Source organism: Streptomyces sp. 2P-4, from assembly GCF_030167965.1.
GTDB classification, from domain to species: Bacteria; Actinomycetota; Actinomycetes; order Streptomycetales; family Streptomycetaceae; genus Streptomyces; species Streptomyces globosus_A.
In genome coordinates this window covers 504,830-735,515 of record NZ_CP095011.1, presented here as the reverse complement: position 1 = coordinate 735,515, position 230,686 = coordinate 504,830, and the positions used below count along the sequence as shown (strand labels likewise).

General features: G+C 74.0%; 133 protein-coding genes and 7 pseudogenes (2 of these 140 cut by a window edge). 58 read left to right on the top strand and 82 right to left on the bottom strand.

Going from position 1 to position 230,686, the window contains the following annotated elements; all coding sequences use genetic code 11:
• The 5 genes from MUK52_RS03015 to MUK52_RS02995 all read left to right on the top strand — a co-directional run.
• On the top strand, positions 1-5,561 hold the 3' portion of the coding sequence (locus tag MUK52_RS03015) for a type I polyketide synthase (RefSeq protein ID WP_284574479.1). 23,050 nt of this gene lie to the left of the window's left edge; the window shows 5,561 of its 28,611 coding nt (coding positions 23,051-28,611); the start codon falls outside the window, past its left edge; the stop codon is at positions 5,559-5,561.
• A gap of 11 nt (positions 5,562-5,572) precedes the next feature.
• Positions 5,573-15,481 carry an SDR family NAD(P)-dependent oxidoreductase gene (locus tag MUK52_RS03010; RefSeq protein WP_284574477.1) on the top strand — a complete coding sequence of 3,303 codons (9,909 nt, stop codon included), beginning with the start codon at positions 5,573-5,575 and terminating at the stop codon, positions 15,479-15,481.
• 57 nt (positions 15,482-15,538) lie between these two features.
• A complete protein-coding gene (locus tag MUK52_RS03005; protein WP_284574475.1) occupies positions 15,539-31,573 on the top strand; it encodes a type I polyketide synthase in 16,035 nt (5,344 codons plus the stop codon).
• 162 nt (positions 31,574-31,735) lie between these two features.
• Complete coding sequence (locus MUK52_RS03000; protein WP_502963616.1) at positions 31,736-48,481, top strand: type I polyketide synthase; 16,746 nt, start codon at positions 31,736-31,738, stop codon at positions 48,479-48,481.
• An 85-nt stretch (positions 48,482-48,566) separates the two neighbouring features.
• The gene (locus tag MUK52_RS02995) at positions 48,567-79,427 is read left to right on the top strand and encodes a type I polyketide synthase (protein WP_284574472.1); all 30,861 of its coding nucleotides are present in this window, start codon (positions 48,567-48,569) and stop codon (positions 79,425-79,427) included.
• An 81-nt stretch (positions 79,428-79,508) separates the two neighbouring features.
• On the opposite strand, the gene MUK52_RS02990 is transcribed toward MUK52_RS02995, so the two are convergent.
• The 9 genes from MUK52_RS02990 to MUK52_RS02950 all read right to left on the bottom strand — a co-directional run bounded on the left by MUK52_RS02990 (position 79,509) and on the right by MUK52_RS02950 (position 93,555).
• On the bottom strand, positions 79,509-80,357 hold the full coding sequence (locus tag MUK52_RS02990) for an ABC transporter permease (protein WP_114055380.1): 849 nt from the start codon (positions 80,355-80,357) through the stop codon (positions 79,509-79,511).
• Complete coding sequence (locus tag MUK52_RS02985; protein WP_114055381.1) at positions 80,354-81,358, bottom strand: ATP-binding cassette domain-containing protein; 1,005 nt, start codon at positions 81,356-81,358, stop codon at positions 80,354-80,356. The genes MUK52_RS02990 and MUK52_RS02985 overlap by 4 nt, the downstream gene beginning before the upstream one ends.
• A 91-nt stretch (positions 81,359-81,449) precedes the next feature.
• On the bottom strand, positions 81,450-86,582 hold the full coding sequence (locus MUK52_RS02980) for a type I polyketide synthase (protein ID WP_284581638.1): 5,133 nt from the start codon (positions 86,580-86,582) through the stop codon (positions 81,450-81,452).
• Between the two features lie 70 nt (positions 86,583-86,652).
• On the bottom strand, positions 86,653-88,719 hold the full coding sequence (gene pabB / locus MUK52_RS02975) for an aminodeoxychorismate synthase component I (protein ID WP_284574467.1): 2,067 nt from the start codon (positions 88,717-88,719) through the stop codon (positions 86,653-86,655).
• Positions 88,719-89,474 (bottom strand): thioesterase II family protein, encoded by a 756-nt coding sequence (locus tag MUK52_RS02970; RefSeq protein WP_284574464.1) that lies wholly within the window; start codon positions 89,472-89,474, stop codon positions 88,719-88,721. The genes pabB and MUK52_RS02970 overlap by 1 nt, the downstream gene beginning before the upstream one ends.
• 66 nt (positions 89,475-89,540) lie before the next feature.
• The gene (locus tag MUK52_RS02965; RefSeq protein ID WP_114055385.1) at positions 89,541-89,735 is read right to left on the bottom strand and encodes a ferredoxin; all 195 of its coding nucleotides are present in this window, start codon (positions 89,733-89,735) and stop codon (positions 89,541-89,543) included.
• A 113-nt stretch (positions 89,736-89,848) separates the two neighbouring features.
• Positions 89,849-91,030 (bottom strand): cytochrome P450, encoded by a 1,182-nt coding sequence (locus MUK52_RS02960; RefSeq protein ID WP_114055386.1) that lies wholly within the window; start codon positions 91,028-91,030, stop codon positions 89,849-89,851.
• A gap of 30 nt (positions 91,031-91,060) precedes the next feature.
• On the bottom strand, positions 91,061-92,119 hold the full coding sequence (locus MUK52_RS02955) for a DegT/DnrJ/EryC1/StrS family aminotransferase (protein WP_114055387.1): 1,059 nt from the start codon (positions 92,117-92,119) through the stop codon (positions 91,061-91,063).
• A 50-nt stretch (positions 92,120-92,169) separates the two neighbouring features.
• Positions 92,170-93,555 (bottom strand): glycosyltransferase, encoded by a 1,386-nt coding sequence (locus MUK52_RS02950; RefSeq protein ID WP_284574460.1) that lies wholly within the window; start codon positions 93,553-93,555, stop codon positions 92,170-92,172.
• A gap of 312 nt (positions 93,556-93,867) precedes the next feature.
• On the opposite strand from MUK52_RS02950, the gene MUK52_RS02945 reads away from it, so the two are divergent.
• From MUK52_RS02945 to MUK52_RS02930, 4 genes are all read left to right on the top strand, one after another.
• On the top strand, positions 93,868-96,753 hold the full coding sequence (locus tag MUK52_RS02945; protein ID WP_114055389.1) for an ATP-binding protein: 2,886 nt from the start codon (positions 93,868-93,870) through the stop codon (positions 96,751-96,753).
• A gap of 74 nt (positions 96,754-96,827) precedes the next feature.
• The gene (locus MUK52_RS02940; RefSeq protein WP_284574458.1) at positions 96,828-99,593 is read left to right on the top strand and encodes a LuxR C-terminal-related transcriptional regulator; all 2,766 of its coding nucleotides are present in this window, start codon (positions 96,828-96,830) and stop codon (positions 99,591-99,593) included.
• Between the two features lie 4 nt (positions 99,594-99,597).
• Complete coding sequence (locus MUK52_RS02935; protein WP_114055391.1) at positions 99,598-102,402, top strand: helix-turn-helix transcriptional regulator; 2,805 nt, start codon at positions 99,598-99,600, stop codon at positions 102,400-102,402.
• A gap of 366 nt (positions 102,403-102,768) precedes the next feature.
• Positions 102,769-103,461 (top strand): LuxR C-terminal-related transcriptional regulator, encoded by a 693-nt coding sequence (locus MUK52_RS02930; RefSeq protein ID WP_428985423.1) that lies wholly within the window; start codon positions 102,769-102,771, stop codon positions 103,459-103,461.
• On the opposite strand, the gene MUK52_RS02925 is transcribed toward MUK52_RS02930, so the two are convergent.
• Both MUK52_RS02925 and MUK52_RS02920 read right to left on the bottom strand, forming a co-directional pair.
• Positions 103,454-104,185 (bottom strand): 4'-phosphopantetheinyl transferase family protein, encoded by a 732-nt coding sequence (locus MUK52_RS02925; protein ID WP_114055392.1) that lies wholly within the window; start codon positions 104,183-104,185, stop codon positions 103,454-103,456. The two genes, MUK52_RS02930 and MUK52_RS02925, sit on opposite strands and share 8 nt — an antisense overlap.
• Positions 104,182-104,409: a hypothetical protein gene (locus MUK52_RS02920; RefSeq protein WP_114055393.1), complete on the bottom strand. Its 228-nt coding sequence runs from the start codon at positions 104,407-104,409 to the stop codon at positions 104,182-104,184. The genes MUK52_RS02925 and MUK52_RS02920 overlap by 4 nt, the downstream gene beginning before the upstream one ends.
• Before the next feature lie 481 nt (positions 104,410-104,890).
• Here MUK52_RS02920 and MUK52_RS02915 point away from each other — a divergent pair, with 481 nt between their 5' ends.
• Together MUK52_RS02915 and MUK52_RS02910 are read left to right on the top strand one after the other, a co-directional pair.
• Positions 104,891-105,262 carry a thioredoxin family protein gene (locus MUK52_RS02915; protein WP_114055394.1) on the top strand — a complete coding sequence of 124 codons (372 nt, stop codon included), beginning with the start codon at positions 104,891-104,893 and terminating at the stop codon, positions 105,260-105,262.
• 85 nt (positions 105,263-105,347) lie between these two features.
• Complete coding sequence (locus MUK52_RS02910; protein WP_114055395.1) at positions 105,348-106,802, top strand: dihydrolipoyl dehydrogenase family protein; 1,455 nt, start codon at positions 105,348-105,350, stop codon at positions 106,800-106,802.
• A 115-nt stretch (positions 106,803-106,917) separates the two neighbouring features.
• Here MUK52_RS02910 and MUK52_RS02905 read toward each other — a convergent pair whose 3' ends face one another.
• From MUK52_RS02905 to MUK52_RS02880, 6 genes are all read right to left on the bottom strand, one after another.
• Complete coding sequence (locus tag MUK52_RS02905; protein WP_114055396.1) at positions 106,918-107,586, bottom strand: hypothetical protein; 669 nt, start codon at positions 107,584-107,586, stop codon at positions 106,918-106,920.
• The gene (locus tag MUK52_RS02900) at positions 107,583-108,065 is read right to left on the bottom strand and encodes a DUF6114 domain-containing protein (RefSeq protein ID WP_284574452.1); all 483 of its coding nucleotides are present in this window, start codon (positions 108,063-108,065) and stop codon (positions 107,583-107,585) included. Before MUK52_RS02900 ends, MUK52_RS02905 begins: the two co-directional genes overlap by 4 nt.
• On the bottom strand, positions 108,056-108,721 hold the full coding sequence (locus MUK52_RS02895; protein ID WP_114055397.1) for a DUF6230 family protein: 666 nt from the start codon (positions 108,719-108,721) through the stop codon (positions 108,056-108,058). The genes MUK52_RS02900 and MUK52_RS02895 overlap by 10 nt, the downstream gene beginning before the upstream one ends.
• Positions 108,722-108,851: 130 nt before the next feature.
• Entirely contained in the window at positions 108,852-109,715 is an 864-nt protein-coding gene (locus tag MUK52_RS02890; protein ID WP_246042515.1) for a MerR family transcriptional regulator, read from the bottom strand.
• Positions 109,716-109,742: 27 nt separating this feature from the next.
• Entirely contained in the window at positions 109,743-110,957 is a 1,215-nt protein-coding gene (locus MUK52_RS02885) for a methyltransferase (protein WP_284574449.1), read from the bottom strand.
• Positions 110,958-111,032: 75 nt separating this feature from the next.
• Positions 111,033-111,383 (bottom strand): tetratricopeptide repeat protein, encoded by a 351-nt coding sequence (locus MUK52_RS02880; RefSeq protein WP_284581637.1) that lies wholly within the window; start codon positions 111,381-111,383, stop codon positions 111,033-111,035.
• 105 nt (positions 111,384-111,488) lie between these two features.
• Between MUK52_RS02880 and MUK52_RS02875 the strand changes: the two genes are divergently transcribed.
• Positions 111,489-112,454 carry a pirin family protein gene (locus tag MUK52_RS02875; protein ID WP_114055398.1) on the top strand — a complete coding sequence of 322 codons (966 nt, stop codon included), beginning with the start codon at positions 111,489-111,491 and terminating at the stop codon, positions 112,452-112,454.
• 512 nt (positions 112,455-112,966) lie between these two features.
• On the opposite strand, the gene MUK52_RS33270 is transcribed toward MUK52_RS02875, so the two are convergent.
• The 3 genes and pseudogenes from MUK52_RS33270 to MUK52_RS02865 all read right to left on the bottom strand — a co-directional run bounded on the left by MUK52_RS33270 (position 112,967) and on the right by MUK52_RS02865 (position 115,999).
• The gene (locus MUK52_RS33270; RefSeq protein ID WP_502963615.1) at positions 112,967-113,356 is read right to left on the bottom strand and encodes a glycoside hydrolase family 15 protein; all 390 of its coding nucleotides are present in this window, start codon (positions 113,354-113,356) and stop codon (positions 112,967-112,969) included.
• Between the two features lie 67 nt (positions 113,357-113,423).
• Positions 113,424-114,110, bottom strand: a pseudogene (locus MUK52_RS33265) (glycoside hydrolase family 15 protein); the annotation flags it as partial.
• Positions 114,111-114,163: 53 nt separating this feature from the next.
• A pseudogene (locus tag MUK52_RS02865) lies at positions 114,164-115,999 on the bottom strand (thiamine pyrophosphate-requiring protein).
• Positions 116,000-116,034: 35 nt separating this feature from the next.
• Between MUK52_RS02865 and MUK52_RS02860 the strand changes: the two are divergent.
• Complete coding sequence (locus tag MUK52_RS02860) at positions 116,035-116,367, top strand: Na+/H+ antiporter NhaA (RefSeq protein ID WP_350204891.1); 333 nt, start codon at positions 116,035-116,037, stop codon at positions 116,365-116,367.
• 58 nt (positions 116,368-116,425) lie between these two features.
• Here MUK52_RS02860 and MUK52_RS02855 read toward each other — a convergent pair whose 3' ends face one another.
• From MUK52_RS02855 to MUK52_RS02835, 5 genes are all read right to left on the bottom strand, one after another.
• On the bottom strand, positions 116,426-116,647 hold the full coding sequence (locus MUK52_RS02855; protein WP_114055401.1) for a DUF2180 family protein: 222 nt from the start codon (positions 116,645-116,647) through the stop codon (positions 116,426-116,428).
• 59 nt (positions 116,648-116,706) lie between these two features.
• Positions 116,707-117,153 (bottom strand): PRC-barrel domain-containing protein, encoded by a 447-nt coding sequence (locus MUK52_RS02850; protein WP_284574446.1) that lies wholly within the window; start codon positions 117,151-117,153, stop codon positions 116,707-116,709.
• Positions 117,150-117,716: a PRC-barrel domain-containing protein gene (locus tag MUK52_RS02845; RefSeq protein ID WP_114055403.1), complete on the bottom strand. Its 567-nt coding sequence runs from the start codon at positions 117,714-117,716 to the stop codon at positions 117,150-117,152. Before MUK52_RS02845 ends, MUK52_RS02850 begins: the two co-directional genes overlap by 4 nt.
• The gene (locus MUK52_RS02840; protein WP_284574443.1) at positions 117,716-117,856 is read right to left on the bottom strand and encodes a hypothetical protein; all 141 of its coding nucleotides are present in this window, start codon (positions 117,854-117,856) and stop codon (positions 117,716-117,718) included. Before MUK52_RS02840 ends, MUK52_RS02845 begins: the two co-directional genes overlap by 1 nt.
• A gap of 86 nt (positions 117,857-117,942) precedes the next feature.
• Complete coding sequence (locus MUK52_RS02835; protein ID WP_284574441.1) at positions 117,943-119,091, bottom strand: site-2 protease family protein; 1,149 nt, start codon at positions 119,089-119,091, stop codon at positions 117,943-117,945.
• A gap of 75 nt (positions 119,092-119,166) precedes the next feature.
• On the opposite strand from MUK52_RS02835, the pseudogene MUK52_RS02830 reads away from it, so the two are divergent.
• A pseudogene (locus MUK52_RS02830) lies at positions 119,167-120,055 on the top strand (cytochrome b); the annotation flags it as partial.
• Positions 120,056-120,612: 557 nt separating this feature from the next.
• Complete coding sequence (locus MUK52_RS02825; RefSeq protein ID WP_284574439.1) at positions 120,613-120,954, top strand: DUF6343 family protein; 342 nt, start codon at positions 120,613-120,615, stop codon at positions 120,952-120,954.
• A 144-nt stretch (positions 120,955-121,098) separates the two neighbouring features.
• Here MUK52_RS02825 and MUK52_RS02820 read toward each other — a convergent pair whose 3' ends face one another.
• From MUK52_RS02820 to MUK52_RS02800, 5 genes are read right to left on the bottom strand one after another with little or no spacing between them, the layout of a single operon-like run.
• Entirely contained in the window at positions 121,099-121,815 is a 717-nt protein-coding gene (locus MUK52_RS02820; protein ID WP_284574438.1) for a potassium-transporting ATPase subunit C, read from the bottom strand.
• 6 nt (positions 121,816-121,821) lie between these two features.
• On the bottom strand, positions 121,822-123,924 hold the full coding sequence (gene kdpB, locus MUK52_RS02815) for a potassium-transporting ATPase subunit KdpB (protein ID WP_284574437.1): 2,103 nt from the start codon (positions 123,922-123,924) through the stop codon (positions 121,822-121,824).
• A complete protein-coding gene (kdpA, locus tag MUK52_RS02810) occupies positions 123,921-125,585 on the bottom strand; it encodes a potassium-transporting ATPase subunit KdpA (RefSeq protein ID WP_284574436.1) in 1,665 nt (554 codons plus the stop codon). The genes kdpB and kdpA overlap by 4 nt, the downstream gene beginning before the upstream one ends.
• Positions 125,586-125,591: 6 nt before the next feature.
• On the bottom strand, positions 125,592-125,681 hold the full coding sequence (gene kdpF / locus MUK52_RS02805) for a K(+)-transporting ATPase subunit F (RefSeq protein WP_114055407.1): 90 nt from the start codon (positions 125,679-125,681) through the stop codon (positions 125,592-125,594).
• Positions 125,678-125,833: a hypothetical protein gene (locus MUK52_RS02800; protein WP_174250387.1), complete on the bottom strand. Its 156-nt coding sequence runs from the start codon at positions 125,831-125,833 to the stop codon at positions 125,678-125,680. Before MUK52_RS02800 ends, kdpF begins: the two co-directional genes overlap by 4 nt.
• A gap of 154 nt (positions 125,834-125,987) precedes the next feature.
• On the opposite strand from MUK52_RS02800, the pseudogene MUK52_RS02795 reads away from it, so the two are divergent.
• Positions 125,988-126,530, top strand: a pseudogene (locus MUK52_RS02795) (serine hydrolase domain-containing protein); the annotation flags it as partial.
• A gap of 131 nt (positions 126,531-126,661) precedes the next feature.
• Positions 126,662-126,835, top strand: coding sequence for a hypothetical protein (locus MUK52_RS02790; protein ID WP_162793076.1), 174 nt, complete (start codon positions 126,662-126,664; stop codon positions 126,833-126,835).
• Positions 126,836-126,881: 46 nt separating this feature from the next.
• Here MUK52_RS02790 and lysA read toward each other — a convergent pair whose 3' ends face one another.
• The 5 genes from lysA to MUK52_RS02765 all read right to left on the bottom strand — a co-directional run bounded on the left by lysA (position 126,882) and on the right by MUK52_RS02765 (position 132,010).
• Positions 126,882-128,216 carry a diaminopimelate decarboxylase gene (gene lysA / locus MUK52_RS02785; RefSeq protein WP_284574435.1) on the bottom strand — a complete coding sequence of 445 codons (1,335 nt, stop codon included), beginning with the start codon at positions 128,214-128,216 and terminating at the stop codon, positions 126,882-126,884.
• A 16-nt stretch (positions 128,217-128,232) separates the two neighbouring features.
• Positions 128,233-128,595: an SAV_915 family protein gene (locus MUK52_RS02780; RefSeq protein ID WP_284574433.1), complete on the bottom strand. Its 363-nt coding sequence runs from the start codon at positions 128,593-128,595 to the stop codon at positions 128,233-128,235.
• Between the two features lie 303 nt (positions 128,596-128,898).
• A complete protein-coding gene (locus tag MUK52_RS02775; protein ID WP_284574431.1) occupies positions 128,899-130,467 on the bottom strand; it encodes an efflux permease Rv1217c-related protein in 1,569 nt (522 codons plus the stop codon).
• Positions 130,468-130,523: 56 nt separating this feature from the next.
• Entirely contained in the window at positions 130,524-131,414 is an 891-nt protein-coding gene (locus MUK52_RS02770) for an ABC transporter ATP-binding protein (RefSeq protein ID WP_114055411.1), read from the bottom strand.
• A gap of 188 nt (positions 131,415-131,602) precedes the next feature.
• Positions 131,603-132,010 carry a RidA family protein gene (locus MUK52_RS02765; protein ID WP_284574428.1) on the bottom strand — a complete coding sequence of 136 codons (408 nt, stop codon included), beginning with the start codon at positions 132,008-132,010 and terminating at the stop codon, positions 131,603-131,605.
• A gap of 99 nt (positions 132,011-132,109) precedes the next feature.
• Here MUK52_RS02765 and MUK52_RS02760 point away from each other — a divergent pair, with 99 nt between their 5' ends.
• The gene (locus MUK52_RS02760) at positions 132,110-132,496 is read left to right on the top strand and encodes a winged helix-turn-helix transcriptional regulator (protein WP_114055413.1); all 387 of its coding nucleotides are present in this window, start codon (positions 132,110-132,112) and stop codon (positions 132,494-132,496) included.
• Between the two features lie 164 nt (positions 132,497-132,660).
• The gene (locus MUK52_RS02755) at positions 132,661-133,227 is read left to right on the top strand and encodes a DM13 domain-containing protein (RefSeq protein ID WP_284574426.1); all 567 of its coding nucleotides are present in this window, start codon (positions 132,661-132,663) and stop codon (positions 133,225-133,227) included.
• A 26-nt stretch (positions 133,228-133,253) separates the two neighbouring features.
• Here the strand turns inward: MUK52_RS02755 and MUK52_RS02750 are convergent, their stop codons facing one another.
• The 4 genes from MUK52_RS02750 to MUK52_RS02735 form a co-directional block, all read right to left on the bottom strand.
• Complete coding sequence (locus MUK52_RS02750) at positions 133,254-134,360, bottom strand: sensor histidine kinase (RefSeq protein WP_114055415.1); 1,107 nt, start codon at positions 134,358-134,360, stop codon at positions 133,254-133,256.
• Positions 134,357-135,082, bottom strand: a complete 726-nt coding sequence (locus tag MUK52_RS02745; RefSeq protein WP_284574424.1) for a response regulator transcription factor — start codon at positions 135,080-135,082, stop codon at positions 134,357-134,359. The genes MUK52_RS02750 and MUK52_RS02745 overlap by 4 nt, the downstream gene beginning before the upstream one ends.
• Before the next feature lie 90 nt (positions 135,083-135,172).
• Positions 135,173-136,477, bottom strand: coding sequence for a Na+/H+ antiporter NhaA (gene nhaA / locus MUK52_RS02740; RefSeq protein ID WP_114055417.1), 1,305 nt, complete (start codon positions 136,475-136,477; stop codon positions 135,173-135,175).
• Positions 136,478-136,745: 268 nt separating this feature from the next.
• Complete coding sequence (locus MUK52_RS02735; protein ID WP_114055418.1) at positions 136,746-138,290, bottom strand: alanine/glycine:cation symporter family protein; 1,545 nt, start codon at positions 138,288-138,290, stop codon at positions 136,746-136,748.
• Positions 138,291-139,162: 872 nt separating this feature from the next.
• Here MUK52_RS02735 and MUK52_RS02730 point away from each other — a divergent pair.
• Entirely contained in the window at positions 139,163-139,318 is a 156-nt protein-coding gene (locus MUK52_RS02730; protein WP_284574422.1) for a DUF6126 family protein, read from the top strand.
• Between the two features lie 112 nt (positions 139,319-139,430).
• On the opposite strand, the gene MUK52_RS02725 is transcribed toward MUK52_RS02730, so the two are convergent.
• From MUK52_RS02725 to MUK52_RS02710, 4 genes are all read right to left on the bottom strand, one after another.
• Positions 139,431-139,811 carry an ArsR/SmtB family transcription factor gene (locus tag MUK52_RS02725; protein WP_246042517.1) on the bottom strand — a complete coding sequence of 127 codons (381 nt, stop codon included), beginning with the start codon at positions 139,809-139,811 and terminating at the stop codon, positions 139,431-139,433.
• A 116-nt stretch (positions 139,812-139,927) separates the two neighbouring features.
• The gene (locus tag MUK52_RS02720) at positions 139,928-140,365 is read right to left on the bottom strand and encodes an STAS domain-containing protein (protein ID WP_284574421.1); all 438 of its coding nucleotides are present in this window, start codon (positions 140,363-140,365) and stop codon (positions 139,928-139,930) included.
• 67 nt (positions 140,366-140,432) lie between these two features.
• Entirely contained in the window at positions 140,433-142,160 is a 1,728-nt protein-coding gene (locus MUK52_RS02715) for a SulP family inorganic anion transporter (protein ID WP_284581636.1), read from the bottom strand.
• A 245-nt stretch (positions 142,161-142,405) separates the two neighbouring features.
• Positions 142,406-143,839: an MBL fold metallo-hydrolase RNA specificity domain-containing protein gene (locus tag MUK52_RS02710; protein WP_114055422.1), complete on the bottom strand. Its 1,434-nt coding sequence runs from the start codon at positions 143,837-143,839 to the stop codon at positions 142,406-142,408.
• 213 nt (positions 143,840-144,052) lie between these two features.
• Here MUK52_RS02710 and MUK52_RS02705 point away from each other — a divergent pair, with 213 nt between their 5' ends.
• The 5 genes from MUK52_RS02705 to MUK52_RS02685 are packed head-to-tail and all read left to right on the top strand — an operon-like array spanning position 144,053 to position 149,638.
• A complete protein-coding gene (locus MUK52_RS02705; protein WP_114055423.1) occupies positions 144,053-144,553 on the top strand; it encodes a flavodoxin domain-containing protein in 501 nt (166 codons plus the stop codon).
• A 47-nt stretch (positions 144,554-144,600) separates the two neighbouring features.
• The gene (locus tag MUK52_RS02700) at positions 144,601-145,197 is read left to right on the top strand and encodes an Rv1733c family protein (protein WP_114055424.1); all 597 of its coding nucleotides are present in this window, start codon (positions 144,601-144,603) and stop codon (positions 145,195-145,197) included.
• Positions 145,190-147,910 (top strand): cation-translocating P-type ATPase, encoded by a 2,721-nt coding sequence (locus tag MUK52_RS02695; protein WP_284574419.1) that lies wholly within the window; start codon positions 145,190-145,192, stop codon positions 147,908-147,910. The genes MUK52_RS02700 and MUK52_RS02695 overlap by 8 nt, the downstream gene beginning before the upstream one ends.
• Positions 147,903-148,820 carry an ABC transporter ATP-binding protein gene (locus MUK52_RS02690; RefSeq protein WP_114055426.1) on the top strand — a complete coding sequence of 306 codons (918 nt, stop codon included), beginning with the start codon at positions 147,903-147,905 and terminating at the stop codon, positions 148,818-148,820. The genes MUK52_RS02695 and MUK52_RS02690 overlap by 8 nt, the downstream gene beginning before the upstream one ends.
• Complete coding sequence (locus tag MUK52_RS02685) at positions 148,817-149,638, top strand: ABC transporter permease subunit (RefSeq protein WP_284574418.1); 822 nt, start codon at positions 148,817-148,819, stop codon at positions 149,636-149,638. Before MUK52_RS02690 ends, MUK52_RS02685 begins: the two co-directional genes overlap by 4 nt.
• A gap of 50 nt (positions 149,639-149,688) precedes the next feature.
• Here MUK52_RS02685 and MUK52_RS02680 read toward each other — a convergent pair whose 3' ends face one another.
• Together MUK52_RS02680 and MUK52_RS02675 are read right to left on the bottom strand one after the other, a co-directional pair.
• Positions 149,689-150,567 (bottom strand): universal stress protein, encoded by an 879-nt coding sequence (locus MUK52_RS02680; RefSeq protein WP_284574417.1) that lies wholly within the window; start codon positions 150,565-150,567, stop codon positions 149,689-149,691.
• A 31-nt stretch (positions 150,568-150,598) separates the two neighbouring features.
• The gene (locus MUK52_RS02675) at positions 150,599-151,267 is read right to left on the bottom strand and encodes a CBS domain-containing protein (RefSeq protein ID WP_284574415.1); all 669 of its coding nucleotides are present in this window, start codon (positions 151,265-151,267) and stop codon (positions 150,599-150,601) included.
• Positions 151,268-151,528: 261 nt separating this feature from the next.
• On the opposite strand from MUK52_RS02675, the gene MUK52_RS02670 reads away from it, so the two are divergent.
• The 5 genes from MUK52_RS02670 to MUK52_RS02650 all read left to right on the top strand — a co-directional run bounded on the left by MUK52_RS02670 (position 151,529) and on the right by MUK52_RS02650 (position 157,051).
• The gene (locus tag MUK52_RS02670; RefSeq protein WP_114055429.1) at positions 151,529-152,437 is read left to right on the top strand and encodes a universal stress protein; all 909 of its coding nucleotides are present in this window, start codon (positions 151,529-151,531) and stop codon (positions 152,435-152,437) included.
• Entirely contained in the window at positions 152,434-153,297 is an 864-nt protein-coding gene (locus MUK52_RS02665) for a universal stress protein (protein ID WP_114055430.1), read from the top strand. The genes MUK52_RS02670 and MUK52_RS02665 overlap by 4 nt, the downstream gene beginning before the upstream one ends.
• A gap of 10 nt (positions 153,298-153,307) precedes the next feature.
• Positions 153,308-155,908 carry a cation-translocating P-type ATPase gene (locus MUK52_RS02660; RefSeq protein ID WP_284574410.1) on the top strand — a complete coding sequence of 867 codons (2,601 nt, stop codon included), beginning with the start codon at positions 153,308-153,310 and terminating at the stop codon, positions 155,906-155,908.
• Positions 155,909-155,910: 2 nt separating this feature from the next.
• Positions 155,911-156,177 carry a DUF1918 domain-containing protein gene (locus tag MUK52_RS02655; RefSeq protein WP_114055432.1) on the top strand — a complete coding sequence of 89 codons (267 nt, stop codon included), beginning with the start codon at positions 155,911-155,913 and terminating at the stop codon, positions 156,175-156,177.
• 172 nt (positions 156,178-156,349) lie between these two features.
• On the top strand, positions 156,350-157,051 hold the full coding sequence (locus MUK52_RS02650; protein WP_114055433.1) for a helix-turn-helix domain-containing protein: 702 nt from the start codon (positions 156,350-156,352) through the stop codon (positions 157,049-157,051).
• Between the two features lie 54 nt (positions 157,052-157,105).
• Here MUK52_RS02650 and MUK52_RS02645 read toward each other — a convergent pair whose 3' ends face one another.
• Positions 157,106-158,488, bottom strand: coding sequence for a nicotinate phosphoribosyltransferase (locus tag MUK52_RS02645; protein ID WP_284574407.1), 1,383 nt, complete (start codon positions 158,486-158,488; stop codon positions 157,106-157,108).
• Positions 158,489-158,699: 211 nt separating this feature from the next.
• On the opposite strand from MUK52_RS02645, the gene MUK52_RS02640 reads away from it, so the two are divergent.
• Positions 158,700-159,215, top strand: coding sequence for a flavodoxin domain-containing protein (locus MUK52_RS02640; protein ID WP_114055435.1), 516 nt, complete (start codon positions 158,700-158,702; stop codon positions 159,213-159,215).
• Between the two features lie 158 nt (positions 159,216-159,373).
• Here MUK52_RS02640 and MUK52_RS02635 read toward each other — a convergent pair whose 3' ends face one another.
• The 5 genes from MUK52_RS02635 to MUK52_RS02615 form a co-directional block, all read right to left on the bottom strand.
• Complete coding sequence (locus tag MUK52_RS02635) at positions 159,374-159,865, bottom strand: CBS domain-containing protein (RefSeq protein WP_114055436.1); 492 nt, start codon at positions 159,863-159,865, stop codon at positions 159,374-159,376.
• Positions 159,866-159,928: 63 nt separating this feature from the next.
• Positions 159,929-160,588 (bottom strand): CBS domain-containing protein, encoded by a 660-nt coding sequence (locus MUK52_RS02630; RefSeq protein ID WP_114055437.1) that lies wholly within the window; start codon positions 160,586-160,588, stop codon positions 159,929-159,931.
• Between the two features lie 94 nt (positions 160,589-160,682).
• A complete protein-coding gene (locus MUK52_RS02625; protein ID WP_114058640.1) occupies positions 160,683-161,399 on the bottom strand; it encodes a response regulator in 717 nt (238 codons plus the stop codon).
• A 98-nt stretch (positions 161,400-161,497) separates the two neighbouring features.
• Entirely contained in the window at positions 161,498-162,142 is a 645-nt protein-coding gene (locus MUK52_RS02620; protein WP_114058641.1) for a CBS domain-containing protein, read from the bottom strand.
• Between the two features lie 208 nt (positions 162,143-162,350).
• Positions 162,351-163,334, bottom strand: a complete 984-nt coding sequence (locus MUK52_RS02615) for a 1-phosphofructokinase family hexose kinase (RefSeq protein WP_284574404.1) — start codon at positions 163,332-163,334, stop codon at positions 162,351-162,353.
• Positions 163,335-163,700: 366 nt separating this feature from the next.
• Between MUK52_RS02615 and MUK52_RS02610 the strand changes: the two genes are divergently transcribed.
• Positions 163,701-164,150: an Hsp20/alpha crystallin family protein gene (locus tag MUK52_RS02610; protein WP_114055439.1), complete on the top strand. Its 450-nt coding sequence runs from the start codon at positions 163,701-163,703 to the stop codon at positions 164,148-164,150.
• 72 nt (positions 164,151-164,222) lie between these two features.
• On the opposite strand, the gene MUK52_RS02605 is transcribed toward MUK52_RS02610, so the two are convergent.
• The 11 genes from MUK52_RS02605 to MUK52_RS02555 all read right to left on the bottom strand — a co-directional run bounded on the left by MUK52_RS02605 (position 164,223) and on the right by MUK52_RS02555 (position 175,121).
• The gene (locus MUK52_RS02605; RefSeq protein WP_284574402.1) at positions 164,223-164,453 is read right to left on the bottom strand and encodes an acyl carrier protein; all 231 of its coding nucleotides are present in this window, start codon (positions 164,451-164,453) and stop codon (positions 164,223-164,225) included.
• Between the two features lie 32 nt (positions 164,454-164,485).
• Positions 164,486-165,778, bottom strand: coding sequence for a dihydrolipoamide acetyltransferase family protein (locus tag MUK52_RS02600; RefSeq protein ID WP_114055441.1), 1,293 nt, complete (start codon positions 165,776-165,778; stop codon positions 164,486-164,488).
• Position 165,779: 1 nt separating this feature from the next.
• Positions 165,780-166,778: an alpha-ketoacid dehydrogenase subunit beta gene (locus MUK52_RS02595; RefSeq protein WP_114055442.1), complete on the bottom strand. Its 999-nt coding sequence runs from the start codon at positions 166,776-166,778 to the stop codon at positions 165,780-165,782.
• The gene (gene pdhA, locus MUK52_RS02590; RefSeq protein ID WP_502963614.1) at positions 166,778-167,710 is read right to left on the bottom strand and encodes a pyruvate dehydrogenase (acetyl-transferring) E1 component subunit alpha; all 933 of its coding nucleotides are present in this window, start codon (positions 167,708-167,710) and stop codon (positions 166,778-166,780) included. Before pdhA ends, MUK52_RS02595 begins: the two co-directional genes overlap by 1 nt.
• Positions 167,711-167,855: 145 nt before the next feature.
• The gene (acsA, locus tag MUK52_RS02585; RefSeq protein WP_284574399.1) at positions 167,856-169,649 is read right to left on the bottom strand and encodes an acetate--CoA ligase; all 1,794 of its coding nucleotides are present in this window, start codon (positions 169,647-169,649) and stop codon (positions 167,856-167,858) included.
• A gap of 125 nt (positions 169,650-169,774) precedes the next feature.
• Positions 169,775-171,172, bottom strand: a complete 1,398-nt coding sequence (locus MUK52_RS02580) for a Ni/Fe hydrogenase subunit alpha (RefSeq protein WP_284574398.1) — start codon at positions 171,170-171,172, stop codon at positions 169,775-169,777.
• Positions 171,169-171,987 carry an NADH-quinone oxidoreductase subunit B family protein gene (locus MUK52_RS02575; protein WP_114055445.1) on the bottom strand — a complete coding sequence of 273 codons (819 nt, stop codon included), beginning with the start codon at positions 171,985-171,987 and terminating at the stop codon, positions 171,169-171,171. The genes MUK52_RS02580 and MUK52_RS02575 overlap by 4 nt, the downstream gene beginning before the upstream one ends.
• Positions 171,988-171,990: 3 nt before the next feature.
• Positions 171,991-172,797, bottom strand: coding sequence for an FAD/NAD(P)-binding protein (locus MUK52_RS02570; protein WP_114055446.1), 807 nt, complete (start codon positions 172,795-172,797; stop codon positions 171,991-171,993).
• Positions 172,794-173,270 carry a cyclic nucleotide-binding domain-containing protein gene (locus MUK52_RS02565; RefSeq protein ID WP_114055447.1) on the bottom strand — a complete coding sequence of 159 codons (477 nt, stop codon included), beginning with the start codon at positions 173,268-173,270 and terminating at the stop codon, positions 172,794-172,796. The genes MUK52_RS02570 and MUK52_RS02565 overlap by 4 nt, the downstream gene beginning before the upstream one ends.
• Complete coding sequence (locus MUK52_RS02560) at positions 173,267-174,436, bottom strand: 4Fe-4S dicluster domain-containing protein (RefSeq protein WP_284574395.1); 1,170 nt, start codon at positions 174,434-174,436, stop codon at positions 173,267-173,269. The genes MUK52_RS02565 and MUK52_RS02560 overlap by 4 nt, the downstream gene beginning before the upstream one ends.
• Before the next feature lie 109 nt (positions 174,437-174,545).
• Positions 174,546-175,121 (bottom strand): hydrogenase maturation protease, encoded by a 576-nt coding sequence (locus tag MUK52_RS02555; protein ID WP_114055449.1) that lies wholly within the window; start codon positions 175,119-175,121, stop codon positions 174,546-174,548.
• A gap of 186 nt (positions 175,122-175,307) precedes the next feature.
• On the opposite strand from MUK52_RS02555, the gene MUK52_RS02550 reads away from it, so the two are divergent.
• Positions 175,308-175,727 (top strand): CBS domain-containing protein, encoded by a 420-nt coding sequence (locus tag MUK52_RS02550; RefSeq protein ID WP_114055450.1) that lies wholly within the window; start codon positions 175,308-175,310, stop codon positions 175,725-175,727.
• A 200-nt stretch (positions 175,728-175,927) separates the two neighbouring features.
• Here the strand turns inward: MUK52_RS02550 and MUK52_RS02545 are convergent, their stop codons facing one another.
• Positions 175,928-177,931 carry an ATP-binding cassette domain-containing protein gene (locus MUK52_RS02545; RefSeq protein WP_114055451.1) on the bottom strand — a complete coding sequence of 668 codons (2,004 nt, stop codon included), beginning with the start codon at positions 177,929-177,931 and terminating at the stop codon, positions 175,928-175,930.
• 409 nt (positions 177,932-178,340) lie between these two features.
• On the opposite strand from MUK52_RS02545, the gene MUK52_RS02540 reads away from it, so the two are divergent.
• Entirely contained in the window at positions 178,341-180,044 is a 1,704-nt protein-coding gene (locus MUK52_RS02540; protein ID WP_284574390.1) for an alpha/beta hydrolase, read from the top strand.
• A gap of 254 nt (positions 180,045-180,298) precedes the next feature.
• Here the strand turns inward: MUK52_RS02540 and MUK52_RS33130 are convergent.
• Positions 180,299-180,382 (bottom strand): annotated as a pseudogene (locus MUK52_RS33130) (CPBP family intramembrane glutamic endopeptidase); the annotation flags it as partial.
• A gap of 759 nt (positions 180,383-181,141) precedes the next feature.
• Between MUK52_RS33130 and MUK52_RS02530 the strand changes: the two are divergent.
• On the top strand, positions 181,142-183,052 hold the full coding sequence (locus MUK52_RS02530) for a copper resistance CopC/CopD family protein (protein ID WP_284574388.1): 1,911 nt from the start codon (positions 181,142-181,144) through the stop codon (positions 183,050-183,052).
• Between the two features lie 132 nt (positions 183,053-183,184).
• Here MUK52_RS02530 and MUK52_RS02525 read toward each other — a convergent pair whose 3' ends face one another.
• The 3 genes from MUK52_RS02525 to MUK52_RS02515 form a co-directional block, all read right to left on the bottom strand.
• The gene (locus MUK52_RS02525) at positions 183,185-183,694 is read right to left on the bottom strand and encodes a stress protein (protein ID WP_114055455.1); all 510 of its coding nucleotides are present in this window, start codon (positions 183,692-183,694) and stop codon (positions 183,185-183,187) included.
• Positions 183,695-183,758: 64 nt separating this feature from the next.
• On the bottom strand, positions 183,759-184,286 hold the full coding sequence (locus MUK52_RS02520) for a stress protein (RefSeq protein WP_284574387.1): 528 nt from the start codon (positions 184,284-184,286) through the stop codon (positions 183,759-183,761).
• A 285-nt stretch (positions 184,287-184,571) separates the two neighbouring features.
• Positions 184,572-184,766, bottom strand: coding sequence for a hypothetical protein (locus MUK52_RS02515; RefSeq protein WP_114055457.1), 195 nt, complete (start codon positions 184,764-184,766; stop codon positions 184,572-184,574).
• A 421-nt stretch (positions 184,767-185,187) separates the two neighbouring features.
• Here MUK52_RS02515 and MUK52_RS02510 point away from each other — a divergent pair, with 421 nt between their 5' ends.
• Positions 185,188-186,309 (top strand): LuxR family transcriptional regulator, encoded by a 1,122-nt coding sequence (locus MUK52_RS02510; protein ID WP_284574386.1) that lies wholly within the window; start codon positions 185,188-185,190, stop codon positions 186,307-186,309.
• A 52-nt stretch (positions 186,310-186,361) separates the two neighbouring features.
• Here MUK52_RS02510 and MUK52_RS02505 read toward each other — a convergent pair whose 3' ends face one another.
• On the bottom strand, positions 186,362-187,414 hold the full coding sequence (locus MUK52_RS02505) for a PI-PLC domain-containing protein (protein ID WP_284574385.1): 1,053 nt from the start codon (positions 187,412-187,414) through the stop codon (positions 186,362-186,364).
• Positions 187,415-187,613: 199 nt separating this feature from the next.
• Positions 187,614-188,579 carry an ion transporter gene (locus MUK52_RS02500; RefSeq protein WP_428985424.1) on the bottom strand — a complete coding sequence of 322 codons (966 nt, stop codon included), beginning with the start codon at positions 188,577-188,579 and terminating at the stop codon, positions 187,614-187,616.
• Positions 188,580-189,157: 578 nt separating this feature from the next.
• Between MUK52_RS02500 and MUK52_RS02495 the strand changes: the two genes are divergently transcribed.
• The 5 genes from MUK52_RS02495 (at position 189,158) to MUK52_RS02475 (ending at position 199,587) form a co-directional block, all read left to right on the top strand.
• Entirely contained in the window at positions 189,158-193,135 is a 3,978-nt protein-coding gene (locus tag MUK52_RS02495; protein WP_284574383.1) for a GTPase, read from the top strand.
• Entirely contained in the window at positions 193,132-195,105 is a 1,974-nt protein-coding gene (locus tag MUK52_RS02490; protein WP_114055462.1) for a GTPase, read from the top strand. The genes MUK52_RS02495 and MUK52_RS02490 overlap by 4 nt, the downstream gene beginning before the upstream one ends.
• The gene (locus MUK52_RS02485) at positions 195,102-196,151 is read left to right on the top strand and encodes a toll/interleukin-1 receptor domain-containing protein (protein WP_162793191.1); all 1,050 of its coding nucleotides are present in this window, start codon (positions 195,102-195,104) and stop codon (positions 196,149-196,151) included. Before MUK52_RS02490 ends, MUK52_RS02485 begins: the two co-directional genes overlap by 4 nt.
• Positions 196,152-196,269: 118 nt before the next feature.
• On the top strand, positions 196,270-198,597 hold the full coding sequence (locus tag MUK52_RS02480) for a TIR domain-containing protein (RefSeq protein WP_114055463.1): 2,328 nt from the start codon (positions 196,270-196,272) through the stop codon (positions 198,595-198,597).
• A 39-nt stretch (positions 198,598-198,636) separates the two neighbouring features.
• On the top strand, positions 198,637-199,587 hold the full coding sequence (locus tag MUK52_RS02475; protein WP_284574382.1) for an AEC family transporter: 951 nt from the start codon (positions 198,637-198,639) through the stop codon (positions 199,585-199,587).
• A gap of 97 nt (positions 199,588-199,684) precedes the next feature.
• Here MUK52_RS02475 and MUK52_RS02470 read toward each other — a convergent pair whose 3' ends face one another.
• Positions 199,685-200,506, bottom strand: a complete 822-nt coding sequence (locus tag MUK52_RS02470) for a peptidoglycan recognition protein family protein (RefSeq protein ID WP_284574381.1) — start codon at positions 200,504-200,506, stop codon at positions 199,685-199,687.
• 218 nt (positions 200,507-200,724) lie between these two features.
• On the opposite strand from MUK52_RS02470, the gene MUK52_RS02465 reads away from it, so the two are divergent.
• A complete protein-coding gene (locus tag MUK52_RS02465) occupies positions 200,725-200,940 on the top strand; it encodes a hypothetical protein (protein WP_114055466.1) in 216 nt (71 codons plus the stop codon).
• 91 nt (positions 200,941-201,031) lie between these two features.
• On the opposite strand, the gene MUK52_RS33125 is transcribed toward MUK52_RS02465, so the two are convergent.
• The 4 genes and pseudogenes from MUK52_RS33125 to MUK52_RS02450 form a co-directional block, all read right to left on the bottom strand.
• On the bottom strand, positions 201,032-202,567 hold the full coding sequence (locus MUK52_RS33125) for a tetratricopeptide repeat protein (RefSeq protein ID WP_350204890.1): 1,536 nt from the start codon (positions 202,565-202,567) through the stop codon (positions 201,032-201,034).
• Between the two features lie 850 nt (positions 202,568-203,417).
• Positions 203,418-203,933 (bottom strand): annotated as a pseudogene (locus MUK52_RS33120) (AAA family ATPase); the annotation flags it as partial.
• 193 nt (positions 203,934-204,126) lie between these two features.
• Positions 204,127-205,482: a cytochrome P450 gene (locus MUK52_RS02455; RefSeq protein ID WP_284574380.1), complete on the bottom strand. Its 1,356-nt coding sequence runs from the start codon at positions 205,480-205,482 to the stop codon at positions 204,127-204,129.
• Between the two features lie 14 nt (positions 205,483-205,496).
• Entirely contained in the window at positions 205,497-206,510 is a 1,014-nt protein-coding gene (locus MUK52_RS02450; protein WP_246042519.1) for a terpene synthase family protein, read from the bottom strand.
• Positions 206,511-206,963: 453 nt separating this feature from the next.
• Between MUK52_RS02450 and MUK52_RS02445 the strand changes: the two genes are divergently transcribed.
• Positions 206,964-207,413: a hypothetical protein gene (locus tag MUK52_RS02445; RefSeq protein WP_114055469.1), complete on the top strand. Its 450-nt coding sequence runs from the start codon at positions 206,964-206,966 to the stop codon at positions 207,411-207,413.
• A 43-nt stretch (positions 207,414-207,456) separates the two neighbouring features.
• On the opposite strand, the gene MUK52_RS02440 is transcribed toward MUK52_RS02445, so the two are convergent.
• The gene (locus tag MUK52_RS02440; protein ID WP_284574378.1) at positions 207,457-209,319 is read right to left on the bottom strand and encodes a serine/threonine-protein kinase; all 1,863 of its coding nucleotides are present in this window, start codon (positions 209,317-209,319) and stop codon (positions 207,457-207,459) included.
• Positions 209,320-209,609: 290 nt separating this feature from the next.
• On the opposite strand from MUK52_RS02440, the gene MUK52_RS02435 reads away from it, so the two are divergent.
• The gene (locus tag MUK52_RS02435) at positions 209,610-210,770 is read left to right on the top strand and encodes an alkaline phosphatase PhoX (protein WP_284574377.1); all 1,161 of its coding nucleotides are present in this window, start codon (positions 209,610-209,612) and stop codon (positions 210,768-210,770) included.
• Positions 210,771-210,900: 130 nt separating this feature from the next.
• Entirely contained in the window at positions 210,901-211,215 is a 315-nt protein-coding gene (locus tag MUK52_RS02430; RefSeq protein WP_114055472.1) for a PRC-barrel domain containing protein, read from the top strand.
• Between the two features lie 37 nt (positions 211,216-211,252).
• Here the strand turns inward: MUK52_RS02430 and MUK52_RS02425 are convergent, their stop codons facing one another.
• Complete coding sequence (locus tag MUK52_RS02425; RefSeq protein ID WP_284574376.1) at positions 211,253-211,948, bottom strand: DsbA family protein; 696 nt, start codon at positions 211,946-211,948, stop codon at positions 211,253-211,255.
• Between the two features lie 158 nt (positions 211,949-212,106).
• Complete coding sequence (locus tag MUK52_RS02420; RefSeq protein ID WP_114055474.1) at positions 212,107-213,663, bottom strand: FAD-dependent monooxygenase; 1,557 nt, start codon at positions 213,661-213,663, stop codon at positions 212,107-212,109.
• Positions 213,664-213,817: 154 nt separating this feature from the next.
• Here MUK52_RS02420 and MUK52_RS02415 point away from each other — a divergent pair, with 154 nt between their 5' ends.
• Positions 213,818-214,537 (top strand): TetR/AcrR family transcriptional regulator, encoded by a 720-nt coding sequence (locus MUK52_RS02415; RefSeq protein ID WP_114055475.1) that lies wholly within the window; start codon positions 213,818-213,820, stop codon positions 214,535-214,537.
• Positions 214,538-214,560: 23 nt separating this feature from the next.
• Positions 214,561-214,785 (top strand): hypothetical protein, encoded by a 225-nt coding sequence (locus tag MUK52_RS02410; RefSeq protein ID WP_114055476.1) that lies wholly within the window; start codon positions 214,561-214,563, stop codon positions 214,783-214,785.
• Positions 214,786-214,840: 55 nt separating this feature from the next.
• On the opposite strand, the gene MUK52_RS02405 is transcribed toward MUK52_RS02410, so the two are convergent.
• A complete protein-coding gene (locus MUK52_RS02405; protein WP_284581635.1) occupies positions 214,841-217,588 on the bottom strand; it encodes a SpoIIE family protein phosphatase in 2,748 nt (915 codons plus the stop codon).
• Positions 217,589-217,965: 377 nt separating this feature from the next.
• Here MUK52_RS02405 and MUK52_RS02400 point away from each other — a divergent pair, with 377 nt between their 5' ends.
• Together MUK52_RS02400 and MUK52_RS02395 are read left to right on the top strand one after the other, a co-directional pair.
• Positions 217,966-219,303 carry an MFS transporter gene (locus tag MUK52_RS02400; RefSeq protein WP_284574374.1) on the top strand — a complete coding sequence of 446 codons (1,338 nt, stop codon included), beginning with the start codon at positions 217,966-217,968 and terminating at the stop codon, positions 219,301-219,303.
• A gap of 261 nt (positions 219,304-219,564) precedes the next feature.
• The gene (locus MUK52_RS02395) at positions 219,565-220,059 is read left to right on the top strand and encodes an ATP-binding protein (RefSeq protein WP_114055477.1); all 495 of its coding nucleotides are present in this window, start codon (positions 219,565-219,567) and stop codon (positions 220,057-220,059) included.
• Positions 220,060-220,109: 50 nt separating this feature from the next.
• Here MUK52_RS02395 and MUK52_RS02390 read toward each other — a convergent pair whose 3' ends face one another.
• Complete coding sequence (locus MUK52_RS02390; RefSeq protein ID WP_174250513.1) at positions 220,110-220,937, bottom strand: SigB/SigF/SigG family RNA polymerase sigma factor; 828 nt, start codon at positions 220,935-220,937, stop codon at positions 220,110-220,112.
• A 159-nt stretch (positions 220,938-221,096) separates the two neighbouring features.
• A pseudogene (locus tag MUK52_RS02385) lies at positions 221,097-221,963 on the bottom strand (AI-2E family transporter); the annotation flags it as partial.
• 86 nt (positions 221,964-222,049) lie between these two features.
• Here MUK52_RS02385 and MUK52_RS02380 point away from each other — a divergent pair.
• From MUK52_RS02380 to MUK52_RS02365, 4 genes are all read left to right on the top strand, one after another.
• Positions 222,050-222,637 carry a type 1 glutamine amidotransferase domain-containing protein gene (locus tag MUK52_RS02380; RefSeq protein WP_114058646.1) on the top strand — a complete coding sequence of 196 codons (588 nt, stop codon included), beginning with the start codon at positions 222,050-222,052 and terminating at the stop codon, positions 222,635-222,637.
• Complete coding sequence (locus MUK52_RS02375) at positions 222,618-223,712, top strand: carboxylate-amine ligase (RefSeq protein ID WP_114055479.1); 1,095 nt, start codon at positions 222,618-222,620, stop codon at positions 223,710-223,712. Before MUK52_RS02380 ends, MUK52_RS02375 begins: the two co-directional genes overlap by 20 nt.
• A gap of 167 nt (positions 223,713-223,879) precedes the next feature.
• A complete protein-coding gene (locus MUK52_RS02370; RefSeq protein WP_114055481.1) occupies positions 223,880-224,623 on the top strand; it encodes a VOC family protein in 744 nt (247 codons plus the stop codon).
• Positions 224,624-224,699: 76 nt separating this feature from the next.
• A complete protein-coding gene (locus MUK52_RS02365) occupies positions 224,700-225,644 on the top strand; it encodes a tellurite resistance/C4-dicarboxylate transporter family protein (protein ID WP_502963532.1) in 945 nt (314 codons plus the stop codon).
• A gap of 15 nt (positions 225,645-225,659) precedes the next feature.
• On the opposite strand, the gene MUK52_RS02360 is transcribed toward MUK52_RS02365, so the two are convergent.
• Positions 225,660-226,325, bottom strand: coding sequence for a YoaK family protein (locus tag MUK52_RS02360; protein WP_284574373.1), 666 nt, complete (start codon positions 226,323-226,325; stop codon positions 225,660-225,662).
• Between the two features lie 67 nt (positions 226,326-226,392).
• Between MUK52_RS02360 and MUK52_RS02355 the strand changes: the two genes are divergently transcribed.
• The 4 genes from MUK52_RS02355 (at position 226,393) to MUK52_RS02340 (ending at position 229,526) form a co-directional block, all read left to right on the top strand.
• Positions 226,393-226,827, top strand: a complete 435-nt coding sequence (locus MUK52_RS02355; protein WP_114055484.1) for a VOC family protein — start codon at positions 226,393-226,395, stop codon at positions 226,825-226,827.
• A 109-nt stretch (positions 226,828-226,936) separates the two neighbouring features.
• Positions 226,937-228,151, top strand: a complete 1,215-nt coding sequence (locus MUK52_RS02350; RefSeq protein ID WP_284574372.1) for an RNA ligase — start codon at positions 226,937-226,939, stop codon at positions 228,149-228,151.
• 3 nt (positions 228,152-228,154) lie between these two features.
• The gene (locus tag MUK52_RS02345; protein WP_246042522.1) at positions 228,155-229,096 is read left to right on the top strand and encodes a phosphatase domain-containing protein; all 942 of its coding nucleotides are present in this window, start codon (positions 228,155-228,157) and stop codon (positions 229,094-229,096) included.
• A gap of 52 nt (positions 229,097-229,148) precedes the next feature.
• On the top strand, positions 229,149-229,526 hold the full coding sequence (locus MUK52_RS02340) for an NYN domain-containing protein (protein WP_284574370.1): 378 nt from the start codon (positions 229,149-229,151) through the stop codon (positions 229,524-229,526).
• Here the strand turns inward: MUK52_RS02340 and MUK52_RS02335 are convergent.
• Positions 229,511-230,146, bottom strand: a complete 636-nt coding sequence (locus MUK52_RS02335) for an SH3 domain-containing protein (RefSeq protein WP_284574369.1) — start codon at positions 230,144-230,146, stop codon at positions 229,511-229,513. The genes MUK52_RS02340 and MUK52_RS02335 overlap by 16 nt on opposite strands.
• Before the next feature lie 218 nt (positions 230,147-230,364).
• On the opposite strand from MUK52_RS02335, the gene MUK52_RS02330 reads away from it, so the two are divergent.
• On the top strand, positions 230,365-230,686 hold the 5' portion of the coding sequence (locus MUK52_RS02330; protein ID WP_114055488.1) for a YbjQ family protein. The gene runs 53 nt beyond the window's last position; 322 of the gene's 375 nt are visible here — the first part of the coding sequence; it begins with the start codon at positions 230,365-230,367; its stop codon lies off the right edge, out of view.

Here is a 230,686-nt window from a genome sequence, read left to right as displayed (position 1 = left end):
TCGCCGACGACTCCCTCGACCGGCACCTGCGGCTCAGCGGGCTGCCCGCCATGGACCCCGAGCGGGCCCTGGCCGCCATGCGCCGGGCCACCGGCGACGAAGCGGCGGCCGTGGTCGTCGCGGACGTGGCATGGGAACGCTTCGCGCCGGCCTTCGGGCAGTCCCGCCCGAGCAGGCTCTTCGCCGCGCTCCCCGAGGCCCGCGCCGCACTGGCGCCCGCCGAAGGACGGACCGGTGCAGGCACGGACACGGAGACCGGCACGGGCGCCCTGGCCGCGCTGCGCGCCGAACTGCTCGCCAGGCCCCGGGGACCCGAACGCGACGAGGTGCTGCTGGCCCTCGTACGCCGCGAAGTGGCCGCCGTACTCGGCTACCGGGACCTGGAGGACATCCCGGCCGGCCAGGCCTTCAAGGACCTCGGCTTCGACTCGCTCACTGCCGTGGACCTGCGCAACCAGCTCGCCAAGGCCACCGGCCTGACCCTCCCGGCCACGCTCGCCTTCGACCACCCCACTCCGGCGGCCCTCGCCGCGCAGCTGCGCGCCGAACTGCTGGAGGAGGGGGACGACGACGCGCCGGCCGCCACAACCGCCGGCGAGGCCGCCGAAACGGCCGGGGACCCGATCGTCATCGTGGGCATGAGCTGCCGCTACCCCGGCGGCGTACAGTCCCCCGAGGACCTGTGGGAGCTGCTGCGCGCCGAGGTCGACGCCATCGGCGCCTTCCCCGCCGACCGCGGCTGGGACCTGGACCGGCTTGCCCACGGCGACGCCGACGGCCGCGGCCGCAGCGTCACCCAGAACGGCGGCTTCCTCTACGACGTCGCCGACTTCGACGCCGCCTTCTTCGGCATCTCGCCGCGCGAAGCGGTGGTCGTCGACCCGCAGCAGCGGATCGTGCTGGAGGCGGCCTGGGAGGCCCTGGAGCGGGCCGGCGTCGACCCGCACACCCTGCGCGGCGGCGACACCGGCGTGTTCATCGGCGGCGGCAGCGGCGACTACCGGCCCGCCATCGGCCAGCTCGGCCACGTCGAGACCGCCCAGTCCGCCAGCCTGCTCTCCGGCCGGCTGTCGTACACCCTCGGCCTGGAAGGGCCCTCGGTGACCGTCGACACCGCCTGCTCGTCCTCCCTGGTCGCGCTGCACCTGGCCGCGCAGGCCCTGCGGGCCGGGGAGTGCTCCATGGCCCTCGCCGGCGGTGTGACCGTGATGTCCAGCCCCGTCGGGTTCGTCGAGTTCGGCGAGATGGGCGCCCTGTCCCCGGACGGCCGCTGCCGGGCCTTCGCCGACTCGGCGAACGGCACCGGATGGTCGGAAGGCGTGGGCGTACTCGTCGTCGAACGCCTCTCCGACGCCCGCCGCCGCGGCCACGAGGTGCTGGCCGTGCTGCGCGGCTCCGCCGTCAACCAGGACGGTGCGAGCAACGGCCTCACCGCGCCCAACGGCCCGTCCCAGCGGCGCGTCATCCGGCGCGCCCTGGCCAACGCCCGGCTCACCGCCGCCGAAGTCGACGCCGTCGAGGCGCACGGCACCGGCACCAAGCTGGGCGACCCGATCGAGGCCCAGGCACTGCTGGCCACCTACGGCAGGGACCGGGACGCCGGCCGGCCGCTCCTCCTCGGCGCCGTCAAGTCCAACATCGGGCACACCCAGGCCGCGGCGGGCGTCGCCGGAGTCATCAAGATGATCACGGCGATGCGGCACGGCGTCCTGCCGAAGACCCTCCACCTGGACGCGCCCTCCTCGCACGTCGACTGGACCGCCGGCGCGGTGGAACTCCTCACCGAGGAGACCGCCTGGCCGCACACCGGCCGCCCGCGCCGCGCCGGCATCTCCGCCTTCGGCGCCAGCGGCACCAACGCCCACGTCATCCTGGAACAGGCAACCGACCCCATGCAGGACGCACCCCTCACCGAAGCACGGCAGGAACCGGAGCCGGCGGTCACCGCCGGCACGGCCGCCGGGCGCATCCCCGTGCCCGTCTCGGCCGCCACCCCCGACGCACTCCGGGCCCAGGCCGCCCGCCTGCACGCCCACGTCACCGGACGGCCCGCCCTCCCGGTCACCGACCTCGCCTACTCCCTGGCGACCACCCGTTCCTCCTTCGACCACCGGGCCGCCGTCCTCGCGGGCGACCGGGACGAACTCCTCGCCGGCCTCGCCGCCCTCGCGGACGGCCGCACCGGACCCCGCGTCCTGCGCGGCGAAGCCGGCGCCCGCAGCCGCAAGACCGCCTTCCTCTTCTCCGGCCAGGGCGCCCAGCGCCCCGGCGCCGGCCGCGAACTGCACGCCCTCCAGCCCGTGTTCGCACGCGCCCTCGACGAGGTGACCGCCCGCTTCGACCTGGAGCTCGACCGCCCGCTGCGCGACCTGCTGTTCGCCGAGGAGGGCACCCCCGAGGCCGCCCTGCTCGACCACACCGGCTACACCCAGCCCGCCCTGTTCGCAATCGAGGTGGCCCTCTACCGGCTCGTCGAATCCTGGGGGCTGCGCCCCGACTTCGTCGCCGGGCACTCCGTCGGCGAGATCGCCGCCGCCCACGTGGCGGGCGTGTTCTCCCTCGACGACGCCTGCACCCTGGTCGCCGCCCGCGCTCGGCTGATGGCCGCCCTGCCCGGCGGCGGTGCGATGGCCGCCCTCCAGGCGACCGAGGACGAGGTGCGCGCACACCTCACCGAAGCCGGAGCCGGAGGCCACGGCGTCTCGGTGGCCGCGGTCAACGGCCCCCGGGCCGTCGTCATCGCCGGCGACGAGGCGGCCGTGGACCGGATCGCCAGGAGCTTCGCGGACACCGGCCGCAAGACTAGGCGTTTGCGGGTCAGCCATGCATTTCACTCCGTGCACATGGACGCCATGCTCGACGACTTCGCACGAGTGGCCCGGGGCATCACCTACACCGCCCCGAGCCTTCCCCTCGTGTCGAACCTGACCGGGGAACCGGTCGACGCCGCGCTGGTGTGCACCCCCGACTACTGGGTGCGGCACGTCCGGGAGACCGTCCGGTTCGGCGACGGGCTGCGCGCCCTCGCCGCCCGCGGCGTCACCCGCTTCCTCGAACTCGGCCCGGACGCCACCCTGTCCGCCCTGGCCCAGGACACCGACGGCGCGCACAGCGCCACCTCCGTGACCGCCGTACCGGCCCTGCGCAAGGGACGACCCGAGCAGGACACCCTCCTGACCGCCGTCGCCCGGCTGCACGTCGAAGGCTGCGCGCCCCACTGGCCGTCCGTCTTCACCGGGACCGGCGCCCGCCGGGTGCCGCTGCCGACGTACGCCTTCCAGCGCGCGCGGTACTGGGCCCACGGCAGCCCGGCCACGGCCACTGCGGTGGCCGCCACGGCCGCCGGAACGGACGACGCCTTCTGGACCGCCGTACGCTCCGAGACCCTCGACTCGCTCGCCGGGACCCTCGACGTCGACAGCGACGCACTGTCCAAGGTGCTGCCCGCCCTGGACGACTGGCGCCGCCGCCGCGCCGAGGACGCCACGATCGACGGCTGGCGCCAGCACATCACCTGGCAGCCGCTCACCGGCACCCGCGGCCGCACGGCACCGCCCGCGGGGACCTGGCTCGCCGTCCTCCCCGCCGCGCACGCCGCCGACCCCTGGGCGGCCTCCGCCATCGGCCGGCTCGGCCCGGACACCGTCCGCTTCGAGATCGCCCCGGACACCGACGCGGACCGGGAACGCATGGCGAAGCGACTGCGCGAGCTGGCCGCCGTCGCGGGCGGAGAGTTCACCGGGGTGGTCTCCCTCCTCGCCCTCGACGAGACCGGCGAGGTCCCGCGGGGCGTGGCACTGACCGCCACCCTCCTCCAGGCACTCGGCGACGCCGGACTGACCGCACCCCTGTGGTGCCTGACCCGGGGCGCGGTCGCCGTGACCCCCGGCGAGTCGGTACCGGGCCTCGCCCAGGCCGCCGTCTGGGGCCTCGGACGGGTCGCCGCCCTCGAACACCCGCAGCGCTGGGGCGGTCTGGTCGACCTCCCGGCCGACCTCCCCACCGACCCCGCGGCCCTCGACCGGCTCACCGCCTTCCTCGCCTCACCCGACGGGGAGGACCAGGTCGCCGTCCGAGCCGGAGCACTCCACGGCCGCCGGCTGAGCCCGCTCACGGCCCGCCCCGCACCTGCCACCGCGCCCGCCCGCACCTGGGATCCGGAAGGCACCGTCCTGATCACCGGCGGCACCGGGGCCCTGGGCGCACACGTCGCCCGCCGCCTCGCCGCCGCCGGAGCCCGCCACCTGGTCCTGCTCAGCCGCAGCGGCCCGGACGCCCCCGGCGCCGCCGCCCTGCGCGCCGAACTGGCCGAAGCAGGCGCCGACGCCACCCTCACCGCCTGCGACGCCGCCGACCGCGAGGCGCTGTCCGCCGTCCTCGCGGCCATCCCGGACCGGGCGCCGCTGACCGCCGTCGTCCACACCGCCGGCGTACTCGACGACGCGGTCGTCGACAGCCTCACCCCGGACCGCTTCACCGCCGTCTTCCGCGCCAAGGTCACCTCCGCGCTGCTCCTCGACGAGCTCACCCGGGACCTGGACCTGAAGGTGTTCGCCCTGTTCTCCTCCGCCTCGGCGGCCGTCGGCAACCCCGGACAGGGCAACTACGCGGCGGCCAACGCCGTCCTCGACGCCCTCGCCGAGCAGCGCCGCGCCCGCGGCCTCGCCGCCACCTCACTCGCCTGGGGCGCCTGGGGCGGAGCGGGCCTGGCAGCCGGCGACCGGGCGGCCGGAGCCGCCCACCGGGCCGGCATCCGGCCCCTGGACCCGGACCTCGCCGTCACGGCCCTGCGCCGCGCGGTCATGGAGCCCGAGCCGACCACCGTCATCTCCGACGCCGACCCCGGCCGGTTCGTCCACGCCTTCACGGCCGTGCGGCCCAGCAAGCTGCTCGCCGGCCTGCCCGTGCCGCAGGCCGCGGACACGGCCGGCCCGGCGGCAGCCCCGGCGGTCCCGGAGCAGCGCGCCGCACTGGCCGCCCTGCCCGCGGGCCGGCGCGGAGCCGCGGTGCTCCACCTCGTACGCACCCGGGCCGCCGAGGTCCTCGGCCTCACCGGACCCGAAGCCGTCGGGGCGGAGAAGGCCTTCCGCGACCTGGGCTTCGACTCCCTCGGCGCCGTGGAGCTGCGCAACCAGCTCACCGCCGCCACCGGCCTGGACCTGCCCGCCACCCTCGTCTTCGACCAGCCCACCCCGGCCGAGCTCGCCGAGCACATCGCCCGGCGGCTCGACCCGACGGCGTCCGACGACGCCGCCGAGTCCCAGGACGTGGACCAGGCACGGCTCCAGGCCCTGCTGGCCTCCGTGTCCGTGGACCAGCTGCGCCGCATCGGCGTCCTCGAACCGCTGCTGCGGCTCGCCGCCGAGCACGGCCGGAACGACGGGCCCGCAGACGAGGCGGACAAGACGCCCGAGTACGCCGACTCCATCGACGCGATGGACGTGGACGCGCTCGTCAACGCAGCCCTCAACACACCCTCGTCCGACCCGAACGCCCACCAGACACCCGACCTCTCATCCGTACCGGCCCACCGCGACGAACCGCAGGGCCGACGGAGCTGACGGAGCAGAACATGGCCACGCCCACGCCCCACGACAAGGTCGTCGAAGCGCTCCGGTCCTCGATGAAGGAGACCGAGCGGCTGCGGCGCCAGAACCTGAACCTGGTCGCCGCAGCCACCGAACCCATCGCCGTCGTGGCCATGGGCTGCCGCTACCCGGGCGGGGTCCACTCGCCCGAGGACCTGTGGGACCTCGTCGCCGCCGGAACCGACGCCATGTCGGACTTCCCGGCCGACCGGGGCTGGGACCTCGACGCCCTGCGCGGCGCCGGAGTCGACTCCCGCGGCCACGGCGTGAGCCGTGGCGGCGGGTTCCTCGACGACGTGGCCGGCTTCGACGCGGACTTCTTCGGCATCTCGCCGCGGGAGGCCGTGTCGATGGACCCCCAGCAGCGGCTGCTGCTGGAGACCTCCTGGGAGGCGTTCGAACGGGCCGCAATCGATCCGTCCCGGCTGCGCGGCAGCCGGACCGGCGTCTTCATGGGCACCAACGGCCAGGACTACGCCTACCTCCTCGTCCGGTCCCTCGACGACGCCACCGGGGACATCGGCACCGGCATCGCCGCCAGTGCCGTCTCCGGCCGGCTCGCCTACCAGCTGGGCCTGGAAGGCCCGGCGGTGACCGTGGACACCGCCTGCTCGTCGTCCCTCGTCGCCCTGCACTGGGCCGTCCAGGCCCTCCGGGCGGGCGAATGCTCACTGGCCCTGGCCGGCGGAGTGAACATCATGTCCACGCCCGGCTCCCTCATGGAGTTCAGCCGGCAGGGCGGGCTGGCGGGGGACGGGCGGTGCAAGGCGTTCGCCGACGCCGCCGACGGCACCGGCTGGTCCGAGGGCGTGGGCGTACTCGTCCTGGAACGCCTGTCGGACGCCGTACGCAACGGGCGGCGCGTGCTCGGCGTCGTCCGTGGCTCCGCCGTGAACCAGGACGGCGCCAGCAACGGCTTCACCGCGCCGAACGGGCCGTCGCAGCAGCGGGTGATCCGTCAGGCGCTTGCGTCGGCGGGTCTGTCGCCGGCGGACGTGGATGTGGTGGAGGGGCACGGGACGGGTACGCCGCTGGGTGACCCGATCGAGGCCCAGGCGCTGTTGGCCACGTATGGCCGGGAGCGGGGGGAGGCGGGTCGGCCGCTTCTGCTCGGGTCGGTGAAGTCGAACATCGGTCATACGCAGGCCGCGGCGGGTGTGGCGGGTGTGATCAAGATGGTCATGGCGATGCGGGAGGGCGTGCTGCCGCGCACCCTGCACGTGGACGTGCCGTCCCGCCACGTCGACTGGTCGGCGGGCGGCGTGCGGCTGCTGACGGAGGCCGTCCGCTGGCCGTCCGGTGAACGCCTGCGCCGGGCGGGCGTGTCCTCGTTCGGCATCAGCGGGACGAACGCGCACGTGGTGCTGGAGGAAGCCCCCGCCGAACCGGCCGCCACCCCCTCGGACACCGGGGTGCTCGCCCCGTGGCTGGTGTCGGGCAAGTCGGCGTCCGCCCTGGACGCCCAGCTGGAACGGCTCACCGGGATCACGGGTTCCCCGCTCGACGTGGGCTTCTCGCTGGCCGCTTCGCGGGCGCGGTTCGCGCACCGGGCGGTGCTGGTGGACGGTGTCGAGATCGCCCGGGGGGTCGCACGCGAGCGGTCGCTGGCTTTCCTGTTCTCGGGTCAGGGGTCGCAGCGGTTGGGGATGGGGCGGGAGTTGTATGCCCGTTTTCCGGTGTTTGCGGCGGCGTTTGACGCGGTGTGTGCGGAGTTGGATGTTCCGGTTCGGGATGTGGTGTGGGGTGGTGACGAGGCGGCGCTGAACGGGACGGCGTGTGCGCAGGCGGCGTTGTTCGCGGTCGAGGTGGCGTTGTTCCGGTTGGTGGAGTCGTTGGGTGTGCGGCCGGGTTTTGTGGCCGGGCATTCGGTGGGTGAGGTGGCGGCTGCGCATGTGGCCGGGGTGTTGTCGCTGGCGGATGCGTGTGTGCTGGTGTCGGCGCGTGGTCGGCTGATGCAGGCGCTGCCCGGGGGCGGTGCGATGCTCGCTGTCCAGGCGACGGAGGAGGAAGTCGGTCCGCTGCTGGGTGAGACCGTGTCGGTTGCCGCCGTCAACGGACCGTCCTCCCTGGTCGTTTCCGGCGCCGAGGACGCCGTCGAGAAGATCGCCGTGCACTTCCGCGGCATGGGCCGCAAGACGACCCGGCTGCGGGTGTCGCATGCGTTCCACTCGCCGTTGATGGATCCGATGCTGGACGAGTTCCGTGCGGTGGTGTCCGGGCTGTCGTTCTCCGCTCCGGAGATCGCGATGGCGACGGATGCCGACCTGGTGTGTGATCCGGAGTACTGGGTGCGGCATGTGCGGGAGACGGTGCGGTTTGCCGACGTGGTGCGTTCGCTGGCGGAGCAGGGCGTCGACGCTTTTCTTGAGTTGGGTCCGGACGGGAGTCTGTGTGCGCTGGCCCAGTTGAGTGTGGAGGCCGAGGTCGCCGTCCCGGTGCTGCGCAAGGGGCGGGGTGAGGAGCGGGCGCTCGTCGACGGGCTGGCGCGACTCTTCTGCGCGGGCGTGGCGGTCGACTGGGCACGTCTGTACGACGGCACGGGCGCGCGTGGCGTCGACCTGCCGACGTACGCCTTCCAGCACGAGCGCTACTGGCCCGCACTCACGCCGGATGCCGGTGACGTCACCGCGGCCGGACTGATCGCCGACGCCCACCCCATGCTCGGAGCGGTCCTTCCGCTCGCCCAGTCGGAAGGCGTGGTCTTCACCAGCCGCCTCTCGACCCACGCGCAGCCCTGGCTGACGGGGCAGACGACGCCGGCGACCGGGCTGCTGGAACTGGCACTTCGCGTCGGCGACCACGTCGGCTGCGACCGGGTCGAACGCCTCGTGCACACCACCCCCCTCTCCCTGCCCGTGGACGGCAGTGTCATGGTCCAGGTGCGGGTGGGGGAGCCCGATGAGACGGGCGCCCGTACGGTCGCGTTCTTCTCGCGGGTCGACGGCGGGGGGTGGACGGAGCACGCGACCGGCATGCTCGTACCCGCTCCCGAGCGGCCGACGACGGACCTGGCAGGCGCTGACGAGGAGTTCACGCTGTCCGGTGAGGCGGCGCGGGAGGCGGACCGCTTCGGTCTGCACCCGGCGTTGCTGGCCGAGGTGGTGCGGGCGGCGGCGCGCGAGCGGGAGCTCGTGCCGGTGTCCTGGCGCGGGGTCGTGCTGCACGCCGTGGGCGCGTCGGTCGTGCGGGCGCGGATCGGGCGTACGGCTGAGGACTGCGTCTCGCTTGTGCTGGTGGACGCCGAGGGCGTGCCGGTGCTGACGGTTGAGGAGTTGGCCCTCGGCGCTCCTGCGGCGCCGGCCGGGCCCGCACTGCTGCGGGAAGGGCTGCTGCGCCTCGACTGGGTGCCCGCCGATGTGTCGGCGGCTGCCGCTGCCGACGACGCGGGGCCGACGGTTCTGCGTGTCGAGGGCGGCGAGACGGCCGAAGCGGTGCACGAAGTCTGTGCTCGTGTACTGGCTGCTCTGCAGGAATGGCTGGCGGGGGATCGGCCGACGGACGCCCGCCTGGCCGTCGTGGTACGGGGGGACCTGGCCGGAGCCGCTGTCTCGGGTCTCGTGCGGGCGGCGGAGTCGGAGAACCCGGGTCGCTTCCTGCTCGTCGACGTCGAGGACGACGGGGAGTGGCCGGTCGCCCGGGTCCTCGCGGCAGCCGAGCCCCACGTGCGGGTCCGGGGCGGTGTCGTGTACGTGCCGCGGCTGGGTCGGGTGGAGTCGTCGCTCGGTGTGGTGGGGTCGCCGTTGGGGGACGGGACTGTGCTGGTGACGGGTGGTACGGGTGGTCTGGGTCGTGAGGTGGCCCGGCATCTGGTGGCTGTTCACGGGGTGCGGCGTCTGTTGTTGGTGTCGCGTCGGGGGCTGGAGGCTCCGGGTGCGGTGGAGTTGCGGGATGAGCTGGTTGCTTCCAGTGTGGATGTGTCGGTGGTGGCGTGTGATGTGGCGGACCGGGATGCGCTGGCGGAGGTGTTGGCGGGGGTCGGGTTGTCGGCGGTGGTTCACGCCGCCGGTGTGCTGGATGACGGTGTGGTGACGTCGTTGACGGCTGAGCGGTTGTCGGGGGTGTTGCGTCCGAAGGTGGATGCGGCCTGGCATCTGCACGAGCTGACCCGTGGGATGGATCTGTCGGCGTTCGTGTTGTTCTCGTCGATCTCGGGTGTGATGGGTTCGGCGGGTCAGGGCAATTACGCGGCGGCGAACGTCTTCCTGGATGCGTTGGCGGCGTATCGCCGTGGTCTGGGTCTGGCGGGGCAGTCGCTGGCGTGGGGTGCGTGGGCGCCGTCGGGTGGTATGACGGCGACACTGTCCGAGGCGGACCGGCAGCGGATCGCAGCCTCCGGTGTTCCGCCGCTCTCCGTGGAGCAGGGGCTGGCGCTCCTGGATGCGGCGATGGCCACCGACCTGCCCTACCTCGTCCCCCTCGGCCGGCTCGCCACCGGAACCGGGCCACGCCCGGGGACCGACATACCGCCGCTCTTCCGCGGGCTGTTCAAGGGCGCCCGCCGGACGGCCGTGTCGGCGACCGCCGGTGCGCTCGGGCTTCGGCTCGACGCCCTGGCCGAGGAGGAACGGCTCCGGCACGTGCTGGACCTCGTACGCACCGAAGCGGCCGGAGTGCTCGGCCACACGCCGGGCACGACGGTCGACGCGGAGCGGGAGTTCAAGGACCTCGGCGTCGACTCCCTCACCGCACTCGAACTCCGCAACCGGCTCGGCCACGTCACCGGCCTGCGGCTGCCCGCCACCCTCGTCTTCGACTACCCCACCCCCACCGCCCTCGCCGCCCACCTCCTCGCCGAACTCCTCGGCCGGCAGCAGGCCGTGGACACGGACGGCCCGAAGGTGCCCGCAGCCGACGAACCGATCGCGATCGTCGGCATGGCCTGCCGGATGCCCGGCGGCGTGGACACACCGGAGGCCCTGTTCCGTATGCTCCTCGAAGGCCGGGAAGGGATGACGGACTTCCCCACCGACCGGGGCTGGGACCTGGCCGCTCTCTTCGGTGACAGCACCACCGGCAACCGGGGAGCCAGCGCGGCCCGGCGCGGCGGATTCCTCTCCACACTCGGTGACTTCGACGCCGGATTCTTCGGGATCTCGCCCCGCGAGGCCCTTGCCATGGACCCCCAGCAGCGGCTCCTGCTGGAGACCTCCTGGGAGGCGTTCGAGAGGGCCGGGATCGATGCCACCCGGCTGCGCGGCAGCCGGACCGGCGTGTTCGTGGGTACCACCGGCCAGGACTACGCGTCGCTCGTCATGAACTCGCGCGAGGATGTCGAGGGCCACGCCAGCACGGGTCTGGCGAACAGCGTTATCTCGGGGCGGGTGTCCTACGCCTTCGGACTCGAAGGCCCCGCCGTGACCGTGGACACCGCCTGCTCCTCCTCCCTCGTGGCCCTGCACCTGGCCGCCCAGTCCCTGCGCAGCGGCGAGTCCTCGCTCGCCCTCGCCGGCGGTGTCACCGTTCTGTCCACGCCGATGAGCTTCCTCGGCTTCAGCCGGCAGGGCGGGCTGGCGGGGGACGGGCGGTGCAAGGCGTTCGCGGATGCCGCCGACGGCACCGGCTGGTCCGAGGGGGTGGGCGTACTGGTTCTGGAGCGGCTTTCGGACGCCCGGCGCAACGGGCACGAGGTGCTGGCCGTGGTCCGTGGCTCGGCCGTGAACCAGGACGGTGCGTCGAACGGCCTGACCGCGCCGAACGGGCCGTCGCAGCAGCGGGTGATCCGTCAGGCGCTTGCGTCGGCGGGTCTGTCGCCGGCGGACGTGGATGTGGTGGAGGGGCACGGGACGGGTACGCCGCTGGGTGACCCGATCGAGGCCCAGGCGCTGTTGGCCACGTATGGCCGGGAGCGGGGGGAGGCGGGTCGGCCGCTTCTGCTCGGGTCGGTGAAGTCGAACATCGGTCATACGCAGGCCGCGGCGGGTGTGGCGGGTGTGATCAAGATGGTCATGGCGATGCGGGAGGGTGTGCTGCCGCGCACCCTGCACGTGGATGCGCCGTCCCGTCACGTCGACTGGTCGGCGGGCGCCATCGACCTCCTCACCGAGAACACGGCCTGGCCCGAAGCGGCGCGGCCGTGGCGGGCGGGTGTCTCCTCCTTCGGCCTCAGCGGCACCAACGCGCACGTCGTCCTGGAGCAGTCCGTCCCTTCACTCGCGGAACCGTCCGATGCGAAGACCGTGGCGCCCTGGGTGGTGTCGGGCAGGTCGGAGCAGGCGCTCGACGCGCAGCTGGGGAGACTGGCGGGCGTCGCCGGATCCGGGCTGGACGTGGGCTTCTCGCTGGCCGCTTCGCGGGCGCGGTTCGCGCACCGGGCGGTGCTGGTGGACGGTGTCGAGATCGCCCGGGGGGTGGCACGCGAGCGGTCGCTGGCGGTGCTGTTCTCGGGTCAGGGGTCGCAGCGGTTGGGGATGGGGCGGGAGTTGTATGCCCGTTTTCCGGTGTTTGCGGCGGCGTTTGACGCGGTGTGTGCGGAGTTGGATGTTCCGGTTCGGGATGTGGTGTGGGGTGGTGACGAGGCGGCGCTGAACGGGACGGCGTGTGCGCAGGCGGCGTTGTTCGCGGTCGAGGTGGCGTTGTTCCGGTTGGTGGAGTCGTTGGGTGTGCGGCCGAGTTTTGTGGCCGGGCATTCGGTGGGTGAGGTGGCGGCTGCGCATGTGGCCGGGGTGTTGTCGCTGGCGGATGCGTGTGTGCTGGTGTCGGCGCGTGGTCGGCTGATGCAGGCGCTGCCCGGGGGCGGTGCGATGCTCGCTGTCCAGGCGACGGAGGAGGAAGTCGGTCCGCTGCTGGGTGAGTCCGTGTCGGTTGCCGCCGTCAACGGACCGTCCTCCCTGGTCGTTTCGGGTGCCGAGGATGCCGTCGAGAGGATTGGCGTGCACTTCCGCGGCATGGGCCGCAAGACGACCCGGCTGCGGGTGTCGCATGCGTTCCACTCGCCGTTGATGGATCCGATGCTGGACGATTTCCGTGCGGTGGTGTCCGGGCTGTCGTTCTCCGCGCCGCGGATCCCGATGGCCGTGGATGCCGACCTGGTGCGCGATCCGGAGTACTGGGTGCGGCACGTCCGCGAGACCGTACGGTTCGCCGACGGTGTACGGGCCCTGCACACGGCGGGCGCCACCGCCTTCGCCGAGCTCGGCCCGGACGGCGTGCTGACCGCCCTCGCCCAGGAGGTCCTGAGTAGCGAGGACCCGCAGGGCATCGTGTTCACCCCGGTTCTGCGCAAGGGCCGGGAGGAGGAGGACACCCTCCTCGAAGGGCTGGCGCGGCTCTTCTGCGCGGGCGTCGCGGTGGACTGGACGCGCCTGTACGAGGACACCGGCGCCCGGCGGGTGGACCTGCCGACGTACGCCTTCCAGCGCGAGCGATACTGGCCCGTTCCGGCCGTCCGTACGGGCGACGTGGCCGGCGCCGGCCTCGCGGCGACCGGGCACGCCCTCCTGGGCGCCGCCGTGACGCCCGCCGACTCCGGCGGCAGCGTGCTGCTCACCGGCCGGCTGACCACGGCGGCGCTGCCGTGGCTCGACGGCCACCTCGCCGACGGGGCGGCCGTCCTCCCGAGCGAGGGTCTGCTGGAGATGGTGCTGCGAGCCGGGGAACAGGCCGGCTGTGAGCACATCGCAGAACTGGCCCTCACGGACCAGCCGCTCGTCCTCCCCGGCACGGGGGCCGTGGCGGTCCAGGTGACGGTCGGAGCTCCCGACGAGACCGGGGCCCGTACGGTCGGCTGCTACACACGCCCCGAGGAGACTGCCGACGGCCCGTGGACCTGCCACGCCACCGGACGTCTGACGCGCGAGCCGGCCGAGGTCAAGCCGATCGGTGACGGGACGTTGGTCGACGCCGCCCTGCCGGGTCGCGCCGAGGACGCCGGGCTCTACGGTCTGCACCCGGCGTTGCTGGCCGAGGTGGTGCGGGCGGCGACGGGCGAGCGGGAGCTGGTGCCGGTGTCCTGGCGCGGGGTGTCGCTGCACGCGGCGGGCGCGTCGGTGGTACGGGCCCGCATCGCGCCGACGGGAGAGGACCTTCTGGCCGTCGAGCTGGCGGACGCCGAGGGCGGGCCGGTCCTGTCCGTGGCGGAGCTGCGTCTCGGGGCCCCTGCGAGGCCGGCCGAGACGGTGCCGGGGCGCGACGGGCTGCTGCGCCTGGACTGGATTCCCGCGGACGGGACCGGAGCTTCCGCAGCCGACGACGCGGCGCTCACGGTCTTCCCCGTGTCCGGTGGTGATGCGCCGGAGGCCGTGCACGCGGCGTGTGTTCGTGTGTTGGCCGCGGTACAGGAGTTGCTGGCGGGGCCTGAGGGCGCGCGTCTGGTGTTCGTGACGCGGGGTGCGGTGTCGGGGGCCGATCTGGCGGGCGCCGCGGTGTGGGGCCTGGTGCGGGCCGCGGAGTCGGAGAACCCGGGCCGCTTCCTCCTCGTGGACGTCGACGACGACTCCGAGCTGTCCCTTGCACAGGTGCTCGCGGCAGGGGAGTCGCAGGTTCTCGTGCGGGGCGGTGTCGTGTACGTGCCGCGGCTGGGTCGGGTGGAGTCGTCGCTCGGTGTGGTGGGGTCGCCGTTGGGGGACGGGACTGTGCTGGTGACGGGTGGTACGGGTGGTCTGGGTCGTGAGGTGGCTCGGCATCTGGTGTCGGTGCATGGGGTGCGGAGTTTGCTGTTGGTGTCGCGTCGGGGGCTGGGTGCTCCGGGTGCGGTGGAGTTGCGGGATGAGTTGGCTGCTTCCGGTGCGGATGTGTCGGTGGTGGCGTGTGATGTGGCGGATCGGGATGCGCTGGCGGAGGTGTTGGCGGGGGTCGGGTTGTCGGCGGTGGTTCACGCCGCCGGTGTGCTGGATGACGGTGTGGTGACGTCGTTGACGGCTGAGCGGTTGTCGGGGGTGTTGCGTCCGAAGGTGGATGCGGCCTGGCATCTGCACGAGCTGACCCGTGGGATGGATCTGTCGGCGTTTGTGTTGTTCTCGTCGGTCTCGGGTGTGATGGGTTCGGCGGGTCAGGGCAATTACGCGGCGGCGAACGTCTTCCTGGATGCGTTGGCGGCGTATCGCCGTGGTCTGGGTCTGGCGGGGCAGTCGCTGGCGTGGGGTGCGTGGGCGCCGTCGGGTGGTATGACGGCGACACTGTCCGAGGCGGACCGGCAGCGGATCGCAGCCTCGGGTGTTCCGCCGCTCTCCGTGGAGCAGGGGCTGGCGCTCCTGGATGCGGCGATGGCCACCGATCTGCCCTACCTCGTCCCCCTCGGCCGGATGTCCGGCACGGGCGCACCCCGGATGCGCGGCGAAGTGCCGCCGCTGCTGCGCGGCCTCATCAAGAGCGCCAAGCGGCAGGCCGCCGCCGGCGGCCCCGCGGCCGGCACCCAGGACATGCTCGCCGCCCGGCTCCGGGAACTGCGAGAAGGCGAGCGGCTGCGGCACGTACGGGAACTCGTGCAGGCAGAGGCGGCGGCCGTGCTCCGGCACACATCAGCCCAGGCCGTCGACGCAGGAACGGAGTTCAAAGACCTCGGCGTCGACTCCCTCACCGCGCTGGAGCTGCGCAACGGGCTCACGGCCGTCACCGGCCTGCGCCTGCCCGCCACCCTCGTCTTCGACTACCCGACGCCGAACGACCTGGCCGAGTACCTGCTGGCCACCCTGCTTCACGAACACCGGGGCGACCGCGACGAGCAGTACGCCCTCCTCGCCGAACTCGACCGGCTGGACGCCGCCTTGACCGCGGCCGATCCCGACGAACACACCCGCGCGGCGGTCTCCCTCCGGCTGCGCCACCTCGTGGAGAAGTGGCGAGCCGGCGACGAGGACTCCGCCTCCGCCGATGTCGCGGAGCGGATCGAATCCGCCACCACCGACGAAGTGCTCGCGTTCATCGACAACGAGCTCGGCCGTCTGAACGACCGCTGATCCGGCCGTCTGTCGTCTTTCACCTCTTCTCCATCGCTGTAGGAAGGCTCCACCCCCATGTCGAACGACAGCAAGCTCGTTGACTACCTCAAGTGGGTCACCGCTGATCTGCACCAGACGCGCCAACGACTGCTGGAAGTCGAGTCGGAGAAGCAGGAGCCGATCGCGATCGTCGGTATGTCGTGCCGCCTCCCCGGCGGTGTGCGCTCGCCCGAGGACCTGTGGCGGCTCGTGACGGAGGGCCGCGACGGCATCTCCCCCTTCCCCACCGACCGGGGCTGGAACCTGGAGGCCCTGTCCGGCGACGGGAACGGCAGCAGCGCCTCGGTGGAGGGCGGCTTCGTCGACGCAGCGGCCTTCGACGCGGACTTCTTCGGGATCTCCCCGCGTGAGGCGATGGCGATGGACCCCCAGCAGCGACTGCTGCTGGAGACCTCCTGGGAGGCGTTCGAACGGGCCGGGATCGACCCGGCGACCCTGCGCGGCAGCCGCACCGGCGTCTTCGTCGGCACGGCGGGCGTGGACTACGTGGGCGTGGTCATGAACTCCCTGGAGGACGTGGAGGGCCATGCGACGACCGGCCTGACGGCCAGCGTCCTCTCCGGCCGCATCTCGTACGCCTTCGGGCTGGAAGGCCCGGCGGTGACCCTCGACACCGCCTGCTCGTCCTCGCTCGTCGCACTCCACGTCGCCGCGCACGCCCTGCGCTCGGGGGAGTGCACCATGGCCCTGGCCGGCGGTGTGACCGTCCTGTCCACGCCGATGAGCTTCTCCGGCTTCAGCCGGCAGGGCGGGCTGGCGGGGGACGGGCGGTGCAAGGCGTTCGCGGATGCCGCCGACGGCACCGGCTGGTCCGAGGGGGTGGGCGTACTGGTTCTGGAGCGGCTCTCGGACGCCCGGCGCAACGGGCACGAGGTGCTGGCCGTGGTCCGTGGCTCGGCCGTGAACCAGGACGGTGCGTCGAACGGCCTGACCGCGCCGAACGGGCCGTCGCAGCAGCGGGTGATCCGTCAGGCGCTTGCGTCGGCGGGTCTGTCGCCGGCGGACGTGGATGTGGTGGAGGGGCACGGGACGGGTACGCCGCTGGGTGACCCGATCGAGGCCCAGGCGCTCCTGGCCACCTACGGCGAGAACCGTGCCGGGGGCCGGCCGCTCCTGCTCGGCTCGCTCAAGTCGAACATCGGTCATACGCAGGCCGCGGCGGGTGTGGCGGGTGTGATCAAGATGGTCATGGCGATGCGGGAGGGCGTGCTGCCGCGCACCCTGCACGTGGACAAGCCGACCACGCACGTGGACTGGTCGGCCGGTGAGGTCTCCCTGCTGACCGAACAGACGGACTGGCCGGCCACGGGCCGCCCGCGCCGGGCCGCCGTGTCGGCCTTCGGCATCAGCGGCACCAACGCCCACACGATCATCGAGCAGAGTCCGACAGCCGAAAGCGAGCCGACGGGGTCGACGGAGCCCGCCGAGCCGGCCGTGACACCGGCCGTCGCTCCGTGGGTGGTGTCGGGCAAGTCCCCGGCCGCGCTGGACGCGCAGCTCGTCCGCCTGGGCGCCGCGCCCGGAAAGTCCGCGACGGACGTCGGCTACTCCCTGGCCGCGCGACGTGCGAGCCTGACGCACCGGGCGGTGCTGGTGGACGGGGTCGAGGTTGCGCGGGGGGTGGCCGGGGACCGGTCCGTGGCTTTCCTGTTCTCGGGTCAGGGGTCGCAGCGGTTGGGGATGGGGCGGGAGTTGTATGCCCGTTTTCCGGTGTTTGCGGCGGCGTTTGACGCGGTGTGTGCGGAGTTGGATGTTCCGGTTCGGGATGTGGTGTGGGGTGGTGACGAGGCGGCGCTGAACGGGACGGCGTGTGCGCAGGCGGCGTTGTTCGCGGTCGAGGTGGCGTTGTTCCGGTTGGTGGAGTCGTTGGGTGTGCGGCCGGGTTTTGTGGCCGGGCATTCGGTGGGTGAGGTGGCGGCTGCGCATGTGGCCGGGGTGTTGTCGCTGGCGGATGCGTGTGTGCTGGTGTCGGCGCGTGGTCGGCTGATGCAGGCGCTGCCCGGGGGCGGTGCGATGGCGGCGGTCCAGGCGACGGAGGAGGAAGTCGGTCCGCTGCTGGGCGAGTTTGTGTCGGTTGCCGCCGTCAACGGCCCGTCGGCTGTGGTGGTTTCGGGTGCCGAGGTCGCGGTTGAGGCCGTTCGGACCCACTTCGAGGCCCTGGGCCGCAAGACGACCCGGTTGCGGGTGTCGCATGCGTTCCACTCGCCGTTGATGGATCCGATGCTGGACGAGTTCCGTGCGGTGGTGTCCGGGCTGTCGTTCTCCGCTCCGGAGATCGCGATGGCGACGGATGCCGACCTGGTGTGTGATCCGGAGTACTGGGTGCGGCATGTGCGGGAGACGGTGCGGTTTGCCGACGCGGTGCGTTCGCTGGCGGAGCAGGGCGTCGACACGTTTCTTGAGCTGGGTCCGGACGGGAGCCTGTGTGCGCTGGCCCAGTTGAGTGTGGAGGCCGAGGTCGCCGTCCCGGTGCTGCGCAAGGGGCGGGGTGAGGAGCGGGCGCTCGTCGACGGGCTGGCACGGCTGTACTGCGCGGGCGTGGCGGTCGACTGGGCACGTCTGTACGACGGCACGGGCGCGCGTGGCGTCGACCTGCCGACGTACGCCTTCCAGCACGAGCGCTACTGGCCGAGGCCCGCGCTGCCCGTGGGCGATGTCGCCGGCGCCGGACTCCGACCCGCCGAGCACCCGCTGCTGGGCGCTGCCGTCTTCCTGGCCGGCTCGGACGGGACGGTGCTCACGGGGCGCCTGTCCTGTGCCTCCCAGCCCTGGCTGGCGGAACACGTGGTGGACGGCCAGGTGGTCTTCCCGGCGACGGGCCTGCTGGAACTTGCCCTCCGGGCCGCCGACCAGGTCGGCTGTGGCCGCGTCCAGGAGCTGACGCACACCGAGCCGCTCGTGCTCGCCATGGACGGCGCCGTTGCCGTCCAGGTGTGGGTGGGCGCACCGGACGAGAACGGAGGCCGGCCCGTCACGCTGCACTCACGGCGCGAGCAGGACTCCGATGCCGAGTGGACCGAGCACGCCGCAGGCGTGCTGGTCACCGGTTCACCCGCCGTGGTGACGGACGCCCACGGAGCCGAGGCGGAGTTCGTGCTGTCGGGCGAGGTGGCGCGGGAGGCGGACCGTTTTGGTCTGCACCCGGCGTTGCTGGCCGAGGTGGTGCGGGCGGCCGCGGAGGGCCGGGAGCTGGTGCCGGTGGCCTGGCGTGGTGTGTCGCTGCATGCGGCGGGCGCGTCGGCCGTGCGGGCGCGGATCGGGCGTACGGCTGAGGACTGCGTCTCGCTCGTGCTGGTGGACGCCGAGGGCGCACCGGTGCTGTCGGTGGCGGAGCTCCGTCTCGGAGCTCTCGCGATGCCCGTGGAGACGGTGCCGGGGCGCGACGGGCTGCTGCGCCTGGAGTGGACCCCGGCGGACCTCTCGGGAGGCTCTGCTGTCGACGACGCGGCGCTCACGGTCTTCTCCGTCGAGAGCGGTGTCTCGCCCGAGGCGGTCCACGCGGCGTGCGCCCGGGCCCTCGCCGCGGTGCAGGAGTTGCTGGCGGGGCCCGACGGTTCGCGTCTGGCGTTCGTGACGCGGGGTGCGGTGTCGGGGGCCGACCTGGCGGGCGCCGCGGTGTGGGGCCTGGTGCGGGCGGCGGAGTCCGAGAACCCGGGCCGCTTCCTCCTCGTGGACGTCGACGACGATTCCGAGCTGTCCCTCGCGCAGGTGCTTGCGGCGGGGGAGTCGCAGGTTCTCGTCCGGGGCGGTGTGGCCCATGTGGGCCGCCTCGCGCGACTGGGCCGGGATGCCGGTGTGGTGGGGTCGCCGTTGGGGGACGGGACTGTGCTGGTGACGGGTGGTACGGGTGGTCTGGGTCGTGAGGTGGCCCGGCATCTGGTGGCTGTTCACGGGGTGCGGCGTCTGTTGTTGGTGTCGCGTCGGGGGCTGGATGCTCCGGGTGCGGTGGAGTTGCGGGATGAGCTGGTTGCTTCCGGTGCGGATGTGTCGGTGGTGGCGTGTGATGTGGCGGACCGGGATGCGCTGGCGGAGGTGTTGGCCGGGGTGGGGTTGTCGGCGGTGGTTCACGCCGCCGGTGTGCTGGATGACGGTGTGGTGACGTCGTTGACGGCTGAGCGGTTGTCGGGGGTGTTGCGTCCGAAGGTGGATGCGGCCTGGCATCTGCACGAGCTGACGCAGGGCCTTGACCTGTCGGCGTTTGTGTTGTTCTCGTCGGTCTCGGGTGTGATGGGTTCGGCGGGTCAGGGCAATTACGCGGCGGCGAACGTCTTCCTGGATGCGTTGGCGGCGTATCGCCGTGGTCTGGGTCTGGCGGGGCAGTCGCTGGCGTGGGGTGCGTGGGCGCCGTCGGGTGGTATGACGGCGACACTGTCCGAGGCGGACCGGCAGCGGATCGCGGCTTCCGGTGTTCCGCCGCTCTCCGTGGAGCAGGGGCTGGCGCTCCTGGATGCGGCGATGGCCACCGACCTGCCCTACCTCGTCCCCCTCGGCCGGCTCGCCACCGGAACCGGGGCACGGCTGCGCGGCGACGTGCCCACCATGTTCCGGGGGCTGGTCCGCGGCGGGCGGCGGATGGCCGCCACCACCGCGGGCGGAGCCGCGACGGCCGTCGCGCTCGCCGCCCGGCTGTGGGAGCTGCGCGAGGCCGAACGCACCCGCACCGTCGTCGAGATGGTGCGCACGGAAGCGGCAGCCGTCCTCGGGCACGCCTCCGCACAGACCATCGGCGCGGACCGGGACTTCCACGACCTGGGACTCGACTCCCTCACCGCCCTGGAGCTCCGCAACCGCCTCACCGAGGCCACCGGCCTGCGGCTGCCCGCCACCCTCGTCTTCGACTACCCCACCCCCACCGCGCTCGCCACCCACCTCCTCGCCGAACTCCTCGACGAGAACGGCGACGTACGCCTGCCGGCCGCCGTGGCCACCGGAGCGGCCGACGACCCGATCGCGATCGTCGGCATGGCCTGCCGCCTGCCCGGCGGCATCGACTCGCCCGAGGACCTGTGGGACCTCGTCCTCGAAGGCCGGGAAGGGATCGCCGACTTCCCCACCGACCGCGGCTGGGACCTGGACACCCTCCTCGGCGCCGGCAGCGGCCCGGACGGCCGGGGCCGCAGTGCCACCGCCAAGGGCGGATTCCTCCACGGGGTCGCCGAGTTCGACGCCGGATTCTTCGGGATCTCGCCGCGCGAGGCCCTCGCCATGGACCCCCAGCAGCGGCTCCTGCTGGAAACCTCCTGGGAGGCCGTCGAGCGCGCCGCCATCGACCCGAACACCCTGCGCGGCAGCGCGACCGGCGTGTTCGTCGGCACCGGCGGCCAGGACTACCTCACCCTCGTGATGAACTCCACCGAGGACATCGAGGGCCACGCCGGCACCGGCCTCGCGGCCAGCGTCGTCTCCGGCCGCGTCTCCTACACCCTCGGCCTCGAGGGCCCGGCCGTCACCGTGGACACCGCCTGCTCCTCCTCCCTCGTGGCCATCCACCTGGCCGCCCAGTCCCTGCGCACCGGCGAGTCCTCCCTCGCCCTCGCCGGCGGCGTCACCGTGATGTCCTCCTCGCTGGGATTCCCCGGCTTCACCCGGCAGGGCGGCCTCGCCACCGACGGGCGCTGCAAGGCGTACGCGGACGCCGCCGACGGCACCGGCTGGTCCGAGGGCGTGGGCGTCCTCGTCCTGGAACGGCTCTCGGACGCCCGCCGCAACGGGCACCAGGTGCTGGCGCTGGTACGCGGCTCCGCCGTCAACCAGGACGGCGCCTCGAACGGCCTCACCGCCCCCAACGGGCCGGCCCAGCAGCGGGTCATCCGGCAGGCCCTCGCCAACGCGGGCCTGACGCCCGCCGACGTCGACGTGGTCGAGGGGCACGGCACCGGTACGACCCTCGGCGACCCCATCGAGGCGCAGGCGCTGCTGGCCACCTACGGCCGGGAGCGCGGCGAGGGCGGCCGGCCGCTCCTCCTCGGCTCGCTCAAGTCGAACATCGGGCACACCCAGGCCGCGGCCGGTGTGGCCGGTGTGATCAAGATGGTCATGGCCATGCGCCACTCGACCGCCCCGCGGACCCTGCACGTGGACGCACCCTCCACCCACGTCGACTGGTCCGCCGGAGACGTGCGGCTGCTCTCGGAGACCACGCCGTGGCCGTCCGTCGACAGGCCGCGCCGCGCCGCCGTGTCGGCGTTCGGCATCAGCGGCACCAACGCCCACACGATCATCGAGCAGGCGCCGCCGGCCGACGCGCCCGACGCGGACCCCTCCGCTCTGCCCGCGGTCGCGCCCTGGGTGGTGTCCGGCACGTCCGAGACCGCCCTCGACGCGCAGATCGACCGGCTGACCGCCCACGCCGGCGCCCTGCCCGCCCTGGACGTCGCGTACTCGCTGGCGGCGGGACGCGGCGTGTTCGAGCACCGGGCCGTCCTCGTGGACGGAGCCGAGATCGCCCGTGCGGCAGCCGCGGAGAGCCGGATCACGGCCGTGCTCTTCTCCGGACAGGGCTCCCAGCGGCTCGGCATGGGCCGCGAGCTGTACGCCCGCTTCCCGGTGTTCGCCGAGGCCTTCGATGCCGTGAGCGCGGCCCTCGACGAGCACCTCGACCGTCCCGTCCGCACGGTCGTGTGGGGTGAGGACGAGGACACGCTGAACGGCACCGCGTATGCGCAGGCGGGCTTGTTCGCCACCGAGGTGGCGCTGTACCGGCTGGTCGAATCGCTGGGTGTGGAACCCGGGTTCGTCGCCGGCCACTCGGTCGGCGAGATCGCCGCCGCTCACGTCGCAGGGGTCTTCGGCCTCGCCGACGCCTGCGCGCTCGTAGCGGCGCGCGGCCGGCTGATGCAGGCCCTCCCCGAGGGCGGAGCCATGACGGCCGTGCAGGCCACCGAGGAGGAGCTGCGGGCGCTGCTCGACACGGACACGCTGCCGGAGACGGTGTCGATCGCGGCCGTCAACGGGCCGTCCTCGGTGGTCGTCTCCGGCGCCGCCGACGCGGTCGCGCGGATCGGCGCGCACTTCGAGGCCGCGGGCCGCAAGGCCACCCGGCTGCGGGTGTCGCACGCCTTCCACTCCCCGCTGATGGACCCCATGCTGGACGGGTTCCGGGCCGTGGCGGCCCGGATCGCCTACGCCGAGCCGCAGCTGGCACTCGTGTCGAACCTGACGGGTGCGGTGGCCGGCCCGGGCCTCGTCACCACCCCCGACTACTGGGTGCGGCACGTCCGCGAGACCGTACGGTTCGCCGACGGGATCGGCGCGCTGCGCGAGGCCGGAGTCTCCGCGTTCCTGGAACTCGGCCCCGACGGCATCCTCACCGCAGCCACCCGGACCGCCCTCGGAGCCCAGGACGACGTCTGCGTCGCCGTGCCCGCGCTGCGGGCCGGGAGGCCGGAGGAGCGGGTGCTGGTCGAGGCGCTCGCCCGGCTGCACGTCAACGGTGTACGCGTCGACTGGACGCGGCTCTTCGACGGCACCGCCGCCCGGACCGTCGACCTGCCCACCTACGCCTTCCAGCGCACCCGCCACTGGCCGCAGACCGGCTCCGCCGTCCCGACCGCCGACACCACCCGCGCCGATTCCGCCGACGCGGAGTTCTGGACGGCCGTCGAGAGCGGGGACCTGGCCGCCCTGGCCACCGACCTCCGCGTGGACGGCGACGCGCTCGGCGCCGTGCTGCCCGCCCTGTCGGACTGGCGCAGGCACCGCCGCGACCAGGCGCTGCTCGACGCCCTGCGGTTCCACGAGACGTGGCAGCCGCTGGGCGCCGTGGCGGAGGGCAGGCCCGCCGGGACCTGGCTCGTGGTCACGCCCGCCGAGGGCGCGGACGACGGCTGGACCGCCGCCGTACGGGAAGCGGCCGGCCCCGACGCCCTGCACCTCACCGTGGAAGCGGGAACGGACCGGACCTCGCTGGCCGCCACGCTGCGACGACTCACTCACCCCGCGGCGGGATTCGCGGGCGTGCTCGCGCTGCCCGCCCCGGCTCCGGCCGAGGCCGCCGCGGCGACGGCCGTGCTCTTCCAGGCCCTGGCCGACGCCGGGATCACCGCTCCCCTGTGGTGCGCGACCCGCGGCGCGGTTGCCGTCGCCCGGACCGAGGACCTGCCGTCCCCGGCCCAGGCCGGCATCTGGGGACTCGGCCGGGTCGCCGCCCTGGAACACCCGCAGCGCTGGGGCGGGCTCATCGACCTGCCCGAAACGCTCGGCGCGCGGGCCGCCCGGCGGCTCAGCGCCGTCCTGGCCGGCCTGGACGGCGAGGACCAGATCGCGGTGCGCGACTCCGCCGTGTACGTACGACGGCTGGTGCCCGCGCCCGCCGGCTCGCCGGACGCGGGCTGGCAGCCCGCCGCCGCACACGCCGACGGCACCGTGCTGGTCACCGGCGGCACCGGCGGCCGGGGCAGCCGTACCGCCCGCTGGCTCGCGGCCGCGGGCGTACGCCACCTGCTGCTCGTCGGCCGGCGCGGCCCCGCCGCTCCCGGCAGCGCCGAACTCGTCGCCGAACTGCGCGCCCTGGGCGCCGAAGCCACCGTCGTGGCCTGTGACACCGCCGACCGGGACGCCCTGGCCGCCGTACTCGCGGCCGTCCCCGCCGAGCACCCGCTCACGGCCGTGGTCCACGCGGCCGGCACCGTCGACGACGGGGTGCTGGACGACCTGACCCCGCAGCGGCTGACCGCCGTACACCGCGCCAAGGCGCTGACGGCACTCCACCTGGACGAACTGACGCAGGGCCTCGACCTGTCGGCGTTCGTGCTCTTCTCCTCCGTGGCCGGTGCCGTCGGCACCCCCGGCCGGGCGGCCGCCGCCGCCGCGAACGCCGTCCTCGACGCGCTCGCCCAGCAGCGCCACGCGCGCGGCCTGCCCGCCACCTCCCTGGCCTGGGGCGCCTGGATGGACGGCGAACCGGCCGCCGGTGAACCCGTGGAGCCCGGCACGGCCGACCGCGGCCCGGCCTCCGCCGAGGCCGGCGCGCCGGGTGCCCGCCGGACGGCGGCTCCCGCCGTGCACCCCGAGCTGGCACTCGCCGCCCTGCGGCAGGCCGTCACCCGGCCGGCCCCGACCCTGATCATGCTCGACCTGCGCCAGCCGCAGATCCTCGACACCCTCGTGGGACTGCGCGGCAACCCGCTGCTGGCCGGACTCCCGGCCGCCCGACAGGCCCTCGCCGCCGCCGAGACGGCCCGCGAGGACATCAGCTCGCAGGCACACGAACTCACCCTGCGCCTGCGGGCCCTGCCCTCCGCCGACCGCCCGACCCTCGTCACCGACCTGGTCCGCACCCACGTGGCGGCGGTCCTCGGCCACACCGGCAAGGCGGCCGTCGCCGCCGACCGCAAGTTCCGCGACCTCGGGTTCGACTCGCTCACCGCCGTCGACCTCTCCGCCCGCCTCGGCCTCGCCACCGGCGTCAAGCTGTCCGCCACGGCCGTCTACGACTACCCGACCGCCACCGCCCTCGCCCGGCACCTCCTCGGTGAACTGCTCGACGAGCAGAAACCGGACGGCACGGACGCCGCCGCGCCCCGCACCGCCGCCGACGACGACCCGATCGCCATCATCGGCATGGCCTGCCGCCTGCCCGGCGGGGTCCGCACCCCCGAGGACCTGTGGCAGCTGGTCTCCACCGGCGGAGACGGCATCGAACCCTTCCCCACCGACCGCGGCTGGGACCTGGCGGCCCTCCGCTCCGGCGACCGCGACGGACGGGGCCGCAGCGCCACCCTGGAAGCCGGATTCGTCCCCGGCGTAGCCGACTTCGACGCCGGCTTCTTCGGGATCTCGCCCCGTGAGGCGATGGCGATGGACCCCCAGCAGCGCCTGCTGCTGGAAACCTCCTGGGAGGCCGTCGAGCGGGCCGGCATCGCACCCGACACCCTGCACGGCAGCCGCACCGGCGTGTTCGTCGGCACCAGCGGCCTCGACTACGCGACGCTGATGATGAACTCCCGCGAGGACATCGGCGCCCACGCCGGCACCGGCCTCGCCTCCAGCGTGCTGTCCGGGCGCGTCTCCTACGTCCTCGGCCTCGAAGGCCCCGCCGTCACCGTCGACACCGCCTGCTCCTCCTCCCTGGTGGCCCTGCACTCGGCCGGCCAGGCGCTGAGGGCCGGCGAATGCTCGCTGGCCCTCGCCGGCGGCGTCACCGTCATGGCGACCCCCGTCGGCTTCACGGGCATGACCGTCCAGGGCGGCATCGCCGCCGACGGCCGCTGCAAGGCGTACTCGGACGCCGCCGACGGCACCAACTGGTCCGAGGGCGTCGGCATGCTCGTCCTGGAACGCCTCTCCGACGCCCGGGCCAACGGACACGAGGTCCTGGCGCTCGTACGCGGCTCCGCCGTCAACCAGGACGGCGCCTCCAACGGCATCACCGCCCCCAACGGCCCCTCCCAGCAGCGCGTCATCCGCCAGGCCCTCGCCGCGGCCGGACTGACCCCGGCCGACGTGGACGCCGTCGAGGGCCACGGCACCGGCACCGCCCTCGGCGACCCCATCGAGGCGCAGGCCCTCCTGGCCACCTACGGCCAGGGCCGCGACCCCGAGCGGCCGCTGCTGCTCGGCTCGCTGAAATCCAACATCGGGCACACCCAGGCCGCCGCCGGCGTGGCCGGCGTGATCAAGACCGTCCTCGCGCTGCGGCACGGCCTCCTGCCCAAGTCCCTCCACATCGACGAGCCCTCGACCCACGTCGACTGGACCGCCGGCGCCATCGACCTGCTCACCGAGGCCCGGCCGTGGCCCCGGACGGACCGCCCCCGGCGGGCCGGCGTGTCCTCCTTCGGCATCAGCGGCACCAACGCCCACACGATCATCGAGCAGGCCCCGTCCGGCGCGACCCCGCCCGCCGGGACCCCGGCGGACGCACCGCCCGCGGCACCGCTCGTGCGGCCCTCCGCCGTGCCGTGGCCGGTGTCCGGCGCGACCCCCGCCGCCCTGGACGAGCAGCTCGCCCGCCTCACGGCACACGCCGAGGGCCGTGACCCGCTCGACATCGGCCACTCCCTCGCCACCACCCGCAGCACCTTCGCGCACCGTGCCGTCCTCGTCGACGGCACGGAGGCCGCGCGGGGCGAGGCCGCCGCCCACACCACCGCCTTCCTCTTCTCCGGGCAGGGCGCGCAGCGCCTCGGCATGGGCCGCGAACTGTACGACCGCTTCCCGGTGTTCGCCGACGCCTTCGACGCCGTGTGCGAGGAGCTCGACCCCCGCCTGGAACGGCCGGTCCGCGAGGTCGTCTGGGGAGACGACGCCGAAGCGGCCGACCGGACGGAATACGCCCAGACCGGGCTGTTCGCCGTGGAGGTGGCCCTGTTCCGGCTGCTCACCTCCCTCGGCGTACGCCCCGACTTCGTCGCCGGCCACTCCGTCGGCGAGATCGCCGCCGCCCACGTGGCCGGGGTGCTCAGCCTCGCCGACGCGTGCACCCTGGTCGCCGCCCGGGGCCGGCTGATGCAGGCCCTGCCCGAAGGCGGCGCGATGGCCGCCCTCCAGGCCACCGAGGACGAAGTCCGCCCGCTGCTCACCGCGCGGGTGGCCGTCGCCGCCGTCAACGCACCGTCCTCGGTCGTCGTCTCCGGCGCCGCGGACGCGGTGGAGGCCGTACGGGACCACATCGAGCGCATGGGCCGCAGGACCAAGCGGCTGCGGGTCTCGCACGCCTTCCACTCCCCGCTGATGGACCCGATGCTGGACGAGTTCCGGGCCGTCGTCACCGGCCTGGCCTTCGCCGAGCCGGCCGTCCCGCTCGTCTCCACCCTCACCGGCGCCCAGGCCGGAGCCGAGCAGCTCCGCGACCCCGCCTACTGGGTCCGGCACGTGCGCGAAACGGTCCGCTTCGCCGACGCCGTGCGCGCCCTGCGCGACGCCGGAGCCTCCGCCTTCCTGGAGGTCGGCCCCGACGGCACCCTCGCCGCCCTGGCCCCCCAGAGCCTCGGCGAGGACACCGGCCACTGCGTCTGCGTGTCCAGCCTGCGCGCGGACCAGCCCGAGGAGAGCGCCCTGGCCACCGCCCTGGCCCGGCTGTACGTCAGCGGCGTGGCAGTCGACTGGCCGCGGATCTTCGACGGCACCGGCGCCCACACCACCGCCCTGCCCACGTACGCCTTCCGGCACGACCGGTACTGGCCGCGCCCCGCACCCCTGTCCGGGGACGTCACCTCGGCGGGCCTCGTCCCCGCCGCACACCCGCTGCTCGGCGCCGCCGTCCCGCTCGCCGGATCCGACGGCGCGCTGTTCACCAGCAGGCTCTCCCTCCGCGTCCACCCGTGGCTGCTCGACCACCGCACCGGCGGCGCCGCCCGCTTCCCGGCCACCGCCTTCCTCGAGCTCGCCGTCCAGGCGGGCGACCAGGTCGGCTGCGGACACCTCAAGGAGTTCACCGTCACCGCACCGCTGCCGCTCGACGGCGGCACCGAACCGGTCATCCAGGTCTGGGTCGGCGCGCCCGACGAGGACAGCGGGGACCGTTCCGTCGCCTGCTACGCGCGCCCCGGCGACGCGGCCCCCGAAGAACCCTGGACCCGGCACGCCGCCGGCACCCTGACCGCCCAGCCCTTCACCCCGCCGCAGGCCCCGCTGGTCTGGCCGCCCGCGGGCGCCGCGGCCGTCGACCTCGACGGCTTCTACGGCGACGGCGCACCCGGACCCGTCTTCCAGGGCCTGCACGCCGCCTGGCTGCACGGCGAGGAGGTGTTCGCCGAGGTACGGCTGGCCGGCGAGACCGCCGACGACGCCCGCTGGTTCGGCCTGCACCCCGCCCTGTCCGCGGCGGCCCTGCACGGCGCCGCCCTGCTCGGCCTCGGCGACGAGGACCGGCTGCCGCAGCCCCGGGCCTGGCAGGGACTCACCCTGCACGCAGGCGGCGCCTCCGTGCTGCGCGTCCGCCTGACCCGCTCCGGTGAGGACACGGTCGCCGTCGGCGCCTACGACGCCGAGGGCGCCCCCGTCCTGTCCGCCGAGTCGGTCACCCTGTCCGCGGCCGCCGAAGCCGGCACCGGCACCGCCCGCGCCACCGACCGCGAACCGCTGTTCCACATCGAGTGGATCCCGGCCGACACGGACGGCGCGGACACCGCAGCACCGGACGCCCGCGCCCTCGGCGCCGACGACCCGTACGGCCTCGGCTCCCGCACCGCCACCCTCGCCGAACTCGCCGCGCCCGGCGCCAACGTCCCGGACCTGGCCGTCGTACGCCTGCCCGAGTGCACCGGCGGCGACGTGCCCGCGGCCGTACACGCCCTGACCGGACAGGTCCTGGCCCTGGTGCGGGAGTGGCTGGACGGGGAGCGGTTCGCCGCCTCCCGGCTCGTCTTCGTCACCCGCCGGGCCGTCCGCGCCACCGACGGCGACACCGTCACCGACCTCACGGGAGGCGCCGCCTGGGGCCTGGTGCGCTCGGCGAACTCCGAGCACCCCGACCGGTTCGTCCTCCTCGACACCGAACGGGACACCGACGTCACCGACGCCCTCCCCCTGCTCGCCGGCCCGCTCGCCGCGGGCGAGGCCCAGTTCGCCGTACGCGACGGGGTGCTGCGCGTCGGCAGGCTCGCCCGGCTGGCCACCGCCCCGAGCCTGCTGCCGCCCGCCGGACAGGCATGGCGGCTGGCCCCGGCCGACGGCGGCGCGGCCGGCGACCTGCGGCTGGAGCCCTGCCCCGACGCGGCACGGCAGCTCGCCGACGACGAGGTACGCGTCGCCGTCGCGGCCGCCGGACTCACCGGCGAAACCGCCGACGGCCCCGCCGCCCGGATCGCCGGCACCGTCAGCGCCACCGGCCCCGGCGTGCACGGTCTGCGGGTAGGCGACCGGGTGACGAGCCTGCGGGCGGTGCCCGCCGGACCCGTCGCCGTCCTGGAGGAGAGCGGGCTCGCCCCCGTCCCCCACGGCCGGACGTGGGAACAGGCCGCCGCCGCCCCCGCCGCCCCCGCCGCCTCGTACGACATCCGGCACGCCCGGGCGGCCCTGCGCGCCCGCACCCCGGAGGGCGGGCCCCTGGACGGCACGGTGCTCACCATGCCGCCCGTGTGGAACCCCGAGGGAACCGTCCTGGTCACCGGTGGCACCGGCGCGCTCGGCCGGCACCTCGCCCGCAGGCTCGCCGCCCGCGGCGTCCGGCACCTGCTCCTCACCAGCCGGCGCGGCCCCGCCGCACCCGGCGCCGCCGAACTGGCCGCCGAACTGGAGAGCCTCGGCGTAGACGTCACCGTCGCCGCCTGCGACACCGCCGACCGGGAGGCCGCCGCCGCCCTGATCGCGGCCGTCCCGGCTGCGCACCCGCTCACCGCCGTGATCCACACGGCCGGTGTGCTCGACGACGGCGTCATCACCTCGCTGACGCCCGCACGGCTGTCGGACGTCCTGCGCCCCAAGGTCGACGCGGCCTGGCACCTGCACGAGCTGACCCAAGGGCTCGACCTGGCCGCCTTCGTGACGTTCTCGTCCATCGCCGGCGTCATGGGCAGCCCCGGCCAGGGCAACTACGCGGCCGCGAACTCCTTCCTCGACACCCTCGCCGACCACCGTGCCGCGCTCGGACTGCCCGGCACCTCGCTGGCCTGGGGCCCCTGGGTCCAGGACGACGGCATGACCAGCGAGCTCAGCGACACCGACATGCGGCGCATGCAGTCCGGCGGCATGCCCCCGCTCTCCATCGACCAGGGCCTCGCCCTGTTCGAGGCCGCCCTCGGCTCCGCCGAACCGCTCGTCATCCCGATCGGGCTGACCGGTGCCGGCATGCGCCCGCAGGGCGAGGTCCCCCCGCTGTTCCGCGGCCTGGTGCGCACCACCCGGCGCACCGCAGCCAACAGCGCGGGCGGCAAGGACGCCGCCGCCGACCTCGCCCGCCGGCTCCTCGCGCTCGGCGAGAAGGACCGCCTGCGGTACCTCACCGATCTGGTGCGGACCGAAGCCGCGACCGTGCTCGGCCACGCCTCCGCCGACGCCGTCGAGGCCGACCGGGACTTCTACGAGCTGGGCTTCGACTCGCTGACCGCCGTCGAACTGCGCAACAAGCTCGCCGCCTGCACGGGAATGCGGCTGTCCGCGACGGTCGTCTTCGACAACAAGACGCCCGCGGACCTGGCGGGCTGGCTGCGCGGCGAACTCGCCCAGCAGGCCAGGGCCGAGGACGGCACCGGCGCCACCCTGGCCCTGCCCTCCGGCGAGGCAGACCCCGGCTCCCTGGAGAACCTGTTCACCAGCGCCCTCGCCGACGGCAAGGCGGCCGAGGCCCAGCGCATGCTCGTCGCCGTGGCCGCGCTCCGCCCCAGCTTCGAGGCATCGGCCGAACTGGAGGACCTGCCCTACGCGTCCACCCTCGCCGAGGGCCCGGCCGCCCCCAAGCTCATCTGCATCAGCGCGCCCACCGCCAACGCGGGCGTCCACCAGTACGCCCGGCTCGCCGCTCACTTCCGCGGCAAGCGGGAGGTGGCGGCGCTGCCCCTGGTCGGGTTCGAGACCGGGGAACGGCTGCCCGCCACCCCGGAGGTCGCCACCCGGGTGATCGCCGAGAGCGCCCTGCGGGCGGCCGAGGGCAAGCCGTTCGCCCTCGTCGGCCACTCCTCCGGCGGCTCCTTCGCCTACGCGGCGGCCGGACTGCTGGAACACACCTGGGGCATCCGGCCCGCCGCCGTGGTGCTGCTGGACACGTACAGCTTCCAGCACAAGGACGACGAAGGCATCGACTACCAGGGCATGATGCGGCTCAACTTCGGCGCCACCGGCCCGCAGGCCCGTGCGGACGAGGGCCCCGTCGTCCGGCTCAGCAGCGCCCGGCTGTCGGCCATGGGCCGCTGGATGGTCCTCCTCAGCCGGCTCCAGGTGCAGCACACCAGCGCCCCCGTGCTCCTGGTGAAGTGCGCCAAGCAGCTGTTCGGAGCCGATGACCGGCCGATCGAACAGCAGCCTTCGGCCGAGCGCGCCCCCCTCGTCGCGGGAGCGCACGAGCGGCCCGTGGACGCCGACCACCTGTCGGTGATCCGGGAGGACTCGGCGCAGACCGCACAGATCATGGAGGAGTGGCTCACCGCGCACGCGCGCACCGGCCGCGGCTGACACGGGCCGACCTCCCCGGACCGGCGCACCGGACACCCCTCCCCGGGGCGTCCGGTGCGCCGCCGTGTCCCGCCGCCGCGGCACGCCTCTAGGGAAAACCGCAGTCGGTGCTGGTGAGACTGGGCGGGAAACCCCGGCATCTCACCTCGAGAGGTTGACACCCTGATGTCGAACGAGCAGAAGCTTCGCGACTATCTGAAGCGGGCCATCGCGGACCTTGACGAGACGCGCGAGCAGCTGCGAGAGGTGCAGGAGAAGAGCCGGGAGCCCATCGCCATCGTCGGCATGGCCTGCCGCTACCCCGGCGGCGCCGACACACCCGAGCAGCTCTGGGAGCTGGTCCGCGGCGGAGTCGACGCCGTCTCCGCCTTCCCCGCCGACCGCGGCTGGAACCTCGAAGACCTCTACGGAGGCGCCGAAGCCGAGGGCGGGGACGGCGCCGCGTACCCCCGCGAGAGCGGCTTCCTGCACGGCGCGGGCGATTTCGACGCCGGCTTCTTCGGCATCTCCCCGCGCGAGGCCCTCGCCATGGACCCGCAGCAGCGGCTGATGCTCGAGACGGCCTGGGAGGCCGTCGAGCGGGCCGGCATCTCGCCCCACGCCCTGCGCGGCACCCACACCGGCGTGTTCATCGGCGCCGGACACGGCGGCTACGACACCGCGGCCACCGCCGGTTCCGGACGGATCCGCGAAGAGGTCGCCGGCCACGTGCTGACCGGCAACACCGTGAGCGTCGCCTCCGGGCGCATCTCCTACGTCCTGGGCTTGGAAGGCCCGGCCGTCACCGTCGACACGGCCTGCTCCTCGTCCCTGGTCGCCCTGCACCTGGCGGTGCAGTCGCTGCGGCGCGGCGAGTGCGCCCTCGCCCTGGCCGGCGGTGTCACCGTCATGTCCACCCCGCAGATGTTCGCGGAGTTCGGCCGCCAGCGCGGCCTGGCCGCCGACGGCCGCTGCAAGCCGTTCTCGGCCGCCGCCGACGGCACCGCGTGGAGCGAGGGCGCCGGCGTCATCCTGGTCGAGCGGCTGTCCGACGCGCTGCGGGCCGGGCACCCGGTCCTGGCCGTCGTACGCGGCTCCGCCGTCAACCAGGACGGCGCCAGCAACGGCCTGACCGCCCCCAACGGCCCCTCCCAGCAGCGCGTCATCCGGCGGGCGCTCGCCGACGCCGGACTCGCCGCCACCGACGTGGACACGGTCGAGGCGCACGGCACCGGAACCCGGCTCGGCGACCCCATCGAGGCCACCGCCCTGCTCGCCACGTACGGCCAGGGGCGCCCGGCGGACCGGCCGCTGCTCCTCGGCTCGATGAAGTCCAACATCGGCCACACCCAGGCCGCGGCGGGTGTCGCCGGCGTCATCAAGACCGTGCTCGCCATGCGGCACGGCACCCTCCCCGCGACCCTGCACCTGGACGAGCCGTCCCCGCACGTCGACTGGACGGCAGGCAGCGTACGGCTGCTCACCGAGGAGGCCGCCTGGCCGGCGCACGAGGACCGGCCGCGACGGGCGGCCGTCTCCTCGTTCGGCGTCAGCGGCACCAACGCCCACGTGGTCCTCGAACAGCCGGCGACCGCGCCGCCGGCCGCAACGGGCGGCGGGACCGACGCCTCCGGCGTGCTGCCGTGGGTGCTCTCGGCGAAGACCGCCGAGGCGCTGCGCGCGCAGGCGGCACGGCTTGCCGCACACGTACGCGGCCACGCGGAGACGAGCACGGCCGACATCGCCTTCTCGCTCGCCACCACCCGCGCCGCGCTGGAACACCGGGCCGCTGTCGTGGGCGGGGACCGCGCAGACCTGCTGAGCGGCCTCGACGCACTCGCCGACGGCGAGGGCACGACCGCACTCGCGGCCAAGGGGCCCCTGTCCGTGCTGTTCACCGGTCAGGGCTCGCAGCGGCTCGGCATGGGCCGGGAGCTGTATGCGCGCTTTCCCGTGTTCGCTCAGGCTTTTGACGCGGTGTGTGCGGAGCTGGATGTTCCGGTGCGGGAGGTGGTCTGGGGTGAGGACGCGGAGGCGCTGAACCAGACCATGTACGCCCAGGCCGCGCTGTTCGCGGTCGAGGTGGCGTTGTTCCGGCTGGTCGAGTCGTGGGGTGTCACGCCCGACTTCGTGGCCGGTCACTCGATCGGCGAGGTGGCCGCGGCGCACGTGGCGGGGGTGTTCTCGCTCGCTGACGCCTGTGCGCTGGTGTCGGCGCGGGGCCGGCTGATGCAGGCGCTGCCGGAAGGCGGTGCGATGCTGGCGGTCACCGCGACGGAGGACGAGGTCCTGCCGCTGCTGGGCGAGTCGGTGTCGATTGCGGCGGTCAACGGTCCCTCGGCCGTGGTCGTCTCGGGTGCCGAGGACGCGGTCGACGCCGTCCGAGCCCACTTCGAGGGGCTGGGCCGCAAGACGACCCGTCTGCGGGTCTCGCACGCCTTCCACTCGCCGCTGATGGACCCCATGCTGGACGGGTTCCGCACGGTGGTCGCAGGCCTGTCCTTCGGCATACCCGCCATCCCGCTCGTCTCCAACCTCACCGGACAGCTCGCCTCCACCCGCGAACTGTGCACCCCGGACTACTGGGTGCGCCACGTCCGCGAAGCGGTCCGCTTCGGCGCCGGCATCCGTACCCTCGCCGACCTGGGCGTGACCACCTACCTGGAACTCGGCCCGGACGGCGTGCTGTCCGCCCTGGCCTCCGACACCGCCGGCGGTGGCGGCGCCGCCCTGGTACCCGCCCTGCGCAAGGGCAGGGACGAGGAGACCTCGCTCGTCCGCGCGCTCGCCCGGCTCCACGTCCACGGCGCCGAGGTCGACTGGTCCGCGTTCTACGCCGGCACCGACGCCCGTCCGGTGGAGCTGCCCACCTACGCCTTCCAGCACCAGCACTACTGGCTCCCGAACAGCGCAACGGACCTGCTGCGCGGCGGCAGTTCCGCGACCCCCGCCGACGCGGTGGAGACCGCCTTCTGGGAGGCCGTCGAACGCGGTGACCTCGACGCCGCCTCTGCCGTACTCGGCATCGAGGGGGCTCCCGTCCAGGCGTCGCTCGACGACCTGCTCCCCGTCCTCGGAACCTGGCGCGCCCACCGTCGCACCCGGGCCGCCACCGACGCCTGGGCCTATCGGACCACCTGGACCGCGGCCCCCCACGGTTCCGCGACCGCGCTGCGCTCCGGCTCCGGCTGGCTGGCCGTCGTCCCCGACCACTCGGCGGACGACGAGGCACTCGCCGCGCTGCTCTCCGCCCTCACCGGTCTCGGCGCGCGCGTCGAGCGCCTCGTCGTGCCCGCCGCCGCAGGTGCCGACTCCCTCGCGGAGTCGGTCCGTACGGCCCTGGCCGACGCCACCGCCACCGGACCGGTGTCCGGCGTCCTGTCGTTCCTCCCGTTCGACGAGCGCCCGCACCCCGCCCACCCGGCGGTCCCGCGGGGACTCCCCGCCACCGTCGACCTGCTGCGTGCCCTGGAGGCGTCCGGAGCGGGGGCGCGCCTGTGGTGCCTGACCCGCGGCGCCGTGTCCGTCGACGCGGCGCAGCCGCCCGCCGCGCCCGTCCAGGCCCAGACCTGGGGGCTGGGCCGGGTCGCGGCGCTGGAGTACCCGCAGCGCTGGGGCGGGCTGATCGACCTCCCCGCGGCCCTCGGCGGCCACGACCTCGCGGCCCGGGTCGCCGGCGTGCTGGGCGCGGGCACGGCCGAGGACCAGATCGCCGTACGGCCCTCCGGCACGTACGTGCGGCGCCTCGCCCGCGTCGTGCCCGCCCACGACACGGAGTCGTGGACCGCCCCGCGCGGCACCGTCCTCGTCACCGGCGGTACGGGCGCCCTGGGCGGCCGCGTCGCCCGCTGGCTGGCCGGAGCCGGCGCCGAGCACCTGCTGCTGACCAGCCGGCGGGGCCCGGCGGCCGACGGTGCGGCCGAACTGGCCGCCGAGCTGGAGGCATCGGGCGTCCGCGTCACCGTCGCGGCCTGCGACACCGCCGACCGCGACGCGCTCACCGCCCTCCTCGCGGACCTCCCCGCCGAGCTCCCGCTGAGCGGTGTCGTGCACGCCGCCGGTGTCCTCGACGACGGTGTGCTGGACGCGCTGACCGGCGAGCGCTTCGAGACCGTACTGCGCGCCAAGGCGGAATCCGCCCGGCTGCTGGACGAACTCACCCGTGACCCGCAGGGCGGGTCGCAGCTGTCGATGTTCGTGCTGTTCTCCTCCATCTCCGGTGTGCTCGGCAACGCCGGACAGGGCAACTACGCCGCCGCCAACGCCTACCTCGACGCCCTCGCCGAACAGCGCCGCGCCGCCGGGCTGCCCGCCACCTCCGTGGCCTGGGGCTCGTGGGCCGACGCCGGCATGGCCGTCGGCAGTGACGCCCTCGCCGACCGGATCCGCCGCAGCGGCATCGTCCCGATGGATCCCGAACTCGCCCTCGCCGCCCTCCGACAGGCCCTGGCCCGCGGCGCGGCCTGCGTGACCGTCGCCGACATCGACTGGGACACCCTCGCCCCGGCCCTGACGGCCGCGCGGCCCAGCCCGCTCATCGGCGACCTGCCGGAGGTGCGCCGCGGGCCGGAGCGGATCGCGGAGAAGGACGGCGGGAAGACCTCGCCGCTGCGTGAGCGCCTGCTCGGCCTGGCGACGCCCGCCGAACAGGAACGCGCCCTGACCGACCTGCTCCGCGAGGAGATCGCCCGCGTCCTCGGGCACGCCTCCGCGGGCACCGTCGACGCCAACCGGGCGTTCCGCGAACTCGGCTTCGACTCCCTGACGGCCGTGGAGCTGCGCAACCGGCTCACCGCGGTCACGGGTGTACCCCTGCCCGCCACGCTCCTCTTCGACCACCCGACCACGGCCGCCGTGGCCGCGCACCTGCGCGCCGAGCTGCTGGACGGGCACACCGCCGTCGCGGCCGACGCCGCCGTCGCCGTGCGGGCGGAGGCCGACGAACCCATCGCCGTCGTGGGCATGGCCTGCCGCTTCCCCGGCGGCATCGGCTCACCGGAGGAGTTCTGGGAGCTGCTCGCCCGGGGCGGCGACGGCATCTCGGACCTGCCCACCGACCGGGGATGGGACACCGAAGGCCTCTACGACCCGGACCCGGAACACCACGGCACCAGCTACGTCCGCGAAGGCGGCTTCCTCACCGGCCTGGCCGGCTTCGACGCCGACTTCTTCGGGATCTCGCCCCGCGAGGCCCTCGCCATGGACCCGCAGCAGCGGCTCCTGCTGGAGACTGCGTGGGAGACCGTCGAGCGGGCCGGCATCGCCCCCGACACCCTGCGCGGAACCGCGACCGGTGTGTTCGTCGGCTCCAACTTCCAGGACTACCAGCAGGTCCTCGGCACCGCCCCGGACGACGTCACCGGGCACCTGATGACCGGCAACGCGGCCAGCGTGGTCTCCGGCCGCGTGTCGTACGCCTTCGGCTTCGAGGGCCCGGCCGTCACCGTCGACACCGCCTGCTCCTCCTCGCTGGTCTCCCTCCACCTGGCCGCGCAGGCACTGCGCCGCGGCGAATGCACCCTCGCCCTCGCCGGCGGCGTCACCGTCATGTCCACCCCGCAGGTGTTCGTCGAGTTCTCCCGGCAGCGCGGCCTCGCCCCCGACGGCCGCTGCAAGCCCTTCGCGGGAGCCGCCGACGGCACCGGCTGGGCCGAAGGAGTGGGCCTGCTGCTGGTGGAGCGCCTCTCCGACGCCCGCCGCAACGGCCACACCGTCCTCGCCGTGCTACGCGGCTCCGCCGTCAACCAGGACGGTGCCTCCAACGGGCTGTCCGCCCCCAACGGCCCCTCCCAGCAGCGCGTCATCCGCCAGGCCCTCGCCGACGCCGGACTCGGCGCCGACGAGGTCGACGCGGTCGAGGCACACGGCACCGGCACCCGCCTCGGCGACCCGATCGAGGCACAGGCACTGCTCGCCACGTACGGGCAGGGGCGCCCGGCGGACCGGCCGCTGCTCCTCGGCTCCGTCAAGTCCAACATCGGCCACACCCAGGCCGCCGCCGGCGTCGCCGGGGTCATCAAGATGATCCTGGCCCTGCGCAACGGCCTGCTGCCGCAGTCCCTGCACATCGACGAGCCGTCCCCGCACGTGGACTGGTCGGCGGGCGCGGTCGAACTCCTCGCCGCCCCCACCGCCTGGCCCGCCGCGGGCCGCCCGCACCGGGCGGGCGTCTCCTCCTTCGGCATCAGCGGCACCAACGCCCACGTCATCCTGGAAGCCGCCGACCCGCTGCCGCCCGCCGCCGCCACGGCGCCGGAGGGAGGGGGCACCGCCACAGCGGCCGCCGCCGACGCCGCGGCCGAAGCCGCGATCTCCGGCGAGGCCGCCCGTCCGCAGCCGTCCCCCACCCTGCCTTACGTACTGTCCGCCAAGTCCCCGCAGGCGCTGGCCGCGCAGGCCGCACGGCTGGCCGCGCACCTGCGGGGCGCGGGGGCCGCCACCGAGCCGGCCGCCGTCGCGCACGCGCTGGCGACCACCCGCACCACCATGGAACACCGCGCCACCGTCGTCGCGGACCACGCCGCCGCCCTGCTCGCCGGCCTGGACGCCCTCGCCGAGGGCCGCGGCCAGGCATCGCCCGCCGTCCTCGAAGGCGTCGCCGACAGCGACGGCGACACCGTCTTCGTCTTCCCCGGGCAGGGCTCCCAGTGGCCCGACATGGCGCTCGAACTCCTCGACACCGCACCGGTGTTCGCCGCCCGCATGGCGGAGTGCGCCGCAGCCCTCGACGCGTACACCGACTGGTCCCTCATGGACGTGCTGCGCGGAGCCGAAGGCGCACCCGGCCTCGACCGCGTCGACGTGGTGCAGCCCGTGCTGTTCGCCGTGATGGTGTCCCTCGCCGAGCTGTGGCAGGCGCACGGCGTCCGCCCGGCCGCGGTCGTCGGCCACTCCCAGGGCGAGATCGCCGCCGCCTGCGTGGCCGGCGCCCTCACCCTGGACGACGCCGCCCGTGTCGTCGCCCTGCGCAGCCGGGCGCTGACCGCCCTGTCCGGGCAGGGCGGCATGGTCTCCGTGGCCCGGCCCGCCGACGAGGTCCGCGCGCTGCTGGCCCCCTGGGGCGAGCGGCTCTCCCTCGCCGCCGTCAACGGCCCCTCCTCCGTCGTGGTCTCCGGCGAGCCCGAAGCCCTGGACGCCCTCCTCGACGCCTGCGACCGGGACGGCATCCGCGCCAAGCGGATCCCCGTCGACTACGCCTCGCACTCCGCGCAGGTGGCCCGCATCGAGGCGGAGCTGCGCACCGTCCTCGCGCCCGTCGCACCCCGCGCTGCGCGCATCCCCCTCTACTCCACCGTCACGGGCGCCCCCGTCGACACGACCCTGCTCGACGCCGCCTACTGGTACGCGAACCTGCGCGGAACCGTCGAGTTCGAGCAGGCCACCCGTGCCCTGCTCGACGCGGGCCACCGCGTGTTCATCGAGGTCAGCCCGCACCCCGTCGTCACGACCGGAGTCCAGGAGACCATCGAGGCCGCCGACTCCGCCGCGGCCGCCACCGGCACCCTGCGCCGCGACGAGGGCGGCCCCGCCCGGTTCGTGCTGTCCCTCGCCGACGCCCGCAACCACGGCGCCCGCATCGACTGGGACGCCTTCTTCGAGACCGCCGGGACCCCGCGCCCCGGTACCCCGGCGCCCCTGCCCACGTACGCCTTCCAGCACCGCCGCTACTGGCCGCGCCCGGCCACCGGCGGTGCCGGGGACGTCGCCTCGGCCGGACTCGGCTCCTTCGACCACCCGCTCCTCGGAGCCGCGCTGCCGCTCGCCATCGGCGACGAACTCGTCGCCACCGCCCGCTGGTCGCTGCTCAGCCACCCGTGGCTCGCCGACCACATGGTCGGCGGCACCGTCATCGTGCCCGGCGCCGCACTCGTCGAGGTGGCCGTCAGGGCCGGTGACGAGCTCGGCTGCGGCCGGATCGAGGAGCTGACCCTGCACGCGCCCGTCCTGCTGCCCGAACACGGCGGCATCCAGGTGCAGATCGCGGTCGGCGCCGCCGACCCCTCCGGGCTGCGGACCGTCACCGTCCACACCCGCCCCGACGGTGAGCCGGAAGCGGAGTGGACCCACCACGCCGACGGCACGCTCGGCGCGCCCGGCGCGGAACCCGCCGGCGAGGTGTTCGCCGCCTGGCCCCCGCGCGGGGCCGAGCCCGCCCCGGAGACCGACGGCCTCTACGCGTCGCTGCGCAGCGAGGGCTACGCGTACGGCCCGGTGTTCCAGGGCCTGCGGGCGGCCTGGCGGCTCGACGCGGACGTGTACGCGGAAGCCGCCCTGCCCGAGGCGGCCCAGGCGGACGCCGCCCGCTTCGGCATCCACCCCGCCCTGCTGGACGCCGCGCTCCACGCGGCCGGACTCGGCCCGCTCAGCAACGCCGAGGGCAGCACCGGCCTGCCCTTCTCCTGGACCGGGGTCACCCTCCACGCCACCGGCGCGACCGCCCTGCGGGTCCGGCTGAGCCCCGCCGGGCCGGGCGCGGTGTCGGTCCTGATGGCCGACCCGCTGGGCCGCCCGGTCGCCACCATCGAAGCGCTGGCGGTACGGCCGATCGAGGCCGCCGCGCTCGGCGCCGCCGACGCGGACTCCCGTACGGTCCGCGACGCCCTGTTCCACCTGGACTGGACCCCGCTGCAGGCGGCCTCCGCGCCCTCCACGGCGCAGACCGGCCCGGCCGGGGCCGCCCGCTGGGCGCTCCTCGGCTCCGAGACCGGGCAGGCCGCCGCCCTCACCGAGGGCGGCGCGGCCCTGGCCCGCTGGGACAGCCTGGCCGACCTGGCGGCCGCGCTGCCCGCGACGGGCATCCCGGACGCGCTGCTGCTCACCGCCGAAGCCGCCGCGGGCCACGCGGCCGATCCCGCCGCACGGGCCGCCGCCGTCCTGGAAACGGTGCTCGCCACCCTCCAGGACTGGCTCGCCGACGAACGGTTCGACACGACCCGGCTGGTCGTCGCCACCCGGGGCGCCGTCACCCCCGACCCCGGCGGTGACGTCACCGACCTGCCCGGCTCGGCCCTGTGGGGCCTGCTGCGTTCGGCCCAGACCGAGAACCCCGGCCGGATCGTCCTCGCCGACCTCGACGACGACCCCGCCTCCTGGCGGGCCCTGCCCCAGGCGGTCGCCGCCACCGGCGAGCCGCAGCTGGCGCTGCGCCAGGGCGCCGCCTACGCACCCCGCCTGGCCCGCACCCACGCCTCGGGCGCACTCACCGCGCCCGACGGCACGGCCGCCTGGCGGCTGGACATCCCCGAGAAGGGCAGCCTCGACCACCTGGCCCTGCTGCCCGCCCCGCAGGCGTCCGCGCCGCTGGCACCCGGGCAGGTCCGGATCGAGGTCCGGGCCGCCGGACTCAACTTCCGCGACGTCCTCAACGCCCTCGGCATGTACCCCGGAGGCGCCGAGTTCCTCGGCTCCGAGGCCGCCGGCGTCGTCGTCGAGACGGCCCCCGACGTCACCGGCCTGAACGTCGGCGACCGCGTCTTCGGCATGGTCGTGGGCGGCTTCGGCCCCCTCGCCGTCGCCGACGGCCGCGTCGTCACCCGGATGCCGGCCGGCTGGACCTTCGCCCAGGCCGCCGCCGCGCCCGTCGTGTTCCTCACCGCGTACTACGCGCTGCGCGACCTCGCAGGCCTCACCGAGGGCGAAACCGTCCTCGTCCACGCCGCCGCCGGCGGCGTCGGCATGGCCGCCACCCAGCTCGCCCGGCTGTGGGGCGCCGAGGTCTACGGCACCGCGAGCGAGCCCAAGCAGCGCCTGCTGCGGGCCGCGGCCGACGGCCTGCCCGCCGACCGCCTCGCCTCCTCCCGCACCCTCGACTTCGAGGAGGCCTTCCGCGCGGCGAGCGGCGGCCGCGGAGTGGACGTGGTCCTCAACTCCCTCGCCGGCGAGTACGTCGACGCCTCACTGCGCCTCCTGGCACCCGGCGGCCGGCTCGTCGAGATGGGCAAGACCGACATCCGCGACGCCGCCGACGTCGCCCGCGACCACGACGGCGCCTTCTACCGCGCGTTCGACCTGGCCGAAGCAGGCCCCGAGCGGATCGGCGAGATGCTCACCGAACTCGTCGCCCTCTTCGAACAGGGCGCCCTGCGCCCGCTCCCGGTCACCGCCTGGGACCTCGCCCACGCCCCCGACGCCTTCCGGTACGTCTCCCAGGCCCGCCACACCGGCAAGGTGGTCCTCACCGTGCCCCGCCCGTGGAACCCCGACGGCACCGTCCTCATCACCGGCGGCACCGGCGAACTCGGCCGCGCACTCGCCCGCCACCTCGTCACCGCACACGGCATGCGGCACCTGCTGCTCGCCGGCCGCCGCGGCCCCGACAGCCCCGGCGCCGCCGAACTCCGCTCCGAACTGGCCGAGCTGGGCGCCGAGGTCACCCTCGCCGCCTGCGACACCGCCGACCGGGCGGCGCTCGCCGCGCTGCTCGCCTCCGTCGGCGCCGACCACCCGCTGACCGCCGTCGTCCACGCCGCCGGCGTGCTCGACGACGGCGTGGTCACCTCGCTCACCCCCGAGCGGCTGGCGACCGTCCTGCGCCCCAAGGCGGACGCGGCCTGGAACCTCCACGAACTGACCCGGCACCTGGACCTCGCCGGCTTCGTGCTGTTCTCCTCGGCGGCCGGAACCTTCGGCAACGCCGGACAGGGCAACTACGCCGCCGCCAACACCTTCCTGGACGGACTCGCCCGCCACCGCCAGACCGCCGGCCTGCCCGCCACCTCCCTCGCCTGGGGCCTGTGGGCCCAGGCGAGCGGGATGACCGGACACCTCGACGAGGGCGACCGCAGCCGCGCCCGCTCCACCGGCGCGCTGCCGCTCGCCACCCGCGACGGGCTCACCCTGTTCGACGCGGCGCTCGCCGCCCGCCGGCCGCTTCTCGTACCGCTGCGCCTGGACAGCGCCGTCCTGCGCCGCCGCGCCCCCGAGGCCCTGCCGCCGATCCTGCGGACCCTGTTCCGGGGCACGGCCGCCCGGCGCGCCGCCGAGGCCGGACCGGGCACCGCCGTCCCGGGCGGAGGCCTGCGGCACCGGCTGGCCGCACTGCCCGCCGCCGAACGGCAGACCGCACTGGTCGAGCTGGTCACCACGTACGCGGTCGCCGTGCTCGGCCACGCGGACGCCGGCCTGATCCACGCCGGGAAGGCCTTCCGCGACCTCGGCTTCGACTCGCTGACCGCCGTCGAGCTGCGCAACCGGCTGGGCACCGCGGCCGGGCTGCGGCTGCCCGCCACCCTCGTCTTCGACCACCCGACGCCCGTCGCGCTCGCAGAGCACCTCGGCGGCCTGCTGGCGGACACCGCACCCACGGCCGAAGCGGCCACCGCACCGCTGACCGCCGCCCCGGACGAGGACCCGGTCGTCATCGTCGGCATGGCCTGCCGCTACCCGGGCGGCGTCCGCTCGCCCGAGGACCTGTGGACCCTGCTGGCCGACGGCACCGACGCCATCGGCGGCTTCCCCACGGACCGGGGCTGGGACCTGGAGCACCTCTACGACTCCGTCCCCGACCACCCGGACGCCTCCCGCACCCTCGAAGGCGGGTTCCTGCACGACGCCGCCGAGTTCGACGCCGACTTCTTCGGCATCAGCCCCAACGAGGCCACCGTCATGGACCCGCAGCAGCGCCTGCTGCTGGAAACCGCGTGGGAGGCGGCGGAGCGGGCCGGCATCGACCCCAGGTCCCTGCGCGGCAGCCGCACCGGCGTCTTCGCCGGTCTGTCCTCCAGCGACTACATGTCCCGCGGAGCCGACGTCCCCGAGGCGCTCGCCGGATACGTCAACACCGGCAACGCCGTCAGCGTCGTATCCGGCCGCGTCTCCTACGCCCTCGGCCTGGAGGGCCCGGCCGTCACCGTCGACACCGCCTGCTCCTCCTCCCTGGTGGCCCTGCACATGGCCGCCCAGGCGCTGCGGGCCGGTGAGTGCTCGCTCGCCCTGGCGGGCGGTGTGACCGTCATGTCCTCCCCGGCGGTCATCGTGGACTTCTCGCGGCAGCGCGGGCTGGCCGCCAACGGCCGCTGCAAGCCCTTCTCGGCCGGCGCCGACGGCACCGGCTTCTCCGAAGGCGCCGGCCTGCTCGTCCTCGAACGCCTTTCGGACGCCGTACGGGCCGGCCGCCAGGTGCTGGCCGTCGTCCGCGGCTCGGCCGTCAACCAGGACGGCGCCTCCAACGGCCTGTCCGCCCCCAACGGCCCCTCCCAGCAGCGGGTCATCCGCCAGGCCCTGGCCAACGCCGGCCTGACCGGCGCCGACGTCGACGCGGTCGAGGCCCACGGCACCGGCACCCGGCTCGGCGACCCGATCGAGGCCCAGGCCCTGCTCGCCACCTACGGCCAGGAACGGGACGCGGACCGGCCGCTGCGGCTGGGCTCCGTCAAGTCCAACCTCGGGCACACCCAGGCCGCGGCCGGTGTCGCCGGTGTGATGAAGATGGTGCTCGCCATGCGCCACGGCACGCTGCCGAAGTCGCTGCACGCCGACGAGCCGACCCCGCACGTGGACTGGCCGGCCGGCGCCGTACGCCTCCTGGACGAGGCGGCCGCCTGGCCGGCCTCGGACGACCGCCCGCGCCGGGCCGGAGTCTCCTCCTTCGGCATCAGCGGCACCAACGCACACGTGATCCTGGAACAGGGCCCCGACGCGGCAAGCAGCCCGGCCGCCGCCTCCGGCGGGGCCGGTGAGCCCGGGACGACGGCGCCGGCCGGCGCCGAGCCCCAGGCCGCCCCGGCCGCGGTGCCCGGCACGCCGGAACCCGCCGCGGCCGCCGCTGCCGGCCCGGCCGCCCCGGCCGAAGCCGCCGCCCGGCCCCTGCCCTGGCTGCTGTCCGCGCGGAGCGCACCCGCGCTGCGCGCGCAGGCCGCCGCCCTCCTCGCCCACCTGGACACCCCCGCCGGAAGGCGCAGCACACCGCTCGACCTTGCCGCCTCCCTCGCCACCCGGCGGGCCGTCCTCGAACACCGCGCGGTCGTCACCGCGGCCGACCCCGCAACCCTGCGGAGCGCACTGGCCGGGCTCGCCGACGGCACCCCCGCTGCCGGACTCGTCCAGGGCCGGCACACCTCCGGCCGCGACCGCAGGACCGTCCTGGTCTTCCCCGGCCAGGGCTCCCAGTGGGCCGGCATGGGCGCCGGACTCCTCGACTCCTCGCCGGAGTTCGCCACGCGCATCGCCGCCTGCGAGCAGGCCCTCGCCCCGTACGCGGACTGGTCCCTGACCGCCGTACTGCGCGAGGAGCCGGGCGCCCCGCCGCTGGACCGCGTCGACGTGGCCCAGCCCGCCCTCTGGGCGGTCATGGTCGCGCTCGCCGAGGTCTGGCAGGCGCACGGCGTCCGCCCGGCCGCGGTCGTCGGCCACTCCCAGGGCGAGATCGCCGCCGCCTGCGTGGCCGGCGCCCTCTCCCTGGAGGACGGCGCCCGCGTGGTCGCCCTGCGCAGCCGCGCCATCGCCGCCCACCTCTCCGGCCACGGCGGCATGGTCTCCGTCGCCGCGTCCCACGAGGACGTCCTCGCCCGCCTCACGGCCTGGGGAGAGCGGATCTCCGTCGCCGCGGTCAACGGGCCCGGCTCCGTCGTGGTCTCCGGCGAGCCGGACGCCCTCGACGCGCTCGTCGACGCCTGCACCCGGGACGGCGTACGCGCCAGGAAGATCCCCGTCGACTACGCCTCCCACTCGGCGCAGGTCGAACGCATCCGCGAGACCGTCCTCGCCGACCTCGCCGGCATCGAGACCGGCGAACCCCGCATCCCCTTCCTCTCCACCCTCACCGGAGAGTGGATCGGAGCCGACACCGCGCTGGACGCCTCGTACTGGTACGAGAACCTGCGCCGCACCGTCCGCCTCGAGGACGCCCTGCGCACCCTCCTCGCCCAGGGCCACGACGTCTTCGTCGAGTCCAGCCCGCACCCGGTGCTGACCGCCGCCATCGAGGACACCGTCGCCGCTGCCGGGGCGGACGCGCGGACCCTCGGCTCGCTGCGCCGCCAGGACGGCGGACCGGAGCGGATGCTGGCCTCGCTCGCCGAGGCGCACGTCCACGGCGTACGCGTCGACTGGAGCGGCGTCCTGGGCGGCCGCCGGGCGGCCGACCTGCCCACATACGCCTTCCAGCGCAGCCGGTACTGGCTCGATGCGGCCCCGGCCGCCGCGGCCGCCGGCCCGGCGGACCCCTCCGGCCTCGACGGCGTCGTCCGCCTCGCCGACGGGGACGGATCCCTCGTCCTCACCGGCCGGATCGGAGCCGCCACGCACCCGTGGCTGGCCGACCACACCGTGCACGGCTCCGCCGTCGTCCCCGCGACCGCCCTGCTCGACTGGGCGGTCCGGGCCGCCGACGAGGCCGGCTGCGCGGTGGTCGAGGACCTCACCGAACTGGTCCCGCTGGCCGTCCCCGAGGACGGCACGGCGGAAGTCCAGCTGACCGTGGCAGCCGCCGAGGCGGGCACCCGCCGGCTGGCCGTCCACGCCCGGACCGGAGCCGACGAGGACTGGACCCGCCACGCCACCGGCACGCTCTCCCGGGCGGCCCTACCGGCCGGCGAGCCGTTCGACACGACGGACTGGCCGCCGCACGGCGCCCGCCCGGCCGACACCGAGGAGCTGTACGCCGTCCTCGCCGAGGGCGGCTACGACCCCGGACCGCTCCACCGCACCGTCCGCGCACTCTGGACGGCCCCCGACGGCGGCACCCTCGCCGAAGTGGCCCTGCCCCAGGAGCAGCACCAGGCCGCGTCCGCCTTCCGGATCCATCCGGCCCTGCTCCAGACCGTGCTGGCCATGGCCGCGGGCCGGTCCGGGCGAGCCGAGCTGCCGACCACCTGGCACGCGGTGAACCTCACGGCCAGCGGTGCCGCCCACCTGCGCGTACGGATCACCCGTACCCGGGACGGCGCCCTGTCCCTGACCGCGGCCGACGCCACGGGCGCTCCCGTCCTCACGGCGGGCGCCGTCACCACCGGCGCACCCGCGGCCGCGGCCCGGCACCCCCAGGCCCTGTTCGAAACCGCCTGGACGGAACCGGACTGGGCCCCGGCCGCCGAAGCCCTCGCCGAACCGGCCACCGGCACCGCCTCCTTCACCGGCCTGCCCGCCCTGCTGGAGGCCCTCGGCACGGAACACGCGGACGCCTTCGCCGACACGGTGCTGCTGCGGCTGCCCGCGGCCGGCGACCTCGCAGCCCCGGCGGACCCCGCCGACAGCACACCGGTACGGGAGATGCTGCACCTCGCCCAGACCTGGTTGGCCGATCCGCGCTGCGCGGACTCCCGGCTGGTCCTCGTCACCGCGGGCGCCGGCGCCGCGCTCACCGACGCCGCCGTCCACGGCCTCATCCGGTCCGCGCAGGCCGAACACCCCGGCCGGTTCCTGCTGGTCGACACCGACGGCGATCCGGCTTCCGAGCGCGCACTGCCGGCGGCCGTCGCGGCCGCCGCGGCCGCCGACGAAGCCCACCTCGCCCTGCACGCCGGCACGGTGACCGTACCCAGGCTCCGGCACGCCGCACCCCCGCAGGACCCCTCGGGCCTCCCCGCCCTGGAGTGGGACGCGCACGGCGACGGCACCGTCCTCATCACCGGCGGCACCGGAACCCTCGGCGCGCACGTCGCACGCCACCTGGTCACCGGACACGGCGTGCGGCACCTGCTGCTCACCGGCCGCCGCGGCCCCGACGCACCGGGCGCGGCGGAACTCCGCGACGAACTCACCCGCCTGGGTGCGACCGTCACCATCGCCGCCTGCGACGCGGCCGACCGCGACGCCCTCGCCGGGGTGCTCGCCGCGATCCCGGCCGAACACCCGCTCACCGCGGTGGTCCACGCGGCAGGCGTCCTCCGGGACGGGCTCCTGGAGAACCTCACGGCCGAGGACCTGGACCACGTATGGCGCCCGAAGGCGGAAGCCGCCTGGCACCTGCACGAGCTGACCCGCGACACCAAACTGTCCGCCTTCGTCTTCTTCTCCTCCTTCGCCGGAGTCATCGGCGGCCCGGCCCAGGCCAACTACGCCGCCGCCAACTCCTTCCTCGACGCCCTCGCCCACCGGCGCCGGGCCGAGGGGCTCACCGCGGTCTCCCTCGCGTGGGGATACTGGGGAGATTCCAGTGAAATGACGTCCAGGCTGGACCCCGTGGATGTCGCCCGTTTCGCGCGCTCAGGAATGCTGCCGCTCTCGGCAGGCCAAGGACTCGGCCTGCTCGACGCCGCCGCGGCCCTCGACCGCGCCCTCCTGGTCCCCGTACGCCTCGACCCGCGGGCCTGGTCGGCCGCCGGCCGTGCCCCGGCACTGCTCCGCGCGCTCACCCCCGTACCGGCCGTCGTACGGAGGTCCGCGAGCACGCCCGGAGCCACCGCCCCGGCGGACGGGACCCGGCACGACGGCGGCTTCACGGAGCGGCTGGCCGGACTCGGCGAGGCCAAGCGCGAAGAGCTGCTGCTGCAACTGATCGCAGGGCACGCCGCCACCGTCCTCGGCCACGGCTCGCCCGCCTCGATCGACGCCGAACGCGGCTTCCTCGACCTGGGCATGAGCTCCCTCACGGCCGTGGAACTGCGCAACCGCCTCAACGCCGAGACCGGCCTGCGGCTGCCGACGACAGCGGTATTCGACCACCCGACCCCGCTGGCCCTCGCCCGGCACCTGCGCGCACAACTGGCATCCGCCGACGGCACGGAGCCGGACGGCTCCCTCCTGCCGGGCCTCGACGAGCTGGAGCGGGCCCTGACGGCCGGCGCGGCCTCCGCACTCGACGCGGACAGCCGCGCCCGCCTGACCGCCCGCCTCAAGGCACTGCAATGGAAGCTCGACGACACCGTCGACCACACCGCCGAGGGCACCGGCGGGGACGCCGACGGCACCGGTGCCGACGCCGACCTGGAAGCGGCCTCGACGGACGACGAGATCTTCGACCTGATCGACAAGGAACTCGGCCTCGCCTGACCGAGCCGGCCGGCCGGCCGCACCGGGCCGGCCGATCACCGCACCACGCGTACCACCCTTTCCCGACTGCGAGGTTTTCCCACCCATGGCACCCAAGGCCGGCCCCTCTTCGGAAGACAAGCTCCGCGACTACCTCAAGAGGGTCACCGCAGACCTGCGGCGCACCAAGCAGAGGCTGGAGTCCGTCGAGGCCAGGGACAACGAGCCGATCGCCATCGTCGGCATGGCCTGCCGGTTCCCCGGCGGAGTCCGTTCCCCCGAGGACCTGTGGCGGATGGTCGCCGACGGCACCGACGCCGTCGGCGACCTGCCGGAAGACCGCGGGTGGGACACCGCAGCGCTCTACGACCCCACCCCGGGAACCCCGGGGAAGAGCTACGTACGCCACGGCGGCTTCCTCGACACCGCCGCCGAGTTCGACGCCGACCTCTTCGGCATCGCCCCCCGCGAGGCCCTCGCGATGGACCCGCAGCAGCGCCTGCTGCTGGAAACCGCCTGGGAAGCCGTCGAACACGCCCGGATCAGCCCCGCCGCCCTGCGAGGCACCGAGACCGGCGTCTTCATCGGCGGCGCCGACACCGACTACGGCTCCCTCGCCAGGCAGACCGCCGAAACCGAGGGCCACCTGCTGACGGGCGGAGCGGTCAGCGTCCTCTCCGGCCGGATCTCCTACACGTTCGGCCTGGAGGGCCCGGCCGTCACCGTCGACACCGCCTGCTCCTCCTCCCTGGTCGCCCTGCACCTGGCCGTACGCGCCCTGCGGGCCGGCGAATGCACCATGGCCCTGGCCGGCGGCGTCGCGATCATGCCGACCCCCCGCCTGTTCACCGAGTTCTCCCGCCAGCGCGGTCTCGCCGCCGACGGCCGCTGCAAGCCCTTCGCCGAGGCCGCCGACGGCACCGGATGGGCGGAGGGCGTCGGCGTCCTCCTCGTGGAACGCCTGTCGGACGCCCGCCGCAACGGCCACCGGGTACTTGCCGTCGTCCGGGGCACGGCGGTCAACCAGGACGGCGCCAGCAGCCGCCTCACCGCCCCGCACGGCCCCTCCCAGCAGCGCGTCATCCAGGCGGCCCTCGCCAACGCACAGCTGGCCGCCGACCAGGTCGACGCCGTCGAGGCCCACGGCACCGGCACCACGCTCGGCGACCCGATCGAGGCGCAGGCCCTGCTTGCCACCTACGGCCGGGGCAGGCCGGCGGACCGGCCGCTGCTGCTCGGCGGCATCAAGTCGAACATCGGGCACGCACAGGCCGCGGCCGGAGTCGCCGGCGTCATCAAGATGGTCATGGCGATGCGGCACGGCGTCCTGCCCCAGACCCTGCACGTGGACCAGCCGACCTCCCACGTGGACTGGAGCGCGGGCGCCGTCGAACTCCTCACCGAGCGGACCGACTGGCCCGCCACCGGCCGCCCGCGCCGCTCGGCGGTCTCCGCCTTCGGCATCAGCGGCACCAACGCCCACGTCGTGCTGGAACAGGCCGAACAGGCCGAACAGGTCGAACAGGCCCCGGCGGAGCCGGAGGCCGGGACGGACGGGCTCGCGGCGGCGCCGGGAGCGCTGCCGTGGGTCCTGACCGGCCGCACGGAACAGGCGCTGCGGGACCAGGCCGCGCGCCTGCACGCGTACGTGGAGCAGCACGGGCCGCGCCCGGTCGACGTCGCCCTGACCCTGGCGGCCGGGCGGTCCGCCCTCGGACACCGCGCGGTGCTGCTGGGCGGCACGCAGCCGGTGGCGGAGGGCGTGGCGCGGAGCGGCAAGACGGCGTTCCTGTTCACGGGTCAGGGCTCGCAGCGGCTCGGCATGGGCCGGGAGCTGTATGCCCGTTTCCCGGTGTTCGCTCAGGCTTTTGACGCGGTGTGTGCGGAGCTGGATGTTCCGGTGCGGGAGGTGGTCTGGGGTGAGGACGCGGAGGCGCTGAACCAGACCATGTACGCCCAGGCCGCGCTGTTCGCGGTCGAGGTGGCGTTGTTCCGGCTGGTCGAGTCCTGGGGTGTCACGCCCGATTTCGTGGCGGGTCATTCGATCGGCGAGGTGGCCGCGGCGCATGTGGCGGGGGTGTTCTCGCTCGCCGACGCGTGTGCGCTGGTCTCGGCGCGCGGCCGGCTGATGCAGGCGCTGCCGGAGGGCGGTGCGATGCTGGCGGTCGCGGCGGCGGAGGACGAGGTCCTGCCGCTGCTGGGCGCGTCGGTGTCGATTGCGGCGGTCAACGGCCCCTCGGCGGTCGTGGTCTCGGGTGCCGAGGAGGCGGTGGAGTCCGTCCGCGCCCACTTCGAGGGGCTGGGGCGCAAGACGACCCTTCTGCGGGTCTCGCACGCCTTCCACTCGCCGCTGATGGACCCCATGCTGGACGAGTTCCGCGCCGTCGTGTCGGATCTGTCGTTCTCCCCTCCTGCCCTTGCGATGACCGCAGGCACGGACGTGGTCTGCGATCCGGAGTTCTGGGTGCGGCATGTCCGCGACGCGGTGCGATTCGCCGACGGTGTGACGGCCCTGCGCGAGCAGGGTGTGACCCGGTTCCTGGAGCTCGGCCCCGACGGGGTCCTGTCCGCCATGGCCGCCGCATGCCTGCCGGAGGACGGCGACGCCCTCCTCGTGCCCCTTCTGCGCAAGGGCGTCGACGAGGAGACGGCCACGCTGACGGCCGCGGCCCGCATGTTCGTCGACGGCGCGGCCGTCGACTGGACCGCGGTGCTCCGCGGTACGGGCGCCCGCCTCATCGACCTCCCGACCTATGCCTTCCAGCACCAGCGCTACTGGCCGACGCCCGGTGCGGCACCGGCCGGTGACGTCCAGGCCGCCGGTTTCGACGCGGCCGGACACCCCCTCCTCAGCGCCTCCGTCGAACTGTCCGACGCCGAAGGCATGCTGTTCACGTCCCGCCTCTCCCTCCAGTCCCACCCCTGGCTCGCCGACCACGTCGTCCGCGGCTCGGCCCTCCTGCCCGGGACCGCCTTCCTGGAGCTCGCCATCCGCGCGGGCGACGAGGTGGGCTGCGGCACCGTCGAGGAGCTGACCCTCGCCGCACCGCTCGCCCTCCCCGAGGAGGGCGGCGTACAACTGCACCTGCGGGTGGCAGCCGCCGACGGCAACGGCCGCCGTGCGGTGACCATCCGCTCCCGCCGTGAGGGCGCCGAGGACCAGGCGTGGCTCCAGCACGCGACGGGCGTCCTGACGACCGGCGAGCGGACGGTCGCCCTCGACGCCCAGGGCGCCGCGTGGCCCCCGGCCGGCGCCGAGCCCGTCGACCTGACGGGCCTCTACGAGCGCATGTCCGAGGCCGGATTCGACTACGGCCCGGTCTTCCAGGGCCTGCGGGCCGCCTGGCAGCACGGCGAGGACGTGTACGCCGAAGTCGCCCTCCCCGAGGGCGTCGACGGCGGCGCCTACGGCCTGCACCCCGCACTGCTGGACGCCGCGCTGCACGTCACCGCGTTCAACGGAGTACCGCAGGGCGTCGTGCCGTTCGCCTGGGAAGGCGTGTCGCTGCACGCCTCCGCAGCTTCGTCGGTACGGGTGCGGGTCACCCGGACCCGCGAGGAGGCGCTCACCGTGGCAGTGGCCGACACGGCCGGCGAGCCGGTGGCATCGGTGGAATCGCTGGTGCTGCGTCCGGTCGATTCCGCCCGCACGGCGGACCCCGACCCCGTCTACGGCGTGGAGTGGACGCCGGTCCGGACGGCGGAGCCGGCGGAGGTCTCCCCGGACACGGTCGTGGCGCGGTTCTCGGGCGGCGAGGACGACGCGGACGTGGTCCGGTCGACGCACGCGCTGTCGGCGCGGGCGCTGTCCCTGGTGCAGGAGTGGCTGGGGGAGGAGCGGTCCACCGATGCCCGGCTGGTGTTCGTCACCCGCGGCGCGACGTCCGGCGAGGACCTGGCCGCTGCCGCGGTGTGGGGGCTGGTGCGGTCGGCGCAGTCGGAGCACCCGGGCCGGTTCGTGCTGGTGGACCTGGCCGGGCAGGAGCCCGAGACCGGGCTCCTGGAGACCGCGCTGGCCGTGGACGAGCCCCAGGTGCTCATCCGTGACGGTGAGGTGCTGGCCGCCCGCCTGACACGGGCCGGCACGCTTCGCGACACGGCTCCCGAGTGGGCCGGCGCGGGAACGGTCCTGGTCACCGGCGGTACCGGTGGCCTGGGCCGGGTGATCGCCCGGCACCTGGTGGTTGAGCACGGGGTACGCAGCCTCCTCCTGGTCAGCCGGAGCGGCCCCGCCGCCGAAGGCTCCGCCGAGCTGGTCGCGGAACTCGCCGGGCTGGGCGCCGAAGCCGTCGTCGAGGCCTGCGACGTCGCCGACGCGACAGCGGTGACCGGGCTGCTCTCCCGTCACGCGGTACGCGCCGTGGTCCACACGGCGGGTGTGATCGACGACGGCGTGGTCGAGGCGCTGACGCCCGAGCGGCTGTCGGCGGTCCTGCGCCCCAAGGCGGACGCCGCATGGAACCTCCACGAGGCCACGCGCGAGCTGGACCTCGCCGCGTTCGTCCTGTTCTCCTCCGTCTCCGGCCTCTTCGGCGGGCCCGGCCAGGCCAACTACGCCGCCGGGAACGTCTTCCTGGACGCCCTGGCCGCGCACCGGCGAGCCGCCGGACTGCCCGGCACCTCACTGGCCTGGGGTCCGTGGACCCAGGACGGGGGCATGACCGGCACCCTGTCCGAAGCCGACCTCCAGCGCATCTCCCGCACCGGCATGCCGGAACTCACCCCGGAACAGGGCGCCGAACTCTTCGATGCCGCCCTGCGGTCGGACGCGGCGCTGATCGCCCCCGTACGCTTCGACTTCACGGCCATGCGGGCGCAGGACGATGTCCCCTCCCTGCTCCGCGGGCTGGTCCGGACCCGCACCCGGAGCCGGCGTTCGGCGGCCGACGGCGCACCCGATGCGCCCGCCACGGCGGGCATTCTGCGCACCCTCTCCGGCCTGGCGTCCGACGAGCGGCGCGAGGTGCTCCTCGACCTCGTACGCGGACACGTCGCCCTCGCCCTGGGGCACACCGACGCCACCGCCGTCGAACCGGCGAGGGCCTTCCAGGACCTCGGCTTCGACTCGCTGATGGCCGTCGAGCTGCGCAACCGGCTGGGCAAGGCAACAGGGCTGCGGCTTCCGGCGACTCTGGTCTTCGACCACCCGACGGCCGACGCACTGGTCGGCTTCCTGCTGGACGAGCTGTTCGGCGGCGACACGGCCGATGCGGCGGCACTGCTGCCGACGCGGATCGCGGCGGACGACGACCCGGTCGTGATCGTGGGTATGGCGTGCCGTTATCCGGGTGGGGTGGCGTCTCCGGAGGACTTGTGGCGGCTGGTGGCCGATGGTGTGGATGCCGTTGGTTCCTTCCCGGTGGACCGTGGTTGGGATGTGGAGGGTGAGTCGTTCGCGCGGGCGGGCGGTTTCCTCCGTGAGGCGGCGGAGTTCGATCCTGAGTTCTTCGGGATGAGTCCGCGTGAGGCCCTGGCCACGGATGCCCAGCAGCGGCTGCTGCTGGAGACGTCGTGGGAGGCGATCGAGCGGGCGGGTATCGACCCGGTGTCGCTGCGCGGCTCGCAGACCGGCGTCTTCGCGGGCGTCATGTACACGGACTACCGAACCCTGCTGGACGGCGAGCAGTTCGACGGGTTCCGAGGCAACGGCAGCGCACCCAGCATCGCTTCCGGCCGCGTGTCGTACACGTTCGGCTTCGAAGGCCCCGCCGTGACCGTGGACACGGCCTGCTCGTCCTCCCTGGTGGCACTCCACTGGGCGGCGCAGGCGCTGCGGTCGGGGGAGTGCTCCCTGGCGGTGGCGGGTGGTGTGACGGTGATGTCCACGCCGACGACGTTCGTGGAGTTCGCCCGTCAGGGCGGCCTTTCCTCCGATGGCCGGTGCCGGTCGTTCTCGGATTCGGCCGATGGTGTCGGCTGGGGCGAGGGTGTGGGCATGGTCGTTCTGGAGCGGCTGTCGGATGCGGTGCGCAACGGTCACCGCGTGCTGGCGGTGGTACGCGGCTCGGCGGTCAACCAGGACGGTGCGAGCAATGGTCTGACGGCTCCGAACGGTCCTTCGCAGCAGCGGGTGATCCGCCAGGCGCTGGCCGGCGGTGGTCTGTCGACGTCCGACGTGGACGTGGTGGAGGCGCACGGCACGGGTACCACACTCGGCGACCCCATCGAGGCTCAGGCGCTGCTCGCGACCTATGGCCGGGACCGCGACGCCGAGCGCCCGTTGCTGCTCGGCTCGGTGAAGTCCAACATCGGGCACGCGCAGGCGGCCGCCGGCGTGGCCGGTGTGATCAAGATGGTCATGGCGATGCGGCACGGCCTGGTACCGAAGACGCTGCACGTGGATGCCCCGTCGTCGCATGTGGACTGGAGCGCGGGCGCGGTGGAGTTGGTGACCGACGGGACCGCATGGCCGGAGTCGGGCCGGGTGCGGCGTGCGGGTGTGTCCTCGTTCGGTATCAGCGGGACGAATGCGCACGTGGTGCTGGAGCAGTTCGAGCCGGCCGAGGTGGAGGTGGCGGACGCGCAGGTCGTTCCGGGTGTGGTGCCGTGGCTGGTGTCCGGCAAGACCGAGGACGCGCTTGAGGCCCAGGTGGCGCGGCTGCGTGCGTACGTGGAGGAGTCGGGGCTGCGGCCGGTGGACGTGGGTCTGTCCACCCTTGACCGTTCCGTTTTCGCTCACCGTGCGGTGGTGCTGAACGGCGATGAGGTGATCCAGGGGCAGGCGCGGTCGGGCAAGACGGCGTTCCTGTTCACCGGGCAGGGCTCGCAGCGGCTCGGCATGGGCCGGGAGCTGTATGCCCGCTTCCCCGTGTTCGCTCAGGCCTTCGACGCGGTGTGCGCGGAGCTGGACGTCCCGGTGCGGGACGTGGTCTGGGGAGAAGACGCGGATGCGCTGAACCAGACCATGTACGCCCAGGCGGCTCTGTTCGCCGTGGAAGTGGCGCTCTTCCGGCTGGTCGAGTCGTGGGGTGTCACGCCCGATTTCGTGGCGGGTCATTCGATCGGTGAGGTGGCCGCGGCGCATGTGGCGGGGGTGTTCTCGCTCGCCGACGCGTGTGCGCTGGTCTCGGCGCGCGGCCGGCTGATGCAGGCGCTGCCCGAGGGCGGTGCGATGCTCGCCGTCCAGGCGACGGAGGAGGAAGTCCTGCCGCTGCTGGGCGAGTCGGTGTCGGTCGCCGCGGTCAACGGCCCCTCGTCCGTGGTCGTCTCCGGTGCCGAGGAGGCGGTCGAGTCCGTCCGCGCCCACTTCGAGGGGCTGGGCCGGAAGACGACCGCGCTGCGGGTCTCGCACGCCTTCCACTCGCCGCTGATGGACCCCATGCTGGACGACTTCCGTACGGTGGTGTCCGGTCTGTCGTTCTCCGCGCCGGTGATCCCGATGGTGGCGGGAGCCGAGCAGGTCTGCGACCCGGAGTTCTGGGTGCGGCATGTCCGCGACGCGGTGCGATTCGCCGACGGTGTGCGGGCCCTCGACGAGGCGGGCGTGACCCGCTTCCTGGAACTCGGCCCCGACGGTGTCCTGTCCGCCATGGCCGCCGCATGCCTGCCGGAGGACGCAGACGCCCTCCTCGTGCCCCTTCTGCGGAGGAACCGCGACGAGGAGAGCTCCGCCCTCCGCGCCCTCGCCGAGCTCCACGTGAGCGGCGCCGCCACGGATTGGCCGGCCCTGTTCACCGGTACCGGCGCCCGAGTGGTCGAGCTGCCCACCTACGCCTTCCAGCACCGGCGTTACTGGCCTGTCAGCAGTGGTCTCGCGCGCGGTGGTGACATACGGCTCGCCGGTCTGGAATCGGCCGAGCACCCGTTGCTCGGAGCCGCAGTGGAGCTGGCGGACTCGGACACCTTCCTCTTCACCGGACGGCTGTCGGCGGCCACCCACCCGTGGATCGCGGATCACACGGTCGTGGGTGCGGTGCTGGTCCCGGGCACGGCCCTGGTGGACATGGTCGTCCGCGCGGGCGACGAGGCCGGGTGCCCGGCAGTGGAGGAGCTGACGCTCGCCGCGCCGCTCGTCCTGCCCGCTGAGGGCGGCGTACGCGTGCAGGTGACGGTCGGCGCGCTCGACGAGTCCGGCCGCCGGACGGTGACCGTGCACTCCCGCCCGGACGGCGCGGACGAGTCCCTCTGGATGCAGCACGCCACCGGCGTTCTCGCGCCCGCCACCGCTGCGGACCCGGCCTTCGACGCGGCCGCCTGGCCGCCGGCCGGCGCGGAGGCGCTGGACGTGTCGGAGGTGTACGAGCGGTTCGCCGAGGCCGGGTTCGCGTACGGGCCGGTGTTCCGGGGCCTGCGCGCCGCCTGGAGGCAGGGAGACGAGGTCTACGCCGAGGCATCGCTGCCGGAGGACACGGAGCTGACCGGGTTCGGTCTGCACCCTGCACTGTTCGATGCAGGCCTGCACGCGGCCGTGCTTCTCGGTGACGGGGACCGAGGCGTGCCCTTCTCGTGGTCCGGCGTGTCGCTGCATGCCTCAGGAGCGTCGGCTCTGCGGGTACGGCTGTCCCGCACGCCCGACGGGGCGATCTCGGTGGCACTGGCGGACACCGCGGGAGAGCCGGTCGCTTCCGTGGCGGCGCTCACGGTACGTCCGGTCTCCGCCGAGCAGCCGCACGATGGGCTGTTCGGGGTGGAGTGGGTGCCGGTACCGGTGCCGGGGTCGGTGGCGGTGTCGCCGGACGTGGTGGTGCACCGGTTGGACGGTGTCTCCGGAGACGATGTCGTCGCGTCGGTGCATGCGCTGTCGGCGCGGGTGCTGGCGTGGGTGCAGGAGCTGCCGGAGGCGTCGCGGCTGGTGTTGGTGACGCGCGGTGCGGTGGCGGGTGCGGACCTGGCCGCGGCCGCGGTGTGGGGTCTGGTGCGGTCGGCGCAGTCGGAACAGCCGGGCCGGTTCGTGCTGGTGGATGTGGAGGGCGAGGAGCCGGCCGGTCTGCTGGAGTCCGCACTGGCCCTCGACGAACCCCAGCTGCTGGTACGGGACGGCCTGTTCCTCGCCGCGCGGCTGGCCCGGGTCGAGCCCGTACAGGGGACCGATCCCGCATGGGCGGGTGAGGGCGCCGTCCTGATCACCGGTGGCACGGGTGGCCTGGGTCGGGCCGTGGCCCGCCACCTGGTGGCGGAGCACGGTGTGCGCAGCCTGCTCCTCGTCAGCCGCAGCGGCCTCGCGGCGGACGGCGCGACGGACCTCGTCGCCGAGCTGGAGCGGCAGGACGTACGGGTCGCGGTCGAGTCCTGCGACGTCGCCGAGCCCGCGGCCGTACACGACCTGTTCGGCCGGTACGACGTACGGGCTGTGATCCACACCGCGGGCGTGATCGACGACGGCGTGATCGGCTCGCTGACGGGCGAGCGGCTCTCGGCCGTGCTGCGGCCGAAGGCGGACGCGGCCTGGAACCTGCACGAGGCCACGAAGGAGCGCGAGCTTGCGGCGTTCGTCGTGTTCTCCTCCGTCGCCGCGGCATTCGGCAGCGCCGGGCAGGCGAACTACGCCGCCGGCAACTCCTTCCTGGACGCCTTGGCCGCGCACCGGCGGGCCGCGGGTCTGCCCGGCACCTCACTCGCCTGGGGTCCCTGGGCGCGAACCGGTGGAATGACGGGTTCCCTCACCGACGCCGAGGTGGAGCGCATCACCCGGCTGGGCATGCCGCCGTTGTCCGTGGAGGACGGCCTGGGACTCTTCGACGCCGCGCTCTCGGCAGGGCGCCCCGCGATCCTGCCGGTCCGCCTCGACCTGGCCGCGATGCGGGCACTGGGCGAGGTCCCGGCACTGCTCCGCGGACTGATCCGGACCCGGCCGCGCCGCAGCATACGTACGGGGTCGGCCGACGCGGCCGGCCTGCGGACGAGGCTGTCCGCCCTCCCCGCCGCGGAGCGGCACGAGGCCGTGCTCGACCTGGTGCGCACAGAGATCGCGCGGGTGCTCGGGCACGGAGGCGTGGCCGATGTCGATCCGGCGCGGGCCTTCCAGGACCTGGGCTTCGACTCCCTGACGGCGGTCGAGCTGCGCAACCGCATGGGTTCGGTGACGGGGCTGCGGCTGCCCGCGACGGTGGTCTTCGACTACCCGACGGCGGACGCGCTCGCCGGATTCGTCCGCGACGAGATCCTCGGGGGAGAAGCCCAGTCCGCTCCCGCGGTCGTGCGGCAGGCCGCGACGGCTCACGACCCGGTCGTGATCGTGGGTATGGCGTGCCGTTATCCGGGTGGGGTGGCGTCTCCGGAGGACTTGTGGCGGCTGGTGGCCGATGGTGTGGATGCCGTTGGTTCCTTCCCGGTGGACCGTGGTTGGGATGTGGAGGGTGAGTCGTTCGCGCGGGCGGGCGGTTTCCTCCGTGAGGCGGCGGAGTTCGATCCTGAGTTCTTCGGGATGAGTCCGCGTGAGGCGCTCGCGACGGATGCCCAGCAGCGGCTGCTGCTGGAGACGTCGTGGGAGGCGATCGAGCGGGCGGGTATCGACCCGGTGTCGTTGCGCGGCTCGCAGACCGGCGTCTTCGCGGGCGTCATGTACAGCGACTACGCCGGCCTGCTCGGTGGCCGTGAGTTCGAAGGCCAGCAGGGAAGCGGCAGTGCGGGCAGCATCGCCTCGGGTCGCGTCTCGTACGCGCTGGGTTTGGAGGGCCCGGCGGTGACGGTGGACACGGCGTGTTCGTCGTCGCTGGTGGCGATGCACCTCGCGGCGCAGGCGCTGCGGTCGGGGGAGTGCTCCCTGGCGGTGGCGGGTGGTGTGACGGTGATGTCCACGCCGACGACGTTCGTGGAGTTCGCCCGTCAGGGCGGCCTTTCGTCCGATGGCCGGTGCCGGTCGTTCTCGGATTCGGCCGATGGTGTCGGCTGGGGCGAGGGTGTGGGCATGGTCGTTCTGGAGCGGCTGTCGGATGCGGTGCGCAACGGTCACCGCGTGCTGGCCGTCGTGCGCGGCTCGGCGGTCAACCAGGACGGTGCGAGCAACGGTCTGACGGCTCCGAACGGTCCTTCGCAGCAGCGGGTGATCCGCCAGGCGCTGGCCGGCGGTGGTCTGTCGACGTCCGACGTGGACGTGGTGGAGGCGCACGGCACGGGCACGACGCTGGGCGACCCCATCGAGGCCCAGGCCCTGATCGCGACCTACGGCCAGGACCGTCCGGAGGGCCGGCCGTTGTGGCTGGGGTCGCTGAAGTCGAACATCGGGCACGCGCAGGCCGCCGCCGGTGTTGCGGGTGTCATCAAGATGGTCATGGCGATGCGGCACGGCGTGCTGCCGCGCACGCTGCACGTGGATGCTCCGTCCTCGCATGTGGACTGGGCGGCGGGTGAGGTGGAGCTCCTGGCGGAGCAGCGTGCCTGGCCGGAGTCGGGCCGGGTGCGGCGTGCGGGTGTGTCCTCGTTCGGTATCAGCGGGACGAATGCGCACGTGGTGCTGGAGCAGTTCGAGCCGGCCGAGGTGGAGGTGGCGGACGCGCAGCTCGTTCCGGGTGTGGTGCCGTGGCTGGTGTCCGGCAAGACCGAGGAAGCCCTTGAGGCCCAGGTGGCGCGGCTGCGGTCCTACGTGGAGGAGTCGGGGCTGCGTCCGGTGGACGTGGGTCTGTCCACCCTTGACCGCTCGGTCTTCGCTCACCGTGCGGTGGTGCTGAACGGCGATGAGGTGATCCAGGGGCAGGCGCGGTCGGGCAAGACGGCGTTCCTGTTCACCGGGCAGGGCTCGCAGCGGCTCGGCATGGGCCGGGAGCTGTATGCCCGCTTCCCCGTGTTCGCGCGGGCCTTCGACGCGGTGTGTGCGGAGCTGGATGTTCCGGTGCGGGAGGTGGTCTGGGGTGAGGACGCGGAGGCGCTGAACCAGACCATGTATGCCCAAGCCGCGCTGTTCGCGGTCGAGGTGGCGTTGTTCCGGCTGGTCGAGTCCTGGGGTGTCACGCCCGATTTCGTGGCGGGTCATTCGATCGGCGAGGTGGCCGCGGCGCATGTGGCGGGGGTGTTCTCGCTCGCCGACGCGTGTGCGCTGGTCTCGGCGCGCGGCCGGCTGATGCAGGCGCTGCCGGAGGGCGGTGCGATGCTGGCGGTCGCGGCGGCGGAGGACGAGGTCCTGCCGCTGCTGGGCGAGTCGGTGTCGGTCGCCGCGGTCAACGGCCCCTCGTCCGTGGTCGTCTCCGGTGCCGAGGACGCGGTCGAGTCCGTCCGCGCCCACTTCGAGGGGCTGGGCCGCAAGGCGACCCGTCTGCAGGTCTCGCACGCCTTCCACTCGCCGCTGATGGACCCCATGCTGGACGACTTCCGTACGGTGGTGTCCGGTCTGTCGTTCTCCGCGCCGGTGATCCCGATGGTGGCGGGAGCCGAGCAGGTCTGCGACCCGGAGTTCTGGGTGCGGCATGTCCGCGACGCGGTGCGATTCGCCGACGGTGTGCGGGCCCTCGACGAGGCGGGCGTGACCCGCTTCCTGGAACTCGGCCCCGACAGCGTGCTCTCGGCCGTGGGCCAGGAATCGGCCGGGCCCGATGCCCTGTTCGTCGCCGCCCTGCGCAGGGGCCGCGACGAGGAGGCGACCGTCGTCCGCGCCGTGGCCGAGCTGTACGTCGACGGCCTGAGCACGGACTGGAGCGCCCTGTTCGCAGGGACCGGCGCCGGCCGGGTCGAGCTGCCCACCTACGCCTTCCAACGGCAGCGCTACTGGCCCGCCGGGGCGGTGCTGCGAGCGGGTGACGTGAGGTTCGCGGGGCTCGGCGCGGCCGAGCACCCGATGCTGAGCGCGTGCGTGGGCCTGGCCGACGAGGACGGGACGGTACTGACCGGCCGCCTCTCCCGCCAGACCCACCCGTGGCTGGCCGACCACACCGTGAAGGGCGCGGTACTGGTGCCCGGCACCGGTCTGCTCGAACTCGCCCTGCGGGCAGGCGCCGAGGTCGGCTGTGAGGTCCTGGAGGAACTGAACCTCACCGCACCGCTCCCCCTGCCCGAGCAGGGCGGCGTACAGCTACAGGTGCGGGTGTCGGAGCCGGAGGAGACCGGCCGTCGCACGGTCGGTGTGTACTCGTGCACCGAAGGAACCGGCGACGGGATGTGGGTCCGGCACGCCCACGGTGTGCTGCGCCCGGACGCCGTGGACGCGGCCGTGTTCGACGCGGTGGCCTGGCCGCCCGCGGACGCGGAGGTCGTCCCGGTCGAAGGCGCCTATGAGCGGTTCGCGGAAGCCGGGTTCGGCTACGGGCCGGTGTTCCGTGGGCTGCGGGCTGTGTGGCGGCGCGGTGAGGAGCTGTTCGCCGAGGTCGCGCTCCCCGAGAAGGAGCGCGAGGCGGCGGGCCGGTTCGGCCTGCACCCCGCGCTGCTGGATGCCTCTCTGCATGCGGGGCTGCTGGAGGGTGACACGGACGACACGGTCGTTCCCTTCGCCTGGAACGACGTGGTGTTGCACGCGGTGGGCGCGTCCGAGGTCCGGGTGCGTCTGACCCGTGTCGGCGACGAGGGCCTGTCCCTGCAGATGGCGGACACGGCCGGACAGCCCGTGCTGTCCGTGGGCGCGATGCTCAGCCGTCTGGTCTCGGCGGAGCAGCTGGGGACTTCCCGTCCTCCGCTGTTCGGTGTCGAGTGGTCGGTGGTTCCGGCGGTTGCCGGTGGTGCGGATGTGTCGTGGGTTGGTTGGGAGGAGGTGCCTGCTGAGGGTCCGGTGCCGGGTGTGGTGGTGTTGGACTGTGCTGCCGGTGTTGCCTCGGGTGATGTTCCGTCCGGTGTGCGTGCGGTGTCGTACCGGGTGTTGGATGTGGTGCGGTCGTGGCTGGCTGACGAGCGGTTTGCGGCGTCGCGTCTGGTGGTGGTGACGCGTGGTGCGGTCGCGGTGTCGGAGGGTGCCGGGCTGGATGTGGTGCAGGCGCCGGTGTGGGGTCTGGTGCGTGCGGCGCAGGCGGAGAACCCGGGCCGGTTCGTGCTGGTCGATGTGGAGCCGGGTGCGGCCGTCGGTGAGGTGTTGCGGGCGCTGGCGTGCGGGGAGCCGGAGCCGGAGTCTGCGGTGCGTGCGGGTGAGGTGTGGGTGCCTCGTCTGGTCCGGCTGGAGGCGTCGGGTGACCGTGTTCCCGTGTTTGCTGCCGGGGGTTCGGTGCTGGTCACCGGTGGTACGGGTGGTCTGGGTGCGGTGGTGGCCCGTCGTCTGGTGGCGGAGTACGGGGTGCGGCATCTGGTGCTGACCAGTCGGAGGGGTCTTGCGGCTCCCGGGGCTGAGGAGTTGGCGGCGGAGCTGGCGGGGCTGGGTGCCGGGGTCCGTGTCGCCGCGTGTGATGTGTCGGACCGGGAGGCGCTGGCGGAGCTGCTGGCCGAGACGGTCGCGGAGCGTCCGCTGACCGCCGTCTTCCACGCCGCCGGCATCAGCAGCAACGCGCTCGTCGGCGCTCTGACCGAGGACCGCTTCGACGCCGTCCTCGCCCCCAAGGCGGATGCCGCCTGGCATCTGCACGAGCTGACGCGCGGGATGGACCTGGCCGCGTTCGTGATGTTCTCCTCGGCGGGTGGTCTCGTGCTGACCGCCGGGCAGGGCAACTACGCGGCGGCGAACGTCTTCCTCGACGCCCTCGCCGCACACCGGGCGGCCGAAGGACTGCCCGCCACCTCCATGGCCTTCGCCCTGTGGGATGCGGGAGTCGGCATGGGTACGGACCTCGCCGACGTGGACCGCAAGCGGATGGCGGCCCAGGGCCTGCCCGTCCTGACGGCCGAAACCGGCCTGGAGCTCTTCCGCTCGGCGCTGTGCTCCGCCCGACCCGTCGTCGTGCCCGCCACGGTCGACACCGCCGCCCTGCGCACCCGTACCGACGAGATACCCGCCCTGCTGCGCGGGCTCGCCCCCCGGCGCACCCGCCGGGCGGCCGCCGGATCCGGCAGCGCAGCAGCCGCCTCGCTGACGCGGCGGCTGGCCGGCCTGTCGGCGGGGGAGCGCCGGCGTACGGTGCTGCACCTGGTGCGCTCGCAGGTCGCGTCCGTGCTCGGGCACGCCTCGGCCGAGGCGGTCGGCGCGGACCGGGCCTTCCAGGAGCTGGGCTTCGACTCGCTCGCCGCGACCGAGCTCCGCAACCACCTGAACCAGGCCACCGGCCTGCGCCTGCCCGCCACCCTCGCCTTCGACCACCCCAACGCCGAAGCCGTCACCGACCACGTCCTCACCCTCCTCGGCGCGTCCGACGAGGCATCCGACGCGGCGGCACGGGGAACCGACCACCAGCGCCCCGTGGACGGCGACCCGATCGCGATCGTCGGCATGGCCTGCCGCTACCCGGGCGGGGTGACCTCGCCCGAGGAACTGTGGCGACTGCTCGTGGACGGCGGGGACACCGTCTCCGACCTTCCCGCCGACCGCGGCTGGAACATCGAGGACCTGTACGACCCGGAGCCCGGCAAGGAGGGCAAGAGCTACACGCGCCGCGGCAGCTTCCTCCACGAGGCGGCGGACTTCGACCCTGCCTTCTTCGGCATCTCGCCCCGCGAGGCCCTCTACATGGACCCGCAGCAGCGGCTGCTGCTCGAAACCTCCTGGGAGGCCCTGGAGCGGGCCGGCATCGACCCCGCCACGCTCAAGGGCAGCCGCACCGGCGTCTTCGCGGGCGTGATGTACCACGACTACGCACTGGGCGCGCACCCTTCCGGCACCAGCGGAGGCAGCGTCGTGTCCGGCCGGGTCTCCTACACGCTGGGCCTGGAGGGCCCGGCGGTCACGGTGGACACCGCCTGCTCGTCCTCCCTGGTGGCCCTGCACCTCGCCGTGCAGGCCCTTCGGGCGGGAGAGTGCACCCTGGCCCTGGCCGGCGGCGCGACCGTCATGTCCACGCCCGGCATGTTCATCGAGTTCAGCCGTCAGCGCGGCCTCTCCGTCGACGGCCGCTGCAAGGCGTTCGCAGCCGGAGCGGACGGCGTCGGCTGGTCCGAGGGCGTCGGTGTGCTGCTCGTCGAGCGGCTGTCCGACGCGCAGCGCAACGGGCACCAGGTCCTGGCCGTGATCCGAGGATCCGCGGTCAACCAGGACGGCGCCAGCAACGGCTTCACCGCCCCCAACGGGCCCTCGCAGCAGCGCGTCATCCGCCAGGCCCTTGCCTCCGCCGGCCTGTCGGCCGCCGAGGTGGACGCGGTCGAGGCGCACGGCACCGGCACCACGCTCGGCGACCCGATCGAGGCACAGGCGCTCATCGCCACGTACGGACAGGACCGGCCGGAGGACCGGCCGTTCCTCCTCGGCTCCATCAAGTCGAACATCGGGCACGCACAGGCCGGGGCCGGCGTCGCAGGCGTGATCAAGATGGTCATGGCCATGCGGGAGGGTGTCCTGCCGCGCACGCTGCACGTGGACGAGCCCTCGCCGCACGTGGACTGGACCGAGGGCGCGGTGGAGCTGCTCCGGGAAGCGGTGGAATGGCCCGAGACCGGCCGTCCCCGCCGTGCGAGCGTCTCGGCGTTCGGTATCAGCGGCACCAACGCGCACGTGATCCTGGAACAGGGAGCCGTGGACGGGCCGGTCCCGCAGGCCGGGGCCGGGGCCGTGGCGGGACCGGAGGCCGGCGTACTTCCGTGGCTGGTGTCCGCGGCGACTCCGGAAGCCCTGCGCGAGCAGGCCGCACGCCTGCTCGCGTACGTCGAGTCCCGGCCGGGCCAGTCCCTGGCGCTGACCGCGGGCGCGCTGGCGACCACGCGGACCGGGCTGGAGCAGCGGGCGGCAGTCGTCGCCGCCGGACGCGAAGAACTGACCGAGGCACTGCGCGGTCTGGCCGCGGGCGACGTGCCGCTTCCGGCCGGTGTCGTCACCGCGTCCGCCCGGGGGGCCGGAACGTGTGCGTTCCTGTTCTCGGGGCAGGGTTCGCAGCGGCTTGGGATGGGGCGTGAGCTGTACGCGCGCTTCCCGGTCTTCGCGCGGGCCTTCGACGCGGTGTGTGCGGAGCTGGATGTTCCGGTGCGGGAGGTGGTCTGGGGTGAGGACGCCGAGGCGCTGAACCAGACCATGTACGCGCAGGCGGCTCTGTTCGCCGTCGAGGTGGCGTTGTTCCGGCTGGTCGAGTCGTGGGGGGTGCGGCCGGACTTCGTGGCCGGTCACTCGATCGGCGAGGTGGCTGCGGCGCACGTGGCCGGGGTGTTCTCGCTGCGGGATGCGTGTGCGCTGGTCTCGGCGCGCGGCCGGCTGATGGACGCGCTGCCGGAGGGCGGGGCGATGCTCGCCGTCCAGGCGACGGAGGAGGAAGTCCTGCCGCTGCTGGGCGCGTCGGTGTCGGTCGCCGCGGTCAACGGCCCCTCGGCCGTGGTCGTCTCCGGCGCACAGGAGGGCGTGCAGGCGGTACGGGCCCACTTCGAGGCGCAGGGCCGGAAGACGACCGCGCTGCGGGTCTCGCACGCCTTCCACTCGCCGCTGATGGACCCCATGCTGGACGACTTCCGCACGGTGGTGTCGGGACTGTCCTTCTCCGTGCCGGCCCTGCCGGTCGTCTCCAACCTGACGGGCGCGATCGCCGACAGCGAGCGGCTGTGCACCCCGGAGTACTGGGTGGGCCATGTCCGCGAGGCGGTCCGCTTCGCCGACGGCATCCGCACCCTGACCGACCTGGGCGTGACCCGCTTCCTGGAACTCGGCCCCGACGCCGTGCTCTCCGGCATGGCCGCGGACTGCTCGGACGGTACGCCCGCCCTGCCCGTGCTGCGCGCGGGCCGGGACGAGGCCACCACGCTGGTGTCGGCGCTCGCCGCCCTCCACTGCGGCGGAATCGCCGTGGACTGGCGGGCGTTCTTCGCCGGTACGGGCACGGATGCCGGCGCGGGCGCCGGCCAGGCACACGTCGACCTGCCGACGTACGCGTTCCAGCGCCGGCGGTACTGGCTGGACGCGACCCAGGGGGTGGCCGACCTGGACTCGGTCGGTGTCGCCTCCGCGGATCACCCGCTGCTGGGCACGGCGATGGAACTCGTCACGGCCGACGGCTACCTCTTCACCGGCCGCCTCTCGCTCCGGACACACCCCTGGCTGGCGGACCACACGGTGATGGGCGCGGTTCTCGTGCCCGGCACCGGTCTGCTCGAACTCGCCCTGCGGGCAGGCGCCGAGGTCGGCTGCGCCGGGGTGGAGGAGCTGACGCTCGCGGCGCCGCTGGTGCTGCCCCTGGAGGGCGGCGTACAGGTACAGGTGTGGGTCGGTGAGCCGGACGCGTCCGGCCGCCGCCCGGTCACCGTGCACTCCCGGCCGGACGGGGAACAGGACGGCGGATGGGTCCGGCACGCCGGCGGCGTGCTCGGCACGGCGAGTGCCGCGGACGCGGCCGCCGGGTTCGACGCGGCGGACTGGCCGCCGGCCGGCGCCGAGCCGGTGTCCCTCGACGGTGCCTACGAAGGCTTCGCCGGGGCCGGATTCGGCTACGGGCCGGTGTTCCGTGGCCTGCGGGCGGTGTGGCGGCGCGGTGAGGAGCTGTTCGCCGAGGTCGCGCTGCCGGCGGAGGAGCGGGACACCGCGGGCCGGTTCGGCCTGCACCCCGCCCTCCTTGACGCCGCGATGCACGCGGCGATCCTGACGAGCACGGGCGAGACCGCGATTCCGTTCGTCTGGAACGACGTGGCCCTGCATGCGGTCGGCGCCGCCGAGGCACGGGTGCGACTGACCCGTGTCGGCGAGGACGGCTGGGCGCTCGCCCTCGCCGATGTCACCGGCACGCCGGTCCTCTCGGTCGGCTCGATGGTCAGCCGTCTGGTCTCGGCGGAGCAGCTGGGAGCCCCCGGGAGCCCCCTGTTCGGTGTCGAGTGGTCGGTGGTTCCGGCGGTTGCCGGTGGTGCGGATGTGTCGTGGGTTGGTTGGGAGGAGGTGCCTGCTGAGGGTCCGGTGCCGGGTGTGGTGGTGTTGGACTGTGCTGCCGGTGTTGCCTCGGGTGATGTTCCGTCCGGTGTGCGTGCGGTGTCGTACCGGGTGTTGGATGTGGTGCGGTCGTGGCTGGCTGATGAGCGGTTCGCGGCGTCGCGTCTGGTGGTGGTGACGCGTGGTGCGGTCGCGGTGTCGGAGGGTGCCGGGCTGGATGTGGTGCAGGCGCCGGTGTGGGGTCTGGTGCGTGCGGCGCAGGCGGAGAACCCGGGCCGGTTCGTGCTGGTCGATGTGGAGCCGGGTGCGGCCGTCGGTGAGGTGTTGCGGGCGCTGGCGTGCGGGGAGCCGGAGCCGGAGTCTGCGGTGCGTGCGGGTGAGGTGTGGGTGCCTCGCCTGGTCCGGCTGGAGGCGTCGGGTGACCGTGTTCCCGTGTTCGCTGCCGGGGGTTCGGTGCTGGTCACCGGTGGTACGGGTGGTCTGGGTGCGGTGGTGGCCCGTCGTCTGGTGGCGGAGTACGGGGTGCGGCATCTGGTGCTGACCAGTCGGAGGGGTCTTGCGGCTCCCGGGGCTGAGGAGTTGGCGGCGGAGCTGGCGGGGCTGGGTGCCGGGGTCCGTGTCGCCGCGTGTGATGTGTCGGACCGGGAGGCGCTGGCGGAGCTGCTGGCCGAGACGGTGGCGGAGCGTCCGCTGACCGCCGTCTTCCACGCCGCCGGCATCGGAGACAGCACCGTCATGGCCGCGCTCACACACGAGCAGGTGGACACGGTCTACGCCCCCAAGGCGGATGCCGCCTGGCATCTGCACGAGCTGACGCGCGGGATGGACCTGGCCGCGTTCGTGATGTTCTCCTCGGCGGGTGGTCTCGTGCTGACCGCCGGGCAGGGCAACTACGCGGCGGCGAACGTCTTCCTCGACGCCCTCGCCGCACACCGGGCGGCCGAAGGACTGCCCGCCACCTCCATGGCCTTCGGCCTCTGGGAGGTCGGCGGCGGGCTCGGGGCGTACCTGCGGGACGTGGACCGCAAGCGGATGGCCGCCCAAGGCGTACCGCCGCTGACCCACGAGGCCGGCCTGGCCCTGTTCGACGCGGCCCTGCGGTCCGAGCGCCCCAACGTCGTCCCCGTACGGGTCGACACGGCCGCCCTGCGCAGCCGCAAGGACGAGGTACCCGCGCTCCTGCGCGGCCTCGCGCCCGTCGTACGGCGGGCCGCGGCGGCCGGCAGCGGCACCGCCGCCGAGCCGGCCCTGAACGACCGGCTGGCCGGCCTGTCGGCGGGGGAGCGCCGACGCACGGTGCTGCACCTGGTGCGCTCGCAGGTCGCGTCCGTGCTCGGGCACGCCTCGGCCGAGGCGGTCGGCGCGGACCGGGCCTTCCAGGAGCTGGGCTTCGACTCGCTCGCCGCGACCGAGCTCCGCAACCACCTGAACCAGGCCACCGGCCTGCGCCTGCCCGCCACCCTCGCCTTCGACCACCCCAACGCCGAAGCCGTCACCGACCACGTCCTCACCCTCCTCGGCAGCAGCGGACCGGGCGACATGTCGGGTGAGGACGAGGTCCGCGAGGCACTCCGATCCATCCCGACCAGCCGGCTGCGCGACGCCGGCCTGATCGACAGCCTCCTGGAACTCGCGGAGGTCCGGGTCACTTCCGCGGACCTCGCCCACGAGCCGGAACAGGAACAGGATCAGGACACCGCCGAGGACGCGGACGGCACGGCCCTCGCGGCCGCCCGCCGCGAGACCGCCCGCCTGCGCGCCGACAACCGCAGGCTCGCCGCCGACCGGCACGAGCCCATCGCGATCGTCGGCATGTCCTGCCGCTACCCGGGCGGAGTGACCAGCCCCGAGGACCTCTGGCGACTCGTCACCTCCGGCGGCGACGCGATCTCCGCGTTCCCCACCGACCGCGGCTGGGACCTGTCCACCCTGCGTGACCCGAAGGGCAGCGGCCCGGACGCGTACTACACGCGCACCGGCGGATTCCTCGACGGAGCAGCCGACTTCGATCCTGCCTTCTTCGGCATCTCGCCGCGCGAGGCCCTCGCCATGGACCCGCAGCAGCGGATCACCCTGGAACTGGCCTGGGAGGCACTGGAACGCGCGGGCATCGACCCGACCTCGCTCCGGGGCAGCCGGACCGGCGTGTTCGCCGGCGTGATGTACCACGACTACCCGGGCAGCGACGGCAACGGCAGCGTGGTCTCGGGCCGCGTCTCCTACAAGCTCGGCCTCGAAGGCCCCGCCGTCGCCGTCGACACCGCCTGCTCGTCCTCGCTCGTCGCGCTGCACCTCGCGGTCCAGGCGCTGCGGCAGGGGGACTGTTCGCTGGCGCTGACCGGCGGTGTGACGGTGATGGCGACGCCCGGGGTGTTCGTCGAGTTCGGCCGTCAGGGCGGACTCGCCTCCGACGGCCGCTGCAAGTCGTTCGCCTCGGCGGCCGACGGCACCGGATTCGCCGAAGGGGCGGGCTTCCTCGTCGTCGAGCGGCTCTCGGACGCGGTCCGCAACGGGCACCAGGTGCTCGCCGTGATCCGCGGCTCCGCAGTCAACCAGGACGGTGCCTCCAACGGCCTGACCGCGCCCAACGGCCCCTCCCAGCGCCGGGTGATCCGCCAGGCCCTCGCCAACGCGCGGCTCGCCGCCGACCAGGTCGACGCCGTCGAGGCGCACGGCACCGGCACGACGCTCGGCGACCCGATCGAGGCGCAGGCACTGCTGGCCACGTACGGCCAGGGGCGGCCGGCGGACCGGCCGCTGTGGCTGGGCTCGGTCAAGTCCAACATCGGCCACTCGCAGGCCGCGGCCGGCGTGGCCGGCGTCATCAAGATGGTCATGGCCATGCGCCACGAGGCCCTCCCGGCCACCCTGCACGTGGACGAACCGAGCCACGAGGTCGACTGGAGCGCGGGTGACGTACGGCTGCTCACCGAGGCCCGCGGGTGGGCCGCGGACGGCCGGCGTACGCGCCGCGCGGGAGTCTCGTCCTTCGGTATCAGCGGCACCAACGCACACGTGATCGTCGAGGAGGCCCCGATGAACCCGGCAGCCCACGTCGCCGGGCCCCGGTCCGAGTCCAGGCCGGGCGACGGATCCGAGGCCCCCGCCTCGATCGTGGTGTCCGCCGCGACGCCCGACGCCCTGCGCGCCCAGGCCGGACGCCTGCTCGCGCTCGTCGGCGAGACCGAGGCGATCCGCCCCGTCGACCTCGGTTACTCGCTCGCCACGACACGGGCGGCGCTCCAACACCGCGCCGCGTTCGCGGCAGCAGACCGGGACCGGCTCCTGTCCGGCCTCGCAGCCGTGGCGCGCGGCGAGACGGCCGCGGCCGTCGCGACCTCCGCACCCCTCGCGTTCCTGTTCTCGGGTCAGGGCTCGCAGCGGCTTGGGATGGGGCGTGAGCTGTACGCGCGCTTCCCGGCCTTCGCTCAGGCTTTTGACGCGGTGTGTGCGGAGCTGGATGTTCCGGTGCGGGGGGTGGTCTGGGGTGAGGACGCGGATGCGCTGAACCAGACCATGTACGCGCAGGCGGCTCTGTTCGCGGTCGAGGTGGCGTTGTTCCGGCTGGTCGAGTCGTGGGGGGTGCGGCCGGACTTCGTGGCCGGTCACTCGATCGGTGAGGTGGCCGCGGCGCACGTGGCGGGGGTGTTCTCGCTGCGGGATGCGTGTGCGCTGGTCTCGGCGCGCGGCCGGCTGATGGACGCGCTGCCGGAGGGCGGTGCGATGCTGGCGGTCGCGGCGGCGGAGGACGAGGTCCTTCCGCTGCTGGGCGAGTCGGTGTCGGTCGCCGCGGTCAACGGCCCCTCGTCCGTGGTCGTCTCGGGTGCCGAGGACGCGGTCGACGCCGTCCGCGCCCACTTCGAGGGGCTGGGCCGCAAGACGACCCGTCTGCGGGTCTCGCACGCCTTCCACTCGCCGCTGATGGACCCCATGCTGGACGGCTTCCGCACGGCCCTGGCCGGGCTCTCCTTCGGCAAGCCCGCGATCCCCGTCGTCTCCAACCTGACCGGCCGCCTCGCCGACAGCGAGCGGCTGGGCACCCCGGAGTACTGGGTGGGCCATGTCCGCGAGGCGGTCCGCTTCGCCGACGGCATCCGCACCCTGACCGACCTGGGCGTGACCCGCTTCCTGGAACTCGGCCCCGACGGTGTCCTCACCGCCATGGCCCAGGAGCCGGCCGCCGAGGGCGCCGCCCTGGTGCCCGTGCTGCGCAGGAACACCGCGGAGGAGTCCGCCGTACGGCAGGCCGTATGCCGCCTCCACGCGCACGGCGTGAAGGTCGACTGGACCGCCTTCTACGCGGACACGGCGGCCCGGCGCGTCGACCTGCCCACCTACCCCTTCCAGCACCGGCGGTTCTGGCCGGCGGTCATGGCGTACGCGGGCAGCGCGGAATCCGTGGGCCTCAAGCCGGCGGAACACCCCCTGCTGACCGGCACGGTCGAACTGGCCGGATCCGCAGGACACTTGTTCACCGGCCGGCTGTCGGTGCAGTCGCACCCCTGGCTCGCGGACCACGCGGTCATGGGCGCCGTACTCGTACCCGGCACCGCGCTGGTCGAGCTGGTCGTACGGGCGGCGGACGAGGTCGGCTGCGCGGCGGTGGACGAACTGACCCTGTCCGCACCGCTGGTGCTGCCCGCCGAAGGCGGCGTGCAGGTGCAGGTCTGGGTGGGCGAGCCGGACGGCTCCGGCCGCAGGCCGGTCAGTGTCCACTCCCGCCCGGACACCGGATCCGACACCGGATGGGCGCGTCACGCGGACGGCTTCCTCGCCGTCTCCTCGGTCCCGGAGCCGGTGTTCGACGCGGCGGCCTGGCCGCCCGCGGGCGCCGAGGCGCTGGACGTGTCGGAGGTGTACGAGCGCTTCGCGGAGGCCGGGTTCGCGTACGGGCCGGTGTTCCAGGGCCTGCGCGCGGCCTGGCGGCGCGGCGACGAGGTGTACGCCGAGGCGGCGCTGCCCGAGGACGTGGACGGCGGGGCCTTCGGCCTGCACCCGGCCCTGTTCGACGCGAGCCTGCACGCCGCCGCGGCAGGAGACGGCGCGGCGGCGGGCGGCGGAGTGCCGTTCGCGTGGTCCGGCGTGTCCCTGTACGCGTCCGGTGCGTCGGCCCTGCGGGCCCGGCTCACCCCGAGCGACGACGGTTCCCTGTCCGTGGCGCTTGCCGACGGGGCGGGGGCGCCCGTCGCCTCCGTCCGCTCGCTCGCCGTACGGCCCGTGTCCGCACGGCAGGTGGGCGAAGCGGGGACGGCGGTGCGTGACGCGCTGTTCGCGGTGGAGTGGACGCCGGTCGAGGCGTCCGGCACCGCGGCGCCGGACGCGGAGCTGATCCGGCTCGGTGCGGCGGCCGACTCCGACGACATCGTCGCATCGGTGCACGCGCTGACCGCGCGGGCCCTGGAGCTCGTCCAGGAGGAGCGGCCCGCCGCCGGCACCCCGCTGGTCCTCGCCACCCGCGGCGCCGTGTCGGGCGAGGACCTGGCCGCCGCGGCGGTGTGGGGCCTGCTGCGGTCCGTGCAGTCGGAACACCCGGGCCGGTTCGTCCTCGTGGACGTGACCGGAGAGGAACCCGGCGACGAGGTGCTGAAATCCCTCGCCACCCTCGGAGAACCCCAGCTCCTCGTCCGTGACGGCAGGGTGCTGGCAGCCCGGCTGGCACGCGTCGCAGAGCCCCCCGCCCCGACCGCGCCCGCGTGGGACGGCGACGGCCCGGTCCTGATCACGGGCGGTACAGGCGGCCTGGGCCGGGCCGTGGCCCGCCACCTGGTGGCCGAGCACGGCGTACGCAGCCTGCTGCTCGTCAGCCGGCGCGGCCCCGGCGCGGAAGGCGTCGCGGAGTTCGTCGCGCAGCTCGCCGAAGCGGGCGCGGACGCGGTCGTCGAGGCGTGCGACCTCACCGACCGGACCGCCGTCGACGGCCTGCTGTCCCGCCACCGCGTCCACGCCGTCGTCCACACCGCCGGTGTGCTCGACGACGCCCTGCTCGGCTCGCTCACACCGGACCGGCTGGCCGCCGTACTCCGTCCCAAGGTGGACGCGGCCTGGAACCTGCACGAAGCGACCAAGGGGCACGACCTCGCGGCCTTCGTCCTGTTCTCCTCCGTGGCGGGCACCTTCGGCAACGCCGGCCAGGCCAACTACGCCGCCGGCAACTCCTTCCTGGACGCCCTCGCGCGCCACCGGGACGGCCTGGGGCTGCCCGGCACCTCCCTGGCCTGGGGGCCGTGGGCCGGCGCGGGCGGAGGAATGACCGGCGGCCTCACCGCAGCCGACACGGAACGCATGACCCGTGCGGGGATGCCCCCGCTGGCGCCGGAGCAGGGGCTGGCCCTGTTCGACACAGCCCTCACCACCGAGCACCCGGTCGTCCTGCCGGTCCGCCTGGACCTGCCCGCCATCCGGGCGCGAGGTGAGGTCCCGGCGCTGCTGCGAGGCCTGATCCGCAAGCCCGCCCGGCGCGCGGCGACCGCGGCCGCGGCGGACGCCGGACTCACCCGGCGGCTGTCGGGGCTCGACCCGCAGGCGCGCCACGAGGCGGTGCTCGACCTCGTACGGACGCAGATCGCGCTCGTCCTCGGGCACGCGGGAGTGGCGGAGGTCGACCCCGCCCGGGCCTTCCAGGACCTGGGCTTCGACTCCCTGATGGCCGTCGAACTGCGCAACCGGCTCGACGCTGCCACCGGGCTGCGCCTGCCCGCCACCCTCGTCTTCGACCACCCGACCGCGGACGCCCTGGTGCGCTTCCTCCTCGACGAGGTGTTCGGGGACGAGTCCGCCGAGGCCGGGCACCTGCCCGCCACACGCCCGGCAGCGGTGGCGGCGACCGGAGACGATCCGGTGGTGATCGTGGGCATGGCCTGCCGGTACCCGGGCGGCGTGTCCTCCCCCGAGGACCTGTGGCGGCTGGTCGCCGACGGCGTGGACGCCGTCGGCGCGTTCCCGGCCGACCGAGGCTGGGACGTGGACTCGCTCTACCACCCGGACCCGGAACACCCGGGCACCAGCTACACCCGCTCCGGCGGCTTCCTGGCCGCCGCGGCCGACTTCGACCACGACTTCTTCGGGATGAGTCCGCGCGAGGCCCTCGCCACGGACGCCCAGCAGCGGCTGCTGCTGGAGACGACCTGGGAGGCCGTGGAACGGTCCGGCATCGACCCGGTGTCGCTGCGCGGCTCGCAGACCGGCGTCTTCGCCGGTGTCATGTACAGCGACTACGCCGGCTTGCTCGGTGGCCGTGAGTTCGAAGGCCACCAGGGAAGCGGCAGTGCGGGCAGCATCGCCTCGGGTCGCGTCTCGTACGCGCTGGGTCTGGAAGGCCCGGCGGTGACGGTGGACACGGCGTGTTCGTCGTCGCTGGTGGCGATGCACCTCGCGGCGCAGGCGCTGCGGTCGGGGGAGTGCTCCCTGGCGGTGGCGGGCGGTGTGACGGTGATGTCCACGCCGACCACCTTCGTGGAGTTCTCCCGCCAGCGCGGCCTCGCGGCCGACGGCCGGTGCAAGGCGTTCGCCGAGGCCGCCGACGGTGTCGGCTGGGGCGAGGGCGTGGGCATGGTCGTCCTGGAGCGGCTGTCGGATGCGGTGCGCAACGGTCACCGCGTGCTGGCCGTCGTGCGCGGCTCGGCGGTCAACCAGGACGGTGCGAGCAACGGTCTGACGGCTCCGAACGGCCCCTCGCAGCAGCGGGTGATCCGCCAGGCGCTGGCCGGCGGTGGTCTGTCGACGTCCGACGTGGACGTGGTGGAGGCGCACGGCACGGGTACCACACTCGGCGACCCCATCGAGGCCCAGGCGCTGCTCGCGACCTATGGCCGGGACCGCGACGCCGAGCGCCCGCTGCTGCTCGGCTCGGTGAAGTCCAACATCGGGCACGCGCAGGCGGCCGCCGGCGTGGCCGGTGTGATCAAGATGGTCATGGCGATGCGGCACGGCCTGGTACCGAAGACGCTGCACGTGGATGCCCCGTCGTCGCATGTGGACTGGAGCGCGGGCGCGGTGGAGCTGGTGACCGACGGGACCGCATGGCCTGAGTCGGGCCGGGTGCGGCGTGCGGGTGTGTCCTCGTTCGGTATCAGCGGGACGAATGCGCACGTGGTGCTGGAGCAGTTCGAGCCGGCCGAGGCGGAGGTGGCGGACGCGCAGCTCGTTCCGGGTGTGGTGCCGTGGCTGGTGTCCGGCAAGACCGAGGACGCGCTTGAGGCCCAGGTGGCGCGGCTGCGTGCGTACGTGGAGGAGTCGGGGCTGCGTCCGGTGGACGTGGGTCTGTCCACCCTTGACCGCTCGGTCTTCGCTCACCGTGCGGTGGTGCTGAACGGCGATGAGGTGATCCAGGGGCAGGCGCGGTCGGGCAAGACGGCGTTCCTGTTCACCGGGCAGGGCTCGCAGCGGCTCGGCATGGGCCGGGAGCTGTATGCCCGCTTCCCCGTGTTCGCTCAGGCCTTCGACGCGGTGTGCGCGGAGCTGGACGTCCCGGTGCGGGACGTGGTCTGGGGAGAAGACGCGGAGGCGCTGAACCAGACCATGTACGCCCAGGCGGCTCTGTTCGCCGTGGAAGTGGCGTTGTTCCGGCTGGTCGAGTCCTGGGGTGTCACGCCCGATTTCGTGGCGGGTCATTCGATCGGTGAGGTGGCCGCGGCGCATGTGGCGGGGGTGTTCTCGCTGCGGGATGCGTGTGCGCTGGTCTCGGCGCGCGGCCGGCTGATGCAGGCGCTGCCGGAGGGCGGTGCGATGCTCGCCGTCCAGGCGACGGAGGAGGAAGTCCTGCCGCTGCTGGGCGAGTCGGTGTCGGTCGCCGCGGTCAACGGCCCCTCGTCCGTGGTTGTCTCCGGTGCCGAGGACGCGGTGGAGTCCGTCCGCGCCCACTTCGAGGGGCTGGGCCGGAAGACGACCCGTCTGCGGGTCTCGCACGCCTTCCACTCGCCGCTGATGGACCCCATGCTGGACGACTTCCGTACGGTGGTGTCCGGTCTGTCGTTCGCGACTCCGAGGATCGCGATGACCGCGGGCCCGGACGTCGTCCGTGACCCGGAGTTCTGGGTGCGCCACGTTCGCGAGGCGGTCCGTTTCGCCGATGACATCCGCGCCCTCACCGGTCACGGCGTCACCCGGTACCTCGAACTCGGCCCGGACGCGGTCCTGTCCGCCCTGGTCGCCGGCTCCGTCACGGACGCCGAGACCACGGTGGTGCCCGTCCTGCGCAGGAACCGCGACGAGGAGGAGTCCGCTCTCCAAGCCCTCGCCCGGCTCCACGTGAGCGGTGCGCGGGTGGACTGGACCGCCGTCTTCGCCGGCACCGGAGCCCGGCCGGTGGACCTTCCGACGTACGCCTTCCAGCACCGCCGCTACTGGCCCACCGGCGCACCCGCCGGCCGGGGCGGTGCGGAGGCGCTCGGACTCCGGTCCGCCGAGCACCCGCTGCTCTCGGGCGCGGTGGAGCTGGCCGGATCCGACGGGTTCCTGTTCACCGGCCGGCTCTCGGCGGCCACCCACCCGTGGCTGGGCGACCACCTCGTCATGGGATCGGTCGTGGTGCCCGGCACGGCACTGCTCGAACTCGCCGTCCGGGCGGGCGACGAGCTCGGCTGTCCCACCGTCGAGGAACTGACCCTCGCCGCGCCGTTGGTCCTGCCCGCACAGGGCGCCGCCCTGCAACTCCAGGTGGCCACGGCCGCTCCCGACGCATCGGGGCGGCGCGCGCTCACCGTGCACTCCCGGCCCGCCGCGGCGGGCGCCCACGCACCGTGGACGCTCCACGCCAGTGGTGTGCTGGCCGATCGGCCCGCCGGCTCCGGCACGCCGTTCGAAGCGGCGGCCTGGCCGCCGGCAGGAGCGGAAGCCCTCGATGTGGCGGACGTGTACGAGCGGTTCGCCGATGCGGGGTTCGCGTACGGCCCGGTGTTCCAGGGCCTGCGCGCTGCCTGGCGGCTCGGTGAGGAGGTGTATGCGGACGTCGCCCTGCCCGAGGGCGTCGAAGGATCGGCGTTCGCGCTGCACCCGGCGCTGTTCGACGCCGTGCTGCACGCGTTCGCGCTCGGCGCGGACACCGGCGGCGGCGCCGGGGAGCGGAGCAGCGGCGGGGTCCCGTTCTCCTGGAGCGGTGTCTCGCTGCACGCCGCGGGCGCCTCGGCGGTGCGGGCCCGGCTGAGCCGGTCCGGTACCGGCGGCGCGGTGTCCCTCGCCCTCGCGGACACCACGGGCGCACCGGTGGCCTCCGTCGAGTCCCTCGTCGTACGGCCCCTCAGCGCGGAACAGCTGGGCGCGGCGGACCGGGCCGGGCGGGACGCCCTGTTCCACCTGGACTGGACGCCCGTCGACGGCGAAGGCGATCCCGGCGCCAACCCGCGGACCGCGGTGATCGCCACGATGAGCACCACGGCCGCGGCCGCGGCGGCATTGGGCGACCACCCGGTGTACGCCGGGCTCGCCGAGCTGCTCGCCGAGGTCGCCGCCGACACGGCTCAGCCGGTCCCGGACGTGGTCCTCGTACCGCTGACGGACGGCAGTGCGGACGGTGGGGCGGGCGGCGAAGCGGCCGCCGGTACGCCGGAGGCCGTGCACGCGCGCACCGCCCAGGCCCTGGACATCGCTCAGGCCTGGCTGGCCGAGGACCGCTTCGCTGACGCACGCCTGGTGTTCGTCACCCGGGGCGCGACCTCCGGCGCGGACCTCGCGGCCGCGGCCGTCCGGGGCCTGGTGCGCTCGGCGATCTCGGAGAACCCGGGCCGCTTCGGCCTCGTGGACCTCGACGACGCCGGCGCGGCGGCTCTGCTGCCGCAGGCCCTCGCCGGCGGGGAGCCGCAGCTCCTGCTGCGCGGCGGTGCCGTACTGGCCGCCCGCATCGCCCGGATCTCCGACCCGGCCCCGGCCGCCCCGGTATGGGCGGGCGAGGGCGCGGTCCTGATCACCGGCGGCACCGGCGGCCTGGGCCGGCTGCTGGCCCGCCACCTGGTCGCAGAACACGGCGTGCGTGAGCTGGTGCTGGTCAGCCGGCGGGGCCCCGACGCCGAAGGAGCGGCCGCACTCGCCGCCGAACTCGCCGAGTCCGGCGCCCGTGCGGTGGTCGAGGCCTGCGACGTCGCGGATCCGGAGGCGGTGGCGGCACTGGTCGCCCGCCACCCGCTGCGCGCGGTGGTCCACACCGCGGGCGCGCTGGCAGACGGGGTCCTCGGATCCCTGACCCCGGACCGGCTCGCGGAGGTGCTGCGTCCCAAGGCGGACGCGGCCTGGAACCTGCACGAGGCGACCCGGGGCCTGCCCCTGGAGGCGTTCGTCCTGTTCTCCTCCGCGGCGGGCACACTGGGCAACGCCGGCCAGGCCAACTACGCCGCCGCCAACGCCTACCTCGACGCCCTGGCCCGGCACCGCCGCGCCCACGGCCTGCCCGGCACCTCCCTGGCCTGGGGCCCCTGGGCGGGCACCGGCGGCGGCATGACCGGAGAACTGACCGCGGCCGAGGCCGCACGCCTGGCCCGCGCCGGACTCCCGCCGCTCACCCCTGAGCAGGGACTGGAGCTGTTCGACACCGCAGCGGGCGGCGCCGAACCGGCCGTACTGCCCGTCCGGCTCGACCTCGCGGCGCTCCGCGCCCGCGGGGAGGTGCCCGCACTGCTGCGCGGCCTGATCCGGACGCCCGTACGCCGCACCTCCGCGGCGGACGGGACGGGCGGCGGGCTCGCCGAAAGGCTCGCCTCCCTTCCGCAGGCGGAGCGGTACGACGCCCTGCTCTCCGAGGTACGCGGCCAGGCTGCGGCGGTCCTCGGGCACGCGGGAGCCGCGGACGTGGACCCGCAGCGCTCCTTCCAGGACCTCGGACTCGACTCCCTGACCGCGATCGAGCTCCGGAACCGGCTCAGCGCGCTGACCGGCACCCGGCTGCCGGCCACGCTGGTCTTCGACTACCCGACGACCGCGGAGCTGGTGGACCACCTGTACGCGCTGCTCGACGTGGCGCCGCCGGCCCAGCACGATGCCGCCGGCGCCCTCCTGGCCGAACTGTCCAGACTGGAGCAGGCCTTCACCGCGGCCGAGGTCAGCGACGAGGTGTTCGCCCAGGTGGCGGGACGGCTCGACGTCCTGAAGGAGAAGTGGGGCGCGCTGCGCGGGACGGGCTCGGCCGAGAGCGCCGAAACCGAGCGCGGGTTCGACTTCGAGACGGCCTCCGACGAGGAGGTTTTCGACCTGCTGGACAAGCAGCTCGGCCTGTAGCCGCCGGGCAGGAGAAAGCCCCTGGGCCCCGACTTCCGAGGAAGTCCGGGCCCAGGGGCTTGTGTCGTCCCGCGTGCGCGACTACTGCAACGGCCGGCGGAAGCCGAGCACCGCGAGGGCGGCACCCGCGGCGGCGATCACACCGCCGATGACCAGGGCCGGGACGATCGCGTCCGAGCCCGGGATGCCCAGCGCGAGCGCCCGGGTCGCGTCGATCGCGTACGTGAGCGGGTTGACCCCGGCGACCGCGGCCAGCCAGTCGGGCAGGTCCTTGACCGGAATGTAGGCGCTGGACGCGAACATCAGTGGCAGGATTGCGATCACGGCGAGGTTCTGCATCGGCTCGGCCCGGCGCAGCCACGCCCCGGCCGCGATGAACGCCCAGCCCAGGGACCAGCTCATGAACAGGGTCAGCCCGACCGAGGCGGCCACATCGGCCGCCCCGCCGCGCGGTGCGTAGCCGAGCACGCCGAAGGCCAGCACCAGGATGATCGCGGCCTGCACCGCGCTGCGGACCAGAGTGGCGAGGCTGCGCGCGATCAGCAGCGAGGACGGCGTGATGGGCAGGGACCGCAGCCGGGCCACCACCCCGTTCTTCAGGTCGTCGACGAGCCCGACGCCCGACTGGACCGCCGACTGCAGGGCGTTGTCGACCAGCACGGCCGACAGCACGAAGTCGAGGTAGGTGATTCCGGCGGGGAAGTGCGGCGGCGCCCCCATCTTGCTGAACACCTGAGTCAGCACGAACAGGATGATCACCGGCTGGAGCAGCCCGAACAGCACCACGCCCGGGTCCGTCGCCATCTGGCGCAGCGAACGCGCGGTGAGCACACGGATCTGGAGGAACACCGAGCTGTCCGGCCAGGGCTGCCGCAGCGGCGCCAGGGCGCGGGTGGCCGCGGTGGCAGGGGTGGTTGCGGTGGCGGTCATGCGGAAGGTCCTCCGGACAGGGCGGGCACGGGAGAGGCGGCCGGCAGGGGGTTCCGCCCGGCGAGGGCGAGGTAGACGTCGTCCAGGGTGGGTTCGCCGAAGGACAGCTCGATGGCCTCGGCCCCCGCCTGGTCCAGGGCGCGGATCACCGTCGCCACGTCCTTCGACGCGTCGATGGGGATGACGAGGCAGGCGCTCTGCGGGGCCACCGCCGGTTCCAGGGAGGCCCGGCGCAGGGCCCCGACCGCGCTCTCCCGGTCTGCCGACGCATCCAGCGTGACGGTCACGGTGCGGCGGCCCACGGCCGCCTTCAGCTCCGCCGCCGTACCGCTCGCGACGACCCGGCCGCCGGACAGCACGGTGATGGAATCCGCGAGACGGTCGGCCTCCTCCAGGTACTGGGTCGTGAGCAGCACCGTGGAGCCTTCGGCCACCAGGCCCTCGACGATCTCCCACAGGACCAGCCGGGCCTCCGGGTCCAGGCCCGTGGTCGGCTCGTCCAGGAAGACCACCTCGGGACGGCCGACCAGGCTCGCGGCGAGGTCGAGCCGGCGTCGCAGCCCGCCGGAGTACGTGCGGGCGCGGCGCCCGGCCACGTCCTGGAGCGCGAACAGCTCCAGCAGCTCATCGGCGCGCACCCGGGCCGCCCGGCGTCCGGCACCCAGCAGCCGGGCGATCAGCACCAGGTTGTCCCGGCCGCTCAACTGGCCGTCCACCGAGGCGAACTGCCCGGTCAGCCCGATGCGCCGGCGTACCTCGCGCGGCCGGCGCGTCACGTCGTATCCGGCGACGGAGGCCGTGCCGGAGGTGGGCGGCAGCGCCGCGGTGAGGATGCCCACCAGGGTCGTCTTGCCGGCGCCGTTGTGACCCAGCAGGCCGAGGACGGATCCCCGGGGGACGCAGAGGTCCACCGAGTCCAGTGCGCGCAGCGTGCCGAAGGTCTTGGTGAGGTCCCGCGCCTCGATCACGGTGTCGGGAGGCTCGAAGGGGAGCCCGTTCATGGGAGTTCTCCAGGTTCGTCGGGGGTGGGAAAGGCAGACAGCCGACCGGCGGGTGCGCCGGTCGGCTGTGGAGGGGGACCGAGGCGGTCCGTCAGTGGCCGACGCCGTCCAGGCGTCGGAAGAGGTCCTCGTCGGACGCGGTGTCGACGTCGAAGGGGACGCCGGCCGAGTGGCCGGCGGTCCGTGCCGGCCCGCGGTCGCGTATGAGGGCTCCCAGGCGGGCCGCGTCGTCCGGGTCGAGCTCCGAGCCCGCGGAGAGCAGCGCGGCCAGCTCGGCCACGAGGCCGGACACGGTAGGGCCGGCCGTACCGGCGAGGTGCTCCGCCAGGTCCTGCCGTACCAGGTCGACCACGGCCGCCGGGGTCGGATGGTCGAACACCAGCGTGGCCGGAAGACGCGTCCCGGTGGCCGCCCGCAGCCGGTTGCGCAGCTCGACCGCGCTGACCGAGGTGAGGCCCATGTCGGAGAACGACGCCCCGGCGTCGGCGGCGGTCAGGGTGCGGCCGCCGAGCACGGCCCCCGTCTCGTCCAGGACCAGCCGCAGCAGCAGCGCCTGCTGTTCGGCCCCGGCCAGTCCGGCGAGCCGGCCCGCAAGCACCGGGGTTGCCGGGGCGGCGACCTCCACGGGAGCCCCGCCCGCGGCCCAGTACGTGCGGTGCTGGAACGGGTACGTGGGCAGCGGGACGACCGCCGCACCGGGCAGCACCGACCGCCAGGCCACCGGCACCCCCAGCAGGTGCAGCCGGGCCAGAGCCCCGAGCACCGCGCGCTCCTCGGCGGCGCCGCCGGCCGGGACGGCGGACCCTTGAGCGGGGCCCGCGGCCAGGCACTCCTCCAGCATCGGTGCCAGCGCCGGCTCGGGGCCCAGCTCCAGGAACACCCCGGTCCCGTCGGCCCGCATGCCGGCGACCGCGTCGCGGAACCGGACCGGCTCCCGGACATGCCGCACCCAGAAGCCGGGATCGCACGCCTCGGCTGCCGTGAGCGGGGCCCCGGTCAGGCAGGACGTGACCGGTACGGCCGGGGCGGCGAAGGCGAGCCCGGTGACGACCTCGCGGAACCCGTCCAGCATCGGATCCATCAGCGGGGAGTGGAAGGCGTGGCTGACGGCGAGCCGCTTGGTCCGCACACCCGCCGCAGCCAGCTTCCCCGCGAGTTCCTCCAGGGGCCCGGAGGCACCGGAGAGCACCACCGAAAGCGGCCCGTTGACGGCGGCCACCGCGACCGGACCACCCCGCAGGCCCTCCAGCCACGGACCGAGCTCGGCCTCCGGGAGCCGTACGGCGAGCATGGCGCCGCCCTCCGGCAGGCGTTGCATCAGCCGTCCCCGGGCCGCGACGAGCCGGGCCGCGTCCGGGAGGGAGAGCACCCCCGCGACGTGCGCGGCGGTGATCTCGCCCACCGAATGCCCCACCAGCCGCGCGGGCACCACCCCCCACGACTCGAACAACCGGTACAGGGCGACCCCGTGGGCGAAGAGCGCCGGCTGCGTGTACTCCGTACGCTCCAGCAGTGCGGCGTCCGGGCCGCCGGCCGCCCACATCACCTCGGCCAGCGGCCGGTCCAGCAGCGGATCGAGTGCGTCGCACGCCTCCCGCAGCGCGGCCGCGAACACCGGGTACGTGCGGGCCAGTTCGCGCCCCATGCCGGGCCGCTGGCTGCCCTGCCCGGCGAAGACGTACGCCAGCTCGCCGTCGCCCGGCCCGCCGGCCGGAGCGTCCAGCTCGGCCAAGGCCCGTACCGACGCGAGGAGCTCACGCCGATCCGCGCCCACGGCGAACGCCTGGTGCCCGGGGTGCACGGTACGGCTGAGGGCCAGCGAACAGGCCACGTCCCGCACCGACAGCCCGGGCCGGGCGTCCACGTGCTCCGCCAGCCGGCGGGCCTGGTCGCGCAGGGCGGGCGCACTGCGCGCGGACAGCACCCAGGCCACCGGAGCGCTGCCTTCCGACGGTTGTTCGGCGACGGCCTCCCGCGCCGCCTCGTCCGGAGCCTCCTCCAGGATCACGTGGGCGTTGGTCCCGCTGATCCCGAACGAGGACACCCCCGCCCGGCGGGCCCGCCCGGCCTCCCGGGGCCAGGGCCGGGCCTCGGTGAGCAGCCGCACGGTCCCCGCCGACCAGTCCACTCGGGACGTCGGAGTGTCCGCGTGCAGGGTCTTGGGCAGTACGCCGCCCCGCAGCGCCAGTACGGACTTGATCACGCCCGCCACGCCCGCGGCCGCCTGCGCGTGCCCGATGTTCGACTTCACCGAGCCGAGCCACAGGGGGCGGTCCGGCTCGCGCGCGGCACCGTACGTGCCGAGCAGCGCCTGCGCCTCGATCGGGTCGCCGAGCGCGGTCCCGGTGCCGTGTGCCTCCACCGCGTCCACGTCGGCGGCGGACAGTCCGGCGTCGGCCAGTGCCTGCCGGATCACCCGCCGCTGCGCGGGCCCGTGCGGGGCGGTGATCCCGTTGGAGGCGCCGTCCTGGTTCACGGCGGAGCCGCGCACCAGGGCGAGGACCGGATGGCCGTTGCGCCGGGCTTCGGAGAGGCGCTCCAGCACCAGCAGGCCTACCCCCTCCGACCAGGCCGCGCCGTCGGCGGTGTCCGCGAAGGACTTGCAGCGGCCGTCGGGGGCCAGCCCGCGCAGCCGGGAGAACTCCGTGAACGAGGCCGGTGTGGCCATCACGGCGACGCCGCCCGCCAGGGCCAGGGACGATTCGCCGGACCGCAGCGAGCGGCACGCCAGATGGAGCGCGACCAGCGAGGACGAGCAGGCCGTGTCCACGGTCAGCGCGGGGCCCTGGAGCCCGAAGGTGTATGCGATCCGGCCCGCCAGGGCGCTGCCGGCGGTGCCGAGGGCGAGCAGCCCTTCCAGTTCCGGCCGGCCGTCGCCGGAGGCCGAGGGCGCGTAGTCGTGGTACATGGCGCCCGCGAACACCCCGGTCTGCGAGCCGTGCAGCGAGGCCGGGTCGATCCCGGCCTGCTCCAGCGCCTCCCAGGCGGTCTCCAGCAGCAGCCGCTGCTGCGGGTCGGCGGCCAGTGCCTCCCGGTCGGAGAAGCCGAAGAACCCCGCGTCGAACGCGCCCGCCCCGGACAGGAATCCGCCCTCGCGGGCGTACGAGGTGCCGGGGTGCTCGGGGTCGTCGTCGAAGAGGTGCTCCAGGTCCCAGCCGCGGTCCTCGGGGAAGCCCGCGATCGCGTCCCGGCCCTCCGTCAGCAGGGCCCACAGGTCCTCGGGGCCGCGTACGCCGCCGGGCAGCCGGCAGGCCATGCCCACGACGGCCACGGGATCGTCGTCCGCCGCGCCGGAAGGGGACACGGGGAGGGAGGGCACGGCGTCCTCGGCCGTCTCGCCCCGCAGATGGCGGGCCACGGCGTCGGGTGTGGGGAAGTCGAAGGCGAGGGACGCGGGCAGCGGGAGACCGGTCGCCTCGGCCAGCAGGTTGCGCAGCCGGATGCTGCGGACGGAGTCCAGGCCGTGGCCGCGGAACGTGGTGCGCGCCCCGATGGGGGCGGCTTCGGCGGCCGGCGCGAGTGCCTCGGTGACGCAGGCGCGGACCAGTTCGAGGGCAGCCGCGTACGACGCGGGCACGGAGCCGCCGCCGGACCCGGTGGCCGGCCCCTGCTCGGCCAGCAGGCTCTCCAGGGCCCGCCGGTGCAGCTTGCCGGCCGGGGTGCGGGGCAGCTCCCCGACCACCACCAGTTCCAGCGGCAGCTTGTAGTCGGCGACCCCGCGCCCCAGCAGGAACTCGGTCACCCGGGCCAGCGTGACCTGCCGCTCGGCCCGCCCGGTGACCACCAGGCACGGGTACTCGCCGAGCCGCCGGTCGGGGCGGGCGACCACCGCCGCAGGCCCGAGGCCCGGCATGTCCGCCAGCAGCCCCTGGATCTCCGTCGCGTCGAACTTCCGGCCGCCCACGTTGATCAGCTCGGCCGAGCGGCCCAGGAAGCGGACCCGGCCGTCGCCGTCCACGCTCGCCCGGTCCCCGGTGCGCAGCCAGCCGTCCTCGGTGACCGCCGCCGCGGTCAGCGCGGGATCGCCGTGGTAGCCGCGGAACATGCCGGGGCTGCGGTAGTACAGCTCGCCCGGCTCGCCGGGCGCGCACTCGGCGCCGTCCTCGCGCAGGACGCGCACGCTCGCGCCGGACGTCGGCCGGCCCACGCTGCGGGCGGGCACGTCGGCGGGGTCGGCGGCGGTCGTGCAGGTGCCGGTGCCGAGCTCGGACATGCCCCACACGACGACGAGCGGACTGCCGAGCACCTCGCGCACCTGCGCCACCAGTGCCGCGGGGATGGCCGCTCCGGCCGTCCGCACCTCGCGCGGCCGGAATCCGGCCCGCGCCCCGGTGTCCGCGAGCCGGGCGGCCACGTCGTGGAGCTGGGCGGGCACGGCGAACACCACGGCGGGCCGCGCCGCGCGGGCCAGTTCCAGGAACCGGTCCGGGTCCCAGCCGCGCAGCAGTACCTGGCGGCAGCGGGCGAACAGGGCCGAGTGCAGGGACTGGAGGCCGAACAGGTGGGTGAGGGGACAGGCGGTGAGCACCGGGCCGTCGAACGAGCCGGCCGCCTCCTCCGTCACGGCCGCCGTGTTCGACATCAGCCCGTCGTGGCTGTGCAGGCAGATCTTCGGCCGGGCGGAGGTCGTACCGGAGGAGGGCAGCAGCACGAAGGGCATCTCCGGCCGCACCCCGGCCGGGTGCGGGGCCGCCCCGGCCCACCGCTCCAGCAGCCCGTCGATGCCCACGAGGCCCCCCGTGGCGGAGCCGGATCCCGCCACCAGGACCGACCGCAGCGAGGGCACGGCCGCCCGCAGTGCGGACAGGGCCGGTGCGTCCGCCGCGTGCGCGGAGTCCGCGGGCAGCACCAGTGCCACCGGCGCCACCCGTTCCACCAGCGCCAGCACGTCGGCGCTGCCATGGCCCTGGTGGACGGGCATCATGACAGCGCCGATCGCCGCGACGGCGAGGTGCAGGGTCTCGTACTCCCAGCAGTTGGGCAGCTGGATCGCGACCACGTCGCCGACCCCGACGCCCAGCTCCTGGAGGCCGCGGGCGAGCGCGTCGACATCCGCCTCCCACTGCCGCCAGGTCCGGTGCCGGTCCCCGTCGCTCAGGGCCACCGCCTCCGGATCCGCCTGCGCGGCGGCCCGGAAGACGGCCGGCAGGGTCAGGCCGCGCAGCGCTGCGTGCGGCCCGGCGGCCGGTTCGACCGCGTAGTCATCGACATGGACGGACACCAGTTACTCCCGAGAAGGCCGGCCGCTGGGCGTGTTGCCGCTCCATGCTGGGCCCGCGCCACCGGGAAAAGCCCTAGACGTGGAGCAGCGCCCGCAGAGGCGCCGACTTGACCCGTGTCTCCTCGTACTCGGCCGTGGGGTCCGACAGGGCGATGACCGCGCCGCCGACCCCGTAGCGCAGGGTGCCGCCGCTGAGCACCACCGTGCGGATGACGATGCTGAGATCGGCTGCGCCGGTCAGCGAGAAGTAGCCGATGGCACCCGAGTAGATGCCGCGCGGGCCGCCTTCGAGCCGGTCGATGATCTCCATGGTGCGGATCTTCGGCGCCCCGGTCATGGAGCCGCCGGGGAAGGCCGCGCGGATGCCCGCCACCGCGCTGGTTCCGGTGCGCAGCTGCGCCCGTACGGTGCTGACGAGCTGGTGCACGGTGGCGTAGGACTCGACCTGGAAGACCGGGTCGGCGACGACCGTGCCCACCTCGGCGCACCGGCCGAGGTCGTGCCGGACCAGGTCGACGATCATCAGGTTCTCGGCACGGTCCTTCTCGCTGCCCGCGAGATCGGCGGCGAGCCGGGCGTCCTCGACCGGGTCGGCGTGCCTCGGCCGGGTGCCCTTGATGGGCTTGGACTCCATCGTGCCCTGCCGGTCGATGCGCAGGAAGCGCTCGGGCGAGGTGCTCAGCACCGAGAGGGAGCCGAAGCCGAGGAACGCGGCGAACGGGGCCGGACTCGCCCGGCGCAGGTGGCGGTAGGCCTGCCAGGGGTCGAGGGCGGTCTCCGCCTCGATCATGTTCGTCAGGCACACCTCGTACGTCTCGCCGGCGCGTATCTCCTCGTGGCAGACGTCGATGAGCTTGAGGTAGGCCTCGCGGTCGTGGCGTGCGCGCAGGTCCGGCCCGGTGAGCCCGGCCGGGGCGGGGCAGGGTTCGGGCGCCTGGCCCGCGAGCCCTTCCAGCTCGGCCGCCGTGTTGCGCAGCCAGGCCCGGGCGGCGGCCTCGTCACCGTCCTCGGCGAGTGCCAGCAGGTACGTGGTGTCCGTCCGGTGGTCCAGGACGACGGCCCGGTCCGCGAAGACCATCACGGCGTCCGGGTCGGGGGAGCGGTGGGCCGCCTCCCCGCCGCACTCGGCCTTCAGCTCGTAGCCCAGGCAGCCCACCCAGCCCAGCGCGAACTCGAAGGGGAGCTCGGGGACTTCGGTCCGCAGCGCGGCGAGGTCGCGTTCCAGCCAGTCGAGGAACGGGCTGCGGACGGTCTGGTCCCGGCCGTTCCCGGTGACGGTCACGGTGGCGCCGGACACGTCCGCGGTGGCGGTGCGGGCCAGCGGCCCGGAGGCGTTGCCCATGACCGAGATCTGCCCGAGCCGGGCGTCGGCGCGGCTGCTGTCCAGCCAGAAGGGGTACGCGCCGGTGCGGAAGAGCCGGTCGAAGACCGGTTCGGCCTCCCAGCGGGTGGAGAGCTGCTCGGCCAGCACCCGCAGCCGCCGGACCGGTGCTTCTTGAGGAGCCGGGGCCGGGGCGGCCGCCGGCGCCGTTGCGCGGGCCGGGCGCCGTCTGCGCCGGCCGTGCGCGTACGCCAGGTCGCGGAAGTTGGCCAGCAGCTGGTGCCCGCTGCCCGTGCCGATCGACTCGGGGTGGAACTGCACGCCCCACAGCGGCAGGGTGCGGTGGCGCAGCGCCATGACCACGCCGTCGTCGGCGCTGTGGGCGATCGCCTCCAGCGCGGGCGGCAGCGAGGCGACCGCCAGCGAGTGGTAGCGCACCACCTCCAGGGGGTCGGGGATGCCCTCGAAGAGTCCGTGGCCGCCGTGCCGGACCAGGGAGGTCCGCCCGTGGCGCGGGGCCGGGGCCGGGCCGACCTCGGCGCCGTGGGCGAGGGCCATGCCCTGGTGGCCGAGGCAGACGCCGAGAACGGGGAGCCGGCCCTCCTCGGCGATCCGCGCGCACAGGCCGAAGTCGGCCGGGCGGTGCGGCGTGCCGGGGCCGGGCGACAGCACCACGCTGTCGAACCCGTCGAGGAGTCCGTCCCGCCAGGCCGGGTCGTCGTTGCGGATCACCTCGGGCTCCTCGCCGTTCACCTCGGCCAGGTAGTGGAAGAGGTTGTAGGTGAAGGAGTCGTAGTTGTCGACGAGGAGAGTCCGCATCACAGGATCCCGAGTTCGCGCGCCATCTCGTCGCCCACGGCCTGGATGTGCTCGGTGAGGAAGAAGTGGCCGCCGGGGTACACCTTCATCCGGAAGACGTCTTCGGTGTGCTCCTGCCAGGCCCGGGCTTCGGCCTCCGAGGTGCGCGGGTCGGCGTCGCCGGTGAGCACGGTGATCGGGCAGCGGAGCGTGCGGCCGGGCGGGCAGCCGTACTTCTCGATGGCCTCGTAGTCCCCGCGGATGGCCGGGAGGGCCATGCGAAGGATCTCCTCGTCGCCGAGGAGGTCCGGGTTGGTGCCGTTCAGCAGTCGGAGTTCGGCGATGATGCCGTCGTCGTCGCGGCGGTGCACGGTTTCGGTGCGCACCGTGGACGGGCCGCGGCGGCCGGAGGCGATCACGGACTTCGGCTCGTGGGTGCCCTTCTGCTCCAGCCGCCAGGCGGTCTCGAAGGCGAGCACGGCACCCATGCTGTGCCCGAAGAACACGGTGGGCTTCTCGTCGAGGGCCAGCAGCTCGTCGACGATCAGGTCGGCCAGGGTCTCGATGTCCTGGACGCAGGGCTCCTTGCGGCGGTCCTGACGGCCCGGGTACTGCAGCGAGACGATGTCGGCCGCGGGGGAGAACCGCCTTGACACCGGGTGGAAGAAGCTGGCGGATCCGCCGGCGTGCGGGAAGCAGACCAGCCGGACGGGGCTTTCGGGGGCGGGGTGGAAGCGGCGCAGCCACAGGGCCGACGAGTGGTCCGTGCTGTTCAAGGTGCGGTTCCTTTCCGGGGAACGAGGAGGGGACGGGGTGGGGCGGGTGCGGGCCGGGTCGCGGGATCAGTCCCCGTAGACGGTGATGGTGTGGGCGGGGCACAGGTCGCCCGCCTGCCACACGGCCTCGTGGTCCGCGGGTGCCGGGCTGGGGTCGAGGACGAGGACCACCCCGTCGGCGTCCTGATCGAACACGCCGGGCGCGGACAGCACGCACTGTCCGGCGCCGACGCAGCGATCGGTGTCCACGGTGATGCGCATGGCTTCTCTTTCGGGAGGGACGGAAGGAGGGAAGGACGGAAAGGCGGCGAGGGCGGAAGGGCGGAGGGAGCGGGAGCCGGCGGCGGGGAAGGGGCGCCGGACACCCCCGGGGGTTACCAGCGGACGGGCAGTTCGTGCAGCCCGCACAGCACGCCGTCGTACTTGAGCGGGAGTTCCTCCGCCGGCACCGCGAGGGCGAGGGTCGGGATCCGCTCGAACAGCCGCCGGTAGACGATCTCCATCTCGGCCCGTACGAGGTTCTGCCCCAGGCACTGGTGCACGCCGTAGCCGAAGGCCACGTGGTGGCGCTCGGTGCGGGCCGGATCGAAGAGGTGCGGGCAGGCGAACGCCTCCTCGTCGTGGTTGGCGGCCGCGGCCAGCGGGATGACGCCCTCGCCGGCGCGGATCAGCCGGCCGCCGATCTCCACGTCCTCGACGGCGACGCGCAGGGCCACCAGGTCGGCGACCGAGTGGAAGCGCAGCGTCTCCTCGACCGCCCGCTGGTCCCCGATCCACTGCGGGTTGAGGAGCAGGGTCACCACGCCGAGCGCGATGTTGTTCGCCGTGGTCTCGTGCCCCGCGATGAGCAGCAGCATCAGCACCCCGGTCATCTCCTGGGTGCTGATCGAGCCCGTGGCCAGCAGCCGGCTGATCAGGTCGTCGCCCGGCCACGTCGCCTTGATGCCGACGAGCCGGTTGATGTAGCGCAGCAGCTCCTTGGCGGCCGTGTCGCGCTGCCGCTCGGTGGACGTGCGGATGGCGACCAGGGTGCGGGTGCGGGACTCGAAGAAGTCGCGGTCCACCGGAGGTACGCCGAGGAGCGAGGAGATCACCAGAGAGGGCACGGGCAGCGCGAAGTCGGCCACCAGGTCGGCGGTGTTCCCGGCGGCCAGCATGCTGTCGATCAGCCCGTCCACGGTGCGTTCGATCGCCGGGCGCATCTCGCGTACGCGGCGCACGGTGAACTCCGGGATCAGGGCCTTGCGGAACCGGTCGTGCTCGGGCGAGTCGAGGCCGACGAACCACCCCGGGATCTGCTCCTGCCGGGGGACGCCCATGGTGTCGCTGATGTGCGGGAAGCCCTCGCGGTCGGGGTTCGCGCTGATCTTCTTGCTGGTGAGGACGGCACGCACCTCCGCGTGCCGGGTCACCAGCCAGACCCGGTTGCCGTTCGGCAGATGGGTCAGCACCAGTCCCTCGCTGCGGCGGTACTCCTCGTAGCGGGGCGGCGGGAAGGGCTCGCCGGGGACCCGTAGCGGGAAGGGGACAACTTTCGGTTCGGCGGTGCCGGCCATGGTCTTCGTCCTCCGTCGGTCGGTGCGGGCTCAGGCCACGCCGTAGAAGGCGCGGATCTTCCCGGTCACGTAGTCCTGGTCTGCGGCGGTCAGTTCGGTGTACGTGGGCAGGTAGAGCCCGTCCTCGCTGAAGCGGCTGGCGTTGAGGTACGGCCAGACGGGGTCGTGGTAGCCGGGCTGGCGGCTCATCGGCTTGAAGAAGACGCGGGTCTCGATGCCCTCGGCGCGCAGGAAGGTGCGCAGCTCGTCCCGGCGCTCGGCCCGTACGTCGTACATCCAGAGCACGTCGCGCTGCGGCATCAGGGTGATGCCGGGGATGTCCTTGAGGCCCTGGTCGTAGCGGCGTTCGATCTCGCGGCGCAGGGCGAGGAAGTCGTCGAGCTGCTCCACCTGGGCGAGCGCCATGGCCCCCTGCATGGCGGTCATCCGGAAGTTGTAGGCAAGTTTCTTGTGCAGGAAGCTGTGGTCCTTGGTGAAGGCCATCGCGCGCAGGTGGGCCATCTGCTCGGCCAGCCGCGGGTCGTCGGTGAGGCAGATGCCGCCCTCACCCGCTGTGATGATCTTGTTGGCGAAGAGGGAGTAGCAGGCGATGTCGCCCACGACGGGGATGCCGTGCGCTTCGGAGGAGTCCTCCACCACGCGCAGGTTGTAGTCGTACGCGATATTCATGATCGCGTCCATGGCGCAGCGGCGGCCGTAGACGTGGACGGGCATGATGGCCTTGGTCCGGGAGGTGATCTTTTCCTCGATCTTGCCCGGATCGATGTTGAGGTCGTCGGCGCAGTCGACGAACACCGGTGTCGCGCCGGTGTAGCTGACGGCCCAGGCGGAGGCCACCATGGTGAATTCCGGGACGATCACTTCGTCGCCCGGGCCGATGCCCAGCGCGCGGAGCGCCACGGTGAGTGCGGTGGTACCAGAGGAACAAGCGACGCCGTGCGCGATTCCGGTGTACTCGGCGAATGCCTGCTCGAAGCGCCGGACGTACGGCCCTTGGGAGGAAATCCAGCCGTCGGTGATCGTCTCGGTGACGTAGGCGAGTTCCCGGCCCTTCAGACTGGGCCGGGAAACAGGGTATTTGAGGGACATGTCATCCTCGTTCGGAGTGGGGCGGGGGAGAGGGTGCCCTGCGGGGCCGGTCAGGAGAGGGCGGGCAGCCCGAGGAGGAGGTCGGCCGCGGCGCGCCGCCCGCCGGCCGCACGGTGGAGACCCGCGATCCGCTCCGCGCGCTCGCGGAACCGCGGGTCGTCCAGGACCCGGGTGAGTTTGTCGACGACGTCGTCGGGGTCGACGTCCCGCGGGCGGTCCAGGGTCAGGCTCAGGCCGAAGTCCTGGCCGCGTACCGCCTGGTCGTAGCAGTCCACCCAGAGGGGGCGGACCACCATCGGCTTGCCGAAGTACATGCCCTCGTTGAACCCGTTGCCGCCGCCGTGGGTGAAGAACAGCCGCACGTTCGGGTGGGCGAGCACGTCGAGCTGGGAGGGGAGCCAGCTCTCGATCCGCAGGTTGCCGGGCAGGGTCCCGGCGGCCGGCAGCAGGTGCTGCTGCTCCTGGGGCAGCCGCCACAGGAAGTGGTGCCGGTCCTGCATCCGGCGGGCCACCTCGACCAGGGAGGCGACCTCCTCCCGCGTCAGCCGGGTGATGGTCCCGAAGCCCATGTAGACCACCGAGTCCCGGGCGTCGAGCCAGTCGCCGAGGCCGCCGTCGTCCTCGCCGTGCGGCGCCTCCGGCAGCGGCGGAACCATGGCCCCGACCAGCTTCATCCGGTCCGGCACGGTGAAGGGGTAGTCCAGTTCGGCGACCGAGTTGCACAGGACCACCTCGGCCCGGTCGACCCTGGTCATCGGATTGGGCTTGGGCAGGCCCAGCTCCTTGCGCAGGCGCGCGTCCTCGGACAGGACCCTGCCCATCGCCGGGTGGAAGAACATCCCCAGGGTGCGGTACTTGAAGAGCTCGTTCCGGACCCGCTGGGAGAAATTCATCGGATAGGGCAGGCCCGAATGCGGGACCGGGAAGTCCCGCGCTGTCCCGGACGGTCCGAAGGGATTGAGGGAAGTGAGCACGTTGCTCGGCAGGAACGGCACGCTGAGGGCGAACGGAACGTTCCGGGCGAGTGCCACGTCGACTCCGAAGGAGGCGACGCAGTCGATCACCATGAGGGCCGGGTTGATTTTCTCGACGAGGGAATTCAGGCGCCGGAACTTCTCCGCCTGGAGTTCGGGGCGATAGGACTGCCGGATCACGGCTCGGTGCGCCTTGAAGCGGGAGGACTGGGTCACCTCGCGGTATACCTCGTCCGGCCAGCTGACCGCCGAGAGCTCCGGGAACACCTCGCCCAGCGAGGCGAACTCGACCGCCGAGCCCTCCCCCAGGCGTTCCACATCGGCGCGCCGGGGCTCGTCCGTCGCGAACCAGAGGTCGGGCACGCGCCGCCGTGAGAGCTCGGCCGCGAGGACGAGAAGCGGGTTGACCAGGCCGCTTTCGGGAAGGCTGACAAAGAGGACGGGCCGCTGCGTGGTACTCATCGCACTCCTGGAGGCAAGGCCCGGTGGGGTTGGCTGCACCCCTCCTTGGTCTCACGGGCCGTGCCGGGAAATCCTTAGAGTCGGCGGGCCCCGGGCGCCCGCGAGGTGCTGAGCGCCCCCGGCTGGCCGAATGCCCACCATGCGACGGCCGCTGGTTGTTAAGGCTGCGTAAGCTTTTCGCCCCCGTGACGGACTTCATACAGAGAGCGCTCTCTGGCTCCGGTACGCTGCCACCGTTCGACGACCGTAGGGAATGGTGGGAAAAGGTGCGGGTGGGGGACCCGGCCCTTTCCGTTCAACGAGGGGGATTCTTTGTCTGGCCAGTCGGGCCCGTCGTGCGCGAGAAGAGTCATATTCGGCCGCGATGGCGAAATACGTACCATCTTCGGGCGGGCCGCGGCGGCCTGCGCCGGCCGTTCGGGGATCGTGGTCCTCACCGGGCCGCCCGGTATCGGAAAGAGCAGCCTCGTCCGGGCGTTCCTCGACGGCTCCGGTGACCTGGAGCGCGGCGCGACGGGCGGCGGACGGGGCATGATGTCCCTGCACGGAGTGTGCCGACCGGACACCACGACCGCCGCCTACGGCGGTGCCCGGTCCCTGCTGCACCCGCTCGGCCTGGCCGGCGAGGGCGCCGCGCGCCACCCGCTGATGCGCGGAGCCGCACGCCGCGCCCTGCCCGCACTGATCCCCGGGGCGGACCGCCGCCCCTTCGCCTTCGACGCCGACTACCCGGTCTTCCAAGGGCTGTTCGGCATCGTCTCCCGACTGCTCGCCCACCAGCCCCTCGCGCTCGTGCTCGACGACGCCCACCTGTGCGACGAACACACCCTGCGCTGGCTCGACTTCCTGCTGCGCCGCGCAGACGGGCTGCCCCTGCTGCTGGTCCTGGCCCGCAGCACCGAGACCGAGCCCGCCGACGGCACCCCGTGGTCCGGGTTCGCCGCCCACCCCTCGTACACCACCGTGCCCCTGCGCCCCCTGAGCGCGGCCGCCGTCGGCGAGATGGCACGCCACGCCTTCGCGCGCCCGGTCGCGCCCGCGTTCGCCGCCCGGGTCGCCGACGTCTGCGGCGGCAACCCGGGCCGAACCTCCCGGCTCCTGGCGGAACTGCGGCGCGCGGGAGCCCTGCCGGACAGCGAAGGCGCCCGGCAGGCCCGCGAACTCGGCGGCCGCCTGACCGCACGGTCCATCCGCGACCTCTTCGACCGAAAACCGGCCTGGGTGGAGGCCGTCGCCACGGCGATGGCCGTGCTCGGCGACGACCTGCCCGACCTGATCGCCGCGCTGGCCGGCGTCTCCGCCGTCCAGGCCGAGGACGCCCTCTCCGCGCTCCGGCAGGCCGAGGTCCTGGCGCCCGGCCGCACCGGCCTCGCGAGCGACGAGATACGCACCGCGGTCCTCGAACCACTCGCCGCCGGCCACCTCGCCCGGCTGCGCGCCCGGGCCGCCCTGCTGCTCAGCGACGCCGGCCGCCCGGCCGAAGAAGTCGCCGGACACCTGCTGGCCATGCCCGGCGCCCCCCGGCCCTGGATGGCCTCGATGCTGCGCGACGCCGCCGTCGCGGCCGAGGACCGCGGCGCCCCCGGCACCGCCGCGCGCTACCTGCGCCGCGTGCTCGACGCCGCGCCAGAGGACGGCACCCTGCGGCTCCGGCTGGCCGGCCTCGTGGCCCACACCGACCCGGACGCCGCCCTCGCCCTGCTGAGGGAGGCCCTCCACCGCGCCCCCGACCTGCGCGCCCGCGCCGCGGCCGCCGTGCAGTACACCACCACCTGCCTGGCCGCCGGCCGGGCCGTACCCGGTGACCGCGGCCCCGCGGAGGTCCTGGCCGAACTGCGCACCGCAACGGGTCTGCGGGACTCGGCCCTGGCCCTGGAATCGGCTCTGCTCCTCATGGGCTCCGCCGACCGCACCGGCACCGCGGCACCGCCCGAGCGCACCGAGCGCACCGAACGCACTCCCGAGCCGGTGCCCGCCCACACCGGCGCCGTGACCGCCCTGGTCGCGGCGCTCTACGACAACGCGCGCCAGGCGGCGCGCACCCACGCCCGCCGGGTGCTGGACGCTCCGGGCCCCCGCGCCTCCTGGCCCGTGATCGCCTCCTGCACCGTGCTCGCCCTGGCCGACGAGACCACCGACGCGCTCGCCGCCCTGAACGACGCGGTGGCCCAGGCGCAGACCGAGGAACCGGACACGGGCTGGACCCGTGCCCTCGCCCACTCCGCCCGCGCCCTCGTCCTGTACGGCACCGGCGCGCTCGCCGAGGCGATGGACGACGCCCACGCGGCCCTCGCAGCGGCAGGCCGCACGGCACAGCCCCCGGCCCTGCCCCGCCTGGTCCTCGCCGCGGCCCTCGGCGACCGGGGCGAACCCGCCCGCGCCGAGGACCTGATCGCCGGGATCACCGTCCCGCCGTCCCCGGCCGGACCCGTCGTCGACCAGCAGCTCTACCTGATGGTCCGCGCACGCGTCCGCCACGCGCTCGGCGACCGCGAAGGGGCCCTGCGGCTGCTGCTCGCCGCCGGCCGGGCCCAGCGGGAAGCCGGCCTCGCCAACCCGGTGTTCGCTCCCTGGTGGGCGGAGGCGTGCCACGCCCTCGCCGCCCTGCGCCGCCCGCGGGAAGCCGCAGCCCACGCCGAATACGGCACCGAACTGGCCGAGCGCTGGGGCACCGCGCACGCCCTGGGCACCGCCGCCCTGGCCCGCGGTGTCATCACCCCGGGCCGAGCCGGCACCGAACTGCTGGCGGAGGCAGCCGACACCCTGGCGGCCTCGCCCGCCAGGACCGAACAGGCCCGGGCCGCCTTCGCACTCGGCCGCCGCCTGCTGGCCCAGGGCGACCACGCCAAGGCCCGCCCGTACCTGCGCTCCGCCGCCGACCTCGCCCACTCCTGCGGAGCGCTGTCCCGCGCCCGCAGCGCCCGCCGGCTGCTCATCGCCGCGGGCGGACGCATGCCGGAGCTCACCGGAGCGCGCGAGGACCTCCTCACCGCAGCCGAACGCAAGGTCGTGGGCCTGGTCCTGGACGGGGCCAGCAACCGGGAGATCGCCCGGTCCCTGTGTGTCACCCTGCGCACGGTCGAGACCCACCTCACCAGCGTCTACCGCAAGCTGGGCGTCAGCCGCCGCGCGGCCCTCGCGACCACCCTGCGCGCACCCGCCGCCGTCCCGGCCCGCACGCCGGCATGGAGCGGCTGAGCCCGGAGCCGGCCCCCGTGCCCGTACCGACCACGCCGTCCACCCGCCGCCGACCCCGGAATCCGATCACATCCATGTCGCCCTCGGCACCGCCGGACCCCACCCGCCCGGACGCCCCCCCGGTCCCCGAACCGCACGGCGCTGCGGGCCCGTTGACGCACCACAGCCGAGAGCAGGACACGCTCGGCGTCCTGCTCGACGGTCTCGCCGCCGGACGGTCCGCCGTCGTCACCGTCACCGGACGCCCCGGCTACGGCCAGAACGCCCTCGCCCGCCGCACCGCCCGCATCGGCCGGTACCGCGGCCTGCGGGTGCTCAGCGCCCGGGCCGTCCCCTCCGAGTCCGGGCTGCGCCACGGCGTGGCCGCGCAACTGCTGACCTCCCTCGGCGCCGCTCCCGGCCGGCTCGCCCCGGTGCTCCGCGCCGCCCGGCAGCACCCCCTCCTGCTGGTCCTCGAAGACGCCCAGTGGGCCGACCCCGAATCGCTGCACTGGCTCCACGCCCTGGTACGGCGCTCCGCCACCGCCCCGCTGGTCGTCCTGGCCAGTGGCACCGACGCCGGCGCGCTCGGCCCCGACTGGCGGTGCCTGGCCGCCTCGGCGCCGGAACCGGAGCGCGCCCACCAGCTGCTGCTGGGCCCTCCCTCCCACGCCGACACCGCCCTCACCGTGCGCACGGTGTGCGGAGCCGAGGGCGAACCGGAGTTCACCGCCGCCGCCCGGCGGATCTCGGCGGCAACCCCGGCCGTACTGCACGCCGCCCTGCGGCAGTTCAGCCGCCGCGGCCACCTCCCGGTCACCGAGCGGATCCCCGAACTCGAAGCCGTCGGCCGTGCGGCGCTGGACGACCACATCGGCCGGGTCCTGCGGGGCCTGCCGGACGAGACCGTCGCCGTGCTGCGCGCCTTAGCCGTCGGCGGCGAGGTCCTCGGCTTCCACGCGGTGTGCGCCCTCGCGGGACTCGGCCACCTGCGGGAAGCCCGGTTGCGCGCCGTCCTCGACGCCACGGGTTTCGTCCACACCACCGGCACCGGCACCGGTGCCGGCATGCGCATCAGAGCCGAGGCCGGCCTGCGGATCCTGGCCGGGATGGAACCGGCCGACCGGGCCGACCTGCACGCGGCCGCCGCCCGTCTCGCCCACCACGGCGGCGCCGCCGACCAGGAGGTCGCCGGCCTCCTGCTGCACGCGCGCCCCGCCGGCAGCCCCTGGGCCGTCCCGGTCCTGCGCCGCGGCTGCGCGGCGGCCCAGCGGGCGGGCGACCACACCCGGGCGGCGGCGTTCCTGGCCCGCGCCCTGCGCGAACCGCTCGACGAGCAGAGCCACGCCGGGCTCACCCTCGATCTGGCCGCCGCCGAACTCGTCACCGCTCCCGAGGCGGGCATCCGACGGCTCGGCGGCCTCACCCGTACCCGCGACGCCGCCCGGTCGGCCCTGCGCGTCCGTGCCCTGGACCTCGGACTCGCCGCCGGGGACACCGACGGGATGCGCCGCGCCGCGGCCGAAGCCCGGCCGGCCGCCGCCGCCGAGGAGCAGGAAGCCCTCGTCGCGCTCTACTGGTCGGCCGACCCGGCCGACCGGGAGCACGCCGAGCGTGTCGTCCCCGCGATGCCCGCACTGCCCGCCCGCCCGACGTCCGCCCTCCAGGCCGGCCCCCGCGCCTGGCAGCTCGCCCTGGCCGGCGACGGCCTGACCGCAGCGCGCGAGCTCGCCCGCGCCGCCCTCGCCCGGCCCGCACGAGACGCCCCCGTCCTTCCCCGGCTCGCCGCCTGCAAGGCGCTGTGCCTGACCGGGGACCACGACGAGGCCGACGCCGGACTGACCGCCCTGCTCACCGGCATGCGGGCGGACGGCAGGCAGGTCGCCGCACCCCACGTCCTCGCCGCGCGCGCAGAACTCAACCTGCGCCGCGGCCTGCTCGCCGCCGCCGAACACGACATCGGCGCCGCCGAACGGGCGCTGCCCCGCCCCAGCCGGCACCCCGCCGCGACGGCACAGCTGCGAGCCGTGCGGATCGTCGTCGACCTCGAACGCGGCGACACCGTACGGGCCGGTACGCTCGCCGCCGAACCGGTGCCGGACGCGGCCCGCCCCAGTCCGTACTGGCCGCACCTGCTCTTCGCGCAGGCCCTGGTGGCGGCCGCCGGCCGGGACACCGCCGAGGCCGTGCACCTGCTGCGCGAATGCGGCCGCCTGCTCCTGCACCGGGCCCACCTCAACCCCGCACTGCTGCCGTGGCGTTCGGTCGCAGCCCGGCTCCTGCGCGCGGCAGGACAGGAAGCCGAGGCGCACCTGCTGGGCTCCGAGGAGCTGCGGCTGGCCCGCAAATGGGGTGCGGTCGGCCCGGTCGGATGGGCCGAGCTGAACGCCGGACCGGCCGCCGCCCACGAGGATCCGGCCCGGGCCCGCTACGCGGCCGACCTGCTCCGCCGGGGCCCGGCCGGTCCCGGCTACCAGCGGGCGCTCGCCGACCTCGCCGCCGCGGAACTCGCCACGGCCGGCAACCGGCAGGCCGCCGCCGCGGCCGTCGCCGAACTCAAGGTGCTCACCGCCACCCACCCGGCGGGCCCGATGGCCCGGTGCGCCCGGCGGCTCGCGGCGGAACTCGCGCCCGGCCGGAGCCCCGGTCCCGACCGGCCCCCTTCCTGGGCCGAGCTGACCCCGCCGGAGGCCCGTACGGCGACGCTCGCCGCGCACGGGCACAGCAACACCCAGATCTCCGGAATGCTGTCGCTGTCGCGGCGTGCCGTGGAGCTCCGGCTGAGCCGGGTCTACCGCAAGCTGCGGATCGGCAGCCGGGAAGAACTCCGGGCGCTCGTACGCGACATGGAAGGAAACTGAGCCGATGCTGCTCGAACGGACATCCGAGACGGTGTTGGTGCAGGACGCCCTGCACGCGGCGGCCGACGGGCGGTCCTCGCTCCTGCTGTTCACCGGGCCCCTCGGCATCGGCAGATCCGCCTGGCTGCGGGAGCTCCCGGCACGCTTCACCGGCCACGACGTGTGCGTCATGCGGGCCAACGCGGCCGTCATGGAACAGGACTTCGCCTACGGCGTCGTACGCCAGCTCTTCGACAGCCTGACCCTCGCGGCGGCCGCGGCGGCCGACGGCTTCCCGCCCTTCGGGGACACCCTCTCCGAAGACCTCCTGCCGGCCGCCGCCGAGGACCCGGCGGCGCCCCTCGACGCGGTCCTGTCGGACCTGCGCGAGATGCTGGCCCGGCTCGGGCGCGAACGCCCCCTGCTGATCCTCGTCGACGACCTCCAGTGGGCCGACACCTGGTCGCTGCGCTGCCTGGCCTACCTCGCGGGCCGCCCGCAGGGTCTGCGCGCCGTCCTCGTCTGCACCCTGCGCGACGGCGACCCGCGCGCCCGGCACCCGCTGGTGTGCGAGGTGACCGATGCCGCCACACAAGTGATGCGGCCCGCCCCGCTCTCGCCCGCCGCGACCGGACAGCTGATCCGGGAACGGTTCGGCGAGAGCGGCGATGAGGAGTTCGTCCTGGCCTGCCACCGGGCATCCGGCGGCAACCCGATGTTCCTGAGCCATGTCCTGGCGGCCCTGGCCGACACCGGGCTGCGGCCGTCCGCCGCGCACGCCGGGACCGCCGGCACGCTGCGGCCCGCGCCCCTGCGCGAACGCCTCGCCGGATGCCTGAGCACCCAGACCCGACCGGTCCGCGACCTGGCGGCCGCGATCGCGATCCTCGGGGAGCAGGACACCCCCGGGCTGGCCGCGCGCCTGGCCCGCCTGGACACCATCGGGGAGTCCGACGCCCTGCGCACCCTGCACCGGCTCGGACTGCTCAGGGCCGAGGGCGTTCGGGCGTTCGTCCATCCGGTCGTCCAGGACGCGGCCGAGGCCTCCATGGCCATGGACGAGCGGGGCAGTTGGCACGAACGGGCTGCCACCCTGCTGCACGAGGCCGGGCACTCCGGCGAAGAGGTCGCGGCCCAGCTCATGGCGGCCGCCACCCCTGGCAACAGCTGGTCCGCCGCCGTCCTGCGCACCGCCGCAGACGCGGCCCTGCGCCGCGGCGCCCACCAGGAGGCGGCCCGGTTCCTGCGCCGCGCCCTGATCGGCAGCCCCGAACAGGGCGAGGAGCGGGCGCGCCTGCTGATCGACCTCGCGGCGGCGGAGAGCGCCTACGACAGCGCCGCCTGCGAACGGCACACCGCCCAGGCCATCGCCCTGCTGGACACGCCGCACGACCGGGCCGCGGCAGCGCTGCGCATCTCGCCGGGCTTCCTCACCCCCCTCAACCCCGCCGCCGCGGACATCCTCCGGCAGGCCGCCGCCGGCCTCGGATCCCCGGAACGGCTGACCGGATCGGCGCGCGACCTGGCCCTGCGGCTGGAGGCCCGGCTGAGCCACTGCGCCCGCCAGGACCCCGCCGAACTCGCCCGGTCCGTACGCCGGCTGCGGGAGCGGCCCGAGGATCCGGCCGTCTTCTCCGGCGCCGAACGTGAACTGCTCGCCGTACTCCTGCACGCGGCCGCACTCAGCGGCCGGCTGCCCGCGTACGAGGTGGCCCGGCAGGCCGGGCGGATCCTCGCGAGCGTACCGGCTGCCGAACCGGGACCGCCGACCGTCCTGCCGCTGCTGGCACCGGTGTTCACCAGTGCCGACGACGTGGATGCCCTCGCCGGCTGGCTGGCGGACCGAGAGCGGCACCGGGGCCGGGCCGGAGGCGGACCGGAGCCTTTCGTCCAGGTCGAGGAGGCGATGGTCCTCCTGGCCCGCGGCCGGCTCGCACACGCCCGCGAGCATGCCGAGCGGGCCTTCGAGCGCGAGGGAGACGGCCATCCGGACGGCGCGGCGATGGCCGCCACCGTGCTGGCCGCCATCGCCTTGGAGGCCTGCGACCCGGTGCTCGGCGAGCGCGTGAGAGCCGGAACCCGAGGGCAGCTGGCGGCCGGAAACCTCGCCTGCACCACCATGCTGCGGCTGACGGAGGCACAAGCAGAGGCCCGGCGCGGCGACCTGGACCGGGCCCTGGACACCGTGCTCGCCTGCGGTCGCCAACTGGAGGCGTCCGGATGGCGCAACCCGGTCCTCTTCCCGTGGCGGCCCTGGGCGATCCGCCTGCTGCACCGCAGCGGTGACCTGGAGTCGGCCCGGGCGCTCGCCGAGGAGGAGTACGCACAGGCCAGGATCTGGGGCGCGCCGGTCGCGATCGGGCGCGCGCAGCGGCTGCGCGGTCGCCTCCGCGGGGGCAGCGAGGGCACAGCCCTGCTGCGCGACGCGGTCAACGTCCTGCGCGGCTCGGCCAACGGGCTCGAACTGGCCCGAACGCTGCGCGCGCTGGCCCGCGCGGTACGCGAGGGCGCCGAGGCGCGGGAGCTGCAGCGTGAGTCGGCGGCCCTCGCCCTGGCCTGCGGGGTGCCCTGGAAGGCCGAGCAGGACGTGCCGCGCCCGCCCGGGCCGGCCGGGACCCCGCCCGAACCGGCCCTGACCCCGACCGAATCGCGCGTCGCGGCCCTCGCCGGGAGCGGGCTCACCAACCAGGAGATCGCGACGGAACTCGGCGTCGGATCGCGGGTGGTGGAAAAACATCTGACGAACTCCTACCGAAAACTCGGAATATCGGGTCGGCCGCAACTCGCGGCGCTTTTGGGCGGTGCGCGAAAGGGGGCGGCGGACTCCTGAACGGCCGCCTGCCACTTCGGTGGAGAGCCGATGGTTCGGTGTCTCGGCGGATTGCTTCGGTGGGCCGTCTTGCCCCGCCCCTCAGAACCCCGTCAGGCCCCATCCATCAGCTTGACCTGTGAAGGAGACCGACCGCACCGTACCGAACCACCGAAGCGGAAGTGCCTGACCGAACCCTTGGATCCGATGACCACGGTATTCGCCTCAAGCGCCGCTCGAGCGTTGACCGGCGCGAAGCCGACTACCTAGTGTTCATGGCGGAGTCCAGTCCGGATAAAGCGTTTTCGCGCAGGCACCGGCCGGTCTCACGGGGGGCTCGCAGCAGCCGTTCGCACCACCTCACGCCATGAAAGGACAGAGAATTCCATGGCGACTTCCGTATCCGCGTCGGCGGACCTGACGCAGACCGTGGCCCAGGACCTGGCGGCCCATCCGATGAACTCCGCCGAGCAGCATCCGCTGTTCGGCCGGCCGGGTATCACCATGGCCTGCCTCGACCGCAGCCTGACCGTGCAGCAGGCGAACCAGGAGTTCTTCGGCCGGTTCGGCGGGGACGCGTCGCAGCCCTGCGGCCGACCGTTCGCCGACCTGGTCCACCCCAGCGTCAAGCAGCCGCTGCTGCGCAAGTTCGCCGGGCTCACCGAGGGCAAGCGGGACCGCTTCACCAGCGAGGTGCTCGCCGTCGGGCCCGACGGACGGGCCTTCACGGCCTCCCTCTCGGCCTGCGCCGTGCGCAGCAGCACCCCCGACGTGTCGGCGATCTGGGTGATGATGGCCTCCGGCGACGAGCCGGTGGACGGCGAGGTCATGCCCAGCCGGAAGAAGATCCTGAGCGAGATCGACGCCCGGATACTCGAAGGCATAGCCTCCGGAATCTCGACCGTTCCGCTCGCCGCGAGGCTCTACCTGAGCCGGCAGGGCGTCGAGTACCACGTGACCTGTCTGTTCCGGAAGCTACGGGTTCCCAACCGGGCGGCGCTGGTCTCGCGCGCCTACTCGATGGGCGTGCTCAAAGTCGGTGTGTGGCCGCCGAAGGTCGTCGAGGACTTCGTCAAGTAAGCGGCACCCGGGCGGGCCGGGGCGCGGCCGGAAGGACCGGGCCGGAAGCCCCGGCCGCCGCGCCCTCGGCCGGAACCACGAGGGCCGACACCAGGAGGCCGCCGCTGACCAGCCACCGCCCGCTCAGCCGGTCGAGCGGTCGGCCGGAGCGCCGCAACGGCGAGGGCACCAGGACCTGCGCCCAGAACGAACCCGCCGACAGGTCGATCGTGATCCGCGCGTCCTCGAACTCCAGCCGACGGCGCGTGGCCGGGTACCAGGCCTTGTAGACGGTCTCCTTCAGGCTGAACAGCAGCCGGTCCCAGTGGATGCCGGGGGAGGCGATCCCCAGCTCGCGCGCCATTGCCAGTTCCTCGGACAGCGCGATGCTCTCCAACACTCCCGGGGGCAGGGGCGCATGGGGCTCGGCGTCCACGCTGAGCATGCACACGTCCGTGCTGCGCGCCACGGCGGCCGCACGGTAACCGGCGCAGTGCGTGATGCTCCCGACCACGCCCTCCGGCCAGAGCGGGGCGTGGTGCGGGCCGGACAGCAACGGCGCCTCCGGGACGTGTAATCGGGCGAGCGCCTGCCTGGCGCACCACCGCCCGGTGGCGAACTCCCGCCGGCGGGATCCGACTGCATGCCGGACGACCAGGGCTTCCAGGGGGTGCAGGGAGGCATGGGGATGATCACCGAAGACGTCCACGCCCACCACGGACCTCGGGAGGATGCGCTCGATCACACGGAGCCCGTCTCCGGGCGGGTGGCCATCGGAGCGGCCAGCCGGGACCACACGGCGACCAGATGGGTCGCCCACTGCAGGCTGTCCGCCGTCGGCTCGGGATCCGGTGCGGGCTGCGGCACGGGCCCCGCCGCGGCCGCCGACGCCAGGACGGAGTTCAGCGAGTGCAGATCGCACACCCAGTCCAGCAGCCCGCGCCCGCCCGTTTCCCCGACCGACACCATGACACCACCCCTCACCCCGTCACCAGGGTTTCGAGGCTACGGACGGCGGGCTAGTGAAACTCGTAGGGACGGGCCGGACGGCCCTACAGCCGTTCCGGCTTGACGCCCGCGTACGCCTCCCGCAAGGCGGTGACCACCGGGTCCTCGGTGCGGAAGGCGATGTCGTCCACCGACGCCACCGACCGCACACCGACGGCCGTGTTCGTGTGCGTGCGCCGGGAAGCGGACGGGCTGGAATCCGTTCAAGGCAGCCACCCCCGCGGTCTGCCCCGGCCGGCCTGGTGATTCGCCCAGGCCCGGACCGCACACCGCCCTGAGCTGCGCCGATGGCGCCAGGGACGCTTCCGGGGCATGGATGGGCCGTCCCCGTGCGTTGGCGCGGTTAGGCTCGCCTTGACGACACGGTGTTCCCGCTGCGTTCCCATGCCGTTCCGGGAAGCAGCCGCGACTCCGCCATCCACGCACGTCGGAGGCCCACAGGATGACAACCGTAGAGCTCACCAAGGAGAACTTCGACCGTACGGTCAGCGACAACCCGTTCGTGCTCATCGACTTCTGGGCCGGCTGGTGCCGGCCGTGCCTGCAGTTCGCCCCGGTCTACGAGAAGGCCGCCGAGGCCAACCCCGACCTCGTCTTCGGAAAGGTCGACACCGAGGCGCAGCAGGAGCTCGCCGCGGCCTTCGGGATCACCTCCATCCCCACCCTGATGATCGTCCGCGACCAGGTGGCGGTGTTCGCGCAGCCCGGCGCCCTGCCGGAGGCCGCCCTCACGGACCTCATCACGCAGGCCCGCGCCCTCGACATGGACGAGGTCCGCGCGAAGATCGCCGCCGCAGGGGAGGAGCGTGGCTAAGGTGGCCGGGACGCAGGGCCCGGCGGGGGCCCGAGCCCCGGGCTGACCCGGCTCCCGCCGCGCCCCGGATCCCCTGGAGGCGCGCGTGACGCAAGAGGTGGAGTACGACGTCGTGGTCCTGGGCGGCGGCCCGGCCGGCGAGAACGTCGTCGACCGGACCCGCGCCGCCGGGCTGAGCACGGCCCTGGTCGAAGCGGAACTCGTCGGCGGCGAATGCTCGTACTGGGCCTGCATCCCCAGCAAGGCGCTGCTGCGCCCGGCGCTGGCCCGGGCCGACGCACGGCGGGTGCCGGGCCTCGCGGGCGCCGTCGGCGGCCCGCTGGACGCCCGGGCCGTCTTCGACCACCGCGACTACTGGACCGGCGGCTGGAAGGACGGCGGCCAGCACGACTGGCTGGCCTCCATCGGAGCGCACCTCCACCGCGGCCACGGCCGGCTCGCCGGGGAGCGCCGGGTCGCCGTCGAGGGGCCCGAGGGCGAGCACGTCCTCCTTGCCGCCCGGCACGCGGTGGTCGTCGCCACCGGCTCGCGCGCCGTCGTCCCCCCGCTGCCGGGTATCGCCGGCGCCCGGCCGTGGACCAGCCGCGAGGCGACGTCCGCGCACCGGGTGCCGCCCCGGCTGCTCGTCGTCGGCGGCTCCGTCGTCGCCGCCGAGATGGCCACCGCGTGGCAGGCACTGGGCTCGCAGGTCACGGTACTGGTGCGGGGCGAGCGGCTGCTGCCGCGCATGGAGCCCTTCGCCGGCGAGCTGGTCGCCGAGGCGCTGCGGGAGGCCGGCGCGGTGGTCCGCACCGGGGTCTCCGCCGAAGCGGTCGTACGGGAGGAGGCGGACGGGCCCGTACGGGTGGTGCTGGAGGGCGGCGAGATCCTGGAGGGGGACGAGCTGCTGATGGCGACCGGGCGGGCGCCGCGGACCGAGGACATCGGCCTGGAAACCGTCGGCCTCGAGCCGGGGGAGTGGATCGCCGTGGACGACGGCCTGCGCGTGCCGGGCCACGACTGGCTGTACGCGGTCGGCGACGTCAACCACCGAGCGCTCCTCACCCACCAGGGCAAGTACCAGGCGAGGATCGCCGGCGCCGCGATCGCGGCCCGCGCCGCCGCGGGGACGGCCGGCCGCCCGGACGGGGCCGCCGCCGAGCCCTGGGGTGCGTACGCGGCGACCGCCGACACCCGGGCCCTGCCCCAGGCGGTCTTCACCGACCCGGAGGCCGCAGCGGTGGGCCTGACCCTGGCGGAGGCCGAGCGGGCCGGACACCGGGTCCGGGCCGTCGACTGCGACCTGGGGGCGGTCTCCGGCGCGGGCCTGTACGCGGACGGCTACCGCGGACGGGCGCGCATGGTGGTCGATCTGGACCGGGAGGTGCTGCTCGGGGCGACGTTCGTCGGGGCGGGCGCGGCCGAGCTGGTGCATGCGGCGACGATCGCGGTCGCCGGGGCGGTTCCGATCGCCCGGCTGTGGCACGCCGTCCCCGCCTTCCCGACGATCAGCGAGGTGTGGCTGCGGCTGCTGGAGGCGTACCGCGACCAGGGCGACTGAGCGGAAGCGGTGACTGAGCGGAAGCGGTGCCCGCCGCGCCGCGGAACCGCGCGGTGCGGTCCGTGGCGCGGCGGGCTGCGGTGCGCCGGGCTGCGGTGCGGGCCCGGCCGGTCCGTCAGGGGCCGACGGTGATCTGCTGCGCCGGGTCGGTGGTGTCGGTGACCTTGTACACGGCGTTGAAAGTGGACGCGGTCGCGCTCGTCGGGCAGCCGAACCCGCCGGTGACCTTCACGGGGACGGTCGCGTTGGTGAAGGTCAGGCTGGGCGGGGCGCCGTTGGTCCAGGTGCCGCTGACGTTCGCCGGTCCGGAGGGCGCGGTGGTGACGGTGCAGCTCGCGAGCCCCGTCGTCTTCAGGACCAGGCCTCCCGCCGGCACCGTCATGACGGCCGTGATCGGCGAGCCGTGCTGCATCGAGACGGACCAGGCGCCGCTGGTCGTGACCGTCGGGGTGACGCCGGGGATGCTCGCGGTGCACGAGCTGTACGTCGGCGGGGTGATCGGCGAGGAGACCGGCCCGGCGGCGTTGTGATTGCCGGGGGCGGCGGGGACGGTGCCGGTGGAGACCGAGACCGAGCAGGTGACGGTCACCGACCCGGCCTTCAGGGTGGCCTTGCCGCTGAGGGCGGCCGTGAAGGCGTGCCCGGCCGGGGTGACGGTGGTCGACCCGGCGGCCGGCCGGGGCGAGGGGGCGGCTGCGGTGGAGGCGGTGGCGGTGGCGGAGGCCACCGTCAGGGCGCCGGCGGCCGCCAGCCCGAGGGCGGCCGCGGTGCGCGTACGGCTCATGGCTGTGCTCCTTGGGGATCGTGGTGCCGTGTGGAGCGGGAGGGGGTAGTGCCGTGCGATGGCGCAGGCGTTGCGTCCGTGGTGCCTGCGGCGTCCGTGGCGTCCGTGGGGGCGGGACGCAGCGGAGCGGACGGGGCGGCGTGTGGCTGCCACGCGAACATCAGACCGCCGCCGAGGATGCCGAGCAGGGTGCCGATCAGGAACCCGCCGAGGTTGGACAGCACCAGCGCGGCCGTCGCCACGAGCGTGGTCAGCACTCCGGCCAGGCCGCGCTGCGCGGGCGCGAACCAGGCGGTGAGGCCGAGCGCGATCATGACGGCGCCCATGAGGACGGACGGGATGCCCGCGACGCCCTGCTGGAGCATGACCTTCAGCGGTGCCAGCGGCAGGGCGCAGATCTCGGCCCCCGCGAGGACGGCCAGGAGCCCTCCCCAGAACGGCCTGCTGTGCCGCCACCGCCGCCAGCGGTTCAGAAGCATTCCTTCTTGCCCTTGCTGATGTGCATGCTGAGGCCGGAGAGCTTGAAGGTACCGGCGTTCGTGGCCCAGGCGGTCTGCTGGAGATCGGTGATGCGGACGGTGTCCGCCTGCTGGGCGAACAGGTCCTGCATGCCGACGGCATCGGCGGGACCCTTGTCGAGGGTGGAGGCGTCGCGTCCGATCTCGATGTTGGTGAAGACGGCGTTGCCGGAGAGCTGGGTGGCGTCGACGAAGAGGTTCGAGGCCTCGACGGGCGTCTTCTTGCCGGCGGTGAGGTTCAGCGAGATGTCGCCCACCATGGGCAGTGTGGTGACCACCGACTGGCAGAGGTTGTCGAGCCTGGCCTCCCTGATGGCGGTGACCGCGACGGGGATCAGCTCCTGGCGGGCATTGGTGTCGATGCCGCCGTACTGGGCGAAGCCCTCGCCTTCCAGGCTGGTGGCCGAGACCTTGAACTGCTGGCCCGAGACGGCGAAGGAGGCGGCGAGCGCGCCCTGGGCGAGGGCGATGCCGAGGCCTGCGGTGACGGCGACGGCGGGGATGGTGAGGACGGCGAAGCGGCGCCATCGGACGGAGCCGGTGCCCGGTTCCGGCCGGTCCGCGGCGTCTCTGCCGGGCGGCTCGGCTGCGTCCGGTAAGTGCGGGGAGTCCGTCATGAGATCGTCCCTTGTCTTCGGTCGTGCACCGTTGTTACCGACGAGTTGAATGTAAGAGTGCCAATGGGGGTTGGCAAGGTTGCCCGAGCGTACCTTTCTGGCCGAGTCCTACTCGTCGGTCCCGTCCCGACTACCGCTCCCGCCCCAGGAGTTCAGCGACCTCGGCCTCCATCCGCAGGGCCATCGCCCGGGCGAACTCCGCGGCCACGACCTCGCCCGCGACGGGTCGCAGATCCGCGGCCGCGCCGGCGATGTGATCCAGTTGACTGGCCGAAAGGCGCTCCAGCCCCTCCGGGCCGATCACGTGCCGGCGGAACAGTCCGACGAACCGGTCGGCGAGCGCGGCCGCCTGCGCCTGCAGGAGGTCGGCCGCGTCCAGGATCTCCGCCAGCGGAACCCCCTGGCGCACCAGCGCGAGCGTCGCCTCCAGCAGCCGCCGGCTGCGGTGGGTGACCAGATCGCCGTCGATGCTCACGTAGCCCAGCCTGGCTGCCCGCCGGGTGTCCTCCGCCGTCGCCGCCGGGCCGAACAGCTCGACCAGCTCGGCGGTGCTCATGGTGACCGGCTCCTCCTGCACCCAGTCCCGGACCATCGCCCGCTCCAGGCCCAGCAGTTGGGGCAGCCCGCCGCCGCCCTCCCAGGCCCGCAGCAGCTCCCCGATGCCGTTGACGGTGTAGCCGCGGCCCAGCAGGTCGCTGATCAGCCGCAGCCGCACCAGGTGCTCCTCCGAGTACCAGCCGATCCGGCCCTCGCGGCGCGGCGGCGGCAGCAGCCCGCGCTCCTGGTAGTAGCGCAGGTTGCGCTCCTTCACGCCGGCCGCCCGCGCCAGGTCCTCCCGGCGGTAGCGGCCGCAGGCGGCCCCGCCCTCCGGGCGCGCCGCGCCGCCCGTACCGTCCGCACTGCCCGTACCGCCTGCACCGCCCGCACCGCCGCCGGGCGCGCCGCCCCCGGTTGTGCCGTCCTTGTCCGCTTCGTCCCGCACCAGGCTGCTCACGCGGCGAGTCTAGGACGTACTGGCAGGTCACATGGGGCGCGGACGCTTCTCCCGCTTCACCGCGCGCAGCACCACGAACCGCGGTTCGCCGGCGACGACTTCGCTGTTGCCGAACAGGCGGCGCAGGTGCGTGTGGTAGCCCAGATGCCGGTTGGCGACGATCCACAGCTCGCCGCCCGGGCGCAGTGCGCGCCGCGACTGCGCGAACATCCGCAGCGCGGTCGCGTCCGTCGTCGCCTGGTGCGAGTGGAACGGCGGATTGCTGAGGACGAGGTCCACGGAGGCGGCGGGCAGCATCGCCAGCCCGTCGCCGACGAAGAACTCCGCCCGCCCCCGGCGGGACCCGCCGGGCACGTTGGCCTCGTACGTGGCCCGCGCCGAGGCGACCGCCTGGTACGACTCGTCGGCGAAGACGACCTCCGCTTCCGGGTCGGCGACCGCGACCGCCGTGCCGACGATGCCGTTGCCGCAGCCGAGGTCGACGACGCGGGCGCCGGCCGTGTTGTTCGGGATGCTCTGCAGGAAGAAGCGGGTGCCGACGTCGAGGCGGTCCGCGCAGAAGATCCCCGCGTGGTTGACGGCGGTCAGACCGGCGCCCGAGCCGGCGTCCCCGTCCAGCGTGTACGCGAGCGGCCACCGCGAGCCGCCACCCGAGGGGGTCCCCTCACCGGCCGCGGGATCCGGCGTACAGAAGATCAGCCGGGCCTTCTTCTCCGCGAGGGAGGTCCGCGTCGGGCCGAGGATCCGCTCGAAGAGGTCCAGGGTGGAGGTGTGGATCTCCTTGACCATGCCGGCGCCGACGACGACCGTGCCCGCGTGGACGTGCGGCGCCAGCCGCAGCAGCTGGTCCTCCAGCAGCGCCAGGCTCTTCGGCACCCGCACCAGCAGGACGTCGATCCGCTCCGGCGGAGCGTCCTGCGTGGTCAGCAGCGTCACGGCGCCCTGGGGCACGCCGGCCCGCCGCAGGTTGGCCCCGGTGGCCGCCCGGGTCAGGTAGGAGTCGGTGATCTGCACCGGCCGGTACGCGGCCAGGGCCGTCGCCAGCGCACCCCACCGGTCCCCGAAGACGGTGATCCGCCCGGCGGCGGCGGACAGGTCCACCGGGCCCCGCTCGCCGGTGCCGCCGTGCAGGTGGCGCAGCAGGTACTCGTCGGCGGCGTCCCAGGCGCGGAGCCGGTCGCGCGGGTCCTCGGGGAAGCGGGTGAGCTCGTGGGAGCCGAAAGGCGTGGTCAGGCGGTTCATCGTGCCCCCAGGCTATCCGAGTGCGCCGCCCCGCCCCGCACCGGCGAGCCGGGCGGGCGCCGCGGCGCCCGCGGGCTACTCGGGGAACTCGCCGGCCATCGCCGCGGCGAGCCGCAGGTGGGGCGCCGCCTCCGCGGAGCGGCCCTGCCGCTCCAGCGCGCGGCCGAGCAGCAGCCGGGCGTAGTCCTCCACCGGCCAGCGCTCCAGGATGGCGCGCAGCTCCGCCTCGGCGCGCGCCAGCCGGGCGGAGTGGTAGTACGCGCGGGCCAGCAGCAGCCTCGGCGCGAGCTGCTCGGGCGCCTCGCTGGCCAGCCCCTCAAGGATCCCGACGGCCGGCCCGTACTCCTTCGCGTCGAAGAAGAGCCGGGCGCGCGCCCAGCGCTCGGCCGCCGTGCCGTGCTCGAAATACGTGCTGCGCGCGTCCATCGCGTCCCTTCCGCTGTCCGGATGCTTCCGACGCACCCTCCAACGCAGGGCCGGACCCTCGCATTCCGTGCGGTGCGGCGGGGCCGCCGGCACTAGGTTGGGGACATGAGCAATCTCGAGCGCCAGCCGGCCCTCTCCGCCTGCGGCGGACGGGGCTTCGTCGTGGCCGAACCGGTCCGCGAGCTCCTCAGCCCCCGGACGGTCAAGCTGGGCGAGTCCTCCGAGGTCCGCCGCCTCCTGCCGAACCTGGGCCGCCGCATGGTGGGCGCCTGGTGCTTCGTCGACCACTACGGGCCCGACGACATCGCGGGCGAGCCCGGCATGCAGGTCGCGCCCCACCCGCACACGGGTCTCCAGACGGTGAGCTGGCTGCACGACGGCGAGGTCCTGCACCGCGACAGCACGGGCAGCCTGCAGACGATCCGCCCGCGCGAACTCGGCCTGATGACCTCCGGCCGCGGCATCAGCCACTCCGAGGAGAGCCCCCGAGACCACAGCCGCCTCCTGCACGGAGCCCAGCTGTGGGTGGCGCTCCCCGACGCCCACCGCCACGTCGAGCCGCACTTCCAGCACCACGCGGCCCTTCCGCGCGTGACCGCGTCCGGCGTGGACGCCACGGTCATCCTGGGCACCCTGGACACGGCGGCCTCGCCGGGAACGGCGTACAGCCCGATCGTCGGCGCCGACATCGCCCTCGCGGAGGGCACCGAGGCGAAGCTGCCGCTGGAGCCGGACTTCGAGTACGCGGTCCTGTCGATGTCGGGCGAGGCGCACGTCGACGGCGTCCCGGTCCTGCCCGGCTCGATGCTCTACCTCGGCTGCGGCCGCACGGAACTCCCGCTCCGCGCCACGTCGGACGCCGGCCTGATGCTCCTGGGCGGCGAACCGTTCGAGGAGGAGATCGTGATGTTCTGGAACTGGATCGGCCGCTCGCACGACGACATCGCGCAGGCCCGCGAAGACTGGACGACCGGCACCCGCTTCGGCGAGGTCAAGGGCTACGACGGCCCTCCGATCCCTGCCCCCGAACTGCCCCCCACGCACCTGAAGCCCAGGGGAAGAGTGCGTTGACCTGCTTGTCTGTGGGCGGCGAGGGTCGGGTGCGGCGGTTGCTCCCGGCCCTCCGCTCTTGACTCGGCAGCGGAGGCCGCCGGACGCGGTGCGAGAAGGCGTTCCGGTGTCGGCGGGGCGTCGGGGCTGGTGGCTTTCGCGCCCCCCGTTGTGACTGCGATGCGTGCACGGGTGCGGCTCTCTGATCCTCATCCCTCGAAGAGCACTTCTTCCACCGCGGCCGGCGCCGCTGCCTCCTGCCGTGCGCGCTCGAACTCGAGCTGCCACGCCCGTGCTTCGGCGTAGGCGACGTGCACCATGCTGCCCGGGCACAGCACCAACGCCCGGGGCTCGACCCCGGCTCCATGCTGATCCGCTACGCCCATATCGCGGAGCCCCCCGACGGTCCTGGTCCTGGGAGGTCTCCGTGTGCGCGCCGCTCAGCAGCCGGGCCGAGTTGATCAGGCCCACCATGCTGAAGGCCTGCGGGACGTTGCCGGGGAAGCGGCGCGCGGCCGGGTCGTACTCCTCGCTCAGGAGACCCACGTCGTTGCGCAGGCCGAGGAGCCTTTCGAACAGCTTCTCCGCCTCGCCCGTGCTCCCCGTGCAGTGCAGGGCGTCCACCAGCCAGAACGTGCAGGCGAGGAAGACCCCCTCGCGGCCGGCAAGCCCGTCCACCCGGTCGATGCCCTCGTCGTGCCCCCGGCCGGGGCCGGCCCCTGGCGGTAGCGCATCAGGGATCCGTCCTCGGACAGCTCGCGTCGTACGGCGTCGACGGTGCCGCGGACGCGCGGGTCGCTCCAGGGCAGGAACCCGACGCGGGGCAGCAGAAGGAGAGCCGCGTCGAGCTCCCGGGAGCCGTAGTACTGGGTGAAGGTGTTGCGCCCGGTGTCGAAGCCGCGGGAGCAGACCTCGCGGGGGATCTCGTCGCGTACCGCAGCCCAGCGGTCGACCGGGCCGGGCAGGCCGTGTCGGTACGGTGTGCACGGCTCGGTCGAGGCCGGCCCATGCCATGACCTTGGAGTAGACGAAGTGCCGCCGCGGACCTCGCACCTCCCGGATGCCGCGATCGGGATCCCGCCAGTGCCCCTCCAGGTGGTCGAGCAGCGCCTTCTGCAGCTCCCAGGCGTTTTCATCGACGGCGAGCCCGGTGTTCCTGGCGAAGTGGAGGCAGTCCAGGACCTCGCCGAGAACGTCCAGCTGGAACTGGCCGGCGGCGCCGTTGCCGACGCGTACCGGGGCCGCTCCCCGGTAGCCGCCGAGCCAGTCCAGGTTGAGTTCGGGTATGCGTCGTCCGCCGTCCAGTCCGTAGACGACGCGGAGGTCCGCAGGATCGCCTGCCGCGGCCCGAACGAGCCATTCCCGCCAGGCTCTTGCCTCCTCCAGGTATCCGGTGCCCAGCAGCGCCTGCAGGGTGAACAAGGAGTCGCGGAGCCGGCAGTAGTGGTAGTCCCAGTTGCGCGTTCCCCCGGGGGATTCGGGCAGGGACGTCGTCGCGGCCGCGAGGACGCCGCCGGTGGGGGCGTAGGTGAGCGCCTTCAGCGTGATCAGGGCGCGGCGTACCGCTTCTGGCCACCGACCGTCGTAGTCGCACGTCCCGATCCAGTCCGACCAGAAGTCGCGGGTGCCGTCACCGCCGGGAAGATCGGTGGGGACGGTGTACGCCGACGCGGTCACCCGCTCCACTGCCGGCCCGCCGAGCGGCGGCACCTGACGAGGGTCGCGCGGGGTCACTGCCGTTTCCGGGAACCGCCGTCGTGTCCGTCACCGCCGCGGTGGTGGCCGACGGGCATGAGTTCCTGCACCTTCGCCAGGAAGCCCTGCCGGACCATGGCCGCCCGATCGCTGTCCCCCTTGAGGACGGAGGCGGCGGCCGCCTGTATCTGGTCGAGGGTGGCGTGCGGCGGAATCGGCGGCACGGTGGGGTCCGTGCGGAAGTCGATGAGGAAGGGGAGCTCCGCGGCGAGCGCGTTCCGCCACGCGGCCTCGACCTGCTTGGGCTTCTCCACCCGCGTCCCGTCCAGGCCCAGGCAGCGGGCGATGTCGGCGTACGGCAGGTCGGGGATCGCCTGCGACTCCTCGAACTGGGGGGCGCCCGACATGGCCCGCATCTCCCAGGTGACCTGGTTGAGATCGTGGTTGTTGAGCACGGCCACCACGAAGCGGGGGTCAGACCACTCGGAGCGGTACTTGGCCGCGGTCACCAGCTCCATCATGCCGTTCATCTGCATGGCCCCGTCGCCGACCAGGGCGATGACGGGACGGTCGGGGTGGGCGAACTTGGCGCCGATGGCGTACGGAACCGCCGGGCCCATGGTGGCGAGGGTCCCGGACAGGGAGCCGCGCATGGTGCCGCGCATGCGCAGGTGGCGGGCGTACCAGTTGGCCGCCGACCCCGAGTCCGCGGTGATCATGGCGTTGTCCGGAAGCAGGGGGTCGAGGGCGTGGAAGACGTACTCGGGGTTGACCGGGTCGGCGCCCACCGAGGCCCGCCGCTCCATCACCTCCCACCAGCGGGCGGTGTTCTTCTCCACGGTCTCCCGCCAGTCCCGGCTGCTCTTGCGGTGCAGGCGGGGCAGCAGGCGGCGCAGGGTGTCGCCCGCGTCGCCGACCAGCTGCACCTCGAAGGGGTACCGCAGACCGATCATGTGCGGGTCGATGTCGATCTGCACGGCGCGGGCCTGGTCGAACTCGGGCATGAACTGGGTGTAGGGGAAGCTGGAGCCGATCACGAGCAGGGTGTCGCAGTCCCGCATCAGCTCGTACGACGGCCGGGTGCCGAGCAGCCCGATCGAGCCGGTCACGTAGGGCAGGTCGTCGGGCAGGGCGTCCTTGCCCAGCAGGGCCTTGGCCACACCGGCGCCGAGGACGTCGGCGAGGCGTTCGACCTCGGGCCGCGCGCCTCGTGCGCCCTGCCCGATGAGGACGGCGACCTTCTCGCCCGCGTTGAGCACCTCGGCGGCCCGCTCCAGGTCGGTGTCGGAGGGCACCGGGGCGTAGTCGGCGATGCCCAGGCTGGAGGGCACCATCTTGAAGGCGCGCTCCGGCGGGCTGTAGTCGAGTTCCTGCACGTCCGCCGGGACGATCACCGCCGTCACGGTGCGCCGGGCGTACGCCGTCCGCACGGCCCGGTCGATGGCGTTGGGGAACTGCTCGGGGACGGTCACGGTGACGCAGTAGTCCGAGGCGACGTCCTTGTAGAGGGTGGCGAGGTCCACCTCCTGCTGGTACGAGCCGCCCATGGCGCTGCGGTCGGTCTGCCCCACGAGGGCGACGACGGGGACGTGGTCGAGCTTGGCGTCGTACAGGCCGTTGAGGAGATGGATCGCGCCCGGCCCCGAGGTGGCCGCGCAGACCCCGACCCGGCCCGAGAACTTGGCGTACCCCACCGCCTGGAAGGCGGACATCTCCTCGTGGCGCGACTGGATGAACCGCGGTCGGTCCCCGGCCCGCCCCCAGGCCGCGAGCAGACCGTTGATGCCGTCACCCGGATAGGCGAAGACGTACTCGACGCCTCACTCCCTCAAACACCGGAGAACGTGGTCGGAGACCTTGGTCCCGGTCATGAATGCCACCTCTCTCACTCTCCCGTCGGGCACCCGTGGGGGTGCTCGGCGGCGGCTACCTCGCCGCCCGTTTCACCCGGGCGCGGCTCAACCCGGAGCTCGAGTGGTCCGATGTCTTCGGCCTCGCCGCGCTCGCCGGGATCGGCTTCACCATCGCGCTGCTCTTCAGCGAGCTCGCCTTCCCCGGTTCCGGGACGGCAGAACGCGTCAAGGCCGCGGTCCTGATCGCCTCAGTCACCTCCGCGGCAGTCGCCGGCGTGGTACTGCGACGCCGCAACGCCGTCTACCGGCGCATGTCCCAGGAAGAAGAGGGCGGCGGAGCAGCCGACGAGGACGCGAGCGGATCCGGCAGGGGGAACGGCAACTGACCGAAACCCCTCAGCCGGCCCGCGACTCCGGCCGCCAGGTCGCTCCGGACCCCGGCGATCAGACGGGACCGGGCACGCTCGCCTCGGCCGCGGCGCACACGGGGCAGACGACCCGGCGGGCGGGCAGGTCCGTCGTGGTCTTGCCCAGTCCCGCGGGGCGCAGCAGCTCGTGCGTCTCGACGCGGGCGTGCCCAGTGCACAGGCCCACCCCGCACTCCCGGCAGACCGCGACGGCAACCCGGGGCGGGCCCGATCCGGCGGCGCACTCGTAGCAGTTCATCGCCATCGACTCCTTCGGGTCGGGGTCTGTGCGCCCTGCCTGATCCTGACGGCTGAGCCTCAGTCAGTGGATTCGGGCGGTGCTTCCTCGTCCTTGACCACCACGGCGAAGTCGCCCACTGCGAGGAGACGGCCGCCCTCGACCTCCCCGGCCTCCGTGGTCAGGCCGGCCAACCCGCCGTCGGATTCGTCGAACGTGCACTCGCGGACTTCTCCGAGACGCTGCCCCCGGTCGGTGAACAGGGCCTTTCCCCGGGGGTCGTGGTACCGGCCGTCCGGGTCCGCTTCCGCGAAGGAGTCCGTCGTGCGGGTGACCATGACTGCGTCCGGACCGACGGAGCGCACCGCCTCCCACGGGACGAATTCGTCGCCGCGAGAGGAACGCATCCGCAGGGACTCCACACGGGCCGGAGACGCGGCCAGCACCAGACCGGTCACCGGGCCCAACTGCTCGGCGGTGTCAGAGACCACGACGGGCATGCGCAGGACCTCACCGAACCGCTTCATGACGCCTCCTTCAACGCCTGCTCCAGACCGCGGGCGGCCTCGGGGAAGTCTTCGAGGTTCTCTGCCGTGAACCTGAGCGACATCGCCGGCACCACGACGTTCTCGTCGGTGGCGGCGAGCGGAAGGGGCACGGGCAGCAGGGCGGTGGTCCAGCCGGCTTCCCGGTGGCCCAGTTTCACCTCGTACCCCACCGACCGGGCGACATCGTCACCCACGTCGAGGACCACATCGGTGACCTTGCCCATGTGCTCGCCCTCGGAGGTGAGGACGGCAGCGCCGCCCACACCGGCGCCCGGTGCCTCGGCCTGTTCCGTCTCGTCCGGTCCGACCACGGCCGACCGGTCGGCGACCATGACGGCGTCCGAGCCGAGGGCGTGGACGTTCGCCCAGGGCAGCACCTCGTGGCGCGGGCCCGCGAGCAGACCGCGGCCACTGAGCGTGAACATCGTCACCCGGCCGTCGCCCGCGTCCAGAACCACGTCCTTGACCTGGGCGATCGCATCTCCCTCCAACGTGACCACCGGCAGTCCGACGACATCGCCGATGCGAATGAGAAACGTCATCACGGTTCACCCCTGCCATGCGTGGGCGGATGCTCGACCACAGCCCCGCCCCTTCGCCGGCGCGCCTGCGTCACCAGGGCCGAAATGGCGATCACCGCGAGGACGACGACCACCACGATCAGCCAGAGCCACCATTCCATGATCCGGCCCTCCTGTCTCGATCGAGCCTCCGAGCCCTTCTTGACAGCGCCTGCCCGCGCGCGTGCGCCTCACACACGGCCGGCCCTCAGACGGCCCGCTTCCGCCACCGGGAAGAGGCAAGCCACGACGTCACCCGGCTGACGTCGGAGCTGGTGACCACGCCGACGACCGCGCCGCCCGCCAGGACGACAGCACGGTGGGCCGGGCTGCTCTCCAGCACGGGCAGGACGCCGGTCAGCGGATCACCGGGGTGCGGGGTGGGGACCTCCTCGATCGGGATCATCACGTCGGCCACTCGCGTCGTGCCGTGCCTTTCCTCCGGTACGCGGGCGGCGGCGTTGACGCTCACCAGGCCGACCGGACGGCTGTCGGCGTCGACCACGGGGAACGCGGAGTGGCGGAAGCGGTACTGCGGCGCGGCGAGGAACCGGCCGACGGCGAGCGAGGCGGGCACGGTCACCGGGTCGCGCCCCATGGCCTCTCCGACGGTGACCCCGCTCAGCAGTTCCTCCAGCTTGGCCTGGCCGCCTTCCGCTGTCGCCACGGCGACGAGGAACCAGCCGACGAGCACGATCCATATTCCGCTGAGCGGCACTCCGCGCAGGACCAGGAGCAGCCCGACGGCGACCAGTGCCCAGCCCAGCAGCCGGCTGGCGCCCGTTGCCACGGCGGTGGCCCGCAGCCGGTCCCCGGTCCGGCGCCAGACCACTGCCCGGAGAAGTCGTCCGCCGTCGAGCGGCGCGGCGGGCAGGGCGTTGAAGACGGCCAGGAGCACGTTGATGCCGCCCAGCCAGGCCAGGGCCTCGACGGCGAGCCCCGCGCCGAGGACGGCCGCGGCTGCGCCGGCCAGGAGGCCGAACAGCAGACCCAGCAGCAGGCTGACCAGTGGGCCGACACCCGCGATGCGCGCCTCCGCGCCGGGCGTGGGGGGCTCACCCCCGAGCCGGGCCATGCCTCCCAGGAGCCACAGCGTGATGTCCCCGACGGCGACGCCGTTGCGGCGGGCCACGACCGCGTGGCTGAGTTCGTGGGCAAGCAGGGACAGCAGCAGGAACGCCGCGGCGACCAGGGTGGTGACCGCGTACTGCCAGCCCGGGCGGTCCGGATGGGCAGCGGGAAGCCGGCCGGAGAGAACCAGTGCGATCACCACGACGATGACCAGGGCGCTCCAGTGCACGCCCACCCGCACGCCGGCGATCGTGCCCAGGGAGAACGTCGGCTTCACGGCAGTCACCTCCATCCCCCTCTCTGGCGGATGTCCACGATCTCCCCTCCCATGCGGCCGCCTCGGGGAACGTCAGGAGGACGGGTGTTCCTTCGGAGGCTTCGGGCCCGGTGGCGGGCCCGCGTGAGCGAAGCGGCCGTGCACGGGTTCGGGGCCGCGGATGCCCGCCTGCCCCTGGCCGGCGTCGCACGGCGGCTCCTGTGCAAGGCGTTCCCCGACCACTGGTCGTTCCTGCTCGGCGAGATCGCCCTGTACACGTTCGCGGTGCTGGTCCTGACCGGGGTCTACCTCACCCTGTTCTTCGATCCGACCACGGGCAGGACCCCGTACACCGGCAGCTACCCGCTGCTGCGGGGACAGCTGGTGAGCCGGGCCTACGCCTCGACCATGGCCCTGAGTTTCGACGTGCGGGGCGGACTGCTGATCCGGCAGATCCACCACTGGGCCGCGCTGGTCTTCGTCGCCGCCGTTGCGGTGCACCTGCTGCGGGTGTTCTTCACGGGCGCCTTCCGCAAGCCGCGGGAGGCGAACTGGATGGTCGGGGTGTCGCTGTTCCTCCTGGCACTGCTGTGGAGGGCTTCGCCGGCTACCCGTTGCCGGACGACCTGCTGTCCGGCACCGGTCTGCGGACGGCCATGACCATCCTGGGGTCGGTTCCGTTCGCCGGCACGTACCTGGAGATGGCAGCGCTCGGCGGGGAGTACCCGGGCGAATCGCTGCTGCCGCGCCTGTACGCGATGCACATCCTGCTGGTTCCCGGACTGATGGCCGCCCTGATCACGATGCACCTGATGCTTGTCACGTACCTGAAGCACACGCAGTGGGCCGGCCCCGGCAGAACGGGTCGCAACGCGGTGGGCCGACCGATGTTCCTCAATTCGCGGCCAAGTCGGCGGGCTTCTTCCTGCTGGTCTTCGGCCTCCTGGCACTCCTCGGCGGAACAGCTCAGATCAATCCCGTCTGGACGTACGGAGGCCGTGATCATGTACAGGTAGCCGATGACCTTGTGGTCCGCCGTCGTGAGCAGTCCGAGGAGCCGCACGCCGGACCGGACACGTGTCCCGACCGGCCCCGCCGGCTCCCTGCTCTTCTGCCGGTCGGCCGGCAAGCTCTGTCGCGTCATCCGCTGCCCATCCCGCGCACGGTTCCGATACGTCTCGATCGCGATCCTTCCGCCCGCCGCCGGGCGTGGAGCCTCCGACGGGCGGGTGCGCACCGGAATTCACCGGTTCACCGACCGGTGAACAGTCGCCGGGGGGCCGGGGGGGCGCCGTTTTCGGGCTCTCCGCCCGCGCACGTATCCTTCCGGCTTTCCCGGGTAGGCGTTGGCGAGGGAAGTCCTCCCTGCCGGAGCGGGGGCCGACGGAAGCGGTCGCACCGGACGGCCGCCACCACTCCGGACCGAGTCGACACGGGCTCCGTACCGGGCGGCGCAGACCGGCACCGCAGGCAGCCGTCACGCAGCCGGCCCCGCAAACGACGGCCGGGCCGGCGGCAGACAGGCCGAGCCGCCTGGCTCCACAGGAGCGCATGATGAATCGATCCCACCCCTCCGGACGCCCCGTACCCCGCTCCCGGTCCGGCATCATCGGGCGCCACTTCGAACGGACCGGAACGGAACCGGCCACCGCCCAGAGCGCCGTGGGCCTCCGCATCATCCTGGTGGCCGCGGCCTTGGCTCTCTTCGCCCTGGCTGCAGCCGCCCTCGGCCTGTGGGCCGGCAGCGCCTCACCCGAGGCGAGCCCCGGTCAGACGGAGCTGACGGGGATGGCCATTGCCTGCGGCGTCCTGTGCCTGATCGCCGCCCTGAACCTCGTGTTCCTCCTCCGCAGGCGCGCGAGGGAACGCCCTCCGAGACATGGCAGATCCTGACGGGGCAGCCGCCCAGCCCGGCCCGCCGGCACGATCGACCACTGCGCTCACGGCCTGCGCGGACGGACCGCGGCACGTGGTGGGAGCCGGCAGGGCGCGGACATTCCGCGCCCTGCCGGCTCCCGGTCCGTGCGACGTGGAACCTCAGCCCTCGACCAGTGCCTTGAGGGCGGTGTTGAGTTCGAGGACGTTGACGCGGGGTTCGCCCATGAAGCCGAGGGTCCGGCCGATGGTGTGGTCGGCGACGAGCTTCTCGACCTGCTTGACGTCGAGGTTGTTCTGCTCGGCGACCCGGTGGACCTGGAGCTTGGCGTACTCCGGCGAGATGTGCGGGTCCAGGCCCGAGCCTGAGGAGGTGACCGCGTCTGCCGGCACGTCCTCGGGCCTGACCTTGTAGGTGGAGGTCGAGTTGTCGGCGACGACCGCGTCCTCGGCGGCGATGACCTGTGCGCAGAGGGTGCCCTCCTCGGAGTCCCTGGTGCACCGGCCGTTCACGGCGCCGTTGTCGGCGGAACGGTTGGTGGCACCGGACAGGAGCAGGGAGTACTGCGTGTTGGCGCTGTTGGTGCCCAAGCCGTTGGACGGGCGGGGCTGGAACCACTTCAGGTCGGGCCTCGCGGCCTCTTCGGCGTCGTTCGGGTCCTTCTTCGGCAGGTTGTAGGTCTGTCCGATGAGGGAGGAGCCGACGACCCGGCCGCTCTTGTCCTTGATCTCGGAGCCGTTGGCCTTGTCGTTGAACAGAGCCTGGGCGATACCGGTGACGGCGAGCGGGTAGATGACGCCGCAGATCACGGTCAGGACGAGCAGGGCGCGCAGGCCGGCTCCGATCAACCGTGCCGTGTTGCCTACAGAGTTGTTCATCGCAGATCAGCCGATTCCGGGGATGAGGGAGATGAGGAGGTCGATGAGCTTGATGCCGATGAACGGGGCGATCAGGCCGCCGAGTCCGTAGAGGCCGAGGTTGCGGCGGAGCATCTTGTCGGCGCTGGTCGGCTTGTACTGCACGCCCTTGAGGGCGAGCGGCACCAGCGCGATGATGACCAGTGCGTTGAAGATGACCGCGGACAGGATCGCGGACTCGGGGGAGGCCAGGCCCATGACGTTGAGCTTGTCGAGGCCGGGGTAGACCACGGCGAACATGGCCGGGATGATCGCGAAGTACTTGGCGACGTCGTTGGCGATGGAGAAGGTGGTCAGCGCACCGCGCGTGATGAGCAGCTGCTTCCCGATCTCGACGATCTCGATGAGCTTGGTGGGGTTGGAGTCCAGGTCGACCATGTTCCCGGCCTCCTTGGCGGCCGAGGTGCCGGTGTTCATGGCCACGCCGACGTCGGCCTGCGCGAGGGCGGGCGCGTCGTTGGTGCCGTCGCCGGTCATGGCGACGAGCTTGCCGCCGGCCTGTTCCCGCTTGATGAGGGCCATCTTGTCCTCGGGGGTGGCCTCGGCGAGGAAGTCGTCGACGCCGGCCTCTTCGGCGATGGCCTTGGCCGTCAGCGGGTTGTCACCCGTGATCATGACGGTCTTGATGCCCATGCGGCGCAGCTCGTCGAACCGCTCGCGCATGCCCTCCTTGACCACGTCCTTGAGGTGGATCACCCCCAGGACGCGGGCGCCCTTCTCGTCCCGGACGGCGACCAGCAGCGGGGTGCCGCCGGCCTCGGAGATGCGGGTGGCGAGGAGATCGGCGTCGTCGGAAACCTGGCCGCCCTGCTCCTTGACCCAGGTGATGACGGAGCCGGCCGCGCCCTTGCGGGTCTTCCGGCCGTCGACGTCCACGCCCGACATACGGGTCTGGGCGGTGAAGGCGATCCACTCGGCGTGGGCGAGTTCGCCCTGGTGGCGTTCGCGCAGTCCGTACTTCTCCTTGGCCAGGACGACGATGGAACGCCCCTCGGGGGTCTCGTCGGCCAGGGAGGACAGCTGGGCGGCATCTGCGAGCTCGGCCGCGGTGGTGCCCTTGACCGGCACGAACTCGGAAGCCTGCCGGTTGCCGAGGGTGATGGTGCCGGTCTTGTCGAGCAGCAGCGTCGAGACGTCGCCCGCGGCTTCCACCGCGCGGCCGGACATGGCCAGGACGTTGCGCTGGACGAGGCGGTCCATGCCGGCGATGCCGATGGCCGACAGCAGCGCGCCGATGGTGGTCGGGATGAGGCAGACCAGCAGGGCCGTCAGCACGATCATCGACTGCTCGGCGCCCGCGTAGATCGCGAACGGTTGGAGCGTGACGACCGCGAGCAGGAAGACGATCGTGAGGGACGCGAGAAGGATGTTCAGCGCGATCTCGTTCGGTGTCTTCTGCCGGGCCGCGCCCTCGACGAGGGAGATCATGCGGTCGATGAACGTCTCGCCCGGCTTGGTCGTGATCTTGATGACGATGCGGTCGGAGAGGACCTTCGTACCGCCGGTGACGGCCGAGCGGTCGCCGCCGGACTCGCGGATGACGGGTGCGGACTCGCCGGTGATCGCCGACTCGTCCACGGAGGCGACACCCTCGACGACGTCGCCGTCGCCGGGGATGGTGTCGCCGGCTTCGCAGACCACCAGGTCACCGATCTTCAGCTCGGTGCCCGGTACGGACTCCTCGCCGCCGTCTGTGGTCAGGCGGCGGGCGACGGAGTCGGTCTTGGCCTTGCGCAGGGTGTCGGCCTGGGCCTTGCCGCGGCCCTCGGCCACCGCCTCGGCCAGGTTCGCGAAGATCGTGGTCAGCCACAGCCAGGCGGTGATGGCCCAGCCGAACCAGTCCGTCGGGTCCTTGAGGGCCAGGACGGTGGTGACCACCGAGCCGATCAGGACGACGAACATCACCGGGGACTTGATCATGACGCGGGGGTCGAGCTTGCGGATCGCGTCGGGGAAGGACTTGACCAGCTGCTGGGGGTCGAACAGGCCCCCGCCGACACGGCCGGCGGGCGGCTTGTGGCCGGTGGGCAGGTCCTCGTGCGGGGCACGGGTCGGGGTGGCGGTGCTCATGATGCGAGCCCTTCGGCGAGCGGTCCCAGCGCGAGGGCGGGGAAGTAGGTCAGTCCGGTGACGATGAGGATGGTGCCGACGAGCAGGCCCGTGTAGAGGGGCTTGTCGGTGCGCAGGGTGCCCGCGGTCTCGGGGACGGGCTTCTGCTCGGCGAGCGAGCCGGCCAGGGCCAGGACGAACACCATGGGCAGGAAGCGGCCCAGCAGCATCGCGATGCCGATGGTCGAGTTGAACCACTGCGTGTCGGCGTTCAGGCCCGCGAAGGCGGAGCCGTTGTTGTTGGCGCCGGAGGTGTAGGCGTAGAGGATCTCGGAGAAGCCGTGCGCGCCGGAGTTCGTCATCGAGCCGGCCGGGGTGTCCAGTGCCATCGCGGCGGCGGTGAAGCCGAGGACCAGGGCGGGGGTGACGAGGATGTAGCAGGCGGCGAACTTGATCTCGCGGGTGCCGATCTTCTTGCCCAGGTACTCGGGCGTGCGGCCGACCATCAGGCCGGCGATGAACACCGCGATGATCGCCATGATCAGCATGCCGTAGAGGCCGGAGCCGACACCGCCGGGCGCGATCTCGCCCAGCTGCATGCCCAGCAGCTGGATACCGCCGCCGAAGCCGGTGAAGGAGGAGTGGAAGGAGTTGACCGCGCCGGTCGAGGTCAGCGTGGTGGACACGGAGAAGATGGCCGAGGCGCCGATCCCGAACCGGGTCTCCTTGCCCTCCATCGCGCCGCCCGCGGTCTCGAAGGCCGGGCCGTTGCCGGCGAACTCGGTCCACATCATCAGGGCGACGAAGCCGACCCAGATGACGGCCATGGTCGCCAGGATCGCGTAGCCCTGCTTGACCGAGCCGACCATGCGGCCGAAGGTGCGGGTCAGCGAGAAGGGGATGACGAGGATCAGGAAGATCTCGAAGAGGTTGGAGAACGGGCTGGGGTTCTCGAACGGGTGGGCTGAGTTGGCGTTGAAGTACCCGCCGCCGTTCGTGCCCAGCTCCTTGATCACCTCCTGCGAGGCGACGGCGCCGCCGTTCCACTGCTGCGTACCGCCCGTGAACTGGCCGACCTCGTGGATGCCGGCGAAGTTCTGGATCGCGCCGCACGCGACGAGGATGATCGCGCCGACGACGGCAAGGGGAAGCAGGATGCGGACGGTGCCGCGGACCAGATCGGCCCAGAAGTTGCCCAGCTCACCGGTACGGGAGCGCGCGAAGCCCCGCACCAAGGCGACCGCGACGGCCATGCCGACGGCGGCCGAGACGAAGTTCTGCACCGCCAGGCCGCCGGTCTGCACGACGTGGCCCATGGCCTGCTCGCCCGCGTACGACTGCCAGTTGGTGTTCGCCGTGAAGGATGCGGCGGTGTTGAAGGCCTGGTCGGGGTCGATCGCGGAGAAGCCGAGCGAGCCGGGCAGGATGCCCTGGGCGCGCTGGAGGGCATAGAGGAAGAGCACGCTGACCGCGGAGAAGGCGAGGACGCCGCGCAGGTAGGCGGGCCAGCGCATCTCGGCGCTCGGGTTGGCGCCGATCGCCTTGTAGATCCACTTCTCCGGGCGGTAGTGCTTCTCCGAGGAGTAGACCCTGGCCATGTGGTCGCCGAGGGGGCGGTAGGCCAGCGCAAGTGCGGCGATCAGTGCGAGGAGCTGGAGCACACCAGCGAGAACGGGACTCATCGGTGGCTAGAACCTCTCCGGCTTGACGAGGGCGAGGACGAGGTATCCGAGCAGGGAGACGGCCACGGCGAGGCCGACGATGTTTTCGACGGTCACAGCTTGGTCACCCCCCGGGCGATGAGTGCCACCAGCGCGAACACCGCGACCGTGGTGACGACGAAGGCCAGATCGGCCACCGTGAGCTCCTGGATGAAGAGGGAAGAAATGAATCGGCCATATGGCCGATGACGAGATAACCGTGTCTTCATCCCGGCGTTAAGACGCCTTGACGGGGTCCATACGGGCGCGTGAGAACTCTTGACGCCACCTTGACGGGAGGCGCCGGAACGGGCCCCGTCAACCCTGGTGGGACAGGCCGGCCAGGCACCAATCCGTCTTGCCAAGTACCGGTAGTCAGCGTGCGAGCGGGGCGTGTACGGCCAGGAGGGCGGCTGGCTGCTGCCGGCGCCGGAGCCGGACGAGCGGATGCGCCGCCTGGGCACGCTCCCGCTGATGCACCAGCCTGGAGAGCGGTGGCGGTACAACGTGGGCGACGACGTGCTCGGGGTGCTGGCGGCCAGGGTCACCGGCCGGTCCTTCGAGGAATTCCTGCGCGTACGCGTCTTCGAGCCGCTGGGGATGAAGGACACCGGCTTCCACGTGCCCGCCGACAAGATCGACCGGCTGCCGCCCCTCTACGCTCCCGATCCGCAGACCGGCGAGTTCACCGTGACCGACCGCCTCCCCGCCGCGCAGCCGGCGGACCGGGAGCAGCGCGCCCGCGACCTCGTCCACCTGTCACACGGCCAGGGGCAGCACGGCGGCTGAGGCTTCGGGATGGCGGTGCGCACGTATCGCGGCGACTACGCGCCCATCGGCCAGTTCGGCTGGGATGGCGGAGCGGGCACCACCGCGTACGCCGATCCGGCCAACGGCCTCGTCGGCATCCTCCTCACCCAGAGAGGCCGTCCGCGTGGCCGAGCCGGACCTCAGCCGCCGCCCGCACGTACACCCCGGTCGACGGGCGGCGTATGAAAGCCGTCAGGAATTCCGCCGGACGGTCGCCTCGGCGACCGTTCAGCGGGATTCTGGCTCTTGTGACCCCTCGCTCGCGCCCGGACCTCGGCATCCGCCGGGCCGTACTCGCCCTCGGGACGGTCGGCCTGACCGTCATCGCCACCGGAGCCGTCTTCGAAGCCCTGTGGCTGCTCGGGATCGGGGTCTGGAGCGTCATCGCCGCGATGGTGATCGAACTCGTCTACCAGCCGTAGCCGGGCAGTCCACCGCAGGGAGCCCGGCAGGATCGGCGGGCCTGCCTCACCCTCCGAGGTCCCGCAGGCGGAGGTCCTCCAGGGTCTCGCGCCGGACCAGGAGCCGGGCGGTGCCCTGGTCGACCGCGACCACCGGCGGCCGGCCCACCATGTTGTAGCCGGACGCCATGGAGAGGTGGTACGCACCCGCCACCGGCACGGCGATCAGGTCGCCGGGCCGGACGTCGCCCGGCAGTTCCACCCCGGCCGCGAGCACGTCCCCGGCCTCGCAGTGCCGGCCGACGACCGTGGCCGTACGGGCTGAGGCCGTGGAGGCGCGGCCGATCAGCCGGGGTGCGTAGCGGACCCCGTACAGGGCGGGCCGGGGGTTGTCGCTCATCCCGCCGTCGACGGCAGCGAACAGCGTGTCCCCGGTGTGCTTGACGGCCAGCACCCGGTACACGGCCACCCCGGCCGGCCCCACGACGGCCCGGCCCGGCTCGACGGCCAGCCGGGGGACCGGCAACCCGGCTGCCGCACAGGCCTCGACCAGCTCGCCGCGCAGCTTGCGGGCGAGCGCGGTGATGTCCAGGGCCGCTTCGCCCGGCCGGTAGGCGATGCCGTGGCCGCCGCCCAGGTCGAGCTCGGGCAGCACGCGGCCGTGCGCGTCGCGGATACGGGCCATCAGCCCGACCATGCGGCGCAGGGCGGTGACGTAGGGTTTGACCTCGGTGATCTGGGAGCCGATGTGGCAGTGCAGTCCGGTCAGCTCCAGCCGGCGCTGGGCCAGCACCCGCGTCACGGCGTGCAGTGCGGACCCGTCGCTGAGGGAGAGCCCGAACTTCTGCCCGTCGGTGCCCGTGCGGATCTTGTGATGGCCGCCTGCGGTGACGCCGGGCACCACCCGCACCATCACCTTCTGGCGCCCGTCCGGGCCGACGGCGGCGGCGATGCGGGCGATCTCCGAAGGGCTGTCGATCACGATCCGGCCGACCCCCAGGCGCAGCGCCGCGTCGAGGTCGCGCGGCGACTTGGCGTTGCCGTGCAGCACGATCCGATCAGGCGGGAACCCCGCCACGACGGCCAGTTCGAGCTCCCCGGCCGAGCACACGTCCAGGCCCAAGCCCTCCTCCTGCACCCAGCGCGCCATCGCCCGGGAGAGGAAGGCCTTGGCCGCGTAGAGGATTTCCGCCTCGGGGAACGCGGCCCGGTACGTACGGCAGCGCTCGCGGACCTCGCCCTCGTCGAGGACGTAGACGGGAGTGGCGAACCGCTCCGCCACCTCCGCGAGGTCGACGCCGGCGACGGCCAGGCCGCCGTGTGCGAGCCGGGTCGTGGAAGCCGGCCAGACGGAGAGGCCGTCCGTACCCGGTGCCGAGGCCGGAATGACAGCGGCAGTCATCGCGCGGTTTCCCTTCTCACGCGGCCGAGGGCGAAGAGGCTCGCCATGGCTTCGGGGCGGGCGCGGGGGAACCGCTGGTGAGGGACGTGGTGACCGCGGGTGCGGTGAACGTCGGGTCCACGGTCAGCAGGTCGACTCCGAGCGGCCGGGACATCGCCCGGAGCGCCGGCTCGGAGATCCTGATCCACGGGTGCTCCGCACCGAGCGTGGCCGTCAGCCGGCCGGGGTCTGTGAACCCGACCGCGGTCCGCGCACCCAGCGGGGTGCGGAACAGCCGGACCACCGCCCCGGCAGTTCCCGGCCGGACGGGCACGTAGAGGAGTCCGGCCGGGACGCGTTCCTCGGGCTCGGGGTCGTCGTCGTACGGGAACAGGCACATGGGGCCCTCCTGGGGGAGCCGTGAACGGAGAAGGAGAACGGAGAAGGACGGTGCCCCGGGTGCGGGGAGGCAGTCCGGGGCGGCCACTCGAAAGCTATCCCCGCCCCGTGTCCCTGTGGTCTGCCCCTGACGGAACCCTGACGGTGCAGGCCGGAGTCCATACGGAGTGCTGACGGCCGGGGACGCGAGGCGCCGGCAACGCGTCGGAACCGCGCCCGAGCCGAAGGCGGTCGTCGTTGCCGGTTCGCCTGGCGCCGATGGTTCCCTGCCCGCACACGGCCCCGTGCCCTGGGCCGCCCCGCGTCAGGTACGGAGGTCCCGCAGCCGGTAGCCGACGGCGCCGACGGCTGCTGCCAGCGCGGCCGCGGCCGTCATCACGGCGGCCGCGGGCCAGTTGACCGCGGTGGCGGGGACGGCGGCAAGGTGCGCGAAGGGGGAGAGCCGGCTGACCCAGTCCGGCAGCCCGGACTCCTCGGCGACGACCTTCAGCAGGAACCCTCCCACGGCCGGGAGGGATCCGACGGCGGTGACCACGCGCGGCGCCCAGCCGAGGGCGAGTACAGCGCAGCCCAGGCAGAGGAGCGCGATCGGCAGTACGTTCCAGGCTCCGGACAGTGCGGAGAGCAGTCCGAGGGGAGCGCCTACAGCGGCAGTCCCGGCCCAGGCGGCGATGCCGGCGGTGGTGGTGAGCACGAGGGCGCCGCCCAGGGTCGCGGCCGCCTCGCTGGTGAGCAGGGTCGCCCGGGCGAGGGGCTGGGCGTACAGGAGGGTGAGCCGTCCGCCGGCTTCGTCGGCGGCGAGGGCGGCGATCCGTACCGCGGCGAACACGCCCGCCGGCACGGCCAGCAGGGCGAACAGCGTCGCGGTGTACCCCTCAATGGTGGCAAGCCCGGTGAAGCCTGCCTGCGAGGCGAGTTCGGCGAACCTCGGATTGTCGGACAGGAAGTCCGTCATGGACACGGCCAGCAGGCCGATGAGGAGGTAGTACGCCCCGACACCGGTCGTCCAGGCGGCCAGAGGCCGCACCAGGCGCCGTACCGCGAACGCGTGGACCGAGCCGAGCAGCCCCGTGCGCGGAGCTCGGCCGGAGGAGGAGCGCAGGTATCCGCCGCGGATGTCACGCCCTCCGGCAACGGCCACGGCCCCGGCAGCACATGCCACGCAGGCGGCCAGCAGGACCAGCAGGGGCAGGACCCGGTTCCCGTCGTACGGTCGGGTCAGGGCCATCAGTCCGAACGGCGACAGCCAGCGCAGCCACCCCAGGGCGGCGAGGCCGTCCCCGACCATCCGCAGCAGCATGGTGGTCCCGAGCAGCGCCACCGCCGCGCCGCTGGCCGACGCCCGTGTCGAGAACACCTGGGCGGCCAGTGCGCCCACCGCGCTGAAGAACACCCCGCACAACGCCAGCCCGGCGCTGTGCACGGCAGCGCCGCCCACAGCGGCCCCCGCCGCGACCAGGCCTGTGAAAGCGGCCGAGCCGGCGGCGAGCGACGCCGCCACCAGGACGGCGACATGCCGTGCCACCACGGTCCTGACCGGAAGCCGCCCGGCCAGCAGGACGTCCCACCGGCCGGCATCCTCCTCACCCCGGGTGATCCGCGTCGCCGCGAGCAGCCCCCACACGGCCAGCACCACCGCGAGTGCCGTCCCCGTGCGCCATACGGCGAACCCGCCCGCCTCGTCCAGGGCGACCGGTTCCCCGAACAGGGTGCGGATCGCCGGGTTCCCTGCCAGCGCTCCCAACGCCGCGGCATCCGCCGGGTCCTTGACTGTGCTCGCGTAGGCAGCCACCGCCACTGCCGACATCCCGGCCACCACGCCCGTCACCACGAGCGCGCCGCGCCAGGTCTGGCGCAGGGCAAGAGCCGTCACCGCCCGCCCCGCGGCAGCACCGCTGGGGGCAGGCCCGGCAGGCGGGTTGACGGGCCTCACGCCTCCTCCCCGCCGTAGTAGCCGAGGAAGATCTCCTCCAGCGAGGGTTCCCGCACCGTGAGGCTGAGCACGTCCGCCGCGGCCAGTGCCTGCAGGGCAGCCCGAGGCGGCCCGGTGAGGGTGAACCGCACCGAGGCAGCGCCGGTGGCCTCGACCGCTTCCACCCCGGGAATCCGGCTCAGGTCCGGGGACGGCCCGTCGAAGCACACCGTCACCTCCGTGCGGTGCAGCCGCCGCAGCTCCGTCACGGCGGCGACGTCGACGAGCCGCCCGGCGCGCAGGATCGCCACCTTGTCGCAGACGGCCTCGACCTCGGCGAGCTGGTGGGAACTGAGGAACACCGTCTGGCCGTTGTCCCGGGCCTCGCGGACCGCCCGACGGAACTCGCGCTCCATCAGCGGATCCAGGCCGCTGGTCGGTTCGTCCAGCACCAGCAGAGGTGCCCGGGTGGCGAACGCGGCGACCAGCGCCACCTTCTGCCGATTGCCCGTCGAGTAGGCGCGGCCCGGCTTCGACAGGTCGAGAGCGAACCGCTCGACCAGCTCGTCCCGGTAGGCCCGGTCGCTGCCGGGCCCCGTGCGCGCCAGCAGCTCCAGGATCTCGGCCCCGGTGAGCCGAGGCCACAACGCCACGTCAGCCGGCACGTACGCGAGGCGCCGGTGGGTCACGGCAACGTCACCCGCGTCAGCGCCGAAGATCCAGGCCTGGCCTGCGGTGGGGCGGGCAAGGCCCAGCAGCAGGCGGATGGTGGTGGACTTGCCCGCACCGTTGGGGCCGAGGAAGCCGAACACCTCGCCGGCCGGAACGCTCAAGTCCAGCCCGTCCAGTGCCAGGACGCGGCCGTACCGCTTGGTGAGGGAACGGGTGCGGCAGGCGTACGAGACCATGCCGGCCTCCTGAGTCTGTATGGCGGGCACACGGCCCCTGACCGCCGACCAGACTTCCCGGCACACCGCTCGTGAATGTACCCGCCCCTTTCTGCACCGGACAAGAAGCGCGGAGCAGGGCTGCGGAGAATCCTGCCCGAAGCGGCGGGCCGGTCCGCGTCGTGCCGGGCGTCCCGCACCGCGACCGATCAGTCGAGGACCGCGGTGGCCTCGATCTCGACCAGATGCTCGGGCACGTCCAGCGCTGCCACGCCGATCAGCGTGGCAGGCGGCGCAGGAGCGACCCCCAGCTTCGCGGCCGCCCGGGAGATACCGTCCAGGAGCAGCGGCATCTTCTCGGGTGTCCAGTCGACGACGTAGACGGTGAGCCGCGCGACGTCGCCGAAGGAACCTCCGGCCGTGGCCAGCGCCGTACCGACGTTGAGGTAGCACTGTTCGACCTGGGCGGCCAGGTCGCCCTCGCCGACCGTGGATCCGTCGGAGTCCCAGGCGACCTGTCCCGCGACGAAGACCGTCCTCGTGCCGGTGGCGATCGCCACCTGCCGGTAGACGTCGATCTTGGGCAGTCCGTCCGGGTCCACCAGGGTGATGGTCATGGCTGCGCAGCTCCTTGCACTCTCTTGTGGTTACTCGGGAACCGTAAGAGAGTGAAGGCTGACGTGGAAGAACGCACTTTTTGGTGACTGGGGAACCTCATGGTGAGCAAGCAGGTCAAGGGCTCGGGCAAGGACGACGCGGATGTGACGCGGGCGGATTCGCTCGCGCGGGAGATCTTCTCGGACATCGCCAACAAGTGGGCGCTGCTCATCATCGAAGCGGTCGGCGACCGCACGCTGCGCTTCACCGAACTGCGGCGCGAGATCGAGGGCATCAGCCACAAGATGCTCACGCAGAACCTGCGCCTGCTGGAGCGCAACGGCCTGGTCGAGCGCACGGTGCATCCCACGGTGCCGCCACGCGTCGAGTACACGCTGACGGAGCCGGGGCAGGCACTGCGCGCCACGGTCGACGCCATGTGCGACTGGACCCACCGCCACCTGGGTGCCATCGAATCGGCCCGCCACCGCTTTGACTCAGCCTGACCCGCCGTACGCGCCACGGGGCCGCGGATGCCGGCCGCCGCCAACCGCCCGGTACCGCTGTGCCGCTGTCCGTAATGCGGGCGTAATGGTGTGCGGGGCCGGCATCGCGTTGAATGCGGTGAGAACGCACATCGCCCCACCGGGCGCTGAAGAGGGAGTCGTGGATGAAGCTGGGGCGTGGGCGGCGCGGGCTGCTGGGGATCGGCGCGCTCGTGGTGACGGCCGTGCTGGGGGTGGGCTTGTACCTGTTCCAGCCGTGGAAGCTGTGGCAGGACGAGACGGTGCAGGAGTCGCTGCCCGCAGCCGCACCCGCACCGGCATCACCGGACACGGTGCCGTCGGCTCCGGCGTCGGGGAGCCCCTCGCCGGCCGCCGTGCCGCAGACGCTGACCCAGGGCTCCTTCATCAGCCACGAGCACGACACCAAGGGGACGGCGAAGGTCGTCCGGCTGGCAGACGGCTCCCACGTGCTGCGGCTGGAGGGTCTGGACACGAGCAACGGGCCGGACCTGCGGGTGTGGCTCACCGACGCCCCGGTGAAGGAGGGCGTCGCGGGCTGGCGGGTGTTCGACGACGGCAAGTACGTCAGTCTGGGCAAGCTCAAGGGGAACAAGGGCGACCAGAACTACGCCATCCCGGCGGACGTGAACCTGGCGGACTACTCCAGCGTCGCGATCTGGTGCGACCGTTTCGACGTGTCCTTCGGGGCGGCGGAACTCGCCAAGGCGTAGCGGGCGACCGCCCCGTCCTGCGGCCGTCAGGCGAGGGGCAGCGTCACCTCGAAGCGGCAGCCTCCCGGGACGTTGTGCACCTCGGCCCGCCCGGCGTGGGCCTCGACGATGCCGCGCACGATCGCCAGCCCGAGCCCGGCGCCGGACGGCGGCGTACGGGCGGGGCTGCCCCGCCAGCCCGTGTCGAACACCCGCGGCAGGTCCTCGTCCGGGATGCCGCCGCAGCCGTCGGTGACGGACAGCACGGCGGCGTCCGCACGCCGGCCGACCGCGACGGCGACGGTGCCGTCGGCCGGCGTGTGCCGGATGGCGTTGACCAGCAGGTTGGCCAGCACTCTGGTCATCTCCTTGCCGTCCACGTCCACAGGCGCGTGCGTGATGTCCTCGCCGAGCAGTCGCACGCCGCGCTCACGGGCGAGGGGATCGACGCCCAGCAGGGCGTCGGCCGCGAGGTCGCGCAGCGAGATCCGGCTGGGAGCCAGTTCCATCGCGCCCGCATGGATGCGGGACAGCTCGAACAGGTCGCCGACCATGGTGTCGAGGCGTTCCACCTCGGTGCGGATCTGCCGGTGGTAGCGCGCCGGCTCCGTGGCGACACCGTCCTCCAGGGCTTCGGCCATGGCCCGTAGCCCGGCGAGCGGGGTGCGCAGGTCGTGCGAGATCCAGGCGACGAGCTCGCGGCGTGAGGCCTCCAGGGAGCGTTCCCGCTCCCGCGAGGCGGCCAGCCGCGCGCTGGTGGACGCGAGTTCCCGGGCGAGTTCGGCGAGTTCCGCGGTCGCCGGGGCGGGCGGGGCGGCGAAACTGCCGTCCTCCCCGAAGTCCCGGGCGGCGTGCGCCAGGTCGCGGCTGCGGGCGACCACCCAGCGGCCCATCAGCAGCGCCGTGGCCAGCGAGACGACGGCGGCCATCGCGGCGATCAGCGTGACGACCTTGAGGTCGTGCGGTGAGAGGAACATGGCCCACGCCACCGCCAGGGTGCCGGCGAGCATGGCGGTGACGGCCACCGCGGCGACGACCGTCAGCGACACCGCGACCGACCGGCGCCGCAGCAGCCGCAGGGCCACCGCGCCGGCCGCTCCGGCACAGGCCGCACCGCCGAGCGCGAAGAGGGCGATGAGCAGGAAGTCCCTCACGAGGGCGCTCCGGCCTCGAAGCGGTACCCGACACCCCAGACGGTCTGGATGAGCCGGGGTGCCGCCGGGTCGTCCTCGATCTTGGCGCGGAGCCGGCGGACGTGCACCGTGACGGTGGACAGGTCCCCGAAGTCCCAGCCCCAGACGTCCCGCATCAGATCCTCCCGCGTGTGCGCCCGGCCGGGCCGGGCCATGAGGTGGGCCAGGAGGTCGAACTCGCGCAGGGTGAGTCCCAGCTCCGTGCTGCCCTTGAACGCCCGCCGGGTCCCCGGGTCCACCACGATCCCCGCCGCCCGCAGCGGGGCCTGCTGTTCCTCCTGCCCGCCTGGCGGCAGCGCGGCGGACCGGCTGCGGCGCAGCACCGACTCGACCCGCAGGACCAGCTCGCGCGGGCTGAACGGCTTGGTGACGTAGTCGTCGGCGCCGAGTTCGAGCCCGGCGATCCGGTCCTCCTCACCGCCTCGCGCGGTCAGCATGATCACGGGTACGGGCCGGTCGGCGCGCAGCCGGCGGCACACCTCCAGCCCGTCGAGGCCCGGAAGCATCAGGTCGAGGACGACCAGGTCGGGCGCGTCCCGGCCGACCCGGGTGAGGGCGGTGGGGCCGTCGGCGGCGTGGTCGACGGCGTGTCCGGCCCGGCGGAGGTAGCCGGTGACGATCTCGGCGACGGTCGGGTCGTCGTCCACGACGAGGATCCGGGCGGGGGGTGCTGGCGTGCTCATGCGGCCCAGTCTCGTACGGGGGACCGGTGCCTGTCGCCCTCCGGCCCGGTCGCCCCGCTCCGCCGTCCGCGTTCCGGGAGACCGCACCGGTCAGCGTTCTGCTGGGGTGGCTTCGCGCTGGTAGATGTCGGGGATTCCGTCCTCGTCGGCGTCGATGTTCTCTTCCTCGTACAGGCGCTTGTACACCTTGTTGCGGCGCAGCAGGACGAGGGCGGCCAGGGCTGCGGAGGCGAGGGAGGCGATGAGGACGGCGGCCTTGATCTGCTCGGTGACGGCCTGGCCGGGGAAGGCCAGTTCGCCGATGAGCAGGGCCACCGTGAACCCGATGCCGGCAAGGACGGAGAGGCCGAAGACGTCGGCCCAGGCGAGGTCCGGATTGAGCCGGGCGCGGGTGAACCGGGCGGCGAGGTAGGTGCCGCCGAACACGCCGAGGATCTTGCCGAGGACGAGGCCGATGACGACGCCGAGGGGCTCCGGCCGGGTGAACACGTCGGCCAGGGCGCCGCCGGAGACGGTGACACCGGCCGCGAAGAGGGCGAAGAGGGGCACGGCCACGCCGGCGGAGAAGGGGTGCACGAGGTGCGCGACGCGGGCGCCGGGGGAGGACTCCTCGCCCTTGTCGAGGGTGGTGCGCAGGATCAGGCCCATGGCGACGCCCGCGACGGTGGCGTGGATGCCGCTGTTGTACATCAGCGCCCAGATGGTGACGCCGAGCGGGACGTACCACCACCAGCCGCGGACGCGGAAGCGCTGGAGGGCGTAGAACAGCACCAGGCCGGCGAAGGCGCCGCCGAGCGCGAGGAAGTTCAGATCGCCGGTGAAGAAGATCGCGATGATGAGGATGGCGCCGAGGTCGTCGACCACGGCCAGGGTGAGGAGGAAGGCCCTCAGCGCGGCGGGGAGGTGCGTGGAGATGACGGCGAGGACGGCGAGGGCGAAGGCGATGTCGGTGGCCATGGGGACGGCCCAGCCGTCCAGGCTGCCGCCGCCGAGGCCGGCGGTCAGCACGTAGAGGGCGGCGGGAACGGCCATGCCGCACACCGCGGCGATGACGGGCAGGGCGGCCGTGGCCGGGGTGCGCAGCTCGCCCACCACGAGTTCCCGCTTGAGCTCGATGCCCGCGACGAGGAAGAAGACGGCGAGGAGCCCGTCCGCGGTCCAGTGGCCGACGGAGAGGTCGAGGCCGAGGGCGGGTATGCCGAAGTGGAAGTCGCGTATCTGCTGGTAGACGTCACCGAGCGGACTGTTGGCCCAGACGAGTGCGATGACGGCGGCGGCGAGGAGGACCAGGCCGCCGATGGTCTCGGTGCGCAGGGCCGCCGCGATGGCGCGGCGCTCGGGCCAGGGCAGGACGCCGAGGAAGGGGGAGCGCTGGGGCGGCGGGGCAGCGGTCATGGCGGGGTGAACCTCCGGGGCGTCGGCAGCATTGCGGGCACACGGCCCCAAGGACGCCGACCAGACTTCCCGGCACACCCCGCGTCCGCCCGTCGGTGTGACGAGCGCGTTGACGCGTTCTTCACACCCTATCGGGAGGTCCGGGATGTCGCCAGGGGGGCTTTGACGTGCGGTGATGATGTTCGGGACAGGGGGAGAGGGCCCGTACCCACCCAAGGCGCGAGGGTGGGTACGGGCCCTCTCGAGGAGCCGTGCCGCGGGGATGCGGTCAGACGGTGGTCTTCGCCGGCTCCTGGTCTTCGTCGTCGTCGGCTTCGGTGTCCTCGCCGGCGTCGCGGCGGCGGGCGAAGTCGAGGAACTTGTTCAGCTCGCGCTTGACGACGGGGGCGAGCAGGTAGAGGCCGATGATGTTGATGACGGCCAGCATGAAGAGGACCGCGTCGGCCATGTCGATCAGGGTCTGCAGGGTCAGCAGGGAGCCGGCCACGGCGACGAGGGTGTACATGACCTTGAAGGTGATCTCGCTGGCCTTGCTGCGGCCGAAGAGGTGGCTCCAGGCCTTCATGCAGTAGTAGCCCCAGGTCAGCACCGTGGAGATGGCGAACAGCATGACCGCGATGGTCAGGATGTACGGGAACCAGGGCAGGACGGTGGCGAAGGCGTCGGAGGTGATGGTCACACCGCCGATGGAGTCGCCGCCCTGGCGGACCTCGACGTAGCTGGCCGGGTTGGCGATGACGATGGTCAGCGCGGTCATGGTGCAGATGATGACCGTGTCGATGAACGGCTCCAGCAGGGCGACCAGGCCCTCGCTGGCGGGGTGCTTGGTCTTGACCGCGGAGTGGGCGATCGGGGCGGAGCCGAGGCCCGCCTCGTTGGAGAACGCGGCCCGCTTGAAGCCGATGATCAGTGCGCCGAGGACACCGCCGGCGACGCCCTGCGGGTTGAAGGCGCCCTCGATGATCGTGCCGATCGCGGCCGGGACGGCGGTGACGTTGACCAGGATGACGACGAGGCAGGCGGCGATGTAGATGCCGGCCATGGCCGGGACGAGCTTGCTCGTGACGGAGGCGATGGAGCGGATGCCGCCGAGGAGCACGATGCCGACGAGGGCGGCGATCAGGATGCCGAAGAACAGGGCGCCGGCCGAGCCGCCGATGACGCCGTCTTCACCGCCGGTCACGGAGACCAGCTGGGCGTAGGACTGGTTGACCTGGAAGAGGTTGCCGCCGAAGAGGCCGAAGAACAGCACGAAGGCGGAGGCCAGGACGGCCAGGACCTTGCCGAGGGTCTTGCCGCGGGCGCCGAAGCGCTCGGCGAGGCCCTTGGGCAGGTAGTGCATCGGACCGCCGGAGACGGTGCCGTCCGCGTGCACCTCGCGGTACTTCACGCCGAGGGTGACCTCGACGAACTTCGTGGCCATGCCGAGCAGGCCGCAGAGGATCATCCAGAAGGTCGCGCCGGGACCGCCGATGGAGACGGCGACGGCGACACCGGCGATGTTGCCGAGGCCGACCGTGCCGGAGACGGCGGCGGTCAGGGCTTGGAAGTGGTTGACCTCGCCGGTCGACCCCTTCTCGTCGTACTTGCCGCGGATCACCTTCAGAGCGAGGGGGAACTTGCGTATCTGGATCAGGCCGAACCAGGCGGAGAAGACCAGACCCGCGATGACAAGCCAGGCGACGATCAGCGGGAGCTCGGTGCCGTTGATCGGCACCGAATAGAAGACGACATCACCGAGCCACTTGGCTATGGGCTCGAAGAATCCGCTGACGGCCTCGTCTACGGAGTCGGTGAAGGAGTCGAGAGACATGTGGCAAAACCTCGATGGCGCAGACCGGCCTCGTGCGGAGGGCCGGTGTGAGAAGGCGGGCTTTGAGCGAACGCCGTTGTCCGATCGGCGACCCGTGGCGCCACCGGTCCGCGGACACGGACGGGTGTGGGAGCGCCTTGGTCGTGCAGGTGGAGCTGAGACTGCAGGTGGTGCCGCGGCCTGGTGACGGCCGCCGCTCCTTATCTCCGGCGAGGGGTGGGCCGGAGCGGAGTTGCGTATTCCTAGCACGCGCCTCACGTCGGCTTTGGTGACGGACGTCACAGTGGCTGGATTTTTTCGGCGTTTGCCCAGGTCTGGTGATGCGATCGTTATCCGGATCTGAGGTTCTGCTGAGCGAACGTACGGGTCTGTCCGCCACCGCGCCCTGCCGTCGAAGCCCCGCCCCCGGTCGCCGGTGGTCGGTCTTTCGGCGGCCGTGCGCTCCGGGTCCGGGTGCGCCGCGGCGGGCCGCCGTTCGCCCCGCCGCGGCCGCCGGCTGGGGTGAGGCCCGCGACCGCCGGCCCGTGAACGGCCTTTCGCGCAGGCTGTCGGCTAGACTTGCAGAGTTATGCAATTTACCAAGCTTGGTCACGGGTCGGGATTGCGGTGACCGGCGGCCTCCTGGGGGCCGGCGTCGCAGACCCGGACGCCCGGCCGAGGCCCCTCCCGTGTCGCTCCGCGGGTGAGGGCCTGTGGACGGTGGCTGGGATCGCTCGGTCCCACGGCAGCGGCGTACGGGTCGGGCCTGCTGCCGGCGCGCTGGGCGAGACGGTCCTGGGCCGCCCCGTCCTGCCCGAACCCGCCCCGTGACCGGCAGCGCCCCGGAGGAGGCCCCCCATGTACGAGACCACTGTCCGGAGAGGCGGCCGGCCGTGAGCGGGAGGTCCGAGGCCGACGCCGCGGCCAAGCACGCGAAGTGGCTGGAGAACGGGGTCGCGCTGCGCGCCTTCTTCTACATCTTCGGGACCCATGTGTTCGCCGGGTTCGTGTGGCTGCTGTTCTACCTGGGGCAGCACGCCCAGAAGTGAGCACCCGGCGGGGTGGCGGGGGGCGGCCGCCTCCCGGTGTCGGAAGCGCGGGTGAACCCGCACCGACGGGAAGCGGCCGCCCGTTCGCGGTCCGCGGCGTGGGAGCAGCCCGCTACTTCGGGCCGGTGGCCCGCAGGTTGGCCAGGAGTTCGGCTTGGCCTTGCAGGACGCCGGAGAGGATGCTGCGGGCGACGCGCAGCAGTTCGGCGACTTCGGGGCTCGTAAGCCGGTAGTACACGGTGGAGCCCTCGCGGCGGGTGAGGACGAGGTTGGCCTTGCGCAGGACGGCCAGCTGCTGGGAGAGGCTGGCCGCTTCGATGCCGACCTCGGCCAGCATCTCGGCGACTGCGTGCTCGCGCTCGCTCAGCAGTTCCAGGACGCGGATACGGACCGGGTGGCCGAGCGTCTTGAAGAACTCCGCCTTGAGCTGGTAGAGCGGCGCCTGTGTATGGTCGGCCTCGCCTGCTTTGCCCGTCGCGCGTGTCCTGTGCACCTGATCCACCCAACACTCATCATCATCATGGGGACAGTCCTTCCGTCCCCACACACGGTGTGTGACCTCAACAATTGCAGATTCCTGCAATCCTCGGACCCGGCGGGACCGCGTCCTTACGGGAGGGTCGGCGCGGCGGGGGCCTGGCTGCCGGGCCGGCGGCCGGTGTGCCCCTTCCTGCCTGCCGCCTTGCCCTGGCCGGGCGGCGTCGGCACCGCGCCGTGGTGAGCGGCGAGGGCGGCCGACAGGTCGCAGTGGACGGGGACGGCCGGTTCACCGGCGTCGGGGACGAGGGAGCCGTCCGCGGGGATCGCGGCCAGTTCGAGGGTCCGTCCGGCGGCGGCCAGGCGCCGGGCGGCCTGGGCGACCGCGAGCTGTCCGCCGACCGACCAGCCCAGCAGTTGGGTCAGGTCCAGGATCAGCGGGCCGCTTCCGCGTGCTTCGGCCCAGCCGACGGCGCCGGTGAAGCGGGCGGTCGCGTCCGCGCCGAGGTATCCGGCCAGGGACAGTACGCCCAAACCGTCGTGGGTCGTGTAGCGCCACTCGATCGTCATCGTCGTATTCCTCGGCTTCACAGGGGCGGGGTGGTCCGGATGCCGTTGCCGCGTCCGGCCGCGTCCGTCATCGGCCCGACCCGCGGCGGGGGCGGGGGCGGGGGCGGGGGCGGTCATCGCGGTGCCTTCCGGGTGCGGTGCGGGTGGGGGTGGTGCGGACGGGCAGGAGCCCGGCCTGTTCGAGGTGCTTGCGGGCCCCGGCGATCGCCTCGGGGGTGGTGGCGTACTCGCGGCCGTCGCGCTGGAGGAGTTCGAGGGCGCCGACGGACGCCAGGGCCCGGCGCTGGCCGGGGCGGATGCCGGAGGCCATCACGGCGATGCCGCGCCGGTTCAGCTTCTCGACCGCGTCCCTGAGCACGAGGGCTCCGGTGGCGTCCATCGTCGTCACGCGCGACATGCGCAGGATGACCACCCGCACATCGGAGACCTCGGAGAGTTCGAGCAGGAAGCGGTGGGCGCCGGCGAAGAACAGCGGCCCGTCGATCCGGTAGGCGACGATGTGCTCGGCCAGGAGCGCGTGCTCCTCGTCGCTGTGCTCCCCGGGGAGGTCCGGGCGGAAGTCGACCTGGTCGAGGCGGGCTTGGGCCGCCACCGCGCGCAGGGCGAGCGCCCCGGCGACGACGAGCCCGATGATCACCGCGTAGACGAGATCGAGTGCCAGGGTGGCCGCGGCGGTCAGGACGAGGACCGCGGCGTCGGAGCGGGTGGCCTTCGCCATCGCCCGCAACGCGCCGACCTCGACCATCCGCACCGCGGTCGCCAGCAGTACGCCGGCGAGGGCGGCGAGGGGGATCTTCGAGACCAGGGGGGCCGCGGCGAACACGATGACGCCGAGGACCGCGGCGTGGGTCAGGGCGGCGAGGCGGGAGGAGGCGCCGGTGCGGACGTTGACCGCGGTCCGGGCTATCGCGGCCGTCGCGGGGACGCCGCCGAAGAGCGGAGCGGCGAGGTTGGCGATGCCCTGGCCGAACAACTCCTTGTCCGGGTCGTGCTGCTGCCCCACCGTCATCCCGTCCGCCACCGTCGCCGACAGCAGCGACTCCAGCGCGGCCAGCGCCGCCACGGCAACCGCGGGAGCGAACAGCGAACCGAGCGCGGTGACGTCGAGGAAGGCCAGGGAGGGGGCCGGGAGCCCGGAAGGGAGGTCCCCGATGGGGGCCGCGTCCAGGTGGAAGAGCTGCGCGGCGACGGTAGCGGCGGTGACCGCGACGATGGAGAACGGGATTCCCGGCCGCCACCGGGCCCCGGCCAGCATCGCCACGGCCACACTGAGGGACAGGCCGACCGCGGTCCCGTCCGGCGCCGCGATGAACGCCTCCACCGCCCGCCAGGCCACCAGGAGCACCTTCTCCCCCGCGGGCTTGGCCACCCCGAGGGCGTCGGGAATCTGCTGCAGGGCGATCACGCACGCGATCCCGAGGGTGAAACCCTCCACCACCGGCGCCGGCACGTACCGCATGTACTGCCCCGCCCGCAGCAGCGCCAGCGCGATCAGCAGCACACCCGCCATCACCCCCACGGTCAGCACGCCGCCGGGCCCGTACCGGGCCACGATCGGCACCAGGACCACGGTCATCGCACCCGTGGGCCCCGACACCTGGAGGTTGGACCCCCCGAACACCGCGGCAAGCGCGCCCGCGACCACCGCTGTGGCCAGCCCCGCCTCGGCGCCGAGGCCGGACGACACCCCGAATCCCAGCGCGAGAGGCAGGGCGACGATCGCGACGGTCAGCCCGGCGAGCAGGTCCCGGCGGGGATTCCGGGCCATCAGCCGGAGATCGGCGCCGGCGGGCATCAGGGCGCGCAGGCGAGCGGCCGCACCGGGCAGAACGGGGCGCAGCGGAACCGGCACGATCTCTCCTTCGCTCCGTCACCCGGTTGCAGGCAAGGAATGGGGCTGTGCCCGCGGCTACCTGCGGACACAGCAATCTAAGAATGTATGTAATTGCAGATTTCTGCAATTCATGGAGCCGCGGCGCCGTCGCCGCGGCAGACGCCCCGGCGGCAGACGCCGGCGAACCGCGGACCGGACGGCCCGGGTCAGCGGACCAGGACGGCCTCACCGGACCTGGGTACGACGGCCGTCCAGCCCAGCTCGCCGTCGATCCGGTCCCGCAGCGCCTCGGCGGCGGTCTCCTCGCCGTGTACGAGGTACGTGGTGTGCGGGGCGGGAGCTGCGCGCAGCCAGTCGATGATCTGGGCGGCGTCGGCGTGCGCGGAGAAGTGCGGGACGTCGGCGACCTCGGCGCGCACGGGGACGTACTCGCCGAACATCTTCAGGGTGCGGGCGCCGTCCACCAGGTCCCGTGCGCGTGTCCCGTCCGCGGCGAAGCCGACGACGACCACGGCGTTGCGGGGGTCGGGCAGGATCCGGCGGAGGTGGTGCAGGACGCGTCCGCCCGTGGCCATGCCGGCGGAGGAGACGATGACCGCCGGTCCGGGGGCGTTGTTGATGTCGATCGACTCCTGGACGGTACGGGCGGCCAGGAAGGGTTCCGGGCTGATCGCGGCCTCGCCCCGGGCGGCGATCTCGGGCCGCAGCTCGGGGGAGCGGGACCGTACGGCGTCCCGGTAGACGTCCAGGGCGGCCAGGGCCATGGGGCTGTCGACGTAGACGGGCACGCGGCGGGGCAGGGTGCCGTCGCTGCGGAGAGCCGCCAGCTCGTGCAGGACCACTTCCGTCCGGTCGATCGCGAAGGCGGGGATGACGACGGTGCCGCCTCGGCCCAGCGCGCGGGTGATCACGGCGGCGAACTCGCGCCGGGCGCCCTCCGGGTCGTGCCGGCGGTTGCCGTACGTCGACTCCATGAGCAGGACGTCGGCGCCGGAGAACGGCTCGGGCGGCAGGAGGAGCGGGTGGCCCGGACGGCCGAGGTCGCCGCTGACGGCGAGGGTGTGGCCGTCCTCCAGGGTCAGGTGGGCCCAGGCAGAGCCCAGGATGTGGCCGCCGCGGTGCAGCACGAGCTTCGTCCCGGCCATGATCTCGACCTCGCTCCCCACGGCCACCGGGTCGAAGAACCTCACCGTGAGGTCGACGTCGTCATCGTCGTAGAGCGGCTTCGCCGGCCGGTGCTTGGACCAGCCGTGCCTGTTCGCGTGCGCGGCGGCCTCCATCTGGAGGCGGGCGCTGTCGCGGAGGACGATCCCGGCGAGCCGGGCGGTGGCGGCGCTGGCCAGGATGGGCCCGCGGAAGCCGTGGCGGACCAGGCGCGGGAGGTAGCCGCAGTGGTCCAGGTGGGCGTGGGTGACGACGACGGCGTGGATGTCGGCGGCGGCGCAGGGCAGCTTGCCCCAGTTGCGGCGGCGCAGGTCGGCGACGCCTTGGAAGAGCCCGCAGTCGACGAGGATCCGCGCGTGGTCGCTCTCGACGAGGAACTTGCTGCCGGTGACCGTGCGTACACCGCCGAGGAAGGTCAGGAGAGCCGGGCGGACGGAGGCACCGGCGGCAGCAGCGGACGGGGCTGACCAGGACATGGCAACAGCCCTCCTTTCGGGACGGATGCCGGTCTCCACCGTCGCATCCGACGCGAACCGGGGCGAGGCGTCCGAGCGGTCCCGGCGTGGACCTCGCGGCGGGCGCTGCGGGGAGGGCCGAATGGTCCCGGCCGGGAACCGTCCGACCCAAGCGGAGCCGCCGCCGGCTGCGTGACAGTGGCATCAGCCCTCGCGGAGACAAGGAAGCCCGCCATGACCACCAAGAGAGTTCTGGTTGCGTACGGCACCAAGCACGGTGCCACCGCCGGCATCGCCGAGGAGATCGGCAGGACCCTCCGCGAGGACGGGTTCGAGGCCGTCGTCCTTCCCGCGAGCGACGTCGGCGACGTCCGCGATTTCGACGCCGTCGTCCTCGGCGGCGCGGTCTACGCCGGACGCTGGAGCGACAAGGCCAAGCGCTGCGCCGAACGCAACGCCGAGTCCCTGCGGCACCGCCCCGTGTGGCTGTTCAGCAGCGGCCCGCTCGACCGCTCCGCCGAGGAGCGGGACATCCCTCCCGCTCCCGCCGTCGCCCGGCAGATGCAGCTCATCGGTGCACGAGAGCACATGACCTTCGGAGGCAGCGTCACGGCCCGTACCCCCGGACTCCTCGCCCGGTCGATGCTCCGGCAGGGCAAGGGCGGCGACTACCGGAACCCCGAACGCATCCGCAACTGGGCCCACCACATCAGCGCCGAGCTCACCGCCGCCTGAAGCGGTGGCGGCCCGGCCCGGGATCCCGGCAGAGCCGGAGGCGAGCCATGAACCACCGGACCTCAGGACGGGCGGCCAACCCGCTGCGACGAAGGGCCGACCGCACGCGCTTCCGCCTGCACGCCGCCTTCGTCCTTGCCTGCCTGATCGCCGTGTTCTGCGGTGCGGCCGCCGGGTGGACCGCCTGGACCGACAGCAGCCGCGCCGCCGAGGCGGTCGCGCGCCACCGGCACGCCGTGACAGCCACCACGGTCGGCGGGACCAGCTACCGGGCCGAAGACGGACCGAGTGGGAGGACCCTCACCGTTGCCCCCGCCACCTGGAACTATCCGCCTGACCGCACCCACCGGCACACCGTGTCCGTCCCTGCGGAAACCCGGACGGGCGACACGGTCCGCGTGTGGGTCGACGACCGGGGCAACCCCGCGGCCGCCCCGCCCGGGACTCCCGAGGTCGTGTTCGAGGCGTTCGGTCTCGGCACGCTGGCGCTGACCGGGATCCTGCTCGTGTCAGGTGCCCTCGTCCGTGTCGGCCTCCGGATCGTCGACGTACGGGCCTCCCGGGCCTGGGAATCCGAGTGGGAGAGCGTCGAGCCCGTCTGGTCCGGCCGCCTGCGCCCGGGTCAGGGAGCGGACGATGGCTGACCCTGCTGCCGGGCCGGACCTCGCCCCGGACGTCACGCCGGATCCCCTTGAGCCCCTTCCCCTGCTCCGCCGCGAGCTGCACACGGGCCCGCTGGGCCTGTCGAGCCGGGAGGCAGCCCGCCGGCTGGCGGTCTACGGGCCGAACGAGGTGCGCCGTGCCGCGCAGCGGAGCGTCCTCCGGGAACTCCTGCGACAGCTGGTCCACCCCCTGGCCCTGCTGCTGTGGGCGGCGGCCGCACTCGCCTTCGTCGCCGCCATCGGCGTGCTCGGCTGGGCGATCGTCGCGGTCGTCCTCGTCAACGCCGGATTCGCCCTCGTCCAGGAACGGCAGGCCGAGAAGGCCGTCGAGACCCTGGCCCGGTACCTTCCCGCACGGGCCCAGGTGATCCGCGACGGCCGGCCGCAGCACGTCCCCGCCCGCGATCTGGTACCCGGGGACCTCGTCGTCCTGGAGGAAGGCGACCGGATCCCTGCGGACGCCCGTCTGACCGAAGGGGGCATCGAAGCCGACCTGTCCATGCTGACCGGCGAGTCCACCCCCGTCGAGCGCCTGGCCGGCCCCGGTCTGCAGGCGATACCGGTGCTTCAGGAGCCCAACCTCGTCTTCAGCGGCACCAGCGCCACCGAGGGACAGGCCCGGGCGATCGTCTTCGCCACCGGCGACCACACGGAGCTCGGCCGGATCGCCGCGCTCAGCCAGCGCACCCGCCGCGAGCCGAGCCCGCTGGAGAAGCAGGTCAAGAAGGTCGCCTGGCTCATCGCGGCGGTCGCCGTGGCCATGGGAGCGGTGTTCCTTGTGACCGGTGTGGCGGTGGGCCTGCCGGTGACCGACTCGCTGATGTTCGCGATCGGGCTGCTCGTCGCCAACGTCCCCGAAGGGCTGCTGCCCACGATCACCCTCGCCCTTGCCGTCGGCGTCCGGGTCCTGGCCCGCCAGGGTGCGGTGATCAAGAGGCTGAGCGCGGTGGAGACCCTCGGCTCCACCAACGTCATCTGCACGGACAAGACCGGCACGCTCACCCGGAACGACATGCGGCTGCACGGCCTGTGGACGCCCGAGCACCTGACGGAGAGCGGCCCCCGCAGCGCCGAACTCATCCGGGCAGCCGCCCTGTGCACCACCGTCACCCGGGAGTCGGACGGCCAACTGCACGGAGACCCGACCGAGCTCGCCCTCGTGGAAGGGGCCGCCGGGCACGCGGTGCCCGTCGAACCGGCCGAGCGGGACGCGGGCCGCCGCGCCTGCTTCCGCTTCGACCCGCGCCTGCGCCTGATGTCGGTGGTCCAGGACTCCGGCACCGGCCGCCTCCGTGTCATCGTCAAGGGCGCCCCCGAGGCCGTGCTGTCGCTGCTGGCAGGCGGAGAGCCGGCCGGGAAGGCCAAGGAGGCCGCCGACGCCCTGGCCGCGGACGGCATGCGGGTGCTCGCCGTGGCCGTACGGGACCTGCCGGCCGGTGCCCCCGTACCGGCGCGGCGGCAGCAGGCCGAGCAGGGGCTGCACCTGCTCGGGCTGGTCGGACTCTACGATCCCCCGCGGCCGGAGGTCGCGGCCGCGGTCCGGCGCTGCCACGAGGCGGGCCTCACCGTGCACATCGTCACCGGCGACAACGGTGCCACGGCCGCCGCGATCGCCCGCTCGGTCGGCATCGGCGTGCCGAAGCTGCAGGTGGTCGCCCAGTCCGAGGCGGTCGACGACCGCCGGCTCGACCACCTCCTGCAACAGGGCGACACCGAGATCGTGTTCGCGCGTTCGTCGCCCGAGACCAAGCTGAAGGTGGCCGACGCCCTGCGCAGCCACGGGCAGATCGTCGCCATGACCGGCGACGGGGTGAACGACGCGCCTGCCCTGCACCGCGCCCACATCGGCGTGGCCATGGGACGGTCGGGCACCGACGTGGCCCGCGAGGCGTCCACGATGGTCCTGACGGACGACAACTTCGCCACCATCGTCACGGCGATCGAATCCGGCCGCCGGGTCTACGACAACGTCCGCAAGTTCATCGTCTACATCTTCGCCCACCTCACCCCCGAGGTCGTCCCCTTCCTCGTGTTCGCCCTCTCCGGCGGGGCGGTTCCGCTGCCGCTGACCGTGCTCCAGATCCTCGCCATCGACCTCGGCACCGAGACCCTCCCCGCGCTCGCCCTCGGCCGCGAGCGCGCCGAACCCGGCGTCATGAGCCGGCCGCCCCGCCCCAGCAGCCAAGGAGTGATCAACAAGGACATGCTCGTCCGCAGCTGGGGTTGGCTCGGCAGCGTGTCCGCCGTGCTCGTCATGGCCGCGTACTTCTACGTCCTCTGGCGCGCCGGATGGCAGCCCGGTGACCCGACCGGCCCGGGCACCCCGCTCCACGACGCCTACCTGACGGCAACCACCGCCACCTTCGCCGGCATCGTCACCTGCCAGGTCGGCACGGCCATCGCCGCACGCACCGATCACGCCGCCCTGCGCGACATCGGGTTCTTCACCAACCCCCTGCTCCTCGCCGGCATCGCCTTCGAACTCGCCTTCACCGCGGCGCTCGTCTACGCGCCCCCGCTCCAGCACCTCTTCGGCACCGCGGCCCTGCCCGTGGACGTCGTCCTCCTCATCGCGGCCTTCCCGCTGCTGGTCTGGGGAACCGACGAACTCCGCCGCTGGGCCCGCCGCCGGCGCTCCACCGGCTCGCGAGCGGGCGGGCGCCCGGCTGCCGGGTCAGACTGGACCCATGGGTGACGAGCCGGCCATCGAGCTGACCGGTCTGACCAAGAGGTACGGGGCGGTGGTCGGGGTCGACACATTGACCCTGACCGTGCGGCCCGGCGAGGTGTTCGGCTTCCTCGGACCCAACGGAGCGGGGAAGACGACCACGCTGCGGTGCCTTGTCGGGCTGCTCCGGCCCACCGGGGGAACCGTACGGGTGCTGGGGCTGGATCCGATCACCGATCACGGCCGGGTCGCGCCACACCTCGGATACCTCCCCGGCGAACTCCGGTTCTACCCGGAACTCTCCGGGGCACAGACGCTCGACCTCCTCTCCGACCTGCAGGGAGCTCCGTCGCCCCGCCGCGGGAAGCTGTGCGATCGGCTGGGCCTCACCCGGTCGGTGCTCGACCGGCCTGTCGGCGGTTACTCGCGCGGCATGAAACAGAAGCTGGGACTGGTGCAGGCGTTGCAGCACGATCCGCGCCTGGTGGTGCTCGACGAGCCCACCGAGGGGCTCGATCCGCTGGTGCAGGAGACGTTCTACGCACTGCTCCAGGAGATGGCCTCCGCCGGACGGACCGTCCTGCTGTCCAGCCACGTCCTGCCGGAGGTGCAGCGCACGTGCGGGCGGGTGGCGATCGTACGGGACGGCCGGCTGGTGACGGTGGAGAGCGTGGCAGGCCTGCGCGAGGCACGCGCCAGGCGGATCCGGCTGACGTTCGCCGACGGGCAGGTGCCCCGGACCCTGGGCGGCGCGGAGCGCTGGGGCCCGCGCCGGCAGGGGAACCGCGTGGAGCTGCTCGTGCCGCCGAGCGAAGCCGTCTCCGCGCTGCGCGGGTTGCTGGGGCCGGCGGTCCTGGATGTCACGGTGGAGGAAGCGGGCCTCGACGAGGCGTTCCTGGACCTGTACCGCCGCGGAGGCCCGGAGGAGGGACCGTGAGAAGCCGGTGGCCCCTGTTCTGGATCGCCCTGTACCGGCGGCGCAGGATGCTGGCAGCCCTGCTGGTCGGGATGGTCGCCTTCGAGGCACTCATCGTGGTGGTCGCGGGCGCCCTCGCCCCGGCGGACCTCTTCGCCGCCGGCGGGAAGGGGCCGCCCTCGGCCTACCGGGCGTTCAGCGGCTCCAGCGGGGCCGTGTCCATCGCCAGCTACCCCGGGCTGCTGGGCGCCGGCCTGACGCACCCGTTCTGGATCGCCCTGCAGCTGACCGCCATCGGATCGCTCGCGGCGGCCGCCGTGGCGGCGGACGTGGAGTCGGGGACGGTGGAGCTGGTGGTGGTGCGTCCCGTCAGCCGCAGCCGGCTGCTGGCGGAGCGGACCGCCGCGCTGGTGTTCGCGGTGCTGGTCCTCAATGCCGCCGCAACGCTCACGGTCGCGGCGGGGGTGGCGTTGTCACCGGAAATCCACCGGATGGTGCCCCTCAGCGGAGTCCTGGCCGCAGGACTCATGGGCTTCGGCTTCGCGCTGTGCATGACCGGCCCCGCCATGGCCGTGTCGGCGGCGGGGCGCCGGCGCGCGCAGGTCATCGGCGCGACCATCGCGATCGGAGCGGTGGGCTTCGCCGTCAACTTCATCGCCCTGGCCTGGGAGCCGGCCGCACCGCTGCGTTTCCTCAGCCCGTTCCACTACTACGCGCCGGGAGACGCCCTGGCCGAAGGCGGCGTCCTCTGGCCCCAACTGGGGGTGCTGGTGGGCACAGGGCTGCTGGGCATCCTGGCGGCCCACCTGCTGCTCCGGCGCCGGGATCTCGCACCCTGACGCCGCGGCCGGTGCGGCCGGGGCGGGGCCCGTGCCCGGGCCGTCCGTCCTCAGTCGTGCGCCACGACGGCGACGGGTGCGGTGGCGTGGTGCATCACCGCGTGGGTGATGGGGCCGATGTGGGTGCCGAGTGCCAAGCGGCGGATGCGCCGGCCGACGACGACCAGGGCCGCACCGGATGCCGCCTCCAGGATCTGCACGGCCGGCTGGCCGATGACGGCGCGTGAGTCCACCGCGAGACGGGGGTACTTCAACCGCCAAGGACCGAGCATCCCCCTGAGCGTGGCCTCCAGCCCCTCGGCGATCTCCCCCTCGACGCCGGGGTCGAGGGCGGGGGCGTAGGCGAACATCGGCGGCGGTGACCAGCCGTGGATGACGACCAGCGGACAGGACCGCCGCTCGGCTTCCTCGCAGGCGAAGGCGAACAGCCGGTCGCAGTTGCTGCGGAGGTCCACTCCGAGCACCACCGGCCCCTCCGCGCCCGCTCGGCCGGCCGGGGCCTCGCGGCCCTCCGCCGCGCGTACGAGGACGACGGGCGTCTCGGTCCTGGGGATGGTGTCCGAGCCGGTGGAGCCCACGAAGAACCCGGCGATCGGGCCGAGCCGCCGCGATCCGAGCACCAGGAGGTCCGCGTCCGCCGCGGCGGACGCGAGTGCTTCGGCCGCCGCAGCCCCGTCGATCCGGCGGGTGCTGATGGCCAGCGCAGGGTGCTCCCCTGCCAGGCGCTCCCGGGTGTCGGCCAGGAGCTGCTCGCCCCACTGCCGGCGGGATTCGGGGAGCGGTATGGCGAAGGGCGCGTTCTGCGGCCAGTCCTCGACGTGGAGGAGCTCGAGGTCGGCGCCGCGCAGTTCGGCTTCCTTCGCCGCCCAGCCGGCCGAGGCGAGGTCTGCGCCCGACCCGTCCAGACCCACGGTGATGCGGTTCGGCATGGTCTACCTCCTCGTGCGGTCCGCCGGGCCGTCACCACTGCATCGTGTGGCGTGAGTGGCCGGTGTGCGCGGCGTCCGTGTCGTCGGTGCGGGCGGTGACGTGTACTGCCACGGCGACGACCCCGTCGATTCCCTCCACGAGGCTGCGCAGTGCGTGCAGCTGGCTCCGGCGTTCGACATGCCCGTCCAGTGTGACGATCCCGTCCACCACGTGCACGTCGACGTCGTCGGCCGGCACACCGAGGATGTCCGAGAGCACCTCCTCGGTGACGCGCCGGCGTATCTCGGAGTCCGGGCGCAGGAACGTGCGGAGCAGGTCACGACGGGTGACGATGCCGACCAGCCGGTCCTCCACGTCCACGACGGGAAGACGCTCGACACCGCGGCGGGTCATCAGCCGGCCGGCGTCGGCCGCTGTCTCCTCGGCGCGGACGGTGACCGCGGGCGCGGACATGACGTCCCCGGCCACGGGGGCCCGCGCCGGCGTACCGTTCCGCGGAGCGAGAGGGGAGTCCGGGGCCGGGCCGGCCAGCAGGTCGGTCTGCGAGACGACACCCACCACCCGGTCCTCGTCGTCCAGCACCGGGACTCCGGAGATGTCGTGCTGGGCCAGGAGCTTCGCGACGTCCTTGAAGGCGGTGTCCCGCGTCACGGTCACGACCTCGTCGGTCATCAGGTCCGCCACCTTGATGTGCTTCATGAGGCCCTCCTGGTGTGCCGGGTCGTGCGAGGCCGGCGTCTCTCGGCGTCTGCCCTCACCATCCACCGGAGCCCGTCGGCGATCGAGGGCCGAACGGTCCCGTCCCGGGGCCGGAGGGGCCACGGCCGGATACGGCACCGGGACGGGACCGGACGAGGGGACCATTCGGCCCCGGCACCGGTCCCGGGCGGCCCTCTTCCCGCGGCACCGCGGATGTCAGCCTGAGGGGTGTCCCCATCCGCTTCTCGGTTGGGAGTAACCGTGGAAAGCACCATCCGGACCCCGGACACCAGCTCGGTCATCGTCGGCGTGGACGGCTCGGAGCAGGCGCGCGCCGCCGCCCTGTGGGCCGCGGGCGAGGCCGCACGCCGCGCCCGGCCCCTGCACCTCGTCCACGGGGCGGACACCGACGGCAAGGCCCTGTACCTGTCGGCGGAGACCATCGAGAAGACCCGCGCCGCCGGGCGGGAACTCCTGGACGACACGGCGAAGGCCGTGCGCGCCGAGTACCCCGGTCTGCACGTGACGACCGAGTTCAGCCGCACCGACGCCGTCACCAGCCTCCACCGGGCCGGCGGGCTGCACGGCACGATCGTCGTGGGCCACCGCGGCCTCGGGGGCTTCAACGCCCTCATGCTCGGCTCCGTCGGGATGGGCATCGCGGCGGTCGCCGAGAACCCCGTCATCGTGGTCCGCGGCATCGACGAGGCAGAGGAGCGCGGCACCGTCCTCGCGGCCGTCCGCGACGGCCACGACCTCGTGTGCGCCCGGTACGCCGCCCGGGAGGCAGAGCTGCGCAAGGCCTCGCTCCGGCTGCTGCACGTGTGGAACATGCTCCAGTCCGTCGGCAACATGGTGACCATGCTCGACGACATCGACGAGATTGCCGGGCAGCACGCAGGAGCCCTGCATGCCGTCACGGACACGATCCACAAGGAGTTCCCCGACCTGGCCGTCGAGGGCGACGCGGAGAAGAGCGCCTCCGTGGCCGGGGCGCTGGTCGAGGCGTCCCGCCACGCCGACCTGCTCGTCATGGGCGGCCGCAGGGCACCCACCCGGCTCGGCCTCGGCCGCAACCTGGGCAGGGCCACGCACAGCGTCCTGCACCACGCCCACTGCCCCGTACTCCTCATCCCCCGAGCAGGTACCGGCGCCGGGGGCCGGTCATGACCGGCCCCCGGGAAGGCGCCCGTGACATCCTCGTGGGCATCGACCCGGTCCGTGCGTGGCACCTCTGCCTTGCCTGGGCTGCCGACGAAGCCCAGCGGCGCCGCCTCCCGCTGCGCCTGGTGCTCGCCGTGCCGCCCCGGCACGACACCCGCCGCGCCGACGACACCCCAGGGCAGGCAGCCCTGCGACGGGCCGGCACCGAAAGACTGGCGGAGGCCGGGGACTGGGTCCGGGCACGCCATCCGGAGCTGGTCGTGGCCGGTGAGCTGCACGGCGGCTTCCCCGCCCCCGTCATCGCCGGGATGGCCCGGCAGGCCCGCATGGTCGTGCTCGGCTCCCGGCACCTCGGCCGGGTCGCGGAGGTGTTCAGCGCCGGATCGCTCGTGGTCCCGGTGACCGCGCAGGCCCCCTGCCCCGTCGTCGTCGTGGGCGACGCGGAGGACGTCACCCGGCAGCCGCCGTACCTCGTCGTCGGCGTCGACGGCAGCGCCTCGTCCCGGGCTGCGCTCGCGTTCGCCTTCGACGAGGCCGACCTGCGGGGTGCGGACCTGCGGGCCGTCCACGTGTGGCAGCCGCCGCAGGCCACGGGCAACGACGGGGAAGCCGTACCGCCCGCCCAGCGCGCCCTGGTGTCCGAAGCGACCGCCGGACTGTCGGAGAAGTACCCGGATGTGCACGTCACCCACGAGGTGGCGACAGGCCACCCGGTGGAGGAACTGGCCCGTGCAGCCGAGCACGCCCTGGCCGTCGTGGTCGGCCGCCGCGGGCGCGGCGGCTACACGGGCATGCGGCTCGGATCCGTCGTCCACGGCCTCCTGCACCGCGCCCACTGCCCGGTGATCACCGTCCCGACCGGATGAGGCCGCCCCCATGACCAGCCGCGCTGTCGACGCAACGGCCGTCCGTGCCCCGGTCCCGCCGGGGCCGACGCAGGCCGGGGCAGGACTGACGCAGACCGAGGCCGAACGCCGGCTGGTCCGCTACGGCCGCAACGAAGTCTCCCCTCCCCGGCCCACGCCCCTGTACCGGCGCGTGCTGGCGCAGCTGCGCGATCCGCTGATCATGGTGCTGCTCGGTGCCGCCCTGCTGACGATCCTGATCGGGGACTACCCGGACGCCGTCGTCATCGGATTGGTGATCGTCGTCAACACCACCGTGGGGGTCACCCAGGAGGTCCGTGCGGACCGGGCCGTCGCCGCGCTCTCCGCCCTGTCCGCCCCGCACGCCCGGGTGCTGCGCGACGGAGCGGCCCACGAGGTTCCGGCGGCGCTCGTGGTCCCGGGCGACACCCTCCTGCTGGGCGAGGGCGATATCGTCGCCGCCGACGCGGACCTCACCGAGGCCTCCGCGCTCCTGATGGACGAATCGATGCTCACCGGCGAATCCGAGCCCGTCGACAAGGCACCGGACGGCACGGTGAGCGCCGGAACGGTCGTCGTACGCGGCCGGGGCACCGCCACCGCCACGGCCACCGGTGCGGCGAGCGCCCTCGGCCGCATCGCCTCTCTGCTCGACGGCGGCCACGAGCCGACTCCCCTCCAGAAGCGCCTCGCCTCCCTCGGTCGCGTCCTGGCCGCCGCCACCATCGCCCTCTGCGTGCTCTTCTTCGCCCTGGGCCTGCTGCGCGGCCTCGCGCCGGGCACGATGGCCGTCACCGCCATCAGCCTCGCCGTCGCCGCGGTCCCCGAGTCGCTTCCGGCGGTGGTCACCCTCGCCCTCGCCCTCGGAGCCCGCCGGATGGCAGCCCGGGGGGCGCTCGTCCGACGCCTGCCCGCCGTCGAGACCCTGGGCTCGGTGAGCGTGCTGGCCACGGACAAGACCGGCACCCTCACCGAAGGCCGCATGGTCGTCCAGCACCTGTGGACGCCCGCCGGCGCCGCCGACGTCTCCGGCACCGGGTACGAGCCCCACGGCGAGCTGACCCGCGCGGGGCGCTCCCTGACACCCCGGGAGCTCCGCCCGCTGCGGGAACTGCTCACCACAGCGGCCCTGTGCAACGACGCGTCCCTCAAGCCGCCCGCGGCCGGACCGCCGGACACCTGGACGGCCGTGGGCGACCCCATGGAGGCCGCACTGCTGGCAGCCGCCGCCAAGGCCGACTGCCCCGGCCCGGCCGAACTGCACCGGGCCTGCCCCCGGATCGCCGAGGCACCCTTCGACAGCCTGCGCAAGCGCATGACCACCCTGCACCACCTGCCTGACGGGAACGTACTGGTCTGCCTCAAGGGGGCACCGGAGGCGGTGCTGACCCCGACCGTCCTCGCCGAGCCGCCCGAAGCGCTGGAACGGGCCCGCCGACAGGCTGCCGCACTGGCCGCACGGGGGTTCCGCGTCCTGGCCGTGGCAGGCGCCGAGCGGCTGTGGCAGCCCCTGCCCGCCGCCGACGCAGAGCACGGACTGCGCCTGCTCGGCCTGATCGCGATCAGCGACCCGCCGAAGGCCGCGGCCGCCACCACGCTGGCGGCCTGCCGGGCGGCCGGCATCACCCCTGTGCTGATCACCGGTGACCACCCGGCGACGGCCCACGCCATCGCGGTCCGCACCGGACTCGTCGGGGACGGCCCCGCGGAGCAGGTCCTCACGGGCCCCGAGCTGGCTGCCTCCCGGGACGCCGACCTGACCGCCGTCCGGGTCTTCGCCCGCACCGACCCCCAGCAGAAGCTGGACATCGTCCGCGCCTGGCGGGCCGGCGGAGCCGTCACCGCCATGACCGGGGACGGCGTCAACGACGGCCCCGCCCTGCGGCAGGCGGACATCGGCGTGGCCATGGGGGCACGGGGCACGGAAGTGGCCCGGCAGGCGGCCGACCTCGTCCTCACGGACGACGAGCTCTCCACCGTGGTGGCGGCTGTCGAGGAGGGCCGCCGGGTGTACGACAACATCCGCCGCTTCCTCGTGTACGCCATGGCCGGCGGGGCAGCCGAGATCCTCGTGATGCTGATCGGCCCGCTGCTCGGGCTGCCCCTGCCGCTCCGCGCGGGGCAGATCCTCTGGATCAACCTCCTGACCCACGGCCTCACGGGCGTGGCCATGGGGGCGGAGCCCGTCTCGCCGCAGGCCATGCACCGCCCGCCCCGCCCTGCCGGACAGCACATCCTCGCCGCGGGAGTGTGGCAGCGCCTCCTCGTCCTGGCCTCCGCCGTGACGGCGGTCAGCCTCCTCGCGGGCACCGCCGCCCACGCCATGGACCTGCCCTGGCAGAGCGTGCTCTTCCTGGCCCTGCTCGGATCCCAGCTGGGCGTGGCCCTCGGCCTCAGGGCCCGCCTCCTGACCAGGGCGAACCTCTTCCTCCCCGCCTCCGTCGCCGGGTCCGCCGCACTGGCGATGGCCGCCCTGCACGTCCCCGTACTGCAGTCGCTGCTGGAGACCGAACCGGTCGGCTGGACCGGAGTCTGGCTCGCGTCCGCTGCGGCTCTCGCGGCGTTCCTCGCCGCCCGGCTGCTGCGCGGCGCATTCCGCAGAAAGGCATGACCATGAACACTCACGAGCCAGAACACGGACCCGGCATCCACGCCGAGGTCGGCGACCAGATCGTCGTGGGCGGCCCCACCGTCGGCACGCCCGGCCGGGACGGGGAGGTCATCGCCCTCCACCATGCCGACGGAACCCCTCCGTACGACGTCCGCTGGTCCGACACCGGCCGTACGTCCGTGTTCTTCCCGGGCCCGGACGCCCACGTCCGCCACCTGCACGAAGCGACGGCACACCCCGCCCCAGGCAGCAGCCCCGAGAAGCAGTAGCCGCGGGGCGGGACCTCGGACTCGCCTCGCGCGTGCCGTGCGGGGAGGGTCGCACGGGCCGCTCGGTGGGGCCGATCGGCCCATGCGTATCGGCCGGGGCCGGGATCAGTCTGGTGGTACCAGCGACCACAGCACGAGGTGGCCGGCGAGCCGCCGGAGGAGCGATGGCGTCATGAGTACGATCAACTACACCGCGCCCGGTCTGCCTCCCGGCTCCCGGGGACGAGCCGTGGCCGGGCGGACAGCCCTGGGCCGCAGGGTGGCGGCCCTCCGGGCCGCGGCCCATCTCACGCGCGAGGAGCTGGGCGAGCGCTGCGGCGTCGATGCGCACTACCTCGCCTGCGTGGAGGACCACGTCGTGGTCCCGGCGATCGGGACCCTCGTCCGTCTCGCCCAGGCGCTCGGCACCACGGTCGACAGCCTCGTCGCCGGCGGATCCGACGGGGAGGCGGGCCCCCGGAACAGGCCGATCGACGGGCGACTGGTCCCGCTCGACGAGGGCGAGTGCCGGCGGCTCCTGGGTGTGCGGGGCATCGGGCGGGTGGCCGTCTTCGCCTCCGACGGCCCTGCCGTCCACCCGGTGAACTACCTCGTCGCCGGTGACGGCATCGCGTTCCGCACCGGTGCCGACACCGTACTGGCCCGCGCGGCGGGAACCGAGGCCGCCTTCGAGGCCGAGCAGATCGACGAGGTCGCAGCCAGGGGGTGGAGCGTGCTGGCCGTCGGAGAGCTCACGAGGGCCGTCGCCGCATCGCGAGACCTCGAGCGCAGCGCTGCGGCGGCCAACTTCGTGCCCTGGGCGGACGGAGCGCGCAGCCTCTGGATGAAGATCACTCCGGTCCGGATCACCGGCCGCCGCGTGGTGAGCCCCTGACCTCCCGGGCGGCGGCCGCTCGGACGCGGGCTGCCGGTGCCGGCCGCACCGGCATCACGGCCGACGGGGCGCGGGACGGTGCTGTCCGCCGGTGCCGCCGTCCGTCCCCGTGCCGTCGAGTTCCGCGAGCAGTCGTCCGCGTACTTCTTCCGTCAGCCGGGACAGCCGCTCCGAAACCGCAGGCACCGGCGCCTGCGGGTCGCGGATGCGCCTGGCCCCGGCCGGCACCGCGCCGAGATCGGCGTCGAGGCGGGAGCGCGCGGCGGTGAGCGAGTCGGGCGGTCCGGTTCTCCGGCCGTCCCTCATGACCGTGCGCAACATTGGGTCCCCGCCCGGGGGAGGGTCCTCGTCGCGGAGGGCGATCACGTCGGCCGCGCCGGGCCGCCGGTACACCTGTTTGGGCGCCGGGGCGGTGGCCTTCGCCGAGGACAGCTTCATCACCGGCCGGCCGTCGTATGCCACCAGCTTGTACGCGGCGTCCAGATAGGGCGCGTCCGCGGCGGTGCCCACGCGGGTGCCGACGGCGAAGACGTCGATCGGCGCCCCGGACCGGATGAGGTCGTCGATCGCGTACTCGTCCAGCCCTCCGCTGGCGATGATCCGCACGTCCGGCAGGCCCGCGGCGTCCAGCTGCGCGCGGGACCGGTGCGCGAGCTCCCCGAGGTCACCGCTGTCGAGGCGGATCGCGCAGCCCGGACCGCGCCCCAGACCGGCCAGTACCTCGGCCGCCGTCGCCACGCCCCGGCCGGTGTCGTAGGTGTCGACGAGCAGGGTGACCGGGCCGGGATGGGTGCGCGCGAAGGCCCGGAACGCATCCTCTTCCGAGTCGAACGCCTCGATGTACGAGTGCGCCATGGTGCCGGAGGCGGCCAGGCCCAGCCGTACCGCGGCATCGACATTGCTGGTTCCTGCGAAGCCCGCCATCCCTCCGAGCCGGGCGGCCTGGAAGCCGGCCTGCGGCCCGTGGGTCCGGCGCAGCGAGAAGTCGACCACCGGTCGTCCGCGGGCGGCCATGACGCAGCGCGCCGCCTTGGATGCGACGGCCGTCTGGTGGCAGACCAGGCTGAGCAGGTACGTCTCGGCGAGCTGGGCCTGGGGGAGGGGAGCGGTCACCTCCAAAAGCGGCTCGCCGGCGAAGACGAGCCGCCCCTCCGGGACGGCACGCACCTCGCCCTCGAACCGCAGGCCGACCAGCGGAGCCAGGTCCGCCGGCGGGCGGTGCAGCGCCTCGGCGAACACGCGGGCGTCGTCCGGCGTCACCTCGAATTCGTGCAGGTAGTCGAGGGCGGGCTCCAGACCGGCGGCGACGAGGAACCCCCGCCCCGGCGGCAGTTCCCGTACGAAGAGACTGAAGGTGGCGTCCTCGGCCATACCCTCGTTCAGGTACGACATCGCCATCGTGATCTCGTACAGGTCTGTGGTGGTCACCTGGGACATGCCTCCAGCGTGCTCCCTTCCGTCGCGGTCCGCCCTGGCCGGCAGGCGCGGGCCCCTGCGCACCGGCCCCTCCTGCGGCTCCCGGGCCGGGGCCGAACGGCCCCCTCCCTGCCCCGAGAGACCCATGCGGGCCGGGCGGCTGCGGGACGACAGTGGAGACAGACCCGAACGAACGCGCCGGCCCGCGGCGCCGGAGACCTAGGAGCACCCCATGTCAGGCAGGCAGACCGCCAAGAGGGTCCTGGTCGCCTACGGGACCAGGCACGGTGCGACCGCCGGGATCGCGGCGGAGATCGGCAGGACCCTCCGCGAGGACGGCCTGGACGCCGTGGTCCTCCCCGCGGACGACGTGGACGACGTCCGCGGCTTCGACGCCGTCGTGCTGGGAGGAGCGCTGTACGCGGGCCGCTGGAGCGCCAAGGCCCGGCACTGCGCGGAACGCAACGAGCACTACCTCAGGCACCGCCCGGTCTTCCTGTTCAGCAGCGGCCCGGTCGACAGCTCCGCGGAGCAGCACGAGATCCGGCCGGTACCGGCGGTGGCCAAGCAGATGGAACGGCTCGGCGCACGCGAGCACGTCACCTTCGGAGGAAGCATCACCGCGAGCACCCCCGGCCTCATGGCCAAGGCGCTGGTCCGTCACGGCAAGGGGGGCGACTTCCGCAACCCCGAGCGGATCCAGACCTGGGCCCACCACATCAGCGCCGAACTCGACGCGGCCGCCTGAACGGCCTGCACGCCGCCCGCCGGGCGCGAGGGCTGTCCGGGGGCGCAAGAGGGGACCGTTCGGCCCTGGAGGACAGCAGCTGCCTGTGGTGGGATGAAGGTGACGGAAGGAGCCCTGTGAGGATGCGGAGAAGCGGCTGACGGCCGTGCACCGCACGATCAGGATCCGCGAGAAGCGGGCGGGCTCTTTCCGTCCACCGGTGCGCGCGGGCCGATCTCGTCCCGGGGCCCGGGAGGCTCTTCGAGGACGCTCCAGGCGACCGGGCCGAGAAGGTCCGCCACCCTCCGGAAGACGTCCATCAGCAGGTCGTCCACGGTCAGCATCCCCACGACGCGCTGCCCGTCGAGGACGGGAAGGCGCCGGACGCCTCTGCTGCGGAACGTCCGGTACGCGACGTGGATGTCGTCGGCGGCGTCGAGGGTCACCACCGGAGTGGTCATCACGTCCGCGACGGGATCGTCGCGGTCGAGCCCTGCGGCCACCGCCCGCACCGCGATGTCGCGGTCGGTGACGAGGCCGCGCAGGACTCCGCCCTCGGTCACGGCCAGGCAGCCGACGCCGTGGACGTCCATGTGGCGGGCCGCTTCACCGATGGTCGTCGCGGCGGTGACGGACACCGCCGGCGCCGACATGGACGCGGACACCTTCATCGTCCCGCTCCTCTCCACTGGTCCACTGGCTCCGATGTGTTCACGCCGCGCGCCCCGGGCGGCTCAGCGGCCCGCGCCGGTGTCATCCGTATCCCACGCGAGGTGCTCCGTGACCCGGACGACGCCGTCGACGGTGCGGCACAGCCGCTCGACGACGGGGACCAGACTCCGGAAGCGCACCACGCCGTGCAGGGTCACCTGGCCGTCCAGCACCTCGACGGACACGGATGCCGGGTCCAGGTGCAGAGTCCGGTCGAGGACGTCCGCGGTGATCTCGTGGCGAATGGCGTCGTCGTCGCGGAGGAAGATCCGCAGCAGGTCGCCGCGCGTGACGATGCCCACCAGGACGTCGGCGTCGTCGACGACCACCAGCCGCTTGACGTGCTGGCTCTCCATGAGCCGGGCAGCCTCCGCCGCTGTCCACTCCGGACGTGCGCAGACCGCAGGCGCGGACATCAGCTCCTCCGCACGCGTGGCGGCAGCCTTGTCGCTCTCCCAGGGCTCGGGGCGTGGCACCGACCGGAACCAGTCCCCCTGGTCGGCGGATTTCGGCAGCAGATCGCCCTCGGAGATCACGCCGAGGGGATGGCCGGCCTGGTCGACGACCGCCACCGCGGACACCCCGTGCGCGCCGAGGGTCCGCACGATCTCCTTGAACGTGGTGTCGGGAGAGACCGTGACGACCTCGCGCGTCATCAGCTCGCCCACTTCCCTGTGCCTCACCGTCTTCTCCTTCCGTGCAGCCCGGAACGGGCCTCCTTGTCAGGCCGGCACCGGCAGGCGGCGCCGGGGAGGCAGGCGGCTCTCCGCGTGGCGATCAGGCCCTCGGCGAGCTTTCGCCCTGGTGCCCCTGGTGCCCCTGGTCGTGGACCTGCGCTGCGATCACCGCCGCCTGCACGCGCCGTTCGACGCCCAGCTTGCCCAGCAGCCGGGAGATGTGGTTCTTGACGGTCTTCTCGGACAGGTACAGCTGCTTGGCGATCTGGCGGTTGGTGAGCCCCTCGCCGATCAGCTCCAGGACCGCCCGTTCCCGCTCGGACAGCATGCCGAGCCGGGCGTCCTCGGGCTCCTTGGCGGCCTCCGGGTCGCGCAGGGAGTGCATCAGCCGGGCGGTGGTGGCCGGGTCGAGCATGGACTGCCCGGTGGCCACCATCCGTACCGCCGAGACGAGGTCCGACCCCTTGATCTGCTTGAGTACGTACCCTGCGGCGCCCGCCATGATGGCGTCCAGCAGCGCTTCCTCGTCGTCGAACGACGTCAGCATCAGGCAGGCCAGGTCCGGCATCTTCGAGCGGAGGTCCCGGCAGACGGTGATGCCGTCGCCGTCGGGCAGCCGTACGTCGAGCACGGCGACGTCCGGGCGCAGCGCAGGCCCGCGGGCCAGCGCCTGCTCGGCGGTGCCCGCCTCGCCCACGACGGCAATGTCCGGCTCGGCGTCGAGGAGGTCGTGCAGGCCCCGGCGGACCACCTCGTGGTCGTCGAGGAGGAACACCTTGATGGGCGCCTCGACGGAGGCACCCGCTACGTCGGACATGTCCGCCACCCGATCCGCATCGCGCCAGTCAGGTTTCCACCCGAATTGTCTCAGCAGGACGGTGATGCGCATCTCGGGTCGGGGGACGCCGAGCCGGCCTACGCGGGGGTCGACACCGCCCCGTCGAGTTCCATGCGCACGTCGACGACCCCCTCGACCGCCCGGATGGCCCGTGCCAGGAGGGGGACCAGAGCGCGGTCGCGCAGCGGGCCTCGGAGGGTGACCACACCGTCCTGGACGGAGAAGTCCAGGGGAACGTCCGGGGCGAGTTCGGTGAGCACGGCCTGGCGGATCTCCTCCTCCAGCTCCCCGTCCGGACGCAGGAAGACCTTCAGCAGGTCGCTGCGGCTGACGATGCCCTCGAGCATGCCGACGTCGTTCACCACAGGCAGGCGCTTGACGTGCCTGCGGGCCATGATGCGTGCCGCCTCGGCGATGGCGGCGCTCGGGTGGACGGTGACCGCCGGGCTCGACATCAGGTCCTCGGCGAGCACGCCACTGGCCTTGGAGGCCTCCTCCAACTGGTCCGGGAGGCGGGGCTCCTGCCGACGGAACTCCTCCTTGGGCAGCAGGTCGGCCTCGGAGACGACACCGACGACGCGGCCTTCTCCCTCCAGGACGGGGAGAGCGCTCACCTTCCATTCCTGCATCAGTTCGACTATCTCCTTGTATGACGCCTCGCGGCCGATGGCGATCGCGGTGTGCGTCATGACGTCACTGACGGTGTAGCGGGATGCGGGCATGACCGGCTCCTTCGCCGTGATGCGGTCGCGGGCCCTGCCGCCGCCCCGGGGCGCGTGCAGGTCGGGTTGGCCCTCCTCCAATCTGAGCACCGGAGCTGTGGACGCGCACGGGTCCTGTGGGCCAGGGCAGGGCCCGATCGGCCCCCTCTCCCGGCGGACGCTGCCGGGCGGCCGATGCCGCCGGCCTCCGGCGCCCTGTGGGGGAGAATCAGCCACGACTGACGGCCCGCACCTGTCCGCGCAGGGATCGTGCCACGCGTACGTCGAACGATTCGGTGCTCGGGGTGAGCATCGCCGCGGCGGCTGTGGCCACCCCCAGCGTGCAGGCACCGACGGGATCGGCGCCGCCGGCCAGCTCCGCGGTGAGGGCAGCGACCATGCTGTCTCCTGCTCCCGCATCGCTCAGGGGTTCGCCGGGCAGCGGCGGCGCGTGGAGTTCGGTGTGGCCGTTCCCGGTCGAGCACACCGCGCCCAGCGCGCCGAGCGTCGTGACGGCGATCTCGGCGGCTCCCGTGGCGAGCAGGTGCCCGTTGAGTGCCCGCGCGTCGTCGAAGCTGTCGACGGGTCGGCCGGTCAGGCTCTCCGCCTCTGTCCGGTTGCACCTGAACAGGAACACGCCCTCCGCGAGCCCCGCCCGCAGTGCCGGTCCGGAGGTGTCCAGGACCAGCCGGGCTCCGGCTTCCCTGACGAGGCGGGCGACGGTTGCGTAGTAGTCGTCGGGCAGGCCGCCGGGCAGGCTGCCGCTGGCCACGACGTACGGGCGCCCGCCGAGGAACCGCTCCAGGGCTTCCAGGCACCGCTCTCCCTCGCCCTCGCGGAGTTGCGGGCCGGGGGGAACGACGTGGCAGCTGCGGCGCGACACGGTCTCGAACAGCACGAGTGCCTCGCGGGTGTCCTCGGCGATGCCGACGGCGACGTGGTGCATGCCCTCCTCGTCCAGCAGCCGCGTGAGGCGCAGCCCGACCTCGCCCCCGGCGGTGTGGACGGCGGTGGCACGGGCTCCGAACCGCGCGATGTGACGGGCGACGTTGATCCCCCCGCCCCCGGCGGCCACCGACCTGACCCGCGCGCGGTTCTTGCCGGTGTACTCCAGACGGTCGACCTCCCAGCACAGGTCGACCGTCGGATTCAGCGTCAGGGTGACCACGTCCGGACCTGCGGCCGAGGCGTCCGGCCCCGCACCCGTGCTCATCACGGAGTCCCGGCCGTCGCGCCGGCCGCCTGCGGCCGCGGCGCCTGCTGCTCGGCGGACCCGCAGATCCTGGGCTGTGACGGAAGCGCCATCGCGCTCACCTCCGTGGACAGGGACGTCTCCGACCCGTCTGACCGGGCTCCCCCTTCGACGGTCTCACGCCAGGAGGGACTCCGGGCTCCGGCCGAATCGGCGCCGGCAGGGGCCGCGAGCACCGGAACCGCCCGCCCGGTGCCCGACACCGGGGCCGATCGGTCCCGCACCTGCCCCGACAGGCCCAAGCGGACCGCGGGCGGGCAGGCCGACAGTGGAGGCAGGAACGCACGAGACGCCGCCGGACGGCGCCGGAGAATCCAGGAGCACCCCATGTCAGGCACGCAGATGGAGCGGAGGCGCAGCCTCTTCCCCGACCTCACGGACTGGTTCGGAGCCGGCTTCCCGGGCTTCCCCGGGTGGCGGCCGGCCCTCGGCACCCACCTGATCCCGATCGAGGTGACCAGGACCGACGGCACGTACACGCTCCGCGCCGAAATGCCGGGGCTGGACCCCGAGAAGGACGTGGAGATCACCGTGGACGGCGACATGCTCACCGTCAGCGCCGAGCACACCGAGAGCACGGAGGACAAGGACCACTCGGAGTTCCGTTACGGATCCTTCCGCCGGAGTGTCCGGCTGCCCGGCCAGATCCCCACCGAAGGAGTCGAGGCCGCGTACGAGGACGGCATCCTCACCGTCCGCGTCCCGATGGAGGCCGAGCCACCCGCAGGCCGTCGCAGCATCCCGGTCAAGCGTCCCCCGCAGGAGACGGGTGAGTAGCCGCGGAACGGACCCGGACCCGGACGCGGACCCGAGCACCACATCAGCAGGTGCGGCGCCACCCACCGCTGTTCACGACGGGTCCCCGCCCGTTCCCCGGGTCTGTTCGGCCACGTAGTCCGCGCACCTGTCGAGAGTGGTGAGGGACGCGTAGTCCTGTTCCGGGAGGGCGAGCCCCGTGCGGCCGCTGAGCAGTTCGACGAAGTTGAGGAAGTCAAGCGAGTCCATCTCCAGGTACTCGCGGAAGTTCGCGTGAGGGGGCACCGAGGAGAGGTCGGCGCCGGGCACGACCTCCTCGATCACGCTTCTGATCGTCTCGAGGGCTTCGTCGCGGGTCACAGGTCCTCCGGGTGCTGGAGCAGGCGGTCGAGCGTGGTGAGGAAGCGGGAGCCGGTCGCGCCGTCGCTGGCCCGGTGGTCGGCGGACAGTGTGGCGGTGACGGTCGGGTGGACGGCGAGCATGCCGTCGACCGCGACGGGGCGGTCGGTCACCCGCCCGAGGCCGACCATCGCGACCTGGGGCGGGTAGATCACGCCGAAGACCGTTTCGACGCCCTGGTCGCCCAGGTTCGTCACGGTGAGTGTGGGGTCCGCCGTCTCCGAGGCGCGGAGCCTGCCGTGCCGCGCCCGGGCGACGAGGTCCTTCAGCGCGGCCATCAGGTCCGGCAGGGGCAGCCGGTCGGCATCCGCCAGGGAGGGCGCCACCAGCCCGCCGCCGCGCAGCGACACGGCCGTGCCGAGGCGCACGCCGGTCGCGGGCACGAACCGGCCGCCGATCCAGTGCCCGTTCAGTTCGGGCACCTCGCGTGCGGCCAGCGCGACGGCTTTGAGCAGCAGTGCAGCAGGGACGAGGCGGTCGGCAACCGTCCGTCGGCTGTTCTCGGTGCGCATCCATTCCAGGGCCGCGGACAGGTCGATGACCGTCGAGAGGTAGTAGTGGGGGATCTCCCGCTTGGCACGGGCCATCAGACGGGCGATGGCGAGACGGTCACGATCACCGGCCGGCGCTGCCCGTCCGGCCGGCGCGGCGGGTGCGGACTCCCCGCCGGCGGCTCCGGGTGCGGACTCCTCGCCGGCGGCTCCGGTGCTTCCGGCGGCCGCGCGGACGTCGTCGGCCTTGACCGCGCCGCGGCTGCCGGTGCCCCTGACGGCGGCGAGATCGACGCCCAGGGACACGGCGAGCCGCCGGGCCAGCGGTGACGCCGCGATCCGCGCGGGCGCCGGGTGTGCGGCCCGCGACACGTCCGCGCGGGTGATCCGGCCGCCCCTGCCGCTGCCGTGCACCGCCTGGAGGTCCACTCCCTCCTCGGCCGCCTGGTGCCGTACGAGGGGTGTGGCGGGGGCTGCTGCTGCCGCGGGGCCCGGCCCGGGCGCCACGGCCGGGGGACCGGAGGCCGCGGGGCTGATCACGGCCAGGGGCGTTCCCACCGGCACGGTCGTGCCCGGCTCGGCCAGAAGCTCCGTGACGGTGCCCGACTCGAAGCACTCGACCTCGATCGTCGACTTGGCCGTCTCCACCACGGCGACGACGTCGCCCCGTGCGACCTCGGCCCCCTCGGCGACCAGCCACTCCACGAGGGTGCCCTCGTCCATGTCGGCTCCGAGGGACGGCATCGTGAACTCGCCCATGTCAGGCCACCGCCCGGCGGACGGCCGCCACGATGGAAGCCGGCTGGGGCAGGGCGGCCTCCTCCAACTGCTTCGCGTACGGCATCGGCACCTCCTGGCTGCACACCCGCTGGACGGGCGCGTCGAGGTCGTAGAAGGCCTGCTCGGCGATGCGGGCCGCGATCTCCCCCGAGATGCTGCCGCTGCGCCAGCCCTCGTCGACGATGACGGCCCGGTGGGTGCGCGCCACGGACTCCAGCACGGTCGCGTCGTCCAGGGGGCGCAGCGACCGCAGGTCCACCACCTCCACGTCGACGCCGTCCCCCGAGAGCTCCTCCGCCGCGGCCAGGGCCTTCGGCAGCGACCCGCCGTACGTGATCACGGAGACGTCCGCGCCGGGCCGGCGCACCGCCGCCGAGTCGAGGCCGACGGAGTCGGTCGCGGCGTCCAGCACGCCCTCCTCGTTGTAGAGGCTCCCGTGCTCGAAGAGCACGACGGGGTCGGGGTCGTCGAGCGCCGCGGCCAGCATGTGCCGGGCGTCGTCCACGGTGGCGGGGGTGAGTACCCGGAGGCCCGGGATGTGGGCGTACCAGCTCTCCAGGCTGTGGGAGTGCTGGGCGGCGAGCTGTCGGCCCGCCCCCGTCGTCATACGGATCACGATCGGAACGTTCAGCTGCCCGCCCGACATGTGCAGCAGGGTGGCCGCGTTGTTCATGATCTGGTCGAGGGCGAGCAGGCTGAAGTTCACGGTCATGATCTCGACGACGGGACGCATCCCGCCCAGCGCGGCACCGATGCCGGCCCCCACGAAAGCGGACTCCGACAGCGGGGTGTCCCGGATCCTGTCGGGTCCGAACTCCTCCAGCAGTCCCAGGCTCACTCCGAAGCAGCCGCCGTACCGGCCGACGTCCTCGCCCATGAGAAAGACCCGGTCATCGCCGCGCAGCGCCTCGCGCAGCGCTGCACGGAGGGCCTCCCGGTACGTCGTGCGGGCGGTATCGGCAGCCCGGGTCGCGTTCATCACACCCTCCCGGGGACGCTCGTCACGAACCGCAGAAGATCCGAGACCGGTTCGCGGGGGGCGGCTTCCGCGGCGCGTACGGCGGCGTCGATTTCGGTGGCCACGTCCTCCTCCAGCTGTTTCATCACCCCGTCGTCCAGGGATCCGGCGGTTCGCATCGCCCCCTCCAGGCCGTCCAGCGGGTCACGCGTCTTCCACCGGGCCACCTCCTCCTTGTCGCGGTAGCGGTCCGGGTCGTACATGGAGTGGGCGCGGAAGCGGTACGTCCGTGCCTCGAGGAAGTGCGGGCCTCCGCCTGCCCGCACCGACTCCGCCGCCCGCCGTGCGGCGGCCTCGACGGCCAGCACGTCCATGCCGTCGACGGTCCAGGCGGGCATACCGTACGACGCGGCGCGCATCGCCAGGTTCGTCTGCGCGTGTTCCCGCGCCAGACTGGTCCCCATGGCGTACAGGTTGTTCTCGCAGACCAGCAGGAGCGGCAGCTGCCACAGGGCCGCGAGGTTGGCCGTCTCGTGGAACTCGCCCTCCGCGTAGGCCCCGTCGCCGAAGAAGCAGCACGTCACGCGTTCGGCACCGCGCATCCGATCCGCGAGGGCCAGGCCCGCGGCCAGCGGCAGCCCGCCGGCGACGATGGCGTTGCCGCCGTAGAAGCGCCTCCCCGCGTCGAACAGGTGCATGGACCCGCCGCGGCCGCGGCTGCACCCGGTGGCCTTGCCGAACATCTCCGCCATCACCGCCTCGGCCGGTACGCCCCGCGCGAGGGCGTGGCCGTGCTCGCGGTAGGTGGACACGACGGCGTCCTCCTCGCGCAGGGCCTGGCCGACACCGACGGCGACCGCCTCCTCACCGATGTACAGGTGCACGAACCCGCGGATCTTCGCCGCGCTGTAGAGCTCGACGCAGCGCTCCTCGAAGCGGCGGATCAGCAGCATCTGCCGCAGCAGCACCAGCTGGTCGTCACGTTGCGGGCGGTGCTCGCCGTCCCCGGCCGGGCGCGGCCGGCGACTGCCGGGACGCTTCGGGCCGGGGGCACTCCTCGCGGTGGCGTTCATGGCAGGGCCCTTCCTCACGAGCAGCTCACGCAGGACTTTCCAGGGTCGACAGATCGCCCTCGGGCAGACCGAGTTCACGGGCCCGCAGCAGGCGGCGCATCACCTTGCCGCTGCGGGTCTTCGGGAGGTTCTGATCGAAATCGATCTCACGCGGGGCCACCGCGGGCCCGAGCCGCTGCCTGGCGAACGCGAGCAGTTCGCGTTTCAGCGCGTCCGCCGCCTCATAGCCGGGCCGCAGGGAGACGAAGGCCTTGACCACGGCCCCCACGACCGGGTCCGGGCGGCCGATCACCCCGGCCTCGGCCACGGCCGGATGCTCCATCAGCGCGCTTTCGACCTCGAAGGGGCCGATGAGGTGACCGGCGGACTTGATCACATCGTCGGCCCGCCCCACGAACCAGAACCACCCGTCCCGGTCCCGCTTCGCCAGATCACCCGTGAGGTACCAGCCGTCGACGAAGCAGGCCTCGTACCGCGCGCGGTCGTTCAGGTAGCCCCGGAACATCGAGGGCCAGCCCGGGCGGAGTGCCAGTTCGCCCTCCACGCCCGGACGGCTCACCTGCCGCACGTGCCCGTCGGTGACCGCCGCCCGTCCGTCCTGCCCCCGTTCCAGGATGGCCGCGTGCACGCCGGGGAGGGGACGCCCCATGGAGCCGGGGCGGATGTCGCTGGAGGCGTAGTTGGCGATCATGATGGCGCCGGTCTCGGTCTGCCACCAGTTGTCGTGCACGGGGAGGCCCAGCACCTCCTGCCCCCAGACCACGGCTTCGGGGTTGAGGGGTTCGCCGACGCTGGCGATGAAGCGCAGTGCGGAGAGGTCGTACGGGCCGGGAAGGCTGCGGTCGCCGCCCCGCGGCGTGGCCCGCATCAGCATCCGGATCGCCGTGGGAGCCGTGTACCAGACCGCGACGTCCTGCGTGTCGAGGATCCGGTACCAGCGGTGCACGTCGAACTCGCCCTCGTCCACCACCAGCGTGGCACCGTGCGTGAGCGGGGCGATGATCCCGTACGAGGTGCCCGTCACCCAGCCCGGGTCGGCCGTACACCAGTACACGTCCCGCGGGCCGACATCCAGGGCGAAGGCCGCCGTGGCATGGTGGGCCACGACCGCGTCGTGGACGTGCACCGCACCCTTGGGCGTGCCGGTCGTCCCGCTCGTGAAGTGCAGCAGGGCCATGTCCTCGGGGTCGGTGGGCGGCACCGTGAACACCGGTGACGCCTGCGCCATGAGGTGTTCGAGCACACGGGTGCCCTCCGGCGGGTCGGTGACGGCGCCGACCAGCAGCACGTGGGCCAGGCCGGGAAGCAGCGGGCGGATCGCCTCGACCTTGCGCCGGTACAGGGCCTCGGTGGTCACCAGGACCCGGGCGTCGCCGAGCGCCATACGCTGCCGCACCGGCTCCGGGCCGAACGCCGAGAAGAGCGGGCACAGCACCCGTCCGGCACGGAGCGTGCCCAGAGCGGCGGTGTACAGCTCCCGGCGCCGGCCCAGCAGAGTGAAGACGCGGTCCTGCGGGGCCGTTCCCAGGCCGGCGAGGACGTTGGCGAAACGGGACGTCTCGGCGGCGAGGTCCGCGTAGCTCACGCCGGTGACGGAGTCGTCGGCGGCGACGCACCGCAGCGCCTCCCACGCGCCGTGCCCGGCCTCGACATGCCGGTCGACCGCCTCGAAACCCATGTTCAGGCCGCCGCCGTCCGGCAGACCGCTCAGCCACGTCCGGGCCTCGCCCCAGGTGAACGCGGCGCGGGCCTGCTCGTAGTCCGGGAGCCGCCAGGTGTCGTCCGGGTGGCGCTCCTTGGTGATGATCGGGTAGGTCATGACGGCTCCTCGCCCACCACGAGGCCTGGTGGAGGTGCGACACCACCATCCTTCGGATGCGGCCCGCCGGGGGAGGGCCGAACGGGTCCGCGTGGGGACCGCTCGGGCCCTGCCGGCGCGCACACTCACCCCTCCACGGGCCCGCCGCTCCCCGGCGTCCGCTCGATGTCGAGTTCCAGGAAGTGGGCGGAGCACGAGATGCAGGGGTCGTGGTTGCGGACGGCCCGCTCGCACAGCCGGGTGAGCCCGGCCTCGGATTCCTCTCCGCGGTCGACCCCGGCCTGGACGATCCGGCGCAGGTCCTCCTCGATGGCGCCCTGGTTCTGCGCGGTCGGCGGAACGAGGCGTGCGTCGGTGACGCGGCCGCCGTCGTCGAGCGCATAGCGGTGGTACAGCAGGCCGCGGGGTGCTTCCGTGGCCCCGTGTCCGGTGCCGGCCCGGGCGGGGACCTCCACGTACGGGTGGGGCGGCGGCTCGTACGCCCCGATGATGCGCAGCGCCTCCTCCACGGCGTACAGGACCTCCACCGCACGGACGAGGATGCTGCGGTACGGGTTCCGGCAGGCGCTGCCGCGCCCGGTGCCTCCTGCTCCCGGCGGCGCCGGAGGGTCGCCCAGCCCGGCCTCCCGGGCCGCCTCCAGGGCCGTCGGGGAGAGGAGGTGACCGCTCACGGCCCAGCGGGCGAGCGAGCCGGTGAGGTGCCTGCGTCCGTCCAGCCGGGAGTGCAGGGCCGTGGAGTGCGGGACCTGAGCTTCTGCGACGTGGTCGCAGAAGTCCCGCAGGGGGAACGTGCGCCGCGCGAACGGCTCGTCGTACCGGATGACGGTGGGGACGCCGGACTCGATGGCGTAGGTGCCGGCCTCGGCGAGGGCGAGGAAGTCGGCGTCGCATTCGGCGTCGGGGAAGTCGAACCCGCCGACCCAGCGGACCGTGTCCCAGGCGTCGTCGAGGGCTCCGCGCAACCGGACCGCGAGCGGCCGCAGCTCCGCGGCCGTGGGGGTGCGGTGGAAGCCGCCGAGGCGGACGTTGACGGGGTGGATCGCCCGGCCTCCGAGCAGCTCGACCACCGCGTTGCCCGTCTGCTTCAGGCGCAGACCGCGCTCGACGTGCCCGCGGTGGGCGCGCGACAGGCCGATCACGTCGTCGTGGCCGAGGAAGTCCGGAGCGTGCAGCAGGTGGATGTGCAGGGTCTGGCTCTCGATCCACTCCCCGCAGTACAGCAGGCGGCGGAGAGCGGCCAGTTGCCCGCCGACGGCGACGCCGCACGCGTCCTCGACGGCCCGGCAGGCACTCATCTGGTAGGCGACGGGGCAGATCCCGCAGATGCGGGACGTGAGATCGGGGGGCTCCGTGTGGGCCCTGCCGCGGAGGAACGCCTCGAAGAACCGCGGCGGCTCGTAGATCGCCAGGCGTGTTTCCAGGACGGTGCCGTCATGGATCCGCAGGTGGAGCGCCGTTTCGCCCTCGACGCGGGTGAGGGCGGGGATGCGCAGGGTCCGGGACCGCGGCGTGGACTCCGTCATTCGGCTCCTTCCGCACCCGTCACACCGGGCCCCTGCTCCTCCACGGCGGCGAACGCGGCCGTGTTGAAGGTGTGCAGGAACCTCCCGACGTCCTCCTCGCTCATGCCGTCACGGTGCAGGAGCGGGACGAGCGCCGGAAGGTTGGTCGTTCCGGCCGGTCCGAAGCAGCCGTAGCAGCCGCGCCCGTAGGTCGGGCACAGCGCTCCGCAGCCGGCGTGCGTGACGGGCCCGAGGCAGGGTGTGCCGTGGGCGACGGTGACGCAGACGTTGCCGCGGCGCTTGCAGGCGAAGCAGACGCTGTGGTTCGGGATGCCGGGTCTGCGTCCTGCGAGGAACGCGGTGATCACCTCCAGGAGCTGGCCGCGGTCGATGGGGCAGCCGCGCAGCTCGAAGTCGACGGGCACGTGGGCGGAGACGGGCGTGGAGGTGGCGAGGGTCGCGATGTAGTCGGGTCGGGCGTAGACGGTCGCGAGGTACTCGTCCACGTCGGCGTGGTTGCGCAGTGCCTGGACGCCCCCTGCCGTGGCGCAGGCGCCGATCGTGACGAGGTGGCGGGAGTCGGCGCGGACGCGCCGGATGCGGTCCAGGTGCTCGGGCGTGCTGATGGAGCCTTCGACGAGCACGAGGTCGTACGGCCCCGGTGCGGCATCGCTGGACGCCTCCGCGAAATGGGCGATCTCCAGTTCGGCGGCGATGCCGAGCAGTTCGTCCTCGCAGTCGAGGAGGGTCAGCTGACAGCCGTCGCAGGAGGCGAACTTGAAGACGCCCAGGCGGGGCCGGGCGGCGGGCTGGGGGTGTGCGTCGGGGGTCGTCATGCCTCACAGTTCCCGGATGGCCAGCAGGGGAGCGGCTCGGTCGTAGCCGACGACCGGGCCGTCGCGGCACAGCAGCAGCGGCCCGAGCTGGCAGTGGCCGCAGTGGCCCGTGGCACAGCGCATGTTGCGCTCAAGGGAGACCTGGATGCGGGCCGGAGGCACTCCGCGGTGGAGCAGGGCGCGCGCGGTCGCGCGGATCATGACCTCGGGGCCGCACACGAAGGCGGTCGTGTCCGCCGCGGTGAACCGGGCCTCGGCGAGCAGCGCGGTGACCACACCGACCCTGCCGGTCCAGTCGTCGCAGGGGCGGTCGACGGTGACGGCCGCGAACGGCCGGCGCCACCCGGGGAACTCGTCCGCGTACAGCAGGTCGCCGGGGGATCTGGCGCCGGCGAGGACGCTCAGCCGGCCGTACGCGTCCGGCTCTGCCAGCACGGCATGGATGAGGGGGCGCAGCGGGGCGAGGCCGATGCCTCCGGCGACGACGAGCACGTCCCCGCCTCGGGCGGCCGCGGTGTCCCATGCGGTGCCGAACGGCCCGCGGACCCCGACCTGTGCGCCGGGCCCCAGGTCGCACAGCGCGCGGGAGACGGCACCGACGGCCCGTACGGTGTGCGCCAGCCGCCGGCCGCCGGGGATACGGGACACGGACACGGGGATCTCTCCGACGCCGAACGCGTACACCATCGCGAACCGGCCCGGTGCGAAGGGGGCCAGGGGCTCGCCGACCGGCTCCAGGGTGAGGGTGACCGTGTCGCGGGTCTCCTCCCGGCGGTCCGCCACCCGGTGGGGGAGCGGGGACAGGGTCATGGCGTGCGCCCGCTCTCGGGGGTCCGGTACAGGTCGAGCAGCCGGGTGCGTGTGGCCCTGAGCCGTTCTCCGATGGTCTCGGCGACGAGGGTGACCAGCGCCAGCCCCAGCACGGGCCGTGCCGCGCAGAGGTCGCGTACCGCCGCGGCGTCGAACGTCCAGGCGCGGGTCGGCTCCCGGGTCTCGGCGCCGAGGTGCCACTGCCGGGGCGGGCACAACCACGACCAGCCGAGCAGGCCGCCCGGGCCGATGGTCTCGACGACCGCGCGTCCCCGGCCGGGCACCTGGATGTCCAGCGCGACCGTGCCCGAGCGGAGGACCCAGAAGCGGTCCGCTTCCCCGCCCTCTTCGAAGACCCGGGTGCCGGCCGGCAGGACGGTGTCGCGGGCCAGGGCCATCAGCTGGGCGCGCTCCTCTGCCGGGAGAGCGTCGAGCAGCCCGTCCCCGCCGGCGGCGTCCGGATCTGCGGTCATGGCGTGCCCTCCTGCCCTGTGGCCTCCCGGTGCAGGGCGTGGGCCTCCTCGGTGAGGTCGATGCCCGTGGGGCACCAGACGATGCAGCGGCCGCAGCCGACACAGCCGGAACTGTCGAACTGGTCGTGCCAGGTGCCCAGCTTGTGGGTGAGCCACTGCCGGTAGCGGCTGCGGGGGGTCGCCCGGACCGGGCCGCCGTGCAGCAGCGAGAAGTCGAGGTCGTAGCAGGAGTCCCAGCGGCGCCACCGCTCGGCGTGGTCGCCGGTCAGGTCGGTCACGTCCTCGGTGGTGGTGCAGAAGCACGTGGGGCAGACCATGGTGCAGTTGCCGCAGCTCAGGCAGCGGGCCGTGACGTCGTCCCAGCGGTCGGCCTCCAGCGTGTCCCGCATGAGCGTGCGCAGGTCCACCGGCGGCATGGAGCGGCCCATGTGCTCGGCGGCCCGGCGCACGCCGTCGGCCGCGGCGGTACGCGTGGCGTCGTCGGCGGCGCTGCGGGGAATCTCCGCGAGGACCGAGGCTCCCTCCCCGGTCCCGCTCCGGCACAGGAAGCGGTGGCCGGCGCCGTCCACCACCTCGGTGAGAGCGAGGTCGTAGCCGGCGTCCGCGGCCGGTCCCGTGCCCATCGAGACGCAGAAGCACGTGGCCCCGGGCTCCGTGCACTCGACGGCGATGAGGAAGGCGCCCGTCCGCCGGGACAGGTAGGCGGGATCGCGGTACCGGCCGCCGGACATCACCCGGTCCAGGATCCGGATGGCGCGCAGATCGCAGGGGCGCACGCCGAGGAACGCGTAGGCGGCGCTTTCCTGCTCCTCCTCGCGCACGGTCAGCCCGCCGCCGGGCTCCCGGTCCGCGGACCACTGGCGCACCCGCTCGGGGTGCAGGAACGACTTCCACGACTGGGGACCCGCGCTGTGCGCGAAAGCGGCCCCGTCCTCACGCCGGCGGACCCGGTACCGCCCCGCCTCCAGCTCCACCCCCCACCCGTAGGGCAGCTCGGCGGCGGACTCCAGCTCGTCGAGGACGATCGCCGCGTCCCGTACGGTCGGGCCGATCACCGTGCGGCCGCGGCGCCTGAGGACCTGTACGAGAGCTTCGAGGCCGGCCCGGTCCAGCACCGCCTCGGCGGGGCCGCCCGCAACCCGGCCGACTTCTTCGGGGTCGCTCATGGCCTGCCCTCTCTCCAATAACCGCGGCCCGCGGAAGGCGGGCCGTGCGGGGCACCAGCAGTCCGCCGGTGCCGAACCGGACGGCGTGCACGTGGTCACGGACAGGGTGTCAGGCCGACCCGTCGCGAGTGGCGGATCCCGTCCGGCGAGTCGTGTCGCGCGGGTCCGTCCGGGTGCGGGCGGCACCCGGGGACGCGCCGTGCTGCCCGATGTCCGCCGCGATCCGCCGGATCAGCCGCGGGACCGCGCGAGCCACTGCCGGGGTGATGCCGACCCCCATCGAACGGTCCGCCCCTTCGACCGCGTAGACGATCAGGCGGCCGGGACTGCGGCCGAGAACCGCCCCGAGACGCAGCGCATCGGCGAGTCCGAGCCCGTGCGTGCTGTGCCTTCCGGCGGCGGCCGGGCGCAGCCCGCCGTCCGCGGCGGCATCCCACCGGTGCGTCCGCCCCGGCTGCGCCGAAGGGGGAAAACAGGCGTCGACGACGATGGCCAGGGCGGTGTTGTCCCACAGCTCGATCAGACGCCCGGGGTCCCCGTCGCACTCCGCGAGGACGGTGTCGGCGGGCAGCCGCCGCTGAGCGGACCGCTCCCTCAGCAGGCCGACCACCACCGGGCCGACACCGTCGTCCCTGCGGAACCCGTTGCCGAGTCCGATGACCGCCGCAGCGGTGAGCGCCTCCATCGGCTCCGACTCCTCTCCGCGGACGGACCGGCGGCGGCAGCCTCCTGCGCCACCCGGGGGCGGACGTGCCCGCGTGCCGATGATCGGGCCGGCGGCCGCCGTCCGCACTCCGGGTCACCGCGGCCGGCGCGCGGGCCGGTGGGCCTGAAGCCAGACTGGACAGGGGGGCGCGACGAGGAGGCAGCCATGAAGACAGCGCGGGAGATCATGCACACCGGTGCCGCCTGCGTCCAGGAGACGGAGACGCTCATGGATGCGGCACGCCGGATGGGCGAGCTGGACGTGGGGGCACTCCCCATCTGCGGTCCGGACGACCGCCTGCACGGAATCATCACCGACCGCGACATCGTGATCAAGTGCCTGGCGAAGGGAAAGGACCCGGGCCACATGACGGCCGGCCAGCTCGCCCAGGGCAAGCCCGTGACGGTGGACGCCGACGCGGGAGCGGACCAGGTCCTGGCCACGATGCAGGACCACCGCATCCGGCGGGTACCCGTCATCGCCGACCACCGGCTCGTCGGAATGATCAGCGAGGCCGATCTCGCACGGCACCTCACCGACGAACAGGTGGGCCACTTCGTCGAGACGATCTGCGCCGCTCGGTGATCCGCAACGACGCGGCACACGTGCAAGGTCCAGCCCATCGCTGACGCAGTCACTTCGGCCCGCGGTGCCGCTTGAGGAACCACGTCCCGCCCTCGGGCCCGGTCAGCCGCCACACACGGCTTCCGGTGCGGAGCCAGGACCCGCCGCGCGCGTCCGGCGCAGGGTGAGGTGGACGTCCGCCGGCACTGTGTACCGGCCCGTCACGGAGTGGTCCTGAGCGTGTCGTGGGGGCCGGTGGACTGGGACGGGAGAGTGGCTTCGAAGGCGGCGGCCTGGGTGAGGTAGGCGCTGCGGAAGTCCCCGGTGGCGGTCTTCTCGTCCATGAGGTCCGTGAAGGTGCCCGACTCGGCGACGCGGCCGTCCTTCAGGACGTGGATCAGGTCGGCGTGGCGTACCGAGTGCAGGCGGTGGGTGATGAGGACGATCGTCTGGCCGGTCGTGGCGGCCAGGGACCTGATCTGGTCGAAGACGCGCTGTTCGGCGACCGCGTCCAGGGCGCTGGTGGGCTCGTCCACGATCAGGATCTCCGCCCGCCGGTACTTGGCGCGGGCGATGCCGATGCGCTGCCACTGGCCGCCCGAGACCTGGTGGCCGCCCCGGTAGCCGCGGGCGAGGAGGGTGCCGAGGCCGCGGGGGAGGCCGTCCAGGACCTGGTCGGCCCCGGAGAAGGCGGCCGCGTCCTTGACCGCGTCGTCGTCGATGGGCAGCTCCGGGCGGCCGATGCCGACGTTCACGCGGAAGGTGAACGGCCAGTGCTGGAAGTCCTGGGACATCAGCGCGACGCGGTCGAAGAGCTGGTCGCGGTCGGCGGTGCGGGCGTCGACGCCGTCCCACCAGATCGTGCCGCCGCCCTCGTCCGGCAGGTACAGGCCGGCCAGGAGTTTGACGAGGGTGGACTTGCCGGAGCCGTTCTCGCCCACCAGCGCGATGATCTTCCCGGCGGGGAAGGAGAGGCTGACGTCGTGCAGCGTCGGTTCCGGCCGGGCGGCCGCGCCGGCGGGGTAGGTGAACGTGACGTTCTCGAAGCGGACTTCGCGCAGCCGCTCGGGCAGCGGCTGCCCGCCCGCAGGGATGGCCCGGGCCTTCGCCTCCCGGCACAGCCGTTCGAAGTCGGCGACGAACAGGGACTCCTGGTGCAGTTCGGTGATCTGCAGGACGAGGGTGTCCAGGCTCGCGCCGCCGGTGCGGATGGCCAGGACGGCCGTTCCGGCGACCGCCAGGTCCATGGCCCCGCCCCACAGCAGCGCGCCGAGGGCGCCGTACGTGAGGAGGGTGGCGAGGCCTCCGGCGCCGTCCGCGGCGAGCCCGATCCGGGCGGCGCGGCGGGCCAGCCGGGTCTGCTCGCGCTCGCTGGTCTCGGCCATGTTCCGGAAGTGGCCCAGCAGGAACGGCCCGATGCCGTGGACGCGGACCTCCGCCGCGGCCTCCTTCTGCGTCAGCAGCTGGCCGAGCAGGAGACCGGCCCGCGCATGCTGCACGAAGGCGTGGAAGGAGAGGTACTCCTGGCGGGAGATCATCAGTGAACTCCACGCGCTCGGCAGGGTCATCAGCACCAGGAGCGGCAGCAGCACCGGGTGCAGGACGGCCAGTACGCCGGCCGCGGCGATCAGCGACACCGCGGCGTTCAGGGTGTTGGTGCAGTAGCGGATCATGCGGCGGGCCGAGTCGGCGCCGTAGCGGGCCGCGTCGAGGAGCCGGTGGAACTCGTCGTCCTCGATCGCCGCCAGCTCCGTGCGGTGCACCAGGCCCAGGTACTGCTCGGTCGCGACCCGCTGCACCTTCGGCTCCAGCGCTCCGGTGGCCGCGGTGGAGGCCGAGCGCAGGAGGGACCCGACGAACGCCGTGACGGCGACGGCCGCCAGCGCGGGCACGGCCCGGGTGAGGCGCTCGTTGGTACTGCCGTCCGCGAGGATGTGCCCGAGCACGCTGTTGACGGCGACGAGGCCGACAGCCTGCGCGATGCCGCGGCCGACCTCGGAGGCCAGGACGACCCGCAGGGCCCGGGGGTCGGCCCGGCGGGCGAGGCGCAGCCCGGTGCCGACCAGGCCGGGCAGCTGCCGGGCCATCGACCAGAGGCCGAGACGGAGCCAGGCGCCCTCGTGCCGGTCCCAGCCGATGTCGTAGGCGAGTTCGCCGCCGAAGAGGAGCCGCTCGGAGTCCGACACCCCGGAGGCGCCGGATCCGGTCTTCTGACCCGTGGTCATGCGGCCCTCCCGGTGCCCCGGCGCGCGCCCGACGGGGCGGGGCGGGCGTCAACACGGCGCCGGTACGACGGGCCGGGGCGCGGGACACGCCCTCCCCGTTCGAACGGGGAGGGGTCTGCGGAGTGCTGAGGCTGTGGAGTCACGAGGTCCTCCTCATGGGTGCACGGCTGGGACTGGTGCTCCAAGAACGGCTCCCGATCGGGTGCGTCACTGCCGCATCCGGGGCCGATCGTGAACGGATGTTCCCATGCGGCCCGGTGGGCCCGGTGTGTCTGGCGTCGTCGCGTTGAAACTCGCTCGAACAGGTTCCTGTCATCCTGCCGAGGGATTGCGGCCCCGTGAGGGCGCCCGCCGCAGCCGGATGGCAGGTCCGGCCGCCGCGCGGGACCATGGCTCCGGAAGGAATGCCATGACCCAGGCCTCGTCGTCCGCCGCCCCGTCCCCGCCCCCGCCGCAGAGCCCGCCGGAGGAGGAGCGGCCGCGCCGCCGCCGGTTCCGGGCCACGCTGCCAGGCTGCTGGGGCGCGCTCGTCCTGGCCTGCCTGTCCTTCACCCCGTCACTGCTTCCCCGCGGGGGCGTGCTCCAAGGCGTGGTCGCCGGCATCAGCGCGGCCATCGGGTACGCGCTCGGCGTGCTGGCCGCCTTCGTGTGGCGGGCCTTCGCCGACCGGGACCCGCGAACCCCCTCGCGCCGGTCCTGGCTCGTCTTCGCGGTCTGCGCGGTGATCCTGTTCGGCGTCGCCTTCGGGCTCGGCCAGTACTGGCAGCACCGGATCCGGCAGCTCATGGGAGTCACCGAGTACAGCGCGGCCGCCACCGTCGCCGGCCCGTTCGTCGCGGCCGCCGTCTTCCTGGTCCTGCTCGTCGTCGGCCGCGGGCTCCGCCGCCCCTACCACGCGGCAGCCCGGCTGCTCGGGCGGTGGATCGGCCCGCGTGCGGCGCGGGTGGTCGGCTGGCTGGCGGTGGCCGCCCTGGCGTGGTCGGTGTTCAGCGGGCTGCTCCTGGGCGGCTTCGTGAACGCCGCGAACGAGGCCTTCTCGGTACGCGACACCGAGACACCCGAGGGCGTCAGCCGGCCCGCGTCGGTCCTGCGCTCCGGCGGACCGGGCTCCCTCGTGCCGTGGGAGACCCTCGGCCGGGAGGGGCGGGCCTTCACCGGCAGCGGGCCGACCGCCGAGCAGATCGGCGCGTTCGCCGGCCGCGAGGCGATGGAGCCGGTCCGCGCGTACGCCGGCCTGGCGACCGCCGACGACGCCGAGAGCCGCGCGGAGCAGGCCGTCGCCGACCTGCGCCGTGCGGGCGGCTTCGAGCGCGAGAACCTGCTCGTGATGACCACCACGGGAAGCGGATGGGTCGATCCCGCCGCCGTGGACACCTTCGAGTACCTCGGCGGCGGCGACGCGGCGACCGTGGCGATGCAGTACTCCTACCTGCCGTCCTGGCTCTCCTACCTCGTCGACCAGTCCAAGGCGCGCCAGGCCGGCCGGGAGCTCTTCGACGCCGTCTACGACGTCTGGTCGAAGCTGCCGCCCGAGCAGCGGCCGCGGCTGTTCGCCGCCGGCGAGAGCCTGGGGTCGTTCGGCGGGGAGACCGCCTTCAGCGGGGAGTACGACCTGCGCAACCGCACCGCCGGCACCCTCTTCGCCGGGCCGCCCAACTTCAACACCCTCTTCCGCGAGTTCAGCGACCAGCGGGACCCGGCCAGCCCGGAGATCGAGCCCGTCTTCAAGGACGGGCGGACCGTCCGGTTCACCGGCGACCCGGCCGCCGGCATGCCCCCCGCGGACCGGCCGTGGGACGGGACGCGGGTGCTCTACCTGATGAACCCCTCCGACCCGATCGTCTGGTGGAGCCCCTCGCTGGCCCTCACCGAACCCGACTGGATCCGCCAGGCCCCCGGCGACGACGTGCTGGAGGAGATGGTCTGGCTGCCCTTCGTGACGTTCTGGCACATCACGGCCGACCTGCCGTTCTCCACGGGCGTCCCCGACGGCCACGGCCACACCTACAAGACCGCGTACGTCGACGGGTGGAACGCCGTCATGCGGCCCGAGGGCATCACGGCGCAGGACCTCGACCGCCTCCGCGACATCGTCCGGCCGGACGGCTCGTAGCAGTGCCCGGTCAGCGCAGCAGGAAGCCGACCAGGTAGCCGAGGGCGTTTACCGCCCAGTGCAGGCCCAGCGGGGCCAGCAGGCTGCCGCTGCGCCGCCGCAGCTCGCAGAACAGCACGCCCGCCGCCGCGGTGATCGGCCGACAGCACGGCGAGTGCGGCGCCCGCCCCGGAGCCGCCGAGCACGCCTCCCAGCGCCGGTTTCGCGGACGCCAGGCCCAGGGAGGGCAGCACGTGCCACAGGCCGAACAGGAGGCTCGACACGGCGGTCGCCCACACCGTCCCCCGGGCCCGCCGCACCAGGCCGTAGAGGACCCCCCTGAAGGCCGTCTCCTCCACCAGGACGGTGCCGACGGGCACCAATCCGCAGCGCCAGCTCACCGCCGTCCATCCCCGCGTACCGCCGGTCCTCGAAGAGCGCCCGGCCCGCCGGCAGCAGCGCCGCGACCAGGTACACGGCGGCGACGATGCCGACCAGGGCCAGCGCCCACCGGGCGCCGCGCGCCATCGTGCAGCGGGCCAGGCCCGCGTCCGCCCGCGTCCCGCCGGCCCAGCGCAGCACCCCGAGCAGCAGCGCGCTGACGGCGAGGGCCGCGGCCGTACGCACCGCGGCTGCCGCGGGCCCCAGGTGCGCGGCGACGTTGGCGGCGGCGAGCACGGCCAGCGTGAGCCCCACCGCGGGCCAGGTGCCGAGCGCTCCGTGCCGGCGCCTCCGCGGCGGTCCGGTTCCGGTACGGGGCCCCCGGCCCTCGCGCCGACCGGCGCCACCGGGGTCGGGGCAGGGCATGCGCGTTCCGCCCTTCGGTCAGGCCGGCGGTGCGGCCCGGTCTGCCCGGGCCCGGTCCCTCCAGGCTCACGCTACCGGGCACCCGACCCGCCCGCCCCCTCGCGCACACGCCCCCGCGCCTCGCACGGCCGGCCCGCCGGGGCAAGCGGATCGGCCGGGCCCGGACCGTTTTTTGGCGGAAGTTGCTCAAGCCCGGCCCGGGGCGCTCGCGCGGCACTAGCGTCCACAGCCCGGCATGCGCACCGCCCGGCCGCGGCTCGCGGCGCGGCGCCGCCGCCACCGACGCCCACCACCCCGGAGGCCGCCCGCCCATGCACACCGGATCGCCGCACGCCAGGGCACCGCTCGCCGTCCTGGCGCTGGTCGCCGCCGTGGCTGCTCTGCTCCTCGGCGGGGCCGGCCCGGCCTCCGCGCACTCCGGACTCACGGGATCCGACCCCGCGGACGGCTCGGTCCTCGCCTCGCCGCCCCCGCACGTCACCCTCACCTTCACCGAGACGGTCGGCCTCTCCGCGGACTCGGTGCGGGTGCTGTCCCCCGACAACGAGCGAGTCAACCCCCGCCCGGCGCACCACGCCGACGGCAGGGGCAACACCGGCCGCGTGGAGCTCGCCGACGGGCTCGCCCAGGGCACCTACACGGTGGCCTGGCGGGTCGTCTCCGCCGACGGCCACCCCATCTCCGGCGCGTTCGTCTTCTCCGTCGGCAGACCGTCCGAGACCGCCGCCGAGGTGCCCGACACGGCCGCCGGCGACACGGCGGCCGGCCGCCTCCACGGGGTCTTCCGCCACGTCGCCTACAGCGGGCTCGCCCTCCTCGCCGGCGCCGCCGCGTTCGTCCTCCTGTGCTGGCCCGGCGCCGGTGCGCTGCGCCCCGTGCGCCGGCTGCTGGCCGCCGGCTGGGCCGCGCTCGCCGTGTCCACCGCCGCGCTGCTGCTGCTGCGCGGCCCGTACGAGACCGGCGGCCCGCTGACGGCGGCGCTCGACCCGGCCCTGCTGGGGCAGACCCTCACCGGGAGGGCCGGGGGAGCTCTCGTCGTACGCTTCCTCCTGCTCGGCGCGACGGCCGTGCTGCTGCTGAGGCTGGCCCGCCGGGCCGGGGACCCGGACGGCCGGGCGGAGGAGTGGTGTCCCGGCCGCCGGGTCCGCTGGACGGCGGCGGGCCTCGCGGCGGGCCTCGCGCTCACCTGGGCCGCCGCCGAGCACGCCGCCGCCGGGATCCAGGTGCCGCTGGCCGTCCCCGCCTCCGTACTCCACCTGCTCGCCATGGGGGTCTGGTTGGGCGGCCTCGCCACGCTGGCGGCCGTCCTCGGGGGCCGGGGGGCAGGCGGTCCCGCCGTGCCCGCCCGCGCGGTCGGCCGCTTCTCGGCGCTCGCCTTCGCGGCCGTCGCCGTCCTGGTTGGCACGGGCCTGTACCAGTCGTGGCGGCAGGTCGGCTCTTGGGAGGCGCTGACCACCACCTCCTTCGGCAGGATCCTCCTCGTCAAGACCGCCGCCGTGGTCCTGATGCTGTGGGCGGCGTCCTTCTCCCGGCGGCTGGCCGCCCGTGTCCTGGACCCGGCCGGCACGGCCGGCACGGCCGGTGCGACGGGTGCGGACACGGCAGCCGGGCGGATGCGGGAGCCCGCCCTGGCAGTGGCGGGCACGGCCGCCGCGGGCCCGGGGCCGGCGCCCGGAGCGCTGTCCGCCGGTGCGAAAGCCGGCCCGCCGGCGCCCGGCGGGGCAGAGGGGCAGCGGCGGCGCCTGCGCCGCACCGTGGCCGCCGAAGCCGCACTCGGCGTCCTGGTCCTCACCGCCACCACCGTGCTCACCGGGACGCAGCCCGGGCGCGCCGCCGTGCGGAGCGCCGAGGCGGCCGCCGCGCGCGGCCCGCAGGTGCGGGTGGTCACCGTCCCCTTCGACACGGGGGCGGCCGGGCACCGCGGCACGGTGCAGATCACGCTGTCACCGGGACGCGTCGGGGAGAACTCGGTCGAGGCCGTGGTGTTCACCGAGGACGGCGGCCTCGCGGCCGTGCCCGAAATCCGCCTCAACCTCACCCAGACCGACCTGGACATCGGACCGATCGACGCGAAGCTCACCGACCGGAAGGGGTACTGGGCCGCATACGACCTGCGGCTGCCCGTGCCGGGTGAGTGGAACGCCGCCGTCACGGTCCGCACGGGCGACATCGACCAGGCGACCGTCCGCGCCCCGGTGCCGGTCACGGGGCGGCCGAAGTGAGCGGCAGGGCCGCCGGGTGCCGTGGAAACGCCGGCGCCCGGCGGCCCCTCCCCGGGCCCCGTGAGGGGCCGGAGGGGGCCGCCGGGCGGCGTGCCGGACGGCGCGGGCCCCGGGCGGGGCCCGCCTCCGCTGCTACCAGGAGCGGCGGAAGTTGATGTGGCCGCCGTCGCGGTCGAACCAGCCGCGGAAGCCCCAGTTGATCCAGCCGCCGTCGCCCTGGTTGGTGAACTGGCCCGACTCGAAGATCCACAGGCCGTAGTGGATGTTCCCCCACTGCACGTTGGCGTAGACCCGGGTGCCGCTGAAGCGGTCGTCGTAGTTGTGGCTCAGGTTGAACAGCATCACGTTGTGGCGGCCGCCGGCCGCGTCGAAGGCCTTGTCCACCGCCTGCTGGACGAAGGAGCCCCGGTCGTCGGTCTTGATGCTGCGCAGCGCGTCGGCGATGGCCTTGCCGCGGCCGAGCTGGTCCATGGAGACGTTGACGTTGACGCTCTTGTCGGCCGCCGCCGCGGCGGGGGAGGCGTCGGGCGCCGCGGCGGCGGTGACGGCGGGGCGCTCGGCCGCCTGGGCCGGGAGCGAGGCCGCTCCGGTCAGGGCGACGGCGGCGAGGGCGAGCGTGGCGAGGGTGGTCTTGCGGCGCATGGAAGGAAGTCCTTGTCTGTGCGGGCCGGTTGCGAAGGCGCGGGTCGGGGGTGTGCTGCCGCTGCTACCAGGAGCGGCGGAAGTTGACGTGGCCGCCGTCGCGGTCGAACCAGCCGCGGAAGGCCCAGTTGATCCAGCCGCCGTCGCCGTGGTTGGTGAACTGGCCCGACTCGAAGACGATGACCCGGTACTTGCCGTGGATGCCGCTGACCCTGGCGTCGTAGACGATGCCGTTCAGGTGGGCGGTGTGCCCGTTGGCGTCGTTGATGACCATGACGTTGTAGCGCTGCCCGCTCTCGTAGAAGGCGCCCTCCATCAGGGACTTCACGTAGCCGGAGCGGTTCTGCTTGCGCTCGATCGCCTCGGTGACGATGTTCATGATCTTCTGGGTGATGTCGAGGACCGCGGAGGCTACATCGACCTTCCCCGCGAGGGCCCCGGCCTCGCCCGGGACGGCCCCCTGCACCGCGGCCGGCCGGGGCTGGGGCGCGGGCGCCTCGGCGGCGTACGAGGCGGTGGCGGGGAGCAGGACGCCGGCGGCGGCGACGGAGCTGACGAAGGCGAGGGCGATGCGCTTGCGGCTGAGGAACATGGTTTTTCTCCTTCTGGCAGGTTTTCCGATGATTTTTCGGGCGCACGGAGGCTGCGGGGCCGCCGGGCGGACGAAGGTGAGGGGCTGCGGGTGAAAACCGCGGCAGGCGAGCAGGATTTGCGGCGCAGCGTGCCGGGCCGTGTGCGGCCGGAGAAGCCCGGCCGGGAAAAGAAGGGAAACCGGGCCGATTTCGGCCGATCTCCTTCGGCGGGGCCCTGTGAAGTGCCGCACGGCTGATTTGCTCGACGGACCTTTGGGACCGGTGTGGCGAAGGGGTGCTTTTCGTCACCACGAGGTGGCGAGGTGCGCGGCGGCGTCGTCCGGGAAGGGGCGGCGGTCGCCGCCGGCGCGGCCCGCCGGCGGCGGGGGGCCTGCGGCCCGCCGGAGCAGCAGGACCGCGCAGGATCCGGCGCAGATCAGTGAGAAGGCCGGCCACCAGGGGAAACGCGGTTCCCGGCGGTCGGGAGAGGGGTTCGGCATCGGGTCTTTCCAACGGCTTTCGCGTGAATCGGAACCCGGTAGGGCCGGAAGGGCTCTAGAGGACCGGGGGGCAGTGGGTCGCGGGGTTCGTCCACTCGGTGTCCCCCGGCCGGCTGTCGCAGGGGGCCGGCGGCTGCGCCGAATCGGCACCGGTGTGGCCGGCGGGTACCGCTGCGGCCGCAAGGCCGCCTGCAATGACCGTGGCCAGCGCCGCCGCACAGAGGGACCGGGTGAACTTCATGCTGAACTCCTGAGGACCTGGACGTGAATTCCGAGCGGAGAATCCTGTCGGCGTTTTTCCTTTCCGACGGCTCAAGAATCACCCGGGGGAGAACTCCGGGTCCAGGGCGGGCGGCCCTCAGCAAGGTGCGTGGCACGAAAGAGAGGGGTGGCAAATTTGGACAGAATCCAGCAAAAGGGGATGCCTGACGGGGGGAGGGGCCGCTTACGGCCGGCCCCCGGCCCCGGCCGGGAGGAGGCGCCGCACGAACCCGCCGACCTCGGCCCCGCGGCACTCCGGCTCTACACGCGGCTGCTGGAGCACGGCCCGGCGCCGACCGCGGCCCTGGCCGCCGAACTCGGGCTGGACGAGGCCGCGGTGGAACGGGCCGCCGCCGAACTGACCTGCAGCCGGCTGGCCGCCCGTGATCCCGGCGCCCCGGCCGCGCCGCTGCGCGCCGTCAGCCCCTACACCGCGACGGCCGAACTCGTCGGCCCGGAGGAGAACGCGCTGCGCCGCCGCCTGGAGGTCCTCGAACGCACCCGGGCCCGGCTGAGTTCGCTGATCCCGCTGTACGAGGAGGCGTACCGGCGCAGCGCCGACACCGGGGCCGTCGAGGTCGTCGGATCCCGCGACCGGGTCATGCTGCTCATCTCCGATGCGGCGGCCCGCTGCACCGAGGAGGTGCTCACCGTGCAGCCGGGCGGCGGCCGGCCGCCCGGCTACCTGGAGCGCGCCCTGCCCCGCGATTTGGAGATGCTGCGCCGCGGCGTCCGCATGCACACCCTGTACCAGCACACCTCCCGCTACAGTGCGGGCACCCAGGAGTACGTGCAGGCGGTGACCGCGGCCGGCGCCGAAGTCCGCACCCTCGGGGAGCTGTTCGGCAAGATGCTGGTCTTCGACCGCACCACCGCCTTCCTGCCGGTGTGGGACGACCCCGACGCGGCGGTGGTGCTGCGCGAGCCGTCCGCCGTCGCCTTCCTCCGCTCGGTCTTCGGCCACGCCTGGAGCCTCGCGGAGCCGTACGGCGCCTCGTACACGGCGGTGACCTCGGCCCAGCTGCACGACACCATCGCCGCGCGGCTGGCCGACGGCGCGAAGGACGAGCAGATCGCCCGGTGGCTCGGGATGTCCCTGCGGACCTGCCGCCGGCACATCGCGGAGCTGATGGACGAACTCGGCGCGGAGAGCCGCTTCCAGGCCGGCTACCTCCTGGCACTCCGCTCCCACGGCGCCCTCGACGGGGCCGGGCCTGCTCCGGCGGTGCCCGAGCCGGCCCCGCCGGAGCGGGCTCCCCGCCACGCCGCGGCCGGCGGCTGACGCGCGTACACCGTGCCTGGGGCAGCGGGGGAGCCCCGGCCCGGTACGGACCTCAGGGGCCGGCGTCCAGCTCGGCCACGATCGAGGCCGGAGTGTGGCCCGTGCCGTCCGACAGGCGGTGGAAGTCCACCGACACGTAGTTCGGGTCGCGGCCGCCCGCCGCCGGCCGGCACTGCTCGGCGATGCGGTTGCGCAGCTTGGCGCCGTTGTCCAGGGCCGCGGTGAGGACGGTCGGCACGTTGCGGTGGTGGCTCATCGTGAACAGCCTCCGGAAGCCCGGCTCCCGGCGGTCCAGGGGTACGTCCGGCCAGCGCGTGACGCATGCGAGGTCGCTGCCGAGGTCGCCGAGGCTCCAGTGGTTGCTCACCGTCCACGACCGGTCGTACATGACGCCCAGGTGCTCGCGGTCGGAGCGGTCGGAGAACACCAGCAGGCGCTTGTCCGCCGTGACGAGGTCGGCGACCTTCGGCCAGCCCTGCTGCCGCACGCCCCACTCGTCCGGCCGGAACAGCAGCTCGGACAGCCCGCGCACCCGGGAGAGGGAGCTGCCCAGCTGCTCGGCGCTGACGTAGTCCTCCAGGAAGACGGTGACGACCTCCTGCGGGTGGGCGGCGAGGAAGTCCACCACCGTCTGCATCGTTGCGTGGAAGGACTGCCGCGGCAGGGCGTAGGTGGCGCCGGCGAAGGTCTTGCAGCCGCCGTGGCACAGGTAGACGTCGCTGGGGTAGCAGTCGCTGCCGAAGCTGATGACGCACAGCCAGGTGCTGCGCTCGTACCAGTGGGTGTCCAGGCTCAGGCCGCGGACGCCGTTGTCGAGCTGGGCGCGCACCGACTCGGACTGGTTCACCGAACTCCAGCGGGAGTCCTCGTAGTTGGTGAAGGCGTTGTGGGCGGTCAGGTAGGCGGCCTCGTCGAGGCGGCGGTCGCCCCAGCGCGCGGCGGCGGCCGCCGCGTCGGCGCTGGTACGGGGCCCTGCGGGGCCGGGGGCGGCCGGCGCGGGCGGGGCGGCGGCGAGGAGCGCCGGCAGCAGGAGGCACAGCAGGCCGGTCAGGGCGGCTCTGCGGCGGCGACTCGGCCGCCCGGAAGGCGTGTCCATGTCAATCATGCGCGGAGGGTAGCGCGTCGCCCTGCGAACGGCCCCCGCGCGGACGCGTTCGGCCGAGAACCGACGGCCGGCCCCGGCTCGCAGGGCGAACGAGCCGAACGGCCGCCGGCGCACCGCACCCGGCAGCCGCCAGCCAGGCCCGCCCGCCCAGCCGGGAGACAGTGCCCGCGGGCGGGTGGGCGAGCGGGGCGACGGGGGCTCAGGCGGGCGGCCGCCCGCCCGCCGCCGTCAGCTGGGCCGGGGCAGGGGCGCCCGCCGGGGACGGCGGGCCGGACCGCGCCGCCGCCGGCGGCGCCGCGGCCCCGGACAGGGCGCCCTCCAGCGCGTCCAGGGCCCGCCGGGCCTCCGCCAGGCGGGCCCGCAGCTCGGCCGCCTGCGCGGCCGGGTCCTCCTCGGGGCGGCTGCGCTGCTTGAGGTCCAGGCGGGCCTGCCGCTCCTCTTCCCGGGCCTCCTCAAGCGATCCCAGCACCACCCCGATCAGCACGTTGACCAGTACGAACGATGCAAGCAGCACGTAGGAGGCGTAGTACACGAGCGTGAGCCGCGACAGCTCCAGACCGGACCGCACCGCATCCCCGAAGCCGTCCATGGTCGTCAGCAGGAACAGGGTGAGGCAGGCCCGGCCGACGGAGCCGAAGCGCGCCGGATCCGTGGCGGAGAAGCACAGCCAGCCCACCATCGCGTACACGTACACGACCAGTGCGCCCATGCACAGGAAGCTGAGCGTGCCGGGGACGGCGCGGGCCACCGCGAGGAACAGGACCCGCAGCTGCGGCAGGAAGCGGGCCGTCCGCAGGACCCGGGTCAGCCGCAGCAGCCGCAGCAGGCTGGTGTTCTCCCGCACGAACGGCAGGCATGCGATCAGGAGCAGTGCCAGGTCGAAGAGGTTCCACGGGTCGCGGAGGAAAGCCTTCGGCCGGTCGGCGCAGGCCGCGGCGCGTACGGCGAGCTCCAGGGCGAACAGCGCCAGGAAAGCGTTCTCGGCGCCCGACAGCAGCGGCCGGTGGGCGGCGGCGAACCCGCTGTAGGTCTCCGCCCCGAGCAGCACCGCGTTGCACAGGATCAGCGTGAGGACGCCGATCCCGAAGGCGCGGGAGTCCACGGCGGTCCGGCAGTGTGCGGCCAGGCGGATGCGGGCCGGGGCGGAGGATGCGATGGCAGTCAAGCGTGGTCCTCGAACGGTCGGGAGCGGGTGGGGGTCGCGGCGGTGCGGCGGCGGCCGCGGCCGCAGGGCCCGGCCGGCGGGGGCCCGGGGTGCGGTGCCGCGGCGCCGGGGGGCGGGCGCGGTGGCTGCGCGGCCGGAGGGCTGCGGGCGTGCGGCGGCACGGCCCGGGCTGCCCGTCGTCCCGACCCGGTCCGCTGCCCGGCGGCGGCGCGGGCGCGGCGGCGGCAGCGGATGCGTTACCGGCGGTGATCGTGACACCCCGGGCGCGTTCTGCCCGCGTGCGCTCACCCGCAGGAGTGGATTGAACCGGCTTTCTCACACCATCGGGTGAGTCCGCTGCGGCCACCCGGCGCGCCCCCGCGCACGCCGGGGCGCGCGCGGAAGCCCCGTGAGCCCCCTGTGGGGTGCGGCGCGTCGGCCACACCCCGTCCGACCTCGGCCACGCGCACGGCCTCCGCTTCCGTGCCCCCTTGGCCGGATTGCGCACCGTCGCCGGTGGGCACCGAAGACAGCGTGCGTGCCGTCGGCCGGGAACCCCTCGGCGGCGAGTGCGCCCGCGTGCATTCCGGGGGGCGGACATGGACGAGGCGCGTCTGGCGGAGGCCGCGGCCGCGGCGGTGGAGGCGAGCGCGCCGCTGGCCCGGCAGCTCGCCCTCATGGCGGAGGAGTTGACCCGCGCCGTCGCGCCCGGCCCGGAGCCCGCACCGGAGCCCGGCCCGCAGCCGGCACCCGGCCCGGCGCCGGACAGCCCGTACGCACACCTGCTCGCCGAGGACCGGCGGCTGCGCACCCGGGCCGCCGAACTCCTCGGTGAACTGGCCGGAACCCGCCTGTCCGCCATGGACACCTTCAACGTCGTCCTCTTCGGCCGGACCGGGGTGGGCAAGAGCTCCCTCGTCGAGGCGCTCACGGGCGGCGACGGCCGCCGGATCTCCCCGGGCAGGACCGACCACACCACCCGCGTGGAGGAGGTCCGCTGGGCGGGGCTGCGCCTCTTCGACACCCCCGGCACCAACGGCTGGGGCCACGACGGCGACAACAGCGCACTGGAGGAGCAGGCCCGCCGGGCCGTCCTCGCCGCCGACCTCGTGCTGCTCTGCTTCGACGACGGCAGCCAGCTCGAAGGGGAGTTCGCGAAGGTCGCCGCCTGGGTGCTCGCCTACCGCAAACCCGCGGTGGTCGTGCTCAACTGCGTGGAACGGCCCTGGCGCGACCCCGGCATGGTCAGCCAGGGCGTCGTACGGGCCCGCCTCTCGGCGACCGTCGCCGAGCACGCCGCGCACATCCGCGACTGGCTCGCCGCCTGCGGGCTGCCCGCGGTCCCGCTGGTCGCCCTCAGCGCCCAGCGGGCGGTGGCGGCCCGCGGGCCCGACGACTACCAGGGGTGGGACGCGCGGGCCGTCCGCCGCATGCGCGACCGGGACGGCCGGGCACGCCTGCTGGGCTGGTCGAACCTGCCCGTCCTGGAGGGGCTCGTCGCCGAGGCGGTGCGCGTCGAGGACGCCCCCCAGCTGCGGCTGGGGGGACTGGTGGGCCAGATGTCCGGCGCCCTCGCCGGGGTCGCCGCGGAACTCCGCACGCAGCTGGCGGAACCGGCCCTGGCTTACGCCGAGACCGTCGAGACGGGCCTGGCCGCCGTCCTCACGGTCCTCGGCGCCCCGACCCCCGAACCCCCGACCGCCACCGCAACCGCCCGCCCGTACGGGGCCGGCGGCACCGCCGAGGACGACGAGGCCGGGGAAGGGCAAGCAGGGGAGGACGAGGCGGGGGAAGACACGGAGCCGGGGGACGGGGAGGCCGCGGCCCACCGCCGGGCCGTCGCCCTGCTCGCCGAACTCGAAACCCTGCGCGGCCCCTTCCCCTCACCCGCCGGCGGCGAGGCCCGCGCCCACCTCGACAACCTGCTGACCGCCCGCCTCGGCGCCCTGCGCACCGCCATGGAGACCCGCGCGGAGGAGCACGCCGAACGCGCCTTCCGCAACCGCGTGGAGCTCTCCGCGCAGGAGTTCACCGACGCCGTCGTCCGTTCCGACGAGGTCACCGAGGCCGTCGGGACGGCCGTCGCCGACTTCACCGCCTACGTACGGCGCCGCATCGACCTCGCCGTCGCCGACACCGCCGCCGACCTGCACGAAATCGGCCTGCGCCTCGACGCGGTCCACGGCAGCACGGCCTCCGGCATGCGCACGATGGGCAAGGCCGCCGGGTACGGGAGCGCCGCCGCGGGCCTGCTCGGCGCCGCCCTCGCCATCGGCGTCGGCCTCAACTGGTGGAACCCGATCGGCTGGGCCGGCGCCCTGGCCCTCACCGCCTCCGGCACCGGCTTCGCCGGACGGCTGCTGAGCCGGTTCGGCCTGCGCCGCGAGCAGATCCGGCGCGACTCAGCCCGCGTCGACCAGCGCACCCGCGCCCGGCGCGCCGTGGCCGACCACATCGAGGCCCTGCGCGCCCACGTGACCGCCCACTGCGAGCTGATCATCCGCACGGCCGTCCTCGCCAAGGCCGCACCCGGCATCGAACAGGCAGTGGTGCTCCGCCGGATCGCCGCCGCGGCCGCCCGCGACGCCGACCTCGTGCAGAACGCGGCCGCAGCCCTCCCCGCGGCCCGCGAACCGGCCGACATCCTGCTGGAGGCGATGGGCCGGGCCGAAGCCGCCGCCGGCATCACCCATCCGGCCGACGCCGACCTGCACTGGCTCGGCGCCTCCTGGTGCACCGACCCGTACAACCTCGCCGCCCCGGCCCCGGCGCGCACCGGCGGACGCTCCGGCGCCGCCCCCCGCTTCGGGCCCGGCGTCTTCCGCCGCCTCAGGGCGGCCCTGCGCCGCGGCCGCCGCCTGCCCGCGCCCGGATCCGGAGCGCAATGGCTGTCATTGCTCCACCGCGAACTGGCGGGCGACGCTTCCGCCGCGCCCGCCCTCGCCGAACTCGACGCACTGGCTGCCGACCCGCGGCCGCGAATAGCCGTGGCCGGAGACATGAGCACCGGCAAGTCCGCCTTCATCCGCCGCCTGCTCGTCGAATCCGGAAGCCCCGTGCCCGCATCCCTGCGAAGCTCCGCCGGACCGGAGACCTTCCGCGCCGAGGCGTACGCCTGGGAGGGCATGCTCCTCGTCGACACCCCCGGCTTCCAGAGCGGCCTGGAACCCCACACGCAGGCCGCCCGCGAGGCGCTCGCCGACTCCGCCGCCGTCTTCTACCTGTTCCCGCCCCATGCGGCCGCCGGCGACCGCGCCGACCTCGACCTGCTGCTGCGGGGCCGGCCCGAGGAGGGCCGCTTCCCCAAAAGCGCCCGCGCCCTCTACGTCATCAACAAGATCGACCGGGTCGGCGGGCCCGACCTCGGCGCGGACTTCGCCGCCCGCATCGAGCGGGCCGAAGCCGCCCTCGCCTCCCTGCTGGAGGGGATCGCCCCGCCGGCCCCCGGACAGCAGCCCTACCGGGAGCGGATCGTCGCGATGGCCGCCGCCCCCTTCCAGATCCGGGCCGACCACGGAAGCGCGTACGACGACTTCCGATCCTGGGACGGCTTCCGCGACTTCGCCGCCGCCGTCCGCGAACTCCGCCTCACGCTGGAGGCCGACGCCGCGGACGTCACCGTCCTGCACGGCGGAGCCGCCCGCCTCGCCGGACTGCGCGCAGGGGCCGAAGCGGAAGCCCGCCTGCTGGCCCGGCGGCTCGACGAACTCGGCCGACTCGCCCAAGAGGCCTCGCACGGCGCCGCCACCGGCCGCGCCATGGTGAAGGCGCTGACCCACGGCGCCGCCCGGCTCGCCGACGACTTCACCTCCCGCCTGGTCATGGAGGCCATGGAGCCCGGCCTCGATCCGGTCGTCCGCAAGGCCCGCGGTGAGCGCCTCGGAAACTGGGGCGCCGACGCCGAGTTCACCGCGATGTACGACCTCTACCGGGCGGAGGCGGACCGCACCGCCCAGACCTGGCTGGCCACCGTCTCCTCCGCCCTGGACCGCCGGACCCGCTCGCCCCGCTTCGCCCTCGCCTTCCCCGACGGCATCGCCGGCGTCGACCTCCGCTTCATGGCCGCCGACGCCCTCCGGGCCCAGGCCCGCGACCTGCTGTCCGCGACGAGCGCGGCCCTCGCCCCCGTGGACAGGCTCTCCCCCGACGACGTGGTGCGCTTCGCCGCGCACTTCGACGTCCTCCTCGCACCCGACCAGATCGAGGCCGCACTGCACCTCACCTCCGACGCCGGGATCTTCCTCAAGGTGCTGAACGCCGTCAGCACGATCAGCGCCATGAACTCCCTCGCCACCCGCGAGCAGAAGACCGAGGCGGCCCGGGAGGCACTCCGGGACATCATGCGCGCCTCCGCCAGGGGCTGGGCCGCCCGCGTCCGCGACTCGGCGGCCGCGGTCGGAACCCTCTGCACCCGCCTGGAAGAGGCCGCGGCCGACCTGACGGCCCGACAAGCCGAGGTCCACGCCGAGCTCAAGGCCGCCCGCGACCGCGCGGGCCGCTACACCGCCGCCCTGCACGGCGCGGCCGAACGCCTGGGAGTCCCCATGCCCCACCGCACCACCCGAGGCCGCCGATGAACGCGGCCCACGCGGCCCACGCAGCGCCGGAGCCGCACGACTGGGCCTCCCGCGCGGAATCGGCCGTCCGGGAGGCCATCGGCCAGGCCGGGGCCGCCGCCCTCGCGGGCTCCTGGGCCGCGATCGCCCAGCGCCCGGTCCCCACCGTGGTCCTCTACGGGCCGCAGAACGCCGGGAAGACCAGCCTGCTGCGCCGCCTCCTCACCGAGGACGGCACCACCGTGCCCGCCTGGGCCGCTGTCAGCGCCCGCAAGGAGACCTTCGCGGCGGACGCCGTCGAGTCCGGCGGCCTGCGCTTCGTCGACACCCCGGGCCTCATGGCAGGCGACCCCCAGCACACCGAGCGCGCGCAGGCCGCCCTGGCCGAGGCCGACGCGCTCCTGCTGGTGCTCAACCGCCGGGGCCTCGCCGCGGACCGGCCGCACCTGCTGGCCGTCGCGACCGGCACCCACTTCCACGCCGACCGCCCCCGGCCGTTCCCCGCCGGAGCCCTCCTGCCGGTCGTGACCATGGCCGACCGGTGGGGTGCCGACCCGGGCACCGAGGAGTTCCACGAGCTGGTACGGGAGTCCCGGCGCGCCCTGCACGCCCAGCTCGCTCCGCACACCGGGGAGCGGAGCGCGCCCGCCGCGCACGTCGTGGCGGCCGACCCCTACCAGATGGCCGCCGGCGTCCCCGCCGGCGAACTCCGCCCGGAGCACTACCTGCTCGGCGACGAGTGGGACGGCATCGCCGCACTGCGGGCCGCCCTGCACGCCCTCGCCGGCCGGACCGCCGAACTGCGCGCCCACACCCGCACCCGGTTCTGGACCCGGCACGCCGCCGCGGCCCTGGAGGCCGGGCGCGCGGAGCTCGCCGAGTCGGAGGCCGCCCTGGCCGGGGCCGGCCGCCGGCGCGACCGGGCCCTCCTCTTCGAGGCCCGGCTCGACGCCGCCTGCGCGGCCGCATCGGCCCGCCTGCGCGCCCTCCTCCGGGAGGAGCTCGCCCGGCTCGTCGACGCCGCCCCTCCCGCCGAGGGCGACGAGGCTCTGCGGCGGCGGGCCGAGACCCGGCTCGCCACCGCAACCGGGGCCTGGCGGGCCGCCGCGGCCGAGGAGGTGCGCCGCCTGGCCTTCGCCGCACGCGCCGAGACCGCCGCCGCGGCCGCCGCACCCGGCAGCGAGGCCTTCGCCACGTACGTCGACGAGGTCGTCGAACTGCTCCGGTCCGGCGCGGCGGAGGCACCGGACCCGACCGCCCCCGCCGTCACCCCGACGGCGGCCGTGTGGCTGGGGCTCGGCCCGCTGGCCATGGCCGTCCGGCACGAGACGCGCCGGCGCCTGCGCGAACACCACGCCGGGCACGCCGAGGAGACGCGCCGGGCACTCGCGGACTTCACCGCCGACGCCGCCCGGGACGCCGACACCCCCGCGCCCGGCCAGGCCGCCCCGCCGCCCGCCGGCACCGCTCCGGACCCCGGCGCCTGGCAGGCGGACTCCGACCCCGCGGCGGACGACGGGGCCGCAGCCGACCAGCCCGGCGGGGACGGTGCCGCGTACGCCTCCGACGCGTACGGCCCGGACCCGTACGCCGCGGACGCGTACGGCTACCCCGGCGGCCCGGCGGCCGACGCGGCAGGCGGCGGCGCACACCCGGGGCATGCCGCCGAGGCCGTGGTCGCACTGGTGGAGGAGGCACTGGTCTTCGCCGCCTGGTACCACCTCGAACACCGCACGCGGAAGCAGGCCGCCGACACCGCGCGCGAGGCCGCCCGGCGGGCCGCCCGGCGCCGGGCAGCCATCGACGACCTCACCGAGCGCATCGCCGCCGGCTGCGAGGAGGACTGGCTGCGCCTGGTCGCCGCCACGCGCACGGCGATCCGCGCCCGCATCCCGGCGGACGCCCTCGTGGATCCGCTCCGCGCGGAGCACGACCGGCTCCGCGGTGCCGTCGCCACCCTGGAGCAGGTCCTCGGGGAGCTCCCGCTGTGACGCCGCAGCCGCCGCGCGTCTTCGTCGGCCACGCCTCCGCCGACCGGGAGGCCTTCGTCGAACCGCTGGCCCGCGCGCTCGCCGCGCTCGGCGTCCAGGCGTGGGTGGAGTTCTGGGAGGTCCGCCTCGGAGACCGCCTCGCGCACACCGTCTTCGACCGGGGCATGGACACCGCCGACTGCTTCGTCCTCGTCCTCTCCGACCGCTGGACGAAGGACCCCTGGCTCGCGGACCAGCTCGACGGGGCCACCGTCCGCCGCATCGAGGACGGGCGCCGCCTCATCCCCGTCCTCCTCGACGGCATGCGGACCCCGCCGGCCCTGCGGCACCTCGTGCCCCTGCGGGCCGACCGCACCGCCGCCGCGGCGGCCGCGGCCGCCGCCGCCATCGCCGACACCGTCCACGGCGCCGACCCGCGGCCGCCCGTCGCACCCCCGCCCGGGTACGCGGCCACCGGCGCGCGCACCGCTGCCGCGGCTGCGGCGGCGGACCGGCCCTCCCCGGCACCGGCCCGTACGGGCGGGCCGCCCCGCCGCCGGCCCCCCTTCCCCGGTGTCGCCGCCCCCGACCTCGCCCTGCTGCACCACGCCCTGCGCGAGGCCCTGGCCCGGGGCGTGCCCGGCCCGCTCCCGTGGGCGGGGGTGCGGGAGGCGGCCGAACGGGACGGCCTGGCCGGCGACGCACTGGCCGGGGCGCTGCGGTCGCTCGAAGCGGCGGGGCTGATCACGGCCGCCCGCGGAGGAGGGACCGTGGCGTGGTGCACGCTGACCCCGCACGGCTACCGGCTCGGCGCCCCGGGCGCGGTACCCGATCTGGAGGACGCCAAGCGCCGGGTCATCGCCGCGCTGCTGAACCGGCCGCCCGGGCACCGGTCGACGGGCCGGGACACTGCCGAGCTGGCGGAGACGGCCGATGCCCCGGTCCTCGTCGCGGACCGGCTCCTGGCCGACCTGGCGGAGGCCGGGCACCTGCGCCTGCTCCGCGGGGCCGGCGGGCGGACCCTGGTGGCGGACGTCAGCCCCCTCCTCGCCCGGTGGATCACCTGACGCCCACTCAGAATCCGCCGAATCGCTGCAGATCCGCCCCGGGGGCCGCTCGCCTTCCCGGCCACAGCACTAGGCTGGCCCCGGCGGGCGCGGGCCCGCCGGGGGAGGGGGCGGCAGGTTGCCGTACGCACGGAAGCGGATCTTCGTCAGCCATGCCGGACCGGACCTGCCCTGGGCGGAATGGATCGCCTGGGTGCTGGAGCAGGAGGGCCACGAGGTCGACCTCGACCTCTGGGACTGGCGGATGGGCGAGCGCTTCGAGGAGCGCGTCGGCGCCGGCCTCGGCGAGCGCCCCGGCTACGACCTCGTCGTCATGCTGCTGTCCCCCCAATACCTCGACTCCCCTTACGCCGGCCGGGAATGGGAGCACGCGCTGCGCGCCCCGGCGATCCGCCTGCTCTCCCCCGGCCGACTGCTGCCGGTGCAGATCAAACCGCTGACCGGGCCCGTGCCGCCCGCCCTCGCCCCGCTCCCGCGGCTGGTCCTGCACGGCCTGCACAGCGAGTCCGAGGTGATCGCCCGCCTCGCCGACGCGGTGCGCAACGCCGGCGCGACGGCCGGGACGGACGACCGGACCGCCCCCGCCCCCGCCTCCGCGCCGCAACCCGGCGCCGGCCCGGTCGGCCGGCCCGCGCCCTCCGCCGCAGCGGGCCCCGCCGCACCCCGGTTGCCCGGCAGCGCCGACCGGCCCGCCCTGTGGAACATCCCCGGCCGCCACCCCGGCGTCCAGGGCCGCGAGGCCCTCATCCAGCAGATCCGCCTCCAACTCCTCGCGTCCTCCGTGGCGGCCGTCCCGGCGCTGCACGGCCTCGACGGGGTCGGCGCGCACGAGGTCGCCCAGGAGTACGCGCAGCGCTTCAGGGGCCAGTACGACCTCGTGTGGTGGATCGGCGCCGCCGACCGCGCGGCGGTCCGCGCCGGGTACGCCGACCTCGCCGGCCGCCTCGGCATCGCCGCCGCGCCCGGAAGCCCCCTCCGGCCCGACCGCGACCGGCTGCTCGAAGCCCTGTTCGCCGACCTCGCCACCCGCCCCAGGTGGCTCGTCGTCCTCGCCGACGCCGGCCCCCCGGAATCCCTGGCAGACCTGCTGCCGCCGGAGCCGGGGCACCTGCTGCTGCTCCCCGCCGCCGGAGACTGGACGGACCCGGCCGCAGTACGGCGGAACGTGCAGCCCGGCCGGCCGGAGCAGCCCGAGGACCCGGCCACCGGGCACCGTCCGGCGCAGTCCCCGCCCGGCCCGGCAGGGGCCCGAAGCCGGCCCCGGCCGCGCGTCCTCGCAGTGGCGACCGAGTGGTCGTCCTCGCGCGGCGGCCTCAGCACCTTCAACCGGCGGATGTGCCGGGCCCTGTCCGTAGCCGGCGCCGACGTGTACTGCCTGGTACCCGCCTTCGACAAGGAGGAGGCCGCCGCTGCCTCGGCCGCCGGGGTGACCCTCGTCGAGGCAGAACGCCCCCCGCTGTGGACCGGCGAGCGCTCCCTGCTGCGCAAGCCGGGCCCCGCCCTGCCCGGCCCGCCGGACCTGGTCATCGGCCACGGCCGCGTCACCGGCCCGGCAGCCCAGCTCCTGGCGGAGGACCACTACCCGCAGGCCCGGCGGATCCACGTCATCCACATGGTCCCCGACCAGATCGAATGGCTGAAGGAGGACCGCGCCGACGACCCGGCCCGCCGCGCCGACGACCGCAGCACCACCGAGCGCCTCCTCGGCGCCACCGCGCACCGGCCCGTCGTCCTCGGCCCCCTCCTCTACAGCAAGTACGCCAAGCACTTCACCGTCCCCACGGGCGGCACCCGCCTGCTGCGCGTCGACCCCGGCTTCGAACCGTCCTCCGCCGAGCCGCGCGCCGTCCCCGAGGGCGACCCCGAAGTCCTCGTCTTCGGACGGGCCGAGGACGTCCTGATCAAGGGCCTCGACACGGCCGCCGAGGCGATGGGGCGGCTCGTCCGGCGCGCCCACCGCTTCCGCGGCGTCGACCTGGCCGTACGCGGCGTACCCGACGGCGAGGACGGCGGCGCGCTCCGGGAGCGGCTGATGGCGTACGCGGGCAGCGGGGACCTGAACATCGTCCCCAAGCCCTTCCGGACCGACCCCGAGACCCTGCGGGCCGACCTGCACCACGCCAGCCTGGTCCTGCTGCCGTCCCGGCGGGAGGGGTTCGGGCTCTCCGCGGTCGAGGCGATCGCCGCGGGCACCCCCGTCCTGGTCAGCGACGCGAGCGGGCTCGGCCTGCTGCTGCGCGAGACGCTGGGCGTGGCGGAGGCCGAGCAGTATGTGGTGGAGACCCGCGGCGACGACCAGGACGCGGAGCGGTGGAGCCACGCCGTCGAGTTCCTCCTGCGGGACCGGGCGGCCGCCTTCGCGCGGGCGGCGGAGCTGCGCGAGCACCTGGCGGCCCGGTTCAGCTGGAGCAGGGCCGCGGCCGCGCTCCTGGCCGAACTGCCCTGACCGGGCAGTCCGGGGGAGTAGGAGAGCGGGGGCGCGCGGATGGGAGCGGCACAGGCACTGGAGAAGCTGGTACCGGTGGTGCTGGCCTTCGGCTGCGGGGTCCTCCTCGCGCGGCGGAAGGTCGTACCGGCGGAGAGCTCGAAGGCCTTCGCGGACTACGCCTTCCTCTTCGCCGTCCCCTGCTTCCTCTTCGGCAACATCCACCGCAGCGACCTCGGCGCCCTGTTCGACTGGCGTGCCGTCACCGGCTACGCGGCCGCGGCCTGCACCGGGGCCGTCCTCGTCGGCGTCGTCGCCTGGACGGCCGGCGTGCGCGACCCGCGCGGCGCGGCGCTGCGCATCATGGCCGGCGTCCAGGTCAACACGGCCTACTTCGCCGTGCCCGTCTTCATCATGCTGTTCGGGAACGCCGCACCCATCTTCCCCGTGCTGCTGTTCCAGGTGTGCGTCTTCTCCCTGGTCATCATCTCGATCATGGAGTGGGGCCGCCCGGGCCGCGTCGGCAGCCCGGCCCGCCGGCTCGGATCGGCGGTCTCCGCCTCGCTGCTGACGCCCGTGGTCATCGCCTGCAACGCGGGCATCCTGCTGGGCCTGCTGCCCGTCACCGTGCCCGGCGTGGTCCTCGACGCGTTCGCGTTCGTCGGCGACAGCGCCTCGCCCGTCGCCCTGTTCGCCCTCGGGCTGCACCTGGGCGGCAGCGGCCTGAAGGTCCGCGGCACCACCCGCGAGGAGATGGCGGTCATCGCGTTCAAGTGCGCCGCCATGCCCCTGATCACGTACGCCGTCTGCCGCCACCTGTTCGGCGTCGAGGGGGAGTGGCTCGGCCACCTCGTCCTGATCGCAGCGATGCCCGCACCGCAGAACCTCTTCATCTTCGCCCAGCGCTACGACGTCGGCGTCGACCTGTCCGCCGCCCTCGTCGTCAAGAGCTCCGTCGTCGCCCTGCTCCTGCTCCCGCTGTGGACGCAGTGGGCCGTACACCTGGCCTGAGCACGACCGCACGCGCCGTACAGCGCGGCGAAATGCCCTGCCGCGGGCCTGCGCCACGCGGCAGGCTCGCCCCCACGCCACAGCACACGGCCCGCCGCTACGGCAGCAGGTGTGCCGGGAGGTACTCCGGCAGGGCCGCCAGCGGGCCGGAGGCGGCCTGGTCGAGGATGTCCCGGATCGGATCGCGGACGGGATCGGGGGCCGGCACCGTCCCGGCACCGGAAGCGGACGCCCCCAGCCGTTCCGCCACGTCCCGGCGCAGCGCCGGCAGCAGTGCGTACAGCCGGTCGCCGGGGCAGGACGTCGCGTTGAAGTCCCGGTGCCCGTAGATGGCGGTGGCGGGCAGCCTGTACTGGGTGCAGACGTACGCGCACAGGTCCGCCAGCGCCGCGTACTGCGCGGCCGGGGGCTCCTCCGAGGTGTAGGTGCCCTCGTTCTCGATGCCGATCGACACCGTGTTCTGGCCGACGCAGTGCGCCGCACGGACCTGGCGGGTGCCTCCGCGCAGCTCGGCGAGGCTGCTGTGCCGCCCCTCCATCACGAACGCGCCCCGGCTCACGGTGAAGTGCTGCCCGGTGTCGATCCAGCCCTGCGCGTCCATGTGGTACGTCTGGATCGCCCTCGCCAGGGCGAAGGCCCGCTGCTGCGAGTAGTCGGTGACGTTCGCCGTCGCCGTGTGGTGGACGATGATCCGCTGAGGGCGGTTGGCGAGGACCACGACCGGCTCCGACGAAGGCCGCGCCCCCCAGGTGGCGCAGCTCGCGATGACCGGAGCGGCCGCGTCGGCGGCGAACGCCCGTCCGGCGGCGAAGGAGGGGAGGGCGGCGCCCGCCGCCAGGGCCAGCGCGCCCGTGAACACGGACCGCCTGGTGTGCGACGGGGCTGCCGCCGGTGCCTGCTGCTGCGCGGAAGAGGTCATACCGTGCCCGTTTCCAATCGGAGGCTGCCCATTGAAGGGGCCCCGGGCGTACGGGGCGCGCAGACACACCGCGCGCGCCGCCGCCGGGTGGGCGCGCGGCCGCCATCCGGGTGGGCGCGGGCCGTGTCCGGCGCACCGAGCCTGCCCGCCCTCCCCATCCTGGGCGGGGCCGCCCCAGGCCCGCCCGCCCCACCGCCACGCCACACAAGGAGTACGGGATGCCCCTGGACGCCGTCGGACGCTTCCTGGCCGCCCTCGACCCGGCCCACCGGGACGCCGTCGCCGGCGAGCCCCGCAAGGAGCAGGAACGGCTCGCCGCCGCCTGGGAGGAGGAACTGGAGTCGGACACCGACATCGACACCCTCGACGAGCTGTCTCCCGCGGCGGCCGAGAGCGAGGCGGCCCGGCGCGTGATGGAGCGCCGCCCCCGGTAGCGTCCTCGGCACCGGCCGGACGCGGACGCGGACGCGCCCCGCGCCGCCCCCTCAGGGGCCGCGCGGGGCGCGCGAGGCGGGCGCCCGCCCGTCACATGCCGAGGGCCCGGCCCAACCCCGTCCGGTTGGTCCCCAGCTTGGTGAACACCGCCGACAGCAACTCGCCGACGACCGCGGGGTCCATGCGCATCTCCTTGCCGATCGCCGCGTTGTCGAGGCCCAGCGCCGCATGCCGCGCGGCCTCTGCCTCCGCCACCGTCAGCGTGTCCTGCTCGGAGGTGTGCAGACGGCGCGGGCGCAGGCCGGCCGCGGCCAGCAGGCCGCGCGCCCGGTCCGTGAGGGTGTCCGCACCGCATGCGGTGGCAACCTCCATGCCCCGGTACAGCTGCTGCGCGGCCCGGTGCGGATCGCCCATCGTCTGCAGCACCGTGCCGTGGTCGACGAGCGCATGCGCGAACTCGCACGCCGCCGGCGACTGCTCCAGATGGGCCACCGCCTCCTCCAGCAGTACGGCCGCCTGCGCCGGCTCCACGGTGGCCGCCTGGACGCGCAGCGCCTGCCCGATGATGCTCGCCGCCCCGAAGGCACGCGCCCGGGCCACGGCCTCTTCCGCGGTGGCCCGCGCCAGTCCGGTGTCGTGCGTGGCCTGAGCCAGCGCCAGGTCGAGCTGCCACGAACTCCACGACGGGTTCCGCGTACCGCGCAGGTCCAGGCGCCGGCCCGCTTCCGTGAGCTGCCGCTCGGCCTCGTCCACACGCCCCTGCGCCAGCAGCAGCCTGCCGAACACGGTCTGCGGGTCCGGGTAGACGATGGCCTGCGGGAAGCCCTCGCCGAGCCGGTAGTCGCGCGCCACCTTCTGCGCCTCGGCCAGGTTGCCGCGGGCGAGGAGCGTCTCGACCAGCGTGCCGACCGCGTACCACTGGGCCGGGTTGTCCTGCCCGATGCGGTTGGCGATCTCCAGGCCGTTGCGGACGAAGTCCTCCGCCTCGGCGAGCCGGCCGCGCCGGTAGCGGACGTAGCCGAGCAGCGTGTACACGAAGGACAGGTGCGTGCCGCGCCAGCCCTTGGCCTCGAACTCCAGGATGCCGGTGTTGAAGAGCTCCTCCGCCCGGCCCGGCTGGTCGCAGTACATGAGGGTGATCGCGACGACGACCGGCACCTCGAAGCCGAAGTCCTGGTCGGTCCAGCTCATGCCGCCGTCGAGCGCCTGCTCCGCGAAGTCGACGGCGGTGCCCACGGGTTCGCCGCGCATGGCGGCGTCCCAGGCGCGCAGGCCCAGGATGTGCCGCTCGGCCAGACCGCGGCCGACGAGCCGCTTGGCGAACTGGGCGAGCAGCCGCGACCGGGCGGGCGAGTTCTCCTCGTCGCCGCGGACCGAGTTCCACTTGAACTGCTCGGCCTGCATGCGCAGCCTGGTCCGGGCACTGGTGGACCTGCGCGCCTCGTCGTCCAGCAGTCCGACGGCCTCCGCCAGCCGGCCCGTGTGCGCCAGAGCCTGGGCAAGGCGGTACGTGATCGCCTCGCGCAGCGCCGGCTCGGTCTTCGGCTCCTCCAGTGCCGTCCGCAGCTGGTTGATGGTGGTCATCGGGTCGTGCAGGAGGTTCGCGGCGCCGAGCTCGAACAGCACCTGCGCCCGGTCCTCCGGCTCCGGGGGTTCGCGCAGCGCCCGCGCCAGGTAGCGGCGTGCCGCGTCGGGCGCACCGGCGGCGAAGCTCTCGTTGGCGGCCTGGCGCAGCTGCTGTACGACCCACGGGTCGCCCCTCGGGGTGCATCTCCAGTAAATGCCGCGCGGCGGCGGATGCGCCGTGCCCGCCGTCGATGAGGGCCTGGGCGGCCATGCCGTGCATGCCGACCCGCACGCCGGGCGGGATCGACCGGTAGACGGCCGTCGCGATGAGCGGGTGGTAGAACTCCACGACCTCCTTGGTGCGCAGTCCGGTCAGGACGGTCAGGATGCGGGCGGCCCGCAGCTGCGAGATGGCCTCGGAGGCCTGCGCCTCGCCGAGGGCGGCGACGCTTGCGACGGTGCCCGTCGGCACCGCGTTGCCCAGTACCGCGGCGGCCCAGGCGAGCCGGACCGTGGAGGGGCCGAGCTGCTCCAGGCGGTCGATGAGGCCGCTGCCCTTGACGGCGGACGCGAGGTCGCGCAGCTCCGGGATGTTGTCCTGGTTCGGCTTGAGCCCCTGGTCGCGGCCCTTCATGGCCAACTCGACGACCTCGAAGGGGTTTCCCGCGGTGATCGCCCAGCATTCGCGGCAGAACATGTCGTCCGCGCCGGAGCCGAGGGCGTCGCGCACGATGCGCGCCACAGCGCCGGTCGTCAGCGGCGCCAGCTCGTGCGGGCGGGTGCCGCGGCGCGCCATGAGCGCGCGCAGGAACGCGGCGTCGGCCGGGATCTCGTCCGGCCTGCACGCCACGATGATCAGCATGGCGAGTTCTTCGGCCCGCGCCGCGAACGACGTGAGCCAGGCCAGGGACTCCGCGTCCGCCCAGTGCGCGTCGTCGAGGACGAGCACCACCGGCGCGCTCCGCACGGAGAGTTGGGTGACGACCCAGTCAAGGCCGTCGCGGACGCCCTGCGGGTCGGGTGCTGTCGGGCCCTGGGCGGCGGCGGTCAGGCCGAGCGCCGGCGCGACGATGTCGTACCAGGCGCCCAGCGATTCGCGCCGCTCCCCTTCCGTCATGGCCGCGTACGCCGGCTGGATGAGCTGGCGCATGACGTGGAACGGAACCTGCTTCTCCTGTTCGCCGCCGCGTGCGAAGAGCACGGTGCAGCCCCGCTCGGCGGCGTGCCGCCGGGCCTCGGCCAACAGGGTGGTCTTGCCTATGCCTGCCGATCCCGCGAAGGTCAGGACGCCTCCGCGGCGGGTGGCCGAACCGAGGTCGGACCCTCCGCACAGATCGTCCACGGCGCGCTGGATCGCCAGGATTTCGGACTCCCGCTCGAGCAGGGGCCGGGACGCCCCTCCTCTGGGTTCAGCGGCATACGACATTCTTGTTGCCCCCTCCTGCGCGTGCGGCCGAGTGTATGGCCCTGGGGGGCGAGATGTTCTCGATTCAAGTTGTATTCCCGCATCTCGCCACTCGTGCGAGTGCAATGCTGTACCCTCCGCTCACGACGGCGCCCACCGGTGATCAGGAATTGGCGGGAAGCCGCCCCAGCCGGGCGCAAACGATCTGTCCTCGTCAGCGTCGCGGCAGTGGGATCAGGGGCAGGGCGCTGGGCTGCGGAATTCCGGCCGGCACTTCCCGCACGGTGACGCCGGGGGCGGGTGTCAGCCTCCACCGCGACGTGACGGCCGCGATCGCGGTCATGATCTCCGCGACGCCGAACGTGTCGCCGATGCACTTGTGCTGGCCCGCCCCGAACGGGATGTACCGGTGCGGCCTCGGCCGTTTCTCGGCGCCGGGCTGCCAGCGGTCTGGGTCGAACACCCGGGGATTGCGGAAGAGCGCCGGATCGCGGTGCAGGGCGTACGGGCTGTAGGCCAGCTCGGCGCCCTCGGGGATCGCGATCCCGCCGAGCGTGAGCGGGGCGAGGGCGCGGCGGGTGAACAGCAGGGGGGAGTGCAGCCGCAGCGCCTCCTGGAAGACGTGCCGCGTGTAGCCGAGCGCGGGCAGGTCGGAGGGCCGGACCGGCCGGTCGCCGACGACGGCGTCGACCTCGGCCTGCAGCCGCTCTTCGACGGCCGGGTGGCGGCTGATCTCGTACAGGGCCCACGCGAGGGTGGTCGCGGAGGTCTCCGTGCCGGCGAGGAGGAGCGAGACGACCTCGTCGCGGACCTGCTCGGGCGGCATGGCGGCGCCCGTCTCGGGGTCGGTGCTCGACATCAGCAGGGTGAGCAGGTCGTGGCGCTCCTCCGGCTGGGGCTCCCCGTACTGGCGGATGACGTCGTCGATGACGGCCCGCAGCCGCTCGGCGGCCGTGTCGAAGCGCACGTTCGGCGGGATGGGCAGCCGGTCCAGCGCCTTGGGCATGACCGCGCGCAGCAGCATGCCCTCCAGGACGACAGGCAGCGAGCGGTGCACCTCGTCGACGGCGGGGCGGCTCAGCTCGCCGGAGAAGACCATCTCGGCGACCGAGGACACCGCGTAGCGGCGGGTCTCGGTGAGGATGCACACCTCTCGGCCGGGCGCCCAGGAGGCGGCCATGGCGACCGCCTGCCGGCTCATCGTCTCGGCGTACCGGGCGATGTGGTTGCGGTGGAAGGCGGGCTGGATCATCCGCCGCTGGCTGCGGTGGAACGCTCCGTCCGTCGTCACGATGCCGTTGCCGAAGACGGGCCGCAGCCGGTCGAAGATGCGTCCGCGGCCGAACTGCTCGGCTCTGCCGACCAGCACCTCGTGGACCAGCTCGGGGCTGGTCAGGAGGTGGACGGGCCAGGTGCCGATGTCGAGGCGGACCACCTCGCCGTGGTCCCGGAGGGACTCCAGGAAGGCGATGGGCTCCCGCCACAGGGGGACGGCGTGGCCGAGAAGGGGTAACCGCCCCGGCGCGGCCGGGGCTTGGACTCCGGTGGCTTCCAGTCCTGCGTGTGCCATGGCCCGACCCCCTGTCATGCCACCGATACCAGGTCCGGACGGGTGTAGGCAGACTCCAGCCCGGCCGCGAAGCGTTCGTCGCGGTACCGCGTGCACTCGTAACGCTGCCACAGATCGGCGCCGATCATCCAGTCTTCGCAGCTGTGCACGTACCGGGCCACGGCGTCCCGGAGCGGGGGGTCGGTCGAGGGGTCGGCGTCGAGCACCTCGAAGAGGCGGCGGCGGCCGGCCAGGTACTCCTCTATGCGGACCTGGATGCGCTGCTCGACGGCGCGGACGGCGTCGGGCAGGGAGCGGCCCTCCCACGCGGCGACGAGGGAGACGAGGTTGTTGGTGTCGCCGCAGGAGTGCTCCTTCGGCAGGGAGAACACGTCGTTGCCCCACGAGATGACGTCGAGGACGCTCGCGACGAGCTGCCGGAGCTCGCGCATCTCGTGGACGTACTGCGGCAGGTCGAGGCCGAGGCCGGCCTCCACCATGTCCATCATCGGCAGGATCTGGGAGCTGTGCCGGCGCAGGAGGATGTACTCCTCGACGGTCGGCCGCCCGCTGCCGCCCCGGTTGCCGGCCTCCTGGTCCAGCGAGGCCAGGACGAGCCGGACGTGCGTGCGGTAGCGGGTCGCGGCGTCCGGGGACAGTCCCGCCAGGATGCGGTCGCAGAGTTCGGCGAATCCGCTCACCAGGGGGTTGCGGGCGAGGTCGGGGCTGGTGATGCGGCCCGTGTCGAGGTACTCGGTGATGGCGCCGACCACGGGCCGCCAGGCGGCGACTTCGCCCTTCCTGATGAGGTGGTCGTGCTGGTCGTCGAGGACGAACGACCAGGCCATCCACTGGGCGAGCAGCAGGACCCGCTCATAGGGCGCGTCCCCGCTGACCCGGCCGGCGAGATGACCGCAGCCGATGCCCGCGAACTGGTCCACGGCACTCGTCACGAGTTCGTGGCGGACCACCCACGAGGTGGCTTCCGCGTTTGCCCGCGCGGCCAGCGGGTGCTTCGCGTTGCCGAATGGCAGGTGGAAATCCGGCACGGAGAAATTCTGCAGCGGTGGCATTTGGCTCCCCCCAAAGACGTCTGATTCACCGATGGTCGCCCGGTCGGTTGCCCGGGCGTCACGACCTGGAACGTTCCTCCCTCATGAAGAATCGTCACGGGGTCAGGGTGGTGTCAGTGGGGAGGAACCGGCCGCACGGCGACTGGTTCCGGCCATCCGTAAAGCAATTAACACCCAGAAGGGCGCGGAGTGTCAATGTAGGCCACGGGAAGATGGTGAATTGATCCCAAAAACACCACGGGGTGTTCACCTCAAATATGTGGGCGGCATAGTCACGGCCGGTTGCACGGTCCACGGGACCGGCGGGACGGCGCGCGCGGGGGCGCACGAGCGGTCGTGGGCGCGGGATTGTGGCCGAAGAGCGCCTGGGGGCAAAGGCGTTCGGCCTAGACTTGGGACCGGGCGGTACCGCCCGGGAGGGGTGGGGAAGTGACCGAGCACCGTCCGTCCGATCCGTACCATCCGGCGTCCGACGGCCCGGAGGGCGACGTACTCGGCTCCTACCTCGAAGACCTGCGGGACCGCCTCGGCGGCGCGCGGTTCGAGGCGCTCATCCGGGCCGTCCAGGCCACCTGCGCCCTCCTCGGCGACGGCCCGCGGCCGGTGCTGGAGGTCCCCGGCGGCGGACTCCCGCCCGACCTGCGGCGCGAGTACGTGGCCCTGCTGGCGGTGATGATCACCGGGCGGGCGGACCACCGGCTGGTCGAACTTCCCTCAGCCGACGGGGACACGGGGTGGGCGGTCGTCGACGCCACCGCCGCGGATGCGCCCGCCCCCGGACGCCTGCACGTCCGCGCGCAGCCGGACGGCGTCGCAGGCCCGGCAGGCCGCCTGCCGACCCGGGCGCATCCGCATCGGCTCCCGGGGCAACGCGGTTAGGCGCTTGCCCGACCTCGCCGTGCGGTGCTGTACGGCGCTGCACTCAGCGGGAGTTGGAGCCCACCGCCGCGTTGCGCCAGACGGTGACGTCGAGGGTGAGGTACTTGCTCGGCGAGTCCTCCGGGGAGATGCCCCGCACCGTGACCAGGCCGAGGTGGCCGGTGCCGGTGGTCACGCAGACCTGCCGGCCCGAGCCCAGCTGGTTGATCTTCACGTTCTGCGTGAACCGGGTCTCGGCCCGGCACGTGGCGAGCGACCCCTCCTGGCCGGGGTCGAGCAGGACGAGCGATCCGCCCTGGGCCTCCGCGTCGAGGTAGCTGCCGGTGTCGTACGAGAGCTCGTAGCCGCCGTCCTCGCCCTTCTGCGGGCGGAGGCTCTCGTCGCCCAGGGTCAGGTGGTAGCCCGCCACGAGGTTGATGCCCTTGTACTCGGCGGGCTGCGGATCGGGCCGGGGCGCTGCGCCGGACGGCTTGGCCGCCGATCCCGCGCTGCCGCTGCCGCTGCCGCTGCCGCTGCCGTCGGCGCCGGCGCTGCTGCCGGCGGCCTGGGAGCCGCTGTCCTTCCCCTTGACCACGTTGTAGCCGACGGCGCTGACGGCCACGGCGAAGCCGATGGCCAGGGCCGCCAGGACGGCGCCGCGCGGCTTGCGCTGGGCGACCTGCGCCGGCGGGACCTGGAACTGGCCGGTGTGCCCGGGATACGGGTGCGCGGGGGTGAACTGCGGTGCCGTGTAGGGGCCGGCCGGCTGGTACCCGTGCTGCGGCGGGTATGCGGGGGGTACTGCGGGGGCGTGCTGCGGCGCGGCCGCCGGAGTGTACGGGGCGCCCGCCGGGGAGGTCGCCTGGTGGGCCACGCCGCCCGGAGCGGTGGACTGGTGGGCCACGCCGCCGGGGACGGTCGGCGGATGCGCCGGAGGAGCCGGAGTGGTCGCCGGCGCCGCGGCGGGCGGGGCGGGTGCGGCGGCCGGGGCAGCGGAACGCGCGGTGATCTCCGCGGTCACCGCGGCGGGCAGCCAGTCCTCGGCCCGGCGCAGCGTCGTGGCGTCGTTCGCGGACTGGCACAGGGCGATGACCTCGGCCACGCTCGGCCGGTCGGCCGGATCCTTGGCGAGGCAGCGGGTGACGAGCTCGGACAGCCGTTCCGGCACCCCGGAGAGGTCCGGCTCCTCGTGGACGATCCGGTACAGCACCCCGTGGGAGGCACCCTCGCCGAACGCCGGCGCGCCGGCGGCGGCGTACGCGGCGACCTGCCCGAGGGCGAAGACGTCGGTCGCCGGGCCGACCCCGCGGCCCGCCGCCTGCTCCGGCGCCATGAAGGCGGGCGTGCCGACGGCGACGCCGCTGCCGGTGAGGGAGGTCGCGTCGGCGGCGTGGGCGATGCCGAAGTCGATGACGCGCGGGCCGTCGGCGGCCAGCAGCACGTTCGACGGCTTCAGGTCCCGGTGCACGATGCCGGCGCCGTGGATGACCTGGAGCGCCTCCGCGATGCCGGCGACCAGCAGCAGCACGGTCTCGACGGGCAGCGCCCCGTGCGCGGACACGGCGGCGGCCAGGGAGGGGCCGGGCACGTAGGCGGTGGCCAGCCAGGGGTGCGGGCCGTCGGTGTCGGCGTCGATGACGGGAGCCGTGAACAGGCCCTGCACGCGCTGCGCGGAGCGGATCTCCTGTGCGAAACGCCGCCTGAACTCCGGGTCTTCGGCGAACTCGGGCCGGATCACTTTGACCGCGACCGGGCGGCCGCCCGGCGTGTGCGACAGGTACACCTTGCCCATGCCGCCGGCGCCGAGCCGGGCGGCGATGCGGTATCCCGCGACGGTGGCGGGGTCATCCGGGCCCAGCGGCTCGAAGTGCACCGGCCTGCCGGTGCCTTCCATGCCGCCGCCCCCGCGCGGATGCTGACCGTTCATCACCTTGTTGCTCCCAAGTCCTGCACGTTCGATGCGCACCGCACCCTATCCGAGTCGGGACGCGGCCCGGGATGCCGAGACGGCCCATGCGATGACACGTGTCCGACAGGTCGATCGGCGGAGCGGGCGCCGTGCGACGCCGGGGAGTCCGGCAGCTGCCGCCCCTGCGTCACCCTGCGTTGGGATGCCTGCCATACACGGCCCCTAACTTCCTCGACGCCAGCCCGCTCACCGCTCCCCAGCCACCGGCCCGACCGGGCCCGGGGCGACCCCCTCTCCGAGGAGTGACCGTGGAACGTCGTACCTTCCTGCGCGGCGCCGTCGTCGGCACCTCCGCCGCGGCCTTCGGCGGCACGCTCATGCGCGGCGCCGCGTACGCGGCCCCGGCCCAGCCGGGCGCCGGCCCCTACGGGGCGCTCGGCGCGGCAGACGCCAACGGCATCATGCTGCCCGCCGGTTTCACGAGCCGGGTCATCGCCCGGTCGGGCCAGACCGTCTCCGGCACCTCCTACACCTGGCACAAAGCCCCTGACGGCGGTGCCTGCTACGCCGACGGCACCGGCTGGATCTACGTCTCCAACTCCGAGATCAACCCCTCGGGCGGGGCCAGCGCGGTCCGTTTCAACTCCTCCGGCTCCATCACCTCCGCCTACCGGATCCTCTCCGGCACCCGGCAGAACTGCGCGGGCGGGAAGACGTCGTGGAACACCTGGCTCTCCTGTGAGGAGGTCAGCCTCGGCTACGTGTACGAGACCGACCCGTGGGGCGTGAACGCGGCCGTCCGGCACCCCGCGATGGGCCGGTTCAAGCACGAGGCGGCTGCAGCCGACCCCGTCCGCCAGGCGGTGTACCTGACGGAGGACGAGTCGGACGGCTGCTTCTACCGCTTCCTCCCCACCACCTGGGGCAACCTCTCCTCCGGCACCCTCCAGGTCCTCAAGGCCGGCTCGGGCACCTCCGGCTCCTTCACCTGGCAGAACGTCCCGGACCCGGACGGCTCCCCGACCGCGACCCGCAACCAGGTGTCGGGCGCCAAGCGCTTCAACGGCGGCGAGGGCTGCCACTACGCCAACAACACGGTCTGGTTCACCACCAAGGGCGACAACCGGGTCTGGCAGCTCAACCTCTCCTCCAACACCTACGAGCTGGCCTACGACGACTCCCTCGTCGTCGGCGGCGGTGCCCCGCTGACGGGCGTGGACAACGTCACGGGCTCCTCCTTCGGCGACCTGTACGTCGCCGAGGACGGCGGGAACATGGAGATCTGCGTGATCACCCCCGACGACGTGGTCGCACCGTTCCTGCGGATCACCGGCCAGTCCTCGTCCGAGATCTGCGGCCCCGCCTTCTCGCCGGCCGGCGACCGCCTGTACTTCTCCAGCCAGCGCGGCACGAGCGGCAGCTCCTCCGGCGGCATCACCTACGAGGTCACCGGTCCCTTCCGCACCTGACCGCCACCCGGGCCCGCCCGGCCTGCGCCCGCCCGACCCCTCGGGCAGGGCCGGGCGGACCCGGTGGCATGCCGCGCCCGACCCGGGGTAGGCGCTGGCACCCGAGGACGTGCAGGGAAGGGGATGCCTCATGGCCGGTACGGACATGGCCCGGTTCGTCGGGTTCAAGGTCGACGCCTCCGACGGCCACATCGGCAAGATCGACAGGCACAGCGAGTACGTGGGCCGGCAGTTCATCGTGGTGGACACCGGGCCGTGGATCTTCGGCCGGCACGTGGTGGTGCCCGCCTCCCTCGTCGCCCGCGTCGACGAGGAGAACGAAACGGTCCACCTGTCGGCCTCCCGGGACCAGGTCAAGCACTCACCCGAGTTCGAGAGCGGCCGGTACGAGGACGACGTGGCCCTGCTCCAGGTCATCGAGCGCTACTACGACGGCCACACCTGAGAGGCGGAGCCGCCGGCCGTGCTGCCGGCCTCCGGCTTCACCCCCGTGCCGACCGCTGCCGTGCCCGCCGCAGGTACCGGTCCAGGGCGTCCGGGTCGTCGAGGACATCCTGGTCGCCCTTGCCCACGGGCCGCCCGTCGACCTCCAGGGCCGGTGTGGCCTTGATCCACGAGCTGCTCACGGCACGGTCCGCCGCCTCCACGAAGTCCCGGTGCGTGCCCGTGCGCACTGCCTCGTCGAAGCCTGCGTCGCGCAGCCCGTCCACGGACGAGGCCAGCGAGAGCAGTGTGCCGCCGGTGAATCCGCCGCGCCTCTTCGCCGCCGCCTGCCCACGGTGCAGCACCTCGTGCAGCTCGGCGAACTTCCCCCTGTCCAGGGAGGCCCGCAGTGCGTTGACCGCCCGCTTGGACCCGTTCCCGAGGAACGATCCCAGGACGTAGTGCACCTGGACGTCGCCCTCGGCAGCCATCCTGCGCAGCCGCGGCCCGCTCCCCTCCGTCTGGAACTCGGCGCATCCCGGGCAGCTCGGGTCCTCGTAGACCCGGACGGTCACCGGCGCCCCCGGGTCCCCGACGACCACCGTGTGCCCTTCCGTGCCGAGCGCCGCGGCCACCGGCCCGGTGTACCCCTCGTCCGCCCGGCTGCCCCACCGCGCGGGCAGGCACCCCGCGGCGGCAGGCACGATGACGGCCGCTCCCACACCGGCGAGCACCGAACGTCTGCTGAGCTGCACGAACATTCCTCCCCTGGTCCAAAGGGGGAAGCGTACGCAGCCCCCTCCGACCTGCCTCGCCCGGGGTCCGGCAGACATGCTCCGCGCGGCGGAAACCGGCGGAAATCCGACGGGGCGCGGCGGGCGCCTGCACAGCCGCGCGGCACCTGGGACCCCGGTCAGAGCCGGGCCGGTGTCGGGGCGGCGGTGCGGCCGACGGGTGTCGCGAACCACGCCGCCCAGCCGGCGAGCTCCTCGGCGTCCGCCGCGGAGCGGCCCGCCCAGGCGATGTGGCCGTCGGGGCGTATGAGGAACAGTCCCCGGCCGTAGGCCGCGTAGGCGCTGATGCGGGCCGCCCGCAGGTGCGGCAGCGAGGGCACCTCCTCGGGCAGGTCGGTGTCGACGGCGAGCAGGGTGAAGTGCGGGCCCCGGAAGAGGTCGAAGAGCCGGATGCCGTCGCGCCGCCCGTCGGGTGCACGGTCGCCGGCGACGAGGGCGCCCTCCGGCAGCCCGGTCCGGGTCTCCCGGCTGAGCGGCGACTCCCGCAGGTGTATGCCGAGCTGCCGTGTGGCTGCCCCGCGGCGGTCCTGGCCGCGGTGGATCCGGGTCGACAGGCCGAGCATTTCGGCGGCCTGCGGCCGACGCTCCTGCTCGTACGTGTCGAGCAGGGCCTCGGGGGCGCCGTCGTGCAGGACCGCGGCCAGCTTCCAGCCCAGGTTGTAGGCGTCCTGCACGCTGGTGTTCAGCCCCTGCCCGCCTGCGGGTGAGTGGATGTGGGCGGCGTCCCCGGCGAGGAAGACCCGGCCCTCGCGGAAGCGGTCGGCCAGCGCGGCGTTGACCGTGAAGTCGGAGGCCCAGCGGACCTCGCGGACGTCCTCGGCCCTTATGTGCGTGAGGCCGGCTATCAGGGCGCGGACCTCGTCCTCCGCGGGCTCGGCGCGGGTCCCGTGGTACTGGCCCACGAACTGGAAGAGCCCGGTGCGGGGGAGGGGGCACAGGGCCGCGTACCCCCTGCTGCCGTCCTCGGCGGGCGCGAACAGGTGCCAGTGGTCGCGGTCCAACGAGTCGATCGCGACGTCGGCGACGACCAGCGGGACGGGGTCGACGCGCTCCCCGGTCATCCCGATCCCCGTGAGCCGGCGGACCGTGGACCGGCCTCCGTCGGCGCCGACCGCGTACCGGGCGCGCACGGTCCGAGTCGCCCCGTCGGCCACCGCCAGCTCCGCCGTCACCCCCTCACCGTCCTGTGCCATGCCGGTCAGCGCTGTCCCGAAGGACACCTTGCCGCCCAGCTCGTGCAACCGGGCCAGCAGCACTTCCTGGGTCGCCCACTGCGGAACCAGCCACGGCTCCGCGTACGGCTCCTGCTCGGTGGCCGCGACCTCCTCGAACATGCGGTGCTCGCCCAGCCGCACCCCCTCCTTCCACGCCATGCCGACGGGCGCCGGCCCGCCCCGGTCGAGGACCGCCCCGAGGACGCCGAGGTCTTCGAACACCTCCAGCGTGCGCGGCTGGATCCCCTTCCCCCGCGAGCCCGGGAACAAGCCTGCCGAGCGCTCGACGACCAGCGGCCGCACCCCGCGGCGCGCCAGGTCGCAGGCCAGCGCGAGTCCGGTCGGCCCGGCCCCGACGACCAGCACCCCGCTCCCTGCCGGTTCCCTCCCCGGCCGCCCACGGCGCTGCTCCGTCCCGGTCTCGGCACCGCTGCCCGCGGCCGCCACCCCGTACGCATCCATCTCCCTGCCCCCGTTTCCCTTCGTTCCGGCGTGAGCATCCGCGCGCACCCTGCAGCGTTTTTCCTTAACGCCGTTAAGGAGCGCACATCGCAAGTGTGTCCTTAACGTTGTTAAGCTGTCAACCCCGGAAGCAGCAGCCCGAAGAGAGGCAGCGATGACCCCCAAGCCCGACCGCACACCCCCGCGCGTCCCGCCCCTGAGCCGTGCGACGGTCGCCGAAGCGGCGCTGCGCCTGCTGAACGAGACGGGCCTGGAGAAGCTCACCCTCCGCGCCATCGCCGCCGAGCTGGACGTCAAGGCCCCGGCGCTCTACTGGCACTTCAAGAACAAGCAGGAACTCATCGACGAGATGGCGACGGAGATGGTCCGCCGTATGACGGCCGACGACGCCGGCCGCAAGCCGGAGCCCGCCGCAGACCGGGCCGGCCCGGAGGGTGGCGGCGGCCCCGGCTGCGCCTGGCGCGAGCGGCTCCTCGCCGCGAACCGCGCGCTCCGCCGCGCGCTGCTCTCCTACCGCGACGGCGCCCGCGTCTTCAGCGGATCGCGCTTCACCGGGACCGACCACGCCGAACACGTCGACGCCCAGCTCAGGGTCCTGGTCGAAGCGGGCTTCGAGCTGCCCCAGGCCGTCCGCACGCTGACGACCGCCTTCCTGTACACGCTCGGCTTCGTCACCGAGGAGCAGGGCGTCCACCCGGTGCCGGGGGAGCGCCGCGAGGGCTTCGACGTCGCCGAGCGCAGTGCGCGACTGGCCGCCCACCCCCTGGCCGCTGCCGCCGGCCCCCACCTGTTCGAGGACTACGACGCCCACTTCGAGGAGGGGCTCGGCCTCATCCTCGACGGCGCAGCCGCACGGTACGGGATCGCGATCTGAAGTGGCTGTCCGCGGACCACCACGTGGTGATCATCGAGGCCGCGGACGAGGTGCTGCCGGGCGACGCCTGCGGGCAGCGGCTGCTCTTCACCACCCTGTTGCGGGAGGGACGGCGATGGTCCTCCAGGCAGCCCCAAGGCGGAGAACGCAGCAGACTCGTCGTGACCATGTCGCGCGACGCCGCATCCGTTCCGTCCCTGAAGGAACGGCTGCGGTCTCACCTTCCGGAGGCGCACCACCCGGGGTGACCCGTCCGGGGCTTTCGAGCGTTCGCGGCCATCGCCTCACGGAGCCCCCGCCGCCCTATGCACCCGCGTGCCCCGCAGGGCCGGGGACGTCGGCGGCGTCGCCGGAGGCCGCCGCTCCCGCCGTGTCCACGGCGGACGCGGCCGCCGCAAGGTCCCCGTCGCCCTCCCCGAGGTCCGGGATCTGCTGCTCCGACCAGATGACCTTCCCCTCGGGCGTGTACCGGGCCCCCCACCGCCGGCTCAGCTGGGCGACGAGGAACAGCCCGCGGCCTCCCTCGTCCGTCGTCGTCGCGTAGTGCAGGCGCGGGGAGCTGCTGCTGCCGTCGAAGACCTCGCAGGTCAGCACCCGATCCCGCAGGAGGCGTACGCGGACCGGCTCGGCGCCGTGCCGGATCGCGTTCGTGATCAGCTCGCTGAGCACCAGCTCCGTGCCGAACACCAGCTCCTCCAGGCCCCACTCCTCCAGCTTCGCGGTCGCGGCGGCGCGAAGCTGCCCCACCGCGCTCGGCTCGAACGGCACGTCCCATTCGGCGATCCGGTCGGCCGACAGGGCCGACGTACGGGCGACGAGCAGGGCGACATCGTCGCGGGCCCGCACCGGCAGCAGCTCGGCGAGGACCGCCCGCACGGTGTCCTCCGGGCTCGGGCCGGCACGCGAGAGGGCGGCGCGCAGCAGGTCGAGCCCTTCGTCGATGTCCCGGGTGCGGTCCTCGATCAGCCCGTCCGTGTACAGGACCAGTCGGCTCCCCTCGGCCAGGTCCAGTTCGGCCGACTCGAACGGGAACCCGCCCAGGCCCAGCGGCGCGCCGGCCGGCAGCTCCGGCGCCTCCACCGTGCCGTCGGCGTGTACCACGAGAGGCGGGACGTGCCCCGCGCGCGCCACCGTGCAGCGCCGCGCCACCGCGTCGTAGACGGCGTACAGGCAGGTGGCGCCGAGGAGGCCGCCTTCGGCGCCTCCGCCCTCGCCGTTCTGGTCGGTGTACTGCACGAGGTCGTCGAGGCGGGCGAGCAGCTCGTCGGGCGGCAGGTCCAAGGAGGAGAAGTTCAGGACGGCGGTGCGGAGCCGGCCCATGGCGGCCGCGGCGTGCAGGCCGTGCCCGACGACGTCGCCGACGACGAGCGCGACCCGCCCGGCAGGCAGCGGGATCACGTCGAACCAGTCGCCGCCCACCCCCGACTGCGCGGGCAGGTAGTAATGGGCCACTTCCACGGCGCTCTGCTCCGGCAGGTCCCGGGGCAGCAGGCTGTGCTGGAGAGTGATCGCCACGGCGTGCTCGCGGGTGTAGCGGCGGGCGTTGTCGATGCTGACGCCGGCCCGGGCCACCAGCTCCTCCGCCAGCGACAGGTCCTCCTCGTCGAACGGCTCCGGCTTCTCGGAGCGCCAGAAGTTGACCACGCCGAGGACCACCCCGCGGGCCTTGAGGGGCGCCGTGATCAGCGAGTGGATGCCGTAGTCGATGACGGCCTGGGCCCGCGGCGGGTCCTGCGCGTACCAGCCGGGTGCCTTCTTCAGGTTGGCGATGACCTCGGCCCTGCCGCTGCTCAGGCCCCGTGCCTGCGGCGTGGACGGCAGAAAGTCGATCACCCGGCCGCGCGGGTAGAGCGGGATGTCCTCGCGGATGCCGCTGACGCCGGTGCGGCGCAGGTCGCCCGGTGCGGCGGTGGGCTCGTCGCCCCGCAGGACCGGTTCCGCCAGGTCGACGGTCGCGAAGTCGGCGAACCGCGGCACGGCCACGTCGGCGAGCTCCTGGGCAGTGCGCTCGACGTCCAGGGTGGTGCCGACGCCGACACCGGCGTCGTACAGCAGCCGCAGCCGCCTGCGGGCCGCCTCGGCGCGCGTACTGAGCACCCGCATCTCCGTGGAGTCCCGGATGGTGACGGCCATGCCCTCGGGGCGGCCGCGGGGGCGGGTGGGGCGCTGGTTGATGACGAGCAGCCGCTCCCCGGCCTCCAGCACCTCGTCGGTCGCCTCGCGGCCCGAAAGCACCAGGCCGGCGAGGTTCCCGTCGAGTTCGGCGAGCTCGCTGATGTGCCGGCCCTCGGCGTCGGGCGGCAGGCCGAGGAGTCGTTTCGCCTCGTCGTTCGCGAGGAGCAGGCGGCCGTCGCGGTCCGTGATCAGGACGCCTTCGCGCACCGCGTGCAGCACCGCGTCGTGGTGTTCGTACATGCGGGTCATCTCGAGCGGGCCGAGGCCGCGGGTCTGCCGGCGCAGGCGGTTGCTGATCAGGCCGGCGCCCGCGGTGCCCAGTGCCAGGCCGGCCGCGCTGGCGCCGAGGATCACGGGGAGCTGGCGGTCGACGAGGCCGCTGACGTTCTCGACGGTCATGCCCGCCGACACCAGGGCCTCCACGGGGCCGCTGCTGCCCTCGGCGAAGACGGGCACGACCGCCTGGATCTCCTTGCCGAGAGGGCCGTCGACGCTCTCCACGTGCACCTGCCCGGCGAGCGACGGCTCGATCGTGCCGACGAACCGCTTGCCGATGCGGTCGGGGAGCGGGTGGGTGTAGCGGATCCCCTGGGTGTCCATCACGACGATGAAGTCGACGCCCGCCGCCTTGCGGGTCTCCTCCGTGAGCGGTTGCAGGATCGCGGACGGGTCCGGGGACTCCAGGGCCTCGCGCAGCCCGAGGGAGTGCGCAAAGGTTTCGGCGACGGACACCGACCGGTTCCGGGCCTCGCGCTCGACATCGCTGCGGGACTGCAGCACCAGCGCCAGCACGGCCCCGGCGGCGAGCAGCACCACGATCGCCACCTGGAGGACGAATACCTGTGTGGCGACGCTCCGCGGGCGCTTCCCGCTCAGTGACCGCACCGATGTCCCCGGCACGGGTTGCAAGGCTGGGTCACGAGACCATTTGTAGCACTGTCGCCGGGTGAGGGCCGGGAGCGGCGGACGGGCACGTCGGGCGGCGCCGTGTCATCGGCGGGCGCCGGAGCCGCGGCGCGGAGCTGCTCCCCGCCCCGCGCCCTCCTGAAACCGGCCTCCGCCCGGGCCCGTTGCGGTGGCTCCTGCTCCGCACTGCCGCGCCTCCCACGCGGGCGGGGCCGGGTGGGCGCCTCGCTCGCCGCCGGGCCTGGATGCCCTCCCCGAAATATCTTGACGTCGAGATTGATGTGCGGCAGGCTACCGCGAAGTATCTCGACATCGAGATACTTTTCGCGGGGGAGCGGAGGCCTGGCATGCGGTGGTGGGGGCGCCCCGAGGGGCTGGTGGCGCAGATATGCCGACCGCCCGGCGGGCGGGACGCGCGGATCATGCTGCTTGCGCAGTTGCTCGACCGGGTCGGGACGGGTGTGTGGGCCGCCTCGTCCGTTCTCTACTTCACCTATGTCATCGGGCTCGGCGCAGGGCAGCTGGGGCTCATGGTCGGGGCAGCAGCCGTGGCCGGCATCGCCGGGTCGCCCCTCGCCGGACACCTCGCCGACCGGTTCGCCGTCCGCCCCATGCTCATCGCCTGTCACCTGGTACGGATGGTCGCGCTGTGTGCGCTCCTCTCCACCACCCGGTACGAGGCCCTGCTCCTGCTTGTCGCACTCACCCACCTCGGCGACCGGGCGGCCAAGACGCTGGAGATGCTCTTCGCCACCCGCGTCGCCGGCGAGCGGCGCGGCACCTACCAGGCGCTGTCGCGCAGCGCCGCCAACGCCGGGTACGCCGTCGGTGCGGGCATTGCCGCCCTCGGGCTGGCCGTGGGCACCCGCGGTGCGTACGAACTGCTCATCCTCGGCAACGCCCTGTCGTTCCTCGTCGCCGCGCTGCTTGTCGGGCGTACGAGCGAACCCCTCGGGCACGGGCGTCTCGTCGCCCCGCCCGGGGAGGAAGCGCCTCCGGCCGGGGCGGCCGCGGAGCGGGGCGGCGGCAGTCCCTGGCGGGACAGGGGGTACCTCCGGTTCGTGGTGTTGGACATTCCCATGAACCTCGACGACTCCCTCCTCAACGTCGGGCTGCCGCTGTGGCTGATCCACCACACCGACGCGCCCCACGCGCTCGTACCGGCCGTCCTCGCGGTCAACACCGTCCTCACCGTGCTGCTCCAGCTGGCTGTCTCCGCCCGGGTCCACGAGCCGGAGCAGGCCGCGCGGGCCGCCGGCTGGTACGGGCTCGCCGTGCTCGGCGCCTGTGTGCTGCTCGCTCTCACGCCCGCCCGCGGTGCCTGGGCCGCCTCCGCCGCCCTGCTGGCCGCGGCGGTGCTCGTCACCGCCGCCGAGCTGGTGCGCTCGGTGTCCTCGTGGGAGCTCGCCGTCTCCCTCGCGCCCCGGGAGGCGCGCGCCTCGTACCTGGGCGTCGCGGGGATCTCCCCGTCCGTCCAGAAGGCCGTCGGCCCGCTGCTGCTGACCGGCGCGGTCATGGCCGCGGGGCCCGCCGGGTGGCTCGGACTCGGGGCTGCCGTCGCCGGCCTGTCCCTCGTACAGCGGCGTGCGGCCCTGCGGCGCCTGGCCGCCCTCCGCCACCGATCGGCCGCAGGAGGCAGGGCCGCAGCCTTCCCGGGCGGGAGCGAACCGGTCCGGGCCGGCTGAGCTCCGGCGCGGAGCCCTCGCGGCGGGCCACAATGGCGTCGGGACGCGCAGCCCGGCGCGGCGGCAGCCCGCGCGGGGCGTCCGGGCGGGTCCCCACGGTGAGCCCATGCCGTCGGCCCGGTGAATTTTCTTCCCCGGGCCGGGTATGCGGGCATCGGCAGCCCCGAGGGCAGGCAGGAGACGGAGCGCGATGGTGCGGCGGTTCTCGTTCGATGCGACCGCGACGGAGGCGGTATCCGCCGGCGCCGCAGGGGAGGGCCCATGAGCGAGGACGTCCGCAGGCTGTCCCTCGGCGCAGGCACCTCGGGGATCGTCGCCCGGTGCCGCGACTTCACCCGGCAGGCGCTCTCCGACTGGCACTGGTCGATTCCGCCCGCCGCCCCCGTGACGGCTCCTGGCGCCGCAGGGCGCCATCTGAACGGCGTACGCCCCCCGTCGGCGCCGGACGTCTGGGCGGCGGCCGTCGAGGACGTCCTGCTGATGGTGTCCGAGCTGGTCGGGAACGCCTGTCTGCACGCGGGCGGCCCCGACGACTTCGTCCTGCGCCATTCGGACGGCCTCCTGCGTGTGGAGGTCGGCGACGGGAGCCCCGAGCGCCCCCGCCGCCGGACGAATACCGATCCCGCCCTTCCGGGCGGCCACGGCCTGCTGGTCGTCGACCGCCTGGCGCGCAGCTGGGGCTGGGAGGCCTACCCCGACGGGCGGGTCGGAAAGACCGTGTGGGCCGAGGTGGCGGCCCCCGCGCCCCCGCCGTGAGGAGGAGCCGCGCTGCGGCGGGGCCGCCCGGCGGCCCGCCGCAGCGGCGGTCACGCGTCGTCTTCCAGGAGCCCGGCCCGCAGCTTGGCCAGGGTGCGGCTCAGCAGCCGAGACACATGCATCTGCGAGAGGCCCAGCCGCTCGCCGATCTCCGACTGCGTCAGCTCGTCCCCGAAGCGCAGCGAGAGCAGCGTCCGCTCGCGCGGCGGCAGCGTCTCCAGGATAGGCTTGAGCGACTCCAGGCACTCGATCCGGTCGTACGCGCCCTCGTCCGCGCCGATCACGGCCCGATGGCCGACGTGGGCGCGGCGCTCGCCCTCGTCGCGCTCCGGCACGTCGAGGGAGCGCGCCGAGTAGGCGTGCGACGCCTTCAGGCCCTCCGCGAACTCCTCCTCCGAGACGTGCAGGTGCTCGGCGATCTCCGCGTCCGTGGGCTCGCGTCCCAGTTCCTGCTCCAGCGCGTCGTGCGCCTTCGCGGTGTCGATCCGCAGCTCCTGGAGCCGGCGGGGCACCCGGACGGCCCAGCTCGTGTCGCGGAAGAACCGCTTCATCTCGCCGGTGATCGTGGGCAGGGCGAACGTCGTGAACTCCACCCCGCGTTCCGGGTCGAACCGGTTGATCGCCTTGATCAGGCCGATCGTGCCGACCTGGACGATGTCCTCCATCGGCTCGCTGCGTCCGCGGAAGCGGCGGGCGGCGTACTTGACCAGGCTCAGATTGAGCTCCACGAGCGTGTTGCGCACGTACGAGTACGCGGCACCGCCCTCGTCGAGCGCCCGCAGCCTGCGGAACAGGGTCTCCGACAGGGTACGGGCCTCGCCGGTGCTGACGCCCAGCGTGTCCTGCGGGATGCCTTCGGTGACCTCGGTGCTGTGCATGCTCGCTCCTCCGACGGGCGGTCGCGCCGCAACGGGCGATGCGGGTCGGCCGTCTCGTGAGCTGTCCCGGGGTATATACCCCGAGCACGCCGACCCGAAGCGGAACGAACCTCCGCAAACCACCCACCGGTCAGCATGCCGTGGGAGGAGCACGATCCCGTGCGTGTACCCGGTGAACGTGTGCCACGCCGCCCGGCCCGCGACCGCCACCCGCTCGGCGGCGCGCGGCGGGAGCTGCGCACACAGCCACTGCCACTGGCGGTCGCCGGAAGCGATGAAGAAGATCGCGCAGAACAGCCCGAGCGCCGCCACCGCCGGCACCTGCACCAGCCGCCCGGCGCCGCTCAGCGCCGTGCTGAGCAGCGCCTCGCGGTGGTCGGAGAGGTACGCGCCCATCCGGTCGCGCACACCGGACAGCGCCTCGGGGTCCAGGTCCAGCGGAGGCCGCTGCAGCAGCGGCAGCAGCCGGTCCACGCCCTCGCGGAACTCGGCGACCAGGGAGGGCCACCCCGCGGCCACGGTCTCGCCCGCGAACGCGAGCACACCCAGCAGGACCACGGCACTCCCGACGAGCGCGCAGGCCACGGCCGCGGGGCGCGGCATCCACCGGTTCAGCCGGTCGGCGGCGGGCCGCAGCAGGGCGGTCCCGACCAGCCCGAGGAACACGGCCACGGCCACCTCGTGGAACCGGCCCAGCACCGTGAACGCGGCATAGACCGCCGCGCCCGCCACCAGGAGCCGCCAGGCGTACTCCGACGCGGCGCGCAGCGCGGGCGACACGCGCGGCGGCACATCCTTTCCGCCGGTCCGCCGTGCGTCCGGCCGGCGCGCACCCGCCCGGACGCGCGCCCGCGTCCCGGATCGCCTCACCACCTGTGCGCACCCCCTCTGCCCGCGGCTGCCGGGCCGCCTGCCCTGCGAGGTCCCACGCGGCACGGCGCGCCGCACGCGCCCGCGGCCGGATTCGCCCGAACGAAGCCCCGACGTACCGGAACGCTGAATTCCGTATGCGGCCGTTCCTGCCATGCTTGAGACAGGTGCGCCAGGGCAGACGCACGGCGCCCGCCGAGGAGGCACCGGCCTCCCGGGCACGGACCGAAGGAGTGAGCCTGGTGCGCATCGCGTTTCTGACCGCGCCCGAAGGGGTCGAGGAGATCGAACTCACCCAGCCCTGGAAGGCGGTGCTCGAGGCCGGGTGGATCCCGCGGCTGGTCTCGACCGAGCCGGGGGACGTGCGCGCGTACCGGCACCTCGACAAGGCAGGCCGCCACACCGTCGACGACGTCGTCGGCGAGGCCGGAGGCGACGGCGGCGACGGCGGCAGCCCGGCCGACCTCGCCGCCGGCTTCGACGCCCTCGTCCTGCCCGGCGGCGTCGCCAACCCGGACGCCCTCCGCCTGCACGGGGGAGCGGTCGAGTTCGTCCGCCACTTCGTCGACGCCGGCAAGCCCGTCGCCGCGATCTGCCACGCCCCCTGGACGCTCGTGGAAGCGGGCGCCGTGAGCGGCCGCATCCTGACCTCCTGGCCGAGCCTGGCCACCGACATCCGCAATGCGGGCGGCGCCTGGGTGGACGAGGAGGTCCACGTCTGCCGGGCGGCCCCCTCCACCCTGGTCACCAGCCGCAAGCCGGGCGACCTGGACGCCTTCTGTGCCGCGCTCGTCGAGGAGTTCGGGGGACATGACAACCGTCGGGGTTGAGGAAGAGTACGTCCTGCTCGATCCGCTCACGCGCCTTCCCGTGGCGCGCGCCGAGGACGTCCGCGTCGGAGCGGGCCTCGCGCTGATGGTCGACGAGGGCGAGGTGCAGCACGAGCTGCTCCAGGCACAGGTCGAGGTCGCCACCCCCGTGTGCAGCGACCTGGAAGAGGTCGGCGGCCACCTGCTGCGGCTGCGGCACGCAGTGGGTTCGGCAGCCGAGGAGCTCGGCTGCCGGCTCGCCACCTCCGCCACCGTGCCGCTGCGCGACGGCGTGCCGCCCGCGATCACCCAGGAGACGCGCTACCTCAAGATGCGCGAGGAGGCCCGCCGCCTGGTCGACGAACAGCTGATCAACGGCATGCACGTCCACGTCGGCGTCCCCGACCGCGAGACCGGGCTCGCCGTCATCAACCGGCTCCGGGGCTGGCTGCCCACACTGCTGGCCATGTCCGCGAACTCCCCCATGTGGGACGGCCGCGACACCGGCTTCGCCAGCTGGCGCACCCTCGTCTTCGGCCGCTGGCCGGTGGCGGGACCGCCGCCCTACTTCCCCACCCTCGCCGACTACGAGCAGCGCGTCGACGCGCTGCAGGAGGCCGGCCTCATCGCCGACCGGGGACAGCTGTACTGGCACGCCCGGCTGTCCGAGCGCTACCCCACCGTGGAGGTGAGGTGCCTGGACGTGCAGCTCGACGCGGTCGACGCGGTGCTCCTCGCCGGCATCGTCCGGGCGCTGGTCACCACCGCGATCGCGGAGGAGAAGGCCGGCGCGCCGCAGCCCCGGTGCGCCCAGGAGCTGCTCCAGGCCTCCATGTGGCACGCCGCCCGGCACGGCCTCGGCGGTGCCCTCATGGACCCGGACGGGCGGCGGCACAGCGCGGGCGACGTCTTGTGCATGCTGCTGCAGCACATCACCCCGGCCCTGGAGGACGCCGGCGACCTGCGCGAGGTCAGCGGCCTGCTGCACCGGCTGCTCCAGCAGGGCACCCCGGCGGACCGCCAGCGCCGGGCCCTCACCGAAGGCGGTATGCCGGCGCTGCTGGACCTCATCACCGCCCACGGCCCCGCCGCCTGAGCGGCCGCCGGGGGCCCGGACGGCCGTACGGCCCGTACGGCCGTCCGAGCCGGGCCCGAGGTGCGGGCCACCGGCCCCGAAGCGAGGATGGGCGGGACAAGGACGGAGCGTGAACCGTGGAGATTTCTACGAGGGAGGTCTTCGGCGCCCCGTGCTGGGTGAGCCTCATGGCCCGCGACCTCCAGCAGGCGCAGGAGTTCTACGGCAGAGTGCTCGGCTGGAAGTTCCGGGCCGCCCGCCTGGGCGACGCGTTCGCCGTCGCCGAGGCGGACGGGGTGCCGGTCGCCGGGATCGGGGCGATGGGCGGCGACGTCGTCGTCGCCCCGGCCTGGACGCCCTACTTCGCCGTCGAGGACGCCGACGTGGCCACGGACCGTATCCGCGAGCGCAGCGGCACCATCGCGGTCGGACCCGTGTCCTTCGCCAACGGCGGCCGCGGCGCGCTCGCCGCCGACCGGGAGGGCGCCGTCTTCGGCATCTGGCAGGGCGGGGTCCGCGCCGACTGGCGCGTGGGCCGCGGACCCGCCCCCGCCTGGCTGGAGCTGCGCACCCGGGACGCCTTCGAGGCGGCCATGTTCTACGGCGAGGTCCTGGAATGGGCGACGGGCCGCCCCGGCTGCTGCGAGGTCGCCTACGAGGACGACCAGGTCGTCCTGCGCCAGACGGGCGAACCCGTCGCCCGCCTGAACGGCGGCATCACCGACGCGACCGCGCACATCCCGGAGTCCCGGCCCCGCTGGCACGTCTACTTCCGCGTCCGCGACCTGGACGAGGCCATCGACTCCGTCGGCGCCGCCGGCGGCACCACCCTGTCCACGATCGTCTCCGGCCCCGACGCGCGGTGGGTCACCGTCCGCGACCCGGAAGGGGCGATGCTGACCCTCACCGCCGCGCGGGCCCCGGAGGGCTGACATCCGCGCCGCGGGCGGGCGCTCCCGCCGGGGGCGGCCGTGGCCGGCCGACCTGCCCCCGGCCGCCGGCGCGGCCGTGCTCGCCCCGGCCGTCATCTCCGCCGGACTGGAGCTCCTCGGCCACGAGGAGCTCTCCCTCGCCTTCCTGGCCGTCGCCTGCGCCCTGTACCTGGTCCTCGCGTACGACTTCGCCGTCCGGCTCGTCCGCGACCGCGGCCGGTTCCGCGCCGAGGCCTACACCCCCGCCGCGCTGACGGCCGTGGCCGCCACCACCGTGCTCGGCTGCCGGCTCTCCCTCATGGGGCGGCAGGCCGCCGCGGCCGCACTCCTCGCACTGGCGGCGCTGCTGTGGCCCGGCCTGCTCATCGCCGTCGAACGGCACCTGAAGCGCCGCATGCCGGGCGGCGCCTTCCTCGTCTGCGTCGCCACGCAGGGTCTGGCCGTGCTCTCCGCGATGCTCGCGGACGCCTGGCGCCTCGACTGGCTCGCGCGGGCCGCACTGGCCGCCTTCTGCCTCGGACTGCTCCTCTACGCGCAGGCCCTCGCCCGGTTCGACCTGCGCGAGGTGCTCAAGGGAGCCGGGGACCACTGGGTCGCCGGCGGCGCGCTCGCCATCTCCGCCCTCGCGGGCTCGCGGCTGACCGCGTCCCCCGTGTGGACCGGCGCCCCCCACGCCGCCCTGCGCTGGACCACGCTCGTCCTCCTCGCGCTGTCGCTCGCCTGGTACGCGCTCCTCCTCGGCGCCGAGCTGCGCGCGTGGCGGCCGCGGTACGACATCCGGCGCTGGGCCACCGTGTTCCCGCTCGGCATGACCGCCGCCGCATGCATCTCGGCGGCCGGCGCGACCGGAGTGGCCGGACTGCGGGAACTCGGCGCGGTGCTGCTGTGGATCGCCGTCGCGGCGTGGCTGCTGACCTGCGCCACCCTTGCCGCCGCCGGCCTCCGCCGCCGGCCGGGCGGCCCTGCCGCGGGACGCCCCCTCTCCGGACGGCCGGGATCCGGCCGGCCGACCCGGCACTGACCCAGCCCGCCGGCCTTACGGGCGGGCGCGTCCCGCCCCCGCCTGCCGGGCCGCGGGGAAGCCCGCCGCCGCGACGCACACCAGAACGGCGACCGCCGCGGCCAGCGCCGGCCCCGGCCCCCAGCGCAGCGTCGCCGCCGCCCCGGCCAGTGCCCCGCCGAACAGCACCGCAACCGACCCCAGCCGCCGCAGCGACCCGCGTCCCCACGGGTCGGCAGCCAGCCCGGCCAGGGCCCTGGTGACGACCGTGGTCGGCAGGTCGGGCACGGCCGCCCGGTGCACCACGGCGTTCTGCACGCCCATCGCCAGCCCCAGCAGCACCACGGGCACCGCCTGCGGGCCGCCCGCCGCCCACACCGCCAGGGCGGCGGCCGCCAGCAGCGCCTGCACCGACACCAGCGGCCCGAAGACCCGCCGGGCGGGCCGGCCCCGGCGGAGCGCCCCGCCGGCCACGGCCCCGCCCGCGAACCCGCCGAGCGCCAGCAGCGACGCCCCCACCGACAACCCGTCCGCGCCGGCCAGGGCGAAGGCCAGAAAGGCCGTGTTGCCGGTCATGTTGGCGACGAACACGTGCTCCAGGCCCAGGAAGACCGCCGCGTCGACCAGCCCGCTCACGAACGTCAGCCCGAGCAGCAGCAGCGGCGGAACCGCGGCCGCCGTCGGCCGGCCGTCCCCGTCCATGCACCACCCCTTCCCGCCCGCGCGGTGCGCACGACGGATTGTCGGTGCCCGTCAGTAGGGTCCCTGCATGACCTACACGTTCCAGGTGACCATCGACAGCAACGACCCGCACGTGCTCGCCGACTGGTGGGCCGACGCCCTCGGCTGGGAGGTCGAGCCGACCGACGAGGCGTTCATCCGCCGCATGGTGGAGACCGGTCAGGCGGGCGAGGACGACACGACCACGCACCGCGGCGCCCTGGTCTGGAAGGCCGGCGCCGCGATCCGCCACCCGGAGGGCGCGGACCGGGCGCCCCGCGTGCTGTTCCAACTCGTCCCGGAGCCCAAGACCGTGAAGAACCGCGTGCACCTCGACATCCGCACCGGCTCCGACGACCCCCGGACCGTCGTCGAACGGCTCATCGCCAAGGGGGCCGTGCGCCTGCACGAGGGCCGCCAGGGCCCCTTCACCTGGACCACGCTCGCCGACCCCCAGGGCAACGAACTCTGCGTCACCGAATAGCGTGCACGGGGTCGCCGCCGCTGGCGGCGACCTCTCCACCAGCACAAATTCGGTACCGGGCGGTCCCTCCCGCACCCGAGAATGAGGCATCTCGAAACGGGAGGAACCCATGGGCCACACGCAGGCCTACCTGACCCTGCACGACCTGCTGCCGCAGCAGGACCTGGCGGCTGCCGTCGAAACCGGCCTCGTCAGCCGCAAGCGGCACCCCGAACTGCCGCTGTCCCTCTACACCTACACGCGGACGGCCCAGTACGAGCAGGCCTGGAACGACGTGACCGTGCGCTGCCGGGGACTCGTCGCCGACGACTCCACCGGAGCCGTCGTGGCCCTGCCGCTGCCCAAGTTCTTCAACGTCGGCGAGCACGAGGCGGGCAGGCCGTACGCCCCGGCCCTGCCGGACGAGCCGTTCGAGGTGTACGAGAAGGTCGACGGCAGCCTCGCGGTCGTCTTCCACTACGCAGGCGCCTGGCGGGTCGCCTCCAAGGGGTCCTTCATCAGCGAACAGGCCCGCTGGGCGCAGCGCCGCCTCGACACCCGCGACACGTCCGGGCTGGTGCCCGGGGTGACGTACCTCGCGGAGATCCTGTACCCGCAGAACCGCATCGTCGTCGACTACGGCGACCGCCGCGACCTCGTCCTCCTCGCCGCGTACGGCGCGGACGGCACCGAGGTCCCGCTCGCCGAGGCCGCCGGCCACTGGGAGGGCGTCGGATCCGTGGTCCGCCTGTGGCCCGCCATGCCGCTCGACGAACTGGTGGCGCTCACCGGCGCGAGCCGGATGCCCGGTGGCGACACCGCCGCCGGCACCGAGGCGGAGGGCTTCGTCCTGCGGTTCGCGTCGGGGGTGCGCGCCAAGGCCAAGCTGTCCGAGTACGTACGCCTGCACAAGGTCCTGACCGGGGTCACCGAGCGGGACATCTGGCGTGCCCACGGCGTCCAGCGGTTCGCCGGCCTGCCCGCCAAGCAGCTCGCGCAGACACTGGGGTGCACGGCGGCGGACTTCGAGGCGCATGGCGGCAGGCCGCTCGACGCGCTGCTGGAGCATGTGCCGGACGAGTTCGACGCATGGGTGCGGGGCGTCATCGACCGCCTCGAAGAGGAGGCCGCGCGCCGCGAACGGGCCGTCGACGAGGCATTCCGCGGGCTGGCCCACCTCGCCGCCGACCGGGGCGCGTTCGCGCGCGCCGCGAAGGCTCTGCCGGACGGCGGGATCCGCGCGGCCCTGTTCCTGCGTCTGGACGACCGTCCGACCGGACTCCTCACATGGCGGCAGATCCGGCCGCAGGCGTCCGACCCGTTCAAGCACGACGAGGAGAACTGACCAGTGTCCGCACGACCCGACGAGCCCGCCCGCCCCGTGGTCCACGTCATGACGGGGCTTCCCGCCTCGGGGAAGACGACGGCGGCCCGCGCCCTCCAGGCCGAGGCCGCAGGGCGGATGCGCCGCGTCAACCTCGACGACCTGCGTGCCATGCTCGACCTGCCCGACCCGGAGCGGGGGCGCTCGTACCGGCACGAGCAGACCGTACTGGCCGTCCAGGACGCGGCGGTGCGCGCCGCCGTCGACGACGGCTTCGACGTCGTCGTCGACAACACCCACCTGACGTCGCGGATACCGAAGCGGCTCAAGGCGGCGGTCGCAGGCCGCGCCGAGTTCGCGGTGCACGACTTCACGCACGTGCCCGTGGAGGAGTGCCTGCGCCGTGACGCGGGCCGGGAGCGGCCCGTCGGCGAGGAGGTCATCCGCGGCCTCGCGCTGAAGCTGGCCGGCGCCCGCAAGGGCGGCTGGCGGCTGACCGCGGAGTGGCTGAACGACGAGCCGGCCGTCACGCCGTACACGGCCGACCCGGCGCTGCCGCCTGCCGTGATGTGCGACATCGACGGCACGCTCGCCCTCACCGGCGACCGCAGCCCGTACGACTTCACGCGCTGCGAGGTGGACCTGCTCAACGAGCCGGTGCGCTACGCGCTGGAGGCGTTCCGGCGCGGTGAGGGCGACACGATCGTGCTGCTGTCCGGCCGCGGGGAGGAGCACCGCCCGCAGACGGAGGCGTGGCTCGCGCGGCACGGGGTGCCGTACGACGAGCTGTGGATGCGGCCGCCCGGTGACACGCGGCGCGACGACGTGGTGAAGGCCGAGCTGTTCGACGCCCACGTCCGCCACCGGTACGCGGTGCGCGTGTCGCTGGACGACCGCGACCGCGTCGTGGCGCTGTGGCGGCGCATGGGCCTGCCGACCTGGCAGGTCAACTACGGCGACTTCTAGGCCGTCCCCGGCCGCCGGCCGCGGGGGCGGTGCACGAGCCCATACTGGGACCGTGAGCGTGCTGATCGTGGACGGGGCCAATGTCGTCGGATCCGTGCCGGACGGCTGGTGGCGCGACAGGAGGGGCGCGGCCGAGCGGCTGCGCGACCTCCTGGCACGCCGCGCGCCCTCCGCGGACGAGGAGGTCATCCTCGTCGTGGAGGGCGCGGCCAAGGGCGTCGAGTCGGTGCCCGGGGTACGGGTGGACGCGGCGCCCGGGAGCGGCGACGACCGGATCGTGGAGCTGGCCGCCGGGTACGAGGGGCGCGACTGCGTCGTCGTCACGTCGGACCGGGAGCTGCGCGCCCGGGTCCGGGCGTACGGGGCGCAGTGCGTGGGGCCGCGTGCCGTACGCCCGGGGAGCTCAGCGGGCGGTCAGTTGCCGCAGTAGTCCACGTGGTCGAGGTTCTTGACGTAGCGGGCGGCAACCCAGGCCCTCTTGTGGTCGCCCGTCGCCTTGGCGGCCTTGCCGTCGTCGGCGGGCCGGCCGGAGCGCTTGTCCGCCTCCTCGTCGTCGGCGTCCTCGTCCGCGTCCTCGTCCTCGTCGGCGTCCTCGTCCGTGTCCTCGTCCGAGTCCTCGTTGTCCTGGTCCTCGCGGTCCTGCTCGTCCTCGTCCTCGTCACGGTCGTCGGAGTCGTCGCGGTCCCTGTCCTCGCGGCCCTTGCCGTGCTCGTCGTCGTCCTCGAGGTGCAGGCGGTACCAGAGGTCGTTGCCGTCGACCTTCTCGCCGCGGGCCTTGCACTGGATCGCGACCTTGTGGTCGGCCTTGACGTGGCCGACGACGTCCGAGTGCGTGGAGGGCTTGCTGCGGACCTTCAGGGAGCCGCGGGCCACGACCTTGCCGACGGCGTAGTGCTTGCCGTGCTCCTTGCCGGACTTGTCGCTCTTCGGCTCCAGGAGGACGACCTGGCGGGCCGGCTCGTCGGCGGCGACGGCGGCGCCCGCGCCGGAGAAGCCGAGCACCAGGCTTCCGGCGGCGAGGGCGAGGACGGCCCTGGTGGGCTTCTGCATGTGCGGGCTCCTCATGCGAAGACGTCCACCCGGTCGCGAACGCGTCGCCGGCCGGGGGCGGCGACCGGACGGTCGCCAGGGACGACTATGGCGACGGCGGATCGCACCGCCCCGGTGGCTCACCGGCGTTTAGCCCGAAATGCCCAATGAGGAAGGAATGCTCCCACGAGAGAGCCGCCGGGGATGCGGGGGAGGGGCGGGCCGTCCACAGTGGGGGCATGGGCATCAACGACTACACCGGCGGCCCCGGCGCCGACCAGACCGGCGTGCTCGTCGTCACGACGAACGACGTCCCCGGCTACCGCGTCGAGCGCGTGATCGGCGAGGTGTTCGGCCTCACCGTCCGCTCCCGCCACCTCGGCAGCCAGATCGGAGCCGGCCTGAAGTCCATGATCGGTGGCGAGCTGAAGGGCCTGACGAAGACCCTCGTCGAGACCCGCAACCAGGCCATGGAGCGCCTCATCGAGGGAGCCAAGGCCCGCGGCGGGAACGCCGTGCTGATGATGCGCTTCGACGTCACCGAGGCCGCAGACGTCGGCA

Excerpts from the sequence above, each read along its gene's own strand:
- MUK52_RS03010 (WP_284574477.1), top strand. The coding sequence starts at position 5,573 with ATGGCCACGCCCACGCCCCACGACAAGGTCGTCGAAGCGCTCCGGTCC.
- MUK52_RS03005 (WP_284574475.1), top strand. The coding sequence starts at position 15,539 with ATGTCGAACGACAGCAAGCTCGTTGACTACCTCAAGTGGGTCACCGCT.
- MUK52_RS02995 (WP_284574472.1), top strand. The coding sequence starts at position 48,567 with ATGGCACCCAAGGCCGGCCCCTCTTCGGAAGACAAGCTCCGCGACTAC.
- MUK52_RS02990 (WP_114055380.1), bottom strand. The coding sequence starts at position 80,357 with ATGACCGCCACCGCAACCACCCCTGCCACCGCGGCCACCCGCGCCCTG.
- MUK52_RS02985 (WP_114055381.1), bottom strand. The coding sequence starts at position 81,358 with ATGAACGGGCTCCCCTTCGAGCCTCCCGACACCGTGATCGAGGCGCGG.
- pabB (WP_284574467.1), bottom strand. The coding sequence starts at position 88,719 with ATGCGGACTCTCCTCGTCGACAACTACGACTCCTTCACCTACAACCTC.
- MUK52_RS02965 (WP_114055385.1), bottom strand. The coding sequence starts at position 89,735 with ATGCGCATCACCGTGGACACCGATCGCTGCGTCGGCGCCGGACAGTGC.
- MUK52_RS02960 (WP_114055386.1), bottom strand. The coding sequence starts at position 91,030 with ATGGCCGGCACCGCCGAACCGAAAGTTGTCCCCTTCCCGCTACGGGTC.
- MUK52_RS02955 (WP_114055387.1), bottom strand. The coding sequence starts at position 92,119 with ATGTCCCTCAAATACCCTGTTTCCCGGCCCAGTCTGAAGGGCCGGGAA.
- MUK52_RS02950 (WP_284574460.1), bottom strand. The coding sequence starts at position 93,555 with ATGAGTACCACGCAGCGGCCCGTCCTCTTTGTCAGCCTTCCCGAAAGC.
- MUK52_RS02940 (WP_284574458.1), top strand. The coding sequence starts at position 96,828 with ATGTCGCCCTCGGCACCGCCGGACCCCACCCGCCCGGACGCCCCCCCG.
- MUK52_RS02935 (WP_114055391.1), top strand. The coding sequence starts at position 99,598 with ATGCTGCTCGAACGGACATCCGAGACGGTGTTGGTGCAGGACGCCCTG.
- MUK52_RS02930 (WP_428985423.1), top strand. The coding sequence starts at position 102,769 with ATGGCGACTTCCGTATCCGCGTCGGCGGACCTGACGCAGACCGTGGCC.
- MUK52_RS02920 (WP_114055393.1), bottom strand. The coding sequence starts at position 104,409 with ATGGTGTCGGTCGGGGAAACGGGCGGGCGCGGGCTGCTGGACTGGGTG.
- MUK52_RS02915 (WP_114055394.1), top strand. The coding sequence starts at position 104,891 with ATGACAACCGTAGAGCTCACCAAGGAGAACTTCGACCGTACGGTCAGC.
- MUK52_RS02905 (WP_114055396.1), bottom strand. The coding sequence starts at position 107,586 with ATGAGCCGTACGCGCACCGCGGCCGCCCTCGGGCTGGCGGCCGCCGGC.
- MUK52_RS02900 (WP_284574452.1), bottom strand. The coding sequence starts at position 108,065 with ATGCTTCTGAACCGCTGGCGGCGGTGGCGGCACAGCAGGCCGTTCTGG.
- MUK52_RS02895 (WP_114055397.1), bottom strand. The coding sequence starts at position 108,721 with ATGACGGACTCCCCGCACTTACCGGACGCAGCCGAGCCGCCCGGCAGA.
- MUK52_RS02885 (WP_284574449.1), bottom strand. The coding sequence starts at position 110,957 with ATGAACCGCCTGACCACGCCTTTCGGCTCCCACGAGCTCACCCGCTTC.
- MUK52_RS02880 (WP_284581637.1), bottom strand. The coding sequence starts at position 111,383 with ATGGACGCGCGCAGCACGTATTTCGAGCACGGCACGGCGGCCGAGCGC.
- MUK52_RS02875 (WP_114055398.1), top strand. The coding sequence starts at position 111,489 with ATGAGCAATCTCGAGCGCCAGCCGGCCCTCTCCGCCTGCGGCGGACGG.
- MUK52_RS02855 (WP_114055401.1), bottom strand. The coding sequence starts at position 116,647 with ATGAACTGCTACGAGTGCGCCGCCGGATCGGGCCCGCCCCGGGTTGCC.
- MUK52_RS02850 (WP_284574446.1), bottom strand. The coding sequence starts at position 117,153 with ATGAAGCGGTTCGGTGAGGTCCTGCGCATGCCCGTCGTGGTCTCTGAC.
- MUK52_RS02845 (WP_114055403.1), bottom strand. The coding sequence starts at position 117,716 with ATGACGTTTCTCATTCGCATCGGCGATGTCGTCGGACTGCCGGTGGTC.
- MUK52_RS02840 (WP_284574443.1), bottom strand. The coding sequence starts at position 117,856 with ATGGAATGGTGGCTCTGGCTGATCGTGGTGGTCGTCGTCCTCGCGGTG.
- MUK52_RS02825 (WP_284574439.1), top strand. The coding sequence starts at position 120,613 with ATGATGAATCGATCCCACCCCTCCGGACGCCCCGTACCCCGCTCCCGG.
- MUK52_RS02820 (WP_284574438.1), bottom strand. The coding sequence starts at position 121,815 with ATGAACAACTCTGTAGGCAACACGGCACGGTTGATCGGAGCCGGCCTG.
- kdpB (WP_284574437.1), bottom strand. The coding sequence starts at position 123,924 with ATGAGCACCGCCACCCCGACCCGTGCCCCGCACGAGGACCTGCCCACC.
- kdpA (WP_284574436.1), bottom strand. The coding sequence starts at position 125,585 with ATGAGTCCCGTTCTCGCTGGTGTGCTCCAGCTCCTCGCACTGATCGCC.
- MUK52_RS02800 (WP_174250387.1), bottom strand. The coding sequence starts at position 125,833 with ATGAAGACACGGTTATCTCGTCATCGGCCATATGGCCGATTCATTTCT.
- lysA (WP_284574435.1), bottom strand. The coding sequence starts at position 128,216 with ATGACTGCCGCTGTCATTCCGGCCTCGGCACCGGGTACGGACGGCCTC.
- MUK52_RS02780 (WP_284574433.1), bottom strand. The coding sequence starts at position 128,595 with ATGTGCCTGTTCCCGTACGACGACGACCCCGAGCCCGAGGAACGCGTC.
- MUK52_RS02770 (WP_114055411.1), bottom strand. The coding sequence starts at position 131,414 with ATGGTCTCGTACGCCTGCCGCACCCGTTCCCTCACCAAGCGGTACGGC.
- MUK52_RS02765 (WP_284574428.1), bottom strand. The coding sequence starts at position 132,010 with ATGACCATCACCCTGGTGGACCCGGACGGACTGCCCAAGATCGACGTC.
- MUK52_RS02760 (WP_114055413.1), top strand. The coding sequence starts at position 132,110 with ATGGTGAGCAAGCAGGTCAAGGGCTCGGGCAAGGACGACGCGGATGTG.
- MUK52_RS02755 (WP_284574426.1), top strand. The coding sequence starts at position 132,661 with ATGAAGCTGGGGCGTGGGCGGCGCGGGCTGCTGGGGATCGGCGCGCTC.
- MUK52_RS02745 (WP_284574424.1), bottom strand. The coding sequence starts at position 135,082 with ATGAGCACGCCAGCACCCCCCGCCCGGATCCTCGTCGTGGACGACGAC.
- nhaA (WP_114055417.1), bottom strand. The coding sequence starts at position 136,477 with ATGACCGCTGCCCCGCCGCCCCAGCGCTCCCCCTTCCTCGGCGTCCTG.
- MUK52_RS02735 (WP_114055418.1), bottom strand. The coding sequence starts at position 138,290 with ATGTCTCTCGACTCCTTCACCGACTCCGTAGACGAGGCCGTCAGCGGA.
- MUK52_RS02720 (WP_284574421.1), bottom strand. The coding sequence starts at position 140,365 with ATGACGATCGAGTGGCGCTACACGACCCACGACGGTTTGGGCGTACTG.
- MUK52_RS02715 (WP_284581636.1), bottom strand. The coding sequence starts at position 142,160 with ATGCCCGCCGGCGCCGATCTCCGGCTGATGGCCCGGAATCCCCGCCGG.
- MUK52_RS02710 (WP_114055422.1), bottom strand. The coding sequence starts at position 143,839 with ATGTCCTGGTCAGCCCCGTCCGCTGCTGCCGCCGGTGCCTCCGTCCGC.
- MUK52_RS02705 (WP_114055423.1), top strand. The coding sequence starts at position 144,053 with ATGACCACCAAGAGAGTTCTGGTTGCGTACGGCACCAAGCACGGTGCC.
- MUK52_RS02700 (WP_114055424.1), top strand. The coding sequence starts at position 144,601 with ATGAACCACCGGACCTCAGGACGGGCGGCCAACCCGCTGCGACGAAGG.
- MUK52_RS02695 (WP_284574419.1), top strand. The coding sequence starts at position 145,190 with ATGGCTGACCCTGCTGCCGGGCCGGACCTCGCCCCGGACGTCACGCCG.
- MUK52_RS02690 (WP_114055426.1), top strand. The coding sequence starts at position 147,903 with ATGGGTGACGAGCCGGCCATCGAGCTGACCGGTCTGACCAAGAGGTAC.
- MUK52_RS02680 (WP_284574417.1), bottom strand. The coding sequence starts at position 150,567 with ATGCCGAACCGCATCACCGTGGGTCTGGACGGGTCGGGCGCAGACCTC.
- MUK52_RS02675 (WP_284574415.1), bottom strand. The coding sequence starts at position 151,267 with ATGAAGCACATCAAGGTGGCGGACCTGATGACCGACGAGGTCGTGACC.
- MUK52_RS02665 (WP_114055430.1), top strand. The coding sequence starts at position 152,434 with ATGACCGGCCCCCGGGAAGGCGCCCGTGACATCCTCGTGGGCATCGAC.
- MUK52_RS02660 (WP_284574410.1), top strand. The coding sequence starts at position 153,308 with ATGACCAGCCGCGCTGTCGACGCAACGGCCGTCCGTGCCCCGGTCCCG.
- MUK52_RS02655 (WP_114055432.1), top strand. The coding sequence starts at position 155,911 with ATGAACACTCACGAGCCAGAACACGGACCCGGCATCCACGCCGAGGTC.
- MUK52_RS02650 (WP_114055433.1), top strand. The coding sequence starts at position 156,350 with ATGAGTACGATCAACTACACCGCGCCCGGTCTGCCTCCCGGCTCCCGG.
- MUK52_RS02645 (WP_284574407.1), bottom strand. The coding sequence starts at position 158,488 with ATGTCCCAGGTGACCACCACAGACCTGTACGAGATCACGATGGCGATG.
- MUK52_RS02640 (WP_114055435.1), top strand. The coding sequence starts at position 158,700 with ATGTCAGGCAGGCAGACCGCCAAGAGGGTCCTGGTCGCCTACGGGACC.
- MUK52_RS02635 (WP_114055436.1), bottom strand. The coding sequence starts at position 159,865 with ATGAAGGTGTCCGCGTCCATGTCGGCGCCGGCGGTGTCCGTCACCGCC.
- MUK52_RS02625 (WP_114058640.1), bottom strand. The coding sequence starts at position 161,399 with ATGTCCGACGTAGCGGGTGCCTCCGTCGAGGCGCCCATCAAGGTGTTC.
- MUK52_RS02620 (WP_114058641.1), bottom strand. The coding sequence starts at position 162,142 with ATGCCCGCATCCCGCTACACCGTCAGTGACGTCATGACGCACACCGCG.
- MUK52_RS02615 (WP_284574404.1), bottom strand. The coding sequence starts at position 163,334 with ATGAGCACGGGTGCGGGGCCGGACGCCTCGGCCGCAGGTCCGGACGTG.
- MUK52_RS02610 (WP_114055439.1), top strand. The coding sequence starts at position 163,701 with ATGTCAGGCACGCAGATGGAGCGGAGGCGCAGCCTCTTCCCCGACCTC.
- MUK52_RS02600 (WP_114055441.1), bottom strand. The coding sequence starts at position 165,778 with ATGGGCGAGTTCACGATGCCGTCCCTCGGAGCCGACATGGACGAGGGC.
- MUK52_RS02595 (WP_114055442.1), bottom strand. The coding sequence starts at position 166,778 with ATGAACGCGACCCGGGCTGCCGATACCGCCCGCACGACGTACCGGGAG.
- pdhA (WP_502963614.1), bottom strand. The coding sequence starts at position 167,710 with ATGCTGCTGATCCGCCGCTTCGAGGAGCGCTGCGTCGAGCTCTACAGC.
- acsA (WP_284574399.1), bottom strand. The coding sequence starts at position 169,649 with ATGACCTACCCGATCATCACCAAGGAGCGCCACCCGGACGACACCTGG.
- MUK52_RS02580 (WP_284574398.1), bottom strand. The coding sequence starts at position 171,172 with ATGACGGAGTCCACGCCGCGGTCCCGGACCCTGCGCATCCCCGCCCTC.
- MUK52_RS02575 (WP_114055445.1), bottom strand. The coding sequence starts at position 171,987 with ATGACGACCCCCGACGCACACCCCCAGCCCGCCGCCCGGCCCCGCCTG.
- MUK52_RS02570 (WP_114055446.1), bottom strand. The coding sequence starts at position 172,797 with ATGACCCTGTCCCCGCTCCCCCACCGGGTGGCGGACCGCCGGGAGGAG.
- MUK52_RS02565 (WP_114055447.1), bottom strand. The coding sequence starts at position 173,270 with ATGACCGCAGATCCGGACGCCGCCGGCGGGGACGGGCTGCTCGACGCT.
- MUK52_RS02560 (WP_284574395.1), bottom strand. The coding sequence starts at position 174,436 with ATGAGCGACCCCGAAGAAGTCGGCCGGGTTGCGGGCGGCCCCGCCGAG.
- MUK52_RS02555 (WP_114055449.1), bottom strand. The coding sequence starts at position 175,121 with ATGGAGGCGCTCACCGCTGCGGCGGTCATCGGACTCGGCAACGGGTTC.
- MUK52_RS02550 (WP_114055450.1), top strand. The coding sequence starts at position 175,308 with ATGAAGACAGCGCGGGAGATCATGCACACCGGTGCCGCCTGCGTCCAG.
- MUK52_RS02545 (WP_114055451.1), bottom strand. The coding sequence starts at position 177,931 with ATGACCACGGGTCAGAAGACCGGATCCGGCGCCTCCGGGGTGTCGGAC.
- MUK52_RS02540 (WP_284574390.1), top strand. The coding sequence starts at position 178,341 with ATGACCCAGGCCTCGTCGTCCGCCGCCCCGTCCCCGCCCCCGCCGCAG.
- MUK52_RS02530 (WP_284574388.1), top strand. The coding sequence starts at position 181,142 with ATGCACACCGGATCGCCGCACGCCAGGGCACCGCTCGCCGTCCTGGCG.
- MUK52_RS02525 (WP_114055455.1), bottom strand. The coding sequence starts at position 183,694 with ATGCGCCGCAAGACCACCCTCGCCACGCTCGCCCTCGCCGCCGTCGCC.
- MUK52_RS02520 (WP_284574387.1), bottom strand. The coding sequence starts at position 184,286 with ATGTTCCTCAGCCGCAAGCGCATCGCCCTCGCCTTCGTCAGCTCCGTC.
- MUK52_RS02515 (WP_114055457.1), bottom strand. The coding sequence starts at position 184,766 with ATGCCGAACCCCTCTCCCGACCGCCGGGAACCGCGTTTCCCCTGGTGG.
- MUK52_RS02510 (WP_284574386.1), top strand. The coding sequence starts at position 185,188 with ATGCCTGACGGGGGGAGGGGCCGCTTACGGCCGGCCCCCGGCCCCGGC.
- MUK52_RS02505 (WP_284574385.1), bottom strand. The coding sequence starts at position 187,414 with ATGATTGACATGGACACGCCTTCCGGGCGGCCGAGTCGCCGCCGCAGA.
- MUK52_RS02495 (WP_284574383.1), top strand. The coding sequence starts at position 189,158 with ATGGACGAGGCGCGTCTGGCGGAGGCCGCGGCCGCGGCGGTGGAGGCG.
- MUK52_RS02490 (WP_114055462.1), top strand. The coding sequence starts at position 193,132 with ATGAACGCGGCCCACGCGGCCCACGCAGCGCCGGAGCCGCACGACTGG.
- MUK52_RS02475 (WP_284574382.1), top strand. The coding sequence starts at position 198,637 with ATGGGAGCGGCACAGGCACTGGAGAAGCTGGTACCGGTGGTGCTGGCC.
- MUK52_RS02470 (WP_284574381.1), bottom strand. The coding sequence starts at position 200,506 with ATGACCTCTTCCGCGCAGCAGCAGGCACCGGCGGCAGCCCCGTCGCAC.
- MUK52_RS02465 (WP_114055466.1), top strand. The coding sequence starts at position 200,725 with ATGCCCCTGGACGCCGTCGGACGCTTCCTGGCCGCCCTCGACCCGGCC.
- MUK52_RS02455 (WP_284574380.1), bottom strand. The coding sequence starts at position 205,482 with ATGGCACACGCAGGACTGGAAGCCACCGGAGTCCAAGCCCCGGCCGCG.
- MUK52_RS02440 (WP_284574378.1), bottom strand. The coding sequence starts at position 209,319 with ATGAACGGTCAGCATCCGCGCGGGGGCGGCGGCATGGAAGGCACCGGC.
- MUK52_RS02430 (WP_114055472.1), top strand. The coding sequence starts at position 210,901 with ATGGCCGGTACGGACATGGCCCGGTTCGTCGGGTTCAAGGTCGACGCC.
- MUK52_RS02420 (WP_114055474.1), bottom strand. The coding sequence starts at position 213,663 with ATGGATGCGTACGGGGTGGCGGCCGCGGGCAGCGGTGCCGAGACCGGG.
- MUK52_RS02415 (WP_114055475.1), top strand. The coding sequence starts at position 213,818 with ATGACCCCCAAGCCCGACCGCACACCCCCGCGCGTCCCGCCCCTGAGC.
- MUK52_RS02400 (WP_284574374.1), top strand. The coding sequence starts at position 217,966 with ATGCGGTGGTGGGGGCGCCCCGAGGGGCTGGTGGCGCAGATATGCCGA.
- MUK52_RS02395 (WP_114055477.1), top strand. The coding sequence starts at position 219,565 with ATGAGCGAGGACGTCCGCAGGCTGTCCCTCGGCGCAGGCACCTCGGGG.
- MUK52_RS02390 (WP_174250513.1), bottom strand. The coding sequence starts at position 220,937 with ATGCACAGCACCGAGGTCACCGAAGGCATCCCGCAGGACACGCTGGGC.
- MUK52_RS02375 (WP_114055479.1), top strand. The coding sequence starts at position 222,618 with ATGACAACCGTCGGGGTTGAGGAAGAGTACGTCCTGCTCGATCCGCTC.
- MUK52_RS02370 (WP_114055481.1), top strand. The coding sequence starts at position 223,880 with ATGGCCCGCGACCTCCAGCAGGCGCAGGAGTTCTACGGCAGAGTGCTC.
- MUK52_RS02360 (WP_284574373.1), bottom strand. The coding sequence starts at position 226,325 with ATGGACGGGGACGGCCGGCCGACGGCGGCCGCGGTTCCGCCGCTGCTG.
- MUK52_RS02355 (WP_114055484.1), top strand. The coding sequence starts at position 226,393 with ATGACCTACACGTTCCAGGTGACCATCGACAGCAACGACCCGCACGTG.
- MUK52_RS02350 (WP_284574372.1), top strand. The coding sequence starts at position 226,937 with ATGGGCCACACGCAGGCCTACCTGACCCTGCACGACCTGCTGCCGCAG.
- MUK52_RS02335 (WP_284574369.1), bottom strand. The coding sequence starts at position 230,146 with ATGCAGAAGCCCACCAGGGCCGTCCTCGCCCTCGCCGCCGGAAGCCTG.